Genomic DNA, 228185 nt, shown 5'->3' with positions numbered 1-228185 from the left:
AAATGGCCACCGACGTGGACGCCGCGCGTTTGCTGACCTACCGCGCCGCCGAGATGGTTGAGGCCGGTGTGCCGGCCGAGATGGAGGCCGCGATGGCCAAGTACTTTGCCTGCGAAGCAGCCGTGAAGGTCGCTCGCCAGGCGGTGCAGATTCACGGCGGCAATGGGTTGACCAAGGAGTTCCTGGTCGAGCGCTTGGCGCGGGAAGCCATCATTTTGCCGATCCCAGAAGGCACGACGCAGATTCAGCAACTGATCATCGGCCGCGCGTTGACAGGCGTCAACGCGTTCTGATCCGTCGGCGCCCGGGGCTGCGATCGAGACCCGCGGCCATCGACTGGGGTTGAGATACCAATAATAGAAACAGGAGACATCATGCGTATTCAAGACAAGGTCGTCGTCATCACGGGCGGCGCTTCCGGGCTCGGACTGGCCACGGCGCAGTTCATGGCCAAGGAGAAAGGGGCCCGCATCGCCATCTTCGACCTGAATGCCGAGGCCGGCGAGCAGGCCGTGACCGATATCGGGGCCGAGCGCGCGTTGTTCGTGCAGACGGACGTGAGTAACGAGGAGTCGGTGCAGGCGGCCGTCGACGCGGTCATGGCCCGTTTTGGCGCGATCCACGTGTGCATCAATGGCGCCGCGCTGCCGGTTGCATTCAAGGTGCTGGGCAAGGAAGGCAAGGCGGCACCGCTGGCAAAATTTGCGCAGAGCACGGCGGTCAATCTCAACGGTGTGTTCAACGTCATGTCGAAGTGCGCCGAGCAGATGGCCAGGAATGAGCCAGAGAATGGCGAAGAGCGCGGCGTGGTGATCAATGTCTCCTCCGGCGCCGCCTACGAGGGACAGGTCGGGCAATGCGCGTACTCGGCCACCAAGGCCGCCATCATCGGCATGAACATGCCGGCTGCGCGCGAGCTCGGCGCAGTGGGGGTGCGGGTCAATGCGATCGCCCCCGGCCTGTTTCTCACCAAGATGGTGTCCATGCTGGACGACAAGGTGATGGCCTCGCTGAAGGAGCAGATGGAGGCGCCCAAGCGCTTGGGGGATGTGCGTGAGTTCGCGCACTGCTGCGCGTTCATCGTCGAGAACGCATACGTCAACGCCGAGACGATCCGCCTCGACGCCGCTTCGCGCATGCGTGCTCGTTGAGGCCACGGACGGAGCCATTATGATGAAACTGAACTTCTCCCGCGTGATGCGTATGCTGGCGCTACGCCATGGCGACAAAGAGGCGCTCGTCAACATCGAACGCAACCGTCGCTACAGCTTCACCGAGTACCACCTGCTGACGAACCGGATCGCCAATGCACTGCGCACCACGCTGGGGGTGGGCAAGGGTGACAAGTTCATGATGATCCTGGAGAACGACAACCTCGGGTTGCTCCAGTTTCCGACGATCTTCAAGCAGGAAGGGACGGGAGCGTTTACCAACCTCCGAGACTCGCTGGAAGAGCACAGCTGGCAGGTGGCATACGTCAAGCCCAAAGTCGTGTTTATTGAAAATTCCCTGCTGGACACGTACCACGGCATGCTGCGCGGTCAAGGCTGCACGGTGGTCGTCATGGACCCGCTCGATGGCCCCGTGCCAGAGGGAGTGCTGCAGTTTTGGGATGTGATCAATGTGGCTTCCGACGAGGACAACGAGGTCGCACTCGATCAGCACGAGCACACTGCGATATTGCGTTTCACGGGCGGAACGACCGGGCGAGGCAAGTGCGCGATGTACTCCGTGGACAACTATATGGCCGCCCGGGATAGCGGCTACATCAATCCAGGTCTGGGGTTCGATGCGCAGACGCGCTTCCTGCATGTGGCGCCGCTCTCCCACGGCACGGTGTTGGGCTTCTACCCCACCTTCTTTATGGGTGGCACCAACATCACGATGAACGCGCTCGACCTGGAAGCATGGAGCCGCGTAGCCGAATCCGAACGCGTGACCCATTCCTTCCTGGTGCCCACGGCGCTGTACCGCCTGCTGGAGCTCCAGAAGGCCAGCCCACGGAATTTCTCGTCCTTGCGTACCGTGATCTATGGTGCTGCGCCGATGAGCCCGAGCCGCCTGGACGATCTGGTCAAGACCTTCGGTCCAATCTTCGTCCAGGGCTATGCTGCCACCGAAGCGGGCATGTTCGTGGCGATCCTCGATAAGTCGGATCACCGCACGGACAGCGAGCGCGCCATCAAACGCATGTCGTCGGCCGGCCGCTTGACGCCCGGCGTGGAAGTCTTCATCACCGATACGGACGGCAACAGCCTGCCGACAGGCCAGACGGGCGAGATCCGTATCCGTTGCCGCGCCGTGATCCAGGGCTACTTCGGCAATCCCGAAAGTACGGCGGCGGAATTCCAGGACGGTGCGTGGAAGTCGGGTGATCTCGGCTATATCGATGAGGATGGGTTTCTCTACATCGTCGATCGCCTCAAAGACATGATCATCAGCGGTGGCTTCAATGTCTACGCTGTCGAGGTCGAAGCCGCGCTGGCCTCCCATCCGGCCGTGCTGATGTCGGCTGTCGTCGGCGTGCCTCATGTCGATTGGGGTGAGGCCGTGCATGCCGAGGTCGTGCTGCGCCCGGGCATCAGCGTCACCGCGGATGAGCTGATCGAGCATGTCAAAAGCCATCTGGGCAGCTATAAGGCACCCAAGACGGTCAGCTTCGTGGAGAACCTTCCCCTTTCAGTGGTGGGGAAGGTACTCCGGCGGCATGTGCGTGACAAATACTGGCGTGCCGCGGAGCGTCAAGTTGGCTGACGCAAAGATCCCAGGAGCCAGCGTGGCTAACACGGGTGCAATGGCGCGCCCACAGGCGCACCGCCGTCTCATCGACTGCCAAGGTTGGCAGCGCGACGACGGGCTGTGGCAGATCGAGGTTTCGCTTCGTGACACCAAAGGCTCCGCCCTGCGCAGCGCCGCCGGGCGCCACGTCGCCGCGGGCGAGGCCATTCACCACATGGTCATCGCGCTGGTTGTCGACGGGGCGCTGAAGATCCAGTCCGCGACGGCCCAGAGCCTGGCTGCGCCGGCAGGGAGTTGTCGTGAGGTGGAGGCCAGCTATGCAGCGCTAGCCGGCCTGACCATCGGCCCGGGGCTGAACCGCGCCGTGCGTGAGCGATTCGGCGGCGTGAAGGGTTGCACCCATCTCACGGAGATGCTGCCGATCGCCGCGACCGTTGCGATCCAGACAATTTTGGGGGCGCGCATGACTGATGGTGGTGAGATGGACCCGAAACTGGCCGCCGAGATGGTCGACGAGTGCCATACCTGGCGTGGCGATGGACCGCTGGTGCGTTCGCTCATCGGTGGCCCGCGAACCGGATCGTGACCATGCATGCGGATGATCCCCGGAGCACGGTCGCGCGGGTTACCCAAGTCGACGCGGTGATGCGCGAACGTCGCTCGGTGCGCGCCTTCCTGCCTACCCCGGTGCCACGAGAACTGGTCGCCGAGATTCTGTCCGTAGCGGCCAGCGCCCCCAGTGGGACCAACACCCAACCCTGGCAGGTCATTGCCGTCGCGGGTGAGGCGAAGAAGGACCTGTGCGACCGTGTGCTGCAGGCCTTTCATCATGAGCAGGGAGAGCACCAGCCCGAATACGACATCTACCCGGCGGAGTTCGTCGATCCGTATCTGAGCAGGCGGCGCCGGTGCGGCCTGGATCTCTATGCCGCACTCGGGATCTCCAGGGGAGACACGGATGCCATGCACGCTCAACACGCGCGCAACTTTGCCTTCTTCGATGCGCCGGTCGGCTTGATTTTCATCCTGGACCGGCGCATGGCTCGGAGCAGTTGGGTGGACTACGGCATGTTCTTGCAGAACATCATGCTGGCCGCTCGGGCACGAGGCTTGGATACCTGCGCCCAGATGGCCTGGGCGCTCTATCCGGGGCTTCTGGCAGAAGTCCTGCAGATCCCGGACCGGCAGATGGTGCTGTGCGGCATGGCGCTGGGTCATGCCGACCCGGCGGCCGTGGAGAACCGCGTGCGCACCGAGCGTGAGCCGGTCGGCAACTTCACACGCTTCAGCGGCTTCTGAAAAGACTCGTTGAGCAGGCACAAGATTTTGGAGAAGGAATCCATGGGTGTATTGGACGGCGTTCGCATTGTCGAGATCGCAGGCATCGGGCCGGGTCCATTCTGTGGCATGTTGCTGGCTGACATGGGCGCGGAGGTCATCCTGGTCGAGCGCGCCGGTCAGCCGGATGCGCTGGATGCGGGTCAGAGCGCGATCGTGAACCGGGGCAAGCGTTCGGTGGCGCTGGATCTGAAGGACGAGAAGGCCCGGGACGCAGTACTGCGTCTGATCGATGGGGCGGATGCCCTTATCGAAGGCATGCGTCCCGGCGTCATGGAGCGACTGGGCCTGGGCCCCGAAGTCTGCTTGCAGCGCAATCCCCGCCTGGTCTACGGACGCATGACGGGGTGGGGGCAGGATGGTCCGCTGGCGCAGGCCGCGGGGCATGACATCAATTACATCGCGCTGTCGGGAGCGCTGTGGTTCGCGGGCAAGCCCGGTGATCCGCCGATGCCACCGCCCACGCTGATCGGTGACCTGGGCGGCGGTGCGCTTTATCTCGCTGTCGGGATTCTCGCCGGCATCCTGCATGCCCGAGGCACAGGCGGCGGGCAGGTGGTCGACGCCGCCATCGTCGATGGCAGTGCGCATCTGATGAACCTGCTCCTGTCCGTGCATGCGACTGGGCGCCAGCCCTTTGAACGCGGCACCGGACTACTCGACGGCCCGGCCTGGGTGGGAAGCTACGCCTGCGCTGACGGTCGTTTCATCAGCATCAGTCCCTTGGAGCCGCAGTTCAACGCTCTGCTGTTCAGCAAGCTGGGGTTGGGTGATGACCCCGAGTTCAAGCGCGCTTACGACCCGCGCTTCTATGGCCGCTTGCGTGAGCGCTTGACGGCGCTGTTCGCCTCACAGCCGCGTGCGCATTGGGTCAAGCTTCTCGAAGGAACGGATGCGTGCTTCGCGCCGGTGCTGACGCCGGCAGAGGCCATGGAGCACCCGCATATGGCGGCCCGGGGGGTGTACAGCCGGCACAACGGCGTGCTGCAGGCTGCGCCCGCGCCTCGCTTCTCCGCAAAGCCCGCGGGGGCGATTGCGGCCGTACCGCGACGCGGCGAGCACGGTGCCGAGATCCTGGGAGCGCTAGGCTTGAGCGAGGAAAGCATCGAGCAATTGCTGGCGGGTAGTTGACTCAATGGTGCCGCGCGCTCGGCGTCTCGATGCGCTGGTCGATATCCGGGATCGCGACACCATGCGGCTCGATGGTCCGTTCGAGAGTGCTTCGCCAGCGGGGCCAATGTGCCGGTGAAGACCGTCTATAACGCAGGAAACGTGCGCATCGGAATCTTCGGGCAGTGTTCGGGAACGCTCGTGGTTCGCCGGCTCTCCGTTCCGTTCGCAGCTACCATTGCAGTCCGTTCCTGTAAGGGGTGGTTGACCGTTAGAGGCTGGACCAGAGAGCTCGACGCCGGCGCATGGCTTGACGTGCCGCCGCTGACCCGATTCGACCTGAGTCTTGCGCCTGGAGCTATTGTCGAGCTCGCGCTGCAGACAGGCCTTGAGCGCGCGGCGCCGAAGGAGGCGACGCTGAACCCGGCGCTCTGGCCAGCCCGCCCCGGCCGGCCTGGAGCTTCGGCGCCGCAGTGCGATCAGGGAAAGGCGCTGACGCGGGAACTGGCACGTAGCGTCTTCCTGGCGCCGCACCATGAATGGCGGTGCTCCACCTTCGGCGCCCGGTTCGGGATGGGCGGCAAGGCGGTGTCGCGTGGGATCTTTGCGGAAGGAGAGAGCTTTCGCGAGACAGTGCGACTTTATCGATTGTCCCGGCTTCTCTTTGATCTGCCAGCATTGCCGAAAGTGGATGGCGACATTGCGCAGTCCTATGGATTCGGCTCCCGCAGCCTGCTTGAGGCAGCGTTCTACGGCATGTTCGATCTGCCCCTGGTTGTGGCGCACGCCCAGGTGCTCGCATCCACTGAAGCCCGGAAGCGCATGGCTGCCCCGAATGTCAACGGTTCAGTGGATGCCCCGTTCAATCCGGTCGCTTGTGAAGGGTACTCTTGGGCGGTGCCGCGTTGCTTCCTGGCGGGGTAAGGCGGCCGCAAGTGCGATGGATGCCCGGGAGACGTGCTTGACTATGCTCGATGAAGGCCGCCCATGAGGTTCAGCGGCTCACAGATGCAATCGAAAGCGGCACCGGTGAGCCACTGAAGGCGTCGAGACTAGAGCGAAGCCGCTCTACGCGAACTCATGTATGGCTGCGGCGCGAACGAAGCCAAAAAAACTGCAAGACCGATCCGAGCGCAAAAACGCCAAGCCACGCGGCGAGCGATGCGCGCACGATCGGGGATTCGGGGCCGTTCGCAAGGGGATGACCAACCGGCAGTCGCGTCAGCGTCTCGTTGATCCCGGGAATCAACAGCAGAAAGAAACTGAACGTGAATGCGAACTGGGATAGGTAAGGCCACGCACGCTCCAGGACTTTGATTCGCGGGACGAGTAGTCCGCCCAGTATTGCGAGCAGCGTCAGGATGCCGAGTGCGTGTCCGGCATTGAAGCCGCCGGTGCTCGATAAGCCAAACGATGTGAACACCGATACCACCATCGCTGCCAGGTAAATCCTGGCAGATCGAGTGGTGCTGTCGATCTTCTGGTATCGGGCAAAGCTGTAGAGGCCCACGGCCACCGTCGCCAAGCTGACAATGGTGTGGACCGCGCCCAAGGAGGAAATGGGATGGGGCATGGGACGATGACTCCTTCAGAAGGTGTAGCCCCGGATCGCCGTGCCGCTGGTCACACGGGAGAACGTCAGGGGCAGATCGATTCAATACTCACAAGGCAAGCGGACAGCCACCCAGCAGGAACGCATTGACGCTATGGAGCACGGCAGGGGAAATTCCCGCACGGGTGCCGTTGGCGCAGCGCAAAGATCGGCACCTCTTCCCTGAGTTGTTCGTCGGCGAGCGCGAGGGCGCTGTCCGTGGGAGCGTCGGCTTGCCCCGCACCCGCTCGACCGCGTATGGCCATGCGTTGATTCGTGCTGGCAAGCTGCTTAGCTGACCTTGCGCTGCATGTTTTCCCAGTACCTTTCCTTGACCGCGCGCCGCAACACCTTGCCGACCACCGAGGTCGGCAGTTTCCCGACGAACACGAGCGATTTCGGCGCCTTGTAGCTACCGAGTCTCTCCTTGACGTGCGCGATCAGCTCGGCGGCCTCGACCGTGGCGCCGGGACGCAGCACCACTTCCGCATGCACGGCCTCGCCCCACTCCGGATGCGGAATGCCGACCACAGCGGCCATCATGACGGCCGGATGGGAGGCCAGCGCTGCTTCGACTTCGATCGCGTAGACGTTGAAGCCGCCGCTGATGATCATGTCCTTCAAACGGTCGACGATGTACAGATAGCCGTCCTCGTCGATGTAGCCGAGGTCGCCCGACTTCCAAGCGCCGTCAGAGAACTCGGCGGCCGTCGTTTCAGGATTGTTGTAGTACCCCTTGATAACAGCTCGGCTACGGATGCGGATTTCGCCGCATTGGCCGGTTGGCAGCGGCTTGCCGTGCTCATCGGTGATATAAACCTCGACGCCCGGCGTCGCGCGGCCAGCCGAAGACAAGTGCTTGATGCCGCTGCCCGTTGTACGCGCAATTTCGTGCCCGGCCTTGTCGAGTGCCGACACGAAAATGGGGACTTCGGTGGCGGCGTAGATTTGCGCGAAGATGAGACCAAAGCACTCGATCAGTTCTTCGAGCTTGGCGGGACTCATCGGCGCGGCGGCGTAGATCAGGGTGTTCAGCGAAGAGAGATTGCGTGGGTTCGTGCGCTGCAACTCGAGCAGACGGTACAGCGCGGTCGGCACCAGGAACGAATGGGTCACGCACTGCTGCTCGGCCGTTTCCCGCCATTGCTCGAGATCGAGCTGATTGAGCGTGATGTTGGCGCCACCGGCATAGAAAGTCAGTATGAAAGCGACCACGGCGCCATGCGAGAGCGGCGCCACGTGCAACATGCGTGTGCGGTCGTTGAAGCCGAAATCCGGGTTGCGGAAGCCGCCATCGCAGCAAGCCATCAGATTGTCGATCGAGTACATCGCGCATTTGCCCTGGCCAGTCGTGCCGCCGGTGAAGCGCAGCATGCAGATGTGCTCGTCGTCGTCCAGTTCCACGTCGGCGTCGAGTTCGGACGCAGCGTCGACCAGATGCCAGAACGCGCGCACGCCGGGGCGCACAGCCTGTTCCGGCGTCAGGTCGTCCATGATGACGATCTCGCAACCGGCCGCGCGCAGCATGTCGTAGTAGCCGTCGAGCAGGCGCGTTTCAATGAACACGACCTTCGGCTTGACCAGTTCGATCTGACGCGCATGCTCTTCCGGCGCATCGCGCAGGTTGGTCATGACCACCGTGCCTTCCTGCTTGAGCACGGTCGGGAGCATCATCAGGCTCAGGTTGTCGTTTTCCAGGATGAGCAGGAACTTGTCACCCTTGCCGACCCCAAGCGCGTTGCGCAGCGCATCGGCGATGCGGTTGGTCAACAGGTGGTACTCGCGGTAGCTGTAGCTGCGGCCACGCTCCACATTGACGATTGCTTGCCGGTCGCGAAAGCGCAGTGACATCAGGCGCATGACGCGGCAAAAGTTCATTTTCATGGAATGGTCTCCTGTGTTCTTTTGCCCTCCCTCTTCGTCGGAGGGAGGGCACCCTGGCGCCGGCGGAACGCGTTTAGTGCGGCGTTCAGCGCGCGCGCAAACGTGATGCAGCGTCCAGGCGAATGGTGTGCGCGTTGAGGTAGGCGTTCTCGATGATGAAGGCGCAGCAATGCGCGAACTCGCGCATGTCACCGAGGCGCTTCGGGGCCTCGATCTGCGACTTCAGCGCAGCGACGATCTTTTCATCGAGCGTCTGGACCATCGGCGTGAGGAACAGGCCGGGCGCAATGGCGTTGACACGGATACCGACTTCGCCGAGTTCGCGCGCAGCCGGCATGTTCATGCCGAGCAGCGCTGCCTTGGAGGCGGCATAGGCGACTTGACCGATCTGTGCCTCGTAGGCGGCGCCCGACGAGATGTTGATGACCACGCCGCGCTCTTCGCCAGCCTCCGGTTCGTTCTTGACCATCTGCTCGGCGCATTTGGACATGACGTTGAACACGCCGTTGACATTGACCGCCGTCACCTGCGCGAACTTCGCCAGCGGCGTGGCCTTGCCTTCCTTGCCCAGCACCTTGCAAGGCGTGGGCAGCGCGGCGCAATTGATACAGACGTGAATCGCACCGAAGCGCTCAGTCACAGCAGCCACCGCGCTCTGCACCGCTTCCTCGTTGCTGACGTCGGTTTGCACGAACATCGCGTGCTCGGCCCCAACATCCTCGACCGCCTTGGCGCCGGCCTCGGCGTTCATATCGAAGATGGCGACGCGCGCGCCTTTCTCCTGCACCAGGTAGCGTGCCGTGGCGAGACCGAGGCCCGATGCGCCACCGGTAATGACGATGACTTTTCCTTCAATACGCATGATGTGTCCTGTGGATATGGCTTAGAACGCCGGCACGCCGGTCAGGGCGCGGCCGATAATGAGTTGCTGCATCTGGGTCGTGCCTTCCGGAATCGGCGTAACGATCGCCTCGCGCGCGAGCTTCTCGACGAGGAATTCGGTCGTGACGCCGTTGCCGCCGTGGATCTGCACGGCCTGGCGGGCGATCGTCACGGCAGCTTCGCAGGCGAAATACTTGGCCATCGCCGCTTCCATCTCGGCGGGCACGCCGGCGTCGATCATCGACGCAGCGCGGTAGGTCAGCAGGCGTGCGGCGTCCACCTGCGTTGCCATTTCGGCCAGCATCGCCGCGATCAACTGATGGCCCGCGATAACCTTGCCGTGCTGGCGGCGCTCCTTGGCATAACGAACCGCTTCTTCAAGTGCGCGGCGGGCGATGCCCAGTCCCTGGGCGGCGACGAATACGCGCGACCGTTCGAACAGCGAGAGCGTGTTGCGCAGCCCCTCGCCTTCGTTGCCGATCATGTTGGAGGCCGGCACGCGTACATCGGTCAGGAAGATCTGCGCGGTCGACTGGCTGTTGAAGCCGATCTTGTGGATGCCGCGGACTTCGTAGGGATGTTCCTTGCGGTCGAGCAGGAAATGGGTCAATCCCTTGCGCGGGTCGTCCCCGGTGCGGCAGGTGCAGATCAGGAAGTCCGAGTATTCGCCATTGCTGATCCAGGTCTTCTCGCCGTTGATGATGAAATGATCACCATCGCGGCGCGCGCGCGTCTTGATTTCCAACACGTTGGAGCCGACGTCGGGTTCGGAAATGCCGATCGAGACGAACGTGTCTCCGCTCAACAGGCCGGGCAGGTAGCGTTCACGCAGATGCTGCGGCGCGATTTTCTCGATCAGTACCGCGCCAAACGAGTTGATCAGCACCGGCACCGACAGGTCGGCCGAGGTCGTAGCCACCTCCTCGAACAGCATCAGCGACGTCAGCCAATCCAGGCCCATGCCGCCGTTGGCTTCGCTCGCGATGCCCGACACCAGCCCGAACTCGGTCAGCCGGCGCATGATCTCGGCCATCTTGTCGCGCGGCACGAACTTGTCGCGGTATTGCTTGTTGAAGACTGGATCGATCTCGGCGTCGAGGAAGCGCTTCAGTCCATCGACGGCAGCCTGCTGCTCTTCGGTGCGGAATACGTGTCCCATGTCGCCTCCTTATTGTCTAGCCAGGATGTTGACGCCGACCACAGCTTCTTCGATGCCATACAGGCCGCCGCCGTTCTCCTGGATGGCGATGCGTGCGCCTTGGACCTGGCGCTGTCCGGCTTCGCAGCGCAACTGCGTCACCAGTTCGTGAATCTGGCCGAGACCGGTAGCGCCGATCGGATGGCCCTTCGATTCCAGCCCGCCGGAGGGGTTGATCGGGATGCGTCCGCCGACCGTGAAGTCGCCGCGCTCGGCCGCGGGGCCGCCTTCACCGAACGGCACCAGCATCAGCGATTCGGCGTTGAGGATCTCGCCGATGGCGGAGGCATCGTGCACTTCGGCAACGTCAACGTCCTTCGGGGCGACGCCGGCCTGCTCGTAGGCCTTCTTCGCCGCCAGGTGGGCGACGATCTTGTGCGGCTCGTCGAGGCTGCGCGTGGTACCGGTATGAATGACGCTGGCCAGCACGCGCACCGCGCGGCCGGAGGCACCCCGCAGGCGCTCCAGGCCGGCGGCGGTGCACAGCAGGGCGGCGGCGGCGCCATCGCTGATCGGCGAGCACATGGCCGTCGTCAGCGGGTAGGCGATCGGCGGCGAAGCCAGCACCTGCTCGATCGTCATCGGCTGCTGGAATTGCGCCAGCGGGTTGTGCACCGAGTGCTGGTGGTTCTTGGCCGCCACGGCAGCGATCTGATGCTGCGTGGTGCCGTAGCGCTTCATATGGTTGCGGGCGATGGCCGCATAGACATCCATGAACACGCTGTAGGGACGCTCGGACATGGTGCCGGGCGGCGGCTCGACGCCTTCGCCCAATGCCAGCAGCGTCTTCTTGTTCTCCTCGACGGTCGAGACGTCCCAGCCGCCGTCGAACGCGGCAAACATCTTGGCCTTGTCGGCAATGTTCATCTTCTCGGCGCCAACGGCCAGCGCCACGTCGCAGGTTCCGGCCCGCAGGGCCTGCACAGCCAGGTTGAATGCCGAAGAGCCGGCGGCGCAGGCGTTTTCGACGGTAAATACCGGAATGCCTTCGATGCCGAGACGGCGCATGGCGATCGGCCCCGGAATGGCGGTCTGCCCCTGGAACTGGCCATTGGTCAGCGTCGCATAGAACGCCGAACCGACGTCGGCGGCCTCGGCGCCAGCATCTTTCAAAGCCAGGGCGACGGCCTCGCCGACCAGGTCGTAGACGCTGCGCTCGAGCAAGCGTCCGAACGGCGTCATGCCGACACCGGCAACATAGATATCGTTCATGTGATTCCCGAAAGAGGAATGAGAAAAGCGGGAGGAAGGGAGCGGACGGGCTTTATCGGCCCTGGAATTGCGGCGCGCGCTTCTCGGCGAATGCCTGCAAGCCTTCCTGCAGGTCGAAGCTGCGTAGATGGCGGCGCAACATGACTTGCTCATGCAGCAAGGCGTCGTTCCGCCCCTTGTCGGCGGAGGTGCGTGCGACTTCCTTCATGCGACGCAGCACGATCGGACTCTTTGCGGCAATCTGGCCGGCCAGCTTCATGGCCGCCTCGGCCAGTTCGCCGTCGGGATGCACTTCGGATACGAAGCCGTAAGCCTTCATCTCTGCCGCCGAGAGCGTCTTGCCGGTGAACAGCAGATACATGGCGACGTTCTGGGGGATCAGGCGCGGCAGGATCGCTGCGCCGCCGGCGCCGGGATAGACGCCGAAATTGGCGTGGGCGTCCCCGATGGTGGCGCTCTCCGCGGCAATGACGATGTCGGCGCACATCGCCAGTTCCAGGCCGCCGGCCATGGTGACGCCGTTGAGCGCGGCGATCACCGGTTTGGGGAAATGGCGCAGGCGCGCCAAGGTGGCGTCGGCACGGTCGAGGAAGTCGGCTTCGCCGGGCTCCGCTTTCTGGCTGGCCAGCACTTCCTTCAAGTCCGCGCCGGCGCAGAATGCGGCGCCGGTGCCGGTTACCACCAGCACGCGAATCGCATCGTCGGCGGCGATCTGTGTCAGGTGGCGGTCCAGATCGGCCAACAGCGCCATGTTCATCGCGTTCATCGCCTTCGGGCGATTCAGCGTCAGGCGCGCGACTGCGCCGGTGACTTCCAACAGCAAGGCTTCTTCACTCATGGTGTCTCCTGGATGGCCGAGATTGTTGTTGTGGCGGACGGCGCAATGCTGTCCGCTGTTGGAAGGCATCTTAGGAAGGACGAAACGCGTGCGCGGCTCTTTGGAGCGAAAAGTGCATTCCGCAAAGCGATCCGGGGCGCCTACCCGTGAAACGGGCAGCCGGGAGAGTAGTGCGGAAGGAGGATTGCTGTTCCGGCACGGCTCAAGGCAGCCGCCTCGAGCGCACCTTGACCGGATCCGGGGCGGTGTAGAATCATCAGCCCCCCATCCGTCAACATTGCCGCGCCATGAGATCCGACCGTCACTCCCCCCTCGCGGCAGCGCAGGAAGCGACGACTATCGGGGGGTACTGCACGGCAATCGCCAAGACCCTGGACGCAAGCGGAGTGGACAGCGAGCGCATCTTCCGTGCCGTCGGCGTGCAGCTTCACATGGTGAACGGCCCCATGGTCCGGCTGCCTGTCGCCACCCTGACCAGGCTATACCGCGCCTGCGTGGAGGCCACCAACAATCCGTATTTCGGCCTGTCGGTCGCCCGGCACATCCATATCTCGAATCTGCATGCGCTCGGCTACGCGCTCGCCGCCAGCAGCACGCTGATCGACTTCTGCCGCCGGCTGGAGCGGTACTTCCGGCTGGTGTCGCAAGCGGCGACCCTCCGCGTCATCGAGGACGGCGACAGGATCGTCGTGCGCGGCACCGATTTCAAGACGGAGGTCAGTGGCGAAACGGAAGACGCGTTCATCGGTTTCCTGGTGCTGACGATGCGCATGTTGTACAAGCCGGGCTTCAATCCGCTGTCCGTGGAACTCCATCGTCCGATGCCGCGCGAAGGTGACGAGCCGTATCGCGCCTTCATGCGCGCACCGCTCAGTTTCTCGAACCAGGCCACGGCGCTGGTGTTCGACAAGCATGAGTTGATGCAGCCGCTCGGCGGAGCCTGCCCGGAGTTGGCGCAAGTCAACGACAACATCGCGAATCAATATCTCGCACGGCTGGACAAGACCGACGTGGTGACCGGCGTCACGCAGAAGATCATCGAATTGCTGCCCTCCGGTGACTGCAGCAGGGAGAAGGTCGCCGAAGCGTTGTGCATGAGCCCGGCGACTTTGCAGGTGCGGCTGGCGAAGCGCGGCACCAATTTCCTGCAGTTGATGGACGACACACGCAGGGACCTGGCTCGCAACTACATGCAGCAGCAGGCACGCTCCGTCACCGAGATCACGTTCCAGCTCGGCTTTACCAGCACCAGCAATTTCGCTCGTGCCTTCAAGCGATGGACCGGAAAATCGCCAACGCAATTCCGAGAGCGGCGGTCGGAGTAGGTCTGTTGCAGCCGCAGAGATCATTCGACACCCCCACCGTTCCCACTGGTTCTGGCCCGATCCCACGCCGTTTCCCGAACAGGTAAGGGGCCCCAAAGTCGGGTCCTAGTCGTGGATTCAGCCGGTCGATGCTGGGCGAACCTCCGCTTTTTTGCCGAACACCTTCCTAGGCTCACCTTTCGAGGACCGGCGGCGGTCATCGGTGGAAGACGTCCCATCTGCGACATTCGCCTGCGCAGGATGCAAGGGTTGAATCTCGAACCTAACGGCGCATCCTGCGCATACTATGATCTGGCCAGCAGCGGAGATAAACGGGCTGTCCGGCCATGTCCGCGACTGGGGCGCCACCACGGCGGACATCGTCATGGATTCCCTGCCTGGCTCCCGGTCGCCAGCGCCTCACGCCGGCTCATACTCTGATCGGCAGAGTCGAGGCCGCTGAGCGGTCGGTCAGTTCATGCTTTATGGCGATAGTTGATACGTCCCTTCGTGAGGTCGTAAGGCGACATCTCCAAGGTGACGCGGTCGCCGGCAAGCACACGTATACGGTTCTTCTTCAATCGCCCCGACGCGTAGGCCCAGATTTCGACCCCGTTTTCGAGCGTGACGCGAAAGCGGTTGTCGGGAAGGACCTCCGACACCCTGCCACCAAATTCCACTAGTTCTTCTTTAGCCAAGGTTTCTTTCCTCTCTGTATCAGGTTTGCGTTGCGAGGCGTCAGGGACGCCCGTGCTTGTCGATCTACCACTGTTGTCTACCTATGCGCACCGCGGCGCGCTCCGTGGTGCGCCGCACTGCTTGCTCGGCATTGACTTCCGAGTCATGCGTCACATGTCGATGGACACGTTGACCGCGACCTGCTCGGCCCCATTCGTGTGTTCGGAGATGGTGTGGCTCGCGAAGCCGATTCCGGGCTCCCGCTGGATCGGGGTGCATCGAAACTGCGGATGGGGTGATGCGCTGGCTTGCCGCTTTGCCTGCTGCAATTGCGCGATCCGGACGCTATGCCCAACGCACCTTGCGCCGACGCGGACGGGCTTGCTTTCCGGTCTTGATTGAAAAAAACAGTCCCATGTCGCGCGTGGTGGCGCAAACGGATGCTCTGCTCAGGGATGGGACCATGCTTGCGCTTGCCGTCACGCCGCGTACATACGCGAAGGCTGCGGAGCGGCGCTGCCGCTGGTCAGATAGGTAAGAGGCTGCTGCGCCTGGAACGGATCGGGTGTACGCCCGGAAAGCCGCTGATGTTCTTTTCTCTATGATGTATGGCGGCCTGCATATTGCGCGCTGCGGAACATGTTGCGAGGCGACATGCATGGTACCACCTTTGATGCTTGCCTGACGAAAGCCGCATGTCAGCGTTCAGGCCAGGTGGAACGCGCGCAGGGTGGAGGCCACGCGGATCAACCATTGACGCACAACCTCTGCCATCCCTGCTCGGGGTCGCGCTTCTGAGCACGGTATGCCCATAGTGTTCCGCAGGCCTGGCACATGAACGTACTGACAGTGATTGCGGGGCCATCGGGTGGCTTGATGCGCCTGGTGTCGGTAATCCGGAGCGCAGGGTGTCCGGGCGCACCGAACTTGTGGGGTTCCATTGCCTGGCATGCAGGGCAGAAGGGCATGTTGAAGTCCTATCCTTGGTGTGGCGGTCCGGACTCCACGTTCCCTGCAGGCAAGGTCTACGGAGTTCAAGAAGTTTCCGGGGGGGGCAAGCCGAGGCCGTAGAGCGATCTCGTGCCAAGAGGATCCGCGGCGCCGTGGATTGGCTCGTTGACATATCCCTTGTACGCGCGTACAAGGAATCAAGCAAGATCTTCAAGCGGCAACTTTGAAGTACTGGGTGCGTAACACGCTTCAAGCCTTTCCTTGTTTCTTCCTTGATCTTCGTGCTCCGCCGGCACGCTTGCCTGGCGGGTCTTTAGGAGGGATCCAAACATGGAAACCGGCACTGTCAAGTGGTTCAATGATTCCAAGGGCTTCGGTTTTATTACGCCCGATGCTGGTGGCGATGACCTGTTCGCGCACTTCTCAGAAATACAAGGACAAGGCGACGGCTTCAAGTCGCTCCAGGAAGGCCAGAAGGTCCGCTATGTGGCCGGTGTAGGCCAGAAGGGGCCGGCGGCGACGAAGATCGAGCCGATCTGAGTGTTGCTACGCTGTTAGAGGAGCCCCGCAATCCGCGGGGCTTTTTTTGTAGGTCAGTTGGTTCGCACTGGTCTCAGCCTGTTGACTGCCACTGAAAACAGCCCATCCGGGCCCGGCCGTTTGCATCGAACGTTGCCCCGTACCGAGCACTGCCCACACAACAATGGACAGGCGTTCCGAGTGATCGACGTGAACATACCGAGCATCATTCAACGCTGCCACGTGACGACCTCCGCTCAGTGCGCATTCCCTTTCATGCTCTCGGCTTCCATCGCGGCATGCCATTCCTCGTACGCCTCAATTGGCTCCATGGCTTCGTCGACGAACGCGGCTGCGCGTTCCGCGGCGGCCAGCGTCTCGGAGGGGATTTCGCTCTGACCGTCGTCCTCGGTACCTGGTGGTAACAGCATGTCCTCAAGCATCGCGCGGAGCTCTGGTGTGTTCCATGGCTTGCCCAGCCTGGCCCTCCTGTTCAGATAGTGACGGATTTCCGAGTCTTGCTCGGCGGTGAGCGGAAGCCCTCGGAACGTGGGGTCCGTATTGTGATGAATCATGATGCGCCTCCCGAAGCGGTCTGCGCTTTCAATGTCTTTCCATGTAGAGATAGTGATCCCATGCGCCCAATGTGGTGCGCAGCGCGTAGTTGCGATGCCGCGTGTCTGCCCGCCTGGCTGACTCACGCCTTCTTCTTGGCGACACCCTCGTTGCCGACGCGGGACTGGACGTTGCTGAACGGGGTGGCCGGCACTGACGGCTTCTTGGGTTGCTTGGGCTTCTTGGGTTCGCGGTTGCCACGTAGTTGACTCTTGGCCATGACGGTGCTCCTGAAGATTGGCTTGCCGGGGTGGCAATCCCAGCATACGCGCTTAACCTCCGGCAAAGGGAAAAATCTTTCCTGCGGCGCGAGTGGCTAGCGCAATCGATCGAACTCCCGCTCCAGGGAGACGGGCGCATACTGGAACTGGCGCCGCGCATGCCTGCCAGCAAAGAACGCTCGGCGTCACTGGACAACAGGAGTCCACCATGGCACTGAATTTCCCGAATCCCAGCCGCAGCTACGACGCCTCGCGGCACTGCGTTTGCTTCTGGGGCTACGACGGCGCGCGCGAGGTTGCCTTCCAAGTCGCTGACACTATTCTCTCGGTCCTGAGTCATGGGGCCGCCGTCGAAGAGACAGCCTTTTTGGACACGTTCGATCGCTATCGCGACCCGATACTTATGCTGGCGAGAGATATCTACACGCCAGGGATGCGCAACACCTACACAATTTCGTAGGGGCGACTTGCCGGCCAAGCCGCGGAGGGTTGAACCGTAGTTTTCTACTTATGATCTCTAACCCTGCGGCTGCCTCGCGTTGCCCTTGTAAGATCGCGCCGTGGTCGCCAATCGATCGCGCATCGGTCGACAGCCCAAGAAGCCACAGCGTGTATAGGCGGCGCCTTTTCGCTTGTTCCAGGCGGTACCAGTACAGATGGTTGTCCGGTCTCACCAGTGTGGGAATCGTTCGCGTAAGTCGACAGGACTCGCATAGCGGATTCGAATCATCCGCCGGCACCATCCAGTTGCACACGGTTTCCTGGGCATAGTTTGGGCAGCGACGGAATGTCCGGCCAGCCCGCGCTGACTGGTCTTCCAGCCGGTTTCGTCGTCGCCCTCGAACGCGCAGATCTCCTGCAAGGAGGGCACGAAGCCCAGCACGGCACGGCATTGGTTGCAGGAGAAATTTTCGAAGAAGACAAGATTGCCGCAGCGAGTGCAGTGAACGGTCTTCATGCCGAGGTAACCATTGTGTATTGAGTGTCCCGCTGAGCTGGGCTGAACTGGGCAGGCAGATGCGCAGGCGCTACCGAGCATGCAGCCTTCAGAAGCAGCTAGCGAACACCGGCTACCACGTGGCAACCCCTTGCCATGAACTTCTCGGATCGCTAGGTGAGCCACTTCTGGTCACCAACGTATTCCCGCGGCTGTTCCGTGCGTTGGGACAGTAACGCTCGTGACGGTGGCAAAACCATCATAGCCCGCGACGACGCGATAAGCTCCCAGAGTCTGCCTGATCGGTATGGGACCACATCCACATCGGCATCAACCGCTGAGGCACCACATTGCGGCGGCATGAAGGCGTAGAACCGGACCCACCCCAGCGAGTCGGGCTCTACGGCAGGGGCCTTGGATCTCGCGGCATCGCGAATGGTCAGAGCCTTCTCCTGGCCTGCCTGCACGCAAGTACATGGTGCGTCGCTTGCGAAGCCACTTTGTAAGGGAGATAGGACGGGCGGCAATGGACCCCTATACTGGTAACTGGAGCGCTCCTGAAGTCTGAAGGCTTCAGGCTCGCCTACCATTCGTTTCCGGGCTGTCCCCCCCTCGACGACGTTTGAGGATTGGCGACTCCTAAAGTCACTCACGGGGATTCCTGGAAATCTCATGCCAAATGCCACTCGGCGACCTCTGCGCGCCCACCTCCTCCGTCGCCACGAAAGCCGGCCGTTTGACAGGATCGATGGAATCGATGCCCGGCTGTCGTCCTCCCTCTTCGCAAAGCCGATCGCCAGATTGACTGCGGCTCTTGTTTCTACCCTTCAGCGTATCGGACCTATCGATCCAGGCGAGCCGCAATCTGCTCGTGACAAAGATGCCCTAAGCATTCTCAACAATGCGAGACGGATGGGAAGGATTACCCGCTCGCAGTGGCAGGTTGGCTCCAACAGTGCCGGTACCTGATCATGGCTGCCGACATGCAGTCAGCCTTGCAGCCAACGAAGGAAATATCATGAGCAACCACTCAGTGAAGACCACGTACCGGAGCATGCCCGCCACACGTCTGATGCGTGACCGCCCGGTTGATGGGTTCTCGGAGGGAAGCAATCACAGGTTTGGATTCATTCGACTGGCAGCGACTCAATGGCATCGGGCAGCCACGCTGCTGATCGACTGGGACCGCGCAATCAATGAAGGCTGGCCCAGCCTGCGATCGCCATCATGCCCCAAAGCCAAGTGGGACTGGGGCTTGGAACGACATCATCCCACCACCTTCCGTCGGCTCGCCGGAAATAGGAAATGATGCTGTGTGAGGTAACACCATGCGTACATTGCTGTATTTCATCGTAAAAGACGTTGTCACGGCGCGGCTGGCACAAGCGAGACTAGGCGAGCTTGCCGATTCATCAGCACAAGTCGTGGGACCGTGGTTTTCCCAGCACGACAACCAGCCAGTGGAGGCGTTGCCGAGCATCGACGTCGGTCAGATCACGTATCGCGAAGAATTGGCGATCACTGGAATTCTGGTCGGAGCAATCGTCGCCGCGCTGGTGGTTCTCAGATACGGAGTCTCGGCTGGCCCCGGCGCCACTGCCCTTGCGTATGTTGGTGCTACGACGCTGGGCGCAATGATCGGCTGGTGGGGAGGCGGATTGATCGGCACCAGGATTGGCCGTCTCGAATTGGGGCGGCGGAAAGCGCAAATGGCACCGGGCCAGTTGCTGATGATTGCTGGCTGCAAGTCGAATTTTAAGGAATCCACGAAACAGTTAATTCACGAACTGGGCGGTGTAGTGATCGACGAGCACAACGACCTGATGCCCAACCTCAGGTGGGTATGATTGCCGTGCCTCCAACCATCTAGGAGGTCACTCCTCCGTTCTTGGGCTCCATCTTGCGATGGGTGCCAGAACGAAAAGGAGATGAGTATGCAATGCATCAAGGAGTACAGGGGTTTTGCGATACGCGTTGATCTGCTTGAGACCTCCGAGGGGATGTTTGATACGTGGTTCCAGATCAAGGGGCCGATTAAAGCCCATGAAGCAGTCTACGGCACGCCCTTCAAGGTGTTTGGCTCGCCGTTTTCACGCCGCTGGGCGCATTTGGTGGGCGAGCTCGCCGGGCGGGCGTTCATTGACCAGGTCCTAGGTGTCGACGAATTCTGAATGGAATTCGGCGGCTTCGCAAACGAGTTGGCGCACATCGGATGGGCACTGGTAGCGCGCGATTTCACGTTCAAGGCACACACAAGAAGTTGGCAGGACTGGGCGCCCTTCATCCACCTACGACTGCATCCGAGTTCGCCAGGGCGATGTCAGGTACGAAGTGCAACACCTCTCAGCCTGGCTTTTCGAGCGCTGATATCTGATGATTCGAGCAAGCCAATCGACTCATCAAGAACCTGGAATGAAAGATCGAGAGGCAATAGGTTTTTTCTTTATTCTTTCGCCGGTAAGAGTGCGGAAGGAGTAGAGTCGCATGCACGTCTCGAAGTTGGTGAATCCTTCCGAAACTCCTGGAGCCTCAGTCATGTACAGTGCAACTTCGCCATCCAGTTTTCTCTGCACATTGATCGCCGATAGAAAGGGCCTTGCCTATCACGTGTCCGTCAGCTACCGCGACAGCACGCATGCCGAAGGTATCCAGTTCACCAGCTTTGTCGGCGTGGGAAGGCGTTCTTTTACTGTTCGCGGCGCCGATGGCAATCTACAACTGGCAGTCGACCAAACCTCCGAAGTGCTGTGTCGAATCGCGATTGGCCAAGTCGTACGAGATCATCTCTATGACAAGGCCACCGAGGGAGAGCATCTGCTGGATCCGGAGGCCTTGCCCTGGGATGGGGAGTTAAGACCTGTGGGGGCCGGCAATAGCGCAAGGCAACCGAGGCGGCGCTGGCCCGGCTAGAGCGACTGATACGGTCGGGCAAGCATCGCGGAACGAGCGGTCCGACGCAGCTAGTCCACTGCGACATTCGAAAAGCACCCCGATCGACAGCACCTCCAGGCCGTAGCGTTGTTGCCAATGTTCGCCATTGCCGTGCTATGGCTGCGCTTGGCAAGACGCCAGGATCTGCCGGCCGAATCTACGAGAAGGCGACCGAACAGCAAGGGGGCAGCGGCAGGAAGGTGGAGAGCTTTGCCAACGCTCTCTCCAGGATCGCTAGGCCATCTGTTTCCGGTCGAACGATCGAGAAGGGGGTGACCGGAGAGGGTGGATTCGTCAGTCGCTTCAAGGAAGGCCAAAAATCTCTGTACGACAAGCTCGACACCTTCATTCCTGCTGACAAGGCGATTGACGTGTCTTCCACCCGCGGCGCCCTGGCCTCCACGAACCAGGACATCAAAGGCGCCGAGTCGCTTTCGAAGTGGTTCCAGAAGGCCAAAATCAAGGGCATCGAGGAAGCGCTGAAGAAGGCCTGTTGCAGGCCCGGCTGGTGGCGTCATGATCCAGCATTTGACGATTTCCGGCCCAGCCGACGTACACTGGCTTACCAGAGGACTTCGTCAACGACGCCGAAGCCGACAGGGTAGGGGCCCTCTCGTATCTCGAAGCGCTGACCGTTCTCGAGTGCGATTGGTGCGATGAGCGTGACCTCGAGCGGCACGTCTTTCTCGCCTGGCTTCACCATTTCCCTGCCAGGAGGAAACTGGATCGCGCCCGTCACTCGCACAATGTCCCTATAGAAGCAAAACGTCGGGCGACAGTTCTCGAAGAACGGCTCGCGACGCCCTCCTTCGTCCTTGCTCAACATAGATACGCTTGCCACGAATCGAGTGTGCGATCGGATTGTTGCCGGCTGCGCAAGAACCTGGCCGCGTTGCAGTTCTTCGCGCTTTACACTGCGCAGCATGATACCGACGTAATCGCCCGCCTTAGCCTGATCCTGCATTCTGCGGGACGATTCAATGCCCACGCAGGCCGTCCGCCACCACGACAGTGGCTCGAAACCCACGATATCGATTTCGTCACCAGCCTTGATCACGCCGCGTTCGACGCGACCCGTTACGATCATAGGGCGCCCCGCGACCGAGACTATGTCTTCCACCGGCATCAGGAACGGACCATCGACCGCAGGCGTCGACGTCGTCTTGACGTCATCGACGCGATACGAGATGTGGGTGAGAGTGTTTGAGCCCGTCAAATCGGTGCCAGACCGATCATTCCCAAGGTGGAACACGAGGTGGCCTGAGGTGTTTTGGCCCGCGATTGGGCCATCAATGAATCGCCCCCCCCATCCTGACAGTTACCCCATGCGCGAGACCCAGGGCGCTCCGGCGAAGCCGACACTCGGCACATTTTAACAGTGGTTCGACAACGCCATTTGGCGACCGTCTCGACATTGATTCCATAGAGCCTTGCCAACGCCCGATTGGAGCCAGTGGCTACTTGCAGTTCTGCGCGAATGAGCGGCCTTGTTCGGGCGCTGCCATGTAGGCGGATTGCCATAGTGCCTTCTCTTGTCCAAAGCTGAAGAATGCACCATGACTCTCTGGGACCATACAGGCGCCTCAATCACGAAGTCATGCTCCGAGGCGGATTTGCCAACCCGCGCCTGCGCAACCTGCTGGCACAGGGCAAGGAAGGTGGCGTAACACGCCTGCTGCCGGACGGTGTCTTGATGCCCGTCCACGAAGCGGCCGACGAGTATCGTCGGCGCGGTATTCCCACTGTCGTATTGGCCGGGCGCCGATATGGCGGAGGATCGGCGCGCGATTGGGCGGCCAAGGTAACCCGCTTGCTCGGCGTGTGCGCTGTCATCGCGCAAGGATTCGAGCGCATTCATCGCTCAAATCTCCTGGCATTCGGTGTTCTGCCCATCGAATGTGAGCACGATGTCGTCGCAGCCTGGCAAGACGGCGACACGATCGATATCGAAGGACTCCCCGACGCAATCAAGGCTGGGGGTGCGGTGGAGATTGTCCTTCGTAGCAGCGAAAGCCCGGCAGGTACACGCCGTTTCGCAGCACGGTGTCGCATTGACACGGAAGTGGAGGCCGAATGGCTGCGCGCCGGCGGGGTGCTGTCGCGAGTGTTGGCGAAGATATCGACGGCTGGCCCTGAGGGGGCGGCATGAGCGCGCCAAGGGAGGCCTGCGCGGCGATCGCCGTCACGCAAAAGGAGAGGCCGCTCGCCAGGCTGACGGATCTGCTTTGGGAAGTGCGGGCCATCGCGCGCGAGGCGGTGCGTGCGGCGACCGAGCGAAGCGCGGGCTCGGGGGGGCACTTCGAAGAATGCCTGGTGTCCGTGTTCGATACCTGGATGGCAACGCGTACCGGACGAGACCTGCTGCTGTGTTTTGTCGCCGGACTTGAGCATGGCCTGGTATTGGAGCGCCATATCCCCCGCTGCATGACATCGCTCTGCGAGACGGGCTCGATCGATGCCCGGACCTTGTTTTGGGTGGGAATGCGGCGGGTAGCGGCATCGCGCGGGCGTCGCGTGGCATGACCGGATACGAACGGCATGAGATACCGACGTCCATTCTCTTGGCACGCCTCTATCGGGTGGGAGCGGAAATCGGCGGGCCGAAACCTCAGCCTCAGCCTTGCTACGGGTGAGACTTGTCTTGTGGCAGCAGCGGTCTTCAGGACCTGCCGGCAAGCGCGGTACGCGAAATTCCGGTGGCCATGCGCATGAAGCCATCGAATGCTCGGTCGGACAGCAGGCTGCGCATGAAGATCATCGGCTTGGCACCGAAGCCCACCGCATAGCGCGTCTTCGGCCGTTGGGCGCTGACGGCTTTGGCAATGGTGTCGGCGATCAACCCGGGGGGCGACTGCCGCTTGCGGCTGGCGTCTCCGCTCATCGCCTCAGCCATCGCGCGCGCCTGTCCCGCGTAAGGTCCCTGGCCGGAAACCTCGCGGAGCTTGCCGGCCGCGATGTCGGCCCACTCGGTCTTGATGCCACCCGGCTCGATCACCACCACGTCGATGCCGAAGGGTTGCACTTCCATACGCAGGCAGTCGCTGATGGCCTCCAGCGCGAACTTTGTGCCGTGGTACCAGGCTCCCAGCGGCGTATGGATCTTGCCGCCCATCGAGGTGATGTTGACGATGGTGCCCGAGCGCTGCGCGCGCATGTGCGGCAGTGCCAATTGGGTCAGGCGCACCGCGCCGAACACATTGACGTCGAATTGTGCGCGCGCTTCGCTCAGCGGCACGTCCTCGACCGCGCCATAGGAACCATACCCGGCATTGTTGACCAGCACGTCGATGCGGCCCGCTTCCGCGATGATCCTGGTCATGCCCGTCTGCATCGAGGCCTCATCAGTCACGTCCATCATCAGCAAGTGGACGCCGGCATTGGCCAGGGACCGCATCCGGTCCACGCGGCGTGCAGCCGCATATACCGTGTAGCCCTGGGTTTTGAGCTTGAGCGCGGTGGCTTCACCGATACCGGCGGAAGCACCTGTCACGAGAGCAACTGGGGTCGTCATATCGAATTTCCTTGGGTCCTGGGCTGAGTGGATAGCGGCTTGGGTTCGAGCCGGCCTTCCGTGATCTCCACTGTATGCAGCGAGTGGGGCCACCTCTCTAGCGATCAGCGCCACACTTCAAGCAAAAGGCGCCACGCTTCAGCGGCAGGTTTCAGCGGGGTGCTTCGCGGACCCGGCAAGAGTGGAGTGTCCCGACTCAATTCAGGCGCATGGCGTGCCGAGCACTGTCGGGCGTCTGCCCCGTCCAGTCCTGGAATGCGCGATAGAAGGAATTGGGATCTTCGAAGCCGAGGAGAAAAGCGATCTCCCCACCGGACATCTTGGTATTGCCAAGGTAATGGCGGGCCAGGTTCTCCCGTGTCGAATTGACCAGGGCGCGAAAGCTCTGTCCCTCATCTTCCAGGCGGCGCTGTAGCGTGCGCTTGCTCATGCCCAGGCGCTCAGCGGTCTTCTCGATGGTGGCCGCGTTGCCGGGCAGCAGTTCCAACAAGACGGCATGCACGCGTTCTGCAATGGTCGCTGTCGCGTCCAGCTCGCTGAGCCGGCGGCGAAGGTCAGGCTCGAACACGCGCCACATGCCTTCGTTGATCGTGAGAAATGGTCGCAGAGCGTCTGCGGCCGTGAATGTGATACTTGGGCTCTCCCCATGCTGTACGCGCACGCCGAAGAAGTTCTCGTAACGCCGGGTGTAAGCACTGGGCGGAAGTCGCGAGATCGCCACTCGAAGCGCTTTGACGGGTTCGCGGGTGGCAAGTCGGGCGAGTCGCAGGAAAAACGCGATCTCGGCGACCTGCAATGAGTAGGGGACATCGGTCTGCACCGATTGCCAGCGAGGCGACACCGTCAGTTCGCCCGCCTGTCCGACATTCACATCCAGCTTCATCGGTGCCACGAGCTGCTTGTACTTCGCCAGGCGCTGTACAGCCTGCATGAGATTCGCACTGCAAAGGGCTGCAAACAATGGCGGGGCGAACGACTCGGCTGAAACGGTCTCGACGATGCGCAAAGGAAACATGGCATCACCGGCCTCGGCCTCCAAGGCGCGCCAGAAACGGAAATACTCGTCTGTGGTCAGGCCGTCCCCGCTGCGGGACAGCAGGTCGTCAGGAAGCCCTGCCTTGCGCAGGACAGGGCCCGCCGCAAGACCGAGGTCCTTCAGCAAGGGTTGCCATCCGATGTCCAGGAAATAGGCCCGATTGCGTGTCATGGGGATACTCACCAAATGCCGAGCCAGGGTTGGCTTCTGCGCCGGATCGGGACTCAGTATAGAGATCGCGGGTCAATTCCGGCATGCAAACGGCGCCATTGCTTGCTCGATCTGCGCCATTGGAGGTCCCTGGGATCTGCTTTCTCCTGTGCGAGGCAGGCAATGGACGACGTCCTGGCGTTCGTCCTGCTCCCACTCTCCGGCGGACTGCAAGCGGCCGGCAAGCAACCGTCGAACGCAGCGCCATCCGAGCCGGCCCACGCTCGCATGGCTGTGCCAGCGACGCCTCAGGCGGGCGACCCTGGCGGCGCGTGGCGTGCCAGGAAGCGGTCCAGTTGGCCGGCGAACGCCTTGCCATCCTGTGCGGTGTAGGGGGCCGGGCCGCCGGTATCGATGCCCGAGGCGCGCAGCTGGTCCATTACCTCACGCATGGTCAGGCGCTCCTGGATGTTCTCCCGGCTGAACCAGGTGCCTCTCGGGTCGAGCACGTGGGCGCCCTTGTCGAGAGCCGCGGCGGCGAGGGGGATATCCGCGGTGATCACGAGGTCACCGCTGCCGGCCAGTTCGACGATGCGGTCATCGGCGGCGTCGAAGCCCGCCGGCACCTGCAGTGCCTTGATGAAGCGGGAAGGCGGCGTGCGCAGATACTTGTTCGCTACCAGCGTGACACAGACTTCGACACGCTGTGCGGCCCGGTACAGCATTTCCTTGACGACAACCGGGCAGGCGTCTGCGTCAACCAGTACTTGCATCGCGGGATTTCCAATGGGGTGGGAACGCCCATCTTACCGCCTGCGCGCATCCCGATGGTGTGCCAAGGTCTCCTCGGCGCCGAGCGCAGGCCTCGAGACCCTCGTGATGCAATGAACTAGGGCAGCCACATCGCGACGATCGACAGCGCGAGCAGCAGCGCCAAGGTCCCATTGAGAAAACGCCATTGCGCTTCGCTGCGCAAGAGACGGGCGAAGGCCTGGCCTGCCCAGCACCAGATCGAGAGCGAAACCATGGCGGCCGCGGCGAAGGAAAGCCCGAGCAGCGCGCCGAGTTGCAGCGGGCTGTGCGTCAAGGTCGCGAACGAGGCCGCCGCGCCGAGCGTCATGGTCCAACCCTTGGGGTTGTGCCAGAGCATCCAGACGCCACTGGCGAAGCCGGCCGGTTTGCGCAGCGGCGAGTCGACATGCGGGGACGAGCTGCGTCCTATGCGCCAGGCCAGCCAGACGAGATAGATCGAGCCGATCAGCTTCAGGGCCATCTGCAGGGCCGGGCTGGCGAGCATGATGGCGCCCAGGCCGGCGGCGGCCGCCGCCGCCATCGAGCCGAGTCCGGCCGCGATGCCGGCCATGTAGGGCAAGGAGCGCCGATAGCCGAAATGGGCTCCCGATGCCGTCGCCAGCGTCGTCGCGCCGCCCGGCGTGGCGGTGGCAACCATGACGAAGACGAGCAATGGCAGGTAGTCTCGGATCGGCACGGGCTTGTCCCTTTCTGCTGTTCGGAATCCTCTTTTTACGCGCATACTAGGCATTACGACAGCGAAACTGTCTGATACCTTCCATTAGGCTTGCTAATGATTAAATGACACGCAATCTCGACATCGCGCTGCTTCGCGCCTTCGTTGCCGTGGCCGACCATGGCAGCATGACAGCGGCTGGCCGCATGCTGCACTTGACGCAAGGCGCCATCAGCCAGCAGATCGCGCGGCTCGAAGCGCAGGCCGGTCCGCTATTCGTGCGGGATCATCGTGCCTTGCGCCTCACCAGGGAGGGGGAGCGATGGCTCGGCCCGTCCCGGCACTTGCTGGCGGTCCATGACGCGCTGTGGGACGAGATGAAGGGAGGCACCATTGAAGGATCGGTGCGCCTGGGAGCGCCGCAGGATCTCGTTGCCTCCAGGCTCGGTCCGATCCTGAAGGGCTTTTCGCTGGATCATCCCCGCGTCGAACTGACCCTTGTCTGCGCCACGTCGACAGCGTTGCTGAAGTCCCTCAAGCGGGGGGAGGTCGACATCGCGCTGGTCGAGGAGATACCCGGGGCCGCGCGCGGCGAATGCCTGGCCGTGGACCGCCTGGTATGGGTGGGCGCTAGAGGGGGAACCGCCTTCCGCAGGAGCCGGCTGCCGGTTTCCCTGGTCGACGAAGCGTGCGTGTTCCGGCCGACGGTGCTCGATGCGCTGCGCAAGTGTGGACGGCCCTGGCGGACCGTGTTCGAGAGCGGCAGCATCGATGCGACCGCCGCCACGGTGCGGGCCGATCTCGCCGTGACGGCATCCCTTGCTTCCACCGTGCCGTCGGAGTTCGACATCCTGGCGCCGGAATGCGGGCTGCCGGAGCTGCCGGCTTTCGCGATCCATCTTCATGTCGCCGGTGTCCCGGCTTCTGCTGCCGCCCTGGCACTGGGTCGCCTGATCCGGAACGAGTTCGCTCGAGGTCCCGATGTGGCGAGGGTCTTGCAAGACGGCACGGAGAAGGTCAAAAGAGCGAAGCTGGTGCCACAGGCCTGAGTCGGCTGCGGCGGCCTGTCTGCCCATTTCGCCTGCGCACCTGCAGGTGTCCTGCGCCAGGACGGCAGCACTCCCGTTCCCACCCGCGGGGCTGGCGATGTCCATGGCGACACCTGCCGACTGCAGTACGTCCGGAAATGCGTCAACGCTGTCAGCCACAGCCCGGTCTTGTCCTGGCGACTCGGGAAGGCCTCGAAGATTGCGCGAACACGCGCCGGCCGCCAGCCGTCCAGGCCGGCGCACCGGATATGGCCTTACGCGGGCCACGGCTGGCGGCCCGTAGCGGCCATCCCGTGATGGCGGCGAGCGGCTGCTATCGATCGCCGATCGATCAACGGCTGCTACAGACTGCGCAGGAACTCGATCAAGGCGTCGTTGACATGGCCAGGGGCTTCCTGCTGCAGCCAGTGGCCCGCGCGCGGAATGATGCGGGAATCGCGCAGATCGGGGACGAGCTTCGGCATGGCGCCGATGATGTCGCGCATGCCTGGAATCGCCAGGCCGGGATCCCGCTCGCCGACAAGATACAGGGCCGGAACCTGGACGAGCAGGCCGTTGAAGGCCGCTTGCAGATCCCAGTTCCGATCCAGGTTACGGTAATAGCTCAGGCCACCGCGGAATCCAGACGCCTGGAATGCGCTCACCAAGGTATCGAAGTCAGCGCCGTCGAGCCAGCCGGGTAGCGAGGCAGGTTCGGGCAGGGTGTCGAGGAGCCCCGCCTCACGCGCAACCAGCCCGAAGGGATTGGGGGTCTGGTCGTCGCGCGGGCCGGCCTCGCCCGATGCCCAGAAGTAAATCCTTCGCAGGGTAGCGGCGACATCCCGCTCGAACTCGCGCTCGGCCTGCCCAGCCTGGGCGAAGTAATGCGTGTAGAACCAAGCCTGCTCGGTCAGCGGAAAAAGCCGGCTTGGCGCCAGCGGGGCCCGGGCCATCATGGGAACCCCGAGCGCCGCAACGGCGCGAAAGCGATCGGGGCGCAGTTGTGCGGCTTGCCAGGCGATGGTTGCCCCCCAATCGTTGCCGACCACCACCGCGTTGGATTGTCCGAGCGTGTCCAGGATTCCCACGAGGTCGCCGACGATGTCCAGGGTCGAGTACTGCTGTGGATTCATCGGACAGTCGCTGGCACCGTAGCCGCGCAGATCGGGGGCAACGGCGTGGAATCCGGCACTCGACAAGGCCGCCAGCTGATGCCGCCACGTGTACGACGTCTCGGGGAACCCGTGGAGCAGCAGTACCAGCGGTCCGGCGCCCTGGGAGGCAACGCGCAGGCGGACGCCGTTGGTTTCGATAAAGGACTGAGTGAATGCCGGCACGATCGCGCTCCGATGTTTGCTTAATCTCACGCGAAATCGTAACATCAAATGTCACGGATTTCCTACCCCAAGAAAATGCAACGAGATACGCGGCTGGCCCGGCTTCTGCACGTGCTCATTCATATGCACCTGCGCGGCGGTACGACCACCTCCGACACGATCGCGCAAATGCTGCACACCCAGCCGTCACTGGTTCGGCGCACCATGGCCGCGCTGCGTGAAGCCGGTTACGTCGAGTCGATTGCCGGCCCCAAGGGGGGCTGGGTGCTTTGCCGTGGGCTCGGCGAACTGACGGTGCGGGACATCTATGCCGCGATCGCGCATAAGAGTGCGTTCGCGCTCGGTGCGGCGAATGACAATCCGGCCTGCCCGGTGGAATCCGCTGTCAATCAGGTCCTCGAGGATGCGCTGGGTGCGGCGGAGGAGGCCCTGCTGCGGCGCCTCGCGCAGGTACGCCTTGCCGACCTGGCGCGGCGTGTGAAGGCCTCGACAGCTTGACCGGTGCCTGCGGATGCGACGACGAGTCTCGATTCCGTCGTGGTCGTTTGACGAGGTTCGTCCAGCAACCAAGAAACTCGACTGCAGGCGGCCGCACGGCGGGTCTCGCCCGGGTGTCCCCTGAGGAACGGTACAGACCCGCAGACGCTCCGCCCGGCTCGCATTCAGCGGCGCTCGGTAACCGGGCCTTCCGCGCCCACGCGCCCGACGGCCCCGATGGGGCCATCGACGGTGATCGGGCCATGCGCCTCCAGATCGCCGTGCACGACCAGCGGACCGTGCACGGTCAGCGGGCCGCGAATCGTGTTGTCGCCCCAGAACCTGCGTGCAGCGGGTTCGCCGCGAGAAATCCGTTCGATCCATGCCGCCGTGACCGGGCCGCGCGCATAGATGTCCCCGGCCACCGTCAGCGAGCCATCGACGGTCACCGGCCCGAGGACGAGGAGCGACCCGTTGATGCTGAGCGGCCCTGTGACGACGGGCTGGGCATCGGCCGACGCGACGAAGGCGGCCGCCGCGAGCATGACCGCGCCGGCCGCCATGCTCCGCGCCAGTCTGGATGCAACGCCTTGTTCGAGTCTCGCCATGGAGCGCTCCATGCCGTCTCCTTGCCGGAGCGGCCCGCGCGCTCGTCGGCCAGCCGCGCGAGGCGCGAAGCACGATGCGCGATGCGCGAGGGCCGGCTGCCGCACAGGCAGCCTACGTCCGTACTTTCCAGTCTAGCCGGAGAGGTGGCGAACACAAGCACCTGTGCCGCGGCAACGTCCTCGGGGGGGGGGATGGCCGGACGGCTGACCGCCGGCGGATCGATCGATCCACCACTATCCCCACTATTCCCACTATCAGTGCGGTGCATGAGGGCCTGTCGGCTGACGCATGACCTGATTTTCCGGCCCAGTACGGGGTTTGCCGGAACTTGCTACATTGCTGACTGCCGGCGAAGACAGCCCCCGCTGCCGCCCCGTTCACCACAAACCGACAGGCCAAGGAGACATCGAATGCCCACCGCACTTCAACTTCGTTCGCAGATCCAGCGCAGCGGCGAACTCCAGCTGTCGCTGGACAGCATCGACGTGCCGCAGCCCGGCCCGGATGAAGTGCTCATCCGCATGGAAGCCTCACCCCTCAACCCGTCGGATCTGGGCCTGCTGTTCGGTGCAGCCGACATGAGCACGGCCAAGGCCAGCGGCACGGCCGAGCGCCCCGTCGTCACCGCGCGCGTGCCGGAAGCCGCGATGCGCAGCATGGCGGGCCGCCTGGATGCCTCCATGCCGGTTGGCAATGAGGGCGCGGGCGTGGTCGTCGAGGCCGGCTCGTCCCCTGCGGCGCAAGCCTTGATCGGCAAGACCGTGGCCGCCATCGGCGGTGCGATGTACTCGCAGTACCGCTGCGTTCCCGTCGACCAGTGCCTGGTCCTGCCCGAAGGCGCCACGGCGGCGGATGGCGCGTCGTCATTCGTCAACCCGCTCACCGCGCTGGGCATGGTCGAGACCATGCGGCTCGAGGGGCATAGCGCCCTGGTGCACACCGCCGCGGCCTCCAACCTGGGCCAGATGCTCAACCGGATCTGTCTCAAGGATGGCATCCAGCTGGTGAACATCGTGCGCAAGCAGGAGCAGGCGGACCTGCTCAAGGCGCAAGGTGCGGTCTACGTCTGCAACGCCGCGTCGCCCACCTTCATGCAGGACCTTACGGAGGCACTCGTCGCCACGGGCGCGACCATCGCCTTCGATGCCACGGGCGGCGGCAAGCTCGGCGGCCAGATCCTCAGCTGCATGGAAGCGGCCTTGAACAGGACGGCCAGAGAGTACAGCCGCTATGGCTCGACCACCCACAAGCAGGTCTATCTCTACGGCGGCCTGGACACCAGCCCGACCGAGTTCAGCCGCAACTTCGGCATGGCCTGGGGCATGGGCGGCTGGCTGCTGTTTCCGTTCCTGCAGAAGATCGGGCGCGAGCGGGCCAACGCGCTGAAGCAACGCGTGGTGGCGGAGCTGAAGACCACCTTTGCCAGCCACTACTCGAAGGAGATCTCGCTGGCCGAGGTGCTGGACCTGGACGTCATCGCCGTCTACAACAAGCGCGCGACGGGGGAGAAGTTCCTGATCAACCCGAACAAGGGCCTGGCCGGATGAATGGCCCCGGGGCGCCTTGCGCGCCCACGGTGCCAGGAGCCGGCCGCTGCGTCACATCCCGTGGCGGGGCGACGATGCCACGCTGGTGCGCCCCCGGGCGATGGGCGTCTGCGATACGCTGCGATCGGGATTTTCCCTTGGGCCAAAGGGTCCAACGCATGATTGCGCTGCAAGCGAAAATGGCCATGCCGTCTGCGCTGCCGTCGTCGCGCGCTGCGGGCATGCAGCCGCCGCGGCGGGATCGCACGCCTTGCCCGCAGCGTCCGCACCTCACCGGAGGATACGCATGATACTCACCAGACATCTCTGCGCGCCGGTCGCCGGCGCGCTGCTCCTGCTGGGCGGCGCCACCGCCCACGCGGCCGGCATGCAGATATCTTCCACGTCGTTTGCCGACGCGGGCACCATCGCCTCCCGCTATGCCAATGACGGCGCCGACAGCGGCGGCGCTGCCTGTGGCGGCAAGGGGGTCTCGCCCCAGTTGTCCTGGGCCAACCTGCCAGCCGGCACCAGGTCCCTGGCCATCATGATGTGGGATCCCGATGGCGCGGGCGGGATGGGCGTCTCGCACTGGGTTGCCTACAACGTCGCACCGGAACGCGGGCAGTTGAAGGAGGGCGATGGCAAGGGCGGCGGACATGGCATCACGCTCGGCAAGAACGTCGGCGACGAAGCCGCGTATCGCGGCCCATGCCCGACCGTCGGCGACCTGCCGCACCATTACACGATCACCGTGATCGCGACCAGGCTGGAGCCCGATGCGTTGCCGCCCGGGTTGACCCGGGATGAGCTGTTCGCGGCCCTCAAGGGCCATACGCTCAGCGCCATGAGCATCGTGGGGCGGTACGGGCGCTAGTTGTGAAGCGTCAAGGCGTTATTGCCTGACGCTGGAAGTCGGGACATGGGCGCAAGGCCGCCGATGGAGATCGAGGCGGATCGAAGCTGGCAGGGTGCCGCTGCCGGGGCACGCGTGGCACCATTGCGCCGGCCGCGGCCGATTCGCCAGTGCCACCGGAGCCGCCGTGCAGGGGTCAAGACGATGCGCCAAGCCTGTCGAGCAGGAGCGCCGTATTGACCAAGGCGATGTGCGACAAGGCCTGCGGAAAGTTTCCAGCCATATGGCGCCTGCGCGGATCGAACTCTTCGGCCAGCAGGCCCACCCCGTTGCACAAGCGGAGCATGCGTTCGAACAGCTCGCGCGCCTGTTGCAGGCGCCCGGCCAGGGCATAGGCATCGGCCAGCCAGAAGCTGCAGGCCAGGAAGGCTCCCTCGTCTCCCGGCAGACCGTCCGGCGCCGCCTCACTGGTATAGCGGCGCACCAGGCCGTGCGCCATCAGGTCCCGTTCGACCGCCTCGATGGTGCCGAGCATGCGGGGGTCGTCGCCCTCGATGAAGCCCAGCATCGGCAGCAGCAGCAGGCTGGCGTCGGTGGCGTCGCCGCCGTAGCATTGGACGAAGCAGCGGCGCGCGGCATTGTATCCGTGGGCGAGAACGTCGGACCGGATCGCCGCCCGCAGCGCACGCCAGCGGGACACCGGGCCTGGCCAGTCGTGCATCTCCACGGTCTTGATGGCCCGGTCCAGTGCCACCCAGGCCATGGCCTTGGAGAAGGTGAAAGGATGACCGCCGCTGCGTACTTCCCAGATCCCCTGGTCCGGTAGCGTCCAGATCGATTCCAGATGGCCGATCAGCGCTCGCTGCAGTGCCCAGGAGGCCGGGTCGTGGCGCAGGCCGCCCAGCCGTGCGTGGTACAGGGCATCCATGACTTCGCCATACACGTCCAGCTGGAGCTGGGTCGCGGCAAGATTGCCCACCCGCACCGGGCGCGCGCCGCGGTAACCGGGAAGCCAGTCCAGTTCCCTCTCCCACAGATGGCGCTCGCCGCCGAGGCCATACATGATCTGAGCCTGGCCAGGGCTGCCGGCCACGGTACGGGTCAGCCAGTTGCGCCAGGCCTCGGCTTCCTCGTAGTAGCCGGCGGACATCAGCGCCAGCAAGGTGCGCGTGGCATCGCGCAACCAGCAGTAGCGGTAGTCCCAGTTACGCACGCCGCCGGGCACTTCCGGCAGGGAAGTGGTCGGTGCCGCGACCACGCCTCCGGTCGGACGGTACGTCAGCGCCTTGAGCGTGAGCAGCGAACGACGGACGGGTTCCTGCCAGATTCCGCCGACCGTACAGCGGTCGGACCAGCGCTGCCACCAGCGATCCGTCCGTTCAAGCTCGCGCAGCGCATCGAGCGCGACGGGCAAGGCCAGGTGCGAGGGCGAACAGGTGAAGAGGAACGGTACGTCCTGGCCGGCCTCGACGGAGAATTCGCCAATGGTGGCCAGCCCCCGGCCTTGCAGCGGTATCGGCGTGCGCAATATCACCATGTCCGGGCCGGCTACGGCTTGCAGGCCCGGTTCGTGCGCAAGCCGTGTGACCCAGGGAACGGTGGCGCCGTAGTCGAAGCGCAAGGTCAGGTCCATCCGCATGCGTACCGTGCCGCGCAGGCCGCGCACGATGCGGATCACATCGGAACGCGTACCGTGCGGCGTACCGTTCCGGCGCAGCGGCATGAAGTCGATCAAGGCGGCTTCGCCATCGCCTTGATCGAAGACCGTTTCCAGTACCAGGCTGCCGGGATGATAGTGCTGCCGCATGCTGGCGCCCGGTGCGGCCGGGGCCAGGCGCCAGCGGCCTTGCTCGCGGGTCCCCAGCAGCGCGGCCAGGCAGGCCGGCGCGTCGAAGCGCGGCAGGCATAGCCAGTCCAGGCTGCCTCTGCGGCTGACCAGTGCGGCCGTTTCGCAATTCCCGATCAGGGCATAGTCTTCGATGGCCGCTGGCATGGGCAATCCTCCGTCGAGCAGGGCGGTGCGGCCGCCAAGGCAAGATTCCACGCGCAACGCGCGATCCTGGATCTCATGCGCTGCATCTGCGCAGGCGTGCGGGGCGCAAGACCGCCCGGCTGAGTGGTACAACGCTGTTCCGCCAGGCCGGCGCCAGCGCTCCATGATTGGAATCCGGCTTCGCGATGATGGTTCCGGCGATACCGGGCGCCCGCTGTCCGGCGCGTGCGAAGGCGTCGTGGCCGGCCGGGACGGTCACGCTGCGGTGCGCGCAGTACGTGCAGTACGTGCAGTACGTAGGACCGACGCCATCGATGTTCATGATTGACGGAACAGCAGGGCCACCGGCAGCAGCATGAGTATCTCGCTCATCGGCAGCGTGCCGTCGGTCGCAACCAGGTGCTGCCCGGTGAGGGCATCCCTCCATCGGCTGCCGTGCGGCGCGCGCATATCGAGTGCGGTATGGGTCCAGCAGCCCGGCGGGATACGCGGCAGGGCGCGGTCGACCAGCCGTGCCGACAGGCGGGTGGCGATCGTGACGGCACGGCTGGCGCCGGACGTGCGCGCAAAGGCGAGCACCTGCGACGCCAGCGGTCCGTCGGCGGTCAGGGGCTGGTAACGGCCCTGCGAGAACAAGGGTTCGGACTCGCGCCTGGCTGCCAGGGCATGATGGATCAATTGCTGCTTGACGCGTCCATCCTGCCAGTGGTCGAGCCAGTGTGCCCAGCCTGCGGCATCGTGCAATTGCGCCGTCTGGCGATCGAAGTCCGGCATGCGCCGGTTGTCGGGATCGACCAGGCTGAGATCCCAGCCTTCGCACCCTTGATAGCGGTCGGGAACGCCTGGCGCCGTGAGCTGGATCAAGGCCTGCGCCAGGCTGTTGAGCGCGCCGGCCGGTGCCAGGCGCCGCGCGAATTGGCCGATGCGGACCAGCACGCCCGACCCGGGCCAGTCGAGCGCCAGGCCGCGGAGGAATGCCTCGCATGCGGCTTCATAGTTCAGGTCGGGCCGGGTCCAGTTACCGTGCAGTTTCGCTTCACGGATGGCCTTGCGTTGCCACTCGCCGATGCGCTGCAGGAAGATGCCGGGCTCGCCATGGTGCGCCAGCGCATCCGGCGGCATCGGCCACGCACCAATCAGGGACTGGTACAGCATCAGCCGGTCGGTCGGGTCCGGTTGCTGCGGCAGGGTCGCCAGCAGCGGTTCGCACGCGCGCTCCCACGCGGTCACGGCTTCCGTCCATTCCGGGCTCAGTTCGCTCAGCACCGCCAGGCGCATGCGGGCATCCTCGCCGCGCTTGTGGTCATGCGTGGCAGTGGCCAGCATCGCATGCGGAAAGGCGAGGTGCCGCGCGGCCATCTCGGCGTGGAAGTGCATGGGGGCCGTGGCGAGCGTCGCGGGCAGGCTGCCGACTTCATTGCGGGACAGCAGCCGGCCATAGCGGTAGAACGCCGTGTCTTCCCCGGCCTTGGCCGCCAGGGCAGGCATCAATTGTTGCAGTTGCCGGCGGATCTGCGCGACAGCGCTGCCGTTCGCCCTGGACGGATACGGTGCGCGCAGGCAGCCCAGGATGAAGTCCAGCGCAGTGGATTCCTCCGGCGCCAGCCCGGCGCGCGCGCGCCGCGCGGCCCGGCGCAGCATCGTGGCTTCGGCGCTGGCGGCCTCGTCATCGCGTCCTGCCAGGTGGCCGTCGAAATAGCAACGGTAGACCGGAATGGCGACCAGCAGCGCCGACAGTGCGGCGCCCAGCGCCGCCCCGCTCAGGTCGCGGGTGGCGGGATTGGATGCCGCCCAGGCATGCAGCCCGATGCGGGCGGACTCATACTCGGCGACCAGATGGCGCGTCAGGATCTGGCGGCGCGCCGTCGCCAGCACGCGCGCGTAGTCCTCCCGCTCCCCGGCGATGCGCCGCCACAAGCCATCCAGCGGCGCCGCGCCGGCCGGATCATGCAGTACCGCGGACACCTGGTCCATGAAGTCATAGCCGGTGGTGCCGTCGACCTGCCAGTCCTGCGGCAGGGCCTCGCCGGACGCCAGGATCTTCTCCACCACGAGCCACGGATGCCGCAGCGGCATGGAGGCGGGGCGGCGCTGCGCATGGACCGCCAGTTCCGCGCGCAGGCGCCGGCAGTACGCGGCCGGGTCGGCCAGGCCGTCGACATGATCGACGCGTACCCCATCGATATGGCCTTCCCGCAGCAAGCGGAAGACCAGCGCGTGCGTGGCGTCGAACGCCGGACGGTGCTCCTGGCGCAGGCCCACGAGATCGCTGATCTCGAAAAAGCGCCGCCAGTTCAGCGCCGTGGCGGCCGTGCGCCACCAGGCCAGGCGATAGTGCTGGCGTTCGAGCAGCGCATGCAGGCGCTCACGGCCGCCTTCGCGCGCGGCATCGAACCAGGCCGGATCCGCGGCCGATCGCGCGTCGAGGCTGCCCGGCGCCAGTGGCATCTCTTGTTCGAAATAACGCAGGAAGGCGGGGCCGTGCGGGCCCGCCGGCACCAGCTCGACGTCGCCTCGCGTCAGCGACTCCCAGTAGGTGTGGCGCAGGATGGGTACCAGCACCTTGCCGCGCAGGCCGGGATCGTGCGCCTTCCAATTGATGTCGAAGAAGCCGGCGAACTCGCTCTCGGGGCCGTTGGCCAGCACGTCGCGCCACCACGCATTGTGGGTCGCATCCGCCGCCATGTGATTGGGCACGATGTCCAGGATCAGGCCCAGCCCGGCCGCGCGCGCGCGGCGTGCCAGCGTGGCCAAGGCCGCATCCCCGCCGAGTTCGTCACGCACGCGGGTGTAGTCCGTGACGTCGTAGCCGTGCGTCGAGCCTGGCCGTGCGCCGAACACCGGCGACAGGTAGAGATGGCTCACGCCGAGGGCCGCATAGTAGCCGACCACCCCGCCGGCATCGTCGAGCGTGAAGCCCGGCTGCAGTTGCAGGCGGGCGGTGGCGCGCGGCGGCATCGGCACGCGGGGGAGCGGGGAGCCGGCCGGCAGGTCAGGTCGTGCGGGTGCTGTGTACATGATCATGCGCCGCCACCTGCGCGCAAAGCGTGGCAATGGCGCTGCAGGGCATCAAGATGCCGCGCTCGAGCGCCGCGGCCCGTCCGACGCCGCTTTCGTGCAGCAGGATGGCTTCGGCGGGCAGCGTGCCGCAAGGCACCGGTGCGCCGCCGAGGTTCAGCCAGAGCGTGAGGCAGGTGCCGTCGCCGAGCCGCCAGCGTGCGCAAAGGGCGGCCGTGCCGAGGATGTCGACCCCCGCGCTGCGGCATCCCGCCAGACGAGGCAGCAGCTGCCGGCGGCGGATCGCGAGCAGGGTGCGATAGTAGTGCGTCCACTCGCTTTCCGGCTCCAGGCAGGGGCGCGATGCCTCGAACGCGGCGGGGTCGTTCGGGTCCGGCACGGCGGCGAGGCGAGCGTCGTCGCCGTGCGGCGCGGTGGCGGCGAACTCGCGGCGGCGTCCCGCGCGGATGGCTGCGGCCAGTGGCGGCGGATGATCGGTGAAGTAAAGGAACGGTGTGCTCGCGCCTCCTTCCTCGCCCATGAAGACCAGCGGGATCTGCGGACAAAGCAGTTGCAGGGCCACCGCGGCGCGCAGCGCGTCGGCGCCCGCCAGCGTGGTCAGCCGCTCGCCCAGGGCGCGATTGCCGACCTGATCGTGGTTCTGCAGGAAGCAGACGAAGGCGGTGGGCGGGAGCTGCGCGCTGGGCCGGCCGCGCCGTACCGGCGCCACCGCCTGCCCCGCCGCGCCGCCGTGCAGCCGCGTTCGGTAGGGCGAAACCTCGCCTTGCCAGGCGAAGCCCTGGCTCAGCACGCGCGCCAGGTGCCGCAGCGGCGGGCTGCCGGCGGCTTGCCCATCGACGATCTCGCTGCGGTCCGTGCCAGCCGTGCCGGCGGCTGCCGTGTAATCGTGGTAGTGGCCCGCCGTTTCGCCGGTCAGCAGGACGTGCAGCGCATGGTGGGCGTCATCGTTCCATTGTGCATCGTAGCCGGCGTGCAGCAGGCCGGCATCGTTGTGGTCGTTCTCCAGGATCAGGTGGATGCGGCGGCGCGGTGTGCGCGCGCCTGGCAGGCTGGCGCGCAACGCGGCCGGCAGCTCGGCCAGCCAGCCTTCGTCCTCGATGGCATGCACGGCATCGAGACGCAGCCCATCGAAACGGAATTCATCCAGCCAATAGCGCGCGTTCTCGGTAAAGAACCGCCGTACCTCGGGCTGCCTGAAATCGATGGCGGCGCCCCACGGCGTGTGCCGGTCGGCGCGGAAGAAGGAGGCGGCGTAGCGCGGCAGGTAGTTGCCTTCCGGGCCGAAATGGTTGTAGACCACGTCCAGCAGTACCATCATGCCCAGGCAGTGCGCGCGGTCCACCAGCGCGCGCAATGCATCCGGCGTGCCGTAGCTGGATTCCGGCGCGAACAGGAGCACGCCGTCGTAGCCCCAGTTGCGCCGGCCCGGGAACTCGGCCAGCGGCATCAGTTCCACTGCGGTGAAGCCCATTGCCGCCAGGCGCTCCAGTTGCGCCGTCGCGCCCGCATAGCCGCCGCACAGGCCGACGTGCATTTCGTAGAGGATGGCTTCGTGCCAGGGGCGCCCGTGCCAGTCGGGACGTTGCCAGGGATAGGCGCGGACCGCCTCGGGCAGGCAGGCGACGCTCGCTCCGCGCACATCGTCGGGCTGCCAGCGCGAAGCCGGGTCGGGCACGGCGGTGCCGTCGTCCAGCCGGAACCGGTAACGCGTGCCGTCGCGGCAGGGCGCCAGCGCGCGGAACCAGCCGTCATCGCCCGGTGCCATGCGGATCCGCTCCGTGCCGGCCAGTTCCAGCGCGACTGCCCGGCCCTGGCGCTGCGCGTCGGGTGCCCACAGGCGGAACAGCACCTGGCCGTCGGGGAGCCAGGCCGGACCAAAGGCATAGTCATGCGGCGCGTGGGTTGCAGCCGGCGCGCCGCCGGCGCTGTGGCCATGCGCGGCGCTCGCGGCCGGCCCGCAAGGGGCGGTCGAGGTGGAATCGCTGCCGAAAGCGCCACCGCGGCGTTGGCATCCGGAATCCGTCATGGCTTCCCTCCCGCGTGTGCCGCGGCTTCCGCATGCCGCGGTGCCCCGCTGGCGCGATGCAGCAAGCGCACCGGCACGGCTTTCACCTTCCAGATCCGATCGCAGTATTCCCGGATGGCGCGGTCGGAGGAGAACCACCCCGAGCGCGCGCATGACAGCACCGACATGCGCTGCCAGCGTGCCGGATCGCTGAAGGCGGCGCTGGCCTGCCGCTGGCAATCCACGTAGGAAGCGAAGTCCGCCAGCAGGAAATAGGGATCGTGCCGCAGCTGTTCGTCGAACAGGAGGTCGAATCGTGTCGCGTCGCCGTGTGAGAAGAATCCCTGGCGGATCAGGTCCATGACGGCCCGCAGCTCCGCGTTGCCACGGTAGCACGCACTGGCGTCGTAGCCATCTTCGCGCAAAGCCTGTACCTGCGGGACGCTGAGCCCGAAGTCGAAGAAGTTGTCGGCGCCGATGGCATCGCGCAACTCGATATTGGCACCGTCCAAGGTGCCGATGGTGAGCGCGCCGTTCATGGCGAACTTCATGTTGCCGGTGCCGGAGGCCTCCTTGCCCGCCAGCGAGATCTGCTCCGACAGGTCGGCGGCCGGATAGATGCGTTGTCCGCAGGTGACGTTGAAATTCGGCAGGAACACGACCTTGAGCCGGTCGCGCACCTGGGGGTCGCGATTGACGACATCGGCCACGCTGGTGATGAAGCGGATCATCAGCTTGGCGTATTGGTAGCCAGGCGCCGCCTTGCCGCCGAAGAGGAAGGTGCGCGGCACGATGTCGGCGTCCGGATCGCACTTGATGCGGTGATAGAGCGCGATGATATGCAGCACGGCCAGGTGCTGGCGCTTGTATTCGTGGATGCGCTTGACCATCACATCGAACATCGATGCCGGATCCACCACCATGCCCGTGCTCTGGCGCACCAGTTGCGCAAGGTCGAGCTTGTTCTCCCGCCGCACCGCCTGCCACAGATGGCGGAAGCCGGCGTCGTCGGCAAGCGGCTCCAGCGCATGCAGGCGCTCCGCGTCCGAGATCCAGTCCTTGCCGATCGCCTCGCACACCAGTTTCGACAGGCGCGGGTTGGATAGCGCCAGCCAGCGCCGCGGCGTCACGCCGTTGGTGATGCTGGTGAATTTCTCCGGCCACATGTCGAAGAAGTCCTTCAGCACGTCTTCGCGCATCAGGCGCGAATGCAGCGCCGCCACGCCATTGATGGCATGGCTGCCCACGCAGGCCAGGTTGGTCATGCGCACGTGGCGCTCGCCGTGCTCGTCGATCAGCGACAGCCGCGTCAGGCGGGCGCTGTCGCCGTAGAAGCGGATGCGCACCTCGTCGAGGAAGCGGGCGTTGATCTCGAGCAGGATCTCCAGGTGCCGCGGCAGCACGCGGGAGAAGAGCGGCAGCGGCCACTGTTCCAATGCCTCGGGAAGCAGCGTGTGATTGGTGTAGGCAAAGGACTGGCAGGTGATCGCCCAGGCCTCGTCCCATGGCACGTCGTGCTCGTCCACCAGCAGGCGCATCAGCTCGGCGATGCCGATGGCCGGATGGGTGTCGTTGAGCTGGATGGCGAATTTCTCGTGGAACCTCCGCACCGGCATGCCGTCGGCCGCCAGCAGGCGCAGCATGTCCCGCAGCGAGCACGCCACGAAGAAGTACTGCTGCTCCAGGCGCAGTTCCTTGCCTTGCTGCGTTTCGTCATTGGGGTAAAGCACCTTGGTCAGGTTCTCCGAGGTCACCTTCTTGCTCACCGCGCCCAGGTAATCGCCGCGGTTGAAGGTGGGGAAGTCGAATGCCTCGGTGGCCTCGGCGCGCCACAGGCGCAACGTGTTCACCGTGTTGACGCGGTAGCCGAGGATCGGCGAGTCGAACGGCACGCCGGCCACCGTCTTGGCCGGGACCCAGCGCACACGGTAGCAGCCATGTTCATCGGTATAGTGCTCGGTATGGCCGCCCAGGCGGACCTCCACCGTCCATTCCGCGCGCTGGATCTCCCACGGGTTGCCGCGGCGCAGCCAGCTGTCGGTCTGCTCGACCTGCACGCCATCGACGATGGCCTGGTGGAAGATGCCGTACTCGTAGCGGATGCCGTAGCCCAGCGCAGGGATCTCCAGCGTGGCGAGAGAGTCCATGAAGCATGCCGCCAGCCGCCCCAGGCCGCCATTTCCCAGGCCCGGCTCGTCCTCCTGCCGGAGGATGTCGTCGAGATCCAGGCCGAGCGAATGCATGGCCGCCTGCACCTCGTCGTAGATGCCCAGGTTGACCAGGTTGTTGCCCAGGTGAGGCCCCACCAGGAACTCCGCCGACAGATAGGCGACGGTGCGCGAGGGCTGGCCGAGATAGGCTTCCGACGTGCTGATCCAGCGCTGGACCAGGCGGTCGCGCACGGTATGCGCAAGCGCTTGATAGAGATCGTTCGGTCCGGCGTGCCCGGGCAGCTTGCCTTGCGTATGGAAGACATGGTCCAGGAAGGCGCGCCGGATGATGGCGCAGGACATCGCCGTGCGGGTTTCGTCCGCATGTCCGTTGCGGATGGCTTCCGTCATGGGCTGGCTCCGGTTGGGCGGGTTCCTGGCAGGGGCGGCGGCGCGCCCCGCAGGCGGCCGCTGCGCAGGGCGGCGGCGCGCGCGCGGATCGCGGGCGCGTCGAACAGGTCGCGCACGTCGGCGTCCAGCCGGCGCTGCCAGTTGGGATGGCCGCTCGTGGTGCCAGGCAGATTGGGCTGTTCGCGCAGGCCCAGCAGGTCTTCCAGCGGGACCAGGCGCAGCGCCGCTGGCGTGCGCCCCAGCCACGCCAGCACCGCCTCGACCGGCGCCTGCGCGCGGGCGGGCTCGGCGCCGCCGGCCAGGCCTGCCGCGCACAGCGCCTGCCATAGCGCGGTGCGTTCGAGCGCGCGGATACCTTGTGCCGCGGGGAGCGACTCGCCCGGGGCGAGCAGGCCGAGCCGCGCACGCCATGCCAGATCGCGTCCCCACCACCAGCCAGCGATGGTGGGCAGGTCATGCGTCGAGGAAGTCGCGACGGCCTGCACCGGCCAGAGCGCGGGGGGCAGGAAGGCCGGGGGGGCGGTTGCTTCAGTGTCCGCGATGTCCGCTGTGGTCGCAGTGCCCGCAGTAGTCGCGGTAGTCGCGGTAGTCGCAGTAGTCGCGGTCGACTCCGCCGGGGCGGGGGGAGCGTCGGAGGGCACGCGCTCGAACCAGAGCACACCGATACCCAGCACGCCATGTGCCGACAGCATGGTGTCGAACTCGGCCGGCACCGTGCCCAGGTTCTCACCGACGATGATGGCGCGATGCCGCCACGATTCGAGCACCACCAGGCGCAGCAGGTCCTGCAGCGGAAAGCTGAAGTAGGCGCCTTCCCGGGCGGAGGCGCCGGCCGGCACGAGCCAGACGCGGGCCAGTCCCAGCACGTGGTCGATACGCAGGCCGCCGGCATGGGCCAGGTTGGCGCGCAGCGTGTCGATGAACGCGGCATAGCCGTGGCGGCGCAGCTGGCGCGGCGAGAACACCGCGCCGCCCCAGTCCTGGCCCTGCGGGTTATACCGGTCCGGCGGCGCACCGGCGTGAAAGCCGGTGAGGAACTCCTGCTGGTGCGACCAGGCGTGGCTGCCGCCTGGATCGGTGCCGACGGCCAGGTCGGCGATGATGCCGATGGCCATGCCGGCCTCGCGCGCGGCATGCTGGGCACGCGCCAGGCCGTCGCAGGCCAGCCATTGCAGGAAGCTGTGGTAGGCGATCTCTTCCGCGTGGGCCGAGGCGAAGGCGGTGACCGCCGGATCTGCCGGCGAGCGCAGCGGCACCGGCCAGCAACGCCAGTCGGCGGCCTCATGCGTGTGCATGCGGTTTGCGGCTTCGGCCATGCGCCGGGCCTGGATGGCCTCGTAGCAGGCATGGGCGTGCAGGGCGCTGCCGCCACGCGAGCGGAAGGCCGCGCAGGCGCGCAGCATGCCTGGTGCCAGCAGCTGTTCGCTGCGCTGCCACAGCCAGCGCAGCACGGCATAGCGCAGCGGCGATAGCGCGGCCCAGTCGATCCTGGCGCGGCGCTCGTGCCGTGCCAGCAACGGACCGATGCCGAGGGCGGCTGCCGCGCTGTCCACGGCACCTTGTCCGAACAACGCGCACGGATCCACGTAGAGCGGGTTGCGGAACAGGCGGCTGGACGGCGCGTAGGGGCTGAAGCGCTCCGGGAACGCGGAGAAGCCGGCATGCAGGGGCGTGATGGCAACCGCATCGGCATGCTTGCGCGCGGCGGCCTGGCAGCAAATGGCCAGCGCGGTGAGGTCGCCCAGGCCGGCCGGCGCGCCGCGGCGCAGGCTGTAGAGTTGCACCGCCACGCCCCACGCGCGGCGGGCCCGGCGTCCCGCCTCGCGCAAGGCGTCTTCGGGCAGGTAGCAGCGGCTGGGAGCGACGGCCAGTGTCGTTTCCGCGTCGCCGATGGACAGACGGTGATAGCCGCAGGTGCCGACCGGCGGCAGCTTCAGGGTGTACGCATCCTCGCGCGCTGCCGTGCCGGCGACATGGCGGCCGTCCTCCAGCTCCAGCCGGTAGCGCGGATCGGGGCCTGGCCGCCAGGGCAGGTGGACGACCGCCTCCTGGTCCGCGGTCAGCAGAGGCGGCAGTGGCTGGGTGGCGTCGTCGGCATCGAGCCACGCGCGCGAGGCCTCGCACTGGCTGTCCGTCGCACAGGCGAGCCCGAGCCCGGCCAGCACCCGGCGCAGGACATCGTCCGCTACCGTGCACGGCCGGTCCCAGGCGTCCAGCCAGAGCGGCTGCACGCCGGCCCGCATGGCCAGTGCCTGCAGAGGCGTGGCCGGCGGCGCCGGGCGGGCGGTGGCGACGTTCATGCGGTGGGCTCCGGTGCGGCGAGGGACATGGGTGGTGGTGGCGCGTCTGCCTGCACCGCCGGTGGCGCCTGTGCCTCCAGCAGCACCAGGGAATGGGCTGGCACCGCCTGCAGCGTGGTGTCCGGGAGCGGCCGGTCCGCCGCGCCGGCGTCCGGGCGGCTGCTGTCGAAGGCCAGTTGCCATGGCAGTGGCGGCTCCGGGAGATGGAAGACCGCATCGGTGTCGCCGGCGTTCAGCAGCAGCAGGGTCACTTGCACCGTCTCGCCGCCGGCCGGCTGCGCAGGCTGGCGCAGCGGCTCTGAACGGCCGGGCTGAAGCTGGGTGGCGGCACGCCGCAGCGCCAGCGTGCGGATCCCGGGATCCGCCCAGGACTCGGGGCTGGGGGGGCGGCCGTCGAGGTCGAACCAGGCGATGTCCGCCAGTCCCGGCGACGGCGCAAGCTGGCCGTGGGCGAATCGGTTGGCGGCGCGCGCCTGCAGGCGCCGGCGCAATGCCAGCAGGCGGCCCACGACGCCCAGCAAGGGCTGCGCCGCGGCACTCTGCGCCTGCTTCCAGTCCAGCCACGACAGCCCATTGTCCTGGCAATAGGCGTTGTTGTTCCCTTGCTGGCTGCGGCCCCACTCATCGCCGGCGGTGAGCATGGGCGTGCCCTGCGCCAGCAGCAGGGTGGCCATCAAGGCGCGCGCCACGCGGGCACGCCGTGCCAGCGTGGCCGGATCGTCGGTCGGTCCCTCCAGGCTGCCGTCGGTACTCCAGTTGGAACTGGCGTTGTTGTCGGTGCCGTCGCGGTTGTCTTCGCCGTTCGCTTCGTTGTGCTTGGCCTGGTAGCTGACCAGGTCGGCCAGCGTGAAACCGTCATGCGCGGTGATGTAGTTGATGCTCGCCCACGGACGCCGGTGGCGCCGGTCGAACAGGTCGGCCGAGCCCGACAGCCTCGCCGCCAGTTCGCCGCGCTGGCCCGCATCGCCGCGCCAGAAGCGGCGTACCGTGTCGCGGAACTTGTCGTTCCATTCGGCGAAGCCGGGGGGGTGGTTGCCGAGCTGGTAGCCGTCGGGGCCGAGATCCCAGGGTTCGGAGATCAGCTTGACATGGGCCAGGACCGGGTCCTGCAGCAGGGCGTCAAAGAAGGCCGAGCCGGCGTCGAAGCCATCGCGCTCGCGCCCCAGCACGCTGCCGAGGTCGAAGCGGAAGCCGTCCACGTGGTAGCACTCGACCCAGTATCGCAGGGAGTCCAGCACCATCTGCAGCACGCGCGGATGCGACAAGGCGAGGGTGTTGCCGCAGCCGGTGTGATTGACGTAGTGGCGCTCGTCGCCTGCTACCAGGCGGTAGTAGGACGCATTGTCCAGTCCGCGCCAGGAGACCGTGGGCCCCAGCTCGTTGCCTTCGCAGGTGTGGTTGTAGACCACGTCGAGGATGATTTCGATGCCGGCGGCATGCAGGCGCCGCACCGCCACCTTGATTTCCTGCAACTGGCCGCTGGCGAGGTAGGAGGGCTCCGGCGCGAAGTACGCCAGGGTGTTGTAGCCCCAGTAGTTGCGCAGTCCCCGCTCCAGCAGGAAGCGGTCCTGCAGGATGGCATGCACCGGCAGCAGCTCCACGGCGGTCACGCCCAGGCGCAGCAGGTGATCGAGCAAGCGCGGGTCGCACAGCGCGGCGAAGGTGCCGCGCAGGTTCGGCAGCACGTCGTCACGCAGCATCGAAAGCCCGCGCAGGTGTGCTTCGTAGATGACGGTTTCCTGCCAGGGTACGTCGGGCGGGCGGTCGTTGCCCCAATGGAAGCTCTCATCCACCACCACGGCCTTGGGCATGGTCGGCGCGCTGTCGCGGCGATCGGGTATCAGGTCGGCGCGGGCGCTCTGCAGCCGGTAGCCGAACAGGGCGTCGGACCAGCGCACCGGGCCGCTCAGCTGGCGCGCATACGGATCCAGCAGCAGCTTGTGGGGATTGAAGCGGTGGCCGCGCGCCGGTTGGTAGGGGCCGAAGGCGCGGAAGCCGTACAGCGAGCCGAGCGCGACATTGGGCAGGTAGCCATGCCAGATCTCGTCAGTGCATTCCGGCAGCGGCATGCGCGCCACTTCCTTGCGCCCGTTCGTCGAGAACAGGCAGACATCGATGCGCGAGGCATTGGCCGAGAACACCGCGAAATTGACGCCGAGTCCATCCCAGTGGGCGCCGAGCGGGTAGGGCTTGCCGGGCAGGAGACGGTCGGCGACAGGCAGGGGCATGATCACTCGCGTGCGCCGGCGTATTGCAGCACCAGCGTGGCCAGTGGCGGCAGCGTCAGGCTGAGGGATGCCGGCTGTCCGTGCGAGGGCTGCGCCTCGGTCATCACGGTGCCGCCATTGCCGACGTTGCTGCCGCCGTAGCATGCTGCGTCGGTGTTCAGCCGCTCCCGCCAGCAGCCGGCGAGCGGCGCGCCCACGCGGTAACCGTGGCGCGGCACCGGCGTCATATTGACCACCACCAGGACGACCTCGTCGCTGCCCGGGGCGGCGCGGCGCAGCCAGGCGAACACGCTGTTCTGGTGATCGTCGCCCACCACCCACTGGAATCCTTCCGGGCTGTGGTCGAGGGCGTGCAGGGCGGGGAGTTCGCGGTACAAGGCATTGAGATCGCGCACCAGGGCCTGCACGCCACGGTGCATGGGGTGCTCGAGCAGGGCCCAGTCGAGTTCGCCGTCGTGGTTCCATTCCCGCCACTGGGCCAGTTCTCCGCCCATGAACAGCAGCTTCTTGCCCGGATGCATCCACATGAACCCGTAGTAGGCGCGCAGGCCGGCGAAGCGCTGCCAAGCGTCGCCCGGGCACTTGCCGATCATGGCGCCCTTGCCGTACACGACTTCGTCGTGCGACAGCGGCAGCAGAAAGGCCTCGGACCAGGCATAGACCAGGCCGAAGGTCATGTCCTGGTGGTGCCAGGCGCGGTGTATCGGGTCATGGGACAGGTAGCGCAGGGTGTCGTGCATCCATCCCATGTTCCACTTGAAGTCGAAGCCCAGTCCTCCGCTCGCGGTGCTGGCGGTCACGCCCTGCCAGGCGGTGGATTCCTCGGCGATGGTGAGCGCGCCCGGGCAGCGCTCGTGGACCACGGTGTTGAGCTCGCGCAGGAAGCTCACCGCCTCCAGGTTCTCGCGGCCGCCGAAGCGATTGGGCACCCACTGCCCGGCTGCGCGGCTGTAGTCGCGGTACAGCATCGATGCCACCGCGTCGACACGCAGCCCGTCGGCGTGGAAGTGCTCCAGCCAGTGCAAGGCACCTGACAGCAGGAAGCCGCGCACCTCGTGCCGGCCCAGGTTGTAGATCAGCGTGTTCCAGTCCTGGTGCAGGCCCTCGCGTGGATCCTGGTGCTCGTACAGCGCGGTGCCGTCGAAGCGGCCCAGTCCGTGCGGGTCGGTCGGGAAGTGCGCCGGCACCCAGTCGAGGATCACGCCGATGCCGGCCTGGTGGCAACGGTCGATGAAGGCGGCGAAGGCTTGCGGCGGGCCGAGGCGGGCGGTGGGGGCATAGAGCGAGAGGGGCTGGTAGCCCCAGGAGCCGCCGAAGGGGTGCTCCATCACGGGCAGGAACTCGATATGCGTGAAGCCCAGCTCCGCCACGTAGGGGACCAGCCGCTGCGCGAGCGTCTGCCAGCCGGAAGCCGGGTCGTTGGCGGCTCCCAGCCAGGAAGCGGCGTGGACTTCGTAGACGGACATGGGGGTGGCGTAGCGGTCGGCCTCGGCGCGCCGCTGCATCCAGTCCTTGTCGTGCCAGGCGAAAGGCGGCGCGCCGAGGCCGGGCGCGGCGATCACCGAGGCCGTGGCCGGTGGCGCCTCGGTGGCGAGCGCCACCGGGTCCGCCTTGTCCGGCAAGGCGTGTCCGGCCGGATCGAGCAGGTCGAACTTGTAGCGGCAACCCGGCCGCGCGCCCATCTCGGCCGGCACGAAGAGTTCCCAGACGCCGCTCGGGTGGCGCAGGCGCATGGGGTGGCGTGCCGCCAGCCAGCCGTTGAAGTCGCCGATCACCGAAACGCGCTGGGCATTGGGCGCCCACACCGCGAAGCGTACGCCCTGCACGCCGTCCACCCGCCGCCATTGCGCGCCGAGGCAGCTGCCCAGTTCGAGATGGCGGCCTTCCGCGATCAGGTACAGGTCCATCTCGCCCAGCAGCAGGCCGAAGGCGTAGGGGTCGGCGCTGCATTGTTCGCTGCCGTCCCGCCAGCCGATGCGCAAACGGTAGCCCGGCGCGCGCGCGCCGAGGCGGGCGGCGAAGATCCCGCCCGCGTGCAGCACTTCCATCGGGGCCAGTTCCTTGCCCCCGGCGTCGACAAGTCCCACCGAGCCGGCGCCCGGCAGGCAGGCCCGGATCACCACGCCGTCCGCGCCGTCCGCGCCGACGGCGTGGGGGCCGAGCACCGAGAAGGGATCGCGATGGCGGGCGGACAGCAGGGCCTGCAGCTCCTGCGCCGGGAGCGCGCTGTCATGGCGCGTGCCGGTGCTGTCTTCGGTGTGGTTCATCGGGCCTCCGTGTCGTCCGCCAGCAGCTGGCCCACCAGCCTTGCCAGGCCGCTGGCGGGCAGGTCGATCCATGCCACGCGATTGGCCGCCTCGTACTCGACTTCGTAGGCGGCCCTTTCCAGCAGGAACAGGTCCAGCAGCGGCTGGAGCTGCCCGGCCTGCACCCATGGCGTAGCGCAGGCTTCGAGGTGCTCGCGATAGCCGCCGAGGACGGCCTCCGTGGCGGTGGCGCGGAAGCGCTCCAGCAGTTCTCCGCGGCGTTGCGCCAGCGCGGGGGGCAGTTCGGCATGGGTGCGCTCCTGCCGGTCGGTGCCGACGGTGGCTGCGGCATAGTCGAGCGAGCGCAGCAGGCCGGCGACATCCCGCAGCGGCGAGGTCTTGCGCCGGCGCCAGGCCAGCGGCTGGCCGGGCTCGCCCTCGAAGTCCACCAGGTAGGCGTCGTTCTGCGCGATCAGCACCTGGCCCAGGTGAAAATCCCCGTGGATACGGGTCTGCAGGCCGCCGGGCGCCGCGGCGGCGAGCCGCTCGACCAGCGCGGGCAAGGCCTGGCGTGCCTGCAGCAGCAACTGCACATCCTCGCCGAGCCGCTCCTGCGCGGGCTGCGAAGTATCGATGGGGCAGATCTCCAGCAGGTCCAGGGCGTGCGTGAGCCGGGCCAGGGCCTGCCGTGCCCACTGCTCGCTCTTGGCCGCGCCGGCGGGCTCGGGGGCAAAGGCGGGGTCCTCGCTGGAGCGTGCCAGCACCTCGTGCAGTTCGGCCAGCCTGCGGCCCAGGGTGGTGGCCATGGCGGCATAGCCGGACATGGCCTCGATGAATTCGTCCTCGCTTTCCTTCGCCGGCAAGGCATCGTCGATCGCGCGGGCCAGGTAGTCCAGGGTCCAGTCCCAGCCGTTGCCCTGGTTGGGGATGTAGCCTTGCAGCAGCATCAGCGTGTGTGGCTCGCCATCGGCGCCGATGCGCACCGCTTCGCCCAGCAGCGGGGCGCAATGCGGGTAGCCCTGGCTGGTCAGGTAGCGTGTCACTTCGACCTCGGGGTGGCACCCGCCGGACAGCCGGCGGACCAGCTTCAGCACCGCCGTGTTGCCGTAGGCGAGCGAGCTGTTGGATTGCTCGGCCGACATCCACTGGATCTCTTCCCGCTCGGGGTGCATGGCCGCCAATCCAGGCTCGGCCTTGAAGCGGATGGTTTCCTGCGGGCCGCGCAGTTCGCTGCCGGCACGCAGGGCCTGCACGATCTCGCGCGCGAACAGTTCCGAGGTGAAGCCGTCGGTGGCCAGCCCGACCCGGCTGCCCTGCCGCACGCGCGCCATCGACAGGCCGTGGGCGAGCGGCGGTATCCCGTCGGGGTTGTCGCGGTCCCACAGCAGGCCCACCGGGAGCTGGTAGCGCTCGGTGCGCCCGCCGGCCAGGACCACCTCCACTTCACCGAGCCAGGTCTCCTCGCCACCGTCGCCGCGCGCGAAAGGCAGCATATAGGCCAGCGATGCGCGGCGGATGGTCTCGCCCTTCGCGCCGAACCAGCGGCGGCGGCGAAGGTAGGGGGGCAGTACTTCCTCGTCGAGCAGGCGCCGGGACGCTTCGGTCAACTCCGGGCGCCCCCTGTTCTGCAGCACGAGCGTGACCTGGTCGGGCATCTGTTCGGGAGTCTCCATGTGCCAGGGCGGCGGCTGTGCCTCATCGCTCAGCACGAACCAGTAGAAGCCATAGGGAGGCAAGGTGAGCAGGTAAGTCAGCGTGCCGATGGCGGGGAAGGGCGTGGCGCCCATCATCTCCACGGGGACCCGGCCATTGAAGGCGGACAGGTCCAGCTCCACCGCCTGCGGGGCGCGCGAGAGATTGGCCACGCACAGGATGTGCACGTCGTCGTACTCACGCAGGTAGGCCAGGATCTTGCGGTTGCCCGGAAACAGGAAGCGCAGCGTGCCCCGGCCGAAGGCGCGGTGCTTGCGGCGCAGCGCCAGCATCCGCCGCATCCAGTTCAGCAGCGAATGCGGGTCGCGTTCCTGCGCTTCCACGTTGACCGCTTCATAGCCGTACAGCGGCCCCTGCAGCGGCGGCAGTACCAGCCGTTCCGGGTCGGCGCGCGAGAAGCCGCCGTTGCGGTCGGGCGACCACTGCATCGGCGTGCGCACGCCGTCCCGGTCGCCCAGGTGGATGTTGTCGCCCATGCCGATCTCGTCACCGTAGTAGATGACCGGGGTGCCCGGCATGGAGAACAGCAGGCTGTTCATCAGCTCGATGCGGCGACGGTCGCGTTCCATCAGCGGCGCCAGCCGCCGGCGGATGCCGAGATTGATGCGGGCGCGCCGCTCGGACGCGTAGACCTCCCACAGGTAGTCGCGCTCGCTGCTGGTGACCATCTCGAGCGTCAGCTCATCGTGGTTGCGCAGGAAGATGGCCCACTGGCAGTCGACCGGGACTTCCGGGGTCTGGCGCATGATGTCGGTGATCGGGAAGCGGTCTTCGCGCGCGATGGCCATGTACATGCGCGGCATCAGCGGGAAGTGGAAGGCCATGTGGCATTCCTCGCCCCTGCCGTCCGCGGCCGCGCCGTCGATGCCGAAGTACTGCTGCGCGTCTTCCGGCCACATATTGGCTTCGGCCAGCAGCATGCGGCCCGGATAGCGCGCGTCGAGGTGGGCGCGGATCTTGCGGATGATGGCGTGGGTCTCCGGCAGGTTCTCGTTGCTGGTGCCTTCGCGTTCCACCAGGTAGGGCACCGCGTCCAGCCGCAGCCCGTCCACGCCGATGTCGAGCCAGAAGCGCATGACGGACAGCACCTCGCTGAGCACGTGCGGATTGTCGAAGTTCAGGTCGGGCTGGTGCGCATAGAAGCGGTGCCAGAAGTAGGCGCCGGCCACCGGGTCCCAGCTCCAGTTGGACTTCTCGGTGTCGCAGAAGATGATGCGCGTGCCGGCGTAGGCCTGGTCGTCGTCGGACCACACATAGTAGTTGCGGGCCGCCGAGCCGGGTTTGGCCCTGCGCGAGCGCTGGAACCAGGGGTGCTGGTCGGAGGTGTGGTTGATGACCAGTTCGGTGATGACGCGGATGCCGTGCGCGTGCGCGGCATGGATGAAGCGCCGCGCTTCGGACAGCGTGCCGTACTCCGGATGCACATTGCGGTAGTCCGCGATGTCGTAGCCGTCGTCGAGGCGGGGCGAAGGGTAGAACGGCAGCAGCCAGACGGTGTCGACGCCGAGGTCGACCAGGTAGTCCAGCTTGGCCAGCAGGCCCGAGAAATCGCCCACGCCGTCGCCGTTGCCATCGAAGAAGGACTTGATGTGCAACTGGTAGATCACGGCGTCCTTGTACCAAAGCGGGTCGGCGTTCAGCAGGGCGCTATGTGCACGTTCGCTGAGGCGCTTCATCCATGTCTCCTTAGAGTCTCCTCAATGTCTCCTCAATGTCCCCCATGTCCCCCATGTCCCCTCGTGCCGGTCCGCATGCGCCCGGCCGAGCAGCCGTCAGGCACCGGCCCCGCCGCCCTCAGCCGGGGCGGCTGCGGCGCGGCGGGCGCCGCCGATGGGGGTGACCTGCCAGAGCGCGAACGGCACATGGGCCGGATCCAGCCGGATGTGCTGCTGCTTGCCGTTCAGCTTGAAGTGGTGGCCGCTCATCAGGTCCTGCACGGACACGCCTGCCTGGTCAGGCAGGCCCCATTCCCATAGTGGAATCTCGATGGAGGCCTCCTGCGCGTGGCGCGGATCGAGGTTGATGGCGACGAGCAGGACGTCATCCCCGAACAATGTTTCCTCGCCCGGCACGAAGCGCGCGAAATACAAGATGGCATCGTTGCCGGCATGGTAGAAGCGCAGCCCCAGATGGCTCTGCAGGGCGGGATGCTGCAGGCGGAGCAGGTTCAGGCGCGTGATCTCCGCGACGATGTTGCCGGGCTGCTGCCAGTTGCGCGGGCGCAGTTGATACTTCTCCGAGTCGAGATACTCCTCCCGCACCTTCCCGTCCACGACGAGGGGCTCGGACTCGCACAGCTCGAAGCCGCTGTACATGCCCCACAAGCCGGATAACAACGCGGCCAGCGCCGCGCGGATCAGGAACGCAGGGCGCCCGCCTTCATGCAGGAAGGGGGGGTTGATGTCTGGCGTATTGACGAAGAAGTGCGGGCGGAAGTATTCACGCAGCGGGCCTTGCGTCAGCTCGGTCAGGTACTCCATGAGCTCGGCCTTGGTGTTGCGCCAGGTGAAGTAGGTATAGGACTGGCTGAAGCCCACCTTGGCGAGCCGCGCCATCATCTTGGGCCGCGTAAAGGCCTCGGACAGGAAGATGGCGTCCGGATAGTGTGCGCGGACGTCCTCGATCATCCACTCCCAGAACGGCAGCGGCTTGGTGTGGGGGTTGTCGACGCGGAAGATGCGCACGCCCTGTTCCAGCCAGAACATGACCACGTCGCGCAAGGCCTGCCAGAGCGCCGTGGCCGCCGGAGCCGGGGCGTAGAAGTCCGGGTTGACGATGTCCTCGTACTTCTTCGGCGGGTTCTCCGCGTAGCGCAGTGAGCCATCGGGCCGACGCGCGAACCACTCCGGGTGCGCCTTCAGCCAGGGATGATCGAGCGAGCACTGGACGGCAAAGTCCAGCGCCAGCTCCAGCCCGGCCGCCGCGGCGGCATCGCGCAGGCGGTGAAAGTCCTCGAACGTACCGAGTTCCGGGTGCAGGGCATCGTGCCCGCCTTCTTCCGCCCCGATCGCGTAGGGGCTGCCAGGGTCACCCGGCTCGCAGCGCAGGCTGTTGTTGCGTCCCTTGCGGTGCGTCCTGCCGATCGGATGGATGGGTGGGAAGTAGAGCACGTCGAAGCCCATGGCGCGAATAGCGGGCAGGCGGGCGATCACATCGTCGAAGGTGCCGTGCCGCCGGGCACTGCCGCTCTGCGAGCGCGGGAAGAGCTCATACCAGCTGGCGAAGCGGGTGGCCAGCCGCTCGGCCTCGACCGGCATCGGCACCGGGTGGCGCGTGGCGAAAGGCCGCCCCGAAGGATGCTGCATGGCCGCGCGCATGGCCGCGGCGGTGCCTGCGGCGAGGAGGATCTCCAGCCGGCGGGCGTCGTCGCTGGCACTGGCGGCCAGCGCATCGACGATGCCGGCCAGCGCGCCATCGGGCGGCGGCGGCTCGCCGCCGGGCGGCAGCAGGGCGTCCGCCACCAGCCGCGCGCCTTCCTCGATTTCCAGCGTGATGTCGACGCCGGCGGCGAGCTTCTTCGCGATCTCGTCGAGCCAGCTCGCAAAGGTATCGTGCCAGGCCTCCACCGTGAACTCGTGCCGTCCGAGCGCCGCCAGGGGAAAGGCGCCGCGCCAGCGGTCATTGACCACATGCCGCATCGGTGCCTCGTGCCAGTCCTGCTCGCCGGGCGCGCGCCACAGCACGCACGCCGCCAGCTGGGCGTGTCCGTCCATCCAGATATCGGCGCTGACCTCGACGCGCTCGCCCACCACGCGGCGCACGGCAAAGCGCCCGGCGTCGCAGCAGGGAGCCACCTGCTCGATGACGATGCGCGGCGCCTCCAGTGCGGCCACCACGCTGCCCAGGCCGGACGCGCTGATGGCTTCGCCCTGGCGCGCCGCGCGGGTGACGGGCGGCCGTGCGGGCACGGGTACGGCGCGATACAGGCGGATGTCTCCTGCCGCCAGCGAGATGACTGCCAGCGCATCCAGCGCATCCATGGCGGCGCCATCGCGCGCGCCCGCAGGACTGCCCGGGGATGGCTCCAGGCGGGCGGCCGGATCGGGTGAGCTGCCAAGGATGCGATCGGCGCCCAGACTGCCCGGTTCGCGCGCGCTCGGGTTGATCACCACGGCGAGCACGTCCTGGCAGGGCAGCGCATCGCTGCCGCGGTCCGCATCCGCCAGGGGCAGGCGCAAGAGTGCCGTGAGCGGTGCATGGCTGCCCGTCAGCTGCCGTACCGACAAGGCCGGCTCGCTGCCGCGCGCCTCCAGCCAGGTGTTGGCTTGCAGCAGTTCATCGGTGATGTCGTAGCCGGCGGCACGGCACGGGCCGGATTCCGCGCTCAAAGATGGGGCGGCGTCGGCCAGATCGCCGCCTTGCCTGCCACCGGTCTCGAAGCCGGCGGGTACCAGGATGCCGTCGCACAGGGCCGCCGCGCTCCACAACGCACGACGCGCCGTCAGTGCATCCTGGACGGCGGCTGTCAGCGACGTCGCGGCAAGCACCCGTCCGAAGCGGCGCAGCCGCCCGATCTCCTCGCTCAGCCAGCTGCTGCGGAAGTCCCACCACGGCAGGGAGCAGAAGGCGCCATCGAATCTCCCTTGCGCGAGATCTTCAAGCTGCGCGGGCGAAAGGCCGGGCGTCCATACCAGAAGGCGCGGATGCCGGCCATCCGGCGCCGCGCCGGCCGCGGCGTGCAGCATAGCGGTCAGGCTTTTCCAGTGGCGGCCGGCCACCCGATGCGGCGCGCGCAAGCAAAACCCGGCCACGCCGGCGGCGAAGGCCGCGCCGAGCTGCGCGGCCCACCAGCCGCTCAACGCTTCGGCGACGCCTGCATCGTGCCAGCGCAGGCGGGCGCCGGGGAGATGGCTGTCGGTTTCATGCGGGGCGGAGGCCGTTGCAGCACGATCGATCCAGTCGGGATCGATACGCGTCTGCTGCACCGGACAGCGGTCCAGCGAAAGGTCCAGCAAGAGGGACAGGCGGGTGCGCTCGCAGGCGGCGCAGAGCGCGGCCGTGGCGCCCAGCGCATCGCGGTCATCCGCGAGCGGGGCCGGCCAGCCGCTGCACAGCACATGGCTGAAGCCGAGCGCGGCGATGCGCCGGAGCTCGTTGCTCAAGGCATCCGGCTCCGTGGCAGAGGTGAGGTCGAGTTTGCAGATCCGCACTGGATTCGTCCTTCGCGCCTTCCTTATCGGCCGGGGCGACCCGCAGCCGCGCCACATGCGGGGGCCGGAGGCTGTGCGAGCCATGCACATCCTGCGGGTCGGCCTGGTCGCGGTCCGCGATCCTCGCGATCCTGTGGCGGCGTGCCGGGTGATCTCCAATGGGATGGCGTGGAATCCAGGCAGGAGGATTTCGCTATGGTTCCTTGTTGAGTTGTAGCGGGTCGGCAGGCATCGCGCCGTCGGGGCGCGTCCTACTTTCGCGGATCCGCATGGGAGAAGAACGCCATGCGGCACCGGGCGGCTGCGGGTGGGCGCCTCGGCGGGGAGGGGGGCTATGCGCCTCGACGGATCGATGGATCGATCCCGCGGCGTGGTGACCGGCCGCGGGAGCGGCTTGCTGCGGTCCGTGTCGGGCATGCGGGGCTTCCGGCGCGGCGGCCGCCATCCCGGCTGCCACCGCGCCTTGGCCCGATAAAGGAGGGCTATTCGTCCCTGGGAGAGCGTACGCGTGCGATTGCCGCCATCAGTTCATCGAGTACGATCGGCTTGGTCAGGTAGGCGGAGTAGCCATTCTGCATGGCGCCTTGCATGCCGCCGCGCTGCACCACGGCGCTGAGCGCGATGACAGGCAGGTGGGCGTTCTCAGGCTTGGCGCGCAGGGCCGCAAGGAAAGCGAGGCGCTCCGGCCCACCCAGGTTCAAGCCGGACAGCACGACATCGATGGCCTGGTCTTCCACTATCCGGATGGCCTCTTCGCTGCTGTCCGTGCAGGTCACCTGTGCGCCTTCGGTGCTGAGCAGCGCCTGGAACGCATCGTTGGTCGACGTGTCCTCATCCACCATGAGGACGTGCACTGCCTTCAATGGCTTGGCCTCGAACCGTCCCTCGTCGGTCTCCCTGGCATTGTCGCGGCGCAATGGCAAGGCGACCGTAAAGCGGGCGCCGGATGCCATGCCGGTGGATTCGACCGTGATCGAGCCGCCGTGCAGGCCGACCAGTTCCTTGACCAGGTAGAGCCCGATCCCAAGCCTGTCGTCGCGGCCCAGCGACGGGCGGCCGCGTTCGACCATGTCGAACACGTGCGGCAACAGCCCCGCTTCGATGCCGCTGCCATCGTCTTCGATCTGCAGCGTCGCCGCTTCGCCATCGTCCGCCAGCGTAACGTTCACCCGCCCGGCACCCGGCGACTGCAGCGCGTTGGCGACCAGGTTCCATACCACTTGCTCCATGCGGGGCAGGTCGGCCTGGATGATCACCGGATTCTCCGGCAGGTGCGGCGAGAGCTTGATGCCCTTGCTGCGCGCTTCCTCGTCCAAGGCCAGGCAGATGCGCTCGACGATCTCGCGCCAGTCCACCGCCGCGTAGTGGATGGTCAACTCCCCCGTGCGCAGGCGCGACACATCCAGCAAGTCATCGATCAGCCGTGCCTGGCTGATGGCGCTGCGCCGGATCGTGTCGGCGGCACGGGACACTTGCAGGCTCCGGTGTGCCTCGGGGGAGCGTGCCAGCAATTCCGCGTTGGCATAGATCAGGTTGAGCGGGCTCTTGAGCTTGTGCGATACCGCCGCGAGGAACTCGTCGCGCTTGCGCTCGGCTTCGTCGACATTGACCTCGCGGGCGATCTTGGCGAAGCCGCGCAGGCCATCCTCGTTCAGACGCATCAGGACGCCGGTGCAATACACGCGCGAGCCGTCCTTCCGTACGTGCCATCGATCTTCCTCCACACGTCCTTCCTCGCGCGCCCTGCGCAGTTCTTCGCCCGCCACACCGTGCTCGCGCTCGTCGGGCGGGTAGAGCAGTTCGAACGGCTGCCCGACGATCTCGCTTTCCTCGAAGCCGAACATGCGCACTGCGCCGGTGTTCCAGGTCATCACCAGCCCGCTCTCGTCAATGGTGATGATGGCGTACTCCTTCGTGCTCTCCGCCACGATGCGCATGCGCCGCTCGCCCTCGTGCAGGCGTTCCTCGGCTTCGCGTCGCGCAGTGATATCGATGAAGGTCAGCACTGCACCGTCGATGCGGTCCTCCGTGGTCCGATATGGCATGAAGCGCGCGATATACCAGTGCCCATGCGTGCTTCGCACTTCGCGCTCGATCAGGCGCAGGGAGCCGAATGCCTCCGCCGTATCGGCGGCGAGTCCGTCGTATTCGAGCCGATGGGTGATGTCGAAGAGGGGGCGGCCGACGTCGGACGGGATGATGCTGAACACGTCGGCAGCGCGCGGGGTGAAGCGCTTGATGCGCATGGTCCGGTCGACGAAGATGGTGCCGATGTCGTTGGCCGTGATCAGGTTCTGCAGGTCGTCGTTGATCTTCGCGGTCTCGTCCACCTTGGATTTCAGTTCGGCATTGACGGTGACCAGCTCCTCATTGATCGACTGCAGTTCCTCCTTGCTGGTCTCGAGCTCTTCCGTGGCCGAGCGCAACTCTTCGTTGATCGCCTGCAGCTCCTCGTTCGATGCGGTCAACTCCTCCGTGGACGTTTCCGACTGTTCGATGGTCACCTGCAGCTGGTCGCGCGTGCGCTGCAATTCGCGCTCGAGCTGTGCCACCAGGGGATCCCGGCTGCCTTCGCCCTGGGCGCTGTTCTCCGCATCCATGGTGTCCTCGACCTCGTCGAAGAGCACCAGCAGGAAGTCATCGGATGCATCGGGGTCATGCACCGGGCGCACCGTCATCTTGACGAAATAGGGGCGATCGTCGCGCACCAGGCGGATGCGCCGCGATTCCACGCTGCTGTTGCCCTGCAGGGCCTGGAATATCGCCGTACGCATTTCAAGCCGCAGCGCCGGATGCACCACCGAGATGACATTGTGCGATGGTTCGCCGCCGGCATAGTGCAGGAAACGGCCCGCCCGGTCCGACAGGTGCACGATCTCCGAATCGCGGTTGATCAGCACGCTGGGCGGCGCAAACTGCTCGAGCAGGCGCTGATGCAGGTCGCCATACGAGGATTTGCGCTTGCCCGGGGTCTCGACGGTAGCGGCAATCGGCCGCGGACCGGGCATGTCGCTCGCGAGCGCCGGCGATACCCCGCCCACGCGGGCCGCGGTGCTGGCCCGGTAGATTCGATGCTTCTTGTCGACGACGCTGAAGTACTTGGAGGCGATATCGGCCGACTCCGAACTGCCGAGGAAGAGGTAGCCGCCGGGACGCAGCGAAAAGTGGAAAGTGCGCAGGACTTCCGCCTGCGCCTCCCTGTCGAGGTAGATCATCAGGTTGCGGCAGCACACCAGGTCCAGCCGGGAGAATGGCGGATCGCTCAGCACATTGTGCAGGGCGAACAGCACGCGCTCGCGCAGCTTCTTCTTGACGCGGAAGTGCGACTGGTCCTTGGTGAAGAACTGCCGGAGCCGCTCCGCTGAGACATCGCTGACGATGGTTTCCGGATAGACCCCGGCCCGTGCCGCGGTGATCGCCTTTTCGTCGATGTCGGTGGCAAACAACTGGAACGGCGGTACGACATGGCTCGAGCCGGAAGCCTCTTCCAGAAGCATGGCCAGCGAGTAGGCCTCTTCCCCGGTGGCAACCCCGGGCGCCCACACGCGCACGCGCTCCCCGTCTTCGTCCCGATTGGCGAACAGGGCCGGCATCACCTCGCGCTGCAAGGCTTCGAAAGCGTCTTTGTCGCGGAAGAAGTGCGTGACGCTGATCAGCATGTCATCCAGCAGCAGGCGCGTTTCCTCGGGATGCAGCTGCAGGAATTCGCGATAGGCGCCCAGGTCGCGGATGCCGTTGACCTGCAGGCGCCGCTCGAGCCGCCTGAGGACTGTGGCCCGCTTGTAACCCCGGAAATCGTGAGAGGTGCGCGTGCGCAGCATGAGCATGATTTCCTGCAGCGCTTTTTCTCCATCCTGCTGGTCGAGAGGGGTGTCGCTCGACTGGCTCTCCTGGTCGAGTTCGGTCGCCGACGGCAGCCGGATCAGGCGCGCGTTGTCGCGCAACTCGATCAGGCGCTGCGGCATTTCCGCCGCGGGCAGCACGATATCGACCTTGCCTGTCGCGATGGCACTATTGGGCATGCCGTCGAACTTTGCATCGTCCGGACTCTGCGCCAGGGTCACGCCTCCCATTTCCTTGACGTGCGCCAGGCCCACCGAGCCGTCGCTGCCGACGCCGGACAGGATGATGCCGATGGCGCGCTCGCGTTGCGATTCGGCGAGCGTGCGGAAGAACAGGTCGATCGCGACTTGCGGGCCGGCGTGCGCCGCGGCCTTGCGGACCTGCAGGTAGTCGTCGACCATCTGCAGGTCGGACGACGGCGCGATGACGTAGACGTGGTTCTTCTCGATCGCGGTCGTGGTGGTGACCTGCTGCACCGGCATCGCGGTGACGTTCTGGAGGATGCCGGCAAGATGGCTGGTCTGCTCCGGTGCGAGGTGCAGGACAATGACAAAGGCCATGCCATTGTCGGCAGGCATCTCTTCAAAGAAGCTGAGCAAGGCTTCGGTGCCTCCCGCCGAAGCGCCGAGGCCGATAATCGGAAACTTGAGCTTGCTGAACCGCCCTGATGCAATGGACGGAGCCATGGGGACGTTAGGAAGGAGAGTGTTGACGGTCATGCCCGCCCAGGCCTGTCGGCGAGCGGCGGGGATTCGGTTTCCAGGTTGTCGGGCGGCGCACCGCCAGCCGGCTTCAACGGGCTGAGCGGGCCGTTCTGTTCGGCATGGGCGGTCCGGATGCGCAGCACTGTCTGCCGGGATGTGCCGAAGAACCGGGCCACCTCGCTGACCGAAGCTCCATCCGACAGCGACTGCAGGATCCCATTGCGCTCCGCCGTCCCGAGCGAGGGCCGCCGCCCCAGCTGCTTGCCGTTGGCCTTGGCCTCGGCGGCGCTCGCGCGCATGCGCTCGCTGCGCGTCGCCTCGTCGATCGCGGCAATGGCGCGCAGCAGCGTGACGGCCATCGGGGGCGATCTGCGGGCCAGATCCGCGCGGCCCAGCTCCACGCAGTACAGCCCGACGCCGAGCTTGCGGAATCTCATGATGGTCGCGAGCACATCCTGGACGCTGCGCCCGAGGCAGGACAACTGCATGACCACGACCACGTCCCCGTTGGCGAGGCGCTGCATGAGAGCGCGCAGCTGGGGGCGTTCGAGCGCGCTTACCAAGGGCGGCACGCACTCCCAGAAGGCACGCCTCAGGTCGACGGTATAGCCTGCGCGGTCGGCTGCCGACAACTGGTGCTCGATGGCATCCATGTCCGGTGCGCTATTCGAATAGATGAACGTCGACCGCATGAGTGCCATCCGGAATCCGCTTCAGTGTCCGAAATTCTACACTTTAGGACAGCTCTGCAGTAGTCGAGCCGCGCCGGGTCGCTTGCCGAAGGACTTGCAGTGCGGATCTGGCGCCACTTCGGCGGGGCCGTTGCGGCTCTGAACGTCACCAGCGAAGCACCCCGGTGCGGCTGTCGCGCTCGCTATTCGTCTGTGTCTGGCGATTCGCGGCCGCTGACTCAAGCAAGCCAAGGGTGTCCGCAAGGTGCCGATTCAGAACAGGCGGTCGTGGTGTTTCTTTGCACGAAAGTTCATTAGGCTGGTTCTTCCCGTGGAGAGGGCGCGGATCACACGCTGAATCTCCCTCCGAATCCTTCCACAGAGCCCTTATGAACATCACGCAACGATTGACCGTGCAATCGAAGGGCGGCGCCCTGCACGTTGTCGCCATCTGGCAGGGCCTGGCGCGGTATGCCGACAAGATAGGTGGCGTTTCGGCTCATGTGGATGCCGTGCGCGGAGCGGAAAGCCTGGTCATCGACGTCGTCGACGTCTGCCAGGATCAGGTGCTCGGTGTCGCCGCGGAGCTGAATCGATCGACGTTGCCGATGATGGCGACCGTCGAGCCGGTCTGGCAAGGCGCGTCAGCGCCGGCGTCCAGGCAGCCGCACGAAGCCGGCACGAGAACGGGCTAGAAGGCGGCGCCAGACCGGCCTGGCCGGGAGCCGCGCGCGGCGCGTGCGAATGACCTGGCATCCCTGCAGTTTCCCGGATCACCCCACGCATCCCGGCACGAGAGCGGCAGGAGGCCCTGCCACATCCGTACGTCGGGAGCATACACAGGAGCGCATGATGCAAGCATTGAATCTGGAACCGCTGAAGGCCATGCAAGCCGCCAGCTTCGATATCGTCTTCGGCCTGACCACAAAGACCCTGGACGCCTGCCAGCAACTCACGGCGCTTGGCGTGCAGACGTTCCGGGAAAGCCTGTCGGAAAGCCAGAAGCATGTGCTCAGGGCCTCCGCCGTCAAGGACGCGCCGGAACTCTTCGCGCTGCAACTGAGCCTGGTCGAGCCCACAACGGAAAGAATGCGGAACTACGTGCAACGTGTGTGCGAGATCGCCGCCGGTACCCGTGCGGAGTACCAGAAGGTCGCGCAAGCCCAGTTCGATTCCAATCTGCGCAACATGCAGCAGGCCCTGGAGAAGGCCAGCCAAGGTGCGCCGAGCGGTACCGATGGCACTTGGAACGCCTGGCAATCCACCTTGGCCTCCACGGCTGCCTTCTATGACTCCATGCAGCAGGCCACCCAGCACGCCATCGAGCTGGCCGAGCACCAGGTGATCGACGCGGCCGCGACAGCCTCGAGCGCCGCGCGCAAGGCCAATGCAGAATCCGCGCGTTCTGAGGCAAAGCGCTGACACGGCTTGCGACAGGCGCGGTCGCCACGGGAGGCCGACAGGAAGGGCCTCCGTTGCCGTCGCGGCGGCGACGCCGGCCTTGCGGGCGCCGGTGCTCGACCTGGCGCCCGCCGCGCTGTCTGCGGGAGAAGCAGCGCAAGCGCAGCAACCATCGGAACAGATCAAGAGAGAACCGATCATGAGCAAGCAGATCGCCTTGGTAACAGGTGGCATGGGAGGCATCGGCGAAGCCATCAGCGTCAGGCTGCTGGATGCCGGTTACATCGTGGTGGTCACGCACTCGCCAGGCAATGATGGTGCGGGTGCCTGGCTGGCGAGAATGGCCGAGGACGGCCGGCACTTCATCGCGTACGGCGTGGACGTGGCCGATTACGCTTCTTGCGAAGCGTGCGTGGCAAGGATCCGGGCCGAAGTGGGGGGCGTGGATATCCTGATCAACAATGCCGGTATCACACGCGACAGCAGCTTCAAGAAGCTGAACAAGATCGATTGGGATGCCGTGCTGCGTACCGATCTCGACTCGCTCTTCAATATGACCAAGCAGGTATGCGACGGCATGGTCGAGCGTGGCTGGGGGCGCATCATCAATATCGCCTCCATCATCGGATCGAAGGGGGGCTTCGGCCAGGCCAACTATGCGGCCGCCAAGGCGGGCATGCACGGCTTCACCAAGGCGCTGGCACTCGAAGTGGCCAAGCGCGGGGTCACCGTCAACACGGTTTCCCCGGGCTATATCGCTACCAGGATGGTCACGGCGGTACCGGCGGAGATCCTGGAGACCAGGATCATCCCCCAGATCCCGGTCGGCCGGCTGGGGCAGCCGGAGGAGATCGCGGCACTGGTCCAGTACCTGTGCTCACGCGAAGCGGGCTTTGTCACCGGTGCCAACATCGCCATCAACGGCGGCCAGCACATGCAGTGACCAGCCGCGGGCACGTGCGGGCCTGAAGCAGGCTGTGCCGTGCCTGCGGCATACGCCGCGCGCCGGGTGCGGTCCGCGGGGATGCTGCATGGGCAAGCGGAACGAGGAGGGGATGTCGATGGATTCGGTGACGAGCTGGTTCAAGCCGAGGAGCCCGCAAAGGACCGCGGCCAGGGAGTTGCAGGAGGCGCGGCGGATGTTGCTGCAAGCCGAGCAGCACCTCTTGCATGCCCGCATGCAGGCCGACTACTACCGAGACCTGGTGGCTTTCCTGGACACCGTGCAGGAGAGCGGGGTGGAAAGCGTGAGCGACCGGCGCCGGGCCTGCGCCTCTGCGGGACTTCGGCCGCCAGCATGTGCCGCAGGATTGGAGACGGTACCGGTCGTGCCGATCACGCCGTTCGCTGCCTGATGGTCCGGTGCCGCGGTGCCGGGCGCCCCGCCATTCCTTGCCGGCCCTGACCGCAAGGAATGGGCGGATTCCGGACAGCCTTGCCGAGGGGAACAACCCGCATTTCTTCGGTGGATTGGCTAAAATCCGAGCGTAACGAGGGAGAAAGAACGGGGACTTGGCAGGGAATCGAGTTCCCCGGCCAACTCTGACCGGGGGCTCGTTATTTTTTCGCTCGGCCCGCATTTCCGCGGGTCGCTGATCCAGCCGGTCCGGTCCGGACGCGGACGCACCGAAAAGTGCGGAGAATCGGCTCATCTGTCAGCGAGACGGCAACCGGACCTGCCGTCTTTTCTCTTGTGCGGTCATACGCAACACTGTAGGAGATTGTCTGATACTGCTTCGATTCGTGCTCGCCTACAAAGATTACATACGCAGGCACCAAATCGAAGGCGATCATGACAACCGCGACTATTCGAGTAACGCTCGCTGAAGACGGACGATGGACCGTGCAATCCGACAGCTTCGAACGTGAGCGCTTCTACTTTCTGTCACGCGCGGAAGCGATAGCTGCCGGTGTGCAGAAGGCCTTGGAGCAAGCCGGTCTTCTGGTGATCTACGGCGTCGGCGATCAACGGACCGAGCTTGAACTGGCGAGGCGTGCCGTCATCGCCGGCTAGCGCTTCCCGTTCTCGCCGGTGGCACGCGTGCTTTGCCGATCGTCCTTCCCCGAACCCGACGCGGGCGGGTCCGCCTTGGAGCCCGCGGGGCGCCCGTGGCGGAATCCGCTCGCTTTCTGCAACTGCCAGGCGGGCAGCCGCGGTACATCGCACCGCGCCATCCTTTTCATCGTCCCCGGCGCCATCGTCCTGCGCGCGGGCGGAGAAAGCAATGCTCGCTGGCGATCGAGGTGCCAGGCCGCGCAACGCGGAGGCGAACATGCAGAGACATATCACGATTGGCGACTATGAGGTATCGATCGAGGCTGACCACGGCGACGATCCCCTTCGATCGGGCTATGTGGTCCGCTACTCCATCGCACGTACCGACGGCAACCCGGTCAGGGCGGATTTCCTTAAGGTGCATTCATACGATCTTATCGATGGCGTCGACTATTTCGGAAGCGCTGATGCAGCGCTGGGTTACGGCGAAAAGAAAGCCCGCGATGACATTGCGGCGTTGAGCGCGCGGCCATAGCGCCGGGGCATCGCGCACTCTTTTTCTTGCGCAGTATTGAAACGAGTCGAGTTTCAGGCTGTGCAACAGGGTGTAAAGCTCAATGGTTCCGGATGATGGTATCGCTATGGTGGAATATGAAGATTGAAGATGAAATCGGCAGATGAACTACGGGGGCAATTTGAATGCGAGGCATCAGGAGGACCGATGAGACAATTCCATGAGCATTTCATTGCAACGTATCCACTGCTGACCGGTGGCAATCGCCTGGTGGAAGTCTTCGGCACGGTCAAGTGGGAATTCGGTCCGTTCGAGACTTTCGATCGGTGCGATGAAGTGGCGGCTACCATCTTTCCGAGATTGCGGCTTTTCCGCCTGCCAATGCAATCCGGCGAATTGGATATCGACGCGCTGAGGATCCTCGTTAACGCTCTCGTCATGAGGGATGTGTCGAGAACCGCATAGCGGTCGAGATCCTCATCGCGTTCAAAGCGGAAAGGCCGCCAGCGAGCGGCTTTTCTTCTCAGTGCCGGAGTTGGTGACGAGGCTTGCGGCCGGCGGGTGAAGGCAAGTCACGCATGCGCGATGCGACAGGTCGCTGATGTCGTGCCTTCAGGTGCCCTCAGGTGCCCTCAAGTGCGTTCAGGTGCGTTCAGGTGCGTTCAGCAGAAGCTGACCCTCTGTGCCACCGTGCCGTCTTCATTGTGTATATAGAGCAGTGCACCTCTTAGCGTCGCCAGTGACGTAGCAATGGCCAATGCGCGGGCATAAGTGACTCCCACTCTCACCCGGCCTTCGCCTTCAATGGCAACCGCCCAACGTGTGCCGTCGTAAACGACGTGAAAATTGCTGTTTGAGATACTCATAGATTCGTTGAAACATCAGTCGGCCATGTTGTCTTGGCAATACTCCTTCCTCTGCAATTCGTGGAGTCGTTTTTCCATTCTAGGACTCATGGAGGATCCTTGCCATCGGATGCCGATGGCAAGGCAATAACGGCAGCGTGAGCGGGCGTGCAGGCAAGCGTAGCGGCTGCCCCGCTCGTCAGACGACATTGACCGCCGCTGTGCCGGCTTGCACCTCCACCGTCAATGTGCTGGCGGTGGCGGGCAGCGCCGGCGCGCTGCCCGCCACCAGTGGCTTGAGCTTGTGGAAGGTGCAGCTCAACCTGGTGGTGGTGAGGGTGACCACGGCGTAGCCCTGGGCATCGGTATCGACCAGCTTGAGCCAGGGGTTGAAGGCCTTCAAGGTGCTGTTGAAGGTGTTGACCATGGCGCCGTTCTGCATGGTGTAGACCAGGGCCCTGGCGGCGGAGAAGGCAGGGTCGCTGTCGACCACGCTCTTGAAGTAGCTGTGGAAGGAGTTGCTCGACAGCCCCGCGGTGACCAGGTCGACCATGACCGGTGCCGGCGTGGCGGCATCGTAGTCGTCCATCACCGGGCCGGCGAAGATGGCGTGGATGTCGCCGGTCAGCGCCACCACGTTGGCGATGCCCTGCGCCTTCAGGAAGGCCATCAGCGACTTGCGCTCGGCGTTGTAGCCATCCCACTGGTCGGCGTTGAGGAGGTACTGGTCGAGCAGCGCCGCGTTCGGCAACTGCGCGTCGATCTGTCCCCGCAGGGCCGCGTCGAAGGTGGCGCCGTCGATGCCGGCGCCGGCCAGCACGGCCTTGAGCGCGGCGTAGGCGGGATGCGGATAGCTGCCGTCCGCCTTGGCCGCCGCGAGGTCGGCGGCCAGCGCCGCTGTCATGGCCGGCTGCAGCGGCGCCAGCGCGGCGTTGGCGCCGGCCAGCGCAGCGGCCACCATGCCGGCCACGGCCTGCACGCCATCGAGCTGCATGCGCAGCAGCGACACCTCGTTACCCCACAGCTTCCAGGTGGTGGCGGCAGCGCGCATCTGCTCCTGCCACCAGCCGCGCTGCGCGTCGCCGAGCAGCGATACCGGCGTCAGCGCATTGCCGGCGGCGTTGATCTTCCTGGCCTCCAGCGTGGACAGCGTGGCCTTGGGCACGAAGTAGCGGCTGCCGATCTCGCTGCCGGCGGCCTGCTCCGGGATCACGTGGTCGGCGCGGTAGAGGCGCTCGTCGGTCATCACCAGCGTGGCCAGCTGGCCGAAGGTGAAGGCGCGATAGATCTGGATATTGCGGAAGGACGGGTTGGCGAGGTCGATGCTGACGTCTGCCGGCATGTACTCGAACCAGGCCTGGCTGGCGCCGCGCCGGCGCGCGGTGCGCGGGGTCTGGTCGTCGTCCGCGCTGTAGACCTGGTGGTCCTGCCAGCAGTCGTCGGAGAACTCGTGGTCGTCCCAGATCGCGATCACCGGGAAGCGCGCATGCAGTGCCTGCAGGCGTGCGTCGCTGCGGTAGGAGCGGTAGAGGTAGCGGTAGTCGCCGACCGTGGTCGCATAGCGCGCGCCGTCCGCGCGCGCGGTGCCGTCGGGCAGCTTGAGCTGGCCGTGGCGCGACTCAACCTTGCCGGTCTGGAAGGCGGCGCCCACCGTTTCGTAGATGTAGTCGCCCAGGTGGATGACGAAGTCCAGGTCCTGTGCCGCCAGTTCCTCCATGCCGGCCCAGTGGTTGACGCTCCAGTCCTGGCAGGTGATGAAGGCGAACTTGAGCTGCGCCAGCGGCGTGCCGGCGGCGGGCGCGGTGCGCGTGCGGCCGACCGGGCTGGCGACGTTGCCGGCGACGAAGCGGTAATAGTAGGTGGTGGCCGCGGCCAGCCCGGTGACCTTGTTGCGCACCGTGTAGTCCCAGTCGGGCAGGGCGCTCAGCTTCGTATTGACCAGCAGGGTGGCGAAGTCGGCGGTGGCTGACACCTGCAAGGTCACGGGCACGGCCTGCTTGCCGTCGGCGCCGCCGACGCGGGTCCACAGCACGATGCTGTCCGGCTTCGGATCGCCGGATGCCACGCCCTGCGCGAAGGCGAAAGGGGCGGTGCCGTCCGTCTTGGCATCGGGCGCGGCCGGGCTGCCCGGCGTGGCTGGCGTGTCATCGCTACCGCAGCCGGCAAGGCCGGTGGTGGCGACGGAGACCGTGAGGAAGCTTCCCCACTGGAGGAACCGGCGGCGATCCATGGTGTTTCCCTTCTGTCGTGATCGGGTGGCGCAGGCCGCCGCGTCATCCGGACGCGGCGATGCCGCATGGATTGTCTGTGCGCTTCATGACGCATAGATGTCTGCCTGTCCGGTCGCCGGGACATGGCTGAAAGCCGGTGCGGCATGCAGGATGGCGGTCTAGCTGAGGCGCAGCGTGCCGCCACGCGGCGCGGCGACCGCGATGCGCGCCGTGTAGAAGGTGCCGGCGGAGACGTTGCCGTGCGCGCGGCGCAGGGCGTCCGGTTGCGCCTGCAGTTCGGCGTCGCGCTTGCCGAGTTGCCCCTCCTGCGTGACGACGTCCTGCGCGCTGCGCGTCAGCGCCTCGGTGGCCTTGCCGAGGGCGGAGAAGTTCGCGGCCGAGGCGTGGCCTTCGCGGCCGACACCTTCGCTGACCGCCTTCAGGTAGCCGGCCGCCAACGCGTTCGCGCGGCGCTGGACGGCGAGCGTGGCGCGCTGCGCTTCCAGCGCGAGGCGCCATGGGGAAAACGTCCTTGCCATGGCGCCGACGACAGTGATGACGGGCACGGATGCGCGCCTCGGCTGCCGTACGGTCCCCATTCCGCGGCGAGGCAGCGCCGGTGTTCAATCGCGTGGCTTCCCGGCATGGTCAGGGCTGCCTGCCGGCGGCTGCGCGGGGGGGCTGCGAGGACGGCTCTGCCTGAGGCGGCATACCGGCTTCACCGCCTTGAGCCTGCCAGAATGGCGAATCGTAGGCCAGCGGGACGACCATCTCGCGGATCTGTTCCAACTGCTCCAGTAACGCTTTTTCTTTGACGTGCAGCTCATACCGAAAGTAGCCGTACAGAGCGAGCAGCGCCAGCGCATAGACGGCGATCGTTACCGGGAAGGGTATCAACCGCATCGGATAGAAGTTCCGCTCACGTGTTGGCGCTATGTTGACGGACAGCTCTTTCGGTACCGGCGGCTGGAAGGGTGCCAGCAAGTCGTATAGCTTGCGGCAGGCCATACGATGCTGCTGGTCTCCATCCGGCTGCGTCCGATAGTATCCCTTGAAGCCAAGGCACATGACCCGGAAGTACAGCCGGATCAGGTCGTGCTGCCCCTGCGGGTCTTCGGAGGCGCGCGCTATCAGTCGATAGACCTTCGTGCCGCCGTCGCGGTCGCCGTGGAACTGGCTGGAAAGCGACATGCGCGCCCAAAGCCCGTTCTCGGCCGTGCCGCCGCCCCATGCCGTGTGCATGACTGCCTCGTCCAGCGCGGCACATAGGGTATAGCTTGCCACGGTGATCTTGTCGCGCTCGATGTCGGCCTGCGCGCACAGCCTTTCGAAGTTCTGCACCCCCTGTTCCAGCAATGCCCGCAGTGTTTCCACCTGCCGCCGCCGCAGCGGACGCTTTCTCAGTGGTATCTCCGCCTGGGCTCGCAGCAGCTCGTGCGCGGCCTCGCATATCGGAGTGGATGCCTCCCGGATGGCCTTGAGGCGCGCGGCCAGGTAAGCCTCGTCATGCTGCGCGACGACGACCGGCTCGCCGTCCTTGCCGTCGAGGGCGGTGTCGATGTCTTGCGCATGCGGCTTGCCGCCCTTGGGCTTGGCCGCCGGCGCCGCCGGCTTGCGGCCGGCCTTGGGCAGCCATGCCGGCGCCTTTCTCGAGGCAGGCTTACGCGCCGACATACGCAGCCGCCTTGCCGATCAGCGAACATCCGCACGCGCTGCGATGACCGTGCAGGGCCACGGGCTTGCCGCTGACCAGCATCGACGCATCGCCTTCGACGATCGGGTTGACGCCGTGCGGACGTCCATCGGGATACTTCGCCGGGCAGTCCACCAGATCGCCCAGCCGGGCGATCGGCTTGCCGTCGAGCACATCGGAGAAGGAGCCGGTAATGACGATTCCGCTGCTCGAATTGGTATCACCGACGACGATAATGGATCTGGACATAGGACTCTCCTTGTAAACAATAGCGATCGACGCATCCTGGAAACGGATGGCTAGCGCCGCTCCCGGGCCGGACGCGGCACGAAGCCGGCGGCGGCAGGGTCAGTCCCCCATCGCCATCTCGGCCGGGGTGGGCCTGGGCGCGGTGGTGATGCTCTTGACCATGGCATCGGTGCCGAAGCCCAGGTGGCGAACGCAGTGATCCTTGCCGATGAAGAAGGCGCGTCCCCATCCGTAGCCGCCCGGGGCGTATTCATGAAAGGAGGGCACGCGGAACCAGGCGCGGCTGTCGTGGATGTAGTCATCGAACAGGACGACGGCGGCCGGCTCTTGCCGGGCGAACCGGTCCACTACCTCGGCCGTGGTCCAGGCCTGCAACGGATCGAGCATTTCGCGCGGGGGCAGCACCAGCACGTCGAACTTCTCCGCATCGAACTCCGACAGCGCGGCGGTCTGGACGTACGCATCGCGCTGCACCAGCTGCACGCGCTCGCTGTCCGCATTGCGCTCTCTCCGCACGGACAACCGGCGGCCCGAATTCTGGTACGTCGCATATGCGGCCAGGACAACACCGATCGGACTGACGAGATAGCTGCCCGCCGCGGGCGGACGGACGGTGAAGGGCGATTGCTCGACACCCAGCGCCGTTTGCCGGTCGGGGTGCAGGAAGCCGAGCAGCAAGCGGAATTCTTCCGCCGCCTCGCGCAGGTCGTGCTGGTCATTGGTCACGGTTTCATCGGCGCCTTCGCCCGGCCGCGTCGGGCCCTTCTTCTTCGCCGCCTGCTGGTACAACTGCTCGCGGCGGCGGCGCAGCGCGTCCGCGGCCTGCTGGCTCTGCTTGTCCAGCGCTTGCGCCTCCTTCATCTGCGCCGCACGGTCGGCGGCGCTGACGTATCCGCCTGCGGCGCCGGCCAGCCCGAGATTCGTGCGGGCCGCGGCCAGCTCCGCGATGCGGCCCCGGAGCCTGCGGACTTCCGCATCGGATTCCATCTGCTTCTGGACACGCAGCTCCAGCTGGCGCGGCGTCAGTTCGTCTTCCTGCGCGGCCTTGAAGAAGGGCTGGTTGCAGACGTAGTCGCCGGTGTGCCAGCGCGCGCGCAAGGCGCGCCAGGCCAGGTTCTGCCGCATGCCGAAGCGCAAGGCATCCTCGACGCGCTCGATCGGGATGGTGCGGTCCAGCCAACGGTTGAAGGCATCGATCACCGGCTTGGCGAGGGCGAAGTCGTCCTGCATGAACGGGCTTTGCTTGATCTCGTCACCGACGCGCAGGGGCACGCCTTGCTTCAGGGCCTCGATGTACATATGGTGCAGCGGGATCTGGCTGAGCTTGTCGCCCTCGCCGCCGCGCGCCTTGCCCTGGTCGCCGGGGGGATAGCCGCCGCCGATATCGGAATGCACGCCCGGATACGCGACCTCCAGCCGCTGGCCGGCGCCACCGGGATAGACGCTGCCCTCGCGGATGGTATCGAGGGGAAAGCTCATGCGCTGCTCATGGATGGAGAAGAAGTGCGCGCAGCGCTTCACCTCCTTGGGGATATCCATCAGGCCGCTGTTCGACCAGGCGAAGTGGCCGTCGAAGGTGCTGATATCGAGCGCCGCGCGCACCGAATCGGGCGGTCCCACCGATGCCACGGTATCGAACAGGCCCATGAAGTTGACCTGGTAGGGGATCTCGCCGGCGATCCTGCCGCCGGGAGCCCAGTCCCGCATCAGCTTGCCGACGAAGGAACGGGCGGTGGCGGCGCCGCGCGAGAAGCCGAACACATTGATCCAGACCTGCTTGACCATCTTGTTGCGCTGGCAGTCGCGCTTGCGGTCCCGCTGCATGCCGGCCAGCCGCCTGTGCTTCATGTCGAAAAGGGTGGCGAAGGGGCGGTAGCCGTCGGCACTGGCTCTGCACAGGCGGTTGGCTTCGTCGTTGTCAATCAGCGTTTCGTTCGGGCCGGCGACTGCTTCGTAAATCGAATTGAGGACACGGGTATAGCCCCACACGCAACGGCGCCCATAGCCTTTGGCGAAGGCCTTGCCGATCGAGGAGTACTCTGTCTCCCCGATCTCCGGGAATGGCGTGCCGACACCTGGCACGTAGTGTCGATCGATTTGGGCCTCTTCTCTTGCAGCATTGAACAGGCGAGCCACGTTCGTGTGCGCTTTGCTCAACGAATCGCGGAAGGGGTTGTTCTTGTCATCGTTATTGTTGGTGCCGTCGAAGAAGAGGCTGATGTGCAGGGTCTGTTCGCAGCCGGCATCGTGATCGGCCACCTTGCCTTTGTGGGTGTCGTAGATCTTCTTCCCCATCGGCAGCAGCCCGCCGACCGGCATCTGGGTTGGCCAACGCAAGACGTGATTCATCGTTCGTTCTCCTGTTGCCTCAGTAGCTTCTTCTCCCGGTTGGCGACTTCGACGGCGTAGGCCTCCTTCCTTTGCCGTTGCACTTCACGCCTGGCCTCCGCTTCGCGGTTGGCGGCCTCATCCAAAGTGCCGGCTACCACGTAAGGATCATCGTCGGCGGGACGTACGGTCAGGTCGTTGTGGCCGTTCGCATTGCCATCCTGAACCATGACCTTGATACGATCTTCCGGCAGGAACACCACAAAGAGCGCACCGGCCCTGGGCCCGTATTCCGCGATTTCCGCTTTCGCCTGGTACCAGGAGCCATAGGTGACGCCGTCCTGTTTCTTGTCTACCAGCCAACGGACGTTCACCTTCAACCCCGGGCGCCATTTCGCTGGGAACGATGCGCAACACATCTCCCCGTGCCCGCCGGATGGCATTTGGTCAGGAGTGGCGGGAAAGATATTGGGGCCGCCGCCGGTGATGCCGTTATCGCCCGTGATGCCGAACGAGTGGATGTAGTAGGGGGTGTAGTTCAGGCCTCGGACGCCTCCAGCCTGCATGGCATCGGGGTCGATGCTCTCCGCTGCATCCCTCGACTCTGTTCCGGTCCGGTCGTCGCAGCCTGCCAGCAGGCCAAGGCCTGCCAGCAGGACGGCTGCCATGAGCCGCGCGGGCAGGCCGTGGCGTTCCGCCTGGGAGGGGCGGTGCCGGGCCGCAGCACCGGCCGCATCGTGATCGGCCACCTTGCCTGGGTGGTCGTCATAGGTTCTCTTTCCCATCGGCGGCAGCCCGCCGACCGGCATCTGGGTCGGCCAATGCAGGACGTGATTCATCGTTCGTTCTCCTGTTGCCTCAGTAGCGTCTTCTCCCGGTTGGCGACTTCGACGGCGTAGGCCTCCTTCCTTTGCCGTTGCACTTCACGCCTGGCCTCCGCTTCGCGGTTGGCGGCCTCATCCAAGGTGCCGACCACCACGTAAGGATCGTCATCGCTCGGTCTGGTCCAGACATTGGTATAGCCCGCCTCTGGCGAACCCCAGACCATGACCTTGACGCGATCCCCCGGCAGGAAGATCGCCCACAAGCCGTAGGTGGCTCTTCCGTAGGGGGGGAGTTCGGTCTCGGCCTGGTACCAGGAGCCATAGGTCACGCCATCCAACTTCTTGTCTACCAGCCAACGGACGTTCACCTTCAACCCCGGGCGCCATTTCGCTGGGAACGAGGCGCAGCACATTTCTCCGCCCCCACCGGAGGGCATCATTTCGGGAGTGGCGGGAGAGATATTGGGGCCGCCGCCGGTGATGCCGTTATCGCCCGTGATGCCGAACGAGTGGATGTAGTAGGGGGTGTAGTTCAGACCGCTGACGCCCCCCCCGCGCATGGCATCGGGATCGATGCTCTCCACCGAGTCTCTCGACTCCGTTCCGGTCCGGTCGTCGCAGCCTGCCAGCAGGCCAAGGCCTGCCAGCAGGACGGCTGCCATGAGCCGCGCGGGCAGGCCGTGGCGTTCCGCCTGGGAGGGGCGGTGCCGGGTCGCAGCACCGGCCGCATCGTGATCGGCCACCTTGCCTGGGTGGTCGTCATAGGTTCTCTTTCCCATCGGCGGCAACCCGCCGACCGGCATCTGGGTTGGCCAACGCAGGACGTGATTCATCGTTCGTTCTCCTGTTGCCTCAGTAGCTTCTTCTCCCGGTTGGCGACTTCGACGGCGTAGGCCTCCTTCCTTTGCCGTTCCACTTCACGCCTGGCCTCCGCTTCGCGGTTGGCGGCCTCATCCAAGGCGCCGGCTACCACGTAAGGATCATCGTCGGCGGGACGCACGGTCAGATCGTTGTGGCCGTTCGCATTGCCATCCTGAACCATGACCTTGATACGATCTTCCGGCAGGAACACCACAAAGAGTGCACCGGCCCTGGGCCCGTATTCCGCGATTTCCGCTTGCGCCTGGTACCAGGAGCCATAGGTGACGCCGTCCTGTTTCTTGTCTACCAGCCAACGGACGTTCACCTTCAACCCCGGTCGCCATTTCGCTGGGAAGGAGGCGCAGCAGGACTCCTTCCCCCCCCCGGAAGGCGTGCGCTCCGGGGTGGCGGGAAAGATATTGGGGCCGCCGCCGGTGATGCCGTGATCGCCCGTGATGCCGAACGAGTCGATGTAGTAGGGGGTGTAGTTCAGGCCTCGGACGCCTCCAGCCTGCATGGCATCGGGGTCGATGCTCTCCACCGATTCCCTCGACTCCGTTCCGGTCCGGTCGTCGCAGCCGGCCAGCAGGCCAAGGCCTGCCAGCAGGACGGTTGCCAAAAGTCGGGAGGTCATGCCTTGCCCTCTGCCGCTTTCTGGCGAGCCTGAAGCTGTTCCCATACCGAGGGGTGAATCGCCTGCTCGCAGGCAGCCATCGATGTCCCGGTCTCTTGACGTTGGCGCAGTACGGCTGTGACGTGCTCGTGTTGGTCGAAGGCTTCGCCAAACTGGTAGCTGAGCTCGCAGAATCTCAGCCGGTCGGCGGGTTCGGTCAGCCCCCAGGCGGCGGCGCGCTGGTAGCGCGGCAGGAAGGCCATGAAGCGTTCCAGGTAGGGCTCGCTCGGCGCGACCGTGCCGTTCTCGACAAGCGTGGCCAGCAATTGGTCCGGCTCGCAATGTTCGGTCAGGCGGTCCAGTTGTTGCTGGCTGAGCGAGATGGCAAGCGCGGTGTCCTGGGTGCGCGTGCCTCCCATCGGCCCTTCGAGACGCTGCCACGCCTCGTGGTAGCCGCGGTATTTCCATTGTTCGATCGGTTGCATGAGGCGCTCGGCTATGTCGTCGCCCCATACTTCCATCGCCACCACCAGGTTGCGCGGATCGTAATAGCGGATCAGCGCCGTCATGCCCTCGCCGATGTCGGCGATAAGGAACTGATGCAGGTGCCGCGCGAGCGCGTCGATCTCCACACGGCTCCAGATGAGTGTGAGGCAGGGCGCCTGCATATCCATCGCGTCCACCTGCGCCAGCCATGGCGCCTTAGTGTCGTCCACCCGGGCCAGGAGCAGGCTGGCATCGCCTGCGTCGGCTTCGGGCAGGCCGGCGAATACGTTGCGGAATTCCACGTGGGCTTCGCGCAGCAGCGAGCCGATGCGGCCCGGGTGTGCCGCGCCGTCCGCCAGCACATAGATGGAAACGGGTTGTTCGTCTTCCTTCATGATCCTTGTGGGCCTCAACTAGTGTCTCAGTAGGTGTCTCGCCGTGCGTGCATGGTTCTGTGTGCCGATCAGCGCGGCACCACCGCGGCATTGCGCAGCGCGGCTTTCAGCAGGCATTCCAGGCACACTTGCTTAGGCTGGAGTTCCACCGGCAGGCTGCTGGGTCCGGTCAGGCTCTTGCTGGCGGCGTGAACGGTCCACGCGCCATTGGTGCCGTGCTCGATGCCACCTTCGGTCAGCTTGAGATAGCTGGTGCCGCCGTCCAGCAGCAGCTCCGTCTTCGCCTTGATCCGGATGCGTTCGGCAGTGGCGGTTATCTCGAGCTTCGCCAGCAGGTTGATGGAGTCCTTGAGTGCCTGGATGTCGATGTTGCCGGCGGCGGCGACGAAGCGCATGCCGGCCTCGTAGACGAACACGCGCCATGCCTTGCGGATGCCGGCGAAGAACCCGCCATGGGTGGTCACCGACATGTGTTCGCCGGTGGTCACCGCCAGGTGGGTGCCGCTTTGCAGGTGGGTGAGGCCGGGGGTGGACGTCACGATGCCGGCAGGGCTGGCGAGCGCCAGATGGGGCGCGGCAAGTTCCTTGAGCGGTCCGTCGCCCTTGAGCGCAGCGTGCTGGCGGCCGATGGCATCGGCCACGTCCTTCTGCTCGCCATCCTGCGCGTCCACCTTCCGCGCGGCGTCGGCCAGCTGCGCGGTCTGCTGTTCGGCCCGCTGCAGATCGTCCACCATCTCAGCCATGCTCAGGGCATGGCCGCCAGCGCGCTTGCAGGTGGAAATCAGCAGGCCGGATTCGGCGCGGACGGCACCCCAGGCATCGGTGCGCAGTTCGAAGCCCTCGCCGCGCTTCTCCTTGCGGCCTTCCCAGCCGGGAATCGCGACGATATGGCCGAGCGCCAATTCCGAATGCCGGTAGTCGGAGCCGATCTGTACCTGCGGTTCGCCCGCCGTGTCGTCGGCCAACATCTTGTTGTGGCGCGCGCCCGGCGTGCCGTCCGCAGCAGGCAGCTCCTCGCTGCGGAATCCGGAGATCGCCTGCTGGTCGGGCAGGTTCCACGGCGGCAGGTTCTGCCTGTTATTGACGCGGCAGGTGACGATCAGAGAGTCCGGATCGCCGTTCAGCGCTTCTACCAGGACTTCGCTTCCCACACGCGGCAGATGGGTCGAGCCGTAGCGATGCCCGCCCCAGGCGTCCGATACGCGCAGGTAGCAGGAGCTGTTCTCGTCATTGCTGCCGTACAGGTCATACGGCATCTGTACCTTGATCCGTCCGTACTCGTCTGTATGGATCGGGTGGCCCGCCGGACCTGTGACGCGCGCTTGTAGCGGTCCGTGCATGATCGGCTTCGGCTGTGTGCGGACCGGGCGGAATATCTCGTTGGCCGGCTGCACCTCGAACTCCACTTCGCATTGCCACCGCAGCGCGGTGCCGCTCGCTTCGCCAACGTCTTCGAGGCGCAGTCTGGTGGCGAAAATCAAGTAGTCACGATTGGCTTCCCGGCCGATGTAGTTCTTCAGGGTAAAGATGCGGCCGGGTGCGATGGCTCGCAGGTTGCCCTTAGCCTTGGCGCGGACGCCACGCTGGCGCAGCTCCTCCATGCGGATGCGGGCGATGAAGCGGCCCTCGTCCCAGGGATCGTTGCCGGTGGTGGGCTGGGCATGGTCGCCAGGATATTCGTAGATGGATTGCGTTGCGTGCGCGGTGTCGCGCGGATCGGCGCTGGAGACGGAAAGATCGCCGCGTGGCTTGACGAAGTCATAGTCGCCCGCACGCCATTCGCCTGAGACGAGCCGGTCGATGAGTTCGAATTCGTGGATATGTTCTTCGTCGATCCGGTCGGCGGCCGGCTGCCAGCGGATTGTGTGGTAAGCGGCGCTGGGGATGCGCTGGAATGCGCCGTTGCCGTCCGTCAGTACCAGGCGCTGGCGGCCATTGGCGTGATCGATGAACCAAGATATCCCCCATTCCTGGGTGAGCCGCTGGAAGAAGTCGAAATCGGTTTCCCCGTATTGCTGCTGGAACACCCGCTTCGGGTACCGGCCCGCGTCGAGGCGCTTTTCCACGGGAAAGATGTAGTTGCCGAGCAGTTCGTCAAGAATCTCGACGACCGTCTTGTGCTGGAAGATCTTGTAGTCGGAGCGCAGCGTTGCAAGCCACAGCCAGGGCCGCAGTGTCAGCTGGTATGCGATCTGCCGCCCAACCGGGTAGGGGCCGCGGACTTGCGTGACCAGTCCGGTGATCTCGCGCTTGCCTGCCCCGATGCCGCCTTGCAGGCCGACGCCAGCGCCGTCCAGGGCGATTTCGACGGTGACTGCAGTGCCTTGCAGGGCCTTCTTGTCCAGGTTTGCCGCGGGGCCGAATACCGGGCTGCGCTCGTCCGGGGTGCGCAACTCCAGCTCATACTCGAACAAGGCATTGAGATTGTCCGTGCCGCTCAGGCGGGAGAACACCAGCGTAGGCTGGCCGAGCAATTCCGGTAAGGCGGGGCCGGATACCTTGACGTTGGGTGGGGAATGTGCGGATCGGTTGCCCATGCGGTGATCTCCGTTATCGAAAAGACAGCATTCGACGGAAGATAATCACGCATCGAGCGAGCGCAGGATATTGGACGAATCCTATTCTTGTTGGTTTAAATTCGTCATAAAAATCGGAAGCTTGCCGCTAGCAGCGGCTGGCCGGCAGTCCTTCTCGAGCGGCAGGCAATACCGTCGGATCTGGGCGAAGGGCGGGTCCGCGCGGCAGCGCCGCGCAGAGCGTGAAGATGGCGCGTGGATGGTGCAAAAAGGGCGGGGGTACTACCACGATGGACGCCGGCCCGAGGCGCATCGCGGCGCGCATTGAATGGCCCGCGCTCCCGCGCCGAGAGGCACGGGAGCGTGCTCGCTCGGTCTTTACTTCAAGTCCGCAAACCGCTTGCCCTGCGCCACCAGGTCCTCCAGCAATCCGGCCGGCTTGAAGTCCGCGCCCAGCTCTGCCTCGAAGCGCTTCATCGTGGCCAGCACCTTGTCCAGGCCGATGGTGTCGGCGTAGCACATCGGGCCGCCGCGGTAGACCGGCCAGCCGTAGCCGTTGACCCACACCACGTCGATGTCGGAGGCGCGGATGGCCTTGCCTTCCTGCAGGATCCTGGCGCCTTCGTTGATCATCGGGTAGATGCAGCGCTCCAGGATTTCCTGGTCCGATACGGTGCGGCTGCTCTTGCCCTGCCGGGCGGCGAAGTCGCGGATGATCTGTTCCACCACCGGCGAGGGCTTGGCGTTGCGCTTTTCGTCGTAGTCGTAGTAGCCGGCGCCGGTCTTCTGGCCGCGGCGGTCCATCTCGCACAGGATCTCGCGCAGGGTGGAGCTGCTGGATTTCTCACGCGTCCAGCCCAGGTCCAGGCCGGCCAGGTCGCTCATGGCGAACGGGCCCATGGGGAAGCCGAACTGGTACAGCACGCGGTCCACGTCCCAGGGCAGGGCGCCTTCCAGCACCAGCTTCTGCGCCTCGCGCTGGCGCTGGGCCAGCATGCGGTTGCCGACGAAGCCGGGGCACACGCCTACCAGCGCGGCGATCTTGCCGATCTTGCGCGCCAGTTCCATCGAGGTGCGGATCACCGGCTTGGAGGTCTGGTCGCCGCGCACCACTTCCAGCAGCTTCATCACGTTGGCCGGCGAGAAGAAGTGCAGGCCGATCACCGACTCCGGGCGCGAGGTGGAGGCGGCGATCTCATTGACGTCGAGCGCGGAGGTGTTGGTGGCGAGGATGGCGCCCGGCTTGGCGATCTTGTCGAGCTTGCCGAACACTTCCTTCTTGACCGCCATGTCTTCGAACACAGCCTCGATCACCAGGTCGGCGTCGGCGAGCTGCGCCAGGTCCAGCGTGGGCGTGAGCAGGGCCATGCGCTGCTCGACGGCGGCGGCGCTCAGGCGGCCCTTCCTGGCGGTGTTGTCGTAGTTGGCGCGGATGGTGCGCACGCCGCGTTCGAGCGCGGGCTGCGCGGTCTCGACGATGGTGACCGGGATGCCCGCGTTGAGGAAGTTCATGGCGATGCCGCCGCCCATGGTGCCGGCGCCGATGATGCCGACGCGCTTGACCGGGATCAGCGGCGTGTCGGCCGGCACGTCGGGCAGGTTCCACACCTGGCGCGAGGCGAAGAAGTAATAGCGCTGGGCGGCCGACTGGGTGCCCTGCATCAGTTCCAGGAACAGCTTGCGCTCGGTGGCCAGGCCCTGGTCGAAGGGCAGGTTGACCGCTGCCTCGATGCAGCGGATGTTGTACTCGGGCGCGTCGAAGCCGCGGAAGCGGCGCGCGTTGGCGCGGCGGAACTCGGCGAACAGTTCGGGCTGGCCGCGCGCGGCTTCCACCTTCTCGTTGAGGTCGCGCACCTTGCGCAGCGGGCGGCCTTCGGCGATCACCTTGCGCGTGAAGGCGATGGCGTCGGCGCGCAGCGCGGCGTCGTCGGTGAGGGCGTCGACCAGGCCCATTTCGGCGGCGGCCGCTGCCGGCACGTGCTCACCCGAGGTGACCATCTCCAGCGCGCGCGCTGGACCGACGATGCGGGGCAGGCGCTGCGTGCCGCCCGCGCCCGGCAGCAGGCCGAGCTTGACCTCGGGCAGGCCGCACTTGGCCGAGCGCGTGGCCACGCGGTAGTGGCACACCAGCGCCACTTCCAGGCCGCCGCCCAGCGCGGTGCCGTGGATGGCGGCGACCACGGGCTTGGGCGCGTCTTCGATCAGCGCCTGCACTTCCTGCAGGGCCGGGCCGACCGGGGGCTTGCCGAACTCGGTGATGTCGGCGCCGGCGATGAAGGTCTTGCCGGCGCAGATCAGCACGATGCCCTGCACGGCGGGGTCGGCGCTGGCTTGCGCGACGCCGTCGCGGATGCCGGCGCGGACCGTGGCCGAGAGGGCGTTGACGGGCGGGGAATCGAGCGTGAGCACGGCGATGCCGTCTTCGATCTCGAGGGTGGTGACGGGGTTGATGGCGGTCATGCGTAGTCTCCTGGATGTCGTGGCCGGATGCCTTGGCGGACGGATGTGGCGGGGATCAGAAGATCTCGAACAGGCCGGCGGCACCCATGCCGCCGCCGACGCACATCGTCACCACGCCGAACCTGGCGCCGCGGCGCTTGCCTTCGAGCAGCACGTGGCCCGCCATGCGGGCGCCCGACATGCCATAGGGGTGGCCGATGGAGATCGCGCCGCCCGAGACGTTGAGGCGCTCGTCGGGAATGCCGAGCGTATCGCGGCAATGCAGTACCTGGCTGGCGAAGGCTTCGTTCAGCTCCCACAGGCCGATGTCGCCGATGCTCAGGCCGTGCTGCTTGAGCAGCTTGGGAATGGCGAACACCGGGCCGATGCCCATTTCGTCCGGATCGCAGCCGGCCACCGCCATGCCGCGGTAGGCGCCGAGCGGCTGCAGGCCGCGGCGCTCGGCCTCCTTGGCCTCCATCAGCACCATGGCCGAAGCGCCGTCGGAGAGCTGCGAGGCATTGCCGGCGGTGATGTAGGCACCCTCGGCCACGCTCTGGCCGTTCTTGAAGACCGGCTTCAGGCCCTGCAGGTCGGTCAGCGTGGTGGACGGGCGGTTGCCTTCGTCGCGCGACAGCGTGACCGGCTGCTCGCTGACGGCGCCGGTGGCCTTGTCGGTGACCAGCATGGTGGTGCGGATCGGCACGATCTCCGCGTCGAGGCGCCCTGCCTGCTGGGCGGCGGCGGTGCGCTGCTGCGACTGCAGCGCGTAGGCGTCCTGCGCCTCGCGGCTGACGCCGTAGCGTTGCGCCACGATCTCGGCGGTCTCCAGCATGGTCATGTAGATCTGGGGCAATTGTTCCACCAGCCGCGGATCCTGGCTGCGGTAGCGGTTGATCTTGTCGTTCTGCACCAGGGAGATCGATTCGAGGCCGCCGCCCACGGCCACCTGCATGCCGTCGACGATGATCTGCTTGGCGGCGGTGGCGATGGCCATCAGGCCGGAGGCGCACTGGCGGTCGAGCGACATGCCGGCGATGGTCTGCGGCAGGCCGGCGCGCAGCAGCGCCTGGCGCGCCACGTTGCCGCCGGTGGTGCCTTGCTGCACGGCACAGCCGAGGATCACATCCTCGATCAGGGCAGGGTCGATGCCGGCGCGCTGCACCGCATGGGCGATGGCGTGCGCGCCCAGCTCCTGCGCCTGCGTGTTGTTGAAGGCGCCGCGGTGCGCCTTGCCGATCGGGGTGCGCGCGGTCGAAACGATGACGGCTTCACGCATGGGTGGTCTCCTTGCTGAGGTCGGCCCTGCCGCGCCTGCGTGCAGGGATTCTGGGGGGAAGCTGAGGGAAGGTCAGGCCGCGCGCGGCAGGCCGCCGTCGCCGCCGGGCGGTTGCCCGCGCCGGCGCGGATCGCGTACCCGGCGCGCCAGCATGAAGGCCGCGCCCAGCACGGTGATGGCGAGCAGGAACACCGCCGGCAGCCCGGCGCGCTGCGCCAGCAGGCCGCCCAGCACAGGGCCGAGCGCCATCATCGAGTAGGTCGCGGTATCCGACACCGCGAGCAGCATCGGGCGGTCCTTGCGCCGGCCGAATTCCAGCGCGAAATTGTCCGAGGCGAGGAAGTAGCCGCCGAAGCCGGCGCCCAGCCCGCAGAACACCAGCAGGAAGGCCCAGCGCGCCTCGCACAGCAGCAGCGCGGCGGTGGCGGCGGCCCACAGGCCGATGCTGGCGAGGAACACCACGCGGTAGCCGCGCCGGTCGGCCAGCCAGCCCCAGGCCAGGTTGCTGGTGGTCTGGGCCATCAGGTAGGCCAGGCTGAGGTAGCCCAGGGTGGCGCCCGAAAGCGGGATATGGGTGCCGACGTAGATGGCGTAGAAGGGCACCGCCATCATGCTGAGGGCCACCAGCGCGCGCGCCAGGAAGAAGCGCACGTAGTCCGGGTCCTGGCGCAGCAGGGCGGGCAGCTCGCGCAGCCGCTTGCCGAAGCCGGAGGGAGCATGCACGTCATGCAGCGCGGGTTCGCGCATGCGCGTCAGCGCCGAAATGCCCAGGCTGGTCAGGATGAACGCGCACAGGAAGGTGGTGGCGTAGCCGTTGCCGAACACATTGCGGCCGACCAGCAGTTCGCCGCCGAGCCAGGCCACCGCGGCGGCGGTCAGGCCGCCGAGGAAGTTGCGGCGCGCGGTCAGCGCGCCACGCCGGGCCAGCGGGATGATCTTCGAGGTCAGGTAGTTGAAGGTGACGTTCTGCACGCCGTTGAACAGGCCGAACAGCAGCAGGAAGGCGGCCGCCGCCGCCAGCGCCGGGAAGCCCGACAGCAGGAAGGCAGACAGCGCCAGCCCGAGGATCTGCAGGCGTACCATCCAGCCGACCAGGTAGATCAGCGGCATCACGCGCTGCCGGTGCTCGATCTGCGTCGCGCCCCAGATCGAGGACAGCGCCATGCCGGCATACTGGGCCGACAGCACGCAGCCGACCACCAGCTTGGAGCCGGACAGCAGGTAGATGTAGGCCGGCACGAAGGTGGGGGCGGTGACCAGGCGGAAGCCGGTCATGCCCAGCATGCCGTGGACCAGGAAGGCGCGTGCGTTGCGCGGCAGGTGCTGCTGCACATGGGCCAGGAAGCCGTGCTCGGCCTGCTCCGCGTGGGCGGCGGTGCCGGGCAGGGCGCCGGCATCCAGCTTGGCGCTCATGCGCGCGCTCCCGCACCGCCCGCGCCGCCAGCGCTACCCGGCGCTGTCGGCGGCACGGCCTGCGCAGCGTGGGCGGCATAGGTGGCGAGCGCCTCGGTCAGCGGTGTCGGTGCCAGCCCGAGTTCGGCCATCACGGCCAGCAGCCATTCGGGATGCTCGCGGCAGCAGACCGCCAGCGGCGGTACCGGTGCGGCTTGCTGTGCGGATTGCTGGGCCGCATGTTGTGCCGCCAGCCGGGCGTAGTTGACGGCATAGCGCGGCGGGCGCATCTCGGTGGCGAGGTCGGCGATGGCGTAGGGGTCGGGGGCGCCGCGCCGCGCCGTGTCGACCACGGGGATGTGCGGGTTGCTGTCGACGGCCACGCCGCCGGCCAGGCCGGGACCGTCGAGTACCAGGACGCCGCGCACCAGGGCCGGCCGCGCGCCGGCCAGCATCAGGCCGACGTAGCCGCCGAGGCCGCGCCCGGCCAGGGTGGCGCTGCCCAGGTGGGCCAGTGCGATGTCGGCGTCGGCCATCAGGTGTTCGCAGCTGTAGCCGCCGCCGCGCGGCAGGTCGGACTTTCCGTGTCCGGTGAAGTCCAGTGCGTGGACGGCGCCGGGCCAGGCGGCGTACCCGGGCGGCAGCGCGCCGGGCGAGGCCTCGCCGAGGCCGTGCAGCAGCAGCAGGGCCGGACCGGGGCCGGGCTTGAGCGTATGCAGGGCGAGGTGCAGGCGGTGGTGGCGCAGCAGCAGGGGAGGCGTGGCGGCGCGTGGGGGCAGGGCGGTCATCGCTGGGCTGGACGTCACGGTTGCAGGAACGGCAGGATCCGCTCGGCGGTTTCGCGCGGCCGCTCGACGTGGATGAAGTGGCCGGTGTCGGGCAGCACGTGGACCTGCGCCGATGGCGGGAAATAGGGCGCGAGGTCGTCCGCGCCGGCGTCCCATCCCATCGGCTCCTTTTCCGTGCCGAAGATGGCGAGCATCGGCACCGGGAAGCCGGGCAGGCGCTCCAGCACCCAGCGCGCGCGCATCGGGCCGAAGCCCGACATGCCGATGGCGGGGTCCAGCTTCCAGCGCCAGCCGTCGGCATCCTGGCGCGCGCCGTGCGAGGCGATGTAGCGCAGCCAGTCGTGCGACAGGCGCGGATTCATGCGCGCGCGCCGCCGTGCCAGGTCGTCCAGCGTGCCGGGCTTGCGCTCGCGCTCGCCGCAGGTGCGGCGCGCATCCAGCCAGCGCACGATGAACTCGGCGTTCATGGTCTTCTTCTCGCGCGTGCTGCTGTCCGTCTGGGGGCGGCGGAAGGGCAGGCCGTCGATGGCGACGAAACGGCTGAAGCGGTGCGGCAGGGCCTGGATGGCATGCACCAGCAGCGAGCCGCCCTTGCTGTGGCCGATGGCGATGCAGGGCTCGGGCGTGATCGAATCGGCCACCGCCAGCATGTCGCGCTCGTCGGCCAGCCAGCTGTACAGGTCGGCATGCTCGGAATCGCCGTGGCCGCGGTGGTCGTAGGAGACCACGCGGTAGCCGGCATCGGCCAGCAGCGGCGCGAAGCCGTCGAAGGTGCGGGCGAAGTCGAGGGCGCCATGGACCAGCAGGATGGGCGTGGCGTCGGGCGCGCCCCATTCGTAGACGGCGAGGCCGATGCCACCGGCATCCACGCTGCGGCGGCGGTCCGGCGCCCGTGCGCCGGGATAGGTGGGGCGGTCGGCCGGGCGCGCCGGCGCGGTCGCGTGCTCCGCGCCGCCGGCGTTCCCGGCGCTGCAAGCCGTGCTGGTGGCTTCGGCCTTCACTGTCTATCCTCCTCTTGTCCGGCTTCCCTGTCTTCTCTGTCGTACTGCAGTGCAAAACCGCCGTGCGGGCGGCCCTGGGCTGCCATTTTAGGAAACCGGGTATGTTGTCGGGCGATGCTATCACATTGCACTGCATCGTGCGGGCCGGGCGGCGCGGCCGCTGTGCTCCTGCGGTGCTTGCAGGGCCGCTTGCCGGCTCGTCCTGCGCAGGCGGCGCGGCTCCGCGCCGGCGGCGCATGGCGCGGCCGGCGGCCGGCCATGCAGCCTGCCTCTGGCCTTCATGAATTCTCGTCATGCGCCTTGCCCTGCTTGGCATCGGCTGGGCGCCGCCGGCTGCCGCCAAGGGCTTTGCGGCCGTCAAGCCGGGCGCCGGCGCGGTATTGACGCTGCCGAGTGCCGGCTTGTATAACGCGACAGGCTGGTGCCCTCGATACCGAGTTTTCGAAAAAGAAGGATCCGGGGCCGGAGCGTGGCCGCCGGCTGCCGGCCAAGGCAGCGCAGGACAAGACAGGAGACAAGCGTGGAAGACCTCGATTCCTTCCGCCAGGCGACGCGCGCCTGGCTGGAAGCCAATTGCCCGCCCGAGATGCGGCAACCGATGCGCAGCGAAGAGGACATCTGCTGGGGCGGGCGCCGCTTCCGCTTCCAGTCCGAGGCCCAGCGCCAGTGGCTGGCGCGCATGGCCGAGCGCGGCTGGACCGTGCCGGAGTGGCCGCAGGCCTACGGCGGCGGCGGCCTGTCGCGCGCCCAGGCCAAGGTGCTGCGCCAGCAGATGGCCGAGCTGGGCTGCCGCGTGCCGCTGCAGAGCTTCGGCATCTCGATGCTGGGCCCGGCGCTGCTCAAGTACGGCACCGAGGCGCAGAAGCGCGAGCACCTGCCGCGCATCGCGCGCGGCGAGATCCGCTGGTGCCAGGGCTACTCGGAGCCCAATGCCGGTTCCGACCTGGCCGCGCTGCAGACGCGCGCCGAGGAGCGCGACGACCATTTCGTGGTCAACGGCCAGAAGGTCTGGACCTCGTACGCCGACAAGGCCGACTGGATCTTCTGCCTGGTGCGCACCGATGCCGCCGCGCAGAAGCACACCGGCATCAGCTTCCTGCTGTTCGACATGGAAACGCCCGGGGTCTCGACCCGCCCGATCGTGCTGATCTCGGGCAAGTCGCCGTTCTGCGAGACCTTCTTCGACGACGTCAAGGTGCCGCGCGCCAACCTGCTCGGCGAAGCCAATGGCGGCTGGGAGATCGCCAAGTACCTGCTGACCCACGAGCGCGAGATGATCAGCGCGATCGGCGGGCGTGGCGCGCGCAAGCCGCTCGGTCAGCTGGCCGCCGAGACGCTCGGCGTGGACGCGCGCGGCGCGCTCGATGCGCCGGTGCTGCGCGCCCAGCTCGCTGCCTTCGAGATCGACGAGGCGGCCTTCGCCTGCGCCGGCGAGCGGGCGGTGGACCTGGCCCGCCAGGGCGAGGGTATCGCCGCCTTCTCCTCGGTGCTCAAGTACTACGGCGCGGAGCTCAACAAGCGCCGCCACGAGCTGCTGATGGCCGTCGGCGGCAGCGACGCGCTGGAATGGGAAAGCGAGCGCAGCCAGGAGGGTGCCGCCGCGCGGGCCTGGCTGCGCAGCAAGGCCAACTCCATCGAGGGCGGTACCAGCGAGGTTCAGCTCAATATCGTCGCCAAGCGGCTGCTCGGCCTGCCCGGCGCCTGAAGCGCCGGCTCTCCGCATCGGAACGCACATCGGAACGCATATGGCAATCGTCTTGAATGAAACGCAGGAGATGCTGCGCGACAGCGCGCTGGCCTTCCTGAAGGAGCGCGCGCCGATCGCCGCGCTGCGCAAGCTGCGCGACGCGCGCGACGCCACGGGCTTCTCGCGCGAGCTGTGGGCGGGCTTCGCCGAGCTCGGCTTCGCCGGCGTGCTGGTCCCCGAGCAGTACGGCGGCAGCGGCCTCGGCGCGGTCGAGGCCGGCGTCATCATGGAAGCGATCGGGCGCACGCTGGCGCCATCGCCTTTCTTTTCCACCGCGCTGGTCGGCGCCGCCTTGCTGGCGCGCCTCGGCAGCGCGGCACAGAAAGAGCGGCTGCTGCCGGCGATCGCGCAGGGGCGGCACCTGACCGCGCTCGCCATCGACGAGCACGGCAGCCACCGGCCGGAGCGCCAGTCGCTGCGCGCCAGCGCCGGCGAAGGCGGCTATGTGCTCGACGGCTGCAAGGTCTTCGTGGTCGACGGGCATGTGGCCGACACCCTGATCGTGGTGGCGCGCACGGCCGGCGCGGATGACGACGCGCAGGGCATCACGCTGTTCCTGGTGCCGCGCGATGCCGCCGGCGTGGAGGTCGAGCGCACCGTGATGGCCGACGCCACCAATGCGGCGCGCATCCGCTTCGCCGGGGTGCGGGTGCCGGCGGAGGCCGTGCTGGGCGGCGTGGACCAGGGCGCGGCGCCGCTCGGCGAGGTGCTCGACCTGGCGCGCGCGGCGCTGGCCTCGGAACTGCTCGGTGTCGGCGACGAGGCCTTCGCGCGGACCTTGCAGTACCTGAAGGAGCGCCCCCAGTTCGGCAAGCTGATCGGCGAGTTCCAGGCGCTGCAGCACCGCGCCGCGCAGCTGTTCACCGACCTGGAGATCACGCGCGCGCTGGTGCTGCGTACCCAGCAGCGCCTGGACGAGGATGCCGAGCCGCCGCGCGCGCTGGTGGCCGCGGCCAAGGCGCGCGCCGGCACCACGGCCACACTGGCGGTGCAGGAGGGCGTGCAGATGCATGGCGGCATCGGCATGACCGACGCCTTCGAGATCGGCTTCTTCATGAAACGCGCACGCACGCTGCAGGTGCTGCTGGGCGACGCCAACTACCATGCCGATCGCTGGGCGGCGTTGCGCGGCTACTGAGCTCCTTCCGATCGGCAACCGATCGGCAACCGATCGGCTGCAGCGCGGCGCGTTGCCGCGCTGCATCGCGCCGGGGCCGCCGTGTCCCGGCATGCCTTTGCTGCCCGCATCCTTCGTCCTTGGCGCACCACCGCATCGGTGCGTGCGGTGCGCCCGCCATGCCGACGACGCGCAGCGCATGCATGCGCGGCGTTGCCGCGCTGCTTCCAAGGTAAACCACTAGGACATTCGGGGCGCCTCCTGATTGTCTTGAATTCGTGAGATTGGTATGCTGGCCCGGCAAGCTGTTCGAGGCAGCTGGCGCCGCTCGCGATGCGCCTGCATGCCGGCTCGATTCCAGAGAATTTCGCCTTGATTTCATGCTCCTGTGCGCAAGCAGGGAGAACATGGCCTGGCGTGGATGCACGGGACAGGAGGCGCAGCATGAGTCGGGGATTTTCCGTAATCGTGTTTTCGGTATCGAACGACCGGGCGCCGCGCCGGGCGTCGGCAGGGTGAGCGCGATGGGTGCCTACGCGCTGCGCCGCCTGCTGGCGCTGGTTCCGACGCTGCTGTTCGCCAGCGTCATCGTGTTCGCCATCGTGCGCATGGTGCCGGGCGATGTGGTCGACCTGATGCTGAGCCAGAACGACATCAGCGCCGACAGCAAGAGCCGCGACGACCTGGTCCGCGCGCTGGGCCTGGACCAGCCGATGTGGCGGCAGTACCTGCACTGGATCGGCAATATCGTGCTGCACGGGGACCTCGGCGACTCGCTGTGGCAAGGCGAGCCGGTAGCGCGCATGGTGCTGGCGCGCATGCCGGCCACCTTCTCGCTGGGACTGATGGCGCTGGTGGTCGCGCTCAGCGTGGCGCTGCCGATCGGCGTGCTGTCGGCGATCCGGCAGGACACCGCGGCCGACTATGCGGCGCGTTCCTTCTCGCTGCTGATGCTGGCCGTGCCCAGCTTCTGGATGGGCACCATGGTGATGGTGTTCCCGTCGGTGTGGTGGGGCTGGTCGCCCGAGGTCCGCTACGTGCCGTTCTCGGAGGATCCGCTGCGCCACGTGCTGAACATGCTGGTGCCGGCCGTCATCCTGGGCATGGCGCTGTCGGCCATCACCATGCGCATGACGCGCACCATGATGCTGGAGGTACTGCGCCAGGACTATATCCGCACCGCCTGGGCCAAGGGCCTGGACGAGCGCCTGGTGATCCTGCGCCACGCGCTGCGCAATGCCTTGATTCCCGTGGTGACGCTGGTCGGCCTGCAGGCGCCGCTGCTGATCGGAGGCGCGGTGGTGATCGAGCAGATCTTCGCGCTGCCGGGCATGGGCCTGCTGCTGCTGGAGGCGGTCAACCAGCGCGACTATCCCGTCATCACCGGCGTGTTCCTGGTGGTCGGCGCGGCCGTGATGCTCATCAACCTGCTCGTGGACCTGAGCTACGGGCTGTTCGATCCGAAAGTGAGGCACCGCTGATGGACCGTTCCGCCAATACCGCTCCGCAGGCCGCCACCCATGCAGCCAACCACGCCACCATGCCGGCGGCCGCGCGCCACGCGCCCGCCGCCTTCGACCGAGCCGTGGCGGCCTTCGCGCCGCTGCACCGGCTCTGCCGCGAGAAGCCGCTGGGCGCCGCCGGCGCGCTGATCTGCGCCGTGTTCCTGTTCTGCGGCGTCTTCGCCGACTGGCTGGCGCCCTACGGCGTCAACCAGATCAACATGATGCAGCGCCTGCAGCCACCCTCCTGGGCCCATCCCTTCGGCACCGACAACCTCGGCCGCGACATGCTGTCGCGCTGCCTGTACGGCGCGCGGCTGTCGGTGGTGATCGGCCTGTCGGCCGCCACGCTGGCCACCGCCGTGTCGGTGCTGCTGGGCATCCTGAGCGGCTACCTGGGCGGCCGCTTCGACCTGGTGGTGCAGCGCATGGTCGATGCGTGGATGAGTTTCCCGGACCTCGTGATCCTGATCGTGGTGGTCTCGGTGCTGGGGCCGGGGAGCTGGCAGATCATCCTGACCATGGGGCTGCTGCTGGGCATCGGCGGCTCGCGCATCATCCGCAGCGCGGTGGTGTCGGTGCGCGAGAACATGTACGTGCACGCGGCGCAGTCGATGGGCGCGTCGACCCCCCGCATCCTGTGGCGCCACGTGCTGCCCAACGTGATGCCGCCGGTCATCGTGCTGTTCACCACGCGCGTCGGTACCGCCATCCTGGCCGAGTCCGGGCTGTCCTTCCTCGGCCTGGGCGTGCCGCCGCCGGCACCGACCTGGGGCGGCATGCTGTCCGGCAACGGCCGCACCTTCATGTTCGAGGGGCCGTGGCTGGCGCTGGCGCCGGGCATCTGCCTGACCGTGGTCGTGTACGCCATCAATGTGTTCGGCGATGCCCTGCGCGACCTGATCGATCCGCGCATGCGCGGTTCGCGCTAGGACATCGGCATCCCGGGCTTTCCGAGCGGGTCGACCGGTCCGGGCCGCGGCATGCGCCGCGGCGCCGGGCGCCTTGAAGTCATGACAACGAAGGAGGGACGCGGCTTGAACTGGATCACATCAGCGAGGATCGCATCGGTGGCGCTGGCGGGGCTGGCGCTGGCAGGGGCGGCGGGCCCGGCCTGCGCGCAGGCCGAGGCGCCGAAGTACGGCGGCAGCGTGGAGGTGGGGTCGATGTACCCGACCGTGTCCGCGCTCTCCTGGGACCTGGCGGACTGGAACTGGAAGCAGAACTACGATACCGGCCAGGTCTACGAGCAGCTGTTCGTCGCCGACCTGTCCAAGGCCCGGCGCAACGGCGGCAAGTACCCCTTCGTGGCCGACGCCTGGCTGCCCGAGGACGCCATCCGCGGCGAACTGGCCGAGAGCTGGAAATGGCTGGATCCGCTCACGCTGGAAGTCAAGCTGCGCAAGGGCGTGCGCTTCCCGGCCAAGCCCGGGGTGATGCCGGAGCGTGAGCTGGTGGCCGAGGATGTGGTGTTCAGCTACGAGCGCCAGAACGGCAGCGCCAAGCGCATCCCCACCTACTTCGACCACGTGGCCAAGGTCGAGGCGCTCGACAAGCACACGGTGCTGTTCCGCTTCAAGGAGTTCAATGCCGAGTGGGACTACCGCTTCGGCTGGGGCTACTACTCCGGCATCATGCCCAAGGAGGTGGCGACCGCCGGCGCCGGCAACTGGAAGAACGTCAACGGCAGCGGCCCCTTCGTGCTGAGCAACTTTGTGCAGGGCAATGCCGGCACCTACACGAAGAACACGCTGTACTGGGACAGCGAGCGCATCGGCGGCAAGGACTACAAGCTGCCCTTTGTCGACAAGCTGGTGATCCGCACGGTGAAGGACGAGGCCACGCGCAACACCATGCTGCGCACCGGCAAGCTGGACGTCGCCGAGAACGTGCGCTGGACCGCGGTGGAGGAACTGAAGAAGAGCGCGCCGGCGCTGAAGTGGTCGCGCTGGCTGTCGACCAACGGCCAGTACCTGGCGATGCGCGTCGACGCCAAGCCCTTCAATGACCTGCGCGTGCGCCGCGCGCTCAATATGGCGGTCAACAAGCAGGAGATCGTCAAGCAGTTCTACGGCGGCAACGCGGAGCTGTTCGCCTACCCGCAGCACCCGGACTACGTCGGCTACTTCGAGCCGCTCAGCGCCATGCCGGAGCCTGTCAAGGAGCTGTTCACCTACAACCCCGACAAGGCGCGCAAGCTGCTGGCCGAGGCCGGCTACCCGAAGGGCTTCTCGTTCAAGGTGCAGGTCTGCGCCTGCGATCCGAACCACATGGAGCTGCTGCCGCTGATCGGCGCCTACCTGGAGCAGGTGGGCGTGCGCATCGAGATCCAGCCCATGGAGTACGGTGCCTTCCTGTCGGCGATGACCACGCGCACCAATGCCCCGGGCTACCTGATGAGCAACGGCCACACCAATCCGACCACCACGATCCGCAAGAGCTTCGTGGTCGGCCAGGTGTGGAACGCCTCGCAGTGGGGCAACCCGAAGTTCGAGCAGCGTGTCAACGATGCCTTCCGCCTGCGCGACGTCGGACGCCGCCAGGAAGCGCTGCGCGCGCTGACGCGCGAGGTGCTGGCGGACGCGCCGTACATCTGGCTGCCGACGCCATACCAGTACACCGCCTGGTGGCCCTGGGTGAAGAACTACGAGGGCGAGCTGCGCGCCGGCGCGGTGCGGCCCGGACCGATCTACGCACGGCTGTGGATCGACCAGGAGATGAAGAAGAAGATGGGGTTCTGAGCCGGGATGACCGCTCCGCAGGGGCGGAGCAAGCGAGGGCGGGCCGCCGCGGCGGCCCGCCTGCCGATGGCGATGATGATGGTGATGGTGATGGTGGCGAGAGGAGCTCCGCATGGCGCAGCCCATCCTGCAGGTGAACAATCTGACCACGCGCTTCCGCACCGACCGTGGCGTGGTGACGGCGGTGGACGGCGTGTCGTTCGCGGTCGAGCCCGGCGAGACGCTGGCCATCGTCGGCGAGTCGGGCTCGGGCAAGAGCGTCACCGCGCTTTCCGTGCTCGGGCTGATCCCGGCGCCGGCCGGCCGCATCGAGGGGGGCGAGATCCTGTTCGAGGGACAGGACCTGCTGCGCCTCAAGCCGGCACAGATGCGGGCCATCCGCGGCAACCGCATCGCCATGATCTTCCAGGAGCCGATGTCCTCGCTGAATCCGGCGCTGACGGTGGGCAAGCAGATCGCCGAGCCGATCCACCTGCACCAGGGGCTGCCGTGGAAGCAGGCGCTGGGCATCGCCGGGGAACTGCTGGGCAAGGTGCAGATCCCCGAGCCGGCCAGCCGCCTCGGCTCCTATCCGCACCAGTTCTCGGGCGGCATGCGCCAGCGCGCCATGATCGCCATGGCGCTGGCCTGCCAGCCGCGCTTGATCATCGCCGACGAGCCGACCACGGCGCTGGACGTGACCGTGCAGGCGCAGATCCTCGACCTGCTCAAGTCGCTGGCCGAGACCGCCGGCACGGCGCTGATCCTGATCACGCACGATCTCGGCGTGGTGGCGCGCTACGCCGACCGGGTGGGCGTGATGTACGGCGGGCGCATGGTCGAGACGGCGAGCGCGTCGGCGCTCTATGGCCGGCCCGCCCATCCGTACACGCGCGGGCTGATGGCCTCGGTGCCGCGGCTGGACGGCGATGCCGGCCAGCCGCTGGTACCGATCGACGGCCAGCCGCCGGACCTGACCGCGCTGCCGCCGGGTTGCGCGTTCCAGCCGCGCTGCCGCAGCGCGGTGGCAGACTGCGGGGCGGCGCGGCCGATGCTGCGCGCCGTCGGCGAGCAACATTTCAAGGCATGCATCCGCGATGACCTACGTTGACAGTGCTTCCTCCCAGCGGCAGGCGCCCGCTGCCATGGCTTCCGGTGGCGACGAGATCCTGCGCGTCGAAGACCTCAAGGTGCATTTTCCCGTCAGCCGCGGCGCGCTGTGGCGGCGCCAGGCCGGCTCGGTCAAGGCGGTCGATGGCGTGTCCTTCTCGCTGCGCCGCGGCGAGACGCTCGGGCTGGTCGGCGAGAGCGGCTGCGGCAAGTCGACCACCGGGCTGGCCCTGATCAAGATGCTGGCCGCCACTTCCGGGCGCATCGTCTTCGACGGCACCGACTTCGCCAGCTTCGGCAAGGCCGACGAGCGCCGCTTCCGGCGCAGCGTGCAGATGGTCTACCAGGACCCCTTCGGCTCGCTGAACCCGCGCATGCGGGTGCGCGACATCGTCGGCGAGCCGCTCGAGGTGCACGGGCTGGCGCGCGACAAGGCGGCCTACCGTGCGCGCGTGGCGGAATTGCTGGAGATGGTGGGGCTGCTGCCCTATATGGCGGACCGTTATCCGCACGAGTTCTCCGGTGGCCAGCGGCAGCGCGTCGGCATCGCGCGGGCGCTGGCGGCGGGGCCCAGCCTGATCGTCTGCGACGAACCCGTGTCGGCGCTGGACGTGTCGATCCAGGCCCAGGTGGTGAACATCTTCATGGCGCTGCAGCGCCGCCTCGGCCTGACCTATGTCTTCATCGCGCACGACCTGGCGGTGGTGCGCCATATCAGCGACCGCATCGCCGTGATGTACCTCGGCCGCATCGTCGAGATCGCCGGCCGCGACGAGCTGTACGACGATCCGCAGCACCCCTACACGCGGGCGCTGCTGTCGGCGGTGCCGGTGGCCAGCGTCGAGGCCGAGCGCCAGCGCACGCGCATCGTGTTGCAGGGCGAGGTGCCGAGTCCGCTCAACCCGCCCACGGGCTGCCGCTTCCATCCGCGCTGTCCGGCGGCCATGGCGCGCTGCCGCAGCGAGGACCCGGCCCTGCTGCCGCGCGGTGGCAGCGGACGCATGGTGGCCTGCCACTTGCAGGAGACGGTGTCCGCCTAGGCGGCAGGTGCCGCTGCGCTGCGGTGCTTGGGGGCGCTCAGTCGTGCGCGAACAGGCCGAGCAGCAAGGGACGGATGAACAGCTCGGGCGCGTTGTCGGCCGAGGCATCCTCGACCCAGCGCCGCAGTTCCACCGCGGCATTGATCATGCCGTTGACCAGCGAGGCGCCGACGGACTGGTCGAGCGGGCGGATCGAGCCGTCCTGCATGCCCTGCACCAGGAAGCGCGCGAAGCGCGCCGACAGCCGCGCCATGGTCTGCATGCGGGACTGGCGCATGTCCTCCGGCAGCGCGCCGTAGATGGACAGGCGCAGCAGCGGCCCCCGGCTGGAGAACTGGTAGTCCACCAGCGCGCGCGAGACCGCGCACAGCTTGTCCCAGCCGCTGCCCGGGCCGGCCTCCACGCGCGACTGCGTGGTGCGGATCACCGTGAACATGCGCTCGAAGCAGGCGGAGATCAGGTCGTCCTTGTTCTCGTGGTGGTGGTAGAAGGCGCCCTTGGTCAGGTTCAGCCGCGCCGAGATGCGGTCGGCCGAGGCGCCGCGGTAGCCCTGTTCATTGAGCAGCTCGGTGGCGGCGCGCAGGAAGGCTTCCTGGGTCCCGTCCGGCATGTCGAGCGCGGGCAGCGCCAGCGCGCCGGGCGCATGCCAGCGCGTGCCGGGGGCGGCGAAGCCGTTGAGCAGCAGGTCGACCATGGTGTCGGCCGCCCTGGGGTAGTCCTGCGGCTCATAGCGGTCCGCCCAGGCCGCGGCGCCGGTGGTCAGCGACAGCAGCAAGTGGGCGGCGGCGCCGAGGGCGGCACGCTCCGCGGCACCGCGCGGGGCCGCCTCGCCGTCGCGCAGCAGGCGGCGGATGCCGCGGAACATGTCGTTGTAGGCATCGAACGCGGTCGCCGCATGGCTGTCGGGCAGCGCGCGGATCTCGCGGAAACTCATCATCTCGGGGCGCTCGCCGCTGGCCGTGCGGGCCAGGCGCTCGAAGTAGCGGGCGACGAAGGCGCGCACCCGCTCGGGTGGCGTGGCTTCGCGCGCGGCGAGCCCGGCCATCTCCACCATCTCGCCGATCGCGCGCAGCAGGCAGGCGACGACCAGGTCTTCCTTCTTGCGGTAGTAGTAGGTGATGCTGTTGGTGCTGAGCCCCACTTCCTGTGCCACGTCGGACAGCGTGGTGCCGCGCACGCCCTTGTGGTTGAAGAGCCGGGATGCGGCGGCCAGCACCGCTTCCTGCTTCTCGACGTAGCGGCGCGTCGGCCGGATTTCCGTCTGGTCCTTGAGCATGCGTTGGGCGCGGATGAAGATAGGTGGTATCGGGCGGGGCGCGGGCAGGATGGCGCTGGGCGCGATTATAGCGGGGTGCTTCGGCCCATGCGCCATGCTGGCTGCCTGGCGCGGCGCCGCAGGTCCGGTGCCCTGGGTCGGCGCGTCGCTTGGCGCATCAGCGGAGTCCGTCGACGAATTCGTCATTGCGCCGACTAGAATAGCGGCGCCGCCGCGCCCTCGCGTGCCGGCGCTATCTTTCCCGACATTCATCGCAGACAGGAATCCCATGAAAGCCATCCTCCCCGCCCTGACCCTGGCATTGCTCGGACTGGCCTCCGCCGCGGCGCATGCCGAAGGGGAGTGCGACAAGTACCGCACCAGCTACGACAAGACCTATTGCTTCGCCAAGCTGTTCGTGGAGTCCGACAAGGAGCTGAACGCGGTCTACGGCGAACTGCGCGGCGTCATCAAGGAGGGGCCGAAGCAGAAGCTGAAGGACACGCAGCTCGATTGGATCAAGTACCGCGATGCCTCCTGCGAGTCGTCCGGCTCGATCAACGTGGATTGCAACTACCGCGTCAACCGCGCGCGCACCGAGTACCTGCGCGACCGCCTGCGCGAATGCAAGGCCGGTACCTGCCGCGACGACATGATCGCCGGCAAGTCGTGGAACTGAGCGGACATGGCCGGCGGCGCATGCTGCGCTGCCTGGCGGGCCTGGGCAGCCTTGGGGCCCTGGGCGGACTGGTGGCGGCCCACGCCGGCGAGGCCGGCGAGGCCGGCGCCATGCCGCCGCTGCGCATCGTCATCGATCCCGGCCACACGCCCGCGCAGGGCGGCGCGCTGGGCATCCGCGGACTGCGCGAGGTGCGCTACAACGATGCGCTCGCCGCCAGGCTCTGCGCGGCGCTGGAGGCCGCCGGCTTCCGTGCGCGGCTGACGCGCGCGCCGGACCAGGAAATCGGCCTGGACGAGCGCGCCGCCCTGGCCAACGCCTGGCATGCCGACCTGTTCCTCGCCATCCATCACGATTCCGCCCAGCCGCAGTACCTGGAGAGGATCCAGGCCGGCACGCTGGAAGCCTATCGTACGCGCCAGCCGATCGCCGGCTATTCGCTCTTCATCTCCGGGCGCAATGCGCGTTTCGCGCGCAGTTACGCCCTTGCCGAGCGCCTGGGCGACGCCTTGGGCCGGCTCGGCCGCCCTCCGGCCCTGCATCATGCCGAGCCGATCCCGGGCGAGAACCGCGAACTGCTGGACCGCGCGCGCGGCATCTATCGCTTCGACGACCTGGTGGTGTTGCGCAAGACGGAGATGCCGGCGGTATTGCTGGAGGCCGGCGTGATCGTCGATGCCGGCGACGAAGCCTATGTCAGCGACGAGGCCAACCAGCGGCGCATGGTGGCCGCCATCGTGGCGGCGGTGCGGGCGTATGCCGCGGATGCTGTCGCGCTGCCAGCGGCCGGACCTGCGCGCCCGGCCCGGGCTTGCGCATCATCGGCGTCCGCCGCCTCAGCGGTCTCGGCGGCGTCCGCCGCCGTGCCGGCTTCCCGACCCTAGTCCGGGGCACGGCATAGCGGCGGACTCGCTGCCGCCAGGCAGCGCGCAGCGTGCGGCGTTCAGTCCTCCGGCCCGGCGGCCGGCAGCTCGCCGCTGGCGAGGCGCGCGGCATGGTCGCGCACGTCGGCCGGCCAGCCGGCGATCTGCGCGGCGAAGCGCGCCGCGTCGTGGGCGAACAGGGCGCGCGCGGCTTCTTCGAAGCCGGGCAGGTCGCCGGCGAGTGCCGACATGAAGTGGTAGGCGCGCTCCTGCGCGAGCCGCAGGCGGTCGCGCTCGCCGTGGGCGCGGCGCGCTTCGTCGACCAGCTTGCGCAGCGCGACCGAGGCGCCGCCGGGCTGCGACGCCAGCCATTCCCAGTGCCGCGGCAACAGCGTCACCTCGCGGGCCACCACGCCCAGCTTGGGGCGGCCGCGGCCCTTGGGCCGGGACGAGGCGCTGTCGTCGCCGGCGTCGGCTGGCGCTTCGGCATCCGTTGCCGGCGCGAAGCGCGCGCGCACCTCGGCCTCGCTGCCGCGGATGTCGATGTCGATCGTGCGGCCGGTGCCGTCATCGAAGATCAGGACGGGGTCGCCTTCAGGGGCTTGCCTGACTGCCAGGGCGACGCTGGCCAGCGAGCCCGAGGCGAGCAGGCGGTGGCCGGCGAAGGCGGTGTAGGAGGGGGGGTATGCCACGGTGGTGTCGGTGCGATTCGGGGTGCTGGATAATACCCGGGTAAAAATTGATTTTCAAGGTTGCCGGGGGGGAGTCCTGGTGCCGGCGGGGTGTGCTGGCTCCGGCGCGGGCTGGATCGGCGGGCGTTGTACTGGCGCAGGCGCGCACCTCACCCCTGGCCGTCCGCGAATGCCCCCGCCGCCTCCAGCAGCCACTCCCGCAGCCGCAGCATGGCGTCGCTCATCGGCCGCGAATCCGGCGAAACCAGGTAGTAGGCGCTGGTCGAGCGCAGCGAATGGGCGACCGGGATCACCAGCAGGTCGCGCGCCAGGTATTCTTCGACCAGGAAGCGCGGCACCAGTCCCACCCCCAGTCCCGCGCGCGCCGCGCTGATCACCATGCTGTGATGCTCGAAGCGCGCCCCGCGCATGGCGTTGACCTCGTCGAGGCCGGCCGATTCGAGCCAGTGCTGCCAGTCGAAGCGGCGCGTGGCCAGGTGCAGGCGCGGGGCCTGGGCCACGTCCAGCGCGGTGATGCGCCGCTTGCCGCCGAAGAAGCCGGGGTGGCAGACCGCGACCGATTCCTCGCCGAACATGCGCTCGGCGCGCGCGCCGGGGTAGGCGGCCTCGCCGAAGTGGATGGCGGCGTCGTAGGGCGTGCCGTCGAACAGGAATACATCGGATTGCGCGCTGATATTGACCACCACCTGCGGATGGCGCGCGTAGAACGCCGGCAGCCGCGGGATCAGCCACTCGACCGCCAGCGTGGGCACGCAGGCCAGTTCCACGCTGCCGCCGGCACCCTCGTGCGCCATGATGTCGAGCGTGTCGCGCTGGAGCTGGCGCAGCAGCTCGCGTACCTGGCGGCTGTACAGCGCGCCGGCCGCGGTCAGCGTGATGCGCTGGTTGGCGCGGTGGAACAGCTGCACGCCGAGCAGGCTTTCGAGTGCGGCGATCTGCCGCGAGACGGCGCTTTCGGTGATGAACAGGTCGGCCGCGGCGCGGCGCAGGTTCAGGTGCAGCGCGGCGGCCTCGAAGGCGCGCAGGCTGCTCAGGCTGGGGAGGCGTTGCCGCATCGGGGGAGGATGTCACCGGTGGGCGACTTGATGACTAAAGATCATCATCCTATACCGAAATCTCGCTTGAAACCCTGGACTTGATGAGAAATCATTCGGTCTCACGCGGCTGCCCCGCCGCAAGAAACAGATTTCTCGTCACATCCACGATACTCAGACACAAAGACAGGGAGACAAGATGAAGGGTTTCACCAGCGTCCTCGCCAGCACCGGCCTGGCGGTCGGCATGGCCGTATCCGGCCTGGCCATCGCCGCCGACTTTCCCGGCAAGCCGGTCCGCATCATCGTGCCGTACCCGCCGGGCGGCACCACCGACATGGTGGCGCGCCTGGTAGGCGACCAGCTCACCGCGCTGTGGAAGCAGCCGGTGCTGGTCGACAACCGCCCCGGCGCGGGCGGCATCGTCGGCACCGGCGCCGCGGCCAAGTCGCCGGCGGACGGCTACACGCTGCTGATGGGCTCGGTCGGCGAGTTCGGCATCAATCCGACGCTGTACAAGAAGCTGCCGTACGATGCGGCGGCCGACTTCGCGCCGGTCTCCCTGGTGGCGCGCGTGCCCAACGTGGTGGTGCTGTCGCCGGCCTTCGCCGAGCGCGCCCGCGTGCAGACGCTGGCCGAGTTCATCGCCTACGCCAAGTCGCATCCGAAGCAGGTCAACATGGCCTCGGCCGGCAACGGCACCTCGACCCACCTGGCCGGTGAGCTGTTCCAGCGCATGACCGGCACGGAGATGAGCCACGTGGCCTACAAGGGCAGCAGCCCGGCCATCTCCGACCTGATGGGCGGCAGCGTCGACGTGATGTTCGACAACCTGCCGGCCTCGCTGCCTTTCATCCGCTCGGGCAAGCTCAAGGCCCTGGCGGTGACCACGCCGGCACGCTCGTCCGCGCTGCCCAATGTGCCGACGGTAGCCGCCGGCGGCCCGGTGCCCGGTTTCGACGCCAGCCCCTGGTTCGGCCTGCTGGCACCGCGCGGCACGCCGTCGGCGGTGGCGCAGAAGATCAGCCAGGACCTGGCGAAGGTGCTCGGGGAGCCGGGCGTGCAGGCCAAGATGCGCGAACTGGGGGCAGAGCCTGCGCCGACCACGCCGGAGGCGTTTGCCGAGGTGTTGAAGCAGGATCGGGTGAAGTGGGGGGAGATTGTGAAGATGTCGGGGGCGTCCGTCGATTGACGATGGTTGGATGGTGGATTCGAGTGTCGGAGTGTTCGGGGTTCCAGCGGTATTTCGGACGATGTCGGCAGGTCGTGGCAGCGGTTTGTTTTGGCGCCGGAGACGCGATGCTCTGATGCTTGGATTCGGGGGGTGTTGGTCTGCGAGGCAACAGCCTGTTTCGGCTCTCGTGTCTTGGTGCTTGTCTTCGGGCGGTGTTGGTGTGCGAGGCAACGGCCTGTTTCGACTCCCCTGCGGGGAGCCGACTCACTTTCTTTGTCTCGCCAAAGAAAGTAAGCAAAGAAAGGCGACCCGGGTGCGGCGACCCCCCCTCGCGAATTAGCCCCGGCCGCCGCGCCCGTCCGAACTCGCGGCCTGCGGCCGCTCAGACAGCGGACGGGCTTCATCGGCGGCCGGGGCTAATTCGCGAGGCGCCGCACACGGGAGGGAAAGGCCAACCGTTGGTCTGCGAGCGGGCTCACTTTTGCATAACGGCCAGGTTTGCTAAGCCTTTGTGTTCGGCCAGCTGCTGGCCGAACACCCCCACCCGAAGCGAAGCGAGGCGTGGCGTCTGTTCCCTGCCGTGTGCGGCGCCTCGCGGGCTGAGGCAAAGAGCGGAAAAGAGGGCCCCCTGTCTGAGGATCGCCTTAAGGCGATCCGAGTTGGGGCCCGGCCGCTCTTTGCCTCAGCACGCGAGGGGTCTTTGAGCCGCACCCGGCGCGCCTTCTTTGCCTACTTTCTTGGGCAAGACCAAGAAAGTAGGTCGGCTCCCCCGCAGGGGGAGTCGAAACAGGTCGTTGCCTCGCGACCCGGCACCGCTCGAACCCACGCGACAAGCGCCAAGTTACGATGGTTGGCCGGCTCCCCGCAGGGGAGTCGAAACAGGCCGTTGCCTCGCAGACCAACACCGCCCGAAGACAAGCACCAAACACCAAGCACCAAACACCAAGCACCAAACACCAAGCACCAAACACCAAGCACCAAACACCAAGCACCAAACACCAAACACCAAGCACCAAGCACCAAACACCAATTCACCTCGATCCCCCAATACCGCCTGCCAGCCACCGCCCCCCGGCAAGCACCCCCAGATCTTTCCCAGCAACACCCAATAAATCGCCATGAACACCAACATCCTCTCCCTAGTCTCCCTCAACCTCGGCCCCGCCACCGCCGAACGCCTGGCCGCGCTGGTCGCCACCCCCGCCGGCCTGCCGGCAGGCGAACCCGGCCGCCCGGCCCGCGCCGAGATCGCCCACGCGCTGAACCTGGTGCTGTTCTCCGGCATCCTGGAGCGCGTGCCGACCGGCAAGGCCTACACCGAGGACGTCGCCGCGGCCGGCGGCAAGGTGGTGTTCGACCATGGCGCGATCCGCACCGTGCGCTGGGCCGACAACGGCGCGCTGCCCGGCGGCGAGGCAGCCTTCACGCGCATCCTGCGTCCGCTCGGCTACCGCCTGAACGGCACCTATCCGCTCGACCGCATCGGCATGACCGGCCGTTCGTACGCGCATGAGGATGCGCCCGAGGAGATCGCACAGTTCTTCGTCAGCGAGTTCCATCCGGAGCGCTTCAGCGAGGGCTTCCAGCAGGCGGTGAGCCGCGTCGTCGGTGCTTCGGCCGATCCGCTGACGCCGCGCGCGCAGTCGCTGTTGTGGGAGCTGGAGCGCGACGGCGCGCTGCCGCAGGCGGAGGCGGCCGAGCTGATCGGCGTGCTGGCGCGCTGCTTCGAGCGCCAGCATGGCGCCCCGCGCCTGGAGGACTACGAGCGCCTGTTGCAGGAGTCGGCCGAGATGGCGTGGATCGCCACCGAAGGCAATGCCTTCAACCATGCCACCGACCGCGTCGAGGACGTGTTCGCGCTGTCGGAGCAGCAGAAGGCGATCGGCCGCCCGATGAAGGAGAAGGTCGAGGTGTCGCGCAGCGGCCGTGTCAAGCAGACCGCCTTCCGCGCCGATCCGGTGCAGCGTGCCTTCGTCGGCGCCGATGGCGCCGAGGTGCGGCGCGAGGTGCCGGGCTCGTTCTACGAGTTCATCACGCGCGACACCTTCGTCGACGAGGCGCAGGCGGTGACCCGTACCGACCTCGGCTTCGATGCCGGCAATGCGCAAGGCATCTTCAAGATGACCGCCGCGGCCTGCTGAGCGCGCCTTCCCGATTGCCCCCGATCGCCCCCGAAACTGCGAGAAAGCGCCATGAACACTGCCTATCCCTTCGTCCCCGCGCTGCGTGAACCGGAGGGTTCGCCGATCCGCGAGCTGTTCAAGTACCTGTCGGATCCGCAGATGATCTCCTTCGCCGGCGGCTACCCGTCGGCGGCGTTGTTCGATGCGCCGGGCATCGGCGCGGCGTCGGCGCAGGTGCTGGCGCAGCGGCCGGCCGAGTGCCTGCAGTACGGTGCCACCGAAGGCGCGCCGGCGTTGCGGCGCGCGCTGACGGCCTTGATGGCCGAGCGTGGCGCCACGGTGGCGCCGGAGGAGTTGCTGGTGACGACCGGCTCGCAGCAGGGCTTCGACTTCCTGGTCAAGGCCCTGGTCGAGCCGGGCAGCCTGGTGCTGGTGGAGGAGCCGACCTACTCGGCGACGCTGCAGGCGCTGCGGCTGGCCGGCGCCGCGCTGCGCGGCATCCCGGCCGACCACGAGGGCATCGACGTGGAGGCGCTGGAGGCGGTGCTGGAGGCCGCCGCGGCAGCCGGCGAGCGGCCGCGCCTGCTGTATGTGGTGCCGACCTTCGCCAACCCGACCGGCGCCACGCTGTCGCTGCCGCGCCGCCTGCGCCTGCTGGAGCTGGTGGCGCGCCACCAGGTGGTGCTGGTCGAGGACGATCCCTACGGCGCGCTGAGTTTCGACGGCGCGCCGCCGCCGTCGCTGCTGTCGCTGTGCGCGCAGGTGCCGGCCGCGCGGCCGTGGGTGGTGCACCTGGCCAGCCTGTCGAAGACGCTGGCGCCCGGGCTGCGGCTGGGCTGGCTGGCGGGGCCGGCGGAGATCGTGCGGCGCGCCGTGATCGCCAAGCAGGTGTCGGACCTGTGCACGCCGCCCTGGCTGCAGCTGACGGCGGCGCAGTACCTGGACGACGGCCGCCTGCCGGCGCAGGTGGCGCGCGAGGTGGCGGCCTACCGCGACAAGCGCGACCGCCTGGCGGACGCGCTGCGCCAGGCCTTCGGCGCGCGCATCCGCTTCGCGCTGCCGGCCGGCGGCATGTTCCTGTGGGCGGCGGTCGACGGCATCGAGGACGCGGCGGCGCTGCTGCCGCACGCCATCGCCGAGAAGGTGCTGTTCGTGCCCGGCGCGGGCTTCTATGCCGAGCGGCGCCCGCGCGCGGCCTTCCGCTTGTCGTTCGCCGGTGCCGACCCGGCGCAGATCGGCGAGGGCGTGGCGCGGCTGGCGCGCGCGGTGGCGCAGGCTGCGCCACCCCATATGCGCTGAACGGATAAGGGCGAGCGATTTCATTCGTTGTCGGAGCATCGCCCCGTCTTTAGAGTGCAAGGCTTGAACGGTCGTGCGCGTGGGACATGTCCCGGCGCGCACGCCTCCCCCCGTTTCCGAGCCTGCCATGACGACTGCATTCCAGACCGCGCCGCGCGCCGCCCGGCCTGAGCCGGCCCCCGCCGCGACTGCCACCGCCACCGCCACCGCCACCACCGGGGCTGCCGTCCCCGTCGAGATCCGTCCCTTCGACGCGCCGCTGGGCGCCGAGGTGATCGGCCTGGACCTGTCCGCGCCGCTCGGCGACGCGGAGTTCGCGCGCATCCACCGTGCCCACCTCGACCATCATGTGGTGGTGTTCCGTGACCAGCGCATCACGCCCGCGCAGCAGGTGGCCTTCAGCCGCCGCTTCGGTCCGCTGCAGATCCACGTGCTGCACCAGTTCCAGTTGCCGGGACACGAGGAGATCCTGGTCGTCTCGAACGTGATCGAGAACGGCCGGCCGATCGGCCTGGGCGACGCCGGACACTTCTGGCACTCCGACCTCTCGTACAAGGAAAAGCCCAGCCTGGGTTCGCTGCTGCACGCGCAGGAGCTGCCCGCCGAAGGCGGCGACACCCTGTTCGCCAACATGCACCTGGCCTGGGACACGCTGCCCGCCCACCTGCGCCAGGCGGTGGAAGGCCGCAAGGCCGAGCACACCTACCTGGCCAAGTACGCCGAGCTGCAGCGGCGCAGCCCGTGGCGCCCCAATCTGAGCCCCGAACAGATCGCGCAGGTGCGCCCGGTGCTGCAGCCGGTGGTGCGCACCCATCCGGAGACCGGCCGCAAGGCGCTCTTCGTCAGCGAGCACTTCACCACCCGCATCGAGGGCCTGCCCGAGGACGAGAGCCGCGACCTGCTGGAGCAGCTGTTCGCGCACAGCACCCGGCCCGAGCATATCTACCGCCACCGCTGGCAGCCGCACGACCTGCTGTTCTGGGACAACCGTTCGCTGCTGCACCTCGCCGCCGGCTGTCCGGACGCGCAGCGCCGGGTGATGTACCGCACCACCATCGAAGGCGACCTGCCGGCCTGACGCCTGCCTGTCCGCCGCACGGGATGCGCCCGGGGTCCGGGTGCCCCGGCCCCATGTACTGCTGCCTGCGCGTCGCCGCACGCTGCCTGTCGCGCCACCTGCCACGCCGCCTGCCGCGCGGCGCGGCCCGGTGCCGCCCCGACTGATTCCGCCCAGAGACTTCCGGAGCCGCCATGCCTGCCTTTTCCTTCCGTTTCCTGTCCCGCCGCCGCGCCGTCGCCATGACCCTGGCCGCGGCGCTGGCCTTGCCCGGTGCCGCCATGGCCGAGGGCCGCCTGCGCATCGCCGAGCAGTTCGGCGTGGTCTACCTGCTGCTCAACGTGGCGCGCGACCAGCAATTGATCGAAAAGCACGGCAAGCAGCAGGGCGTCGACATCAAGGTCGAGTGGACCCAGCTGTCGGGTGGCGCCGCCGTCAACGACGCGCTGCTGTCGGGCGCCATCGACATCGCCGGCGCGGGCGTGGGGCCGCTGCTGACACTGTGGGACCGCACCCACGGCAGGCAGAACGTCAAGGGCGTGGCTTCGCTGGGCAACTTCCCCTATTACCTGGTCAGCAACAATGCCAAGGTCAAGAGCATCGCCGACTTCACCGACAAGGACCGCATCGCCCTGCCGGCGGTGACCGTGTCGGTGCAGTCGCGCGTGCTGCAGCTGGCCGCAGCCAAGCAGTGGGGCGACAAGGAATACAACCGCCTCGACAAGTGGACCGTGGCGGTGCCGCACCCGGACGCCGCCGCCGCCATCATTGCCGGCGGTACCGAGATCACCGGGCACTTCGGCAACCCGCCGTTCCAGGAGCAGGAGCTGGCCGGCAATCCGAACGCGCGCATCGTGCTGAATTCCTATGATGTGCTCGGCGGCCCTAGCTCGGCCACCGTGCTCTACGCCACCGAGAAGTTCCGCCAGGACAACCCCAAGACCTACCGGGCCTTCGTCGACGCGCTGGCCGAGGCGGCGAAGTTCGCCACCGCCAATCCGGAGGGCGCGGCCGACATCTACCTGCGCGCCAGCAAGTCGAAGACCGACCGCGCGCTGCTGGTCAAGCTGCTGAAGAACCCGCAGGTGCAGTTCAAGGTGGCGCCGCAGAACACCTTCGTGCTGGCCGACTTCATGCATCGCGTGGGGGCCATCCGCAACCGGCCGCAGTCGTGGCAGGACTACTTCTTCGCGGATCCCGCCACCGCGCAGGGGAGCTGAGATGAGCGCGCCGCAATCGTTGCGCGTGGTCGCGCCGGCGCCGCTGCTGCAGGTCGACGGCGTCTCGCTGGAGTACCGCACGCGGCAGCGCGTGGTGCGCGCCACCCACCAGGTCAGCTTCGACGTGCACGCGGCCGATCGCTTCGTGCTGCTGGGCCCTTCGGGCTGCGGCAAGTCGACGCTGCTGAAGGCGGTGGCCGGCTTCGTCGCGCCCAGCGAGGGCGAGATCCGCCTCGAAGGCCGGCGCGTGGCCGCGCCGGGCCCCGACCGCGTGGTGGTGTTCCAGGAGTTCGACCAGTTGCCGCCGTGGAAGACCGTGCGGCAGAACATCATGTTCCCGCTGCGCCAGGCACGTGGCATGTCGCGCGCGCAAGCCTCGGAATGCGCGCTGCACTATCTCGACAAGGTCGGCCTGGCTGGCTTCGCCGATGCCTATCCGCACACCCTGTCGGGCGGCATGAAGCAGCGCGTGGCGATCGCGCGGGCGCTGGCGATGCGGCCCAAGGTGCTGCTGATGGACGAACCCTTCGCCGCCCTCGACGCACTGACCCGGCGCCGCATGCAGGAGGAGTTGCTGGCGCTGTGGGAGGATGCCGCCTTCACGCTGCTGTTCGTCACGCATTCCATCGAGGAGGCGCTGGTGGTGGGTAACCGCATCCTGCTGCTGTCGCCGCATCCGGGGCGCGTGCGCGCCGAGCTCAACAGCCACCAGTTCGACCTGGCCAGCCAGGGCGGCGCCGAGTTCCAGGCGACCGCGCAGCGCATCCACCGGCTGCTGTTCGAAACCGGGACGGCGGGCGGGGCCGAGGGCACCACCGCCAGCGCCAGGACCGCGCAGGCGCGCTGAGCGCCGCGCGCGGCATCGCGGCGGGTCGCGCACCGCCGCGCAGGGCCGGGATGGTACCGGCCGCAACAGGATCTCATCATGTCTTTCCCATCCCCCGGCGCGGTGTCCGCCGCGCCCCCGGTCCGCCCCGAGTACGAGCGGACCCTCGCACCTTTCACCGCGGCGCCGCTGGCACGCCCGCTCGCCTGGCACCGCCGCCTGTGGCAACAGGGCTGGCTGCGCAAGACGCTGATCCTGGTGGTGCTGGCCTGCCTGTGGGAAGTGCTGGCGCGCGTGCAGGACAACGAGCTGCTGTTGCCGACCTTCAGCGCCACCGCGCGCGCCTTCCTCGACGGCATGGCCAGCGGTGAGCTGCCGGCCAAGGCCGCGGTATCGCTGGCGGTGCTGCTGCAGGGCTACCTGGCCGGCATCCTGCTGGCCTTCGCGCTGACCACGCTGGCGGTGTCCACCGAGATCGGGCGCGACCTGCTGGAAACGCTGACGGCGATGTTCAACCCGCTGCCGGCCATCGCGCTGCTGCCGCTGGCGCTGCTGTGGTTCGGGCTGGGCTCCAGGAGCCTGGTCTTCGTGCTGATCCACTCGGTGCTGTGGCCGCTGTCGCTCAATACCTACGCCGGCTTCCGCGGCGTGCCGGAGACCCTGCGCATGGCGGGCCGCAACTATGGCCTGCGCGGCTTGCGCTACGTGCTGCACATCCTGGTGCCGGCGGCGCTGCCCGCCATCCTGTCGGGGCTGAAGATCGGCTGGGCCTTCGCCTGGCGCACGCTGATCGCCGCCGAACTGGTGTTCGGCGCCTCGTCGGGGCAGGGCGGGCTGGGCTGGTTCATCTTCCAGAACCGCAACGAGCTTTACACGGACCGCGTGTTCGCCGGTCTTGCGCTGGTGATCCTGATCGGCCTGCTGGTCGAGAACCTGGTGTTCCGCACGCTGGAGCGCCTGACGGTCGGGCGCTGGGGCATGCAGCACTGAGGACCCGCCGGCGGGACGGCGCGCCGGTCCCGCGGGCAGAGCCGGGCGGGCCTGCACCCGCCGTGCGGCAGCTTGCGGGACGCCGCCGGGCAGGCTAAGGTAGCGCGGCGCCGGTCCCGGCCGCTGGCCGCGCGGCGCCGTTGCCAGCCAACCACCCGCCAACTTCCTCTCCTCCTGCCGCCATGTCCAGCATCCACCACGCCGCCGCCCAGGGCTTCGCCAGCCAGGCCGATACCTATGCACGGGGCCGTCCCGACTATCCCGCCGCGCTCGACGGCTGGCTGCGCACGCAGCTCGGCCTCGGGCCGGGCAAGACCGTCGCCGACGTCGGCGCGGGCACCGGCAAGTTCAGCCGCCTGCTGGCGCGTACCGGCGCCCATGTGATCGCCGTCGAGCCGGTGGCTGCCATGCGCGCCCAGCTGGTGGCGGCGGTACCGTCGGCCGAGGCGCGCGAGGGCACCGCCGAGGCGCTGCCGCTGGCCGACGCCAGCGTCGACGCGGTGGTATGCGCCCAGGCCTTCCACTGGTTCGCCAACCCGGCCGCGGTGGCCGAGTTCCGCCGCGTGCTGCGCCCCGGCGGCAAGCTGGGCCTGGTGTGGAACGTGCGCGACGAAGCGGTCGACTGGGTGGCGCGCCTGACCGCCATCATGACCCCGCACGAGGGGGACGCGCCGCGCTTCTACAAGGGCGACTGGAAGCGCGTCTTCCCGGCCGAGGGCTTCGGGCCGCTGGAACTGTCCAGCCTGCCCTACGAGCACGTCGGGCCGCCGCAGCAGGTCATCGTCGACCGCGTGATGTCGGTGAGCTTCATCGCCTCGCTGCCGCCGGCCGGGCAGGACGCGGTGCGCGCGCAGCTCGAGGCGGTGATCGCCACCTCGCCCGAACTGGCCGGGCGCGAGACCGTCGCCTTCCCCTACCGGACCGAGGCCTACTGCTGCACGCGGCTGGACTGAGGCCGGCGTGGCGGACAGCGTTCCCGTCCGCCCGTTCCTGTGCGGGGGTTCCCAAGATTCAGCCGGATCAGCGGATGGCCGGGGATACGATCCGGGCGTGGTCGTGTGTCGTCCGCTTCTCTTCCTGGGCTGGAATTGCGGACAATTCGTCATGCGGATTGCGTGGGGGCCGAGCAACGGAGGGCCTGCAACGGTGGATCATCTCGCCTCTTGCAAAATGCATGCGGCCGGCATGCCGCCACAGGGAGGAATGAAGTCCCGGTGAGAGGCAGCCGCTTCGTTGTGAAGATGTTCGATGGCGGGAACGATGAAACTGACGCGCAGGAAGGTCGTGCTTGGCGCGGCCGCCCTCGTAGTGGCCACCGGGGCGGTGGTGCAATGGGTCTGGCATCCATTCGGCGGGCGGCCCTGGAGGGGGCAGGCCCATCAGGTGGCGTTGGATTTCGCTGCGCCGGACGCGCTGATCGACAGCGAAAGCCTGTCCCGCCTGCCGCGCGACATGTTGCGCGTGCCCTTGCTGCGCGACGTGCTGAGCGAGGACTTCGTCAACTACTACGAAGACAACGAGGGGCGGCTGTCGGTAGCCGGGGCGCTGCGGCGCATTGCCTTCGAACATGATCTCGACTGGACCGAGGCGCTGCTCCAGCGCGTGTTCGACGAACCCGCGCGGGTGATGCTGTGGCGCGGGCCGGATGGCACGCTGCGCTACTGGGCGCTGGCCATGCAGCGCAACGGCCTGGCCAAGGTGCTGCAGGCGCTGGCGACGGTGGCGCCGGGCGACAGCCAGCTCAGCCGCGTCGGCGAGGTGGGCGGCGCGCCGCTGTATGCGCTGCGCCTGAATGCCGCGCGCAGCCTGCTGGTGGCGGGCAAGGGCGAGCGCCTGGTAGTGCTGTCCGAGGCCGGCATGCTGCTGGACGCGGAAAGCCAGCCGATCGGCGCCCGCGCGGGCGCCGTGGCAGCCTGGCTGGGCGACGATGCCGGGGCGCGCGAGACGCCCGCGCGCACCTTCGCGCTGGAGCCAGCCGGGGCGCGCTTCTCCGGGCACCGGCTGGTGGTCGGCACGAACTACCTGTCCTTCGGCTACCAGACCTTCTTTCCGGCCATCGAGGCCCTGCGCTTCGATTTCCCGGGCGGCGCGGACAACAAGCCGGGCGGCAGGGCCGACTGGCATAGCGCGGCGCTGGTCGATGGCGCCAGGCTGCCGGAGCGCTGGAACACGGCGGCGCTGTGGCAGGCGCTGCCGGCCGACCCCGCTGCCTGTGCGACCTTGCCGGTCGATTGGCCGGCGGCAGGCAAGATGCTGCAGGCCATCGGCGGTGAGGCGGGGCTGGCTGCGCAGCGCGGCGAGGAGAACCAGGAAAAAGGGCTGGCTACGCGGATAGGCGAGGCATTCTCGGGGCCGGCGGCGGTCTGCTGGTACGGCAAGTCGGGCCTTGCGGCGCCGCTGTTCGCGGCACGCCTGAAGTCGCCGCAGGCGGCCGCCGCGCTGCGCCCGTTGCTGGGTGCGCTGTTCGCGCAAGTCATCGGTGCCCACGAACCCAAGGCCGACGGCGGCGACGGCACCTACCGGCGGCTGCCGGTGCAGCATCGCGAAGAGGCCGGCGCCAGCGTGTGGACCCGCCCGGTCAGCTCACCCTACGGCACACAACGCACCAAGGGATCCCCCTTTGCCACCCAGCTCGCGGCCGGCGCCTACTTTCCCGTGACGCTCGCACTGGCCGGCGATACCGTGCTGTTCTCGCCCGATGCAACCCTGGTCGAGGATGCGCTGGCGGTGGCGGCCAAGCGCTTCCCGGCGGCCGCCGACAGCATGCCGCGCGAACTGCTGGCACGTACCGTGCTGGGATTCACGCCATCGACGCTGGCGTCGCTGGCGCGCCGCGAGGCGACCGACGCGCTGCCCGCCGAGCAGGAGGCCGTGTTCCTGAACGCGGCGCGCGCGCACCTGTTTCCCAAGCTCAAGATGCTTTCAGCCTATCCGGCCGTATCGCTGGTGCTGCCGGACGGCCTGCCCGCGCAGCGCGGCTGGGTGCCGGTGGCGTGGCGGCAGGCCGGCCCGTCGCCGGCCGGGGCCGCCGCGCCGGTCGGGCCGCCGGGTCAGGAAGGCGAGCAGTGATCGGCCGGCGCCGCATCGTGCTGGCGGCACTGGCCGCGGGCCTCCCGCTGGCCGGCACCGCACCGGCCCTGGCCTTGTCGGCGCCGGTGGCGGATGCCGCCAGCGTGGACGACCTGGACCCGGCGCAGTCGGCCGCCTTCCGTGCCTGGTTCGTGCGCATCGTCGGTGAGCAATTGCGCCAGGGCCCGACGCCGCGCTGGTACCAGCGCGATTGCGCGGGCCTGGTGCGCTTCGCCGTAGGTGAGGCGCTCAAGGTGCACGATGCGCGCTGGCTGCGCGCCAACGGCATGCAGGATGGTGCCGCGGCGCGTCGCCTGCCGCCGGAACTGAGCCTGAGCCCGGCGCAGCGCGCGCTCGGCCAGCGCTGGACGCGCGCCGACGGCAGTACCGGCGCCTATGCCTCGGCGCTCGCGCTGGTGCAGGGCAACAGCCGCTTCGTGGCGCGTAGCGTCAACCAGGCGCAGCCGGGCGACCTGCTCTTCTTCGACCAGGGCGACGAGCAGCACCTGATGATCTGGATGGGCCGGTACGTGGCCTATCACACCGGCACGGTGACGCCGTCGGACAATGGCCTGCGCGCCGTCACCCTTGCACGCCTGATGGAGTGGAGCGATTCGCGCTGGCAGCCCCAGGATGCCAATCCCAACTTCATCGGCGTATTCCGATTCGCCTTCTTGTCGAGGTAAGCGACGATGCCAGTCGTGAAGCTCCGCACGCGTGCACCGCTAGAGCGCACCGATTCCGCCCGCACGGGTGCCTTTGCCACGGCTGCCCGTGCCTGGGCCCGATTCGCCTGCCTGCTGCTGATGCTGTCGGTGGCGGCGGGCGGCCCGTCAGCCTTTGCCGCCGGCGGCGCCACGCTGGAGACCGTGCCGTCGAGCAACTACACGGCGCTGCGCGGTCAGTCCTTCTTCCTGTTGTCCGATGCCAGCTTCGGCAGCGACCAGGTGGCGCAGGTGCGCCTGGAGGCGCCGGGCCGCGAGTACAAGGCTGAGCTGCAGCAATACGGTGGCGCGGACATCCTGGTCTACCGCGTGGAGAATCCGCTCGCCTTCCTGAAGGCGCAGAAGAACCTGCACCGCCTCGACGTCAAGGCCGATTACCGCGGCGAGGGCATGGCCAACACGCTGTCCTACCTGTGGGACAACTGGTACAAGAAGGCGCGGCGCGCCTGGCAGCGCGTGCTGTCCTTCGCCACGCGCAGCCAGGCGGTGGAAGACGCGCCGCAGTTCAGCATGGGCGACCAGATCGCCCAGCCGACCCGCTTCGAGAGCAACCCGCAGTTCGCGCCGCTCAAGGGATACCCGCTGGTGTCGCGCTTCCGTTATCCGATCTGGGATGCCAAGGAGATCGAGCCGCCCAAGGGTGCCAGGCTGGAGGGCAGCAGCAGCGAGTTCCTGCCGCGCGATGCCGGCAATGTGATGGTGCCGCTGGGCAGGCTCAAGCCCGGACTGTACATCGTCGAGGGCATCATCGGCAGCTACCGCGCGCATACCCTGCTGTTCATTTCCGACACCGTGGCCGTCATCAAGAGCACGGCCGGCGGCATGCTGGTGTGGGCCGCCGATCGCCGCAGCGGACGCCCGGTGGCCGGTGCCAGCGTGGCCTGGTCCGATGGCCTGGGCGTACTGCAGAGCGCCGGCACGGGGGCCGACGGCATCGCCGAGCTCAAGCACGCCAGTCCCGAACGCAGCTACCTGCTGGGCCAGGACGCCGATGGCGGCGTTTTCATCTCGGAGAGTTTTTACTACGACAGCGAGATCTACAACACCAAGCTGTACGCCTTCACCGACCGGCCGCTGTATCGCCCGGGCGACGAGGTGCGTGTCAAGTTCATGGGGCGCGATTTCCGCAGCGCGAACGAGTCGGCGCCGGCCGCGGCCGGCGACATCAAGCTGGCGGTGCTAGATCCCAACGGCGCCCCGATCGCCACGCTCGGCGCCCGCCTGACCGGCGACGGCGGTGCCGATGTGCGCTTCGCCCTGCCCGACAATGCGCTGGCCGGCGGCTATACGCTGCGCTTCGACTACGGCGGCAATACCTATGGCGGCGCCTTCCGCGTGGCCGAGTACATCAAGCCGCATTTCGACATCAACCTGGCACTGGACAAGGCTGACTACGCCACCGGCGAGACGGTCAGGGGCAAGATCCAGCTGCGCTATCCCGATGGCAAGCCCGTCAAGGCGGCGCGCTTGTCTGTCACGCTGCGCGCGCAGCAGGTGACCATGGTCGAGGGCGAACTGCGCTATGCCGGCATGTTCCCGCTCAAGCTGGAACAGCAGGAACTGGTCACCGACGGCAGCGGCAACGCCGCGCTGACCCTGCCGCCGGCCAAGGACCCGAGCCGCTATGTCTTGACGGTGTTCGCCAACGACGGCGCGGCCTATCGCGTCAAGGTCACGCGCGAACTGCTGATCGCACGCGGCGCCACGCCTTACAAGCTCACTGCGCCGGCCAACTTCACCAATGCCGGACAGAGCGTGACCTTCGAACTGGCGGCCCTGGCAGCCTCGACCGGGGCGGCGCAGGGACCGGCCCAGGCGCCGGCCCAGGTGCCGGCCAAATGGGAACTGCTGCGGCTGGAGTCGCGCAGCCGCACCGAGGGCAAGCTGGGGGCCGCTGCCAATGGCGTGCTGTCCTTCCCCGTGCGCTTCGAACAGCCGGGCTCCTACACGCTCTCCGTCAAGGATGCCGCGGGCAACCTGCTGGCCGCGGCCAGCCACTGGGTGGCCGGCGACGGCCTGCAGACCGTGCCCGGGAATATCGAGATCGTGTTCGACCGCGACCGCTACAACGTCGGCGATACCGCCGAGGCGCTGGTGACCTTCCCGTTGCCGGTGGAGGATGCGCTGCTGACGCTGGAGCGCGACCGCGTCGAGCGCCGCGGCCTGCTGTCCAAGGGCGGCGACTGGCTCTCGCTGCAGAAGGTCACGGACCGGCAGTGGCGCGCCCGCATCCAGGTGGGCAGGGAATTCAGCCCGAACATGACCTTCTCGGTGCTGTACGTGAAGGACGGCGACTACGTGTTCCAGAATGCGGGCATCGCGGTGGCTCAGCCCGCCATCGCGCTGACCGTCAAGAGCGACAAGGCGGTCTACGCCCCGGGCGAGACCGTCACGCTGGACCTCGGCAGCGCCTTCGACGGCAAGCCGGTGCCGGCCAACCTGACCGTCAGCGTGGTCGATGAGATGGTCTATGTGCTGCAGCCCGAGATCGCGCCCAGCATCGTGGACTTTTTCTACCATCCGCGCCGCAACAATGTGCGCACCACCTCGAGCCTCAATTTCATCGGCTACGATCTGGCCGCGTCAGGCCTGTCCGGGGCCGGAGGTCCCGAGCGCGGCCGCTACAACGAACGCGGCGTCAAGGTGCTGGAACGCCCGCGCCGCGATGAACAGGACACCGCGGCCTGGGTGGCCGATCTGCGCACCGATGCCAGCGGCCGCGCGCGGGTGACCTTCACCATGCCGGACTCGCTGACGCGCTGGCGCATCACCGTGCGCGCGATGGCGGGCGATGGCATGGTCGGCCAGCGCACGGCGAGCATCCGCTCGGACAAGGATCTCTACCTCAAGTGGACCGGCCCGCGGCACTACCGCGGCGAGGATGCGCCCCGCATCGACATGGTCGTGTTCAACCAGGGCGCCCGGGACGCCGTCGCCGATCTCGTGGTGACGGGCGCGGGCCTCAACCTCAGCCAGGGTGTCACGCTCAAGCGCGGTGCCAATTACCTGCGCCTGCCGGTGGCCGGCGGCGCCCTGCGGGGCGGCGTGATCAGCGCCGAGCTGAAGCAGCAGGGCCGTACGGTGGACCGCCTGCAGACCACGCTGCGGGTCGAGCCGAGCGGCTGGCTGTCGCCGCGCGAACTGGTGCTGCCGCTGACGGGTGCGGAGGCGGCACTGAACCTGCCGGCCGACGCCCAGGACGTGCGGCTGCGCCTGGTCGACAGTGCCGCCAGCCAGTTCGCCCGTGTCGCCGACGACCTGCTGGACTACCCCTACGGCTGTGCCGAGCAGACCGCGAGCCGGCTGATCCCGCTGGCCCTGGCCCGGCGCAGCCTGGCCGCCGCCGGTGCCGACACCGGCAACACGACGCAGGGGCTCGACGCGCTGCTGCGCACGCAGCGCCAGCGCCTGGCTTTGCTGGCCGGTGTCAACGGGCAGTTCGGCTGGTGGGGCGACCAGGTGGGCGACAGCGCGCTGCTGACCGCCTATGCCTACTATGCCGATTGGCTGGCCAGCCGCGCCGTCGGCATCAGCCTGCCTCCCGAGCACTGGAAGCGTACCTTGGACGCCTATCGGCAGGCGCACAATGAGCCGCTGCTGCATCGCATGCTGGCGCTGTGGTTCATTCACGAGATGGAACTGCCGGTGGCGACCCAGCTCGGTGGCGTGGCCGCCGAGCTAAGCCGTCCCGCCGGCGGGGCCGCTGCCGCAGTCGCGGCAGCGGGCGAGAGCCTGGTGTTCGCCGCCCCCGATTCGCCGCAGGGCCGGCGCGTGGCGACGGTGCTGGCCGCCCAGCTCTACCGGCAGATCGGCCAGCCCTTGCCCGAAGGCCTGTCCAGCGCGGCCGACGCCGCGCGCGAGGCGTTGGCGGCCGACCCGGCGCCGCTGGTGCAGAGCCTGCTGCGGATGGACGGCAAGGGTGCCGCCGCGGCGGATGTGCAGGCACTGCTGGCGCGCGCCAGTGCTGCGAGCCCCACCATCGACCGTGCCGTGGCCCTGATCTGGCTCGACAAGGCGCTGGGTGGCGGGCTGAGCCGCGGCCTGGCCGCGCAGGCCCAGGCGGTGCCGCGGCCGCCGCAAGGCGGCTGGCGGGCCGGGCGCGGCGCGCTGGGCCTGCCGGAGTGGCGCTGGACCGGCGCCCAACTTCCGGCGACCCTGTCCCTGGGCGTGCCGCAGCGTGCCGAGGCGGCCTCGCGGTCCTCCGACATCAATGCAGTGGTCTCTTATCGCAGCCGTATGGCCGAGGCGGCGAGCCTGCCCATCGGCATCGAGCGCAGGCTCTACCGCCTGGTGCCGGTGGCGGGTACCAAGGACGACAAGGAAGCGGGCGGGAGCGCACCCGGCACGGCCGGCCTGGATTTCGTGGCCAGGCCGGTCAAGGCCGGTGACAAGCTCGACAGCAATACGCTCTACGTCGACGAGATCGTGCTGACGCCGCGCCAGGGTGCGTACCGCTATGGCCTGCTCGAGGTGCCGCTGCCGCCGGGTGGCGAGGTGGAAGGCACCACCTGGGGCCTGCGTATCGACGGGCTTCCCGATCCGGAAAACAAGGCGAGCGGACTGCAGGCCTTCCAGCGCGCGACCACCTATGAGATGGGCATGCTCTCCTACCACCAGCCCGTGATTGCGCTTGAGCATCCGGCGGTGCTGCGGCAACTGGTGCGCTTCTCGTTGCCCGGCCGATTCCGCTTGCCGCCGGCGCGTTTCTTCCGCATGTACCAGCCCGAGGCCAAGGCGCTCCAGGGCGACGGCAAGACCGCGGCCTACCCGCTGACGGTGGAGTGAGGCGGCGATGGGTGTGCCTGCCACCCTCGGCGCGATGCGGCGCGCAGGCGGCGTCCTGCTGGTGCTGGCGTCAGTCATGGTGTCGGCGCTGGCACCCGGCGGCGCCGGCACGGCGGCGGCAGCGGCCGCCGCGCAACCTGGCGGGGCTGACCCGGTGCGCTTCGCCCGGTTGGCCGACGGCGAGGCCAGGCTCTACCGGCTCGGTCCCGGCGCGCCGGTGGCGACGCCCTTGCCGCCGGGCCTGCGCGCGCCGCTGGGCAGTGTGTGGAAGCTCTTCGTCTACAGCTATCTGGTGGGCACCGATGCCGCCAGCCAGGACTACACCTGCCGCGGAGGAGATCCGGAAGAGGCGTACTGCTGCGCGGCAGGCCGGCGGATCGACCGGGAGCGCGCCCTGGTGCAGTCGTGCGGACGCTATTTCGAGCCGCGCCGGCTCGGCCTGTCGGGCGCCGACTGGCGCCGCTTCTGGCAGGCGGCGGGCGCGCCCGCCTGGCTGCAGGACATGCAGGCCGTGCGCGCGGAGCGCACCGTGCCGGTGGCGGAATTGCTGGCTGCGCTGCAGGCCGTGCCGCCCGCGGCGCAGCAGGCCGCCTCCGCCACGCTGGTTTCCGTGCTGACGGTGGGCCGCGGCGAAGGCACGCTGGCCAGCTATGGCAGCCTGCTGCGCGCCAAGACCTGGACCATGCCCGACCCGGCGCGCCCAGGCGCTTTCATCGGCGGCGCCGCCGGCTGGCTGGCCGATGGCAGCCCGGCCTGGCTGGGCGGGCAGGGGGGCAGCGCGGACGTGCTGCGCCGCGCCGCACCGCTGCTGCGCCCCATGCTCGCCACCGTGCCGGTGCCGGACGATGGCGCCTGCGTGCTGGTCGACATGTTCGAGCGCTATCCGCTGCGGGAGGTAACGACGGCCGTGCCGGCAGGAGGGGCGGTGCCGGCGGGGCGGCTCGATGGCAGCTTCGTGGCAGTCTTTGCCAATGGCAACAGCGTGCGGCTGCAGAGCCGCGGCGAACTGAGCCTGCTGCGGCCGCCCGGCGCACCGGCCCGGATCGTGGGCCGCTTCGGCCTGAACGACTACGTGGCGCGCGTGGTGGAGCGCGAGGGCGACACCGCCGAGCCGGAGGCGGCGCGCGCGCTGGCCGTGGCCGCGCGCAGCTACCTCGTGCAGCAGGCCACCCGCGCGCAGGGCTGTTTCCGCATCGCGGACAGCAGCCGCACGCAACGCGTGCTGCCGCATGCTCCTGCCGCCGCGGCGCGGCACGCCGCCGACCAGACCGACGGGCTGGTGCTGAGCGGCGTGGCCGTGCGCTATCACCACGATGCCGGCGGCAAGGGCCGCATGGCCTGGACCGAAGCGAAGCGCGCGGCAGGCCAGGGCCTGGCCTTCGACGCCATCCTGGCGCGCTGGTGGCCGCAGGCCACGCTGACCTCCTTCCAGAGCCCGGTGGCTGGCGATTGCCTGGAGATCGCCGGAGCGAGGCAGTGGCTGGCCGGCCGCGCGAAGCAATGGCAGGGGCGGCTGGCCGCCGAATCCGGCTACGAGACGCCGCCGCTGCCCGCCGTGTGCGCGGTGCGCGAGGGCCGGCCTTACGCCGACGCGCGCCGCAACCGGCTCTACATCCACCGGCTGGCCAGCGAGGATGACCATATCGCGCTGGCCCACGAGTACCTGCATCTCGCCTTTGCGCATCATCCGCGCGGGCAGGATGAGTCCTTTATCGAAGCCCAGGCGCGTAAGCTCGTGCGCACGCCATTCCCATGATGAGTCAGGAATCCATCGTCGCGGTGCCGCGCCGGCGCCGCTATCGCAACGCGCTGGCGCTGGCCTGCACCATGGCGCCGCTGGCTGCCATGGCCGGCCCGGTCGCGGAGCTCGACGGCCCGGCGGGCGGATGGCGCCACAGCGGGCTGAGCAGCGAGCTCGAGCAGTACACGGCCGCCTACCCCAAGCCGCCGGTGGAGCGCGGCGCGCAGAAGTACCGCACGCTGATCGAAGGCCGCCTGCGCCAGGCCGGAAAGGCCGGGCGCAAGCCGGCCACGCTGGTGGTCAACGGCAATGCCATGCCCTTGTACGCCGACGAACAGGGGCGCTTCGCGCGGCCGTGGGCCTTCGGGCGCGGCTCCAACAGCGTCGAGATCGTGTCGGCGGACGGCGGGACGCGCCAGCGCCTGCAGTTCTACGAGGCCGATGCCACCAAGGTGCAGGCCAAGCTGCGTGCCGTGTTGACCTGGGACGATCCCAAGGCCGAGGTCGACCTGCATGTGATCTCGCCCGATGGCGGCCACGCCTTCTTTGCCAGTCCGCTGCTGCCCGAGGGCGGCGGTCTCGACGTGGACAGCGTGGACGGCGCAGGGCCGGAGATCTTCTCCAGCGCCGCGCCGCGCGCGGGGGTATGGCTGTTCTACGTCAATTACTGGGGCAACTTCGACGCCAGCGGCTACAACTTCGACGGCGGCGCGCACGAGCGCGACCTGATCACCGCCAGGCTGACCTTGATCTACAACGAGAACACGCTCAATGAAAAGCGGGAGACGCTGGTGATGCCGCTGCGCAAGCTGGGCGAACTGGCCCTGATGAAATCGGTGCGCCTCTGATGGCGGGCCTGGAGCGGGAGCTGGAATGGAAACACAGAGAAACCACAGGCAAGCCTCGAACGGCGACGGGCGCGCGCGCCTGCCTGGCAGCAGCGCCGCCGCGCTGACGGCGCTGCTGCCCGCCTTGCTGCTGGCCGCGCTGCCCGCGGCCAGCAGCAAGGCGCGGGCCGCGGATGCCGTGACGTTCGACGCGCCGCTGAACGGCTGGCGCCATGCCGGGCGCGACGCGGCAGACTATACGCAGGAGGTGCACTATCCCGCGGTAGCCGTGTCGACGCGCCCGGGGCAGCCCGGCAGCGCGCTGATCGCCGGGCGCATCCGCGGCGCGCCCAAGGCGGCGAACGGCGCGCCGGCACCGGCCGGGCAGGCGGATGGCGTCACCGGCGGGGTCGCCACCCTGGTGGTCAACGGTGTGGCGATGCCGCAGCGGGTGGAGGAGGACGGGCGCTTCTCCCGTCCCTACGCCTTCTCGGCCGGCAGCAACGGCGTGGAGCTGCGCACGCCGCAGGGGAGCGCCAAGCGCGTGCAGTTCTACGAGGCTTATCCGGGCAGGGCACGCCCGCGCCTGCGCGTGGTGCTGTCGTGGGACAGCGACGGTACCGACCTCGACCTGCACGTGGTGGCGCCCGACGGGCAGCACACTTTCTACGCCAATCGCGTGGTGGCGGACGGCGGCGCGCTCGACGTGGATGTCACCACCGGCTACGGGCCGGAGATCTATTCCAATCCGACCCCGCCGGCAGGCACCTACCTGGTCTACGTGAACTACTACGGCAGCGGTGCCCGCCGCGAAGCCATCACGGTGGCCCAGGTCGCCGTGATCACCGACGAGAACACGCTCGACGAAAGGCAGCAGGTATTCCGCGTGCCGATGCGCAAGCCTGGCGAGTTGACCCTGGTGAAATCCTTCGTGATGCGCTGACGGCGGGCCTGCCGCCGCCGACAAGAGGATGCAGTGCTCGACGAGCATCGGTCACGGCGTGGATTCGGATGATTCTTCAGGGAGCTTCTTGCCGAAGGGGAGAGGATTCTGATTTGGCGTGGCGTGTGTCACGCCCTTCGTCCTTGCCGCTAGACTGGGCCGCTCCATGACCCACGGGCTTGGATGCGACGCGCCATACGGCGTGGTGGGACGCCACAGCCCATGGGGGGGCGAGGTGCCGCGTCCCGAGCCGACTCTTCACAGGATCTTCATGACGTCGAATGGGATACCGGATGTCGCACTGGTCGACAACACCGAGCAGCGTACGCCGTTGGCGCTGGTGCTGGACTGCTCCGGCAGCATGGCCGGGCGGCCGATGCAGGAACTCAATGCGGGGTTGGCATTGCTGGAGAAGGAACTGAAAGCTGACGTCATCGCCAGCAAGCGGGTCCGCATCCTGGTGATCCGCCTCGGTGGCAACGACGATGCCGAGGTGGCTGGCGAGTGGTGCGACGCGATGGACTTCCGCGCACCGGACCTGGTCGCCAGCGGGACGACGCCGACGGGCCAGGCGGTCGCCCTGGCGCTCGATGAAATCGAACGGGAGAAGCAGCGCTTCCGGCAGGCAGGCGTGGCGTATACGCGCCCATGGCTCTTCCTGATGTCCGACGGCGTGCCGACCGACGCGTGGGACGCCAGTGCCAGCCAGGCATGTCACGCCGAGCGGACCAACAAGGTCGCGATGTTTCCCATCGCGGTGGGCGAGAGCGCCAGCGTCGATGTGCTGGGAAGATTCAGCAGCAAGGGGACTCCGGGCGTGAAGCAGCTCAAGGGTTTGCAGTTCCGTGAGCTTTTCCTGTGGCTCAGCGCCAGCATGCAGGCCGTGTCCCAGTCGACGCCGGGTACGCAGGCTCAGCTACCTTCGACGGACAGTTGGTCGACCGTGGCGGTTTGAGCATGGGCTGGCGAGTATTCTCCGCTTCGGCGACCGGTAAGACGCACCTGGACCAAGGGCTGCCTTGCCAGGACGCGTCCGCGCATGCGGTGGTCGGGGAGATCCTGGTTGCCGCGGTATGCGATGGCGCCGGTTCCGCGCGCTACAGCCAGGCGGGCGCCGAGTTTTTTGCCCGATCCACCGTGCATGCGCTGGCTACACGGCTGAGGCAAGGCGAAGAGCTTCCCGAACTGGAGCCGGCCTTGTTCGAGCAGGCCATCGCGGCCGTGATCGGCCGGGTGCGCGAGGCGCTGCAGGAGATCGCCATCGCGGCGGGAGCGGGCCTCGATGACTATGCGACGACAGTGGTCGGCGTGGTGGCGGATCCGCGCGGCGGCGGCTTCTTCCATATCGGCGATGGCGTGGGCGTGGCCTGCTCGCGGCTGGCTGCGGCGGGGCCGGATATTTCGTTGCCGCTGAATGGCGAGTACGCCAACGAGACATTCTTCGTCACGGGGCCGGATTGGCGTCGTCGACTCAGGACCACGGCGATCCGCCAGGATCCGTCCAGCGTGCTGCTGATGTCCGATGGCAGCATGCCCTTTGCGATGTGCAAGGGAAATTCCGGCCTTTACGGTCCCTTCATCGAGCCGGTGGAGCGCTTCCTGCGCCAGGCGCCGAGCGGCCATGCGGGATGCCAGGCGCTCGCGGCCACGCTGGCGGATCCCCGTACGCATGCCATCACCGGTGACGACAAGACGCTGCTGATCGCACACCGCGAATGAGGCGATCCGGTGGCGCACGCAAAGTGTGGCTGGGCCCGGGGCAAAGCCTTACGCTCGCCCGGCTGGTCAAGAGCGGAGGTGCCGGCAGCGTATATCTGCTGAGCGATGCCCGGCAGCAGGTCGCCAAGCTCTACCACGCGCACCTGGACCGGGGCCTCTGCCAGCGCAAGATCGATGCCATGCTGCGCCTGAGCCCCGAACTTCCGGACCAGGTCGAGCAGGGCAAGCGCTATGTGCAGATCGCCTGGCCGCAGGCGCCGCTCCGGGATGCGCGCGGCAATTTCATCGGCTTCGTCATGCCGGTGCTGGACATACAGCGCACGGCCGAGCTCGAGGAGATCCTGCTCGAGCGGCAGGCGCGAGCCGCCGGGCTGCCGACGGGGCTGGGCGCCAAGATCACGCTGGCGGCGAATCTGAGCGCCGTGATCGCCGCCTTGCACCGTCAGCGACACTATGTCGTCGATCTGAAGCCAGTCAATCTGCGCTTCTACCGCGACTCGCTCTACATCGCCATGCTGGATTGCGACGGTTTCAGCATCCAGGGCGAAGCCGAGCGCTTCCCCGCCCAGCAGTTCACGGTCGACTACCTAGCCCCGGAATTGCAGGGGCGCGCCCCGGTCGCAGCGGGCGAGGAGATCCAGGACCGCTTCGCGCTCGCCGTGGTGGTCTTCCAATTGCTGAATTTCGGTATCCATCCTTTCAGCGGCAAGCCGGTCGATGGCAAGGTGCCGACCGAGCTGGCCGGGCGTATCCGCGAGGGCTGCTATGCGTACGGCGTGCAACCGAATCCGCGTATCGCGCCCAATCCGACCAGCGGGCACACCATGATGCCGGCCGAGTTGCGGCGCATGTTCGACCGGGCCTTTGCCGGTCCCGGGGAGGCACGGCCCACTGCGGTGGAGTGGGCACAAGCGCTGCGCGGCTACGCACTGCGCGACGCGGGTGGGCTGCAGGCCTGTGCCGCCGATGCCTCCCATCAGCATTTTGCGGGCTTTCCCTGCGCTGCCTGCGCGCGCGCGGCCTTGATCGCCAAAGCAGCAGCAACGACTGGGAAGGGGAATGCACGCAAGGGGGCTCGCAAACAGGCGTCAGCAGCGCCGGGCGGCAGCGCGCCGTCGCCCAGGCTGCCGCCTCCGGTATCCCTGCCGTTGCCCGCAGCCCAGCACAATGTCACGCACATCTTCTTCGCAGCGGTCGCGGTCATCGCATCGATCGTCCTGGTGATGCTGGCGTGGCCCCATGACGACAGCGAGCGTAGCGACGGCCCGTCGCAGGTGGTGGGAGCGAATGCGCGCGAGCCGGAGGTACTGTGGCGCCGCGATGTGTCCGAGGCCGAGTTCACTTCTGGTATTGCACTCGCTACCGCGAGGGCGGACGTGCGCGCTGTGGCCGCTGCGGCAAGCAGTGGCCGCTATGAAGACGTGAAGCTGATCCTGCGGCGCCTGCATGAAGGCGAGGCGCTGTCGGGAGGCGAGAACAGCGCTGCCTACGTCGCGGGGTATGCCGCCGATCTCGCCGATTTCGTGGATTCGCGCGACCTCGGCAAGGTGCAAGGGCGGACCGCCGGCACTGCCGCGGCATCGATCGATCCGGAGATCGACCGGTATCGTGACCGCCTGGTGAGAGCGCCGCGCGCGCACTACGCCGCGCTGGCGCTCGGGAAGTACCACCTCGCGCACGGAGAGCCGCAGGCGGCAAGCGCGTTCTTCACACAGGCCATCTGGGCACGCCCGCTGGACCACCGGGCGTGGTACGGCATGGCCGCGGCGGCCTGGAACACGGAAGGAGAGGCGGCGGCGCTCGTCTATTACGCCGTCGCATCGCGATTCGAGGCCGCTTCGAGGCCCACGCGCGAGGCAACCTCGGTCCTGCCGATCGCCCCGGCCGCCAGCGAGGCGCTGCTTCCGCACGGGCGCTGGCAAACGCTTGGCGTGGCGGCGGAAAGCCTGGTGCGGGCGATCGATACGGCCCAGGAGTTCCAGGCCAGGGCCGCCAGCGTCGAGATTGCGTCGATGGAGCGTCTCTCTCCCTGGATACGCCTCGTCGCAGAGCGTCCGGAGCATGGGAAATCGGTTGAGCTGCGCATGACGCTGGACCGCTTGGGCGAGCCCAGCCGCGTGGCCGTCATACGCACCAGCGGCTCGCACAGGTTCGACCGGAACGTCGCGACGGCAGCGTCGCGCTGGAACTACCTCCCCGCGCTGAAGGACGGCCGGCTGTCCGCCGGCTCGCTCGACTTGCTTCTTGCCATCGACCCATGAGGCCGCCGAGGTGCCCGGTATGGGGCCTGCCTCGCGGTTTCGCCGGAAAGTTCAGGCCTGGCCCTGCGCTTCCCGCAGTGCCGCCCTCGGGCCGCTGACATAAGGGTTGTCCGCCACGAAGAAGCGCAGCGGCAGATCGGCTGCGCGCGACAGGCCGATGCGGCGTGCCACGCCGACGGTGCCGCAATCGCCGGCCGCAGTGGCACGGTCTGCCAGCCAGAGCCCCGCGCCCGTGCACAGGTCGGCGCGGTCCAGCCCGGGCCCGATCGCCATGGCTGCGCCCAGGCGCCCGGGACCGCGTGCCAGGTCGAGCGGGCGCGCGGCCGGCCGGCGCTGGCGCATGGCCTCCAGCCCCGCCAGCGGTTCCAGCGCGCGCACCAGGATGCCGGCGCCGATGCCCTCGGCCTCGGCCGAGATATTGAGGGTCCAGGACAGGCCGTACAGCAGCCGCACATGGGCGTGGCCCGGGGCCAGGAACATGGCGCCATTGGCGCGTGTGCGCCCGCGGTAGGCGTAGCTGGCCGGGTCGCCCACCGGATAGGCCTCGGTCTCGACGATGCGCCCGGCCAGGCGGCCTTCCGGCAGGTCGTGGACCAGCACCTTGTCCAGCAGGTAGCGCGCCAGGCCGACCGCGTCGGCCGGCAGCTCGTCGCGCCGCAGCGGGCGCAGGGCGGGCAACGGGCTGGCGGGCGGGGCGCTGGCAGGCATGGTTCAGTCTGCCGCCGGGTCCCGGCGCATGGACAGGGCCACGCTGAGCCCCAGCGCCAGCAGCGCGGACACGGCGGCGAACAGGTAGACCGCCCCATAGCCCTGGTGCTTGGCCAGCCAGCCGGCCACCGGGCCGGTCAGCCCGAGCGCCAGGTCGAGGAAAAGCGCATAGGCCCCAAGTGCCGAGCCGCGGTTGGACTGCGGCACCAGGCGCACCGCTTCCATGCCCAGCGCGGGGAACACCAGCGCGAAGCCGAAGCCGGTCACGGCGGCGCCGGCCAGGGCCATGGCCGGCGTGGCCGCCAGCGCGATCAGGGCGAGCCCGCAGGCTTCGACGGCAAAGGAGGCCAGCGCCACGGGATAGCCGCCGAAGCGGCCGATGGCGTCGGCCAGCAGCAGCCGCGCCAGCACGAAGCAGGCGCCGAGCAGGGTCAGGGCCAGCGCGGCGTGGTCCCAGCCGTGGCTGGCGAACAGCAGGGTGACGAAGGCGGTGATGGTGCCGAAGCCGACCGAGCCCAGCGCCAGGCACAGGCCGAAGGGCGTCATGGCGCGGAACACGCGGCGGAAGGGCAGGCGCTCGCCGGCCACGGTGGGCACGGCGGCCTTGCGGCGCGCCAGCAGCAGGGCCACGCCGGCCAGCAAGGTGGTCACCGCGCCGATGGCCGGCAGGCCCCATGCGTGGCCCAGCATCACGCCCAGCGGCGCGCCCAGGGCCAGGGCGCCGTAGGTGGTGATGCCGTTCCAGGAGATGACCCGGCCGGTGTGGCGCGCGCCGACGCTGCCGATGCCCCAGGCGATGGTGCCGGTGGTGACCAGGCTCTCGCCGGCGCCGAGCACGAGCCGGCCGGCGAACAGCCAGGCCAGGCCGAGCGCGGGCGTGTGCGCGAACAGGCCGGCCACCAGGGTCAGGGCACCGCTGCCGGCGCACAGCGCCAGGCCCGTCACCACTGAGCGCTTCGGGCCCTGGACATCGCACAGGTGGCCGGCATAGGCCCGGCTCAGCAGCGTGGCCAGGTACTGGATGCTGACGGCCAGGCCGGCCAGCACGGTGCCGTAGCCGAGCGAGTCGTGGACGAAGCCGGGTACGACGGCGATGGGCAGGCCGACGGCCAGGTAGGCCACGAAGTTGAAGAAGACGATGGCGAGGATGCGCAGGCTGAGGCTGCCGCTCCCGGGCTCGCCCTGGGGCGAGGCTTCGAGAGTCGTGGCGGTGGGTGGCATAAGGGACGACAGGGGCGGGAGCGACGGAACGGTGGCAGGCGGGTGCGCGGTGCGGCACCTGGAGGATCCTGCCGGGCCCGGCCGACGGCGGCCGGGCCATCCGGGATGATACCGGTTGCCGGTGAATCCTGCGCGCAGTATAAGTAGCGCCTTGTTTTTGGGGAATATTCATGAAAATTTGCCAATGGACGGGGTTTCCATGAATTTCCGTCGCGATCCGGGAGGGGCCGGCCCCGGCCATGAGGCCTTCCGCAAGCGCGTGCGCCTGCGCCACCTGCACTGTTTCGTCGCGGTGGCCCAGTTGCAGCACCTGGGCCTGGCCGGCGAGAAGCTGGGACTGACCCAGCCCGCCGTGTCCAAGACGCTGAGCGAGCTGGAGGAACTGGTCGGCGCGCGCCTGCTGGTGCGCAAGCGCGCGGGCACCGACCTGACCGCGGCCGGCATGCGCTTCCTGCGCCACGCGCTGCGTGTGCTCGATGACCTCGACGAGGCCGCGCGCAGCGTCAGCGATGGTCCGGCGGCGGCCGAGCGCATCCGGCTGGGCGCCCTGCCCAGCGTGGTGCCGGACCTGCTGTTCGATGTGCTGACGGCCTTCCGCCAGGCCCATCCGGACATCGCCGTGGCGGTGCAGACGGGCATGAACCGCCCGCTGATCGAGTGGCTGAAGGCGGACCGCCTCGACGTGGTGCTGGGCCGCATGGACGATCCGGCCGCCATGGAGGGATTGTGGTTCGAGATGCTCGGCACCGAGCCGCTGGTGCTGGCGGTGCGTGCCGGCCATCCGCTGGCCGCCGCCCGCCACCCGCTGCTGGCCGAGGCGCTGGCCTGCCCGCTGGTGCTGCCGGCGGCCGGTTCGGTGCCGCGTCACAGCGCCGAAAGCCTGCTGGCGCGCCACGGCCTGCCGCTGCCGGCGGGCTGTCTGGAGACTTCCGATGCCTTGCTGGGACAGATGACCGCGCTGGCGACCGACGCGGTCTGGCTGGCGCCCTTGTCGGCGGCGCGGCGCGCCATCGCGCAGGGCGTGCTGGTGCGGCTGCCGCTGGACAGCCAGGGCACCGAGGAGCCGATCGGCGTGCTGCGCCGCAGTGGCGGCGAGCTCGGGCCGGCCACCGAGGGTTTCCTGCGGGCCTTGCGCGAGGCGGCCGCGCGGCGTCCGCAGGAACAGGCGCTGCGGTAGAATGCGCAGCTTCGCCGCCGCGCCCGGTGCACGCGCGGCGCCACCCTCGAGCCTCCCCGCGCATGCCACGTAAAGCCGCCCAACTCTCCGAAGCCGACAAGCACGCCGCGCCTGGCGGGGCGGCCGCGGTCGACCGCGCGCTCTTCGTGCTGTCCGCGTTCCGGCTGGGCGATACCACATTGGGGCTGGCCGAACTGGCCCAGCGCAGCGGCCTGTACAAGAGCACGCTGCTGCGGCTGCTGGCCTCGCTCGAGCACGCGCGCCTGGTCGTGCGCCACGGGGACGGCCGCTATGGCCTCGGTCCGGAGGTGGCGCGGCTGCATGCCGTCTACGCGGCCTCGTTCTCGCTGGAGGCGGTGGTGATGCCGGTGCTGCGCCAACTGGTGCAGGATACGCGCGAGAGCGCCGCCTTCCATGTCGATCAGGGCGAGCACCGTCTCTGCCTGTATCGTGTCGATTCACCGCAGCCGGTGCGTGACCATATCCGCGCCGGCGACCTGTTGCCGCGCAACCGTGGCGCCGGCGGGCGCGTGCTGCGCGCCTTCTCCGGCGCGCGCGGCGAGTTGTACCAGAAGATCCGTGACGAAGGCGTGGTCGAGCTGGTCGGCGACCGCAGCCCGGACATCGCCGGCGTGTCGTCGCCGGTGTTCGGGCCCGGCGGCGAGCTCAAGGGCGCGCTGACGCTGACCTGCCCGACACCGCGTTTCGATGCATCGTTCCGTGCCAGCGTGCTGCGCGCCGCGCGAGTGCTGAGCGCGGAGCTGGGCGGGGTATTTCCCTACCCGGATTGACGGTCCGCCGCCCTGGGGCGAGCGGTGTGGCCGACCGGACCCTTAGTGGGGTGTGCCCCCCTGTGCAAGGCGGATATGATCCAGCCTGGCCGCCGCCCCCCGGGGACAGGGGGCGGCAGCACGCGCGGGATACTAAAGAGGGCATCCGTGTACCTGGTCCAGCAAACTCTGGTAGTCGTCATGATGGTGGTGTTCTCCAGCATGCTGGTCATGGCGGCCGGGCTGGCGGTGGCGCTGCGCGCGAGCGAGGCCGGCCGGATCTGGGCTGCCGGCTATGCGCTGGTGGCCGGTGCCGGCATGGCGCTGGCCTCCACCATCGGCACCGGCTCCTACACCTTGATCGCCCTGGCGGGCTGGGCCTTCCTGCTGGGCCGGCTGGCGATCTTCCTCGGCGTCCGGGTCTATTACGGGCTGCCGGAGCGGCGCACGCTGCTGCGCGTGGCCGCGCTGCTGGCCCTGGCCGTGCTGCTGTACGCCTCACAGCAGCACAACGCGGTCGCGCTGCTGCAGTTGTCCGGCTTCGGCATGCTGGGCACGGTGTCGCTGCTGACCCTGTTGTCGCTGCTGAATTCGGGCGTGTCGCAACGCAGTATCGGCGCGCCGCTGGCGGTGCTGGGCTGCCTGCTGCAACTGCTGACCCAGGCCGCCGGCATGGTGCACGCCCTGGGTGTCGATGCCTCCGGCCAGTCGCTGTTCTTCGTCGCCGACAGCTCGCGCGCGCTGTGGGTGGCGCTGCCGCTGGTGGGCTCGCTGCTTGGCTGCTTCGGCTGCACGCTGCTGGCCACCGAGCAGATCATCGCGCGCAATGAGAGCGGCGCCCGCCTGGACGCGCTGACCGGCCTGCTGAACCGCGGCGCGCTCGACCAGGCCGCCGACGCCTTGATCGCGCGCTGGCAGCGCGGCGGCGAGCCGCTGACCTGCCTGGCCATCGACGTCGATTATTTCAAGCAGGTCAACGACAGCCACGGACACCACGTGGGCGATGCCGTGCTGCGCCAGATCGCGCAGGCCATCGACCATTCGCGGCGGGCTTCCGACGTGGCCGGCCGCTACGGCGGCGAGGAGTTCTGCATCCTCTGTCCCTACACCGACGAGGGACAGGCCTGCGCCCTGGCCAACCGCATCCTGCGCAAGGTCAGGGCCATCGACCTGCCGGGGCGGCGCGGCAGCGCCACGGTCAGTATCGGCGTGGCCCAGATCGACGGCGCCGACGGCAGCCGCGAGGCCCTGTGGCAAGGCCTGTTCGCTGCGGCGGACCGGGCGCTCTATGTCGCCAAGCAGCGCGGGCGCGACCGCCTCGTACTGGCGTCGAGCCTGGGCATGCCGGTGCGCGATGAGGATGGGGACGAGGACGCCGACGAGGATGGCGCGCTGCAGCCGGCCTGAGGGGCAGGGCGGCAGGGCAATCGATGGGAGAGCGGCCGGCGCTCCTGCACCGGCCGCGATGCGCAGGCTTCAGTCCTGCGGCGGTCGGTCCTGCGGCGGTCGGTCCTGCGGCGGTACATCGCGCGGCGGATGGCCGTCGTAGGTCCAGATGAACTGGCGCGGGATCGGGCCCTTGTTGCGGCCGCCCTGCTGGGTCTGTTCCCAGGCATGGGCGAGGATGCCGACCGAGCGCGACAGGCAGAACAGCCCGCGCGCCAGCGGCGCCGGAAAGCCCAGCTCCGCGTAGATCACCGCGGTGGCACCGTCGATGTTCATCGGGATCGGCTTGCTGCGGCCCGCGCCCAGTTCGGCCTCGATCGCGCGCGCGATGCCGGCATAGCGGCCCGCCACCACGCCGTCGGCGGCGGCGCGGTCGACCAGTTCGAGCAGGCGCGGGGCGCGCGGATCGAGCGGGTGGAAGCGGTGTCCGAAGCCGGACACGAACTTGCCATGCGCCTCGCGCCAGTCCTGCAGCGCCCCCTGCACGGCTTCCTGTTGCGGCAGGCCGGTGTCGATGCGGCGCGCGATCTCCTGGTACAGCTCCACAGCCTGCTCGCCGGCGCCGCCGTGCACGTCGCCCAGCACGTTCACCGCCGAGGCCATCGCGTTGTTGAGGCCGACGCCGCAGGTGGCCGCCATGCGCGCGATGGCGATGCTGGGCGCCTGCGGGCCGTGGTCGACCGCCGACATCAGGGCCGCGTCGAGCAGCTCGCCCTGGCCGCGCCCGGGCAGCTCGCCGCGCAGCATCAGCCAGATCATCTGGGCGAAGGAGACCTGCCCGATCAGCTGCTCGATGGGATAGCCGCGGTAGCGGATCTCGCCGGGCCGCATGTCGATGATGCCGGTGTGCCACCAGTCCTGCGACAGGCGCCGGCCGGCGTCGATGCCGCCGTCGATGCCGCCGTCGTCGTCGGCGGCTTTCATGCCTTGATTCATCATGGCTTCCTTCATATGGCTCGTTCCTCTTTCAGGGATTCGATCTCGGCGTCGTCGTAGCCGAGCTGGGCAAGGATGTCGCGGGTGTGCTGGCCGAGTTCGGGCGGCGGCGTGTCGACCGCCGGCGCCGCGCCGTTGACCTTGAAGCCGGTGCGCACCAGGCGGATATCGCGCTCCACGCCCGGTGCCGCCGGGAAGGTGCCGACCATGCCGCGCGTGGCCACCTGCGGGTGCGCGAGCGCTTCCGGCACGCTCAGTACCGGACCGGCCGGCACGCCGGCCTCGTTGAGGCGCTGCCACCAGTCGTCGGCGCTGCCCTTGGCCAGTTCCGCCTCCAGTTCGCGCGTCAGCTCGGCGCGGTGCTGCAGCCGGGCCTGGCGCTCGGCGAAGCGGGGATCCGCCGCCAGCTCGGGGCGGCCCACCACGCGGCAGACCGCTTCGAACTGCTCCTGCTTGTTGGCGGCGATATTGAGCAGGCCGTCGCCGGTGCGGAAGGTGCCGGAGGGGCTGGCCGTCATATTCTCGTTGCCCATCGGCACCGGCGCCTTGCCGGCGATCAGGTGGTTGGAGACCACCCAGCCCATGGTGCAGAGCGTGGACTCGAGCATGGAGACATCGAGGAAGTAGCCGGTCTCGCGCTCCCGGTCGGCCAGGGAGGCGGCGATGGCGAAGGCCGCGGTCATGCCGCCGATGGTGTCCGAGACCGGATAGCCGACCCGGTAGGGCGCGGTGTCCGGGTCTCCGGTGATGTGCATCACGCCGGCCATGCCCTGGATGATCTGGTCGTAGGCCGGCAGTCCGCTCAGCGGGCCGTCCTGGCCGAAGCCGGAGATCGCGCAGTAGATCAGGCGCGGGTTGACTTCCTTGAGCGCGGCATAGCCCAGTCCCAGGCGGTCCATCACGCCGGGGCGGAAGTTCTCCACCACCACGTCGGCGCTGGCGACCAGCTTGCGGAAGACTTCCTTGCCGCGCGCGTGCTTGAAGTTGACCGTGATCGAGCGCTTGCCGGGATTCTGTGCCAGGAAAGACACCCCCATCAGGCGGCGGTTCAGTTCCGGATCGGCGCCGAGCTGGCGCGCCAGGTCGCCGGTGCCGGGCGTCTCGACCTTGATCACCTCGGCGCCCATGTGCGCCAGCTGGTGGCAGCAGAACGGCCCGGCCAGCACATTGGTCAGGTCGAGCACGCGGATATGGCGTAGCGGTTTATGCATCTGTCTGGTATCGAAAGGGATTGCGTGGCGGGCGGGTGGCGCGCCTTACTCTACATGCGCGCCCGATTCGCGCACGATGGCGCCCCAGCGCGCGTGCTCCGCCTTGATGAAGGCGGCCAGCTCGGCCGGCGTGCCGCCGCGCGGTTCGCTGCCTTCGGCGCGCATCTTGCTGATGGTGTCGGGCGAGGCCAGTGCCTTGTTGGTCTGTTCATTGACGCGGCGGATCACCTCGGCGGGCGTGCCGGCCGGCGCCACCACCGCCTTCCAGTCCTCGGCCTGGAAGCCGGCGTAGCCGGATTCGATCACGGTCGGCACCGCCGGCAGCAGCGCGGAACGCTTGGCCGAGGTCACGGCCAGGGCGCGCAGCTTGCCGGCCTTGATCATCGGCAGCGCGATCGGCGGCGTGGCGAAGTAGAAGTCGGTCTGGCCGCCGAGCAGGTCGGTCAGCGCGGGCGAGGCGCCCTTGTACGGCACGTGCAGCACCTTGATGCCGGCGCGGCGGGCGAACATCTCGCCGGTCAGGTGGCCCACGGTGCCGGTGCCGGCAGAGGCCATCGACAGCGTGCGCCCCTTGGCCGCGCCGACCAGGTCGGCCACGGTCTTGAACGGCGCGTCGGCGCGCACCACCAGCACCACGGGCTGGGCCGACACCAGGGCCACCGGCGCGAAATCCTTCAGCACGTCGTAGGGCATGCGCGGATAGAGGCTGGGGTTGATCGCCAGGTTGGCGGTCTGCCCCATGCCGAGGGTGTAGCCGTCGGGCTTGGCCTTGGCGACCGCGTCCAGGCCGATGTTGCCGCCGGCGCCGGCGCGGTTCTCCACCACCACGTTCCAGTGCGCATCGGTGCCGATCTTGTTGAAGACCAGGCGCGCCATCACATCGGTGCCGCCGGCCGGCGGGAACGGTACCACCAGCCGCACCGGCTGGGCCGGGTAGTCGCCGGCGGCGAGCGCGGGCAGGGCGGGGGCGGCCAGGCAGGCCGCGCCGAACAGGCACAAGAGCCGGCGCAGGGGGGAGTAGGGGTGCTTCATCATGTCTCCAGGTGCATGGGGCGGGGCAGGCGCGGTGCGCGGCCGGCCAGGTCGCCTTCTATCCAGTATTCTGTATAATAGAACGGTGATCTTTTCAAAAGAACGATGCGAGAATAGGGAGCGGAACCGCCGCTGTCAAGTTCCGGGTGCGCGGCGCCGCTTGCCACTACAATGTCCGGCCGGCAGCGCGCGCCCGCCGCCGGTGCCCGGGCGGCCGGGTGTATTCCGGCGCGGATTGATGGAGCGGGGTTTGACGTTGCAGAGCGGGGGTTGGCAGGACAGGCAGGCACAGGCGTGCGGTGTGGATTTCGGCACGTCGAATTCGACGGTGGGCTGGTACCGGCCCGGCGAAGCCGCCTTGCTGCCGCTGGAGGAGGGCAAGCCGTCGCTGCCGTCCATCGTCTTCTTCCATGCGGAGGACCCGCTGGTCAGCTACGGCCGCGCGGCGCTGGACGATTACCTGGCAGGCTACGAGGGGCGCATGATGCGCTCGCTGAAGAGCCTGCTGGGCACCTCGATGATGGATGACTGCACCGAGGTCATGGGACAGGCCATGCCGTTCCGCGGCTTGCTGGCGCAGTTCATCGGCGAACTCAAGCGCCGCGCCGAGGCGGCCGCCGGCCGCGAGTTCACGCAGGCCGTGCTGGGCCGGCCGGTGCGCTTCATCGACGAGGACGATGAAGCCGACCGGGTGGCGCAGCAGACGCTCGAAGACATCGCGCGCGCGGCTGGTTTCCGCGACATCGCCTTCCAGTTCGAGCCGATCGCCGCCGCCTTCGACTACGAAGCGCGTATCGGCGGCGAGGAACTGGTGCTGGTGGCCGACATCGGCGGCGGTACGTCCGACTTCTCGCTGCTGCGCCTGTCTCCCCGGCGCGCCGGGCTGGCCGACCGGCGCGACGACATCCTTGCCAGTGCGGGCGTGCATATCGGCGGCACCGACTTCGACCGCAGCCTCAGCCTGGCCAGCGCGATGCCGCTGCTGGGGCTGGGCAGCTCGCTGCGCAACGGCAAGGCCATGCCTTCGGGACTGTACTTCGACCTGGCGAGCTGGCACACCATCAACCAGGTCTACACGCGCAAGGCCTGGGCGCATGTCATGGACAACTACCGCGACGCCGGCGACAAGGCGCCGCTGGACCGCCTGCTCACGCTGATCCGGCAACGCGCCGGCCACTGGCTGGCCCTGCAGGTGGAGTCGGCCAAGATCATATTGTCGGCCGAAACGGCAGCGCGCCTGGACCTGGGCCGGATTGCCCCGGGGGAAAGCCTGGAGGTGGGGCGCGCCGATTTTGACGAGGCCATTGTCCGCCTGGTCGGCAAGGTGGAGCGCACCGTGGCGGATTTGCTGCAGAGTGCCGGGGTGGATGCCGGCGAGGTTGACACGATTTTGTTTGCCGGCGGCTCCAGTTCGGTCCCGCTGCTGCGGCAGCGCCTGGCGGCCCAGCTGCCGCAGGCGCGCTGCGTCGAAGGTGACGTATTCGGGGGGATCGGCGCGGGCCTGGCGCTTGACGCGGCACGCAAGTTCGGCTGAAAGCACGGGTCGATCGCCGAAGATATGCCCCGTTCGCGGGGGAAGTAGATGGCGCTAATCTCTGTTGTTGGAAATATTGAATGACTTTTTGCGCCAAGACATATTTTCTCAGGCCTTTCCCGATTGACAGCCGAGCGAATTCGTTGAAAATGGGCACTCGCATGTGCACCATCTGGTGACTTTATTGTCGGGCGTATCGTTGGTTCGCTGACATACTGGCGCAGTGTGTGGTTGTTAGGCTCCGGCCGCCACCATTCTCTGGGCATCATGCTTGGTGAGCAAAACGAGCTTATTTGAAATCTGAGGTAACAAACAAAATGGAAACCGGTACCGTTAAGTGGTTCAACGACGCTAAGGGCTTTGGCTTCATCACCCCGGACGCAGGCGGCAACGACCTGTTCGCGCACTTCTCCGCGATCGAAGGCAATGGCTTCAAGTCGCTGAAGGAAGGCCAGAAGGTCCGCTACGTCAAGGCCATGGGTCAGAAGGGCGAGCAGGCCACCAAGATCCAGGCGATCTGAGCCGCTTGAACGCCGGCTGATACTGCCGACAAGGACAAGCCCCGCCCCGTGCGGGGCTTGTTTTTTTGTGGCGCCGGATGCGCCCCGGGGCCGCCCCGTGTGCCGTTGCCGCCGCCCTTCCAAGGGGAGAGGTACCCATGGCCGCTGCCAGGTCTACCGCGTCCCGCCGGTTGCCGGGCGCGCTGCGGCGCGCAGGCATCGGCGCCCTGCTGACCGTTGCCTGCGCCGCGGCGCCGTCCGCGTGGGCGGACGACACCGCCTTGCTCAACCGCGGCAACGATCCCTTCCTGCAGGTCAGCGCGGCCGTGCCCGCCTGCCCGGAACCGGCCGGGCCGCGCGTCAGCGAGGCCGAGTGGATGCGCGAGTCGCACCATCGCATCGAGCATGGCAACCACTGCTGGCTGGAGGGGCGCTGCCGCCTGCCCAATGCCTACCAATATGACAAGGATGTCGCCGACAGCCTGCAGCGCCGCCTGCACACGCTGGACCTGCAGCTGCCGGCCTGGCGCCGCAGCTCCCTGTGGATCACGGTGAGCGCCCGCTGGATCCTGGTGCAGGGCTGCACCGCGCCGGAATTCCCCGCGGCGGCCTTCTTCGCCGCGCTGCGCGAGGTCGCCGACGCCGAGCGCGTGATCGACCAGACCACTGCCACGCCGGCGCGCGGTGTGCCGTACCCCTTGTTTCATCCGGCCGCGGCTGCGCCGAAGTGACGCGCGCGCGGGCCGCGCCGCCGCGTGCTGTGCGTTCCAGCCACCCGGCCTGCCCGTGAGCGCCGGGCCGGCCGTGGCGATGTTGCTATAATCCGGCCCACCCCCAATTCCGCCATCCGCTGCTTGCACGACCGGCATGCCAAGCGGCTGTTCCACGATGACGCGCCAGCCCTGCCTGCGGCCCCCGCGGCCTGCTCCAGGCCAGGGCACTCGCTGTTGGCCTCGCCGGCTCATCACGAACGGCCTGCTTGCCGCCGCCTTGCCTGCCGGATGGCTCAGAGCGTGCCGAGGAGTGACGTGTCTGGTACCGAAATCGCAGCGCCGAGCATGCCGTCCGAGGCGAATGTCGTCTCGTCGAGCAGTTCTTTCCATGCGGCCATGCGGATCCTGCCCGCGCCACAGCGCGAGGCCATGTTCCATATCTACGCCTTCTGCCGCGCGGTGGACGACATCGCCGACGGCGACGCGCCGCATGCGGCGCGGCTGGCCGGCCTGGATGCCTGGCGCCGCGACATCGCCGCCTGCTATGCCGGCGCGCCGCCCGCGGCCCTGGCCGAACTGGCCAGGCAGATCGCCCGCTACGACCTGGAGCAGGCCGATTTCCTGGCCGTGATCGACGGCATGACGATGGACGTGGTGGCCGATATCCGCGCGCCGGACGCCGCCACGCTGGACCTGTACTGCGACCGCGTCGCCAGCGCCGTGGGGCGGCTGGCGGTGCGCGTGTTCGGCATGGGCCGCGAGGACGGCGTGGCGCTGGCCTACCACCTGGGCCGGGCCCTGCAGTTGACCAATATCCTGCGCGACATCGACGAGGACGCCGAGCTGGGCCGCCTCTACCTGCCGGCCGAGGCGCTGGCGCAGGCGGGCATCCCGGCGGGCGAGCCGCGCGAGGTGATCGCCCATCCCGCCATCGGGCAGGTCTGCGCCGGGCTGGCGCGCGAGGCGCAGGCGCACTATGACCGGTCGCACGCCATCATGGCGCGCTGCCCGGCGCGGCAGGTGCGCTCGCCGCGCATCATGGCCGCCGTCTACCACGAGATCCTGGTGCGCATGCTGGCGCGTGGCTGGAATGCGCCGCGTGCGCGCGCCAAGGTGCCGCGCGTGCGCCTGCTGTGGCTGGTGCTGCGCCACGCGCTGGGCTGAGCGGGCAGGCCGCGCGCGGCCATGCCGGAGATGTCCGGGTGCGGGCATCGACCGGCAGCCGCCCGCGCCACGGAAGCCGTTCGGCATCTGTTCGAAGCCAGTCGTCCGCGTCGTTCGAAGACCGCAGTTCGACGGCCGTAGTTTGAATACCGCAGTTTGAAAGTCAGAGTAAGAAGAGGGTTCTGCCGACCATGACCCAGCTAGCAGTTTCCAAGAGTTCCCCCGCCCCGGACGCCGGCGCCGCGCAGGATGCGGCCCGCGACGATGCGCTCGAGCGGGCGATCGCCGGCGCCACCGACGCGCTGCTCGCGCTCCAGAAAGCCGATGGCCACTGGGTGTTCGAACTCGAGGCAGATGCCACCATCCCGTCCGAGTACGTCCTGCTGGTGCACTACCTCGGCGAGAACGCCGACGCCCGGCTGGAGGCCCGCATCGGCCGCTACCTGCGCCGCATCCAGAATGCCGACGGCGGCTGGCCGCTGTTCCATGACGGCGCGTCCGACGTCAGCGCCAGCGTCAAGGCTTATTTTGCGCTGAAGATGATCGGCGAGTCGCCGGACGCCGAGCCCATGCAGCGCGCGCGCGCTGCCATCCATCGCATGGGCGGCGCGGAGGCCAGCAACGTCTTCACGCGCACGCTGCTGGCGCTGTACGGCGTGATGCCGTGGCGCGCGGTGCCGATGATGCCGGTCGAGATCATGCTGCTGCCGGAGTGGTTTCCTTTCCACCTGTCCAAGGTGTCGTACTGGGCCCGCACCGTGATCGTGCCGCTGCTGGTGCTGAACAGCCTGCGCCCGCAGGCACGCAACCCGCGCAAGATCGGCATCGACGAGCTGTTCCTGCGGCCGTGCCAGGCCACGCGGCTGCTGCCCAAGGCGCCGCACCAGAGCCGTTTCTGGTTCACCGCGTTCAGCATGCTGGATGGCGTGCTGCGCGTGGCCGAGCCGCTCTTCCCCGGCGCGCTGCGCCGGCGCGCCATCGAGCGCGCGCGCGCCTTCGTGGTCGAGCGCCTGAACGGCAAGGACGGGCTCGGCGCGATCTTCCCCGCGATGGCTAACTCGGTGATGATGTTCGACGTGCTGGGCGTGCCGGCGGACCACCCCGACCGCGCGATCGCGCGCGAATCGATCGAACACCTGCTGGTGGTCCACGAAGCCGGGGACGAGGCCCACGACGAAGCCTACTGCCAGCCCTGCCTGTCGCCGGTGTGGGACACCGCGCTGGCCAGCCACGCGCTGCTGGAAGCCGGCGGCGAGCGCGCCACCGCGGCGGCCGAGCGCGGCCTGCAATGGCTGCGCCCGCTGCAGGTGCTCGAGGTGAAGGGCGACTGGACCGTGCGCCGCCCAGACGTGCGTCCCGGCGGCTGGGCCTTCCAGTACGCCAATGACTACTATCCCGACGTCGACGACACCGCGGTGGTGGCGATGGCCATGGACCGCGCGGCGCGCGTCGACGCGCCGGTGCCGCTCGGGCAGCGCGAGCGCTTTGCCGACAGCATCGCGCGCGCCACCGAATGGATCGTGGGCATGCAGAGCAGTGACGGCGGCTGGGGCGCTTTCGAGCCCGAGAACACCCACCTGTACCTGAACAACATCCCCTTCTCCGACCACGGGGCGCTGCTCGACCCGCCCACCGCCGACGTGTCGGCGCGCTGCCTGTCGATGCTGGCCCAGCTCGGCGAGATGCCCGAGCGCTGCAGCGCGGCGGCGCGTGCGCTGCGCTACCTGCTGGCCGAACAGTTGCCGGACGGCAGCTGGTATGGCCGCTGGGGCATGAACTATATCTACGGCACCTGGAGTGCCCTGTGCGCCCTCAATGCCGCGGGCCTGAAGCCGGACGCGCCGGAGATGCAACGCGCGGCAGATTGGCTGGTCGGCATCCAGAACGACGATGGCGGCTGGGGCGAGGACGGCGCCAGCTACAAGCTGGAATACCACGGCTACGAGCGCGCGCCGAGCACGGCGTCGCAGACCGCGTGGGCGCTGATGGCGCTGATGGCGGCCGGCGCCGTGGCGCATCCGGCCGTCGCGCGCGGCATTGCTTACCTGCAGGCCACGCAGCAGGAGGACGGCTTCTGGGCCGAGGCGCACTTCACCGCCACCGGCTTCCCGCGCGTGTTCTACCTGCGCTACCACGGCTACGCGCGCTTCTTCCCGCTGTGGGCGCTGGCGCGCTACCGCAACCTGCGGCGCGCCGGCAGCCGCCACGTGGCATGGGGCATGTAAGTCCCGGCGGGCGCGACGCGTCCGTGCTGGTCGTGTGCGGCATGGACTTCGAGGCGCGGCTGGCGGCCGCGCCCGGTGTCGCCACGCTCTACGGCTTCCGCGCCGGCGCCCTGCAGGCGGCATTGGAGCAGGGTGACTGGCCCCGCTGCGCGGGCGTGATCAGCTTCGGTGTGGCCGGCGGCCTGGAGCCGGGACTGGCGCCCGGCGCCGTGGTGCTGGCCGACGGCGTGTATGACGGCACCAGCCTGCACCCCGCCGACGCCGACTGGCTCGGCGCGCTGCGCCGGGCCTTGCCGCAGGCGCGCGTCGGCAGCCTGGCCGGCGCCGATGCCGCGGTCACCGACCTGGCCGGCAAGCGCGCGCTGCACCAGCGCACCGGTGCGCTCGGCGTCGACATGGAATCCCATCTTGCGGCGCGTTTCGCCCAGGCCCGCGGCCTGCGCTTCGCCGCCTGCCGGGTGGTGATCGATCCGGCCGACCGTGCCGTGCCGCCGGCCGCGCTGGCGGGCATGGCGGCCGACGGCAGCACCGACGTGCCGGCCGTGCTGCGCAGCCTGCTGCGCGCGCCCGGGCAGATCGGCGGCCTGCTGCGGCTGGCGCGCGACGCGTCCGCGGCGCGGGCGACGCTGAAGTCCGTGCGGGGAAGGGTCGGCGCGGGGTTTGCCCTGCCGGCAGGCTGAGCGGAGGGCGCCCGGCCTTCCGTGCCGGGCCGCATCCTGCAGGCCCTGCCGCTCCCGGCGGCGGGCCTGCCGGGAGCGCGAGGGCAGGGATCAGGCGCTCAGGCGGGCAGGAACCCTTCCACCGTCAGGTACCGTTCGCCGGTATCGTAGTTGAAGCCCAGCACCGTGGCGCCGGCCGGCAGCTCGGGCAGCTTGTGCGCGATCGCCGCCAGCGTGGCACCGGAAGAGATCCCCACCAGCAGGCCTTCCTCGCGCGCGGCGCGGCGTGCCATCTCGCGTGCCGGCTCGGCATCGACCTGGATGATGCCGTCGAGCAGCCCGCTGTCGAGGATGCGCGGCACGAAGCCGGCGCCGATGCCCTGGATCGGGTGCGGCGCGGGCGCGCCGCCGGACAGCACCGGCGAGGCGGTCGGCTCGACGGCATAGACCTTGAGCTTGGGCCAGGCATCCTTCAGCACACGCGCGCAGCCCGTGATATGGCCACCGGTACCGACGCCGGTGATCAGCACGTCGACGCCTTCGGGGAAGTCGGCCAGGATCTCGCGCGCGGTGGTGCGCTCATGCACGGCCACGTTGGCCGGATTCTCGAACTGCTGCGGCATCCAGGCGCCCGGGGTGGACGCGACCAGTTCCTCGGCGCGGGCGATAGCGCCCTTCATGCCTTTCTCGCGCGGAGTCAGTTCGAAGGTGGCGCCGTAGGCCAGCATCAGGCGGCGGCGCTCGATCGACATGCTGTCCGGCATCACCAGCACCAGCTTGTAGCCCTTGACCGCGGCCACCATGGCCAGGCCGATGCCGGTATTGCCCGAGGTGGGCTCGATGATGGTGCCGCCCGGCTTGAGGCGGCCGTCCTGCTCGGCGGCCTCGATCATGGCCAGGGCGATGCGGTCCTTGATCGAGCCGCCCGGGTTGCTGCGCTCCGACTTGATCCAGACGCGATGCTGGTCGCCGAACAGGCGCTGGATGCGGATGTGCGGCGTGCCGCCAATGGTGTGCAGGATATTGTCGACCTTCATCTGGTTTCTCCGTTGACTGGTGCCTGGTGCCTGGCGGCGCGTCCGAATGCCGGCGTGCCGGTTCGCCGGCGTGATTCTAGCGGCTTTGGCGGGCCATCGGTCCGGCGTGGCGGCAGGTTCCGCGCTGCGGCTGCGCGCCTGCCGGGCGTGTCGATGGGCGTGGATCGCTGTGCTCGGGACACAGTTGTTGACAGTAGCCATTGACTTCAAACGCTAACATTCGGCGTCATCACGGGGAAAATTCTCAAGCCAAAGGTCTTCTTTGGCTCATTTGCTGAAGCGGGGCACTGAGCGCGTTGGTCGGAATCGTCTTCCGCAGCGCCCTGGGATTCTCCTTCGAAGTCCGCTCCGCGCCAGCGGCGCCCGCTGCCGGTGTCCGACACGGCATCGACACCAAGGAACGCAAGATCGACCTGTTCCAGAGCCAGTGGATCCGTGGCAGCCGCTATGCGTTCCAGCGCGATGGGCCGCAGGCCAGCGATTTGCGCGAATTTCCGCGAGCCGTGCGTGCACGTCTCCGACACCTTGGGCCGTGCCTGCTAAGAGGCCGGCGCAGCGCTCCAGCACCATCCCCGACGGCATCGAACTGCCACGCTCGCCGCGCAGCCCGATGTACGGGGGGCACGGAGATGGCCGGCTTCGGTTTCGAACTGCGCGGCATCATGGCGCTCACCGTCCGCCTGGGCCGGTACGGGGTCGTCAAGGTGCAGGCGATCGCCGCGCGGCTGCTGTTCGCGGCGGGCCGCTGGGTGCTGGCGCTGCCGGGGGCTCAATCTCGACTTCTGCCTGGAGCAGCGCCACGAGGTGCCGCTGAACGCGCTGTTCCTGATGCTGAACCCCTGTCTGGCGCGGTTGACGCTGGAGCCGGGGCCCGACCTGGTACGGCCATGGCTTCGCCGCGGCCCTGCCGAGGGTGGTGGCGCGGCGCTGCAGCTGCTCGATCGCAGGCCGGGCAGGCTGGAATACGAGACCTTCATCCGGCAATGAAGGCCACCGGCAAGCGGGAGCAGTCCCCCGCCCGGCAGGGTCGACGGAAGGGGGGGCTGTTATGTACCATGCGCAGGAAAGGCGCCCTGGCGCGTTTCCGGAGCCGTGCCAGGTGGGCGCGGCGGAGGCAGAAGAGGGAAGTATGAGAATTGCCTCGGTCGAGGATGACAAAGACCAATCCGAGCTGATCCGGCAGATCCTGGTGGACGCCGGCCACGAATGCACCAGCTTCGGCGACGGCAGGAGCCTGTTGCGGGCCCTGCGCGACCAGGTCTTCGACCTGCTGCTGGTCGACTGGCAACTGCCCGACATCGCCGGTCCGGAGATCGTGTCCTGGGTGCGGCAGAACTCCGGGCGCCTGCCGCCGATCCTGTTCGTCACCAGCCGCTCCCAGGAAGAGGACATCGTCGCCGGCCTGACCGTGGGCGCCGATGACTACATGATCAAGCCGATCCGGCGCGCGGAACTGAACGCGCGCGTGCAGGCGCTGCTGCGCCGTGCCTATCCCGAGGCCGCCCAGCAGGAACAGATCGTCCGCCAGGGCAACTACTGCCTGGACGCCGGCGCGCGCACCGTGCTGGTGGGCGGTGAGCCCGTCGAAGTGTCGCCGCGCGAGTTCGAGCTGGCGCTTTTCCTGTTCCGCAACATCGGCCGCCTGCTGTCGCGGGAGGTGGTGGAGCAGGCGGTGTGGGGCCGCAGCATCGGCGCGGGCTCGCGCACGCTCGACACCCATATGTCGCGGCTGCGCATCAAGCTGTCCCTGCGCCCGGAGAACGGGGTCAGGCTGACATCCGTCTATTCCCATGGTTACCGTTTCGAGAGCGTGAATGCAGCGGATGAGCAGGCGGAGTGAAGGGGGGCGTGCCGGCGCCCGGCTGGCGCTGGCGGCTTGCGGGGTGGCGGCTCTCTGTGCCGTAGCGGTCACGCGGGTGTGGGCCGGTCCGGCCGGAACCGAAGGCGAGGACTTCATCTACCTCGTGGAGCGGGGCGATACCCTGATCGGCCTGGCGGACCGCTACATGACACGGCTCGACGGCTGGCGCATGCTGCAGCAGCTGAACCGGGTCGGAGACCCGTACCGGCTGCAGCCGGGCACGCGCCTGCGCATTCCCCTGAAATACATTGCCGAGCAGGCCGGCAGCGCCCGCGCGGTGGCGGTGCACGGCGACGTGCGCGCCGACGGCGCGCCGCTGCGTGCCGGAACGCAACTGGCCGAGGCGGCCCGCATCGAGACCGGCGTCGACGGCCTGGTGACGATCGAGCTGTCCGACCGCTCGCGCCTGACCCTGCCGCCGTCCAGCGCGGTCCAGGTGCGCCGCCTGCGCGCCTTCGCCAAGACCGGGCTGACCGACTCCATGCTCGAGGTCGGGCGCGGCGGCGCCGAGGCCCAGGTGGCGCCGGGCGGCACCGGCGTGGGCCGCTTCGAGATGCGCACGCCGATGATGGTGACCGGCGTGCGCGGCACGCGTTACCGTGTGGCGGCCGACGACGCGGGCAACCGCAGCGAGGTGCTGCAGGGCATCGTCGGCGTGGCCGGCATCACGGGCGCCGGCAAGGTTGGCAAGGCCGGTGCGGCGGCCCGGGTGGGCGCCGGCTATGGTGTGTCGGCGTCCGGCGGCGGCAAGCTGGCCGCGCCGGTGCCCCTGCCGCCGCCGCCGCAGCTGGGCGCGTTGCCGCAGCCGGTGCTGGGCGCCACGGCGCCGCTGCAGTGGCAGCCGGTCGCGGGGGCCAGCGGCTACCGCGTGGTGGTGTCGCGCGATGCCGAACAGACCGAGTGGCTGTCCACGCAGCGAGTCGCAGGCCAGCAGGCCACGCTGGCCGACCTGCCCGAGGGGGTGCTCTACGTGGGCGTCAGCGCCATCGGCGCGCAGCGCCTGACCGGGCCGGCCTCGGTGCAGCGTTTTGTCGTCCGCTTGACTCCGCCGGCGCCGTTCATGCTGCGTCCCGGCAAGGATTCCTCGCAGTACGGGCAGCAGGTCGGCTTCGCCTGGGCCCACGTGGACGGTGGCGTGCGGGCCTACGAATACGAAGTGGCCGGCGACAGCGATTTCCGCGATGCGGCGGTGCAGCCGCTGCGCAGCGAGCAGACCGAGGCCGGCCGCGAACTGGCGCTCGGCAGATGGTGGTGGCGGGTGCGCTCGCTCGACGCCGCGGGCCAGCCCGGCCCGTGGTCGGAGTCGGTGCCGTTCACGGTGGAGCCGCCGCCACCCCAGCCCAGCCTGGCCGACGATGGCGGCGACACGCTGCGCATCCGCTGGCCTGCCGCCGGCGCGGCAGCCGCAGCGGGCTATCGCGTGCAGCTGGCGGACGAGGCACGTTTTACCCATCCGCTGGTCGACGCGCATACCGAGACCAACGAGGTGGCGCTGCCGCGCCCGGGCTCGGGCTTCTACTACGTGCGCGTGGCGCGAGAGGGGAAGGGCGGCGGTAAAGCAGCCGTCAGCGAGGCAGCCTTCTCGGCGCCGCAGCGGATCGAAGTCGTGCAGTACCTGCGCGATGGCACCGGCCAGCCGGTTGCCAGCGCCGGCGGCATGATCCGCCGTGGACAATAGCCGGCCCGGCACATCTCCTGGCGGGCTGCGCGGCGCGCTGGCCGCCTACCTGGCGCCGTACCGGCGCCGCACGCTGCTCGACTGGTGGCTGCTGAGCGCCGCGGTGGCCGTGCTGGCGATCGCCGCCGCGCACTGGCAGTGGACCCAGCGGGCGGACCTGGCGGTCTACGACATCGGCATCGCGGCACAGGCCCATGCGCCGCAGCCGGACATCATGATCGTCGCCATCGACGATGCCAGCATCACCTCGATCGGCCGCTGGCCGTGGCGGCGCGCGGTGCTGGCCGACCTGATCGATCACATCGCCGCCGGCAAGCCGCGCGTGATCGGCCTGGACATCATCCTCTCGGAGCCTGACCTGCGCTCGCCGGGCGACGACATGGCGCTGGCGCGCAGCATGGCGCGTGCCGGCAACGTGGTGCTGCCGGCCCTGGCGGAGGCCGTCGGCGGCAGCTGGACCATCCGCTATCCGCTGCCCTGGCTGGGCGCCGCCGGCATCGGCCATATCGACATGGCGGTCGATGTGGACGGCGTGGCGCGCCAGGTATTCCTGCAGGAGGGGCTGCCCGGCGCCTTGCTGACGCATTTCTCGGCGGTGATCGCCGGATTCGGCCGCAGCGCGCGCCCGGTGGCGGACTACCGTCACGAGAACGCTCCCGATCCCTTCCGCGCCGACGGCGACTGGCAGCGGCGCTACCTGGTGCGCATCCCCTTCGCCGGCCCGCCCGGCACCTTTCCGCGCGTATCCGTGCGCGACGTGCTGTCGGGCGCGGTGCCGCCCGAAGTGTTCCGCGGCAAGGCGGTGCTGGTGGGCGCGGCGGCCACCGGGCTCGGCGACGTGTTCCCGACCCCGGTGTCGCGCGACGGCCGCGGCATGAGCGGCGTCGAGATCCTGACCAACACCATCCAGGCCCTGGAGCAGGGCAGCACGATCGTGGCGGTGGCGGCACCCTGGTTCTGGCTCGGCACCTTGCTGCCGATCCTGCTGGCGGCGCTCGCCGCGCTGATGCTGGCGCCGCGCGCGGCACTGCTGATCAGCGTGCTGCTGGCCGGCGCGGCCTTCGCCGCCAGCCTGCTGCTGATGGGCCTGGCGCACCTCTGGTTCGCCCCGGCCTCCGCCATCGTCGGCTGCCTGCTGTTCTACCCGCTGTGGAGCTGGCGGCGCCAGGAGGCGGTGCTGCGCTTCCTGGCCCAGGAAGCCGCCCGGCTGGAGGCCGAGCCCGGCCTGCTTGGGGCGTCGCCGCCGCGTGGGCCGGCCGGCCGTTCGCTCGACCACCGCATGGAAGCGGTCTACCGCATGAGCTCGCGCCTGCGCGACCTGCGCCAGTTCCTCTCGGACGCGCTGGAGAGCCTGCCCGAGGCCACCGTGATCTGCACGCCGGAGGGCCGCGTGCTGCTGGCCAACCGGCGCTGCGCCATGCTCTGTGCGGCCGCGGGTGGGCGTAGCGCAGGCGAAGGGGAGACGGGCGTGCCGGCCGACGTGCACGAGTTGCTGACCCGGCTGTTTCCCGTGGCCGGCCCCGGACTGGCCTATTGGGAGGGCCTGCATGCAGCGCTGTCGACCGGCGAGGGCAGCCAGGGCGAGGTGGAGGAAGGCGGCGTGGAACTGAGCAGCGGCGACGAGCGTCCCTTCCTGCTGCGCGGCGCCGCGCTGCGCAGCAGCAATGGGGGGCTGGCCGGGGTGATCGTCAGCCTTATCGACATTTCCGAGGTGCGCCGCGCCGAACGGCAGCGCGAGCAGACGCTGCGCTTCCTCTCGCACGACATGCGCTCGCCGCAGGCCTCCATCCTGGCGCTGCTCGAACTGCAGGCCGATGCCGCCAAGGCGCTGCCGCAGCCCGCACTGCTGGCCCGCATCGGCGGCCTGGCGCGGCGCACGCTGGACCTGGCCGACGACTTCATCCGGCTGGCACGCGCCGAGACGCAGCCACTGCGCCTGCTGGAATCGGACCTGGCCGGCCTGGTACTCGACGCCACCGATGCGCTGTGGGCGCAGGCCAGCGCGCGCCGCATCGAGCTGGCGCTGGATATCTGCGAGGAGGCTTGCGTGATGATGGCGGAACCGGCGCTGCTGGCGCGCGCCGTGGCCAACCTGGTCGGCAATGCCATCAAGTTCAGCCCGGACGGCGGCACGGTCGCTGTGAGCCTGGCCCGGGAGGCGGGCACCTATGCGATCCGCGTTTCCGACCAGGGGCCCGGCATCGCGGTAGAGGACCAGGCCAGGCTGTTCCGGCCCTTCAGCCGGCTGCACGAGGGTGAGCACGGCACGCCGGGCGGCGTGGGGCTGGGCCTGGTGTTCGTGCGCACCGTGGTGCAGCGGCACGGCGGCACCATGGCGGTGGAGAGCGAGCGGGGCGCCGGCGCCACCTTCATCATGCGCCTGCCGGCGCCGCCGGAGTCCGGCCAGCGGCCAGCGTCCGGCGGCTAGCGGGTTAGCGGGTTAGCGGGTTAGCGGGTTAGCGGCGCGCCGCCTGCGTGGCGGCACCCTCGGCGCCCGCGGAGCCGGGCGCGGCGAGGCCGGTCACGCGGCTTTCCATCTGCTTGATCTTGCGGGCCTCGCCCGCTTCCTTGCCCTGCTGCAGCGTGACGCAAAGCACTGCCGTCAGCGCCACGGCGACCATGCCGAGGGCGAGATACCCGATCACCTTCGTGCGGTTCATGGCGAAGCCGCTCCTTTCTTGCATTCCACGGAATAAGCACCGCAGTCTAAGGCCGCGCCCGGCAGGCTACTGCAAACAATTGCAATGCCTTGTGCGGCACGCATGACGGGCCGCACGTGCCTGGCGGTCGACACAATTGTTGGCAGTGCCGCACAGCGACCCTCAGTAATATCGCCGCACTGCCGGACCGGCCTCGATCCGCGCGGTTTTCGTGCCCGCCCGGTCCCCCCGCACAGCAGTAGCCGGGCGGGCACGACTTTTTTCCCGGCGCCGCGCCTGGCCGCCATGCCGGTCCACCGTCGCGCGTTACGCGCCTATCCCTTCAGCCGCGCTTGTGCGCGCTGCCTTCCCGCAGCAGTTCGATCATCCGTTGCGCCAGCGGCGACAGGTACGCGCCGACCCGCGAGATCGCGCCGATGCGGCGCCCCAGGTCCAGTTCTCCCTGCCGCAGCGGCAGCGCTCTCAGCCCACCATGCGCGGCACCGTCACGCGTGCCGGCGATGGTGAGCAGGTGTGTGCCGGCGACCAGCTGGAACAGCGAGGTACTGCCGAAATCGATTTCGATGCGCAGCTTCGGCTCGCCCAGGCCGCGCTGGCGGAAGGCGGCGTCGACCTGCTGGCGCAGCACGATGTGGGGCTCCGGCAGCAGCCATTCCTGCTCCGCCAGGTCCGCCAGCCGCAGCGGACCGCGGCCATGCAGCGGGTGCGCCGGGTCGGCCAGCACGGCCAGGCTGTCGTCGAACAGCAGTGTGGCGGCGAAGGCATCGGCATGCTGGCGGGGCAGGGGGGCCACGACGAGATCGAGTTCACCGGCCTGCAGCGAGTCGGTCAGCTCGCGTGCCAGCCGCCGGTGCAGGCGCAGCCGGCCGGCGGGGCGCTCGCGCAGCAGCTGGCGGCAGGCATCCAGCACCAGCGCCTCCGGGATGGAGGGGGAGTAGCCCAGCCGCAGCATGCCGAGCTGGCCGGTGCGGATGCCCTGCATTTCCTGCAGCGCATCGTCGTACTCGAGCTGGATGCGGCGCGCGCGTTCGAGAAAGCGCGCTCCCGCCTGGGTCGGACGCATGCCATTGGCACTGCGCTCGAACAGCGGCAGGCCTGCCTGCGCTTCCACGCGCTGCAAGGCCTTGGTCAGCGCCGGCTGGCTCAGCCCGAGCGCCTCCGCCGCGCGGCCGATGCTGCCGTGCAGGGGGATCGCCAGCAGGTATTCCAGGTCGCGGGTCTCCATCTTTGCATTCCTTATGGTTATGGCTTGATAGCTGATGCGCCATTGTAGGAATGGGGGGCATCTTACAGACTGGGGGCCGGATACATCAAGGAGACAACGATGGCTTTTGCCCTCTTCCTGCAGCGGGCCGCGCGCTACTGGGGCGACCGGCCCGCGGTCATGCATCGCGAGCGCGTGCTCAGCTTCCGCCAGCTCGACGAGCGTTCCACCCGGCTGGCCAACGCCCTGCTGGGCCTCGGCCTGCGCCCCGGCGACCGCGTCGCGGTGCAGTCGCGCAACTGCGCGGAACTGGTCGAGATCGAATGCGCGCTGTACAAGTCCGGCCTGGTCAAGGCGGCGCTGAATCCGCGCTTCACCGCCGCCGAGGCCAGCGACGTGGTGGAGAACTGCACGCCGCGCGCCTTCATCGGCGGCGACGGCTATACCGGCTACGCGCGCACCACGCCGGGCTTCGCCGCGGTCGAGGCCTTCGTGGCGCTGGGCGGGCCGGCGGCCGGCTACCTCGGCTACGAGGACCTGCTGGCGCGTGGCGGCACCAGCCGGCCGCCGCATCGTGCGGCGGCGGCCGATGCCGCCGTGCTGCATTTTTCCTCGGGCTCCACCGGCCGCATCAAGGCCGCCGTGCAGAGCTACGGCAATCGCATGGCGTCGCTGCGCAAGATGCTGCTGGGCATGGACCGGCAGGCGCGGCCGGGCGACCGCCTGGCCCTGATCGGCCCGGTCACCCATGCCTCCGGCATGCTGATGCAGCCCTTCCTGTACTGCGGCGCCACGCTGGTCCTGTTCGATCGCTTCGAGCCGGCCCACTTCCTGGCCGAGGTGGCGCGCCTGCGCATCACCCATGTGTTCATGGTGCCGGCGATGATCCACATGCTGCTGGCGGATCCCGCTCTGGAGCAGGCCGACCTGAGCAGCCTGAAGACGCTGAGCTATGGCGCCGCGCCGATGGCGCCGGCGCGCATCCGCGAGGCCTGGGAGCGCATCGGGCCGATCCTGTCGCAGGGCTACGGCGCCAGCGAGTCGACCTCGGGCGTGACGCGGCTGTCCACCGCCGATCATGCCGAGGCGATCGCCGGCCGGCCCGGGCGGCTGGCCTCCTGCGGGCGCCCGCACGGCGAGACCGAGGTGCGCGTGGTGGACGAGCAGGGGCGCGAAGTGGCGGGCGACGCCATCGGCGAGATCGTGATCCGTGGCGAGGATGTGTTCCAGGGCTACTGGGGCGAGCCGGAGCTGACGCGCGAGGTGCTGGTCGACGGCTGGCTGCGCACCGGCGACCTGGCGCGGGTGGACGAGGAGGGCTTCATCTACCTGGTCGACCGCAAGAAGGACATGATCATCTCGGGCGGCTTCAACGTCTACCCGACCGAGGTGGAGGCCGTGCTCTACCAGCACCCCGACGTGATGGAAGCCTGCGTCATCAGCGTGCCCGACGCGACCTGGGGCGAGAGCGTCAAGGCCGTGGTGGCGCTGCGCCCGGGGCGCGCGCTCGAGGCCGCCGCGCTGATCGCGCACTGCCGCGAGCGCATCGCCGACTACAAGACGCCGCGCTCGGTCGAGTTCGTCGGCGAACTGCCCAAGAACCCGAGCGGCAAGGTGGCGCGCAAGGTCGTGCGCGAGCCGTACTGGCAGGGCGTGGCCCGCCGCGTGAACTGAGGAGGAAGCAAGCCATGTTCGATCATCTGACCGATCCCGCCCTGGTCGACCTGCGCGCGCGCATGCGGCGCTACGTCGAGGAGGAACTGGTGCCGCTCGAGCGCGAGCTGGGCCTGGACGCCGAGGCGCCCTGGCCGCGCGAGGTGCTGCAGGGGGTATGGCGCCGCTCCAGCGAGCTGGGCTTCTACCAGGCCTGCCTGCCGGTGGCGCTGGGCGGGCAGGGCCTGAGCATCGCCGCCCAGTGTGCGCTCAAGGCCGACCTGGCCGCCAGCGGTGCCGTGCTGGCGCCGAACGTGCTGGGCGACCTGGGCGGCCCGCCGCGCGTCGGCAATATGCTCAAGTACGCCACGCCGGACCAGCTCGAACGCTACTTCAAGCCGGTGATCCGAGGCGAGAAATCCGTCTGTTTTGCCTTGACCGAATTGCACTCGGGCTCGGACGCGCAGAGCATCACCACCAGCGCCGTGGCCGACGGCGACATGCTGCGCATCGATGGCGGCAAGCACTACATCAGCGGTGCGCCCTTCGCCGACTTCGCCATCGTCATGTGCGTCACCGACGCCGGCGCCTCGCCACCGGCGATCTCCGCGGTGCTGGTCGACCTTGACCTGCCCGGGGTCAAGGTCAGCCAGGACTATGTGCCGATGTCCGGCCAGCACATCGACGCCGACATCACCTTTACCGACGTGCGCGTGCCGCGCGCCAACATCCTGGGCGGCGAGGGCAACGGCTTCAAGCTGGGCATGTCGCGCATCAACGTGAACCGGCTGCTGCATTGCCCGAGCATGCTGGGACTGGCCATGCGCGCCTACCGCTCGTCGCTGCAGTACGCCGGCCAGCGCCGCCAGTTCGGCGGCCCGATCGCGCGCTTCCAGGCCATCCAGCACATGCTGGCTGACATGGCGGCCGCGCTGTGGGCCTGCGAGAGCATGATCGCGCAGACCGCCGCGCTGGCCGATGCCGGCGCCGACCTGCGCATGAAGGCCGCGGCCTGCAAGCTGTTCGTCTCCGAACGCTGCTTCGAGGTGGCCGACAAGGCGGTGCAGATCCACGGCAACGTGGGCGTCACGCGCGGCCACCCGGTCGAGCAGGCCTTCCGCAAGCTGCGCATGTTCCGCGTCTTCACCGGCACCAGCGAGATCCAGCGCAACACCATCGCGCGCGCCATCCTGCAGCCGGCGCAGGGAGAACCGTCATGAACCGCAGGCAATGGCTGACGCTGGCCGGGGCGGCGGCGCTGGGCGGCCTGGCCGGCCCGGCGCGCGCGGACGCCGGCTACCCGAAGCGCCCGCTCCGCCTGCTGGTGCCCTTCCTGGCCGGCAGCGCGCCTGACAGCACGGCGCGCGTGCTGGCCGAGGGCCTGCGCCAGCGCCTGGGGCAGCCGGTGGTGGTGGAGAACGCGGCCGGCGCGGGCGGCGTGATCGGCGCCGGCATGCTCAAGCGCGCCGCGCCCGACGGCTACACGCTGGGCGTGCTGGCCAACACGCACGTGATCAATGTGCACACCTTCCGCCGCCCGCCCTACGATCCTGCGCGCGATTTCACGCCGATCGCCGCGCTGGCGGGCGGGCCCACCGTGCTGGCGGTGCCGGCGTCGGCGCCGTACCGCAGCGTGGCCGACCTGGTGGCCGCGTTGCGGCGCAAGCCGGGCGGATTCAGCTTCGGTTCCGGCGGCAAGGGCAGCATCGCCCATCTTGCCGTCGAGATGCTGCTGCACCAGAGCGGGACCCGGGCCCTGCACGTGCCTTATAAGGGCGCCACCGAACTGGTCGCCGCGATGCTGAGCGGGCAGACCGACTTCGGCATGCCGGTGCTCGGCACCGCCGCGCAGTACCTGCACAACGGGCAGCTGCGCGCCCTGGCGGTGTCGTCGCCGGCCCGCTCGCCGTACTTCCCCGAGGTGCCGACGCTGGCCGAGGCGCTGCCGCCGGGTTTCGTCATCGACAACTGGAGCGGGCTGTTCGCGCCCGCCGGGCTGCCGGCGCCGCTGCTGCAGCGCCTGTTCGCCGCGGTCGGCCAGGTGCAGGCCAGCGGGGCGTTCGACACACAGTTGCGCGCCACGGCGGGCGAACTGCGCCGCAGCCCTTCGCCGGCCGAATTCGCCGCGCTGGTGGCCGGCGACGCCCGCCGCTACGGCGCGTTGATGAACGAGATCGGCATGGAGTCGACCTGATCGGAGCTGGTGCGATGGAGAAAGCGGAGTGGTCCTGCCTGAAGGACGTGAAGATCATCGACCTGAGCCAGCTGCTGCCGGGTCCCCATGCGACCACCTTGCTGATGCAGCTCGGTGCCGAGGTGGTCAAGGTGGAGCAGCCTGGTACGGGGGACACCTCGCGCCAGCTCGGCGCGGCGGTGTTCGCGCAGTTCAACCGCGGCAAGCGCGCGCTCGCGCTCGACCTGAAGAGCGCGCAGGGCAAGGCGGATTTCCTCGCGCTGGTACGCGGGGCGGATGCCGTGGTCGAGGGCTTCCGCCCGGGCGTGCTGCGGCGGCTGGGACTGGACTATGCGGCGCTGTCCGCGGTCAACCCAGCCATCGTGCTGTGCTCGATCTCGGGGTTCGGGCAGGACGGGCCCTATGCCGACCATGCCGGCCACGATCTCAACTACCTGGCGCTGGCGGGCTACTGGTCGGTGCCGGCGCAGGTGGAGGACAAGGTCTCGCGCCCGCGCACCCGCATGTCGGACTATGCGGCCTCGGGCTATGCCGCGCTGGCGCTGGCCGTGGCGGTGATGAGCGCGCGCCGGCATGGGCGCGGCCAGCATCTCGACGTCTCGATCCATGACGCCATCCTGTCCTGGACGGCGCACGGCGCCTGGGCCGCGCGCGCGCACGCGGACAAGCCGCTGGACGCGCCCAGCGTGCTGCCGGACAACGACCTGTTCGCCACCCGCGACGGCCGCTGGCTGGCGCTGGGCATCCTGGAGAACAAGTTCTGGCTGGCGTTGGGCGAGGCCCTGGGCGCGGCGCATCCCGTGCTGCACGATCCGCGTTTCGCCACGCGCGCGGGCAGGATGCGCTACAAGGAAGAGGTCCACGCCATGCTCAAGGGCATCTTCCTGGGCGGCACACTGGCGGAATGGGAGGCGGCCTTTGCCGGGCGGGACCTGCCGTTCTCGCCCGTGCTCGAGGCACAAGCGCTGTTCGACGACCCCCATGTGCAGGCGCGCGGCATGATCCGCTCGCTGCCGGAGGAGAAGGCGATCGCGCTGCGCTTTCCCGTCAAGTTCTCGCTCGGCCTGCCCGACAGCGGCACGGAGGTGCCCCCGCTGGGCGGAACCTGACGCTGGGTGGCGGCTGGGTGGCGGCTGGGTGGCGGCGGGCACGGCGGGAGCGGGTGCGCCGACACGGCGCAATCTGGGTATGATGGAAACGATGGCGTCGCTCAGGCAGGCGCCGCCGAATATGCCGGATCACGCCGGATCACGCCGTCAAGAGCCACCCCCTCATGCAACGCACGGTCGCGCCCGCACGCCCAGGAGCTCATATGCCACGGTCGCACAAGCTGCCGTCACCGCGTTCCCTGCTGCTGGCGGCCTGGCTCGCCGCGCCCGCTCTATGTGGCGCCGTGACGCTTGCCATGCCGCTGCGCGATCCCGCCACCCATGCCACCACCACTTGCCAGCTCGAGCCGCCGGTGTTCCCGCCGGCCCTGCGCGCGGCCCACGCCAGCGGAGGGGTGCAGGTCGAGCTGGTGCTGGGCCTGGACGGCAGCATCGAGTTCGCCCAGGTACGGCAGGGCTCCGGCCAGGCGGCCTTCGACGACGCCGCGCTGGCCGCGGCGGGCCGGGCCAGGTGCCAGCCCTTCCGCGATGCGGCCAGCGGTGCCCCGGTGCGCGGCAGCGCGCTGGCGCGCTTCGAGTTCCACCTTGCCGACGGCGGCGGCGCCTCGCGGCCGCAGGCCGAACCCTTGACCCTGAACAGCGAGCAGCGCGCCGCATCGCCGCCGCAGGTGTTTCCCGCCAATTACGACGAGGCGCTCAGCGTGCTGGTGCGCGCTTATGACGTGGACGCGGTGGTGACGGCGGGCATGGACAAGGCCTTCGCCAGGCTGCCCGAGCGGATCGGGCCGGTGCCGAAGGCACGCTTTGTCGAATGCACGCGCGGGCACTTGTCGGGGCCGGTGCTGGAGCAGGTGGTGCGGCCCGGCTTCGCCATGGTGCTGTCCGATCCGGACCTGATGCTCAAGCTGGCGCGCCTGCTGAACTCGCCGCTGGGCCGCAAGGTCAAGGAGGCGACGCTGGCCGGCAAGGCGCTGGAGGCTGCCGGCATCACCGGTGCGGATGCGCTGGAGGCCAACCGCATGCTGGAAAGCCCCGACCTGAGGGCCTTTCTCGACGGGGGCGGCCTCAAGCGCATCAACGACGCGGTCGCGCCCTATCTCTTCGTGGCCAGCCGGCAGGCGCGTGACGCCTGCCTGAAGGAACTGGTGCCGCCCGGCACCTACCCGCTGCAGAACGAGCGCCCCGCCTGAGCGCGGCGGGCCGTGGCAGGCCGCGTCCGGTGCCTGCGCGGCGGCGCCGCGCTCAGCCCACGGCGACCGCCTCGGGCCGGTGTAGCTGCGTGGCGGCCTCGCGCACGAAGCGCACGCTGGTGTCCACCGCCGTGATCGGCAGCATGTGCCCGCCCGGCACCAGCACCAGCCGGGCGCCCGGCACCTTGGCGGCGAGCGCCTCGCCGTTGTGCGCCGGATCGAGGATGCGGTCTTCGCGTCCGTACAGGATGCTGAGCGGCAGGCGCAGACCGGCGTAGGCCGGCACCTGCGGCGGCAGGCTGTGGCCGGCCGCCACCAGGTCCTCCGAGGCGGCGATGAAGTGGCTGGGCCGCAGCGCCAGCAGGCCGCCCCCGCGCGTGGCGAAGTCTTCCGGTACCGGGTCGGGACCGAACACGATCGACATGACCTGCTCGCGGCGGGCGATCGACATCGGCACCGCCAGTGTCCAGGCGATCAGCCGGCGCAGCCAGGGGCGCTCGGTGGCGAGCGCCTTGAATACCGCCGGCACGCTTTCGGGCGGATGCGTGAGCGGGGCCAGCAGGGCCAGTCCGCCGACGCGCCCCGGGTGGCCGAGCGCCAGGGCCAGCGCGATCGCGCCGCCCAGCGAGTGGCCGACCACCAGCGGGCGTTCCAGGCCGAGCCGGTCGATCAGCGCGGCCAGCGCGGCGGCCTGGGTCGGCAGGTCGGCGCCGGTGCCGGGCTGGCGCGTCGAATAGCCGGAGCCCGGGCGGTCCACCGCAATCACGCGGAAGTCGCGCGCCAAGGGCTCGATCATGCCGTAGGCAAAGTTGCCGAGCTGGCCGGACAGGCCGTGCACCAGCAGGATGGCCGGACCCTGGCCGCGCTCGACCACGTGCAGGCGCGCGCCCGGCACGTCGACGAAGCGGCCGGTGGGCGGCATGCCCTGTTCGATGCGCCGCGCGATGCGGCCGGTGAACCAGGCCAGGCTGGCGCCCAGCACGAGCAGCAGCGCGAGCACGGCGAGGAGGACGGTGGTGAGGACGCTCATGATTGCAGGCTCCGGCCGATCAGGTTCCAGTAACGGACCGGCGCAAGCCGCTCCAGCAGGGAAAGCACCACCGCGTCGCTGCCGACCAGCACGCGTGAGCGGCGTTTCTCGATGCCACGCAGGATGATATCCGCGGCCTTGGCCGGCGGCATGCGCAGCAGCTTTTCCGTGCGCTTCAGGCGTTGTTCGACCTGTTCGCGCGGGATGTCGCCGGCCACGCGGGCATTGCGCGCGATCGAGGTGGCGATGCCGCCCGGATGCACCACGGTCACGCCGATGCGGCTGTCGGCCAGCTCGTGCCGCAGTGCGTTGGAGAAGCCGCGCACGGCGAACTTGCTGGCCGAGTAGGCAGCCTGCCCCGGCGGCGAGATCAGGCCGAACAGGCTCGACAGGTTGACGATGCGGGCATCGTCGCTGCGGCGCAGCAGGGGCAGGAAGGCACGCGTCATGCGCACCACGCCCTGGAAGTTGATCGACATCAGCCAGTCGAAGTCGGACTCGCTGACCTCTTCGAAGCTGCCGCCCAGCGCCACGCCGGCGTTGTTGACCAGCAGGTCGACGCGGCCGTGCTCGGCCATCACCGCCACCGGCAGCGCGGCCACGGCCTCGCGGTCGGCCACGTCGAGCACGTGCAGGCTCACGCGTACCTGGCGCAGCTCCGGCAGCGCGGCAGTCTGCTCCAGGCCGGCGCGATCGCGGTCGGCCAGGGCCAGGTGGCAGCCGCGCAGCGCCAGCGCCTGCGCCAGCGCGCGACCGATGCCGCTGCCCGCGCCGGTCAGCACCGCCACCCGACCCTTGAGCTGCATCTGCGCGCCGAGCGGCGCGTCGAACTGCATCACGCCGTCGTCGATGCGGCCGTAGCGGATGGTCAGCATGTCCATGAAGTAGTTCTGGTACACGCGCCAGGGCTTGCGGTCGCCCTGCCTGGGCAGCACGCTGGCGGCGCGCTGCACGTAGCCCGAGGTGAAGTCGAGGAAGGGCTCGGCCTGCACCTGGCCGTCGCGGCGCGCCACCGCGATGCGGCGGCCGTGGCGGTCCATGTAGCGCAGCAGGCGGCACACGTACTCGGCGGTCAGGTCGGCCTTCAGTGTCCACGAGGCATTGGTGTAGCCGAAGGCCAGCACCATGTTCGGCACGTCGCTCAACATCATGCCCTTGTAGGCGATCGATTCGGCCGGCACGCGCCGCTGGCCGTCGACGGTGATGGCGATGTCGCCCAGCATATTGAGCTTGAGGCCGGTGGCGACCACCACCACGTCGGCCGCCAGTTCCTTGCCCGAGTCGAGCTGGATGCCGTGCTCGGTGAAGCGCGCGATGGTGTCGGTGACGACCGAGGCGCGGCCGTCGCGCAGTTCGCGGAACAGGTCGCCGTCGGGCACCAGGCACACGCGCTGGTCCCAGGGTTTGTAGCGCGGCGTGAAGTGCGTGCCGACGTCGACGCCGGGGCCGAGCTGTTCGGCGGCCATGCCGACCATGCGCAGCTTGACCTGCTCGGGGCGGCGGCGCGCCAGCTGGAAGAAGAACATCCCCAGCAGCACGTTCTTCCAGCGCGTGATGCCGTAGGCCAGGCCCTCCGGCAGCAGGCGGCGCAGCTTGTGCGCGATGGCGTCCTGGCCCGGCCGCGCCACGATATAGGTGGGGGAGCGCTGCAGCATGGTGACGTGGGCGGCGCTCTGCGCCATCGCCGGCACCAGCGTGACGGCGGTGGCGCCGCTGCCGATCACCACCACGCGCTTGCCGGCATAGTCGATCGACGGGTCCCAGAACTGCGGATGCACCATGCGGCCGCGGAAGTTCTCCTCGCCGGCGAAGGCCGGCCGATGGCCTTCGGCGTAGCTGTAGTAGCCGGCGCAGACATAGAGCAGGCGCGCCCGCCACTGCACCCGGCTGCCGTCGGCGGCGCGTTCGGCCTCGACCGTCCAGCAGGCCGCGCCGCTGTCCCAGTCCGCGCGGATCACCTTGTGACCGAAGCGGATGTGCCGGGTGATGCCCGCTTCGTCGGCGGTCTCGCGGATGTAGGAGAGGATCGAAGGGCCGTCGGCGATGGCCTTGGCGCCTTTCCAGGGCTTGAAGCGATAGCCCAGCGTGTACATGTCGGAATCCGAGCGGATGCCCGGATAGCGGAACAGGTCCCAGGTGCCCCCCATCGACGCGCGCGCCTCGAGGATGGCATAGCGCTTGCCGGGGCAGCGCTGCTGCAGTTGGCGGGCGGCGCCGATGCCGGACAGGCCGGCGCCGACGATGAGGACGTCGAGCGGTGAGTCTTGGGGGGCGGTGGCAGTCATGGAGAGGTCCGGATGAAATGCGCTTCTGACACTTTAGGTTGTCAGATTCCTTATGACAACCCAATCTGACAATAGGGAATGTCATAATGGCGGCATGACCTCCGAGCTTTCCCCCGCCCGCCGCTACCGCGGCGCCGATGCCGATGAGCGGCGCGCCCAGCGCCGCTGCCAGCTGGTTGCCGCCGCCATCCAGGTGTATGGCGAGCGCGGCTACCAGCATTCCACCGTCAAGGCGGTCTGCGAGGCCGCCGGCCTGACCGAGCGCTATTTCTATGAATCCTTCGCCAACAGCGAGGCCTTGCTGGCAGCGTCCTTCGAGACGGTGACCCAGGTGCTGCTGCAGCAGCTGGTCGCGGCCGGCGAGGCGGCCGGCCGCAGCGGCCGGCGCCGCGCGCTGGCGATGCTGCAGGCCTATTTCGGCGCGCTGCAGCGCGATCCGCGCTCGGCGCGGGTGTTCCTGGTGGAGATCCAGGGCGTCAGCAAGCAGGTGGACGAGGCGCTGGACGCCTCCTTGCGCGGGCTGGGCAGCCTGCTCGCGCAAGCCCTGCTGCCGGCCGGCGAGGAGCCGGATGCGCTGCTGCTGGCCGGCGCCACCGGCGGCATCATGCATGTCGCGCTGCGCTGGATCCGCAACGGCTATGCGCCCGCGGTCGAGCAGGTGGCCGCCACCGCGCTGCAGCTGGCCCTGGTGATCACGCGCAAGCCAGTGGTGCTGGCGCAACAGGCGGCGCCGGCCGGTGGCACGGCGCCTTGTCTTCAGGCGGGCGTTTGAAGCGCGCGGCAGCGCCGCGTGCGTGCGGGATGGGAATCGGGGATGGGCGTCAGGGCTTGGCCGGTTCCGGCTGAGCGGGTGCGGCGGGCGCGGCGCCGGCGGGCTTGGGTGCCGCCTGGCCTTCGCCTTCGCTTTCGCTGTCCTCGTAGTTGGGCAGGTTCTTGTCGGCGCGGCTGCCTTCGATCAGGTAGCGCCGGCGCTGCAGGTAGGCATCGCGCGTGAAGGCGTACTTGTCGAGCGCCGCCAGCGACAGCAGGTCGGTGGCGCCCAGCAGGTTGGCGCGGGTGTCGACCACGTTGACGGCGAACAGGCTGTAGCGCCAGACCGGATCGATGTAGGTGGTCGGGTCGAGCAGGAAGTTGGCGCCCAGGCCGACACCGTCGCGCACGGAGCTGGGGCCGAAGAAGGGCAGCACCAGATAGGGGCCGGACGGCAGGCCCCACACGCCCATGGTCAGGCCGAAGTCCTGCGAATGGCGGTTCAGGCCGGCCGGTGTGGCCACGTCGAACAGGCCGCCGATGCCGAACACCGTGTTGATGGTCACCCGCATGAAGCTCTCAGTGGCATCCACGGCCTTGCCCTGCAGCAGGTTGTTGACCACGTTGCCGACGTCGCCGATGTTGGCGAAGAAGTTGGTCACGGCGCTGCGCACCGGTTGCGGCGTCACCGCCTTGTAGCCCTTGGCGACAGGCTGGGCCACATAGGTGTCGACCTTGTCGTTGACCTGGTAGACGGCGCGGTTGAGCGGCTCGAGCGGATCGTCGGGCGAGGCCTGCGGACCGCTCGCGCAGCCGGCGCAGAGCAGGGCGGTGGCGGCCAGCACGGGCAGCGGATGGGGGCGGAGAAGCGGAAAGGTACGGCGCATGGCTCTGGTCTTGGGTTCGTGCCGGCTCAGCGCGCCGGCGAGGAGGTCTTGGCCTTGTTCCTGCGTTTGCGGCGGCGCTTGCCGGGCTGGCCGCTGCCGGCCACCGGGTCCGCCGGGGCCGTGCCGGGGCGGGCCCCGGCGCGCTGGCGCGGGCGGCCCATCAGCATCGGCTGGAAGAACACCGCGCCCGCCAGCGTGCAGGCCAGCGCCAGCGCCAGCAGCTTGCCCATGCTGGACGTGCCGGGGTGGCTCGACAGCCACAGGCTGCCGAAGGCGGTGGCGGTGGTGGCGGCGCTGAACAGCACAGCGTGCGTCAGGCTGGATTGCAGCAGGTGGGTCTTGCCCGCCCGCCAGGCGATCACATAGTAGATCTTGAAAGCCACGCCGATGCCGAGCAGCAGCGGCAGCGCGATCACGTTGGCGAAGTTCAGCGCGATGCCGAGCGCCACGCACATCTCCAGCGTTACCACGGCCGACACCAGCAGCGGCACCAGGGTGCGCAGCACGTCGCCGACGCGGCGCAGGGCGATCCACAGCAGCACGGTGATCGACAGCACGGCCCAGATGCCGGCGTGGGCGAAGGCCGTCATGATGGTGTCGGCCGAGCCGCGGATCACGATCGGACCGCCGGTGGCCGCCGGCTCGACCCGCTGCACGGCTTCGATGAAGCGGCCGAGCGCCTGCTCGCGCGCGCTGTCCTGGCCGGCGCCGCCGGCAGGCGGCAGTTTCGGGCTGATGCCGACCAGGGCGCGGCCGTCGGGCGCCAGCCAGTCGCGCACCAGCGCCGGTGGCAGGCTTTGCTGGCTGACCGGCTGCGGCGACAGCGCCAGGTCCAGGCGCGCCAGTGCCAGGCGCAGCGGCAGGCTGAGCGCCTGTTCCGCGCGGTCGCGCGTGGCGGCATCGGCGGCGGCGAGCTGCCTGAGTGCCTTGCCGAGGCGTGCAGCCTCGGCCGCGCCCGGGCCCGGATGGTCCTCGGCGGCGAGCCCGAGCTGGCGCGCGGCCTGCTTCAGCGAGGCCACGCGCAGTGCGTCGGTGGCCGGCGGCGAAGAGGCCTGCCGCAGTACCGGCTGCAGATTGGCCGCGGCGGCCGCGATGGCTTCGAGCTTGGGCCCCTGGTCGGCCGGGATGAAGGTCTGCAGCGTGATCACGCGCGCCACCTCGGGCAGCGCCGACAGCTTGCCGGCGACCTGCCGGGCGGCGTCCAGCGAGGGCGCCAGCACGCTGACGTCGTCGGTGCCGGCCTGCGGCGCATCCTTCAGCGCCAGCAGCGTGGCCATCGATTCGGAGTGCGGGTCTTTCAGGTGGAGCGGGTCGAAGTCGAAGCGCAGGTGCAGCAGCAGCGGCGAGGCCAGCAGGATGGCGGCGCTGGTGGCGAGCAGCACCGGTTTGCGGTGGCGTTCGAAGAAGGCGTCGGCGGGCGCCAGCCAGCGCACCCCCGGTGCGACGCGGCCGCCCTCGGGCCGCATCAGCGAGATCAGCGCCGGCAGCAGTGTGAAGGTGCCGAGGAAGGCCACGATCATGCCGACGCCGGCGATCTTGCCCAGTTCCGCCACGCCGCGGTAGTCGGTGGGCAGGAAGCAGAAGAAGGCGGCGGCGGTGGCGGCGGCGGCCAGCGCCAGCGGCATGGCCGAGACGCGCGCGGCGCGCTCCAGCGCCGTGCCCACGTCGACGCTGTCGTCCACATGGCGCTCGGCGCGGTAGCGCACGCCGAACTGGATGCCGAAGTCCACGCCCAGGCCGACGAAGAGCACGGCGAAGGCCACCGAGATCATATTGAGCGCGCCCACCATGGCCAGGCCCAGCGCGGCGGTCATCAGCAAGCCGGCGAACAGGCTGATCAGCACGGCGATGATCAGCCGCTTGGAGCGCAGTGCCATCCAAAGGATCAGGATTACCGCCAGCACGGTCAGGGCGCCGTTCAGCGCGGCCCCCTCGCTGACCGAGGCGAACTCGTCGTCGGCCAGCGGCTGCGGCCCGGTCAGCCGCACCTCGGCACCGAAGCGTTCGGCCAGGCGCAGCTTGGCCGCCGCGGCACGGATCGCCGCCGAGGCCGCGGCGCCGGCTTCCAGGTCGCTGTAGTCGAGCACCGGACTGACCGTGACGAAGCTGCGCGCGAGGCCGTCGGGGCCCGGCCGCATGTCGGCGTCGAGCAGGCCCATCCACGACAGGGCGGCCGGCTTGTGCGCCAGCACGCCCTCGACCGCGCCGGCGCCCTGGCCGAGCAGGGTGGCCATGTCGGACAGCTTGACCTGGCCGAGCTGCAGCGGCAGCGCCAGCGTGGTCGAGAGCGTATCGGAGAGGCCGCGCAGCGAAGGATCGCGCGCGAGCGCATTGAGGAGGGGCCGGGCCTCGCCCAGCTGCGCGGTGGTTTCCTTGACCGCGCCGGTATCGAGGAACAGCAGGCCGTTGCGGCCGAAGAACTCGCCGCCGCCGGGCTGGCTGACCGCATGGAAGCGTGCCGGCTGCTGGCGCAGCGCGGCGGCCAGTTCGTTGGCGGCGGCATCGGCCAGTTCGAGCGCGGGTGCCTGGACCACCGCGAGGATCATCTGCTCGCGCTGCGGGAAGGCCTTGCCGATGGCGGCATCGCGCTGGGCCCACGGCTGCCTGGATTCCAGCAGGCGGCCGATGTCGGTATTGATGGCGAAGTGCCGTGCCACGTAGACGCCGCTGAGCAAGCTCAGCAGCCCGGCCAGGACGATCACGCTCCAGGCGCGTGACGTAGAGAATTTGACGATCCGGGTGAGCAGCGACGTGAGCATGTGAGGGGTGGCGTGCAGTACGGCAGCCGGGAGTATACCCGCGTGGGGGTGGGGGAGTGCCGCTGGCGCAGTCGCAATGTGATTGCTGTGCCTCGCGGCGGGCCGGCAAGCCGCTCGGCTATACTTCTTCGTTACTGACCGGCTCAAGATCAGGTTTCCTGGCGGCGGGGCCGGCCCTGCCCGCCACCGTCACGCGGGCCTCCCGCGCCCGTCCCGGGGCTCAAGCCCAAGCCTCAAGTTCCTCGTTCCTCGTTTCCAGCCTCCACCTCCAGCATGAATACCCATCGCATCGTTTCCCTGATCCCGCTGGCCGCCGTCGCCGTGGTATCCACCGTGCAGGCGCAGGCCATCGACCGCGCCACGGCCAGCCCGGACAAACTGGTGCGGGCCGCCGTCGAAGGCGTGATCACCACGATCCAGTCGAACCCCGAGACGCGCAGCGGTGACCTGGCCAAGATCACCGCGGTGGTCCAGCGCCAGTTCCTGCCGTTCACCGATTTCCAGCGTACCACCCGGCTGGCCGTCGGCGCAGCCTGGAAGGACGCCACGCCGGAGCAGCGCACGCAGCTCCACCAGCAGTTCGAAGCGCTGCTGGTGCGCAGCTATGCCGTCTCGCTGTCGCAGTTGCGCGACCAGAACGTCAAGTTCCGCTACCAGCCGGCGCAGGCCGCGCAGGGACCGAACGACGTGGTGGTGCAGACGCGCGTGATGAACAACGGCGACGAGATGCAGATCGACTATCGCCTGCAGCGCACGCCCAGCGGCTGGCGCATCTACGACATCAATATGATGGGGGCCTGGCTGATCGAGGTCTACCGCAAGCAGTTCGCCGACATCGTCGCGCGCAGCGGTGTCGACGGCCTGGTCAAGTACCTGATCAACCACAACGCCAAGCAGGCCGCCGACGCCTGATCGGCGGCCGACCGCCTGCGTGGCCGGCCGCCGCGAGGCGGGCCGGCCACGGCGGTTCAGGGCAGCGGCGCCTCGCGCGCGTCGGCCGGCGCCGCCTTGGGCGCGCCACGGCGCCAGCGGTGCAGTTCCAGCCATTGCCAGGACAGCAGTGCCGGCACGCCGAAGAGGATTTCCCGCGCCCGCTTGACCAGGGCCAGCGACATCGAGGTCTGCGGGTCCACGCCCAGCATGTGGCCCAGCAGCAGCACCACAGCCTCCTGCACGCCGAGGCCGGCCGGCACGAAGAAGGCGACATGGCGCACGGCCTGGGTCAGGGCCTCGATGGCCAGCGCCTGCCACAAGGGTACCGGGTGGCCCAGCAGATGCAGCGCGAACCACACTTCCAGCGTACCCGCCAGCATGCCGGCGAACTGCCAGGCCAGGGCCTGCAGCAGCACGCCGCGGCGCTGGTTCAGCCGCCGGATCTGGGCGTCGAGGCGCGCGCCGTCGATCATCACGGCGATGCGGTGGTCCTCGCCGAAGATGCGCTTGGCCGCGCCTTCCAGCTTCTCGAAGATGGCGCTGTGGCGCAGCGAGAGCGCGAACAGCACCGGCACCGGCAGCGACAGCAGCAGGCCGGCCAGGATCACGGTGGCATGGCCGCCGGTGTCCATGGCCAGCAGCAGCATCAACACGCCCAGCACCGAGAACAGGTATTGGGCCAGCAGCGTCACCATCACTTCGACCACCACGCTTGCCGCGACGGCCGTGGTGTCGTGCACGCGCAGGCGTGCCAGGCGGATGCCGACCAGTTCGCCGCCGATGCTGGCGGTGGGCAGCAGGCGGCCGACCGCCTCGCGCACGGCCGCGATCCACCACAGGAAACCCAGGCCGGCACGGCGGCCGGGATCGGCCGGCGCCAGCAGCACGCGCCAGCCCTGCGCATCGAGCAGCAGCGGCACGGCGTGGAAGGGCACCAGCAGCAACAGCAGCCAGCCGCCCTGCGCCAGGATGTGCGCGACGTCGCCGACACCCTGGTGTGCCACCAGGGCGGTCAGGCCGAGCAGGCCGAACAGGCCGGTGAGATAGGCAATCCGTTTCATCTTTGCTTCAGGCGGGCGCCAGGCCGCCGAACACGTCGGCAAAGCCGCCGCGCCGTGGCGCCACTTCATCCATCGCGGCACGCACGCGCGGCGACAACAGGGCCGCGAGTTCGTCGGCGTGGCGGTAGCCAGCCATCGATTGCGTGACGCGCGCACCGGACTCCACGCCCGGGTGCAGGTAGATCTCGCCCACGCCCGGCGGCAGCCGGCGCAGGGCATCGAGCAGCACCGTCTCGTCCATGCCGCCGCTGTTGGCGATGCCCACCACGTAGTCGTTGTGGGCGACACCGGCGGCGCGCAGGCGCCGGCGCAGCAGCGCCAGCCAGGGGCGCAGCAGCAGCGGTGCGCCGTTTTCCAGCGGCAGCCGCATGGCGCGCAGGCCGTAGGCGCGGCCGATGCGCAGGATCAGCGACAGCACCGTCGGGTGCAGGTGGAAATGCTTGTGCGTGTTGACATGGTCGAGCGGCAGCCCGGTGGCCGCATAGGCCTCGAACTGCGCGCGGATCTCGGCCTCCAGCTGCCGCCGCACGTGCGGCAGGAAGAAGAAACGGCAGCCGTCGCGCGCCATGGCCGAGCCGAAGCGGCCCTCGGCGTCGACCAGGTCGGGGATCGCGCTGCGCGGCAGCACCGCAGGACCGTCGGCCAGCACCACGTGCAGGCCGACGCGCAGTGCCGGCAGGCGGCGCGCCCGCGCCACCGCGTCGGCCGCCGCCGGCGCGCCCACCATCAGGCTGGCCGCGTTGAGCACGCCGTCGCGGTGCGCCAGTTCGACCGCCTCGTTGACCCCGGTGGTGAGGCCGAAGTCGTCGGCGGTGACGATCAGTGCGCGGGCGGGGTGGGCAGGCTGTTCCAGGATCAGGCCTCGTGCGAGCGCAGGAAGCGGAAGAACTCCACGCCTTCGCGCAGGCGGCGCTTCATCATGTCCCAGCTGCCCAGCATCTCGCGCACGATCTCCCAGATCTTGCTGGGGCGGAAGTAGAAGCGCTTATAGAAGGTCTCCACGCCGTGGTAGATCTCTTCCTTGCTGAGGTGCGGATAGCTGATCGCCGCGAGCTGCACGCCCTTGTCGTTGACCAGGTTGATCACCTTGTTCTCCTCCAGCCAGCCGTTCTCCACGGCCTGGTCGTACAGGCGCGTGCCGGGGTAGGGCGCGGCCAGCGACACCTGGATGGTGTGCGGGTTGATCTCCTTGGCGTACTCGATGGTCTTCTCGATGGTCTCGCGCGTCTCGCCGGGCAGGCCCAGGATGAAGGTGCCGTGGATCTGGATGCCCAGCTTGCGGCAGTCCTCGGTGAAGCGGCGCGCGATGTCGGTGCGCAGGCCCTTCTTGATGTTGTGCAGGATCTGGTCGTCGCCCGACTCGTAGCCCACCAGCAGCAGGCGCAGGCCGTTTTCCTTCATGATCTTCAGCGTGCTGTACGGCACGTTGGCCTTGGCGTTGCAGGACCAGGTCACGCCCAGCTTGCCCAGGCCGCGTGCGATCTCTTCCACGCGGGGCTTGAAGTCGGTGAAGGTGTCGTCGTCGAACATGATCTCCTTGACCTCGGGCATGTTCTCCTTGATCCACTTCACCTCGGCGATCACGTTCTCCGCCGAGCGGGTGCGGTAGCGGTGGCCACCGACGGTCTGCGGCCACAGGCAGAAGGTGCACTTCGAGCGGCAGCCGCGGCCCGTGTAGATCGACACATAGGGGTGCTTCAGGTAGCCGATGAAGTAGTTGTCGATCTTCAGGTCGCGCTTGTAGATCGGGGCGACGAAGGGCAGCTCGTCCATGTTCTCGATCATCGGGCGCGGGCCGTTGTGCTCGTGCGAGCCGTCGGCCAGCTTGTAGCTGAGGCCGAGCACGTCCTTGAGCGGCTTGCCCTGCGCGACTTCCATGCAGGTGTAGTCGAATTCCTCGCGGCAGACGAAGTCGATGGCGTCGCTGGCGCCCAGCGTGCCGCCCGGGTCCACCGCCGGCTTGGCGCCGACCATGCCGATCATCACGCCGGGCTTGCGCTTCTTCAGTTCCTCGGCGAACTTGGCGTCGGTCGGGAAGGAGGGCGTCGAGGTGTGGATGATGACGAGGTCGTAGTCGACGGCGATGTCCAGCGTCTGCTGCACGGTCAGCTCGTCGGCGGGCGCATCGAGCACGCGGCTGCCCGGGATCAGGGCCGCCGGCTGCGCCAGCCAGGTCGGGTACCAGAAGGACTTGATTTCGCGCTTGGCTTGGTAGCGCGAGCCGGCGCCGCCATCGAATCCGTCGAAGGAGGGGGCTTGCAGGAACAGTGTTTTCTTTGCGGCGGTCATAGCGGCTTGCGGGAAACGATGCCGTTTGCGGCTGGGTTGAGTTTGTCGGGTTCCGGGCGGGCGGCCTGCGCACGTGGCGCGGCCGCCGCCGTGGCGGGCCGGTCTTGGGTCGACATCACCTGGTCGCGCCAGCGCACGCGCTTGCCGGGCAGGGCGGCAGCCCATTCGGCCAGCAGCAGCATGTCGCGCAGCGGTGCCAGCAGCGCGTCGCCGGCGCTGCCGGCGAGCACGCTGCGCGCGGCCGCGCCGGCGGCGGCGATGGCCAGCACCGCCGGCAGCGGCGCCAGGGCGAGGCCCAGCGCCAGCATCGGCCAGGTGAAGGTAATGAAGGTGAAACTGAAGCCGGCCGGGTTCAGCGAGCGGATCGTGCGCAGCCAGCGCAGCTCGTGGCTCCACAGCTCGGCCAGGCGCGTCTCGGTCACGTCGGTGCCGACCACGACCTCGGACAGCACCGTGCGCAGGCCGAGCTGGCGCGCGAGTTCGCCCAGCCAGAAGTCGTCGGCCAGGCGGTCGGACAGCGCTTCGAAGCCGCCGATGGCGGCCAGCGTGCCGCGGCGCAGCGCGATGGTGGCGCCGAAGGCGAAGCGGCGCGAGCCGCCGGCATGGGCGATGCGCACCGACGGCGCGAACCAGCCATCGATGAAGCCGGCGCCCAGGCGCGACCACAGGCCGCCGACCGGGCGCCCGCGGTACAGGCAGGTGACCACGCCGACCTGCGGGTCGGCCAGCGGCGCCGCCACGCGCACCAGGTAGTCGGGCGGCACGGCGATGTCGCTGTCGGCCAGCACCAGGTCATCGTGGCGCGCGGCGGCGAACAGGTTGATCAGGTTGCTGACCTTGAGGTTGCTGCCGTGCACGCGCGGATCCACCACCAGGGCGATGTCGCAGGCGGGGAAGTCGGCGCGCAGCCGCTCGACCACGGCGATGGCCGGGTCGGCGGCGTCGCGCACGCCGAACACGATCTGGTAGCACGGATGCGTCTGGCGGCACAGGCCGGCCAGGTTCTCGTACAGGCGCGGCTCGGCGCCGCACAGCGGCTTGAGCACGCTGACCGGACGCGGCGCGGCCGGCGCCGGCCAGGCCGCGGGCGCGCGCCGGCCGGCCCAGGCGGCGGCCAGGGCATAGCCCGCCGCCACCGAGGCGAGCGCGCTGCCAAGCAGGGTCGGCCAGGCTGCCGCCATCGTCCTCAGGCGGCTTCCGCGGCCTGGTTGGCGGCTGCCTTGCCGCCCTTGGACGGCTTGGCGCGGCCGATCTCGGCCAGCTTGATCTCGACGTGGCGCGAGAACACGTACTCGGCGGGACGCTGCTTGTCGAGGGGGATGTCCGGCGCCATCGGGCCGTCGGTGCGCACGCCGCGCAGGCTCACGCCGAGCGCCTTGAGCGGGTGGGCGAAGGTGTCCGCCACCGCGGTCGCCTCGTAGCCGCTGTGCACCATGCAGTCGGCGCACTTCTCATAGTTGCCGGTGCCGTAGGCGTCCCAGTCGGTGGTCTCCATCAGTTCCTTGAAGGTCTTGACGTAGCCTTCGCCGACCAGGTAGCACGGGCGCTGCCAGCCGAACACCGTGCGTGCCGGGTTGCCCCAGGGCGTGCAGTGGTAGGTCTGGTTGCCGGCCAGGAAGTCGAGGAACATGGTCGACTGGCTGAACGACCACTTCTTGCCGCGGCCGCGGCTGAGGATGTCGCGGAACAGCTGCTTGGTCTTGCCGCGGTTCAGGAAGTGCTGCTGGTCCGGGGCGCGCTCATAGGCGTAGCCTGGCGAGACGGTGATGCCGTCCACGCCCATGGCCTTGACCGTGTCGAAGAAGGCCGCCACGCGCTCCGGCTGGGCGTCGTTGAACAGCGTGCAGTTGATGTTGACGCGGAAGCCGCGCTGCTTGGCCGCGCGGATGGCTTCGACGGCCTTGTCGTAGACGCCTTCCTGGCTGACCGAGTGATCGTGCGCCTCGCGGTCGCCGTCCAGGTGGACCGACCAGACGAAGTACGGGCTGGGCTCGTACTGGTCCATCTTCTTTTCCATCAGCAGCGCGTTCGTGCACAGGTAGACGAAGCGGCGCCGCGCGATGATGCCGCGCACGATCTCCGGCATGTCCTTGTGCAGCAGCGGCTCGCCGCCGGCGATGGAGACCACCGGCGCGCCGCACTCGTCGACCGCCTCCAGGCACTCCTGCACCGACAGGCGCTGGTTCAGGATGGGATCCGGATAGTCGATCTTGCCGCAGCCGTTGCAGGCCAGGTTGCAGCGGAACAGGGGCTCGAGCATCAGCGCCAGCGGGTAGCGCTTCTGTCCGGACAGGTGCTTGCGCACGATATAGGTGCCCACGCGGGCAACCTGCAGGAAAGGAATGGCCAAGGCGGTGTTCCTAGTTCTCAAGTGCAGTCGGCCACGCTGAGCGGGGCCGGCTGCGGTTCGGTTTGTCGGGCGGCCGCGGTGTCAGGGCGGGCGTCGGCGAGTTCGGCGGGCAGGCGGAACTCGGCGTGTTCCTCGATACCCTCCATGGTCGACACGTCGACCGGTCCCAGCCGGCGCAGCGCGGCGATCACGTCCTCCACCATCTCCTCGGGCGCGGAAGCGCCGGCACTGATGCCGACCACTGCCGCGTCTCGCACCCAGGCCGGATCCAGCTCGCTGCCTTCGGCAAGCAGGTAGCTCGGCACGCCACTCTCGGCACCGATCTCGCGCAGGCGATTGGAATTCGAGCTGTTGGTCGCGCCGACCACCAGGATCACGTCGACGTGCTTGGACAGCTCACGCACCGCACTCTGGCGGTTTTGCGTCGCATAGCAGATGTCGCGGGTGTCCGGGCCGACGATGTCGGTGAAGCGGCGCTCCAGCGCCGCGATGATACCCCGTGTATCGTCCACGCTCAGCGTCGTCTGCGTGACGTAGGCGAGCGGAGCGTCACGCGGCAGGTCCAGCGTTTCCGCCTCCGCCGCGTTCTGCACCAGGATGACCTTGCCCGGGATCTGGCCCATCGTGCCTTCCACCTCGGGGTGGCCGGCATGCCCGATCAGGATCACGGCACGGCCGCTGGCCGCGTACTGGCGGCCCTGCGTATGCACCTTGATGACCAGCGGACAGGTGGCGTCGATGGCGTGCAGTTCGCGCGTGCGCGCTTCCGCCTCGACTTGCCTGGACACCCCGTGGGCACTGAAAATGGTCACGGCGCCAGAAGGCACCGTGTCCAGTTCCTCGACGAATTTCGCGCCCTTGCGCTTCAACCCCTCGACAACCTGCTTATTGTGCACGATTTCGTGCCGCACGAACACCGGGGCGCCGTGCTTGACGAGGGCGCGGTCGACAATTTCGATGGCGCGCACCACGCCGGCACAAAAGCCCCGGGGCTGGGCAAGAATCACTTGCATACAAAAAACCCCCGACCCAAGGATGGGTGTGAAAGACAAATTAATATTGCTGTTCCGGAATCACATTTCCGTAACACGGTGGTTACTATATACCGCTGCCGGTTTCTTTGTCCGGCCGCCCTGCAGGGCAGGCCGTTGACCGGTTTGCCCGCGACACTACCGCAACAGGACTCATGACGGTAAAAAATGTAGTTTTCGTTACAGGTGCATCTGGTTTCCTCGGCTCCGCCGTGGCGCGTCAGGCACTCTCCCGCGGCTTCGAGGTGCGCGCGCTGGTACGCGCCTCGAGCCCGCGCCGCAATCTGGAAGGCCTGCCGCTGCAGGTGGTCGAAGGTGATATGCGCGATGCCCAGGCCATGGCGCGTGCGCTGGACGGGGTGCGCTACCTGTTCCACGTGGCGGCGGACTACCGGCTCTGGGCACCGGATCCCGAGGAGATCGTGCGCACCAACCTGGCAGGCACCGAGACCGTGATGCGGGCCGCCCGCGCCGCCGGGGTCGAGCGCATCATCTACACCAGCAGCGTCGCCACGCTGCGCGTGGCGGGTGCCACCGCGCCGGTGGACGAGACCGCCGGCATGCGGCCGGACGAGGCCATCGGCGCGTACAAGCGCAGCAAGGTGCTGGCCGAGCGCGCGGTCGAGCGCATGGTGGCCGAAGAGGGCCTGCCGGCCGTGATCGTCAACCCCTCCACGCCGATCGGGCCGCGCGACGTGCGCCCCACGCCCACCGGCCGCATCATCGTCGAGGCGGCCACCGGCAAGATCCCGGCCTTCGTCGATACCGGCCTGAACCTGGCCCATGTGGATGACGTGGCCGAGGGCCATATGCTGGCGCTGGAGCGGGGCCGCATCGGCGAGCGCTATATCTTGGGTGGTCAAGACGTCACATTGCAACAGATGCTGCGCGATATCGCCGGCTTGAGCGGCCGGCGCGCACCGACGGTGCAACTGCCGCGCTGGCCGCTGTACCCGCTGGCGCACGTGGCCGAGGCGGTGGCCCGCGTGACCGGCAAGGAGCCCTTCATCACCCTGGACGGGCTCGCCATGTCGCGATACCGCATGTTTTTCCGCTCGGACAAGGCCGCGCGCGAGCTGGGCTACCGCGCCCGGCCGTACCAGGAGGCCCTGCGCGACGCGCTGGACTGGTTCCGGCAGGCTGGCTATCTGGGGTAAGGCAGGCACGGCAGGGCGGGTGTGGCGGGGCTTCCGGGATCCGGGACGGTTCAGGAACGGACGGGAGCCTGCGCGCGGCCCTTCCACTGCCCGCCGCGGCGCAGCCAGTAGCGGCGCGCCGAGTCGATGGTGGCGCCCAGGTAGAACAGGGCGGTGGCGGGCAGCAGCGGTGCCAGCCAGGCCGGCTGGCGGTACTCGCGCAGCATCGGCAGGTAGGCCAGGCTCATCATCGCCCAGGCCAGCCAGGCCGGCCACAGCAGCGCGCCGGCGGCCAGGCCACCGAGCGCGAGCAGCGGCGGCGCCAGGTAGGTCAGCACCATGCCCAGGCAGGCGCCGGCCAGCATCCACGGCGAATAGTGCAACTGGGTATAGGCACTGCGGGCGATCATGTCCCACAGGCTGCGCCAGTCGTCATAGGGCCGCAGCGAGATGCTGTCGTCGGCCAGGTCCAGGCAGATCGGGCCGCCGCGCTTGATCTGCGCCGCCAGGCTGCAATCGTCGATCAGTTCGTGCCGGATGGCGGCAAAGCCGCCGATGCGCGCCAGCGCGCTGCGCCGGGCCAGCATGCAGCCGCCGGCCGCGCCCGCCACCTTGCTGCGCGGATTGCGGATGCTGGCGAAGGGGTAGAGCTTGGCGAAGAAGAAGATGAAGGCGGGCACGATGAAGCGTTCCCACCAGGAAGCGCAGCGCAGCCGCACCATCAGCGAGACGAGGTCGCGCTGCTCATGCTCGGCGCGCGCCACCAGTTCGGCCAGCACGCCCGGCCCATGGTGGATGTCGGCGTCCGTGAGCCAGATATAGCGGGCCTCGGGCGCGATCGCGTCGGCCGCCGCCAGTCCTTCGGACTGCGCCCACACCTTGCCGCTCCAGCCGGCGGGAAGGTCGCGCGCCGACACCACGGTGAGTGCGTCCGCGCGGCCGATATCGGCCGCGGCCTGGCGTGCGATGGCGGCAGTGCCGTCGTCGCTGTGGTCGTCGACCACCACCAGGCGCAGCCTGCCCGCGTAGCGCTGGCCGAGCATGCCGGCGACGGCGCGGCCGATCACGTCGGCTTCATTGCGCGCCGGCACGATGCCGATCACTTCCGGCCACAGGACGGGCCTGGGGGAGGGCGCCGGCTTGCGCACGCGCCAGAAACCGGCGCGTGCGCCCAGCAATACGCACCAGATTGCCAGCGACACCAGCGCCAGCGCAAAAGCAATCTTCAGGAACATGGAATCAACGTAGGAAACGGCGGGCAAAACGGGCCAGGCGGGGCACGGTATCGGGGCGCAGCAGGCGCGTATCATAGCCCGCCATGCGCTTCTCGTTCTCGGCCAGGCAGAGATCGATCATGGCGGCGGCCGACATGGCCTCGCCCAGCGCCGCGCTGCCGCTCATGGTGAAGCTGGCATCCCGCGCCACGCCGTCGGCGTCGATGCCGCGCGCGATGCCGATACGTTCCCAGACCAGGAAGGCCCACACCCGTGCCACCTTGAGCGCGAACAGCGGGCGGCGCCACCACGGCAGGTTGCGGCGATACCAGGCGGCCCAGTTGACGAAGAAAAGGATATGGCGCCCCTCTTCCTGGATCACCGGCTCGAAGGTCTCGACCAGTTCCGCCGGGAAGAAGCCGGAGCGCCTGGCGGCGGCGAACAGGCCGAAGGCGAAGAAGCTGTCGATGCACTCGCTGTAGCCGGTCACCAGCCAGCCCCATTCCGGATCGGCGGGCGGCGGGTAGTCGGGTTCCGGCGCGAGCGGAATGCCATAGGCCTCGACCAGCTTGGACAGCACCTCCTTGTGGCGCGCCTCCTCGCCGCCGTTCATCTCCAGCGCGCTGCGCAGCAGCGGGTGGGCCACGGTCCGGGCGAAGGTCTTGACACGGATCGAGGCGCGCCCCTCGGTCTGCACGGCGATGTCCCAGATCGGCAGGGAAGTCACGCGCTGCAGTGCCTCGGGCGTGAGCGCCGGCCATTCGATCACGGCCGGCCTGTAGGGGTTGTGGGTCTGCAGCAGCATGTTGCAGAACATGAGCAGGTGCTGCTCGGAGCCGATGCGCAGCGGACCCGGCTCCGGATCCATCCAGTTGCGCATGGCGTGGTCGGCCTGTTCGATGGCCTTGCGGGCGATGGTAGTCGCCACGGCCGCGGCCCTGTCCTCGGCGCCCGCCCGCGGTTCACGCGGTGGCGCGTCTAGAGCGTCGGACATCCTGTTCCTCGGGCAAAGAGAGAATTGCACGGGGGCGATTGTAACCGGGACCGCCGCGGCTTGCCTCGCGCGGCGGGCGGAAATGGGCAGTCAGCGCCGCGCGAGGCGCCGGCGTGCGCGTCGTACAGGCGCCTGAGCGGGCGTGGCGGCCGTCAGCCGGCCGGCGGCGCGTGCAGCCACTCGGCCACCGGGCACGGCGGCCCCAGCAGGTCTCCCTGGCCCTGGTCGCAGCCTTCCCATTTGAAGAACTCCAGGTCGGCCGCGCTGGCGATGCCGTCCGCCAGGGACTGCACGCCGAGCGTGTGCGCCAGCGCGATGACGGCGCGCGCAATCGCGCTGCGCTCCGGATCGGCCGCCACCCCGTCCACATGGGAGCGCGCGATCTGCATGCGGTCCGGCTGCAGGCGGCGCAGATGGGCCAGCGAGATGGGGCCGCTGCCGACGTCGCCCAGCGTGATGGTCACGCCTTGGTCGCGCAGCCGGGAGCAGGCCAGGCGCGCGGTTTCCGCGTCGCCGCCCGGCATATCCCAGGCCCCGCTCCCGTCCGGCAGGTGGCCGGACAGCAGCAGGTCCAGCGCGCCGGCTGGCAGGCCGGCCTCGTCCAGGGCCTGACGGACCTGCTCCGGCAGTGCCTGCAGGATGGCGCCGGCGCCGGCCGCGGGCAGCAGGACGGGCACGCTGATGCGTGGCGGCGGCTCGGCCGCCGCGGCTGCCGCTTCCCCCGCGGCGCGGGGCCGCAGTGGCGCCGCGCGCCATGCGCCGGCCAGCGCGCAGGCGTCGCGCAGCAGCGCGGCGTGCATCGGCTCCAGCAACGCCGTGCCGCGCAGGCGGGTGGCGAGGGCGGCGTGGGGCAGCCAGCCGTCCGCCTGCGGCCACTCGGGCAGCAGTGCCACGGCGGCGACGGTACCGCGCGCGAGGTCGACCTGGCACTGGGCCTGCAGCCGGTAGCGCCGTTCGCGCAGGGCCCGTGCGACGTCTTCCTCGGTGCGCGGATCGTGCGTGGGCGCCGCTGCGGGCGGTGGCAGGTGCGCTTGCTGCAGCGCGCGCACGTACTGGTAGCTGCGCAGCCCGGCGATCACCACCGAGGCCAGCTTGCGCGCCGTCAGCTCGGTCTTGACGAAGTACCCGTTGATTTCATAATCCAGCACCACCTCGGCTTCGGGCGCCATGCCGGGGTGGCCGGTGCGCAGCACGATCTGCACGTCGGCGTTGCGCAGTTCGCGGCGGATGCGGTGCACCACCTCCAGGCCGGCCTGGTCGGTCTCCATCACGACGTCCAGCAGCACCAGCGCCGTATCGGGATGCGCCGACAGGTGGGCCAGGCACTGCTCGCCGCTGTAGGCGCTGTGGAAGACCACCGGCCGGCCGCCGAAGCTGAGGTCGCGCAGGACCAGGCGGGTGACGTCGTGCACGGCGGGTTCGTCGTCGACCAGCAGCACCTGCCAGGGCGGCAGGGTCGACAGCGGCTCGGGCATCGGGGAGCTTGGACTCATGTGGGATTCCCGGCGGGAACGATTGGAATGGTGGCCCTGGCCGAGGGCGTGACGCGCGGCATGCGCACGGTGAATTCGACGCCGCCGCCGGCCCGCTCGGCCACCGCGATGGTGCCGCCCAGCCGCTGCGTGACCAGGTTGTAGACCAGGTGCAGGCCCAGGCCGCTGCCGCCCTGGCCGCGGCGCGAGGTGTAGAAGGGTTCGAAGATCTTCTCGTGCAGCGCGCGCGGGATGCCGCAGCCGTCGTCGGCATGGCTCAGCGCGATGCCGTCGTCCTCGTCGCGGCGGGCCGCGATGCGGATGGTGCCGGCGCGGCCGTCGCCGAAGCCATGCTGCAGCGAGTTCATCACGAGATTGGTGAGGATCTGCGCGATCGGGCCGGGGTAGCTGTCCATGACGATGCCGGCGGGGCAGTCGACCAGCAGCCGCACGCGGGTGTCGCGCAGGCCGGGCCGCAGGCTGGTCGCGGTCTCGCGCAGGTAATCGCCGAGATCGAAGCGGCGCCGCTTCTCGCTGGCCTGGTCGACGGCCACCTGCTTGAAGCTCTGCACCAGCTGGGCGGCGCGGTTGGCGTTGGACAGCAGCAGCCTGGCCGATTGCGCCGCGTCTTCCAGGTAGCGCTCGAGCTCGCCCGGCTGCAGCTCGCCGCGCGCCTGCCGCGCCAGCACCGCATCGGTACGGTCCTGCAGGTAGGAGGCGGCGCTGACGGCGATGCCGACCGGCGTGTTGATTTCATGCGCGACGCCGGCGACCAGGCCGCCGAGCGAGGCCATCTTCTCCGACTCGACGAGGTGCTTGCGCGCCGATTCGAGATGGCGCAGCGACTCCAGCAGTTCCGCCCGCGCCAGCTCGCGGCTTTCGTGCGACAGCACGATCCACCAGGCGCCGAAGGCCAGCAAGGGCAAGGTCGCCGCGTAGACGCGCAGCAGCAGTTCGGCGAATGGTGTCGCGGACGAGGCGGCGGCGCCGTCCATCAGGCGCCAGGCCAGCAGGAACAGCGCGCCCATGGCCGCGGCCGCCGTCAGGAAGAGCGCCAGGAAGCGTGCCAGGCGCCCGGTGAAGCGCGGCGCCAGCATGCCCGCCGGGCCCGCGCGGTGCGCGCGGGCCGGGGCGTCGGCGGGCCGCTTGCAGGCATCGTGGCAGTGGTTGTCCAGGCCGCAGCACAGCGAACAGATCGGGCCGCCGTAGAACGGGCAGTGCGCCATGTCGGGCGCTTCGTAGTCGCGCTCGCAGACGCAGCAGCGGATCGGCTCGTCGGCGCGGTGCGCGCGGAAGCGGCTGTTGTCGCGCGCGATGTAGTAGCGGCCGCCGGTGGCATAGGCGATGGCGACGGCGCAGCAGAAGGATGCCGCCAGCGCCAGGAAGGCGGCGTAGGCGCGGGCGGTGGCGCCGAACAGTCCCGCGTAGGCGCCGAGGCCGGCCAGCGAGGCGGCCAGCATGGCCCCGCAGCCGACCGGGTTGAAGGCGTGCAGGTAGGCCCGGCGGAATTCCACGTGGCGTGGGCTGATGCCGAGCGGCTTGAGCACGACCAGGTCGGCCACCAGCGCCCCCAGCCATGCGGTCACGACGATTGCGTAGACGCTGAGCACCGCCTCCAGCGTGGCGAAGATGCCGAGCAGCGTCAGCAGCAGGGCGATCACGACATTGAACACCAGCCAGACCACGCGCCCGGGATGGTAGTGCGCCAGCCGCACGAAGACGTTGGACCAGGCCAGCGAACCGGCGTAAGCATTGGTCACGTTGATCTTGATCTGCGAGACGAGCACGAACAGCAGCGCCACCCCCAGCACCACCTCGGGGCGGTCGAACACCTGGCCGTAGGCCCACAGGTACATATGGATGGGCTCCATCGCCTGCCGGCTGTGGATGCCGGCGTTCAGCGCCAGTACCGCCAGCAGGCTGCCGGCCATGACCTTGAGTCCGCCGATCAGGATCCAGCCCGGACCGGCCAGCAGCAGGGCGCTCCACCAGGCGCGCCGGTTGGCGCGGCTGCGGTCGGGCAGGAAGCGCAGGTAGTCGACCTGCTCGCCGATCTGACCCATCAGCGAGAACAGCACGCCGGTGGCGGCGCCGAAGGCCAGCAGGTCGAAGCGCGCCGTGCCGCCGGACAGGCCGGTGAAGGCCGCCCACTGCGAGAACACGTGCGGGTCGTGGCCGAGGATGTAGGCGAAGGGCAGGACCAGCAGGACGGCCCACAGCGGCTGGGTCCACATCTGCAGCCTGTTGATCAGGGTCACGCCGAAGAAGACCAGCGGCACGATGGCCAGTGAGCAGATCAGGTAGCCGAGCGTAAGGTCCAGGCCGGTGGCGAGCGCCAGGGCCTGGGCCAGGATGGCCGATTCCAGCGCGAAGAAGATGAAGGTGAAGGAGGCGTAGATCAGCGAGGTGACGGTCGAACCGGCATAGCCGAAGCCGGCGCCGCGCGTGAGCAGGTCGATGTCGACGTTCGCCGTGCTGGCGTGGTAGGCCACCGGCAGGCCGACCAGGAAGATCAGCAGGCAGGCCAGCAGGATGGCGGGAAAGGCGTTCTGGAAGCCGAAGCTCAGGGTCACGCTGGCGCCGATCGCCTCCAGCGCCAGGAAAGAAGCGCCGCCCAGCGCGGTGTTGGCGAGCGTGAACGGTGTCCAGCGCCGGTACGAGCGGGCCGCATAGCGCAGTGCGTAATCCTCGAGCGTCTCGTTCGCGACCCAGGATTGGTACTCTCGTCGAATGCGCATGGCGTGGGCGTCGGCGCGGCGGGCGCGCTCGGGAATGCTGCGGGGCGAGGGGCCATGGCGCGCGGCGGCGCAGGCAGGCGCCCCGATTATTGTCGGATTCGCCGCGCCGCGCAATGCGGTGCGCCGAGGGTATGCGCGCCTTGACTTTTGCCGGGCGCGCGCAAACACTTCCCGGCAAAGATCCGGCCCGCGTCCGTGCGGCGCCGACCCACGCCCCCCGCGCTGCGCCGGGATACCAGGAGGAGCCGCGCTTGGCAGCGCACGACGCCGATCCGCCCGAGACGGGCGAACTGCTCTACCGCATCCACGCCGCGCGCGACGATGCCGCCTGGCACGGCGTCATGACGCAATTGTGCGAGCGCCTCGGTGCGGCGGCAGCGCTGCTGGCGCGGCGCCACCTGGCCAGCGGCCGAAGCGAACTCCTGCACGGCGCGCCCGTCGACGACGGCTTTGCACGCAGCTTCGCCGACTACGCCCCGCGCAACCCCTGGTTTCTCTTCGCCGACGCCTGCCAGCCCCTGCAGGTCAGCACCGGCGAAGACGTGCTGGGCAGCCGCGAGTTGTGCCGCACCGACTACTACCAGGCGGTACTGCAGCCCTACGGCTACCTGCATCGCCTGTTCGGCGTGGTGGCGCGCGACGGCGAGCATCTCTGCTACCTGGAGCTTTACCGGGAAGAAGGCCAGCGCCGCTTCGGCGCGCGCGAGAAGGCCGAGTTCCGGGGAGTGCTGGCGCATGTGGCGCTGGCGCTCGACAACCGCTGGCAGCGCCGCCGCGCCGACGACGTGGGCGCGGCGCTGATGCGCATCGTCGACAGCCATGCCGCGGCGACTTTCCTGGTCGAGCCCGACGGGCGCATCGTCTATGCCAACCGCAACGCCCATGGCCTGTGCGGGCAGGGCAGCGGGCTGTACCGCGATGGCGAGCACCTGGCGGCGGTGATGCCGGCCGACCAGCGCGCCTTGCGCGAGATGCTGGCGGCGATGGCGCGGCTGCCCGCGGAGGGCGGAACGGCCGGCGGCCGCCAGGCGGGATCCGCGCCGACCCAGGTGCTGTCCGTGTCGGCGCCCGGCGGGACGCTGCCCACCACGCTGAACCTGCAGCCGGCCGGCGCCTGGCTGCATGGCGGGCCTGGCCGGCCGCGCGCCCTGCTGGTGGTCAGCGCGCGCCGCCAGGGCGCCGAGCACGCGCACCAGGATTGCCAGTTCGCGCGCCACTTCAAGCTGAGCGAGGCACAGGCGCGCGTCAGCGCCCTGGTCTTCGCCGGCCATTCGATCGCCTCGCTCGCGCAGGCCCTGCACGTGTCGGAGAACACGGTGCGCAGCCACCTCAAGCAGATCTTCCAGAAGACCGATACGCACGGGCAGATGGAACTGGTGCGGCTGCACGCGCAGCACTGCCCGCACGCCTGAGCGCGCCGCCCGGGCGGGCGCCCGCCTGGCCGATGCGTGCCGCGCCGTCCGCCGTACTTCCGCTCGACCCTCAGACCGGCTCTCAGGCCTGCGTTGCGACGCATTGCCTCCCAGCGCGCCATGACGCTTGCCGGTGCGCGCGCCATGGGTCCGGTCCGGCATCCGCTCCATCCGTCCCGCCCGCCTCACCCACCTGGGGGAGGCGGCCTCGTCCGGCAGGGTGAGGCGCGAATCGTCGCCGCGAGGGATTCGCCGCGGCGGCCGCCTGCCTATAGTGGATCCGTTCGCCACAGGCGTGCCGCTGCCTTCGCGCCCGCCCCCAAACCCGGCGTGCCGCCGGGCCGGACCGAACGCTGAGGCGAACCGCGCGCACGGCGGCAACCACGACAACGACCACAACGACAACGATAACGAAGGCAACCCGGAGGAGACGACATGCTAGGCCTGACCTTGCTGTACGTAGGCGCGGTGCTGTTCCTCAATGGCTTATGGCTGCTCGGCAGGATCGGCGACCGTGAGATCTGGGTGGTCAATATCTTCTCCGGCGGCGTGACCATGCTGGTGTCGCTGCAGCTCATCTTCGGCAGCGACGCCGGCACCGCCTCGATCAAGGCGGGCGCGCTGACGCTGCTGTTCACCTTCACCTACCTGTGGGTGGCGCTGAACCGGTTCAACGGCGCCGACGGCCGGGGACTGGGCTGGTTCAGCCTGTTCGTCTCCATCACGGTGGTGCCGGTGGCGATCGATTCCCTGCAGCAGGCGGCCAGCATCTGGGACATCTGGTTCGCCTGGTGCTGGGTGGGCTGGGGCGTGCTGTGGTTCCTCTACTTCGTGCTGCTGGCGCTGCAGCGCCCGATCCTCAGGCTGACCGGCGTCGCCACCGTGCTGGCGGGCATCGTCACCGGCTGGCTGCCCGGCTACCTGCTGCTCAGTGGCGCGCTGAAGTAGCGCTGCCGGCGGCGTTCCCCGCTTTCTTTCCCGACCGGCGCTCCGGCCCGGTCCGCCCTGAACCGGCACCCTGAACCGGAACTTTCAACCGGCACCCGACCGGACCCACTCCAAGGAGACAGGCATATGGCAGACACCCTCATCCGGGTCGACCTCAAGCAGTCGGCTTACGAGAACGAGAATGTCCACAACCGCTGGCACCCGGATATCCCGATGGCCTGCTGGGTCAACCCGGGCGACGATTTCGTCCTGGAAACCTATGACTGGACCGGCGGCTTCATCCAGAACAACGAGTCGGCCGACGACGTGCGCGACATCGACCTGTCCATCGTCCATTTCCTTTCGGGGCCGGTAGGCGTGCGCGGCGTCAAGCCCGGCGACCTGCTGGTGGTCGACCTGCTCGACATCGGCGCCAAGCCGGACAGCCAGTGGGGCTTCAACGGCTTCTTCTCCAAGCAGAACGGCGGCGGCTTCCTCACCGACCACTTCCCGCAGGCGCAGAAGTCGATCTGGGATTTCCACGGCATGTTCACCTCCTCGCGCCACGTGCCGGGCGTGCGCTTTGCCGGGCTGATCCATCCCGGCCTGATCGGCTGCCTGCCCGACCCCGCGCTGCTGCACGCCTGGAACGAACGCGAGCAGGCCCTGATCGATACCGATCCGCAGCGCGTGCCGCCGCTCGCCAATCCGCCCTTCGCCGCCACCGCCCACATGGGCCGGCTGCGCGGCGACGCGCGCCAGCAGGCGGCCGCGGCCGGCGCGCGCACGGTTCCGCCGCGCGAGCATGGCGGCAACTGCGATATCAAGGATCTCTCGCGCGGCTCGCGCATCTACTTCCCGGTCTATGTCGACGGCGCCGGTCTCTCGGTGGGCGACCTGCACTTCAGCCAGGGCGATGGCGAGATCACCTTCTGCGGCGCCATCGAGATGGCAGGCTGGGTCCATATGCGGGTGGACGTCATCCGCGACGGCATGGCCAAGTACGGCATCAGGAATCCGATCTTCAAGCCGAGCCCGATCACGCCGGCCTACAACGACTACCTGATCTTCGAAGGCATCTCGGTGGACGAGGGCGGGCGCCAGCACTACCTCGACGTCAACGTGGCCTACCGCCAGGCTTGCCTCAATGCGATCGAGTACATGACCAAGTTCGGCTACTCGCGTGCGCAGGCCTACGCCATCCTCGGTACCGCGCCGGTGCAGGGCCATATCAGCGGTGTGGTCGACATCCCCAATTCGTGCGCGACCTTGTGGCTGCCCACGCAGATCTTCGACTTCGACATCCGGCCCGACGCGAACGGTCCGGTGCGCCATATCCACGGCGGCGCGGACGTGCTGATCTCGCCTGACCGCCGTTGAGCGCGGCAGCTGGCGTCCCGCTGGCAAGCGGGTGGCGGGACGCCAGCCGCCGACGCGCCGCGCGCGGGCAGCGCGGGCGACAGGACAAGCGAAACAGTGCGAGGGAAACGGAGCGAAGGAGAAGGGAGATGCCGATCTACGAGTACGAGTGCGCCGGCTGCGGAGCGTTTTCCGCCATGCGGCGCGTGGCCGATCGCGACGCGCCGCAGGCCTGCCCGGACTGCGGGGCCGAGGCGAAGCGCATGGTAAGCCTGACCATGCTGGCCCTGATGCCACCTGCCCAGCGGCGCGCGCATGCCGGCAACGAGCGCAGCGCGCACGCGCCGGCGCTGTCGCAGGGCCATCGCCACGGCCCGGGATGCGGTTGCGGCACGGCCGCGGCCAAGCCCGCAACGGACGCGGCGAAATCCTATCCGGGCAAGCGTCCCTGGATGATCAGCCATTAGGTCGCTGGTCCCGGCATCTGCTGGGGCCGCTCACGGACGAACCGCGCAGGCTCTGCCGTCGTGCCCACGCGGAAGATGGCGCTCACCTGGGTCGCGGCGCGGGGCGGGACCACCGGCCGTTGAGCACCGCATAGGCCGTCAGGCCGATCAGCAGGCCCCAGAACGCGCCGCCGACGCCAAGCATCTTGATATTGGCAGCGGCTGCCAGGAAGGTGATCAGCGAGGCTTCACGGGTCCTGGCATCGGCCATGGCGCCAGCGAGGCTGCCGCCAATCGCACCCAGCAGCGCCAGGCCCGCCAGGGTGGTGATGAAGGTAGGCGGGAAGGCCATGAAGACGGCGGCCAGGGTCACGCCGAACACGCCGACGAGGATGTAGAAGACGCCCGCGGCGAAGCCGGCGATCCAACGCTTGGACGGGTCTTCGTGTGCCTCCGGGCCGGTGCAGATCGCCGCCGTGATCGCGGCAAGGTTGAACGCATGCGAACCGAACGGCGCCATCAGCAGCGAGCCGAGCCCAGTGATGGTCACGATGGGGTTGGCACTGGTCTTGAAGCCATCGTTGCGCAGCACCAGCATGCCGGGCATATATTGGCCGGTCAGCGTGATGAGAAACAGCGGCAAGGCCACGCTCAACAGCGCATTGAGCGAGAACGCCGGCATGGTGAACACGGGTGCGGCGAACTTCAGCGTCAGCCCGGACAGGCCGATGCGATCCTGGATGAGGAGGAAAGCCAGCCCCAGCACCAGAATGCCGACCACGGCATAGCGCGCGGTGAATCGCTTGAGCACGGTGTAGGCCACGATCAGCATCCCCGCCAAGAGCGGATCGACGCTCATGCCGCCAAAGGCGCCGATGCCGAATTGCAGCAGGATGCCAGCCAGCAGGCCGGCGGCCACACCCGGCGGGATCAGGCGGATGACCCGCTCGAAGCAGCCTGTCAGCCCGAGCAGCACGAAGGCCGCGGCGGAGATCAGATACGCACCGACAGCTTCCGCGTAGGGCGTGGTCGCCAGCGCCGTGACGAGGAACGCGGCCGCCGGCGTTGACCAGGCCGTGATGACAGGCTCGCGGGCGACCCAACTGAGGATGAGGCCGGTCACTCCCACGCCGAGCGAGACCGACCACACCCACGAGGCCGTCAGCTCCGGGCCCAGGCCGGCCGCTTTGGCGGCCTGGAACACCAGAATGAAGGTGCCGCCGTAGTTCACGATGACCGAGACCAGGCCGGCCACGACAGGATGGGCGAGATCGCCCAGACGGATGGGAGACGGTGAGGTGGCGCGCAACATGGCCTTTTCTGACTCCTGCAAGATCGGTTCTTGAACGTTGTCGGGAAGCTACTTTTTTAACCTCGAAATGGCATGTTGTACCCAGCCAATTTCTCGACTGTCAGCCGACCAATCGCCGGGCATGCCCACGCCCGGCCCCGACCCCGACTTCCTCCAAAGCCAGCATGGCCTGCTGGTGTCTTCCGGATCCTGTCGAGTGGTCGTTCTCGCCTTGGCCTTAAGATGGCGGGCATGTCCACGCCGTTCTTCCGGTGAGATACCCAGCCATTGTTCAAGCACGCCCAACTCGAATCCGTCAAAGCCTGGATGGGTGATCCGGCTCATGGCGCCTTGTCGCTGCATGCACGCATCCAGCGTGCCATCCGGCAGCTGATCCTCGACGGCGCGCTGGACATCGGCAAGCCTCTGCCCGCCTCGCGGGCGCTCGCGCAATCGCTGGGCGTTTCCAGGGACACGGTGGAAGCTGCATTCAGCCAGTTGCAGGCGGAAGGGTTCATCGACCGGCGGGTAGGCAGCGGCAGCTTCGCCTCGCAGCGGGCGCAGTTGTCGCCGAGGCATGGCGCGGCTCAGCGCCATATACGGCAGCGCGAGTCGCCGCGCCTCAGCCAGCGCGGTGCGGCCATGTTCCAAAGTGGGGGTGTGCGCGAAACGCTGGCGCCGCATCCCTTCGCCCCGGGTGTGCCGGAAACGCGCAGTTTTCCTTTGCAGACCTGGGAGCGGCTGCAGCGGCAAGTGTTGAAGGAGCAGGGAACGCTTGCCCTGACGCATGGCGACCCGCAGGGCATGGAACCGTTGCGGCGAGCCATCGCGGATTACGTCAATCTGGAGCGCGGCGCCAGCGCCACGCCCGCGCGCGTCCTGGTGTTGACCAGTTCGCAGCAGGCCCTGGCACTGTGCGCGGCCGTGCTGCTCGATGCCGGTGACCGGATCTTCATCGAAGACCCCGTATATCACGGCGCGCGCAGGGCGTTCGACACCGCTGGCCTGGAATGCGTACCGGTTCCGCTGGATGCGCAGGGGATGCGGGTGGAGTCGCTGCAGAATGCCGCGCAGCCTGCCAAGGCAGTGTTCCTGACGCCTTCCCACCAGTTCCCGACCGGGGCGACCCTGGCGCTCGACCGGCGTCTCGCCATCATCGACTGGGCACGGCGGAACCAGGCCTGGATCATCGAGGACGACTACGACAGCGAATTCCACTATGCAGGAAGGCCCACGGCATGCGTGCAGGGTCTCGACGCGCACGACCGGACGATCTACATCGGCACCTTCACCAAGTCTATGTTCCCAGGCCTGCGCATCGGCTACATGGTCCTGCCGCCGCAGCTCGTGGCACCGATGACGGTTGCCCGCACGCTGCAGGACGGGCATAGCGCCGCCATCCCGCAACTGACGCTGGCGCGCTTCATGGAGGGCGGGCACTTCGGTGCGCATGTGCGCACCATGCGTGGCGTCTATGCCGAGCGGCGCGATGTGCTGGAGCGGCTCGTGCGCAGGCACTTGTCCGATTTCGTTGAACCGAGGGTGCCCAGCGGTGGCATGCAGATGCCATGCGTCTTGCTGCGCGACATCCCGGAGCGCAAAGCCATCGATGCCGCGCGCCGGGCCGGCATCGACCTGCTGGGACTGACGGCCCTGCATGCGTCCAGCCGGTCCGAGTCCGGCTTTCTCATGGGGTTTGCTGCCTATGCCCCGAAAGAACTGGAAGTGGCGGTCAGGAAGCTCGCCGATGTGCTTCGCGCGCTGGATCGGTGAAGGCCTCCCGTGACCTGATTCCTGGATTCGCCGGATCACCCGGTCTTTCGAACACCGGGCGCAAACGGCCGGTGCGGCGCGATCCCCTTGTGCTAGAGTGATTTCCCGGCGGACGGCCGCCCGCGCCTGGCGGGCGGGCTCGCAGCGGCGCTGCGGGCGGCGTGCCGCCGGCTATCGCAGGCCGCCATGATCATCCGTCCCCGCCCCAACTGGCTGCGCATGCTGTTCCTGCTGCGCGGCTCGGTGCTGCCGGCCATTGCGCCGCAACTTGCCCTGACCACCGGCTTCGCCGTGCTGGTGACGCTGCTGCACGGCAGGCTGTTCTCCTTGAAGATCCCGCTGACCTTCGTGCCGTTCTCGCTGATCGGCCTGACGCTGGCGATCTTCCTCGGCTTCCGCAACAACACGAGCTACGCGCGCTACTGGGAGGCGCGCGGGCTGTGGGGCAGCCTGCTGAATGCGTCGCGCACGCTGGCGCGGCAGGCCTGCACGCTGTCCGATGGGGTGGATGGCGCCGATGGTGCCGATGGTGAGGAAGCGGCGGCACGCGCGCGCCCCTTCGTCTACCGGCTGGCGGCCTTCGCGCACGCGCTGCGGCACCAGTTGCGCGGCTCGGCGCCGGGCCAGGACATGGCGCGCCTGCTGTCGCCGGAAGATTGCGCGCGCGTGGCGCAGGCGCGCTTCCAGCCTGCCGTGCTGCTGCTGATGGCGGGGGAATGGCTGCGCGACATGCGGCGCCGGGGTCGGCTCGATCCAGTGCTGGCGGCGGCGATGGAGCGTCCGCTGGAACGTCTCACCGAGGTGCTGGGCGGCTGCGAGCGTATCGCCGGCACGCCGATTCCCTTCACCTACGCGGTGATCCTGCACCGCACGACCTATCTCTACTGCCTGCTGCTGCCGTTCGGCCTGCTCGATTCGATCGGGCCGACCACGCCGCTGATCGTCGCCTTCATCGCCTACACCTTCTTCGCGCTCGAGGCGCTGGCGGCGCAGCTGGAGGAGCCGTTCGGCACCGCGCCCAACGACCTCGCGCTGGAGGCGATCTCGCTGACCATCGAAGCGACCCTGCGCGAGACGCTGGGCGAGCGCGACCTGCCGGCGCCGCCGGTGGCGGTGGATTTCGTGCTGCGCTGAAGCCGGGCCCGCGCCGGCCCCTTTGGCGGACCGGCGCGGGCCGCAGGTCAGCCGCGCGGCGCAGCGGCCGGCTGGCGGCCGTCGCCGTCCAGGCGGCGGTACAGCACGACCAGCAGCAGCAGCCAGGCCGGCCCGACGTACAGCGCCACGCGCGTATCGGGGAAATAGGCCATCAGCGCCACCACGCCGGCCAGGAAGGCGAGCGCGATCCACGAGCCGTAGGGCCAGAAGGGCATGCGGAAGGCGAGCGCCTTGCGCTGTGCCGGCGACAGGCTGCGGCGGAACTGCATCTGCGCCACCAGGATCACGGCCCAGGTCCAGACTGCGCCGAAGGTCGAGATCGAGGTGACCCAGACGAAGACCTTTTCCGGCACCAGGTAGTTGAGGGCCACGCCGCCGAGCAGCGCCGCCATCGAGACCAGCACCGCGCGGCGCGGCACGCCGTTGCGGTCGACCTTGGCGAAAGCGCGCGGGGCCTGGCCTTGCACGGCGAGGCTGTAGAGCATGCGCGCGGTGCTGAAGATGCCGCCGTTGCAGGAGGACAGCGCGGCCGTCAGCACCACGAAGTTGATGATGCCGGCGGCGGTGCGGATGCCCAGGCGCTCGAAGGTCATCACGAAGGGGCTGCCCTGGGTGCCGATGCCGTCCCAGGGGTAGAGCGACAGGATCACGAACAGCGCGCCGACGTAGAAGATCAGGATGCGCCAGAACACCGAGTTGATGGCCTGCGGGATGGACTTGGCGGGATTGCTGGCCTCGCCCGCGGTCAGCCCGACCATCTCGACGCCGAGGTAGGCGAACATCACCATCTGCAGCGACATCAGCACGCCGCCGGCGCCGTTGGGCAGGAAGCCGCCATGCGCCCACAGGTTGCCGATGCCGACCGGCACGCCGCCGTTGCCCAGGCCGAACACGATCATGGCACCGCCGGCCGCCAGCAGCGCCACGATGGTGACCACCTTGATCATGGCGAACCAGAACTCGAACTCGCCGTAGGCCTTGACCGCCAGCAGGTTGACCGAGCCCATCGCGGCGAGCGCGGCAAGCGCCCAGATCCAGCGCGGCACGTCGGGGAACCAGATGCCCATGTAGATGCCCACCGCCGTGATCTCGGCGATGCAGGTCACCAGCCACACGAACCAGTAGTTCCAGCCGGTCAGGTAGCCGGCCAGCGGGCCGAGGTAGTCCTGCGCGTAGCGGCAGAAGGAGCCGGCCACGGGATGGTGCACGGCCATCTCGCCGAGCGCGCGCATGATCAGGAAGATCATCGCGCCGCCCAGGGCATAGGCCAGCATGATGGCCGGACCCGCCATGCGGATGGCGGCCCCCGATCCCAGGAAGAGCCCGACGCCGATCGCCGAGCCCAGCGCCATCAGGCGGATGTGGCGCTCGCCCAGGCCGCGCTGCAGTTGCTCCGTTTGGTGTTCACCCATGTCTTCGTTGTCTCCGATGGTATCGACGGACGGCTCCGGCCCTTGTGGGGCGGAGCCGCAGGGGGCAGTGGAGTGCGCGGCGCGCGGAAGCCAGGTCGTGGCGCCGCGTGGACGGCATTCTCTTGCCGAAAAAAGTCGGATGATGGCAGAAGATTCACCAATCTGCCAAATCCACGAAAGGAGGATGGCGGTTTTCCGCGCTGCTTGGCACAAGATGCGAGGCGCATTCTCCGCCGGCTCGCCGCGCGGACGGATGTGATGCAGGGGTTGCCTGGCGGCGCGCTGGTCAACCGGGACCGGGGTCGGCGCGTCAGTGCGGTGTCCAGACCTTGCGGGAGCGATCCGAGCCATGCGCCTCATGAGCCAAGTCCGATGCCGTAGCGGCGGCGCTTGCGCCACCGGGCTGGCGGCGGCCGCCAGGTGGCTTGCGCGGCGCGCGGCCCTGTTGCCGGCCGCGGCGGCCGTGGCCTTGCTCGGAGCCTGCGCTGCAGGCCAGTCCGGCGCGGGCTCCCAGGGCGGCGCGGCCGCGCTCAGCGCCGCCGACCTGCGCTGGCTCGACCGCGTCACCTTCGGCGCCGACCAGGCCAGTATCGCCCGCCTGCAGCGGCTCGGGCGCGAGCGCTTCCTGGACGAACAACTGCGCCTGCCGGCAGCCGACCCACCCGCGCTCGCCGGCCCCATCGCGGCGCTGAGCGTGTCGCAGATGGACGGCACCGAGCGCTACCGCGCGGTGGTGGCCGAGCAGCAGCGCATCAAGGGACTCGCGGACGAGGACGCCAAGCGTCAGGCGAGCGATGCGATCACCCGGTTGGGCAACGACCTGGTGCTGGACACCGCGCGGCGCCACCTGCTGCGCGCGCTCGGCTCGCCGGCGCAATTGCGCGAGCAGATGACCTGGTTCTGGATGAACCATTTCAGCGTCTACTCGGGCAAGGGCACGGTGCGCTGGACCCTGGGCGACTACGAGGACAAGGTGGTGCGCCCGCGCGCGCTGGGCCGCTTCCGCGACCTGCTGCTGGCCACGGTGACCGCACCGGCCATGCTCGAATACCTCGATAACGCGCAGAGCGCGGCCGGCCATCTCAACGAGAACTACGCGCGTGAACTGATGGAGCTGCACACGCTCGGCGTATCGGGCGGGCCCAGCGGCTCGCGCTATACGCAGCAGGACGTGCAGGAGCTGGCGCGCGTGCTGACCGGGGTGGGGCTGGAGGTGAGCGGGCAGCCCCCCAGGTTGCCGCCGCAGCGCCAGGCGGATTACCGCGCGCAAGGGCTGTTCGCCTTCAATCCGGCACGGCACGACTACGGCGCGAAGACGCTGCTCGGCCACCCGATCGCGCCCGGCGGCTTCCGCGAGGTCGAGCAGGCGGTGGACATCCTGGCCGCCGAGCCTGCCACCGCGCGCTACCTGTCGGCCAAGCTGGCCGCCTGCTTCCTGGCCGACGAGCCGCCGCCGGCGCTGGTCGCGCGCATGGCCGATACCTTCATGCATAGCCGCGGCGATATCGGCGCCGTGCTGAGGACGCTGTTCCTGTCGCCCGAGATGGACCGGGCGGCCGCCGGCGCGGGGCGCAAGTTCAAGGACCCGATGGTGTTCGTGGTGTCCTCGCTGCGCCTGGCCTACGACGGACGGCCGGTGGCCAACGTACGGCCGGCGGTGGGTTGGCTGCAGCAGCTCGGCGAGCCGCTCTACGGGCGCGTGACACCGGACGGCTACCCGCTGGCGGAGAGTGCCTGGGCCAGCTCGGGGCAACTGGTCAAGCGTTTCGAGATCGCGCGCGCGATCGGCAGCGGCCCGGCCGGCCTGTTCCAGGGTGACGATGGCAAGCCGCTGCCGGCCGCCGGTTTTCCGATGCCGGGCAATCGCCTCTATTTCGAGGCCATCGAGCACACGCTCGGTGCCGGCACGCGCACGGCGCTGGCGCAGGCGACCAGCCAGGCCGAGTGGAACACGCTGCTGCTGGCCTCGCCCGAATGGATGCAGCGATGAAGGGGCCCCGGCGCGCATGCGCTCCACGGAGTCGATCATGAACCGTAGAGACTGGTTGAAGGGGGCCGCATCCGGCCTCGGCGCCGCCGGCGCGGCGCTGGCGTGGCCCGGCATCGTGTCGCGCGCCTATGCGTTGCCGGCGCAGGCGGACGCGCGCTTCCTGCTGGTGTTCCTGCGCGGCGGCTATGACGCCTGCAGCGTGCTGGTGCCTGCCGGCAGCGACTTCTATCGCGCGGTGCGGCCCACCATCGCCATCCGCGCCCCGCTCGCCGCCGGTGCGCCGCCGGATCCGGCGGCGGCGCTGGCGCTGGCGGCCGGCTTCGAGGCCGATGCCGGCGCCCGTGGCATCGGCAGCTGGGCGCTGCACCCCGCGCTGCGCGACAGCATGCTGCCGCTGTGGCAGCGGCAGCAGCTCGCCTTCCTGCCGTTCGCCGGTACCGCCGACCTGTCGCGCAGCCATTTCGAGACGCAGGACGGCATCGAGGCAGGGCTGCCGTCGGCGCTGGCCGCCGCCGGCGCTGCGCGCGGCAGCGGCTTCCTGAACCGGCTGGCGCTGGCGATGGGCGGGCGCGCTGCGCCGGTCGCCTTCACCGACGGCATGCCGACCGTGCTGTCGGGCACGCGCGACGTGCCCAATGTCTCGCTCAAGGGCACCGGACGCGCGCCCTTCGACGCACGCCAGACACGCCTGCTGGCGCAGATGTACCGGGGTACGCGCTTCGAGCCGCTGATCGACGAGGGCTTCGAGCTGCGCCAGGCCGTGGCGCAGGAAGCCGAGGCCATGCAGCGCCGCGCCGCCATGCCGGCGGCAGCCATGGGCGACGGCACCAGCGGCGCCAGCGGCACCACTGGCACCACCGGCGCCGGCGGCACGCTGGCCGCGCGCCTGGAGGAGATGCAGGCAGCCAACCGGCGCGCGCTCAGCGCCAAGGGCTTCGAACTGGAAGCGCGCCGCATGGCCGGCCTGATGCGGGACAAGTTCAACCTCGCCTTCATCGACGTGGGCGGCTGGGATACCCATGTGAACCAGGGCGCGGCGCAGGGACAGCTGGCCAACCTGCTGGACAATCTCGGGCGCGGCCTGGCCGGTTTCGCCGAGGAGATGGGGCCGGCCTGGAGCAAGACCACGGTGGTGGTGATCTCGGAGTTCGGCCGCACCTTCCGCGAGAACGGCACGCGCGGCACCGACCACGGGCACGGCACCGTCTACTGGGTGGCGGGCGGCACCGTGCGCGGCGGGCGCATCGCCGGTGACCAGGTGGCGGTGGAGGAGCGCACGCTCAACCAGAACCGCGACTGGCCTGTCCTCAACGAGTACCGGGCCGTGCTGGGCGGCTTGTTCCAGCGCCTGTATGGACTCGACGAGTCCCGCCTGGCCCAGGTGTTCCCGGGCGCGCGGCCGCGCGACATCGGCCTGGTCTGAGCGGCAGGGCCGGCCCGCCTGCGCCGTCAGGGGCGGCGGGCGGGCGCCGCCGTATCGCGTGCCTGCCAGCCGGCGGCCAGCCACGGCAGGGCCTGCGCCACGCCCCAGGCGATCTCGAAGACGAGGAAGATCCACAGCAGCCGCGGTCCGCCGCAGGCGAGCGCATAGGCCTGCCATGCCGCGAACAGCGCGCGCGCGGCGGCATCGTAGCCGCCGTGCGCGGGCAGTGGCCGGCGCAGCCGCAGCAGGGCCCAGACCACCACCACGGAACCGAGCAGGTTGGCGAACAGCGTCTGCATCAGGTCCAGCGGCGGCAGCGCGCCCAGGCCGCTGGCGGCACCGGCGGCCGAGAGGGCGGCATGCAGCCAGGCCAGGCTCCAGGGTGTGGCAAAGCCGGCGGTGACCAGCAGGTCGTACCAGGCACTGGCACGCACGAGGCGCAGGTAGCGTTTGCCTGCAAGCGAGGTGGGGAGGGGGTGGTTCATGGTCAGCTCCTTGTCGGTCGTCTCGACGGGAAGGGAAGGCCGGGCGGCCGTCGCCGGCCGCCGCGCCGGCACGGGGTGAGACGTGCCGCAAGGCTGGGGCATGGAGTAAGCTCCAGGGTCAAGCGCCGCCGGCGGGGTGGCGCCAGGACGAGTGGAGGCGCTGGATGCGCATTGGAGAGCTGGCCGAGCGGGCAGGACTGTCGCGCGACGCGGTGCGGTTTTATGAAAAGGTGGGCTTGCTGCAGGGACGGCGGCTGGCCAATGGCTATCGGGACTTCCCGCCGGAGACGGTGGAGTGGCTGCGCTATGTGCGCGTCGCGCAGGCGCTGGGTTTTTCGCTGGCCGAAATCGCCGCGCACGGCGCCACGCTGCGGGCGGCGGAGGATCCCGCCGAGACCTTGTCGGCGCTGCTGCGCGCCAAGCTGGCGGTGATCGACGCACGCCTGGCCGAGCTGGGCGCGCTGCGCGGCGAGCTGGCGGCGCGCATCGGCCAGCCTTGCCCTTTTGCACCGGCGGTCCTGACCGGCCCCGACCTTCTCTGACCTTTCCCGACCCATCGCCGGGCCATGCCCGCCCGTCCAACATGTATTCCCTCGACGACCTCAAGCTCTTCGTGCGCACGGCCGAACTGGAGAACCTTTCCGCGGCGGCACGCGAACTCGACCGTACCGCCGCCACCGCCAGCGCCGCGCTGATCCGGCTGGAGCAGCGTCTCAATGCGCGGCTGTTTGCCCGCACCACCCGCCGCATGCGCCTGACCGAGGAGGGCCGGCTGTTCCTGGACGCCGCGCGCAGGGCATTGGCCGCACTGGAAGAAGGCGAGGGCGCCCTGGCCGAGCAACGCGAAGAGCTGGCCGGGCCGCTGCGCCTGTCGGCGCCGTCGGACCTGGGGCGCAGCTGGCTGCGCGGCTGGCTCGACGATTTCCTCGAAACCCACCCGCAGCTTTCGCTGGAATTGTCCATCGGCGATACCCTGGCCGACCTCTTCCGCAGCAATGTGGACCTGGCCGTGCGCGTCGGCTGGCTCGAAGACTCCAGCCTGGTGCGGCGCCAGCTCACCACCACGCGGCGCGTGGCGGTGGCCGCCCCCTCATACCTCGCGCGCGCCGGCAGGCCGGCGTCGCCCGAGCAGCTCGCCCGCCACCAACTGCTGTGCCTGGCGCCCGGAGGACAGGCGCGCATGCGCTGGCGCTTCCAGTCGGGCAGCCAGCAGGTGGAGGTCGAAGCGAGCGGGCGCCGCACCAGCGACGACGGCGCGGTGGTGCGCGACTGGGCGCTGGGCGGGCACGGCATCGCCTTCAAGAGCTGGTTCGACGTCGCCGCCGACATCCGCGACGGCCGGCTCGAACTGCTGCTGCGCGACTGGTACGGGCAGGCCCTGCCGCTGCAGCTCGTGTTCCTGCGCAACCGTTTTCCGGCCTATCGCCAGCGCCGGCTGATCGAGTTCCTGGAGGCGCGCTTCGCCGCCTTCGACGCCGCCTATCCCTTCCCGGCCTGAATGCCGCCGGCGCGCCCCGCAGGGCGCGCTGCCTGTCTGGCGACAGAGACAAAGCGACATATTTCTTTCATAGAACACCGTCACAATGCGCTCACTGTCGCGGTGACCCGGTGCAGCAGCGCAGCACGGCAGCATGGGGCGGGGATGTGCCAGCCACGTCTTCACCGCGATCAGCCCGTCGATTCCTGCCGATGTCGCGGCGCGTTCCGTCATCAGCTGCTTCCGTGGTGCCCGGTTCCTCGCGGTTCCGGATGCGCCGGGAGGGCGCTCGCGCCATGCCGGCCGATCGGCCCGGTGCGGTGCGGGCGGGGATCGTCATCCGACAAAAAAAGACCGAGTGAATACAGTGAAGAAAGCTCTCCTTGCATTGGCCGCCGCCGCGGTCTCCGGCGGGGCCTACGCCCAGGCCGCGTCCAACGTGACGCTCTACGGCATCGTCGATGCCGGCATCGAAGTGGCCAGCCACGCCCCGGCTGCCAACAACGGCAGCGAGACCGTCTATCGCATGAACTCGGGCAACCTGTCCGGGTCGCGCTGGGGCCTGCGCGGCACCGAAGACCTGGGTAACAACCTCAAGGGCATCTTCGTGCTGGAAAGCGGCTTCGACCTCGACACCGGCATGTCCGGCCAGGGCAACCGCCTGTTCGGCCGCCAGGCCTACGTCGGCGTGCAGGGCGACTTCGGCGCCGTCACGCTGGGCCGCCAGCAGAACGCGCTGTACGACCTGTTCGGCGCCTACGATCCGATGGGCGTGGGCCCGCGCTACTCGCTGAACAGCGTCGACTCGCTGTTCAACGGCCGTGCCGACAACGCTGTCAAGTACACCGGCAAGTTCGGCGGCCTGACCGCCACCGCCTTCTACAGCTTCGGCCGCGACAACAACGGCGAGACCCCGGGCGCCTTCAAGGCCGCCAAGAACTTCGGCGGCGGCGTGTCGTACGGCAACGGCCCGTTCTCGGCCGGCGTGGCCTATGACCAGTTCCAGGGCGCCAGCGCGGCGCTGCAGGACCGCGCGGCCCGCCGCGTGGCCGTGGGCGCGTCCTACGCCTTCGGCGATGCCAAGGTCTTCGCCGGCTACCGCTGGCTGCGCGACGAAGGCACCGCCAGCGCCACCGCCGCGGTGACCCGCAACAACGTCTACTGGCTCGGCGCGCAGTACCGCGTGATGCCGGCGCTGATGCTGACCGGCGCGGCCTACTACACCGACACCAAGAACAGCGGCGCCGATCCGTGGCTGTTCGCGCTGGTGGCCGACTACTCGCTGTCCAAGCGCACCGACGCCTACGCGATGCTGGGCTACACCAAGAACAAGAACGGCTCGGCGCTGGGCCTGAGCGGCAACGGCACCGTGGTCGCCGGCCAGAACCAGGCCGGCGCCACCATCGGCCTGCGCCACCGCTTCTGAGCGGAGCGCCCGCAAGGAACGGGGCGCGGCGGCGGCTGGTGTAGACTGGGGCGGCTTTCCTACGTCCCGGTCCGTACCGCATGCCGCCTGCCGCTTCCCGTCCCGCCTTGCTGATCAGTTCCTGCCTGCTGGGCCGGCCCGTGCGCTACGACGGGCAGGGCAAGGCGCAGCCGGATGCCGTGCTGGCGCGGCTGCGCGAGGTCTTCGAACTGGTGCCGGCCTGTCCCGAGCTGCTGGGCGACCTGCCGGTGCCGCGACCGCCGGCGGAAATCGTCGGCGGCAGCGGGCCGCAGGTGCTGGCCGGCGTCGCCGTGGTGCGCGAGCGCAGCGGCGGCGACGTCAGCGCAGCCTTTGTATCCGGTGCGCAGCAGGCCCTGGCGCTCGCGCGCGAGCGCGGCTGCCGCCATGCCCTGTTGAAGGCATTCAGTCCCTCCTGCGGCAACCGCGCACATTACGACGGCAGCTTCACCGGTGCGCACCGTGCGGGGCAGGGCGTGGCCGCCGCGTTGCTGGCCGAGGCCGGGCTCATGGTGTGGAACGAGGACGAGGTCGATGCCTTGCTGCGCGCCGTTGCCGATGCCGTTGCGGAAGACGCCGGCGCCGATTCAACGCTTGCCGCTTCCGGTCTTCCTCGCTAAGATGTGTTCCGCCTGCCGCACCAACGGCAGGACGCGTCGCTCGGACGGTTCCGGGCGCTTACGTTGAAAGGAACTCCATGTCTGCCGCTTCGGGCAAGCGCCGCTTTGCGCGCATCGATCGCCTTCCCCCCTACGTTTTCAATATCACCGCCGAGTTGAAGATGGCCGCCCGCCGCCGTGGCGAGGACATCATCGACATGAGCATGGGCAACCCCGACGGTGCCACGCCGCCGCATATCGTGGCCAAGCTCACCGAGGCCGCCCAGCGCGCCGACACCCACGGCTATTCGGCCTCCAAGGGCATCCCGCGCCTGCGCCGCGCCATCTCGCACTGGTACCGCGAACGCTACGAGGTCGATATCGACCCCGACAGCGAAGCCATCGTCACCATCGGTTCCAAGGAAGGCCTGGCCCACCTGATGCTGGCCACGCTCGACCGCGGCGATACCGTGCTGGTGCCCGATCCCAGCTACCCGATCCACATCTACGGGGCGGTGATCGCCGGCGCGGATATCCGCTCGGTGCCGCTGACGCCCGGGGTGGACTTCTTCGCCGAGCTGGAAAGCGCGATCCGCGGCAGCTATCCCAAGCCCAAGATGATCGTGCTGGGCTTCCCCTCCAACCCGACCGCGCAATGCGTCGAGCTGGACTTCTTCGAGCGCGTCATCGCGCTGGCGCGCAAGCACGATATCTTCGTGGTGCACGACCTGGCCTATGCCGACATCGTCTTCGACGGCTGGAAGGCGCCGTCGATCATGCAGGTGCCGGGGGCGAAGGACATCGCGGTGGAGTTCTTCACGCTGTCCAAGAGCTACAACATGGCGGGCTGGCGCATCGGCTTCATGGTCGGCAATCCGGACCTGGTGGCGGCGCTCACGCGCATCAAGAGCTATCACGACTACGGCACCTTCACGCCGCTGCAGGTGGCCGCGATCGCCGCGCTCGAAGGCGACCAGCAATGCGTGAAGGAGATCGCGGCGCAATACCAGTCGCGCCGCGACGTGCTGGCGCGCGGGCTGATCGAGTCCGGCTGGCCGGTGGAGATCCCCAAGGCGTCGATGTACATCTGGGCGCGCATCCCGGAGCCCTACCGTGCGCTGGGTTCGCTCGAGTTCTCCAAGCAGCTGCTGGCCAAGGCCAAGGTGTGCGTGTCGCCCGGCATCGGCTTCGGCGACTACGGCGACGAGTACGTGCGCTTCGCGCTGATCGAGAACGAGTCGCGTATCCGCCAGGCGGTGCGCGGCATCAAGGCCATGTTCCGCGCCGACGGGCTGGTCAAGGTACCGGTGGACGAGCACCATCCGCAGCCGGGCAAGGCCAAGGGCTGAGCCTCGTCCAGCGCATATCGGGCGCCATGTGCGGCTGGCGCCGTCCGGCGCGGCCGGCTGCCGCCCCGGGGTGTCTCGATGGGCACCCGGAGCGGGGCCGGCCGGGCGTGGCGCAGTCGTCGCTGCCTATACTGGATTCATTGTCGTTCAATCGGCCCGGCCGCTTGCCGCCGGGCCATGGGAGAACCACGATGCAACGGTATGCCATCCTGATCGCGGCGCTGCTGCCGCTGGCCCTGGCGGGCTGCGTGTCCTTCAGCAGCAGCGACCCCAATCCCCCAGCAAAGACAACCGTCGTGGTGCCGCCGCAAGGTGCCACGGTGTGCACGCCGTCACCGTGCTAGTGCCGGCGCCTGCTGCCGCGCCAGCCCGCGCGCCTGCCGCATCAGCGTGCCGGAGAGCAGGATGTTGCCGTCGACCGGGAGCGCCGCCGCGCGCAGCCCCTCGGCCGTCCAGGTATTGCAGGTGAAGAAGGCATCGTAGGTGCCGGTGGCGGCGAAGAACACACTGCCCGGATACGGGCCATCGCCAAGGCGCATGGCTTGTCCATCAGCGGTGTCCTGCACGGAGGCGCGCAGATAGGCCTGCAGGCCATCCAGACCCTTCTCGCCGACTTCGAGATTGACTACCTCCCTCGCGCCGAAGGCGGCTTCCGGCGGCGCGTTCAGCACCGTCATCAGCAGCGCGGCCCGGCTCGGCAGCAGCGCTGAAAGCGTGGCCAGCACGCCATGCTCGCGCGCCATGACGAATTGCCGCTCGCCGAAACCGAAGCAGAGAAAGCGCGCGCCGTCGAATCCACTGGCCAGTGCCCGCACGCGCTCGCCCGCATCGGGGTACGCCAGGCAGATGTCGGTGTGCCAGCCGCGCGCGACCACGGCGATGCGGGTCACCGGCGGACCGCCCGGCACGGGGGGCGGGGCCGACGCGCAGCCGGCGAGCAGCAGCATTGCCAGCGCCAGCAGGCGCGGACGCGGTGTGGGGCAGGGCGGACCGTTCCGGCGCAACTGGGCTCCTGTCGATAGGTTCCTGTCGATGGACCATGCATCGCATGGCCCTGCGGGAAGTGTAGGCGGCGCACCGCTGCCTGCCGCAAGCCCGGAACGCGGGCGCATCAGGACAGGGCGCCCGCCTGCTCCAGCACGAACGCTGCCCGCCGGGCGACGCTGCCCGGCGGCACCTCGACCAGTTGGTAGCCATAGGCCGCGTAAGTGGCCCGCATCGCTTCGCAGGTACGCACGGCCTCTTCGTAGCTCTGCCGGCGTTCGGCGTCCTGCGTGAAGATCTCGCGCCAGGGCGGCAGCAGGAAGACCTGAGGGCGATAGCGGAAGATGCGCGCGGCGCGCTCGACGTGCGCGGGCACAGGCAGCCCGCTCAGGCGCAGGTAGCCGGCCACGTCCGGCATGCCGCGGTCGAAGAAGACCAGGCCGGGCTGGCGGCCGGCGAGATGATAGGAGCGCATCTCCCAGGCCAGCATGGCTTCGGCGAAGGCCGTCGCATCGCACCAGGGCAGCGCGTTGCCGCCGATGGCGACCTGGTCCCGGATGATGCCGCGCCCCGCTTCTTCGCTGCAGGCATAGCCGGCGCCGGCGAGGGCTTCCAGCAGGGTCGTCTTGCCGGCGCCGGGGCCGCCGGTCAGTACGATGAAGCGGGATGATGCGGAGGTGTCGGTAACGGATGTGGTGGGCATGGCAAAGGGCTGGGCAGGAGGGTGGCGGGGGCAGCGTCACGCTGTCGCGACGCCTGCCGGGCTGGGAATCGGGGACGCGCAGGAGGGGAGCGCAGGAGAGCAGCGCAGGAGAGGAGCGCGCGCGGGAGGGCGAAGCGGGGCGGCGGCTGCGCAGTAGTGCGAGGGAGCGGCGAGGCGGGCGGCGATCGTTGCGGCGCGCAAGGCGCGCGCCGCGCCGGCGCCGCTTCAGGTCCGGCGCACGTGGCCGAGCGTGGCGATCACGAAGCCGGTAAGGAAGACTCCGGAGCACAGCAACAGCCAGTCGCCGCTCATCAGGTTGACCAGGTAGCCGGTGGGCGAGGAGCCGTCGGGGATCAGGTGGATGCGATAGCCTTCCAGCATCAACCGGAACAGGTGGGGGTTGCCGGGCACTTCGCTGAAGGGGATGGCGATCAGCAGGCCGACCACTGCGAGGGCGATCGCGATACCCATGATTCTATAGCCGAGCGTTCTCATGCGCTGGATGTCCTAGTTGTGCCGCCTGGCGCCGGCGGCCCGGGTGCTGCGGTGAGCAGGGCGCGATGCCGCGTGAAGCCAGTCGTTGGTGAGCCAAAGCATCATTTTGGCCGATAGTGATGTATCCGCCTCTGACTTTGGTCAAGTCATGGCAGCTTGCCGGCGGCGCGGCCGGGCGCTTGCGCGTAGTCGACCGCTGCATCGGACGGGCGCGGCGTGTCGCCGGTGTGCTCCAGCCAGCCGCCGCCCAGCGCCTGGTACAGGTCGACCAGGTTGGTCAGGCGCTGCAGCCGGGCCGTGATCAGCTGCTGCTGGGCCGAGTAGAAATCGGTCTGCGCCGTCAGCACGCTCAGGTAGCTGTCGACCCCGCTGCGGTAGCGCATTTCGGACAACTCCAGGCGCCGGCGCTGGGTGCTGGTGAAGAGCGCTAGCGAGCGGATCTGGTTGTCATAGGTGCCGCGCGCGGCGAGCCCGTCGGCGACTTCGCGGAAGGCGGTCTGGATCGCCTTCTCGTAGTTGGCGATGTCGATGCGTTTCTGCACGTGCGCCAGGTCGAGGTTGGCGACGTTCTGCCCGCCCTCGAAGATGGGCAGGGTGATCTGCGGCGTGAACGACCATGCGGCGGAGCCCGGCTTGAACAGGCCGCCGAAGGTGGGCGACAGCGTGCCGCCGCTGCCGGTCAGCGTCACGCGCGGGAAGAAGGCCGCGCGCGCGGCGCCGATATTGGCGTTGGCACCGCGCAGCACCTGCTCGGCGGCGGCGATGTCGGGGCGGCGCGCGAGCAGGTCAGATGGAAGCCCGGGCGGAATGTCGGCCAGCAGGTCCTGGCTGTCCAGCGCCAGGCCGGCAGGCAGATCGGCCGGCAGCGGCTCGCCCACCAGCAGCACCAGCGCATTCTCGGCCTGGGCGCGCAGCCGCTGCTGCGACTCGAGGTTGGCGCGCGCCTGCTCGACCACGCCCTCGGCCTGGCGCAGGGCCAGCTCGGAGCCGGTGCCGGTGTCGAACTGCAGCTTGGTGATGCGGAATGACTCCTGTGCCGTCGCCAGGGTGTTGCGCGTGACGGTGAGCGCATCGTCGTAGGCCAGCATGGTCAGGTACTGGTCGGCCACCGCCGACACCAGTGCGATCTCCGCCGCCTTGCGGTTCTCGGCCTGGGCGAAATACTGCGCCAGCGCCTGATCCTTGAGGCTGCGGACGCGGCCGAAAAAGTCGATCTCCCAGGAGACGTCGAGGCCGACCGAATATTCCGTGGTGATCGGCTTGCCGCTCAGGGTCAGGTCCTTGGGCGTGCGCGTCCGGGTCATCGAGCCGGCCGCGCTGAGCGCGGGGAACAGCGCGGCGCGCGCGATCTGGTACTGCGCGCGGGAGGCTTCGATATTGAGCACCGCCACGCGCAGGTTACGGTTGTTGCGCAGCGCCAGTTCGACCAGCTGCTGCAGGCGTGCGTCGGCGAAGAAATCGCGCCAGCCGATCTCGGGCGCGGCCAGGCCCGCGGCGCTGCGGCTCTTGTCGGCGGCGCCGGCCGCCTCCGGCTGGTGGTCGTAGACGCCGCCGCGCGGGAAATCCGCGTCGACCGGCGCGGCGGGACGCTCGTAGCGGGGCGCGAGCGTGCAGCCGGCGGCGAGCACGGCGGTGCAGGCGGCGATCAGGCTTTGTCTGCGCATCTCAAGGTCCTTCCGTGGGCACGGCCGTGCCGCCGGCGCCGGGTCCGCCCGCGCCGGGCGGCGTGGCCCGTGCCGGCTCGACCTTCTGCTTGCTGAAGCGGCTGATCACGACGAAGAACATCGGGATCATGAAGATGGCGAGGAAGGTGGCGGTCACCATGCCGCCGATCACGCCGGTGCCGATCGCGTGCTGGCTGCCCGAGCCCGCGCCGTTGCTGACCGCCAGCGGCGTGACGCCGAGGATGAAGGCCAGCGAGGTCATCAGGATCGGGCGCAGCCGCAGGCGCGCCGCTTCCACCGCTGCCTCGACCGCGGACAGGCCCTGGTCGCGCAGATCGCGTGCGAATTCCACGATCAGGATGGCGTTCTTGGCCGACAGGCCGACCGTGGTCAGCAGGCCGACCTGGAAGAACACGTCGTTCTCCAGTCCGCGCAGCGTGGTCGCCAGCAGCGCGCCGACCACGCCGAGCGGCACCACCATGATCACCGAGAAGGGGATCGACCAGCTCTCGTAGAGCGCGGCCAGGCACAGGAACACGAACAGGATCGAGATGCCGTACAGGATCGGCGCCTGCGAGCCCGACTGCCGCTCCTGGTAGGACAGGCCGGTCCATTCGTAGCCGATGCCATCGGGCAGCTTGGCGGCGATGGCTTCGACCGCGGTCATGGCCTGTCCGGTGGACTTGCCCGGTGCCGCCGCGCCCTGGATTTCCACCGCGGGAATGCCGTTGTAGCGCTCCAGCTTGGGCGAACCGTAGATCCACTGGCCGCTGCTGAAGGCGCTGAACGGCACCATGGTGCCGGCGGCGTTGCGCACGTACCAGTAGCTCAGGTCGTCCGGGTTCATGCGGAAGCGCGCGTCGCCCTGGGCGTAGACCTTTTTGATGCGGTTGTCCAGGTCGAGGAAGTTATTGACGTAGGACGATGCCCAGGCGATGGAGAAGGTCTGGTCGATGCTGCTGGTGGTGAGGCCCAGCGCGTTGGCCTTCTCGCGGTCGATGTTGATCTTGAACTGCGGCGTGTCGTTGAGGCCGTTGGGCCGCACCTGCGCCAGCGAGGGGTCCTTGGCCGCCATGCCCAGCAGCATGTTGCGCGCCTCCATCAACTTCTCGTGGCCGAGGCCGGCGCGGTCCTGCAGCTCGAAGTCGAAGCCGGAAGCGGTGCCCAGCTCGGGGATCGAGGGCGGGTTGACCGGGAACACATTGGCGTCCTTGTAGGGCGCGAAGTGGGCGAACATGCGGCCGACCAGGGCCGGCACCTTGAGGTTCGCCGTCTTGCGCTGGCTCCAGTCGCGCATGCGCACGAAGGCCAGGCCCGAGTTCTGGCCGCGGCCCGCGAAGCTGAAGCCGTTCACCGTCAGCACCGCCTCCACCGAATCGCGCTCGTCTTCCAGCAGGTAGCGGCGCACATCGTCCAGCACCTTCTGCGTGCGCTCCTGGGTGGAGCCGACCGGGGCCTGCACCAGCACGAACATGGAGCCCTGGTCCTCCTCCGGCAGGAAGGATTTCGGCAGCTTGAGGAAGAGCACCGCCACCACCGCGATCACCATCAGGTAGATGATCAGCCAGCGCCCGGAGCGGCGGATCACGTGCTTCACGCCGCCGTGGTAACGCTGCTGGCTGGCGGTGAAGGTGCGGTTGAACCAGCCGAAGAAGCCTTTCTTCTCCTCGTGGTGGCCCTGCGGGATGGGCTTGAGCATGGAAGCGCACAGGGCCGGGGTCAGGATCAGCGCGACCATCACGGACAGGATCATGGCCGAGACGATGGTCAGCGAGAACTGCCGGTAGATGGCGCCGACCGAGCCGCCGGAGAAGGCGACCGGCACGAACACGGCCGACAGCACCAGCGCCACGCCCACCAGCGCGCCGGTGATCTGCTCCATGGCCTTGCGGGTGGCGTCGCGCGGCGACAGTCCCTCCTCGGCCATCACGCGCTCGACGTTCTCCACCACCACGATGGCGTCGTCCACCAGCAGGCCGATGGCCAGCACCAGCCCGAACATCGACAAGGTATTGATGGAGAAGCCCACCACCGCCATCACGGCGAAGGTACCCAGCAGCACCACCGGCACGGCGATGGTGGGGATCAGGGTGGCGCGCAGGTTCTGCAGGAACAGGTACATCACCAGGAACACCAGCACGATGCCTTCCAGCAGCGTCTTGACCACTTCCTCGATCGACAGCTTGACGAAGGGCGTGGTGTCGTACGGGAATTCCACCACCAGGCCGCTGGGGAAGTACCTGGACAAGGCGGCGATCTTCTCGCGCACGGCCTTGGCGGTGTTCAGCGCATTGGCGCCGGTGGCGAGCTGGATGCCGAAGGCGGCGGTCGGCTGGCCGTTGTACTGCGTGTCGAAGTTGTAGGTCTCGCCACCGAGTTCGATGCGGGCCACGTCGCGCAGGCGCACCTGCGAGCCGTCGGTGTTGACCTTGAGCAGGATGTCGCCGAATTGCGCGGGGGTCTGCAGCAGCGTGGCCTCGGTGATGGTGGCCTGCAGCATCTGGCCGGGCACGGACGGCGTGCCGCCCAGGCTGCCGCCGGCGATCTGCACGTTCTGCGCCTGCACGGCCGCGGTGATGTCCAGCGGCGTCAGGCTGTAGTTGTTCAGCTTGGTCGGGTCCAGCCAGATGCGCATGGCGTACTGCGAGCCGAACAGCGTGACCGTGCCGACGCCGTCGATGCGGCTGATCGGGTCGAGCACGTTGGAGGCCACGTAGTTCGACAGGTCGTAGCGGTTCATGCTGCCGTCCTTGGAGACGAAGGCGAGCACCAGCAGGAAGCTGCTGCTCGACTTGGTCACCTTGGTGCCGAGCTGCTGCACCACCTGCGGCAGCAGCGGCGTGGCGAGCTGCAGCTTGTTCTGCACCTGCACCTGCGCGATGTCCGGGTTGGTGCCGGCGGCGAAGGTGAGCGTGATGGTGGCGGTGCCGGAGTCATCGCTGGTCGAGGACAGGTAGAGCAGGTGGTCGAGGCCGCTCATCTGCTGCTCGATCACCTGCGTCACCGTGTTCTCGACGGTCTTGGCCGAGGCGCCGGGATAGTTGGCGCTGATCTGCACCGCGGGCGGCGCGATGGTCGGGTACTGCGCGATCGGCAGCGTGATGATGGAGGCCACGCCGGCCAGCATCAGGATGATGGCGATGACCCAGGCGAAGATCGGATGGTCGATGAAGAACTTTGCCATGGCGCCGGCTCCCGTCTATCGCGCCGCCGAGGCGGAAGCCGGGGCCGCGGGGGCGGAAGCCGGGGCCGCCGGGGCCGGGGCCGAGGCGCCCGCCGTGGCGGGCGCGGAAACTGGCGGGGCCGCCTGCGCCCCCGAGGCCGGCCCGGCCGGCAGCCTGGGCGCCACCGGCTTGACGGTCATGCCCGGCTTGACCTTCTCCACGCCGTTGACGACCACGCGCTCGCCCGGGCTCAGGCCGCTGTCGATCACCCAGTAGCTGCCATAGGTGCCGGCCGTGACCAGCTTGCGCTGCGCGACCTTGTTGTCCTTGTCGAGCACCAGCGCCACCGGCTGCCCCTTCTGGTCGTGGGTGACGCCGATCTGCGGCACGATGATGGCGCGGTCGTTGGTGCCCTGGTCGATGCGGGCGCGCACGAACATGCCGGGCAGCAGCACGCCGTCCTTATTGGGGAAGATGGCCCGCACGGTGACCGAGCCGGTGGTCTGGTCGACGCTGACGTCGGTGAACTGCAGCTTGCCGGACGCGCCGTAGCTGCGCCCGTCCTCCAGCACCAGCGCGACCTTGGCGGCATTGGCGCCGTTCACCTGCAGGCGCCCCTCCTGGATCTGGCGGCGCAGCTTGAGGCCGTCCACGCTGGACTGGGTCAGGTTGACGTAGATCGGGTCGAGCTGCTGGACCGTGGCCAGCAGCGTGGCCTGGCTGGCCTGCACGTAGGCGCCGGGGGTCACCTGCGACAGGCCGATGCGGCCGGTGATCGGCGAGGTCACGTCGGTGTAGCCCAGGTTGATCTGCGCGGTCTGCACGGCGGCCTTGCCGGCCGCCACGTCGGCCTGGGCCTGTCCCAGCGCTGCCACGGCATTGTCGTAGTCCTGCTTGCTGACGGCGTTGCCGGCGACCAGCACCTTGTAGCGCTGCACCAGGGCCTGCTGGGTGGCCACGTTGGCTTCGGCCTTCGCCAGCGCGGCCTTGGCGCTGTTCAGTGCGGCGATGTAGGGCTGCGGGTCGATCTTGTACAGCAACTGCCCGGCCTTGACGTCATCGCCTTCGGTGAAGACCCGGCGCAGCACGATGCCATCCACGCGGGCGCGCACCTGGGCCACCAGGAAGGCACTGGTGCGGCCGGGCAGTTCGCTGACGACGGGAACCGGTGTCGTCTGCACCGTATAGACGCCGGCCTCCGGCATCGGCGCCTGCGGGGCGGCCTGCTTCTTCCCGCATGCCGACAGTGCGGCGGCCGCCGCCGCACAGACCAGGAGAGAGGAAACCCGTTCGACGCGCATAGAGGAACCTCGGTTTCAATACGGTTGGGCTGGACCGGCTGGCGGGATGGCGGACCCGCACCACGCTGCGGCATGGCCGGCGCGGCCATGCGCACCGCTGGGGAGATGCTGCGCTGTTGGCGCGTCAGGCGCATGACAGGCATGGCCGCGCGGGCGCATGGAGTACTGCAGGAGGCCGGCGCGCCGCATGCGGCGGTGCCGGCCGGAGGAAGAACGGGTCGCGGTTCCGGTCCGGGAGGGTGGCATGTCGTCACCGGTGCAGGCGGTGCATCTGGCTAGGCAGGCAGTTCCTTGTCGGTGGTCGGCGGCTATTCCTGCCGGTGCGGCAGAGCCGCGGCGTTGAGGGCGCGGTGGGCGGGCAGGCGGTGGGGTGGGAGACGCGTCATGCTCGATCAGTGAAAGGCGCCCTGCGCAGAGGGCGCGGTTGCCGGCCGCCGCACGCGGATCGCGCCCGGGGCCGCCTTGCCGCCGAAGCCGATGCGGCTCCTGCCACGGCGTCTTCGACCCGGCCGCCGGATCACGGCGGCATCCGTTACATCACTTTAGGTCACGCCGGAGACAATGCAAGGAACGGGTCACGGTTCCATGAGCGCCGCCGCCAGGCGTCCGGGCATGTCCCGCCGGCATGCGTGGCTGCTGCTCAGGGAGGTCGACCACGCCATGTCGGCACCCGCGGTGGCCTCGGAGCACGGCGGCCAGCACGGCGGCGGCAGCGTGCCGACGCCGGAAGGGGGGAAGCAGGGATCGTGCTCTATCGCGCGATCCCGGCGGCGCGCGGCCGAGGCCGGTGCCGCCGAGGCCGAGCGCCTGCCGTCCTTGCCGGTGCCCGCCGGTGCATGGCGGGTTCGCGGGACCGGCGCGGGTGTCAGGCCAGGCGCCGCGAGCGGATGCGGTAGCCGAAGGCGTCCGGATCGACGCTGTCGAGCGTGCCGGCCACCGTGTGCCCGTTCGGATACATCAGGAAGGGTACCGGCGGCGCGCCGCTGCCCGGCAATGCCACGTCGTGCCCATGGTTGTAGGCCACCCAGTTCATCTCCCAGGCGCCGAACAGCAGGGCGCGCGCCGCGCGCACCTTGGCGTGGTCCATCGGCAGGCCACCCGGCGCTTCTTCCAGCGCGACCTTGCGCACGTCGGCGGGATCGACCGGCACCCAGCCGTAGCCGGCCGTGTAGAACTCGGCGCGGCAATGCTGGGCCTTCGAAATATCGCCGTCCTTGCCCAGGGCCTTGAAGCCGTGCTGCGACAGGTCGACGCGCACGCCGTAGGCGTCGCGCGCCGGGATGCCGACGGCGCGCGACAGGGCCACGAACAGTGCGTTGATGTCCGCGCACTTGCCGTTCATGATGCCCCCGGTGCGCAGCATGGCCGCCACGTCGCCGGTGCCGCAGCCGCGCACGCTGGCATCGCGGCAGGTATGGTCGACCACCCATTGGTAGAGCGCGCGGGCCTTGGCCACGTCGTCGCCGGCGCCGGCTGTGACCTGCAGCGCGGTGTCGCGCACGATGCCGTCGAGGGGCAGCAGCCGGGTCGGCCGCAGGTATTCGCGCAGGACGGCGGCCGACTCGCGCGGCACGGCGGGCGAGGGCGCCTGGCCCAGGTCCACCGCGCGGTCGCGCAGCGCCACCACCTGGGTGAGCGTGGCGCGCAGCGGCCCGTCGGTGGCCTCCGGCCAGCCCACCACGACCATGCGCACATCGTATCCCGGCGCCAGTGCGACACGCGCCTGTCCCGCCGGGGCCTCCCAGCGCGTTGCCAGCGTGCGCTGGTAGTCGCCGAGCTTGCCGCCCGTTGCAGGCAGCCAGACGCTGGCCGGCGCGGCCTGCGCGGGCAGCGCGACCTCGGTGACGATCTCGTAGGTGCGCCATCCAAGGCCGGCCGGTGCCGCATCCGGCGCCGGCGCGGCGGCCATGGCCGGAAGCCCCAGTCCAAGGCCGCTGAGGCCTGCCAGTGCCGGGGTGCCCGCCCCCAGCCGCAAGAATGCACGACGGTCCATGAGCCTTCCTCCACTCGTCAGGTTCCCGCGCATACGCCAGGGCGGCCATGCGCCGTCATTGCATAGTAGGCGGCGCCGGCCAGGTAGGGAGGATTCCGTGGGAGGGGGGCGGCGCGGGAACGGGCGGCCGTTGCGTGCCGCCGGGCAGGCCGCAGGCAGCAGGTTGCTGCCTGCTAGGAGGCAGCCGCGCCGCCGGTGTACTCGACGAAGCCGCTGTGGCGGCAGAAGCTGACCAGCCGCATGCCGGCCTGCTGCGCGATATCGATGGCCAGCGAGGTGGGCGCGGAAATCGTCGCCACCATCGGGATGCCCATGCGCGCGGCCTTGCGCACCAGCTCGTAGCTGGCGCGGCTGGACAGGAAGACGAAGCCCCGGCTCATGTCGACACCGGCGTGCGCGAGGTGTCCGACCAGCTTGTCCAGGGCGTTGTGCCGGCCGACGTCCTCGAAGGCGTGCAGGATGCCGCCATCGAGCGTGCACCAGGCGGCGGCATGCACGCCTCCGGTGGCCGCCATCAGGGTCTGGTGCGCCGGCAGCTCGCGCCAGGCACGCGCCAGCACCGCGTCGAGCGGCAGCGCCGGCAGCGGCCGCGGCACCGGCGCCGGCAGCAGATCCAGCATCTGCAGGCTTTCGATGCCGCACAATCCGCAGCCGGTGCGTCCGGCCAGTGTGCGGCGCCGGTCTTTCAAGGCCAGGAAGGCCTGCTGGGCGATGGTGAGCTGCACCTCGGCGCTGTCCGCGTGCAGCAGCACTTCGATGTCATGGATGTCGCCGACCCGCGCGACCAGGCCCTCGGTGAGCGCGAAGCCGGTGCCGAAAGCCTCCAGATCGCGCGGCGTGGCCATCATGACCGCGTGGGAGATGCCGTTGAAGACCAGGGCGACCGGAAATTCCTCGCTGACGTCATCGGCGCCCGCGGTAAAGGCGTCGCCCTGGTGCCGGACGATGGCGCGGCGCTGGCTGCCGGTGCGTTCGGATTGGGGCTCAAGGCGCATCGGGGCTTCCTTTCTGGTATCGCCGTCGGCTCGCTGGCGGAAAGCAGTGGGCGTCGAACCTGCCTGGGAACGGCTGGCGTCCCCGACCGGGTTTGAAGCCCAGGCTGCCCGAACATTATCACAGTGCGATGGCCCGACATCAACGAAGACACGGGGGGATCGGAGAGGGGCAACGCAGGATCGGCAAACGGTGACAGGCCACCCGTATCGGCGCGCGCAGTTCTCGCTGGGCACACTTTCCTTTGATTGCCGGCATTGTCCGCCCGCCTTCGTCAATGTGTCGCGCATTGTCGAAACCCGGGATTCCACCCTTCCCATCGCTTTGGCACATGCGCACGGATTCCATGCGGGCCTCCCCGGAAAGTAGGGGGCATATCGGAACCTTTCAGGCTGCGCTGTAGTAGTCTTCGCCAGACCATGTCTGAGATTGCGGGCCTTGGGATAGAAATAGCCGGAGCTATGCGCATGTCCATTCAGTGGTACCACAACTACATCGTCGAAGGCTTTGCAAAACCCTCCGGAGCCGGCAGGTTCGCGGCCCTCGGACGGGTACGGCTCGGCGACCATGTCATTGCCGAGTCCGAAGCGTTCGGCAGCTTCGCGCAGTGCAGCGATGCTCAGTCGGGCGGCCTGTCCTGGGCCCAGAGACATGTCGATGCCTTGATTTCCTCAGCGTGAGCCTGCTCCCGGCGAGCCTGGATTCACGCCGCGTGTCGAGACGCCGTCGATGAACGATAGGCGGTAATGGATACGCAGCAACTTCTGCAAATGCAAGGCAGGAGAGCAACAGGAGGTAAGGCTCCATGGCTGGACGGAATCCGTCAACTATCCTGAATGAATGGAATTGAAAGAGGAAAGAGGAAAGAGGAAAGAGGAAAGAGGAAAGAGGAAAGGGAATTGAAAGACCGGGGGGCGCTCCGAGGTTGGAGTAGCAGGAGAGGTAGATGAGGCAGTCATTTGATCGATTCATTGCAACATAACCACTGACGTCCGGCGGGAATCGCCTGGTGCAAGTCTGCGGTGCCGCCTTGTGGGATTTCGGTCGATTTGAGTCACTCGGCCGGTGCACGGAAATGGCGACCACGATCTTTCCCAGGTTGCGCCTTTTCCGCCTGCCGATCCAGTCGCACGAATTGGACGTCGACGCGCTTCGCATCCTGGTCAGCACCCACATCGTGCATGACGTGTCGATAGCAGCGTAGCCGTCAGAACCGAGGATTTCTTGCCGCCGTCCTGGCGGCTCGCCCGCCGCGAGCGGGCGTTTTTCATTATTGGAGGCGGAGTGGACCGCTCATGTCCGGCGCGGCGGCCGTGGTGCGCGATTTCCCGTGCACCGGGCACTCCCTGTCGGCCGCTGCTCGATGAACCGGGGCAGGCGGCTGGGCTGTGTGCCGCCGCGCTGCAGGCCAGCTTCGGCCCGGGTGCTGGCCGGTGACCGATGGAAAAAGCGGGGCAAAGGCGCGGGAGCACCTTTGCCCACCGGGAGTGGCAGCATGAAAACGCTGCTGCGTGACATTTTCGGTGTTTGTATCAAACTTGTTACCCTGCACAAGTCTGGTGCATACGAAGGTGGGGTAAAGCGGCAGCGATGCCGCCCGTCGGCTTAGCTCCGGGGCAGGCCGGCAGGGCGCGCGTAGCGCTGCCTCGGTCAGCGCCGGCGGAACGCTGCGGGAATGGTCGCTACGCGTGGTCGGCATCGGCGTTCGCCGTGTCGGGCGTGACCGGTTCGGCGCGATAGGCGATCCAGTAGTGGTAGTAGCTCTTGTGATGGCGGGCCAGCTTCCGCTCGAAGAAGATCCGGACGGTGCCGGCCTCGCCGGCGTCGATCACCACCTCGGCATGCGCGAGTCCGTCAGCAGCGGCGGGGCCGAGCGTCTGTCTTGCCACGTGGACGAAGTCGCTCGGGACGCGCGCCAGGATGCCGTTTGCGGGGTGGGTAGCGGGGACGTACGTGTCGCAGGGATCGTCGTTGGCGATGCGGAGTTTCGGGTTGCCCATGATGCGCCACTTGCTGTGTACTGTATGAATATACAGTATAGCGCGGTGGCCGCTGCTCTGGTCCAGCGCTGGCCGTCGGCTGCAATGCCACGCGCAGATGACGTCACCCACCGATCGGCAGGCTGCTGCCAGCCGATCCGGTCATGGCATTGCCGTTCCGGACTGCTGTATGCGACATGCGCCGACATGCGCCGACATGCGGCCGACCACCCGGTCGCCCTGCTTGCCGACCGGGTCGGCGTGCTTGTGTCGCTCCGGAACAGATTTCAACGAAAGCGCACTTACCCACGCATCAGGTGTAGCTCTCCCAGTTGTCAGCGAGCCATTCGGACACATCCATTCTCGAGCGGACGTCACTCGGCAAATGCAGGTGGATCAGGCGTTCGGCCTTGAGCGCATGGGCCCGGGTCAATGGCTTGCCATCGGCATCGTTCCAGCTCCGGCAGAAGTGGACCAGAAAGGCCAGCACCTCGTACCCCTCCTTGCGATTCAAAAGCACGTCATCCGGTTTCCCGGTCAGCTTGGGGTTGTCGCCATTCACAGGCGTCCAACTGTATTCGTATTGCAGGTCGCTCCGAGTGATGACAGGCATGGCGCGGCTTCCTTATCCCAAGAGTGCGAAGAAGTCGATGCCGCTCGCCGAAGGCAGGGCGGCGGTCACCAGCCCATGGTGAACGAGCCCTGGCCTGGCATCCAATCCCTCTAAAGAGCGGGGTGGGAAAAGCGGTGCCTTCCCTTGCTTGTCATGACTGGGCACTGCGGCTGCGCTGCTTGGGCGGCACGGAGAAGAACGCCAAGGTGAACCGGTGATCGGATGGCGAGTCTGGTCGTGAGGGCGTCTTCCGGCGACGGCGTGGCGCCTCGGTGGGATCTCAGTGGGACGGATGCCGAACAACCGCTGTGAGTTGGCGGCACAGGGGCACTCCGGCGATGCCATGAAGCTGCAAGGGCGCAGGCGCGCGGCATGCAACGAGGAGCGCGAACGAGGAGCGCCAACGATGAGCACTCGAGCGGGCACTCGAGCGGGCACTCGAGCGGGCATGGCAGAAAACCACAGGCCACCCCCGTTCCTCGCTCCCTTCGGTCTCCACCAGAGCGCCGGAAATCTTGTGGCGGAAAGCAGTAGGAGTCGAACCTACCTGGGAACGGCTGACGCCCCCAACCGGGTTTGAAGCCCAGAATGCCTGTACATCGATACAGTGGTATGGCCTGTATGCCACGGAAACGTGGGCCTTCCAGGGGTGCCAGATGCTGTATATGCAGACAGTATTTGATGGTGCTACGGCAGAAAATCCCACACCCCTATTTGCTCTTTCCGATCTTGCTGACGGCATCTGCCAGGCGGTCCGTAAGAAGGTGTGCATATCGCTTTGTGGAAGCGGGAGTCTTGTGCCCCAGCACGCCTCCGACGGTGTAAAGGTCCACGCCGCCGTTGATCATCTCCGACGCCGCGCTATGCCGTAGATCATGGAATCGTAGATCAGGATACCCCGCCTTTGTGCGGGCCTTGACCCATTCGTCCTTGACCTTCTGGGGCTTGATCGTGAACCGCACGCTCCTTGCGATGACCGCTATCCGACGATGGATCGGAACGATGCGCGGCCGGCCGTTTTTCGTCCGCACAAGAGAGTACCCGTCCCTGGTTACCGCGGCGCGCAAAATCTCGCTCAGGCGCATGCCGGAATAGAAGGCCACCCTTATCGCGGCGCGTACCTCACGATGTGAGCATGCTCTTGCGATCTCAAGCATCGTGCGCCGGTCTTCGTAGATGTGCCGCTCGTTATCGAAGTTGGGTATTACCATGCGACCGGTCTCGTCGTGCTCGATCAAGCCCTTTTTGTACGCATACTTGATCGCGGCGCGGACATAGCCCAGGACATTGCTTATCGATTTGTCCGCGAGCGGCTTTTTCCTGGTGCCATTGTGATCGACGTTCGAGCGCAAGTAGCTCGTGAAGCGGATCGACCAATCATAGAGGTCCATGGCGTCCTGCCCCTCGTACTCTGGGGCATACTTCTCCATGATTTGAGAGCGCGAACTCAAGTCCTTCCAGCTGGCGCCCTTGTCGGTGAAATGGAGCTGCACACATTCGCCGATCGTGACGGTGCGCTTCTTGACGCCGGTTTCTAGGGCGTAGACTTCGGCATCCCACTGGCGGCCAAGCTTGTCCGCTTCTGCCGCAGAAACTCCCGCAGGGATAATCTTTGTCTTTCTGATTCGCTTGCCTTCGATGGTGCGCTCGAACGTCCACCTGTAGCGCCTGCGTCCATTTTTGGTGATGGTTTCGATTGGCATGATGCGAGGTACTTGTAGAGAGAATCGAGGTCGTAGACGTAGGTTTTATGCCCGAGGCGAAAGCGCTGAATGATGGAGCAGCCTCGGTCGATTCGGCTGATGTTCTGGTATGGAATGCCCAGGATCGCCGCTGCTTCCTTGGCGCTCACACGTGTTCCATTCTGAAGGTTCATTTGACTCCCCAGCTTCTGCGGGTCAATTCGATGATGCGTGCTGCTGCTTCGGTCATTGCTGAAAGGGCTGCGGCCGCGTCTTGGCCGCGATGTAGAGCGGGTGCTTCGGGCTGCCGTCCTGGTTCAGCCCGAGGTGATTGAGCAGCTTCCCGCGGCCGCACATCCGGACGATGCGCAGGACCTCCGCCGCGCGCGCCGGCGCCGCCTTGTGGGCGCCCCAGGCGCAGATGACCATCGCGCACCGGTCGATCGCGTCCATGATGGCGCCGTCGTTCTGGTCCGCGCGTTCGCCCAGCGGCGCCGGGTGTGTCAGCAACCCATCCGGGTCGGTCGAGCGCAGCGGGAAGAGGTTGACCACCTCCAGGCGGCCGTACTTGCCGGCGATCGCGCGCTGCAGGCAGCGGGTGATGGTCGGGTCGTCGACCTGGTGGTCGGCCGTCGACGGGTTGAGCATGATGAAGCCGAGCGCCGGCCGGCTGCTGTCCCACTCGCGCCAGAGGCGGTAGCGGTATTGCTCGCAGTCCGAGAGGATGGCGCCGGCCTCGCCGACGAGAGTCTGGGTGATCAGGCGCTTCATGCTAGGATCCTTCGAACCATTAGGAGACAGCGATGACTGCGACTATTGCCCCCGGCACCCAGCCCGTGACCGATGGCGTCACGATGACGGTAGCGTTCAGCGTCGCGGATGCCGGTGCTGTGCAGCATTTCGGTATCTCGTACGAGGCGCTCCGGGACCATTTCGGCGCGGCCAGCAATGAGCCCCGCGACATCTCGGCGGCATTCGAGCGAGGGAAGGCCGCGATCGTCGGCAAGGCGGCCAATATGATGCGAGCCGGCCAGCGCAGTACGAGCCGTATCCTGCTGAAGACCGAGAACTTCTAGGTTCAGCATTTCGCATCCTCCCTGAACTCCACCACCCATACCCAGGGATTCGCTTCCCAGGCGTCGGGGCCATTGAGGCTGTTCCAGAGCCAGCGGTACTGCTCGCGCGGAGTCGCGCTGTAGGGATAGTCGGGGATAGACCCGTGGCCGCCGGCGCAGCCCTCGGCCCGGCAGTCAGCCTCGCTGATGTCCTGCAGCCGCTCAACTCGCACGCCGGTGACCTCGAGCAGGATGCGCGAGGCCCAGCGGGGCATGTGGATTGATGGCCTCCAGCCTTGACGCAGGTTGTCCTCGGCGTCCATGAATTCCGGGGGAGGGCCGCCGTCGGCTGCGTACTCGCAATACTTCGGCGAGTGCGGGTCTTCCGGGCGATCCTCCCAGTCTCCATCCCACATCGGGCCTTGCCAAGTCTCGCGCACCCACAGGCGGTCGCCGGGCTGGCCGTACGGGCAGCCGAAGCGGGGCAGAATCTCCCCAATCAAGTAGTCCCGAGGCCCGCTGAATGACCGACCGCCGTACAGCACCACGCAGTCGTCGCCGCCGCGCAATTCCGGCTGCGGCTTCACCACGCGCCGCGTCTGCGTCTTCCGGCCGTCGAGGACGGCGCGTACCATGGCGCCAGAAAAGAGAATAGGGAGTTCACGCATGGCAGGCATCCTGAGTTGGATCGAAGCGCATCCTGCACTGGCTGGATGGGTTCAGGCGGTGGCATCGGTCGCGGCTATCTGGTGGGCCGGGCATACCAGCGTCAGGTTGCAGCGCTCCGACAGGCAGCACGCGCGCAAGACTCTTGGCGAAGCGGTGCAGAAGATTGCTGAGGCTGCGCGCGACACTGCCGGGCATGTCATCAAAGAGATCCCTGATCGTCAGGCCGTATACGACATCGCCCAGGGCAACAAGCATTTTGACCAGCAGGTTCTCGTGCAGATTGACCGCAGCGTGTCGGGCATCCCTCTGCACGAGCTCAACACCGCGAACCTCGTGACTTTTGTCATCATGCTGGGGTCGCTGACCCGGCAACTGGAGGAGCAGGTGGCGGCGGCGCTGGAGTTCCATCGCGAAATGGACGCGGCGCAGTTTGAAGCCTTCTTCAAGGCGCTCAAGCAGATGCGAACTGCCATCGAAGACATTCGAGGCAAGATCGAAACCGAGGTGAAAAATATTCACTAACATCAAGCAGCCTCCGCCTGTTGCGCAACGGAGAGCGCAATGGCCACCGGGCGCACCCAAACCGGCGTGGCCGACAACATGAATGTCTCGCCAGTCTCGGCCAGCAGCAGCGTGGTGCCCATGACTTCGGCGATCGCCTGGGCGGCATCCGGCGGCACCGCGTTGCCGATGCGCTCGCGCCAGGCCTGGTCGCTCTCGCCGTCCAGCTTGAAGGCCTTGGGGCCAAGCATGGCGGCGCGGTTGTGCGCGTCGAAGGTATCGATTTCCCGCTGTACCTTCGGATCCGGCGACCACATCTCCTCGGGGTCGATGAGGCTTTGCAGAGCCGCCAGCTCCAGCGTGGTGAAGGGGCGGTGCCAGGTTCCATCCAGGGCGCGGATGACGGCTACCAGCTTGTCGTTGGCCAGGGGCAACCGCGGGTCAGCGACCGACCATCGCCCGTTGTCATGACCGGCAGCTGCCGAAACAGCGCCGCTGTGCTGATCCCAGCCGACCACGCCGTAGTGACCGCCGGTCAGGTAGGCGTCGCCGCGCTCGCGGCGCATGCCCGGGCGCGGGTCGGCCACAGCAAATGCACCCTGGCCGGTGTCGCTGCGCGCGATGACCGTGCCGGCCGGCTCGCCGTAGCCGGTGACGCGGTACTTGCCAGCGCCTTCGAAGCCGGTCGAAGCGCGCGGATCCTGGACGCACTGCCCGGTGCCGTGTGCACTGGTAACGGCGCCAGCAGCCTGCTGCCACGGCACGATCCGGAATTCGTTGTTGTGCTTCGGTGTGCCGTCATGGCGTGGATCCGCGACGCTGAACGTCCCCTGTCCGGGATTGGTCCCGGCCGTGATGGCGCCAGATGCTTCACCCCAGCGGAGAACCCCGTACTGCTGGTATTGGGCCGCGCCGGCCACGTGACGCGGATCTGCCACCGAGAACGCGCCATTCGTCGGCAGTGATTCGCCTGCGACGGTGCCTGCCGGTTCGTGCCAGTCCACGACGCCCAGATGGCCGCCGCGGCGTTCGGGCAGGATCAGGTAATCGCTCAGGTAGCCGTCCTGAACCGCCAGCTTGTTCAGGCTGCGCCAGTCGCTGCCGGCCTCGACAAAGGCCAAGCGCACCCACGTCTTCCACTGCAACGCTGGCACGCGGTGCATCGGGCCGCCGGCAGTCGCTCCGGGCAGCGGCATGCGGCCGAGCACTGTACCGACGCCTTGCAGGCGTCGCACAGGCGGCTCGTACAGGAAGGCCGGTACCTTCGCGGTGTGCCGCGCGACCAGGAGGAACCGTTTGCGGCTCTGCGCCAGCCCGCCAATCACACCACAGTCGTGCGTGGTCTCGTTCACCGCGTAGCCGTAGTGCCGCAGGATCTGGCCGATCTGGTCAAGCAGGTGCCGGCCGCGCGTAGCCAACCGTGGCACGTTCTCGAAGACGATCAGCTCGGGCGGGTCATCCTTCCATGCCTCGCACATCAGCCATACGCAGCGCAGCGTCAGTTCGTTCAGCGCCTGGTACTTTGGCGTGCGACTCAGTGCCTCGGACAGGAGGCCTGACGCGCCTTTGCACGGCGACGAGATGAACACGCAATGCGGCCGCTCATTACCGGCGGCGCGCCGGATGTCGACCGGCGTCGCTTCGCGCCAACCGGCCGGGGGCTCCTTGTCCCAGAAGGCGGTGTACTGCTGTCGCGTGAACAGGTCCATGACCGTGCATGGCACGCCCACGAGCATCTCGAAGTCCCGAGCCGCAGCCGGATCCACATCGATGCCCCCGATGCAGCGCCAGGTCGCGATCATGTTGCCAACGCGCGAGGCAGCCTTCTTGAAGCCCTTGGCACCGCCGCCAAGGCCGCAGCAAAAGCCGAACGTTCTATACTCGCGCCGGATCATGCCCCACCTCCTTGAAGCACTGCTGTGCTAGCCTTCGCCCCTCTATAAAAAGAAGGGGCAGCAATGTTGATCAGCCGGATCTGGGTCGGGCTAGCACTCGCGAGCGTGGCAGTAGGGTGCGCAGCGCAGCAGCGCGATCCGCGCCCAATCGGGCAGATTCGTTGTACGCCGCCGAAGCCGGTGTACCCGTCGGGCGCCAGGGCTGACCGGGTGCAAGGGCGCGCGGTGGTACGGATGATGATCGGCACCTCAGGGGAGGTGGACTCGGTCATCATCGAAGAATCATCCGGCGATGCAAGGCTCGACGGCGCAGCAGCAGCAGCGGTCGCAAAAATGCGCTGCACTGCGGCCGATTCCGAGACGCAGCGAACTCTGCTGCCCGCTACGGCAAGCCAAGCGATCGCATTTGAGCTGTCGGATTTGCCGGAGAAGAAGTAACGGCGAAAGATCATGCTGCATCTCCCTCGCGCACCCAGCCCTTGCCGGTGTGGCGGATCTTTCCGGCCTTGCGCAGGGCCTGCAGGCGGCGGTCCAGAATGCGCCAGCCATGAATGTCGCGCCACTTCGGGAGGCCGCGCGCCTTGTTGTCTTCGTCCGCGATGCGCTCGCATTCCTTCTTGACGTTCCGCTGGTAGATCGAGTTGAAGTCGATCGGGCTGCCAACGATGGCGGCGATGATCAGGGCGTCGAGCTTTTCGTACTTGGTCTTGGTGGTGGTCATGCTGCGTCTCGCATCCGTTTCAGAAGATCGGCCTCGGGCCCGAAGTTCACCCAGCGGCTGAGCGCCTGGAAGGGGCTCTTCGCCGCGGCCCGGTTGATCGCTGCCGCCAGCCGTTCCAGCTCGAGCACGCGCGCCGCGGTGAGGACCGCCGACTCGCGGCCGATGGCGAGCAGCTGCTGTGCTTCGTCACGCTGGCGCTCGGCGGTGGCCACGCGCTGGTGCAGGTCGTTGATCAGGGTCTGGTCCATGGTCAGCCTCGCGCCAGCATGCAGAGGTCCGAGAAGCGTCGCAGGCTGGCTTCCCAGCCGCGCAGCTCGCCGGTGCCCACGATGCGCGTCGGCCGCTCGCGCAGCTCTTCCGGCGCCGGGATGAAGAACATCCGCGTCTTGCCGTCGACCATGCGGCGGACCTGGCCAGCCTCGAACAGCTCGGTCAACATCTCGCGCGCCTGGTCGGTCGGCCGATTGAACAGGTGGCCGATCTGGGTGGGCGTGTAGCGCTTGCCGGCGTTCTCGCGCAGGTGCGCCAGCACGTTGGTGCGGGTGAAGTGGCGGGGGAGCTGCATCAGTGGCCCCCGCGCGTGGCCAGGATCTGCTCATCCAGCCACTGCTGGACCTCTTCCTCGACCCAGCCGCTGGCGCGGCCCATCTTGATGGGCCCGGGGAAGGTGTGCGCCTTGATGCGGTCGTAGATGGCTGTCTTGCCCAGTCCGACCATCTGGCGGACTTCGGGCATACGGAGGATGCGGCGTTGTGGTTGGGTGCTCATGCGAAATGCCTCCCGTGGAGCTCGTCCAGCTTCTCGACCTGGTCGCCGCTGAGCTTCGTCACCTCGCCAGCGTGCATGCGCGTCGCCAGCGAGCGCACGAAGCTCTGTTCCGAGGTGTTCAGGTCGTCGGTGCCGAGCAGCCCTTCCAGGCGCTGGATCATGGTGGTGGTGGTGACCATCACGCCGCCTCCCGCACGGTGCCGACCTGGTGGTCCTGGACCCAGAAGGGGGTGATCCCCTCGGGCAGCCCCGTCGGCATGCTCTTGAGGCTCATGAACACCAGCGCCGTGTCGATCTCGCCGGCATCGGCCAGGTCGGCCAGCCACCAGAACAGCCGGTCGCGCTCGGCGCCGATCAGCACGTCCGCGCGGTCGAGCACCAGCAGGCGCAGACCGGTGAGCTTGCCGATGGCGTAGGCGATCATGGCGTCCGCGCGCCACTGCTCGGATTCGGACAGCAGGGCATAGGGCCGGCCGTCGCCGGCGGTGATGGTCATGTCGCGCTCGATGCCGACGCGGAACCACTCGGACAGGTTCGCCGCGGCCGCCAACTGCTCGTTGATGGGGCCCAGGGCCTCGGCCAGCAGGTCGGCCGGGATGCCGCTGGGGCCCAGGGCCTCGGCCAGGGCGTCCCAGGCAACCACGTCGGCGTGGTGCTGGCCGGCCTTGCGGGTCAGTTCGGCGGCCTCGCCGGCGGCGCGCTGCGCCGCGCGCGCGGCGGTCAGTTCTTCGCCGACGCCCTTGATGGCGTCCTGCAGGGTCTTCAGCTCGCCCTCGATCTTCCCGCGTAGCTCGGGGTCATCGCCGGCGTCCGCCGCGGCGTCCTTGCGCAGCAGCTCGGCCTGGTTCGCGGCCGCCGCGGCGGCGTCGCGCTCAGCGGTGCGGCTCTTTAGGGCGTTCTCCAGCACGGTCAGGCTGCGCTCGTACTCGGGCAGCCGGCCGGCGGCGTCCGGGTCGGCCTGGGCGGGCGCGCGCTGCGCCAGCTGGCCGGCCAGGTATTGCAGCAGGGCGCCGCACTCCGGGCAGGTGCACGACACGCCGGCCTGCTTGCCGCCGGCGGCGGCGCGCAGCGCTTCCACCTTGGGCAGGAAGGCATCGCGCTCAGCCAGGGCGCGCGCGACGGATTCTTCGGCCTTCGGCAACTGGTCGGCCTTGGCCACCAGCCCGGCGATCTTCTCGGCGCGCTGCCGGCGCTGCTGCTCGGCAGCGTCCATCTGGCCCAGCTGGCGCTGCAGATCGCCGGCGTCGCCGGTAGCCTCCGCGATCTCTGCTTCGAGCTCGGCGATCGCAGCGGCGGCATCCTGGGGCGCCGGGCCGCCGGCGGGGACCGGCGCGGTCCAGTCGGCCGCCTTCACGGCGCCGTAGTTCTCGTTCGTCAGCGCGCGCCAGGCGCCCTTGGCGGCTGTGGCCTTGGTCTGCGCTTCCTTGGCGGCCGCGTCGAAGCCGGCGCGCACCAGCGGCAGGACCGCCTCGATCTTCTTGGCGTCGCAGCCGCGGGCGGCCAGGCGCTCGCGCACCAGGTCGGTCCCCAGCTTCAGGCCCATCAGGTCGAAGAGGAACGCGCGGCGCGCCTTCTCGTCCAGGCTGGCGAAGCGCTGGGCGTCCAGCACGTAGGCCAGGCGCGGATCGTCGGGGAGCCCGTTCTTGGCCTTGCCGGAGGGCAGGGGCACGCTGTTGGCCTGGGGGCCGACCGAGACGACGATCGAGCCCGTCTCGGCGCCGTCGTGGAGCAGCTGGCCGTAGTCCTTCTTCAGGCCAACGCGCACGCTTTCGCCGGCCAGCGCCAGGCGGACGGCTTCCTGGATGCTGGACTTGCCGGCGCCGTTCTGGCCGCAGATCAGCGAGACCGGCGTGGCCGGGATGATGTCGGCGGCCTGGATGCCCAGGAAGTTGCGGATGTGGATGGCGGTGATCTGCATGATCGGCTCACCCTTCCTGTTCCTCGGTGCTCTTGAGCACCTTGCGCTTGCCTTCGTCATCCATGGCGCTGACGACGCCGTTGGCTTCCAGCTGCTCGATCAGGCGTGCCGCGCGGTTGTAGCCGACCTTGAAGCGGCGCTGCACCATGGTGATGGAGACCTCCTGCGACTCGACCACCAGGGCTTCGACCTCGGCGTAGAGCGGGTCTTCGGTGCCGCCGGACTGCTCGTCGTGCCAGGCCTTCCAGCCCTTGACCCAGGCGATGCACAGCGGGCCGGCCATCGTCGGGCAGTCGCTCTCAGCCTTGCCTTCCCGCGCGGCTTCGTAGCCCTGCTTCTGGGCGGCATCCAACTCTTCCTGCAGCGGCTGATGCTCGATGCCAATAGGCCGCCATTCGGCGTCGACTACGTTGTCATCTGCGCCTGCGGCGGCGTCCGGCATGCCGTCGCCGTCCTGGTCGGTGTATTCCTTGCCCAGGTCCAGGCCGCGCTGGTCGGACTCGCCGCGTACTTCATCCATGCCGCCGGTGTACTGCGAGCCGTCGCCGCTCAGCACGAGCAGGACGGCCTGCCCCTGGGCCTCGGCCAGCTCATGCAGCGCGCTGACCGACTTGCCGAACTTGATCAGCACCTGGGCGCCATCCTTGATGGTGATCTTGTCCAGGTCGCCCTGGACCACCGTGCGGCCGTTGGCGGCGATCAGGTGCGCGGCCATCTTCACCGAGGCGTCGACGCGGCTGCGCAGGCGGTCGAGGATGTCGTCCTGCTTCTTCTGCGACAGCTTCGCCCACGTGTCCGGCAGCATCTTCAGTTCGAGCACCAGGGCGCTCAGCAGATCCTTGCCGAGCGTGGTGGCGGTCATGTTCAGGGTCTCGCGCATTTCGGGGGAGTGGCTCATTTCGGTGTCCTGTCTCGGGTGCGGTGTGCAGGCCCGACTAGGGCCTGTGCTGGCTCGTTGTGTTTGGGGCGGCTAGATGTGGCAGTCGACGACGGTGATCGTGGTGTCGTCCGGCAGGCCGTCCAGCAGCTCGTTGACCTTGCGGTTCCAGTCGCTCTCGCTCGCGTGGTCGTTGGAGAAGCCGAACCAGCCCATGTCGCCCCTGGCGATCCACTCGCCGTCCTTGAGCACGGCGTACAGCACGGTGGCGCCGTCACGGGCCTGCTGGATGTATTGGTCGCGCGGCGTCAGGTACTCGTCGACGCCATCCCACGGATTGCCGAGTGCCTTGGCGACGGCCTTCATCACCTCCTGCGCGTTGTAAGCGTCGCGCGCGGCCGCGATGTCGCCGGCGTGCAGGACGTCGCGCACATGGTCCCAGGTGAGCCACGTCTCGCCGTTGCTCGCGGCGGCAGCTGTAGCCCACCGATCAGCCGCCTTCTGCCCAGCTGCGTCGCGCATGCCGTCGAAGTCGATGTCGCCTTTGCGCACCACGTCCGCGCGGCCCGGGCCGTCGTCAGCGCACGAACCAAGCGCGCCGCGCTTGCCCAGCAGGCCCGCGCGCCCGGCCTTCAATTTCAGGAAGCCCGACCAGCGACCGCCGATCGTCCACCAGTCCCATTTCTTGTTGGGGTTGGTGCGGTCGACGGCCTTGATGAGCTTCCCGTCCTTGACGACGGCGTAGCCGTACATGTGGGAGGCCTGATCGCCTTGGGTTTCAGCTTGGCTTTCGTCTTCGATCGTGCGCTCGCCGAGGCCGTAGTAGTCCAGGGCACCCTCGAGCGTTTCGCCTTCGTCGATGGCGCTCTGTACGTTGGCTGTGATGTCGACGTTCTGCACGAACTGGTCGTTCGTGCCGGTGCATTCGAACTCGTGGAAGGGCTGCAACTGCTGTTCGACGTTCTCGCCGATCACCATCACTGCGAAGTGGCTCATCTTTCTGTCCTGTCTCGGTTGTCTCGCGGGCCGCGCCTCAGCATTCGGCGGCGCGGCGCTGGTCTTCCTCCCGCGCTACAGCCGTCCGCGCGGGCAGTCGCTTTCGCTGGGTGTTTAGTCGGCGTTCACCGGGGTGCGCGAGCGCCGCGTCGTCTGGGCTGCAGCGGCCGGCTCGGCGTCCGCCGGCGGGGCCAGCTCGCGCATGCGGCGCGCGGCCACTTGGTTGAGCGCGGCCTTTTCCTTCTCGTCGGCCACGTCGCGGATCAGGCTGCGGGCGTAGTCGAGATCCTCGACGGACTTCGCGCCCAGCAGCTCGCGGTTCACTTCCTGGAAGGTACGGGCGCCGGCGGCGTCGGTGGTCGTGCCCGGGTCGCCTTCGTCGGGCGGCAGCAGGTCGTCTTGCTGGCCGGACTCGGCGGCGCTGGCCGGTTCTTGCTCTTCGGCGGCAGTGGTGGTGGCCGGTGCGTCGTCTTGGGCCTCGACCACCTCCGCGCGCTGTGCCGGCTGGGCGGCGGCCTGGCGCGCCGCGCCGCGCAGCTCGTTGACCGAGGCGGCGGGCACCGTGTACGAGCCGTCCGGGTTCAGGTCGATGATTTCCTGGGCTTCCTCGACCGACTGGAGGCCCATCAGCAACTCGGGGGCGTAGAGCTTGCCGAAGAAGCTGGCCGTGCGGTAGCGCAGCATGACCTCGTCCATGGTCTGCCACTTGCTGCCAGTCTTCGTGTACCAGCCTTCCTTGACGGCCATCTCGATGGTCACCGGCGGCGATTCCAGGCGCTCTTGCGTTTCCCGCTCGATCGCCCAGGCGACGCACACCTTGTCGATGATGTCGACCTTCTTGGTGACCATGCTGCGGTTGCCGTTCTCCCACACCGTCTCGGTGCGCTCGACGGTCTTCTTGCCCAGCGCCTTGATGTCGAAGCGCAGCGGCGAGAAGCGGCCGCAACCATTTACCGCAGCGATGATCCACTGCGACGACCAGGACGGGCGGCCCTCGACGATGTAGAGGTTCTGCATCACCATCAGCGGGTCGGCGCCCATGCGTTGCGCCATGTTGAGCGCGACGACGGCATTGGCCAGGGCGTTCGGGTTCTCGCGCGATTCCTTCACGTTGCCGTACTTGTCCAGCTTCTCAATCACTTTCCGGTAGGCGGCGGGCACGAGGGTGGACGAGGCGAGCAGGTTGGCGGCGCGCTGCATCAGCTCGAAGGACTGCGAGGTGGCGAAGCCCATGGTGATCACGGGAGCGGGCTCGCGCACGGCAGGCGCGCGCATTTGTTCGAGGGTGGCGGTTGCGGCGGACATAGCGGTGGTCTCGGTCTGGAAGCGGGTGATCAGGACTTGTAGGGGCAGGTGGCGTGGCGCGGGCAGTACTTCGCCGAGCACAGGAAGGACTTGCCATTGCCGTAGAAGGCGCCGGACTGGATCAGGCGCGAGGCATGCTGCAGCAGGCCCGGCTGGTCCTCGGTGCCCAGCAGCGCGGTGCGCGGCGATTCGATCTCGCCGGTGCCCACGCGCTGGCCGGCGGCCGTCTTGCCGGTGTTCATGCCGACGATCTGCGCCGGTGCGCTGATGGGGATGCCCATCGCGTGCTCGGCCAGCAGCTCATAGACGCCCAACTGCGGCCCGTGGCCGGCGGTGACCGCCACGCCATCGGTGCCGACGGCGCGGCCGCCCGTCTTGAGGTCGCTGATGCCGGCGCCGGCCTCGGTGGTGCGCACGCGGTCGGTGGTGCCGGTCAGCGCGAGGCCCAGCTCGGGGATCTCCAGGCGCTCGCATTTCACCTCGACGCCGATGTAGTGCTGGCGCGGCGCGATCTCGACGCAGTAGCGGGTGTGCAGGGCCAGTGCAATGCGCTCGGCGGTGGCCGGGTCGCTGTCCTCCCAGTCGACCTCGGCATCCTTGTCGTGGATCGAATCCACCACGGCGGCGGCCGCGTCGTCCGCGGTGATGGGCGCGCCGTCCAGCACGGCCTGATCGAAGGCGGCCGTGCCGGCGTGCACCGCGGTGCCCAGGTGCGATGCGCCGCTCGACGGCATGCGCATGCCCAGGATGTGCTTGGCTTCAAAGCGCGCCGGGCAGTCGAATAACTCTGCCAGCGAGCTGGCGCGGATGGTGACGATGTCCATGGTGGTTCCCTCAGTGGATGCGAATCAGCTCAGGCTCACCGCTGGCAAGCCAGCGGCCGGTAACGTGGAAGCCGGCGGCGCGCTGCAGCTGCACCCAGGCCTCCCAGGTGATGTCGGGATTCATACGGTCCTCACGTGCTTGGCGGGACGGACCGGCGCGGCCGGCGCGTTCGTGGCGAAGAAGTAGGCGAGGGCGACCACCACGATCACCGCGACGGTGACCATGTTCAGCCGGCGGTTATTGCGCGCGATCTTCGCGGGGTCGTGGCGAGGGGTCACAGGTCACTCCCGAAGTCGGAATCCGGGACGATGACGACCGTGCCGCGGATCTGGTGCGTGGTGCCCGGGCGGCAGATCTCCCAGTACAACTGCGTGGCCTTCTCGTTGACGGGCAGGCCCTTCGGGTGGCCGAAGTCGTCGACGATCATCACGTGCGCGCGGTCGCGCAAGCGCACCACGTCCAGCGCGTCAGCGCCGATGCGCAGGCGGATCTGCTCGATCGTGCGCGGGCCGTCCAGCGTCACTTCGGTGCCGTCGGCGTGGATGACCTTGCGGATAGCGGCGTTCATGCTCGCTCTCCGGTGGCTTTGGCGATGGCCGAGAAGGCGTCGTAGCCCTCATGCCAATCCTTGCCTTCAGCCTGAAGATTGCGAGGCTGACCGTTCTTAGATGCGTAGTAGCCGCGCGAAAACTCTGGGTCGTAACGGAGGCGGGAATTTGCGCTATCGGCCAGTGCCTCAAGCAACTCCGGCGCGGCGGCCATCAGCTTGGCTTTCGCGCTGGCGCCTTCGGTGTTCGCGGGCACTTCCGCGACCAGAAAACCGGCGCCGCTGTCTGCCGTGCGCTTCTCGCGGATCAGGTTGCTGCAGGCCTCCCAGGGGCCGAACTTGGCATTAGCCATGGCTCAAGCCCTCCCTTCCGTCAGGAACTCGATCGCCAGCCGCTCGAATTCGGCAACCGACATGGCCGTGAAGAAGTCGACCAGCTCGGGGCCCTGGCTGCCGTCGGCGTTGACCATGCGGATGCTGGCCGCGATGAAGGCGGGGGCCTGGCCGGGCCCGGGGGTGGTGAACTCGCCGATGACCGACCACCACTCGCCGGCGGTCAGGACCACGGCCGATTGCTCGTCGGCGCGCGGAAGGCGCGGCGCGGTGGCCGGTGCGAGGAAAGCCGGCGCAGGCTGGCCGGCGGCGCGCTGGCGCGCCTCATAGGCGTGCTGGTACGCGGCGGCGGTGGGAACGGCATTGGGCATCTCTGTCTCCAGCGAGCCGCTGCGGATGTGAGCGGCGTGGAACAGAGTTTAGATCGCTAATCTAAGAAAGTAAAGAAAGCTAAACCAATTTTTGTTTAGACCCCTCTACCGTTGGGTGTAGCTTTGGGGGGGCAGCGCGGAGAGCATCTTGTGGGCGCAGCTGGCCTAGACTGCTTTGATGCGAGGGAAAAGGGGGACGAGCATGGACCCAGACGACGTGATCCGCAGGTTCGAAGAGCTTGCGCTCGACGACGACCAGGATCTGGACGTGGATGACGCGATCGCTTTGCTGGCGGCGCTGCTGGCCGATGACGCGATCGAGGGGAAGGAGAGGGCGGCGCTAGAGCAGGTAGGGGCTACGCTCTACCGCGTGGGGCTGAATGAGCGGGTGATTGCGGCAGCGAAGCGGCGGCGGTAGGCAACAAAAACCCGCCGGGTGGCGGGCTCGATTAGTCTGCACTATGGCGCATCCTGAGGTGAATCTTCATCGCCGAACTCAAGCACAGTCTGCTTGGGCTTGAGTGGAAGATCAGCAGTGGCGATTGCCTCGATTCCTAGCCTTGCCGCTTCGCCGGCCATATCTTCGTCGTCCGTGTATATCGTCTTCACGTTGTGCTGGCGCGCAATAGCAAGAATCTGTCGATCAACCTTTACGCCCTGCCAGGGCGCTTTGGAGGAGCCTTTTTTCTTGCCCGAGGCGATTGCACCGCGGAAGATAAGCGACGCTTCGAAGGCGGCAACTTCATCGAACGGGAGAATTCGGATAGATCCACGCTTCTTGAGCGCGTTGACGACGTCGCTAGTAGCCACGTCCGCACCGCAGAGGAATTCTGCCCAGGCGGGCGATGGTACGCCTATGACCGTTCGAGCGTTGACAATATCTTGGATGAGCCCAGCGATCTTCTCGTACGCGGGGTCGTTTTCAGAAAGACTAGATACGGAAATTAGAATGTTAGCATCGAAGATAATCACTTAGTCCCCTCGCATTTTTTCCATTCTTCTATCGGGTCCTTCTTCGATGCCCAGCCATTGCCTTTGATCGCTCTAAGCTCGGCGAGCACTACATCGAGCGGCACATCATCGATTTCTTCGTACGATTGAATGTAGAGCATATCGAGCTCCCATTCTCCGTTCGCATAACGTATCCATTTCCCTTGGCCATGGAATCTCAGGGGGATTCTAGGTAGTGACGCGAGAGTTCTTTCGCATTTGCCTTTCCGCGGATCTCGGCTCGGAAGGTACGTCCTCTTGATCCTGAAGCAGCACAGGAATGGTCTCGTCACGCCCACCAATCTTAATGACGGTCCCATCGATCGTCGTCGGTTGCTGAATGGTATGCGTCTCAGCTACTGGGAGTTTCCTGCCCGGGAATTCAAGGATCTTCCCGCCGGCATTCGGGCGCGAGAGCGTGCCAACGGCGTTGTCTTGTCGAAGCAGCCGGTCGATGGCCTTGAAGGCCTTCTGAGCATCAGGGTCCGGATCGCCAGTCTTCACGCTCTGAAGGCGCTGGTAGACCTTGGGGAAGGCGGGTTCCTCGATAGCCACCTGAACGATTGCGCTGCCCTTCTTGAGCTTTTCGAAGTGCACGCGCTCCTCACTTCCATAGAGCTGCGCAAGCTGCGCGAGGTACTCCGCGAGGCGCGACATCGGGAGTGTCTCTGGGGTAAAGCTATCAATTCGGAAGCTGAGTCTTTCTCGCGTGTCCATGCGCCCTCTCCCGGGCCGGTCTGCACCGACCGATGTGCGGTCTCATGCATCTTGTGTTGTCCTATTCTGACATTTTGGCAGGTATTGGCCGTCGTGGTTGACGTTCGTCACGTTGGCCACGCAATTTCAGTTCTGCCGCTAGGCATCGCTCCATCAACAGGTCGCGCCAGATGCTCGTGCTGCCTGCAGCGATGGCGATAGGCCCCGGCAACCTCAATTCTTGGCAGGCTTGTACGGCTTGAGCTCACCATTCATGGCGTCGGCCATCACTGCGGAAATGACGGCGGTCCCGGGATTGGCGCATAGTCTCTGTCTTCACGACCTGGCCGCGCAGCTTGACCTGGCCTTGATGAACTCGCAAGGAGCCTTGCACGAGAAGACGTTGGTTACCGCGCCGGTCTGTGATTGAAACGCTATGCGTTCCATCCTTCTCCCCGAGATAGCGAACCATCAGGAGGGAGTTTTGCGGTTCTCCCAGGAGCGCCGTATCCTCGCTGACAGCAGCTCGTAGCCGTATTCGCCGTCCTCTTCCATCGAGTAATTGTGGGTTGGTCTGGCCGGTGGCGGGGGAGGCGGGGCGCTTCGGCGACTACCGGCTGCTGCACTGCGGTCGTCTTGGGGGCTTGGCTCTGCTCATTGCTTTTCCCGCAGCCGCCAGCGCGGCGGCCGCGGCAAGAGCTACGGCGATAGAGGCCAGCTTCTCATCGGCATGTTATTGATCTCCCCTGTGTCATTTAGCCCATAAGCCTATAGATCGACCTCGGGCCATCACTACCCTTCCGATCGGTGGTTCAATCCGGCACCCAGGCCGATGCCTTGACGATGGCCTCGATGAAGTCGAGCTTCTCGATGTCGCCGTTCGGAATCTTCACGATTCGTGCTTCTGGTTGACCGACAGGAAGCTGGTGTAGCCGTCCCCGCGCGAAGCCCAGGATCTTGATCATCACGCGGCCGTCCTTGGACTTGACCAAGACCTCATCGCCGTTCGTGACCGCGTGGTTGGGGGCAGCCACGACGAATTCACCGTCCTTGATCCGCGGCTCCATCGAGTCGCCCACGCAGCGTAGCCGTAGGCATCCGGGTCCGAGCTGAAGAATTGCAGGTACCCGTCGCCGTGGCCGACCGGGTACTCCATGTCGCAGAAGTGCCCGTTGTCGCCGAGTTGTGCCATCGCCACTACCGGAATTTTCCTGATGGAGCTTGCTGGGATCGGAATGGGTTCCGTCATCGTTGTGCTGGATGGCGGCCTTCTTGGGCCCCTTGTCCATGACGATCCAGACGCGTTGTATCCGTAGGCCTCTGGATGCCGACGGCGTACTCCAGCTTGATGGACTTGATCTGCCCGCTCAGCCATTGGCTGACCGCGCCCTTCGTGACGCCGGCCGCCTTCGCCAGCGCAACTGCTTCGGCGCCGGTTTCGTCCAGGATCGTCTGTATTCGCTCGCTCAAGGTCATTTTAGAAATCTAAACGAATGTTGGTTTAGAGGCTTGATGCGCGTGGTTTAGGGTTCTATACTTCGTGGCATGAACGCACGCGAACTCATCCAGGCCCTAGTGGGCCGCAGGCTGTCACCGCCGAGACCGGTCTCAGTAAGGGCCGGATTTCGCAGTGGCAGACGAGCAACCACATTCCCGCCCGTGGTGATGTTCCTGCGCGCCCGGTTTCCGAGGGCCGTCGATTGGGCGCGGCTCGAGCTGGCAGAACGCGACCGCCAAAGGTCGCGCGAAAGCCGGGCAAGCCCCGCGCCACCGCCCACGAAGCCCACAGCGAGGCCGCTGATGAAGAAGGGCGCTGTCACCGCGACCATCTGGTGGGCCAAGGTCCGAGCTCGCCAGCTGGCGAGTCGCAATCGGCGAGAAGGGACCGGATTGCCTGACCGAATCCGAGCGTTTCGGCGTCGCTTCCCGCTCGTCTCGAGGCTCATCGCCGGCCAGCTCGGTGCGTTCGTCGTGATCCTCACTTCTGGGCGGCGGTGTGGGTGATCGACTGGCTTCCGTGGCCGAAGGGGTGAGGCATGAACAGCAATATATCCCCCAATTGGACGCTGGGCGCCGGCCGAAGGAAGTTCGTCGCGGCGCGCCGCCCAGCACCAGTGAGCAGGGCTGACGGAAGCCGGCTGTATGAGCCTCGCGGGTGCTCAGCCGGGATTCTGATCAGCGCGAAGCCGATCAAGGTCAAGGTCGAGGCCAGTGCAATCGCGGCGTTCTGGGAGGCAGCTGATCGGCGGAAAGCCGGCGTCGAGCCGGGCCGAATCCCAAGCTCGCCCGCTGGGCGGGCCGCAATCAGCGAAGAAGGAGGCCGAATTGCTTGATCCGATTCAGGGGCTCCGGCGCGCGGATAAGTCGGTCTCAGCGGACATAAATCTTCGCATCGCATGCCGGGCAGATCCAATAGGGAACTGCGACGTATGCGCTTGTGGGCTGGTATCGCAAGACGACCTTCGACTTTTGAGGCCCATCGAAACACGCTGGCAGACATAGTGCACGGGCTCCGTGACCGATGGTTCTCCGGCCTCGCCCGGTACTGGCTGAGCGTCCGCCCGGTAGACGAAGGAGCCTTGAGTGATCTCGAAAAGCGCATAGCGACGGCGATCGAGCAAGGTTTTCTCCAGTTCTCGCAGCTTCTGGCAGGCCTCGAAGTGATCCTGTTGGAGGGCGAGAAGCTGGGCGTTGTGCGAGAAGAGAGCATCTTGGGCCTTGAGCAGCTGTTCGTTCATCTGACTGATGACCGCCGCGAGCTGGTTGGCGTCCCGGATCCCAATGGCGGCCCGGCCGACGTCCTTCGCGATGGTGATTGCTGTCGCGGCACCGCTGAGAAGTGAGAAGTCCATGCATCCCCCTGTTGTGGGCAGTTGAGAAGGTGAGAGAGCTCAATTCTTCCACGGCTGAGGGGATGCGCCACATAACCGCCGCGTGGGGTTTCCCCACTGGCATTTGATAACGGGCCCGCAAGGGTCCGACCGGGGAATGAACCATGCCGCGCACGCAGCAGGTATCGCTTTGTGACCACCCGGCGCTCGCGCGCGCCGGCAGCCGGTGGCATCCAT

General features: G+C 68.4%; 203 protein-coding genes and 1 pseudogene (1 of these 204 running past the window's edge). 96 read left to right on the top strand and 108 right to left on the bottom strand.

Features of this window, described 5'->3' with window-relative positions:
- From BKK79_RS21150 to BKK79_RS21120, 7 genes are all read left to right on the top strand, one after another.
- On the top strand, nt 1-293 hold the final stretch of the coding sequence (locus BKK79_RS21150; protein WP_071038694.1) for an acyl-CoA dehydrogenase family protein. Its footprint begins 868 nt before the window's first position; only the last 293 of its 1161 coding nucleotides appear in the window; the start codon falls outside the window, past its left edge; it ends in the stop codon at nt 291-293.
- Between the two features lie 81 nt (nt 294-374).
- Nucleotides 375-1151: an SDR family NAD(P)-dependent oxidoreductase gene (locus BKK79_RS21145; protein ID WP_071038693.1), complete on the top strand. Its 777-nt coding sequence runs from the start codon at nt 375-377 to the stop codon at nt 1149-1151.
- A gap of 19 nt (nt 1152-1170) precedes the next feature.
- Nucleotides 1171-2754 carry a class I adenylate-forming enzyme family protein gene (locus tag BKK79_RS21140; RefSeq protein ID WP_232346420.1) on the top strand — a complete coding sequence of 528 codons (1584 nt, stop codon included), beginning with the start codon at nt 1171-1173 and terminating at the stop codon, nt 2752-2754.
- A gap of 22 nt (nt 2755-2776) precedes the next feature.
- A complete protein-coding gene (locus BKK79_RS21135; protein ID WP_198173382.1) occupies nt 2777-3325 on the top strand; it encodes a DUF2889 domain-containing protein in 549 nt (182 codons plus the stop codon).
- A 2-nt stretch (nt 3326-3327) separates the two neighbouring features.
- Nucleotides 3328-4038, top strand: a complete 711-nt coding sequence (locus tag BKK79_RS21130) for a nitroreductase (RefSeq protein WP_071038691.1) — start codon at nt 3328-3330, stop codon at nt 4036-4038.
- Nucleotides 4039-4080: 42 nt separating this feature from the next.
- Nucleotides 4081-5208, top strand: coding sequence for a CaiB/BaiF CoA transferase family protein (locus tag BKK79_RS21125; protein WP_071038690.1), 1128 nt, complete (start codon nt 4081-4083; stop codon nt 5206-5208).
- Nucleotides 5209-5322: 114 nt separating this feature from the next.
- Nucleotides 5323-6111, top strand: coding sequence for a hypothetical protein (locus BKK79_RS21120; protein WP_157128496.1), 789 nt, complete (start codon nt 5323-5325; stop codon nt 6109-6111).
- Nucleotides 6112-6265: 154 nt separating this feature from the next.
- Here the strand turns inward: BKK79_RS21120 and BKK79_RS21115 are convergent, their stop codons facing one another.
- The 6 genes from BKK79_RS21115 to BKK79_RS21090 all read right to left on the bottom strand — a co-directional run bounded on the left by BKK79_RS21115 (nt 6266) and on the right by BKK79_RS21090 (nt 12792).
- Nucleotides 6266-6760 (bottom strand): hypothetical protein, encoded by a 495-nt coding sequence (locus BKK79_RS21115; RefSeq protein WP_071038688.1) that lies wholly within the window; start codon nt 6758-6760, stop codon nt 6266-6268.
- A 309-nt stretch (nt 6761-7069) separates the two neighbouring features.
- The gene (locus BKK79_RS21110; RefSeq protein WP_071038687.1) at nt 7070-8662 is read right to left on the bottom strand and encodes a class I adenylate-forming enzyme family protein; all 1593 of its coding nucleotides are present in this window, start codon (nt 8660-8662) and stop codon (nt 7070-7072) included.
- A gap of 85 nt (nt 8663-8747) precedes the next feature.
- The gene (locus BKK79_RS21105) at nt 8748-9524 is read right to left on the bottom strand and encodes an SDR family NAD(P)-dependent oxidoreductase (protein ID WP_071038686.1); all 777 of its coding nucleotides are present in this window, start codon (nt 9522-9524) and stop codon (nt 8748-8750) included.
- A 21-nt stretch (nt 9525-9545) separates the two neighbouring features.
- Nucleotides 9546-10703 (bottom strand): acyl-CoA dehydrogenase family protein, encoded by a 1158-nt coding sequence (locus tag BKK79_RS21100; protein ID WP_071038685.1) that lies wholly within the window; start codon nt 10701-10703, stop codon nt 9546-9548.
- Nucleotides 10704-10712: 9 nt separating this feature from the next.
- Complete coding sequence (locus BKK79_RS21095; protein ID WP_071038684.1) at nt 10713-11954, bottom strand: thiolase family protein; 1242 nt, start codon at nt 11952-11954, stop codon at nt 10713-10715.
- 52 nt (nt 11955-12006) lie between these two features.
- A complete protein-coding gene (locus tag BKK79_RS21090) occupies nt 12007-12792 on the bottom strand; it encodes an enoyl-CoA hydratase/isomerase family protein (protein ID WP_071038683.1) in 786 nt (261 codons plus the stop codon).
- 287 nt (nt 12793-13079) lie between these two features.
- On the opposite strand from BKK79_RS21090, the gene BKK79_RS21085 reads away from it, so the two are divergent.
- The gene (locus tag BKK79_RS21085) at nt 13080-14117 is read left to right on the top strand and encodes an AraC family transcriptional regulator (protein WP_071038682.1); all 1038 of its coding nucleotides are present in this window, start codon (nt 13080-13082) and stop codon (nt 14115-14117) included.
- A 455-nt stretch (nt 14118-14572) separates the two neighbouring features.
- Here the strand turns inward: BKK79_RS21085 and infA are convergent, their stop codons facing one another.
- Together infA and BKK79_RS41595 are read right to left on the bottom strand one after the other, a co-directional pair.
- Nucleotides 14573-14794 carry a translation initiation factor IF-1 gene (gene infA, locus BKK79_RS21080; protein ID WP_071038681.1) on the bottom strand — a complete coding sequence of 74 codons (222 nt, stop codon included), beginning with the start codon at nt 14792-14794 and terminating at the stop codon, nt 14573-14575.
- A 726-nt stretch (nt 14795-15520) separates the two neighbouring features.
- Nucleotides 15521-15742: a hypothetical protein gene (locus BKK79_RS41595; protein WP_084084999.1), complete on the bottom strand. Its 222-nt coding sequence runs from the start codon at nt 15740-15742 to the stop codon at nt 15521-15523.
- Nucleotides 15743-16055: 313 nt separating this feature from the next.
- On the opposite strand from BKK79_RS41595, the gene BKK79_RS21075 reads away from it, so the two are divergent.
- The gene (locus BKK79_RS21075) at nt 16056-16265 is read left to right on the top strand and encodes a cold-shock protein (RefSeq protein ID WP_071038680.1); all 210 of its coding nucleotides are present in this window, start codon (nt 16056-16058) and stop codon (nt 16263-16265) included.
- A 236-nt stretch (nt 16266-16501) separates the two neighbouring features.
- Here BKK79_RS21075 and BKK79_RS21070 read toward each other — a convergent pair whose 3' ends face one another.
- Complete coding sequence (locus BKK79_RS21070; protein ID WP_071038679.1) at nt 16502-16819, bottom strand: hypothetical protein; 318 nt, start codon at nt 16817-16819, stop codon at nt 16502-16504.
- A gap of 122 nt (nt 16820-16941) precedes the next feature.
- The gene (locus BKK79_RS41165) at nt 16942-17079 is read right to left on the bottom strand and encodes a hypothetical protein (protein WP_198173381.1); all 138 of its coding nucleotides are present in this window, start codon (nt 17077-17079) and stop codon (nt 16942-16944) included.
- 209 nt (nt 17080-17288) lie between these two features.
- Between BKK79_RS41165 and BKK79_RS21065 the strand changes: the two genes are divergently transcribed.
- On the top strand, nt 17289-17540 hold the full coding sequence (locus tag BKK79_RS21065; protein WP_071038678.1) for a DUF1488 domain-containing protein: 252 nt from the start codon (nt 17289-17291) through the stop codon (nt 17538-17540).
- Here BKK79_RS21065 and BKK79_RS42325 read toward each other — a convergent pair.
- The gene (locus BKK79_RS42325) at nt 17482-17835 is read right to left on the bottom strand and encodes a zinc-ribbon domain-containing protein (protein WP_442873274.1); all 354 of its coding nucleotides are present in this window, start codon (nt 17833-17835) and stop codon (nt 17482-17484) included. The two genes, BKK79_RS21065 and BKK79_RS42325, sit on opposite strands and share 59 nt — an antisense overlap.
- Nucleotides 17751-18038 (bottom strand): zinc-ribbon domain-containing protein, encoded by a 288-nt coding sequence (locus tag BKK79_RS42320; RefSeq protein ID WP_442873273.1) that lies wholly within the window; start codon nt 18036-18038, stop codon nt 17751-17753. The genes BKK79_RS42325 and BKK79_RS42320 overlap by 85 nt, the downstream gene beginning before the upstream one ends.
- 997 nt (nt 18039-19035) lie before the next feature.
- Between BKK79_RS42320 and BKK79_RS40485 the strand changes: the two genes are divergently transcribed.
- From BKK79_RS40485 to BKK79_RS40480, 5 genes are all read left to right on the top strand, one after another.
- Entirely contained in the window at nt 19036-19326 is a 291-nt protein-coding gene (locus tag BKK79_RS40485) for a hypothetical protein (protein WP_157128495.1), read from the top strand.
- Nucleotides 19327-19345: 19 nt separating this feature from the next.
- Nucleotides 19346-19864 (top strand): hypothetical protein, encoded by a 519-nt coding sequence (locus BKK79_RS21060; RefSeq protein WP_071038677.1) that lies wholly within the window; start codon nt 19346-19348, stop codon nt 19862-19864.
- A gap of 87 nt (nt 19865-19951) precedes the next feature.
- A complete protein-coding gene (locus BKK79_RS21055; protein WP_071038676.1) occupies nt 19952-20188 on the top strand; it encodes a hypothetical protein in 237 nt (78 codons plus the stop codon).
- A gap of 364 nt (nt 20189-20552) precedes the next feature.
- Entirely contained in the window at nt 20553-20927 is a 375-nt protein-coding gene (locus BKK79_RS39180; protein ID WP_084084997.1) for a hypothetical protein, read from the top strand.
- A 137-nt stretch (nt 20928-21064) separates the two neighbouring features.
- A complete protein-coding gene (locus BKK79_RS40480) occupies nt 21065-21553 on the top strand; it encodes a hypothetical protein (protein ID WP_157128494.1) in 489 nt (162 codons plus the stop codon).
- Here the strand turns inward: BKK79_RS40480 and BKK79_RS21050 are convergent.
- Entirely contained in the window at nt 21511-22200 is a 690-nt protein-coding gene (locus BKK79_RS21050; RefSeq protein ID WP_157128493.1) for an EF-Tu/IF-2/RF-3 family GTPase, read from the bottom strand. The two genes, BKK79_RS40480 and BKK79_RS21050, sit on opposite strands and share 43 nt — an antisense overlap.
- A gap of 122 nt (nt 22201-22322) precedes the next feature.
- A pseudogene (locus tag BKK79_RS41590) lies at nt 22323-22469 on the bottom strand (integrase core domain-containing protein); the annotation flags it as partial.
- A 76-nt stretch (nt 22470-22545) separates the two neighbouring features.
- On the opposite strand from BKK79_RS41590, the gene BKK79_RS39170 reads away from it, so the two are divergent.
- Together BKK79_RS39170 and BKK79_RS21045 are read left to right on the top strand one after the other, a co-directional pair.
- Nucleotides 22546-23097: a hypothetical protein gene (locus tag BKK79_RS39170; RefSeq protein ID WP_232346419.1), complete on the top strand. Its 552-nt coding sequence runs from the start codon at nt 22546-22548 to the stop codon at nt 23095-23097.
- Entirely contained in the window at nt 23094-23471 is a 378-nt protein-coding gene (locus BKK79_RS21045) for a hypothetical protein (RefSeq protein ID WP_071038674.1), read from the top strand. The genes BKK79_RS39170 and BKK79_RS21045 overlap by 4 nt, the downstream gene beginning before the upstream one ends.
- A 136-nt stretch (nt 23472-23607) precedes the next feature.
- Here the strand turns inward: BKK79_RS21045 and BKK79_RS21040 are convergent, their stop codons facing one another.
- The 4 genes from BKK79_RS21040 to BKK79_RS21025 all read right to left on the bottom strand — a co-directional run bounded on the left by BKK79_RS21040 (nt 23608) and on the right by BKK79_RS21025 (nt 27134).
- The gene (locus tag BKK79_RS21040; RefSeq protein WP_071038673.1) at nt 23608-24459 is read right to left on the bottom strand and encodes an oxidoreductase; all 852 of its coding nucleotides are present in this window, start codon (nt 24457-24459) and stop codon (nt 23608-23610) included.
- Nucleotides 24460-24655: 196 nt separating this feature from the next.
- Nucleotides 24656-25666, bottom strand: a complete 1011-nt coding sequence (locus tag BKK79_RS21035) for an AraC family transcriptional regulator (protein ID WP_071038672.1) — start codon at nt 25664-25666, stop codon at nt 24656-24658.
- 287 nt (nt 25667-25953) lie between these two features.
- Nucleotides 25954-26418: a YaiI/YqxD family protein gene (locus tag BKK79_RS21030; protein WP_071038671.1), complete on the bottom strand. Its 465-nt coding sequence runs from the start codon at nt 26416-26418 to the stop codon at nt 25954-25956.
- A 116-nt stretch (nt 26419-26534) separates the two neighbouring features.
- Nucleotides 26535-27134: a LysE family translocator gene (locus BKK79_RS21025; protein WP_232346418.1), complete on the bottom strand. Its 600-nt coding sequence runs from the start codon at nt 27132-27134 to the stop codon at nt 26535-26537.
- Nucleotides 27135-27238: 104 nt separating this feature from the next.
- Between BKK79_RS21025 and BKK79_RS21020 the strand changes: the two genes are divergently transcribed.
- A complete protein-coding gene (locus BKK79_RS21020; RefSeq protein ID WP_071038670.1) occupies nt 27239-28162 on the top strand; it encodes a LysR family transcriptional regulator in 924 nt (307 codons plus the stop codon).
- A 341-nt stretch (nt 28163-28503) separates the two neighbouring features.
- On the opposite strand, the gene BKK79_RS21015 is transcribed toward BKK79_RS21020, so the two are convergent.
- A complete protein-coding gene (locus BKK79_RS21015; RefSeq protein ID WP_232346417.1) occupies nt 28504-29478 on the bottom strand; it encodes an alpha/beta fold hydrolase in 975 nt (324 codons plus the stop codon).
- 48 nt (nt 29479-29526) lie between these two features.
- On the opposite strand from BKK79_RS21015, the gene BKK79_RS21010 reads away from it, so the two are divergent.
- A complete protein-coding gene (locus tag BKK79_RS21010) occupies nt 29527-29976 on the top strand; it encodes an Rrf2 family transcriptional regulator (RefSeq protein WP_335582934.1) in 450 nt (149 codons plus the stop codon).
- Between the two features lie 164 nt (nt 29977-30140).
- Here BKK79_RS21010 and BKK79_RS21005 read toward each other — a convergent pair whose 3' ends face one another.
- Nucleotides 30141-30575 (bottom strand): hypothetical protein, encoded by a 435-nt coding sequence (locus BKK79_RS21005; protein WP_071038668.1) that lies wholly within the window; start codon nt 30573-30575, stop codon nt 30141-30143.
- A gap of 399 nt (nt 30576-30974) precedes the next feature.
- Here BKK79_RS21005 and BKK79_RS21000 point away from each other — a divergent pair, with 399 nt between their 5' ends.
- Both BKK79_RS21000 and BKK79_RS20995 read left to right on the top strand, forming a co-directional pair.
- Nucleotides 30975-32111, top strand: coding sequence for a zinc-binding dehydrogenase (locus BKK79_RS21000; RefSeq protein ID WP_071038667.1), 1137 nt, complete (start codon nt 30975-30977; stop codon nt 32109-32111).
- Nucleotides 32112-32397: 286 nt separating this feature from the next.
- Entirely contained in the window at nt 32398-32967 is a 570-nt protein-coding gene (locus BKK79_RS20995) for a YbhB/YbcL family Raf kinase inhibitor-like protein (RefSeq protein WP_071038666.1), read from the top strand.
- A 175-nt stretch (nt 32968-33142) separates the two neighbouring features.
- Here BKK79_RS20995 and BKK79_RS20990 read toward each other — a convergent pair whose 3' ends face one another.
- The 11 genes from BKK79_RS20990 to BKK79_RS20940 form a co-directional block, all read right to left on the bottom strand.
- Nucleotides 33143-34939: a glycoside hydrolase family 15 protein gene (locus BKK79_RS20990; protein ID WP_071018923.1), complete on the bottom strand. Its 1797-nt coding sequence runs from the start codon at nt 34937-34939 to the stop codon at nt 33143-33145.
- A gap of 318 nt (nt 34940-35257) precedes the next feature.
- Nucleotides 35258-37957: a malto-oligosyltrehalose synthase gene (treY, locus tag BKK79_RS20985; protein ID WP_442873272.1), complete on the bottom strand. Its 2700-nt coding sequence runs from the start codon at nt 37955-37957 to the stop codon at nt 35258-35260.
- On the bottom strand, nt 37932-39983 hold the full coding sequence (gene treZ / locus BKK79_RS20980; RefSeq protein WP_084084987.1) for a malto-oligosyltrehalose trehalohydrolase: 2052 nt from the start codon (nt 39981-39983) through the stop codon (nt 37932-37934). Before treZ ends, treY begins: the two co-directional genes overlap by 26 nt.
- The gene (locus tag BKK79_RS20975; protein WP_071038664.1) at nt 39980-42523 is read right to left on the bottom strand and encodes a glycogen/starch/alpha-glucan phosphorylase; all 2544 of its coding nucleotides are present in this window, start codon (nt 42521-42523) and stop codon (nt 39980-39982) included. The genes treZ and BKK79_RS20975 overlap by 4 nt, the downstream gene beginning before the upstream one ends.
- Nucleotides 42520-44823, bottom strand: coding sequence for a 4-alpha-glucanotransferase (gene malQ, locus BKK79_RS20970; RefSeq protein ID WP_071038663.1), 2304 nt, complete (start codon nt 44821-44823; stop codon nt 42520-42522). Before malQ ends, BKK79_RS20975 begins: the two co-directional genes overlap by 4 nt.
- The gene (gene glgX, locus BKK79_RS20965; protein WP_071038662.1) at nt 44820-47051 is read right to left on the bottom strand and encodes a glycogen debranching protein GlgX; all 2232 of its coding nucleotides are present in this window, start codon (nt 47049-47051) and stop codon (nt 44820-44822) included. Before glgX ends, malQ begins: the two co-directional genes overlap by 4 nt.
- A gap of 2 nt (nt 47052-47053) precedes the next feature.
- Nucleotides 47054-49318 carry a 1,4-alpha-glucan branching protein GlgB gene (gene glgB, locus BKK79_RS20960; protein ID WP_071038661.1) on the bottom strand — a complete coding sequence of 755 codons (2265 nt, stop codon included), beginning with the start codon at nt 49316-49318 and terminating at the stop codon, nt 47054-47056.
- Nucleotides 49315-52686, bottom strand: coding sequence for a maltose alpha-D-glucosyltransferase (gene treS / locus BKK79_RS20955; protein WP_071038660.1), 3372 nt, complete (start codon nt 52684-52686; stop codon nt 49315-49317). Before treS ends, glgB begins: the two co-directional genes overlap by 4 nt.
- A 96-nt stretch (nt 52687-52782) precedes the next feature.
- Nucleotides 52783-56244 (bottom strand): alpha-1,4-glucan--maltose-1-phosphate maltosyltransferase, encoded by a 3462-nt coding sequence (locus BKK79_RS20950; protein ID WP_442873271.1) that lies wholly within the window; start codon nt 56242-56244, stop codon nt 52783-52785.
- Between the two features lie 398 nt (nt 56245-56642).
- Nucleotides 56643-60689, bottom strand: a complete 4047-nt coding sequence (locus BKK79_RS20945; RefSeq protein ID WP_071038658.1) for a CheR family methyltransferase — start codon at nt 60687-60689, stop codon at nt 56643-56645.
- A gap of 29 nt (nt 60690-60718) precedes the next feature.
- Nucleotides 60719-61399: a recombinase family protein gene (locus BKK79_RS20940; RefSeq protein WP_084085604.1), complete on the bottom strand. Its 681-nt coding sequence runs from the start codon at nt 61397-61399 to the stop codon at nt 60719-60721.
- A 368-nt stretch (nt 61400-61767) separates the two neighbouring features.
- Between BKK79_RS20940 and BKK79_RS20935 the strand changes: the two genes are divergently transcribed.
- From BKK79_RS20935 to BKK79_RS20905, 7 genes are all read left to right on the top strand, one after another.
- Complete coding sequence (locus BKK79_RS20935) at nt 61768-62073, top strand: hypothetical protein (protein ID WP_071038656.1); 306 nt, start codon at nt 61768-61770, stop codon at nt 62071-62073.
- Between the two features lie 154 nt (nt 62074-62227).
- Entirely contained in the window at nt 62228-62800 is a 573-nt protein-coding gene (locus tag BKK79_RS20930) for a phasin family protein (protein WP_157903370.1), read from the top strand.
- A gap of 178 nt (nt 62801-62978) precedes the next feature.
- Nucleotides 62979-63722, top strand: coding sequence for an acetoacetyl-CoA reductase (gene phbB / locus BKK79_RS20925; RefSeq protein ID WP_071022357.1), 744 nt, complete (start codon nt 62979-62981; stop codon nt 63720-63722).
- 88 nt (nt 63723-63810) lie between these two features.
- Nucleotides 63811-64134 (top strand): hypothetical protein, encoded by a 324-nt coding sequence (locus BKK79_RS20920; protein ID WP_232346416.1) that lies wholly within the window; start codon nt 63811-63813, stop codon nt 64132-64134.
- A gap of 437 nt (nt 64135-64571) precedes the next feature.
- Nucleotides 64572-64793: a DUF2188 domain-containing protein gene (locus BKK79_RS20915; RefSeq protein WP_071018944.1), complete on the top strand. Its 222-nt coding sequence runs from the start codon at nt 64572-64574 to the stop codon at nt 64791-64793.
- A gap of 211 nt (nt 64794-65004) precedes the next feature.
- On the top strand, nt 65005-65310 hold the full coding sequence (locus BKK79_RS20910; protein WP_231908088.1) for a hypothetical protein: 306 nt from the start codon (nt 65005-65007) through the stop codon (nt 65308-65310).
- Between the two features lie 186 nt (nt 65311-65496).
- Entirely contained in the window at nt 65497-65754 is a 258-nt protein-coding gene (locus tag BKK79_RS20905) for a hypothetical protein (protein ID WP_071018946.1), read from the top strand.
- Between the two features lie 197 nt (nt 65755-65951).
- Here BKK79_RS20905 and BKK79_RS42315 read toward each other — a convergent pair whose 3' ends face one another.
- The 16 genes from BKK79_RS42315 to BKK79_RS20830 all read right to left on the bottom strand — a co-directional run bounded on the left by BKK79_RS42315 (nt 65952) and on the right by BKK79_RS20830 (nt 85208).
- Nucleotides 65952-66155, bottom strand: coding sequence for a DUF2188 domain-containing protein (locus tag BKK79_RS42315; protein WP_083384452.1), 204 nt, complete (start codon nt 66153-66155; stop codon nt 65952-65954).
- A 178-nt stretch (nt 66156-66333) separates the two neighbouring features.
- The gene (locus tag BKK79_RS20900; RefSeq protein ID WP_071038654.1) at nt 66334-68364 is read right to left on the bottom strand and encodes an alkaline phosphatase D family protein; all 2031 of its coding nucleotides are present in this window, start codon (nt 68362-68364) and stop codon (nt 66334-66336) included.
- Nucleotides 68365-68523: 159 nt separating this feature from the next.
- On the bottom strand, nt 68524-68910 hold the full coding sequence (locus tag BKK79_RS20895; protein ID WP_157128491.1) for a hypothetical protein: 387 nt from the start codon (nt 68908-68910) through the stop codon (nt 68524-68526).
- An 82-nt stretch (nt 68911-68992) separates the two neighbouring features.
- Nucleotides 68993-70018, bottom strand: a complete 1026-nt coding sequence (icmH, locus tag BKK79_RS20890) for a type IVB secretion system protein IcmH/DotU (protein WP_071038652.1) — start codon at nt 70016-70018, stop codon at nt 68993-68995.
- Nucleotides 70005-70286: a PAAR domain-containing protein gene (locus BKK79_RS20885; RefSeq protein ID WP_071038651.1), complete on the bottom strand. Its 282-nt coding sequence runs from the start codon at nt 70284-70286 to the stop codon at nt 70005-70007. The genes icmH and BKK79_RS20885 overlap by 14 nt, the downstream gene beginning before the upstream one ends.
- 99 nt (nt 70287-70385) lie before the next feature.
- Nucleotides 70386-72635 carry a phospholipase effector Tle1 domain-containing protein gene (locus tag BKK79_RS20880; RefSeq protein WP_071038650.1) on the bottom strand — a complete coding sequence of 750 codons (2250 nt, stop codon included), beginning with the start codon at nt 72633-72635 and terminating at the stop codon, nt 70386-70388.
- On the bottom strand, nt 72632-73453 hold the full coding sequence (locus tag BKK79_RS20875; RefSeq protein ID WP_335582933.1) for a DUF3304 domain-containing protein: 822 nt from the start codon (nt 73451-73453) through the stop codon (nt 72632-72634). Before BKK79_RS20875 ends, BKK79_RS20880 begins: the two co-directional genes overlap by 4 nt.
- Nucleotides 73450-74271 (bottom strand): DUF3304 domain-containing protein, encoded by an 822-nt coding sequence (locus tag BKK79_RS20870; RefSeq protein WP_335582932.1) that lies wholly within the window; start codon nt 74269-74271, stop codon nt 73450-73452. Before BKK79_RS20870 ends, BKK79_RS20875 begins: the two co-directional genes overlap by 4 nt.
- Nucleotides 74268-74933, bottom strand: a complete 666-nt coding sequence (locus BKK79_RS20865) for a DUF3304 domain-containing protein (RefSeq protein WP_071038649.1) — start codon at nt 74931-74933, stop codon at nt 74268-74270. The genes BKK79_RS20870 and BKK79_RS20865 overlap by 4 nt, the downstream gene beginning before the upstream one ends.
- A complete protein-coding gene (locus BKK79_RS20860) occupies nt 74930-75793 on the bottom strand; it encodes a DUF4123 domain-containing protein (RefSeq protein WP_071038648.1) in 864 nt (287 codons plus the stop codon). Before BKK79_RS20860 ends, BKK79_RS20865 begins: the two co-directional genes overlap by 4 nt.
- Nucleotides 75794-75861: 68 nt before the next feature.
- On the bottom strand, nt 75862-78330 hold the full coding sequence (locus BKK79_RS20855; protein ID WP_071038647.1) for a type VI secretion system Vgr family protein: 2469 nt from the start codon (nt 78328-78330) through the stop codon (nt 75862-75864).
- Nucleotides 78331-78687: 357 nt separating this feature from the next.
- Nucleotides 78688-80769, bottom strand: a complete 2082-nt coding sequence (locus BKK79_RS20850) for a 3-hydroxyacyl-CoA dehydrogenase NAD-binding domain-containing protein (RefSeq protein ID WP_071038646.1) — start codon at nt 80767-80769, stop codon at nt 78688-78690.
- Nucleotides 80770-80824: 55 nt separating this feature from the next.
- Entirely contained in the window at nt 80825-82027 is a 1203-nt protein-coding gene (locus tag BKK79_RS20845) for an acetyl-CoA C-acyltransferase (protein WP_071038645.1), read from the bottom strand.
- 72 nt (nt 82028-82099) lie between these two features.
- Nucleotides 82100-83440: an MFS transporter gene (locus BKK79_RS20840; protein ID WP_071038644.1), complete on the bottom strand. Its 1341-nt coding sequence runs from the start codon at nt 83438-83440 to the stop codon at nt 82100-82102.
- Entirely contained in the window at nt 83437-84207 is a 771-nt protein-coding gene (locus BKK79_RS20835) for an alpha/beta fold hydrolase (RefSeq protein ID WP_071038643.1), read from the bottom strand. Before BKK79_RS20835 ends, BKK79_RS20840 begins: the two co-directional genes overlap by 4 nt.
- A gap of 14 nt (nt 84208-84221) precedes the next feature.
- Nucleotides 84222-85208: an alpha/beta fold hydrolase gene (locus BKK79_RS20830; protein WP_083384453.1), complete on the bottom strand. Its 987-nt coding sequence runs from the start codon at nt 85206-85208 to the stop codon at nt 84222-84224.
- 520 nt (nt 85209-85728) lie between these two features.
- Here BKK79_RS20830 and BKK79_RS20825 point away from each other — a divergent pair.
- From BKK79_RS20825 to BKK79_RS20795, 7 genes are all read left to right on the top strand, one after another.
- A complete protein-coding gene (locus BKK79_RS20825; protein WP_071018957.1) occupies nt 85729-86913 on the top strand; it encodes an acyl-CoA dehydrogenase family protein in 1185 nt (394 codons plus the stop codon).
- A gap of 40 nt (nt 86914-86953) precedes the next feature.
- On the top strand, nt 86954-88093 hold the full coding sequence (locus BKK79_RS20820; RefSeq protein ID WP_071018959.1) for an acyl-CoA dehydrogenase family protein: 1140 nt from the start codon (nt 86954-86956) through the stop codon (nt 88091-88093).
- Nucleotides 88094-88596: 503 nt separating this feature from the next.
- Entirely contained in the window at nt 88597-89553 is a 957-nt protein-coding gene (locus BKK79_RS20815; RefSeq protein WP_071038642.1) for an ABC transporter permease, read from the top strand.
- Nucleotides 89553-90506 (top strand): ABC transporter permease, encoded by a 954-nt coding sequence (locus BKK79_RS20810; protein ID WP_231908091.1) that lies wholly within the window; start codon nt 89553-89555, stop codon nt 90504-90506. The genes BKK79_RS20815 and BKK79_RS20810 overlap by 1 nt, the downstream gene beginning before the upstream one ends.
- A gap of 105 nt (nt 90507-90611) precedes the next feature.
- Nucleotides 90612-92315 carry an ABC transporter substrate-binding protein gene (locus BKK79_RS20805; protein ID WP_232346415.1) on the top strand — a complete coding sequence of 568 codons (1704 nt, stop codon included), beginning with the start codon at nt 90612-90614 and terminating at the stop codon, nt 92313-92315.
- Nucleotides 92316-92427: 112 nt separating this feature from the next.
- Nucleotides 92428-93405 carry an ABC transporter ATP-binding protein gene (locus BKK79_RS20800; protein ID WP_071018961.1) on the top strand — a complete coding sequence of 326 codons (978 nt, stop codon included), beginning with the start codon at nt 92428-92430 and terminating at the stop codon, nt 93403-93405.
- Nucleotides 93392-94444, top strand: coding sequence for an ABC transporter ATP-binding protein (locus BKK79_RS20795; RefSeq protein WP_442873269.1), 1053 nt, complete (start codon nt 93392-93394; stop codon nt 94442-94444). The genes BKK79_RS20800 and BKK79_RS20795 overlap by 14 nt, the downstream gene beginning before the upstream one ends.
- 37 nt (nt 94445-94481) lie before the next feature.
- On the opposite strand, the gene BKK79_RS20790 is transcribed toward BKK79_RS20795, so the two are convergent.
- Nucleotides 94482-95720: a TetR/AcrR family transcriptional regulator gene (locus BKK79_RS20790; protein WP_071038640.1), complete on the bottom strand. Its 1239-nt coding sequence runs from the start codon at nt 95718-95720 to the stop codon at nt 94482-94484.
- A 268-nt stretch (nt 95721-95988) separates the two neighbouring features.
- Here BKK79_RS20790 and BKK79_RS20785 point away from each other — a divergent pair, with 268 nt between their 5' ends.
- Together BKK79_RS20785 and BKK79_RS20780 are read left to right on the top strand one after the other, a co-directional pair.
- Complete coding sequence (locus tag BKK79_RS20785; RefSeq protein ID WP_071018967.1) at nt 95989-96378, top strand: lysozyme inhibitor LprI family protein; 390 nt, start codon at nt 95989-95991, stop codon at nt 96376-96378.
- A 20-nt stretch (nt 96379-96398) separates the two neighbouring features.
- Nucleotides 96399-97262: an N-acetylmuramoyl-L-alanine amidase family protein gene (locus BKK79_RS20780; protein WP_071038639.1), complete on the top strand. Its 864-nt coding sequence runs from the start codon at nt 96399-96401 to the stop codon at nt 97260-97262.
- A gap of 59 nt (nt 97263-97321) precedes the next feature.
- On the opposite strand, the gene BKK79_RS20775 is transcribed toward BKK79_RS20780, so the two are convergent.
- Both BKK79_RS20775 and BKK79_RS20770 read right to left on the bottom strand, forming a co-directional pair.
- Complete coding sequence (locus tag BKK79_RS20775; RefSeq protein ID WP_071038638.1) at nt 97322-97933, bottom strand: DUF2239 family protein; 612 nt, start codon at nt 97931-97933, stop codon at nt 97322-97324.
- A gap of 149 nt (nt 97934-98082) precedes the next feature.
- A complete protein-coding gene (locus BKK79_RS20770; protein ID WP_071018972.1) occupies nt 98083-98988 on the bottom strand; it encodes a LysR substrate-binding domain-containing protein in 906 nt (301 codons plus the stop codon).
- A 178-nt stretch (nt 98989-99166) separates the two neighbouring features.
- Here BKK79_RS20770 and BKK79_RS20765 point away from each other — a divergent pair, with 178 nt between their 5' ends.
- The 17 genes from BKK79_RS20765 to BKK79_RS20685 all read left to right on the top strand — a co-directional run bounded on the left by BKK79_RS20765 (nt 99167) and on the right by BKK79_RS20685 (nt 123726).
- On the top strand, nt 99167-100159 hold the full coding sequence (locus tag BKK79_RS20765; protein ID WP_071018974.1) for a Bug family tripartite tricarboxylate transporter substrate binding protein: 993 nt from the start codon (nt 99167-99169) through the stop codon (nt 100157-100159).
- A gap of 1100 nt (nt 100160-101259) precedes the next feature.
- On the top strand, nt 101260-102282 hold the full coding sequence (locus BKK79_RS20760; protein ID WP_071038637.1) for a DUF1338 domain-containing protein: 1023 nt from the start codon (nt 101260-101262) through the stop codon (nt 102280-102282).
- Between the two features lie 51 nt (nt 102283-102333).
- Complete coding sequence (locus BKK79_RS20755; RefSeq protein WP_071018977.1) at nt 102334-103563, top strand: aminotransferase-like domain-containing protein; 1230 nt, start codon at nt 102334-102336, stop codon at nt 103561-103563.
- Between the two features lie 127 nt (nt 103564-103690).
- Nucleotides 103691-104641 (top strand): TauD/TfdA dioxygenase family protein, encoded by a 951-nt coding sequence (locus BKK79_RS20750; protein ID WP_071038636.1) that lies wholly within the window; start codon nt 103691-103693, stop codon nt 104639-104641.
- A 173-nt stretch (nt 104642-104814) separates the two neighbouring features.
- On the top strand, nt 104815-105840 hold the full coding sequence (locus BKK79_RS20745; RefSeq protein WP_071018981.1) for an ABC transporter substrate-binding protein: 1026 nt from the start codon (nt 104815-104817) through the stop codon (nt 105838-105840).
- Between the two features lies 1 nt (nt 105841).
- Complete coding sequence (locus BKK79_RS20740; RefSeq protein WP_071038635.1) at nt 105842-106687, top strand: ABC transporter ATP-binding protein; 846 nt, start codon at nt 105842-105844, stop codon at nt 106685-106687.
- 78 nt (nt 106688-106765) lie between these two features.
- The gene (locus BKK79_RS20735; RefSeq protein ID WP_071018984.1) at nt 106766-107656 is read left to right on the top strand and encodes an ABC transporter permease; all 891 of its coding nucleotides are present in this window, start codon (nt 106766-106768) and stop codon (nt 107654-107656) included.
- A gap of 182 nt (nt 107657-107838) precedes the next feature.
- Nucleotides 107839-108609 (top strand): class I SAM-dependent methyltransferase, encoded by a 771-nt coding sequence (locus BKK79_RS20730; protein WP_071018986.1) that lies wholly within the window; start codon nt 107839-107841, stop codon nt 108607-108609.
- Between the two features lie 307 nt (nt 108610-108916).
- Complete coding sequence (locus tag BKK79_RS20725; RefSeq protein WP_071038634.1) at nt 108917-110725, top strand: DUF2138 domain-containing protein; 1809 nt, start codon at nt 108917-108919, stop codon at nt 110723-110725.
- On the top strand, nt 110722-111411 hold the full coding sequence (locus tag BKK79_RS20720; protein ID WP_071038633.1) for a DUF1175 domain-containing protein: 690 nt from the start codon (nt 110722-110724) through the stop codon (nt 111409-111411). Before BKK79_RS20725 ends, BKK79_RS20720 begins: the two co-directional genes overlap by 4 nt.
- A 120-nt stretch (nt 111412-111531) precedes the next feature.
- Nucleotides 111532-116235 carry an alpha-2-macroglobulin family protein gene (locus BKK79_RS20715; RefSeq protein ID WP_071040266.1) on the top strand — a complete coding sequence of 1568 codons (4704 nt, stop codon included), beginning with the start codon at nt 111532-111534 and terminating at the stop codon, nt 116233-116235.
- A gap of 34 nt (nt 116236-116269) precedes the next feature.
- Nucleotides 116270-117991: a DUF2300 domain-containing protein gene (locus BKK79_RS20710; RefSeq protein WP_071040265.1), complete on the top strand. Its 1722-nt coding sequence runs from the start codon at nt 116270-116272 to the stop codon at nt 117989-117991.
- Nucleotides 117992-118062: 71 nt separating this feature from the next.
- A complete protein-coding gene (locus BKK79_RS20705) occupies nt 118063-118824 on the top strand; it encodes a YfaP family protein (RefSeq protein ID WP_071040264.1) in 762 nt (253 codons plus the stop codon).
- Between the two features lie 25 nt (nt 118825-118849).
- Entirely contained in the window at nt 118850-119746 is an 897-nt protein-coding gene (locus BKK79_RS20700) for a YfaP family protein (protein WP_084084981.1), read from the top strand.
- 271 nt (nt 119747-120017) lie between these two features.
- The gene (locus tag BKK79_RS20695) at nt 120018-120701 is read left to right on the top strand and encodes a vWA domain-containing protein (RefSeq protein WP_071038632.1); all 684 of its coding nucleotides are present in this window, start codon (nt 120018-120020) and stop codon (nt 120699-120701) included.
- 2 nt (nt 120702-120703) lie between these two features.
- The gene (locus tag BKK79_RS20690; protein WP_071018994.1) at nt 120704-121465 is read left to right on the top strand and encodes a PP2C family serine/threonine-protein phosphatase; all 762 of its coding nucleotides are present in this window, start codon (nt 120704-120706) and stop codon (nt 121463-121465) included.
- Nucleotides 121462-123726 carry a TonB family protein gene (locus BKK79_RS20685; protein WP_084084979.1) on the top strand — a complete coding sequence of 755 codons (2265 nt, stop codon included), beginning with the start codon at nt 121462-121464 and terminating at the stop codon, nt 123724-123726. The genes BKK79_RS20690 and BKK79_RS20685 overlap by 4 nt, the downstream gene beginning before the upstream one ends.
- A gap of 51 nt (nt 123727-123777) precedes the next feature.
- On the opposite strand, the gene BKK79_RS20680 is transcribed toward BKK79_RS20685, so the two are convergent.
- A complete protein-coding gene (locus tag BKK79_RS20680) occupies nt 123778-124434 on the bottom strand; it encodes a DNA-3-methyladenine glycosylase (protein WP_071038630.1) in 657 nt (218 codons plus the stop codon).
- Nucleotides 124435-124437: 3 nt separating this feature from the next.
- Complete coding sequence (locus BKK79_RS20675; protein WP_071018999.1) at nt 124438-125655, bottom strand: MFS transporter; 1218 nt, start codon at nt 125653-125655, stop codon at nt 124438-124440.
- Nucleotides 125656-125854: 199 nt separating this feature from the next.
- Between BKK79_RS20675 and BKK79_RS20670 the strand changes: the two genes are divergently transcribed.
- The 3 genes from BKK79_RS20670 to BKK79_RS20660 all read left to right on the top strand — a co-directional run bounded on the left by BKK79_RS20670 (nt 125855) and on the right by BKK79_RS20660 (nt 129009).
- Nucleotides 125855-126832, top strand: coding sequence for a LysR substrate-binding domain-containing protein (locus BKK79_RS20670; protein ID WP_071038629.1), 978 nt, complete (start codon nt 125855-125857; stop codon nt 126830-126832).
- A 62-nt stretch (nt 126833-126894) separates the two neighbouring features.
- The gene (locus tag BKK79_RS20665) at nt 126895-127623 is read left to right on the top strand and encodes an IclR family transcriptional regulator (protein ID WP_071019001.1); all 729 of its coding nucleotides are present in this window, start codon (nt 126895-126897) and stop codon (nt 127621-127623) included.
- A 147-nt stretch (nt 127624-127770) separates the two neighbouring features.
- Complete coding sequence (locus tag BKK79_RS20660; RefSeq protein ID WP_157903368.1) at nt 127771-129009, top strand: GGDEF domain-containing protein; 1239 nt, start codon at nt 127771-127773, stop codon at nt 129007-129009.
- A 69-nt stretch (nt 129010-129078) separates the two neighbouring features.
- Here the strand turns inward: BKK79_RS20660 and BKK79_RS20655 are convergent, their stop codons facing one another.
- The 3 genes from BKK79_RS20655 to BKK79_RS20645 are packed head-to-tail and all read right to left on the bottom strand — an operon-like array spanning nt 129079 to nt 132227.
- A complete protein-coding gene (locus BKK79_RS20655) occupies nt 129079-129972 on the bottom strand; it encodes a citryl-CoA lyase (protein ID WP_071040262.1) in 894 nt (297 codons plus the stop codon).
- A gap of 23 nt (nt 129973-129995) precedes the next feature.
- The gene (locus BKK79_RS20650; RefSeq protein WP_071019003.1) at nt 129996-131195 is read right to left on the bottom strand and encodes a CaiB/BaiF CoA transferase family protein; all 1200 of its coding nucleotides are present in this window, start codon (nt 131193-131195) and stop codon (nt 129996-129998) included.
- 45 nt (nt 131196-131240) lie between these two features.
- Nucleotides 131241-132227 (bottom strand): Bug family tripartite tricarboxylate transporter substrate binding protein, encoded by a 987-nt coding sequence (locus BKK79_RS20645; protein ID WP_156811552.1) that lies wholly within the window; start codon nt 132225-132227, stop codon nt 131241-131243.
- A 256-nt stretch (nt 132228-132483) separates the two neighbouring features.
- Between BKK79_RS20645 and BKK79_RS20640 the strand changes: the two genes are divergently transcribed.
- The 6 genes from BKK79_RS20640 (at nt 132484) to BKK79_RS20615 (ending at nt 139043) form a co-directional block, all read left to right on the top strand.
- Nucleotides 132484-133761, top strand: a complete 1278-nt coding sequence (locus BKK79_RS20640; protein ID WP_232346486.1) for an Hsp70 family protein — start codon at nt 132484-132486, stop codon at nt 133759-133761.
- Nucleotides 133762-134078: 317 nt separating this feature from the next.
- Nucleotides 134079-134282, top strand: a complete 204-nt coding sequence (locus tag BKK79_RS20635) for a cold-shock protein (protein ID WP_008650922.1) — start codon at nt 134079-134081, stop codon at nt 134280-134282.
- Between the two features lie 137 nt (nt 134283-134419).
- Nucleotides 134420-134992, top strand: a complete 573-nt coding sequence (locus BKK79_RS20630; protein ID WP_232346414.1) for a BON domain-containing protein — start codon at nt 134420-134422, stop codon at nt 134990-134992.
- A 378-nt stretch (nt 134993-135370) separates the two neighbouring features.
- Nucleotides 135371-136138 carry a presqualene diphosphate synthase HpnD gene (gene hpnD / locus BKK79_RS20625; RefSeq protein WP_231908095.1) on the top strand — a complete coding sequence of 256 codons (768 nt, stop codon included), beginning with the start codon at nt 135371-135373 and terminating at the stop codon, nt 136136-136138.
- Between the two features lie 191 nt (nt 136139-136329).
- On the top strand, nt 136330-138363 hold the full coding sequence (gene shc, locus BKK79_RS20620) for a squalene--hopene cyclase (protein ID WP_071038627.1): 2034 nt from the start codon (nt 136330-136332) through the stop codon (nt 138361-138363).
- The gene (locus tag BKK79_RS20615; protein ID WP_084084977.1) at nt 138351-139043 is read left to right on the top strand and encodes a phosphorylase; all 693 of its coding nucleotides are present in this window, start codon (nt 138351-138353) and stop codon (nt 139041-139043) included. The genes shc and BKK79_RS20615 overlap by 13 nt, the downstream gene beginning before the upstream one ends.
- A gap of 98 nt (nt 139044-139141) precedes the next feature.
- Here BKK79_RS20615 and cysK read toward each other — a convergent pair whose 3' ends face one another.
- Nucleotides 139142-140059: a cysteine synthase A gene (gene cysK / locus BKK79_RS20610; protein ID WP_071019010.1), complete on the bottom strand. Its 918-nt coding sequence runs from the start codon at nt 140057-140059 to the stop codon at nt 139142-139144.
- An 804-nt stretch (nt 140060-140863) separates the two neighbouring features.
- Here cysK and BKK79_RS41160 point away from each other — a divergent pair.
- The 4 genes from BKK79_RS41160 (at nt 140864) to BKK79_RS20590 (ending at nt 146026) form a co-directional block, all read left to right on the top strand.
- Complete coding sequence (locus BKK79_RS41160; RefSeq protein WP_071038626.1) at nt 140864-141046, top strand: hypothetical protein; 183 nt, start codon at nt 140864-140866, stop codon at nt 141044-141046.
- 142 nt (nt 141047-141188) lie between these two features.
- On the top strand, nt 141189-141899 hold the full coding sequence (locus tag BKK79_RS20600; protein WP_071019013.1) for a response regulator transcription factor: 711 nt from the start codon (nt 141189-141191) through the stop codon (nt 141897-141899).
- Nucleotides 141874-143598, top strand: coding sequence for a FecR domain-containing protein (locus BKK79_RS20595; protein WP_157128489.1), 1725 nt, complete (start codon nt 141874-141876; stop codon nt 143596-143598). The genes BKK79_RS20600 and BKK79_RS20595 overlap by 26 nt, the downstream gene beginning before the upstream one ends.
- Nucleotides 143588-146026 carry a CHASE2 domain-containing protein gene (locus tag BKK79_RS20590; RefSeq protein ID WP_232346413.1) on the top strand — a complete coding sequence of 813 codons (2439 nt, stop codon included), beginning with the start codon at nt 143588-143590 and terminating at the stop codon, nt 146024-146026. The genes BKK79_RS20595 and BKK79_RS20590 overlap by 11 nt, the downstream gene beginning before the upstream one ends.
- A 28-nt stretch (nt 146027-146054) precedes the next feature.
- Here BKK79_RS20590 and BKK79_RS20585 read toward each other — a convergent pair whose 3' ends face one another.
- Entirely contained in the window at nt 146055-146258 is a 204-nt protein-coding gene (locus tag BKK79_RS20585; RefSeq protein WP_084084975.1) for a hypothetical protein, read from the bottom strand.
- Nucleotides 146259-146580: 322 nt separating this feature from the next.
- A complete protein-coding gene (locus tag BKK79_RS20580; protein ID WP_071019018.1) occupies nt 146581-147483 on the bottom strand; it encodes a LysR family transcriptional regulator in 903 nt (300 codons plus the stop codon).
- Nucleotides 147484-147582: 99 nt separating this feature from the next.
- On the opposite strand from BKK79_RS20580, the gene BKK79_RS20575 reads away from it, so the two are divergent.
- The 5 genes from BKK79_RS20575 (at nt 147583) to BKK79_RS20555 (ending at nt 153608) form a co-directional block, all read left to right on the top strand.
- The gene (locus tag BKK79_RS20575) at nt 147583-149136 is read left to right on the top strand and encodes an AMP-binding protein (protein WP_071019020.1); all 1554 of its coding nucleotides are present in this window, start codon (nt 147583-147585) and stop codon (nt 149134-149136) included.
- 14 nt (nt 149137-149150) lie between these two features.
- Nucleotides 149151-150335, top strand: coding sequence for an acyl-CoA dehydrogenase family protein (locus BKK79_RS20570; RefSeq protein ID WP_071038625.1), 1185 nt, complete (start codon nt 149151-149153; stop codon nt 150333-150335).
- Entirely contained in the window at nt 150332-151309 is a 978-nt protein-coding gene (locus BKK79_RS20565; RefSeq protein ID WP_071038624.1) for a tripartite tricarboxylate transporter substrate-binding protein, read from the top strand. The genes BKK79_RS20570 and BKK79_RS20565 overlap by 4 nt, the downstream gene beginning before the upstream one ends.
- Before the next feature lie 14 nt (nt 151310-151323).
- On the top strand, nt 151324-152418 hold the full coding sequence (locus BKK79_RS20560) for a CaiB/BaiF CoA transferase family protein (RefSeq protein ID WP_071038623.1): 1095 nt from the start codon (nt 151324-151326) through the stop codon (nt 152416-152418).
- A 203-nt stretch (nt 152419-152621) separates the two neighbouring features.
- Entirely contained in the window at nt 152622-153608 is a 987-nt protein-coding gene (locus BKK79_RS20555) for a TonB family protein (protein ID WP_071038622.1), read from the top strand.
- A gap of 52 nt (nt 153609-153660) precedes the next feature.
- Here the strand turns inward: BKK79_RS20555 and BKK79_RS20550 are convergent, their stop codons facing one another.
- Both BKK79_RS20550 and BKK79_RS41585 read right to left on the bottom strand, forming a co-directional pair.
- Nucleotides 153661-154638 carry an alpha/beta fold hydrolase gene (locus BKK79_RS20550; RefSeq protein WP_071038621.1) on the bottom strand — a complete coding sequence of 326 codons (978 nt, stop codon included), beginning with the start codon at nt 154636-154638 and terminating at the stop codon, nt 153661-153663.
- Nucleotides 154635-156923 carry an NAD(P)/FAD-dependent oxidoreductase gene (locus BKK79_RS41585; protein WP_083384459.1) on the bottom strand — a complete coding sequence of 763 codons (2289 nt, stop codon included), beginning with the start codon at nt 156921-156923 and terminating at the stop codon, nt 154635-154637. Before BKK79_RS41585 ends, BKK79_RS20550 begins: the two co-directional genes overlap by 4 nt.
- Nucleotides 156924-157017: 94 nt before the next feature.
- Between BKK79_RS41585 and BKK79_RS20540 the strand changes: the two genes are divergently transcribed.
- Nucleotides 157018-157695, top strand: a complete 678-nt coding sequence (locus BKK79_RS20540) for a TetR/AcrR family transcriptional regulator (protein WP_071019032.1) — start codon at nt 157018-157020, stop codon at nt 157693-157695.
- 49 nt (nt 157696-157744) lie between these two features.
- Here the strand turns inward: BKK79_RS20540 and BKK79_RS20535 are convergent, their stop codons facing one another.
- Both BKK79_RS20535 and BKK79_RS20530 read right to left on the bottom strand, forming a co-directional pair.
- Nucleotides 157745-158560, bottom strand: a complete 816-nt coding sequence (locus BKK79_RS20535) for an MlaA family lipoprotein (protein ID WP_071019034.1) — start codon at nt 158558-158560, stop codon at nt 157745-157747.
- 26 nt (nt 158561-158586) lie between these two features.
- Entirely contained in the window at nt 158587-161319 is a 2733-nt protein-coding gene (locus tag BKK79_RS20530) for an MMPL family transporter (RefSeq protein ID WP_084084971.1), read from the bottom strand.
- A gap of 273 nt (nt 161320-161592) precedes the next feature.
- On the opposite strand from BKK79_RS20530, the gene BKK79_RS20525 reads away from it, so the two are divergent.
- A complete protein-coding gene (locus tag BKK79_RS20525) occupies nt 161593-162231 on the top strand; it encodes an MlaC/ttg2D family ABC transporter substrate-binding protein (protein WP_071019036.1) in 639 nt (212 codons plus the stop codon).
- Between the two features lie 56 nt (nt 162232-162287).
- Here BKK79_RS20525 and BKK79_RS20520 read toward each other — a convergent pair whose 3' ends face one another.
- Genes BKK79_RS20520 through ispH form a run of 6 tightly spaced genes read right to left on the bottom strand, consistent with a single transcriptional unit; the run spans nt 162288 to nt 168965 of the window.
- Nucleotides 162288-163313 (bottom strand): lysylphosphatidylglycerol synthase domain-containing protein, encoded by a 1026-nt coding sequence (locus BKK79_RS20520; RefSeq protein ID WP_071038620.1) that lies wholly within the window; start codon nt 163311-163313, stop codon nt 162288-162290.
- Nucleotides 163314-163320: 7 nt separating this feature from the next.
- Nucleotides 163321-164136 carry a hopanoid biosynthesis-associated protein HpnK gene (gene hpnK, locus BKK79_RS20515; protein WP_231908243.1) on the bottom strand — a complete coding sequence of 272 codons (816 nt, stop codon included), beginning with the start codon at nt 164134-164136 and terminating at the stop codon, nt 163321-163323.
- Nucleotides 164137-164168: 32 nt separating this feature from the next.
- Nucleotides 164169-165602, bottom strand: coding sequence for a hopanoid biosynthesis associated radical SAM protein HpnJ (gene hpnJ, locus BKK79_RS20510; RefSeq protein ID WP_071019041.1), 1434 nt, complete (start codon nt 165600-165602; stop codon nt 164169-164171).
- On the bottom strand, nt 165599-166783 hold the full coding sequence (gene hpnI, locus BKK79_RS20505; RefSeq protein ID WP_071019042.1) for a bacteriohopanetetrol glucosamine biosynthesis glycosyltransferase HpnI: 1185 nt from the start codon (nt 166781-166783) through the stop codon (nt 165599-165601). Before hpnI ends, hpnJ begins: the two co-directional genes overlap by 4 nt.
- Nucleotides 166784-166788: 5 nt before the next feature.
- Nucleotides 166789-167952 (bottom strand): adenosyl-hopene transferase HpnH, encoded by a 1164-nt coding sequence (gene hpnH / locus BKK79_RS20500; RefSeq protein WP_071019044.1) that lies wholly within the window; start codon nt 167950-167952, stop codon nt 166789-166791.
- 17 nt (nt 167953-167969) lie between these two features.
- On the bottom strand, nt 167970-168965 hold the full coding sequence (gene ispH, locus BKK79_RS20495) for a 4-hydroxy-3-methylbut-2-enyl diphosphate reductase (RefSeq protein WP_071019046.1): 996 nt from the start codon (nt 168963-168965) through the stop codon (nt 167970-167972).
- Nucleotides 168966-169138: 173 nt separating this feature from the next.
- Here ispH and hpnA point away from each other — a divergent pair, with 173 nt between their 5' ends.
- Entirely contained in the window at nt 169139-170140 is a 1002-nt protein-coding gene (hpnA, locus tag BKK79_RS20490; protein WP_071038619.1) for a hopanoid-associated sugar epimerase, read from the top strand.
- A 50-nt stretch (nt 170141-170190) separates the two neighbouring features.
- On the opposite strand, the gene BKK79_RS20485 is transcribed toward hpnA, so the two are convergent.
- The 4 genes from BKK79_RS20485 to BKK79_RS20470 form a co-directional block, all read right to left on the bottom strand.
- Nucleotides 170191-171354, bottom strand: coding sequence for a glycosyltransferase (locus BKK79_RS20485; RefSeq protein ID WP_071019051.1), 1164 nt, complete (start codon nt 171352-171354; stop codon nt 170191-170193).
- A gap of 4 nt (nt 171355-171358) precedes the next feature.
- Entirely contained in the window at nt 171359-172327 is a 969-nt protein-coding gene (locus BKK79_RS20480; RefSeq protein ID WP_084084960.1) for an aminomethyltransferase, read from the bottom strand.
- Nucleotides 172328-172479: 152 nt separating this feature from the next.
- Entirely contained in the window at nt 172480-173820 is a 1341-nt protein-coding gene (locus BKK79_RS20475; protein WP_071038618.1) for an EAL domain-containing response regulator, read from the bottom strand.
- On the bottom strand, nt 173817-176537 hold the full coding sequence (locus BKK79_RS20470; RefSeq protein ID WP_071038617.1) for an ATP-binding protein: 2721 nt from the start codon (nt 176535-176537) through the stop codon (nt 173817-173819). Before BKK79_RS20470 ends, BKK79_RS20475 begins: the two co-directional genes overlap by 4 nt.
- Before the next feature lie 251 nt (nt 176538-176788).
- Here BKK79_RS20470 and BKK79_RS20465 point away from each other — a divergent pair, with 251 nt between their 5' ends.
- The 4 genes from BKK79_RS20465 to BKK79_RS20450 all read left to right on the top strand — a co-directional run bounded on the left by BKK79_RS20465 (nt 176789) and on the right by BKK79_RS20450 (nt 180702).
- Nucleotides 176789-177949: a helix-turn-helix transcriptional regulator gene (locus BKK79_RS20465; protein WP_071038616.1), complete on the top strand. Its 1161-nt coding sequence runs from the start codon at nt 176789-176791 to the stop codon at nt 177947-177949.
- A gap of 435 nt (nt 177950-178384) precedes the next feature.
- The gene (locus BKK79_RS20460; protein ID WP_071019058.1) at nt 178385-178897 is read left to right on the top strand and encodes an AmiS/UreI family transporter; all 513 of its coding nucleotides are present in this window, start codon (nt 178385-178387) and stop codon (nt 178895-178897) included.
- 126 nt (nt 178898-179023) lie between these two features.
- On the top strand, nt 179024-180256 hold the full coding sequence (fmdA, locus tag BKK79_RS20455; RefSeq protein WP_071019059.1) for a formamidase: 1233 nt from the start codon (nt 179024-179026) through the stop codon (nt 180254-180256).
- Between the two features lie 128 nt (nt 180257-180384).
- Nucleotides 180385-180702 (top strand): zinc ribbon domain-containing protein, encoded by a 318-nt coding sequence (locus tag BKK79_RS20450; RefSeq protein ID WP_071019061.1) that lies wholly within the window; start codon nt 180385-180387, stop codon nt 180700-180702.
- A gap of 82 nt (nt 180703-180784) precedes the next feature.
- On the opposite strand, the gene BKK79_RS20445 is transcribed toward BKK79_RS20450, so the two are convergent.
- Complete coding sequence (locus BKK79_RS20445; RefSeq protein ID WP_071038615.1) at nt 180785-181993, bottom strand: benzoate/H(+) symporter BenE family transporter; 1209 nt, start codon at nt 181991-181993, stop codon at nt 180785-180787.
- Nucleotides 181994-182260: 267 nt separating this feature from the next.
- Here BKK79_RS20445 and pdxR point away from each other — a divergent pair, with 267 nt between their 5' ends.
- Nucleotides 182261-183745: a MocR-like pyridoxine biosynthesis transcription factor PdxR gene (gene pdxR / locus BKK79_RS20440; protein WP_071038614.1), complete on the top strand. Its 1485-nt coding sequence runs from the start codon at nt 182261-182263 to the stop codon at nt 183743-183745.
- A gap of 186 nt (nt 183746-183931) precedes the next feature.
- A complete protein-coding gene (locus tag BKK79_RS20435; protein ID WP_071019066.1) occupies nt 183932-184879 on the top strand; it encodes a bestrophin family protein in 948 nt (315 codons plus the stop codon).
- Between the two features lie 47 nt (nt 184880-184926).
- On the opposite strand, the gene BKK79_RS20430 is transcribed toward BKK79_RS20435, so the two are convergent.
- A complete protein-coding gene (locus BKK79_RS20430) occupies nt 184927-186312 on the bottom strand; it encodes an amino acid permease (RefSeq protein WP_071019068.1) in 1386 nt (461 codons plus the stop codon).
- A gap of 358 nt (nt 186313-186670) precedes the next feature.
- Between BKK79_RS20430 and BKK79_RS20425 the strand changes: the two genes are divergently transcribed.
- Entirely contained in the window at nt 186671-188302 is a 1632-nt protein-coding gene (locus tag BKK79_RS20425; RefSeq protein WP_071019070.1) for a DUF1800 domain-containing protein, read from the top strand.
- A gap of 37 nt (nt 188303-188339) precedes the next feature.
- Complete coding sequence (locus tag BKK79_RS20420; protein ID WP_071040256.1) at nt 188340-189725, top strand: DUF1501 domain-containing protein; 1386 nt, start codon at nt 188340-188342, stop codon at nt 189723-189725.
- Between the two features lie 26 nt (nt 189726-189751).
- Here the strand turns inward: BKK79_RS20420 and BKK79_RS20415 are convergent, their stop codons facing one another.
- Nucleotides 189752-190210 carry a hypothetical protein gene (locus BKK79_RS20415; RefSeq protein ID WP_071038613.1) on the bottom strand — a complete coding sequence of 153 codons (459 nt, stop codon included), beginning with the start codon at nt 190208-190210 and terminating at the stop codon, nt 189752-189754.
- Between the two features lie 164 nt (nt 190211-190374).
- Between BKK79_RS20415 and BKK79_RS20410 the strand changes: the two genes are divergently transcribed.
- From BKK79_RS20410 to BKK79_RS40470, 6 genes are all read left to right on the top strand, one after another.
- Nucleotides 190375-190752 carry a MerR family transcriptional regulator gene (locus BKK79_RS20410; protein ID WP_071019074.1) on the top strand — a complete coding sequence of 126 codons (378 nt, stop codon included), beginning with the start codon at nt 190375-190377 and terminating at the stop codon, nt 190750-190752.
- A 41-nt stretch (nt 190753-190793) separates the two neighbouring features.
- Nucleotides 190794-191708, top strand: a complete 915-nt coding sequence (locus BKK79_RS20405; RefSeq protein WP_071019075.1) for a LysR family transcriptional regulator — start codon at nt 190794-190796, stop codon at nt 191706-191708.
- Nucleotides 191709-192054: 346 nt separating this feature from the next.
- On the top strand, nt 192055-193113 hold the full coding sequence (locus BKK79_RS20400; RefSeq protein ID WP_071038612.1) for a porin: 1059 nt from the start codon (nt 192055-192057) through the stop codon (nt 193111-193113).
- A gap of 80 nt (nt 193114-193193) precedes the next feature.
- Entirely contained in the window at nt 193194-193751 is a 558-nt protein-coding gene (locus BKK79_RS20395) for a DUF523 domain-containing protein (protein ID WP_071038611.1), read from the top strand.
- 77 nt (nt 193752-193828) lie between these two features.
- Nucleotides 193829-195079: an alanine transaminase gene (alaC, locus tag BKK79_RS20390; RefSeq protein ID WP_071038610.1), complete on the top strand. Its 1251-nt coding sequence runs from the start codon at nt 193829-193831 to the stop codon at nt 195077-195079.
- Nucleotides 195080-195270: 191 nt separating this feature from the next.
- The gene (locus tag BKK79_RS40470) at nt 195271-195423 is read left to right on the top strand and encodes a hypothetical protein (RefSeq protein WP_156811454.1); all 153 of its coding nucleotides are present in this window, start codon (nt 195271-195273) and stop codon (nt 195421-195423) included.
- On the opposite strand, the gene BKK79_RS20385 is transcribed toward BKK79_RS40470, so the two are convergent.
- The 8 genes from BKK79_RS20385 to fdhD form a co-directional block, all read right to left on the bottom strand.
- Nucleotides 195412-196083 (bottom strand): DUF2459 domain-containing protein, encoded by a 672-nt coding sequence (locus tag BKK79_RS20385; RefSeq protein ID WP_071038609.1) that lies wholly within the window; start codon nt 196081-196083, stop codon nt 195412-195414. The two genes, BKK79_RS40470 and BKK79_RS20385, sit on opposite strands and share 12 nt — an antisense overlap.
- Nucleotides 196084-196190: 107 nt before the next feature.
- A complete protein-coding gene (locus tag BKK79_RS20380) occupies nt 196191-196766 on the bottom strand; it encodes an AAA family ATPase (RefSeq protein ID WP_071038608.1) in 576 nt (191 codons plus the stop codon).
- A 225-nt stretch (nt 196767-196991) separates the two neighbouring features.
- A complete protein-coding gene (locus tag BKK79_RS20375) occupies nt 196992-197261 on the bottom strand; it encodes a hypothetical protein (RefSeq protein ID WP_157128488.1) in 270 nt (89 codons plus the stop codon).
- A gap of 146 nt (nt 197262-197407) precedes the next feature.
- Nucleotides 197408-198925, bottom strand: coding sequence for an efflux transporter outer membrane subunit (locus tag BKK79_RS20370; protein ID WP_071038607.1), 1518 nt, complete (start codon nt 198923-198925; stop codon nt 197408-197410).
- Between the two features lies 1 nt (nt 198926).
- Nucleotides 198927-202109, bottom strand: coding sequence for an efflux RND transporter permease subunit (locus BKK79_RS20365; protein ID WP_071038606.1), 3183 nt, complete (start codon nt 202107-202109; stop codon nt 198927-198929).
- Between the two features lie 15 nt (nt 202110-202124).
- Complete coding sequence (locus tag BKK79_RS20360) at nt 202125-203390, bottom strand: efflux RND transporter periplasmic adaptor subunit (RefSeq protein ID WP_071038605.1); 1266 nt, start codon at nt 203388-203390, stop codon at nt 202125-202127.
- An 865-nt stretch (nt 203391-204255) separates the two neighbouring features.
- Entirely contained in the window at nt 204256-205383 is a 1128-nt protein-coding gene (locus BKK79_RS20355) for a transglutaminase-like domain-containing protein (RefSeq protein ID WP_071038604.1), read from the bottom strand.
- Between the two features lie 173 nt (nt 205384-205556).
- Nucleotides 205557-206378: a formate dehydrogenase accessory sulfurtransferase FdhD gene (gene fdhD, locus BKK79_RS20350; protein WP_071019095.1), complete on the bottom strand. Its 822-nt coding sequence runs from the start codon at nt 206376-206378 to the stop codon at nt 205557-205559.
- 465 nt (nt 206379-206843) lie between these two features.
- On the opposite strand from fdhD, the gene BKK79_RS20345 reads away from it, so the two are divergent.
- Nucleotides 206844-207056, top strand: a complete 213-nt coding sequence (locus BKK79_RS20345; RefSeq protein ID WP_156811455.1) for a hypothetical protein — start codon at nt 206844-206846, stop codon at nt 207054-207056.
- A 395-nt stretch (nt 207057-207451) separates the two neighbouring features.
- Nucleotides 207452-207580: a hypothetical protein gene (locus tag BKK79_RS41970; protein ID WP_257787597.1), complete on the top strand. Its 129-nt coding sequence runs from the start codon at nt 207452-207454 to the stop codon at nt 207578-207580.
- 478 nt (nt 207581-208058) lie between these two features.
- Here BKK79_RS41970 and BKK79_RS20340 read toward each other — a convergent pair whose 3' ends face one another.
- The 4 genes from BKK79_RS20340 to BKK79_RS20325 form a co-directional block, all read right to left on the bottom strand.
- A complete protein-coding gene (locus tag BKK79_RS20340; RefSeq protein WP_071019098.1) occupies nt 208059-208376 on the bottom strand; it encodes a hypothetical protein in 318 nt (105 codons plus the stop codon).
- A gap of 292 nt (nt 208377-208668) precedes the next feature.
- Entirely contained in the window at nt 208669-208968 is a 300-nt protein-coding gene (locus tag BKK79_RS20335) for a hypothetical protein (RefSeq protein ID WP_071019100.1), read from the bottom strand.
- A gap of 710 nt (nt 208969-209678) precedes the next feature.
- On the bottom strand, nt 209679-210671 hold the full coding sequence (locus BKK79_RS20330; protein WP_071038603.1) for a tyrosine-type recombinase/integrase: 993 nt from the start codon (nt 210669-210671) through the stop codon (nt 209679-209681).
- Nucleotides 210672-210896: 225 nt separating this feature from the next.
- Nucleotides 210897-211421, bottom strand: coding sequence for a DUF1643 domain-containing protein (locus BKK79_RS20325; RefSeq protein WP_071038602.1), 525 nt, complete (start codon nt 211419-211421; stop codon nt 210897-210899).
- A gap of 32 nt (nt 211422-211453) precedes the next feature.
- Between BKK79_RS20325 and BKK79_RS20320 the strand changes: the two genes are divergently transcribed.
- Nucleotides 211454-211726: a DUF1488 family protein gene (locus BKK79_RS20320; RefSeq protein ID WP_071038601.1), complete on the top strand. Its 273-nt coding sequence runs from the start codon at nt 211454-211456 to the stop codon at nt 211724-211726.
- Nucleotides 211727-211728: 2 nt separating this feature from the next.
- Here the strand turns inward: BKK79_RS20320 and BKK79_RS20315 are convergent, their stop codons facing one another.
- Nucleotides 211729-212373 (bottom strand): hypothetical protein, encoded by a 645-nt coding sequence (locus tag BKK79_RS20315; RefSeq protein WP_071038600.1) that lies wholly within the window; start codon nt 212371-212373, stop codon nt 211729-211731.
- Between BKK79_RS20315 and BKK79_RS20310 the strand changes: the two genes are divergently transcribed.
- Nucleotides 212372-212896, top strand: a complete 525-nt coding sequence (locus BKK79_RS20310; RefSeq protein WP_071038599.1) for a hypothetical protein — start codon at nt 212372-212374, stop codon at nt 212894-212896. The genes BKK79_RS20315 and BKK79_RS20310 overlap by 2 nt on opposite strands.
- A gap of 2 nt (nt 212897-212898) precedes the next feature.
- Here the strand turns inward: BKK79_RS20310 and BKK79_RS20305 are convergent, their stop codons facing one another.
- Nucleotides 212899-214770: a DNA cytosine methyltransferase gene (locus BKK79_RS20305; RefSeq protein WP_071038598.1), complete on the bottom strand. Its 1872-nt coding sequence runs from the start codon at nt 214768-214770 to the stop codon at nt 212899-212901.
- Nucleotides 214771-214833: 63 nt separating this feature from the next.
- Here BKK79_RS20305 and BKK79_RS20300 point away from each other — a divergent pair, with 63 nt between their 5' ends.
- Nucleotides 214834-215208 (top strand): TonB family protein, encoded by a 375-nt coding sequence (locus tag BKK79_RS20300; RefSeq protein WP_071038597.1) that lies wholly within the window; start codon nt 214834-214836, stop codon nt 215206-215208.
- Nucleotides 215209-215218: 10 nt separating this feature from the next.
- Here the strand turns inward: BKK79_RS20300 and BKK79_RS20295 are convergent, their stop codons facing one another.
- The 14 genes from BKK79_RS20295 to BKK79_RS20235 all read right to left on the bottom strand — a co-directional run bounded on the left by BKK79_RS20295 (nt 215219) and on the right by BKK79_RS20235 (nt 223431).
- Complete coding sequence (locus tag BKK79_RS20295) at nt 215219-215491, bottom strand: hypothetical protein (protein WP_071038596.1); 273 nt, start codon at nt 215489-215491, stop codon at nt 215219-215221.
- Nucleotides 215488-215739, bottom strand: coding sequence for a hypothetical protein (locus BKK79_RS20290; protein WP_071038595.1), 252 nt, complete (start codon nt 215737-215739; stop codon nt 215488-215490). The genes BKK79_RS20295 and BKK79_RS20290 overlap by 4 nt, the downstream gene beginning before the upstream one ends.
- 2 nt (nt 215740-215741) lie before the next feature.
- Nucleotides 215742-216056 (bottom strand): hypothetical protein, encoded by a 315-nt coding sequence (locus BKK79_RS20285; protein ID WP_071038594.1) that lies wholly within the window; start codon nt 216054-216056, stop codon nt 215742-215744.
- The gene (locus tag BKK79_RS20280; RefSeq protein WP_071038593.1) at nt 216056-216259 is read right to left on the bottom strand and encodes a helix-turn-helix transcriptional regulator; all 204 of its coding nucleotides are present in this window, start codon (nt 216257-216259) and stop codon (nt 216056-216058) included. The genes BKK79_RS20285 and BKK79_RS20280 overlap by 1 nt, the downstream gene beginning before the upstream one ends.
- Nucleotides 216256-216438: a hypothetical protein gene (locus BKK79_RS20275; RefSeq protein WP_071038592.1), complete on the bottom strand. Its 183-nt coding sequence runs from the start codon at nt 216436-216438 to the stop codon at nt 216256-216258. Before BKK79_RS20275 ends, BKK79_RS20280 begins: the two co-directional genes overlap by 4 nt.
- Nucleotides 216438-218177: an AAA family ATPase gene (locus BKK79_RS20270; RefSeq protein WP_071038591.1), complete on the bottom strand. Its 1740-nt coding sequence runs from the start codon at nt 218175-218177 to the stop codon at nt 216438-216440. Before BKK79_RS20270 ends, BKK79_RS20275 begins: the two co-directional genes overlap by 1 nt.
- Before the next feature lie 7 nt (nt 218178-218184).
- Nucleotides 218185-219075, bottom strand: a complete 891-nt coding sequence (locus tag BKK79_RS42060) for a DNA translocase FtsK (RefSeq protein ID WP_157128487.1) — start codon at nt 219073-219075, stop codon at nt 218185-218187.
- Between the two features lie 72 nt (nt 219076-219147).
- On the bottom strand, nt 219148-220050 hold the full coding sequence (locus tag BKK79_RS20260; protein WP_071038589.1) for a hypothetical protein: 903 nt from the start codon (nt 220048-220050) through the stop codon (nt 219148-219150).
- 114 nt (nt 220051-220164) lie between these two features.
- Complete coding sequence (locus BKK79_RS20255) at nt 220165-221355, bottom strand: hypothetical protein (protein WP_071040255.1); 1191 nt, start codon at nt 221353-221355, stop codon at nt 220165-220167.
- 29 nt (nt 221356-221384) lie between these two features.
- A complete protein-coding gene (locus BKK79_RS20250) occupies nt 221385-222179 on the bottom strand; it encodes a RecB family exonuclease (RefSeq protein WP_071038588.1) in 795 nt (264 codons plus the stop codon).
- Nucleotides 222180-222299: 120 nt separating this feature from the next.
- Nucleotides 222300-222458, bottom strand: coding sequence for a hypothetical protein (locus BKK79_RS40465; protein WP_157128486.1), 159 nt, complete (start codon nt 222456-222458; stop codon nt 222300-222302).
- Complete coding sequence (locus BKK79_RS20245) at nt 222455-222748, bottom strand: hypothetical protein (protein ID WP_071038587.1); 294 nt, start codon at nt 222746-222748, stop codon at nt 222455-222457. Before BKK79_RS20245 ends, BKK79_RS40465 begins: the two co-directional genes overlap by 4 nt.
- On the bottom strand, nt 222745-223080 hold the full coding sequence (locus BKK79_RS20240) for a hypothetical protein (protein WP_071038586.1): 336 nt from the start codon (nt 223078-223080) through the stop codon (nt 222745-222747). The genes BKK79_RS20245 and BKK79_RS20240 overlap by 4 nt, the downstream gene beginning before the upstream one ends.
- Before the next feature lie 3 nt (nt 223081-223083).
- Entirely contained in the window at nt 223084-223431 is a 348-nt protein-coding gene (locus tag BKK79_RS20235; protein ID WP_071038585.1) for a hypothetical protein, read from the bottom strand.
- Between the two features lie 202 nt (nt 223432-223633).
- Here BKK79_RS20235 and BKK79_RS20230 point away from each other — a divergent pair, with 202 nt between their 5' ends.
- Complete coding sequence (locus tag BKK79_RS20230; protein WP_071038584.1) at nt 223634-223849, top strand: hypothetical protein; 216 nt, start codon at nt 223634-223636, stop codon at nt 223847-223849.
- A 41-nt stretch (nt 223850-223890) separates the two neighbouring features.
- Here BKK79_RS20230 and BKK79_RS20225 read toward each other — a convergent pair whose 3' ends face one another.
- The 5 genes from BKK79_RS20225 to BKK79_RS39155 form a co-directional block, all read right to left on the bottom strand.
- Nucleotides 223891-224403 carry a type II toxin-antitoxin system VapC family toxin gene (locus BKK79_RS20225; protein WP_084084957.1) on the bottom strand — a complete coding sequence of 171 codons (513 nt, stop codon included), beginning with the start codon at nt 224401-224403 and terminating at the stop codon, nt 223891-223893.
- Nucleotides 224400-224543 (bottom strand): hypothetical protein, encoded by a 144-nt coding sequence (locus tag BKK79_RS41575; RefSeq protein ID WP_232346412.1) that lies wholly within the window; start codon nt 224541-224543, stop codon nt 224400-224402. The genes BKK79_RS20225 and BKK79_RS41575 overlap by 4 nt, the downstream gene beginning before the upstream one ends.
- 67 nt (nt 224544-224610) lie before the next feature.
- On the bottom strand, nt 224611-225138 hold the full coding sequence (locus BKK79_RS20220; protein ID WP_232346411.1) for a hypothetical protein: 528 nt from the start codon (nt 225136-225138) through the stop codon (nt 224611-224613).
- Nucleotides 225139-225929: 791 nt separating this feature from the next.
- The gene (locus tag BKK79_RS20215) at nt 225930-226196 is read right to left on the bottom strand and encodes a helix-turn-helix transcriptional regulator (protein WP_198173380.1); all 267 of its coding nucleotides are present in this window, start codon (nt 226194-226196) and stop codon (nt 225930-225932) included.
- Nucleotides 226197-226362: 166 nt separating this feature from the next.
- Nucleotides 226363-226593, bottom strand: a complete 231-nt coding sequence (locus BKK79_RS39155) for a hypothetical protein (RefSeq protein WP_198173379.1) — start codon at nt 226591-226593, stop codon at nt 226363-226365.
- A 1103-nt stretch (nt 226594-227696) separates the two neighbouring features.
- On the opposite strand from BKK79_RS39155, the gene BKK79_RS20210 reads away from it, so the two are divergent.
- The gene (locus BKK79_RS20210) at nt 227697-227960 is read left to right on the top strand and encodes a hypothetical protein (protein WP_157128485.1); all 264 of its coding nucleotides are present in this window, start codon (nt 227697-227699) and stop codon (nt 227958-227960) included.
- Nucleotides 227961-228185: the final 225 nt, after the last annotated feature.

The sequence above is a fragment of the Cupriavidus sp. USMAA2-4 genome (genome assembly GCF_001854305.1).
In the GTDB taxonomy this organism is placed as follows: Bacteria; Pseudomonadota; Gammaproteobacteria; order Burkholderiales; family Burkholderiaceae; genus Cupriavidus; species Cupriavidus malaysiensis.
Note: the sequence above shows the minus strand (reverse complement) of the source record. Positions and strands in the feature narration are given on the sequence as shown.

Coding starts and splice junctions, on each gene's coding strand:
- BKK79_RS21145 (WP_071038693.1), top strand. CDS start 375: ATGCGTATTCAAGACAAGGTCGTCGTCATCACGGGCGGCGCTTCCGGG.
- BKK79_RS21140 (WP_232346420.1), top strand. CDS start 1,171: ATGATGAAACTGAACTTCTCCCGCGTGATGCGTATGCTGGCGCTACGC.
- BKK79_RS21130 (WP_071038691.1), top strand. CDS start 3,328: ATGCATGCGGATGATCCCCGGAGCACGGTCGCGCGGGTTACCCAAGTC.
- BKK79_RS21125 (WP_071038690.1), top strand. CDS start 4,081: ATGGGTGTATTGGACGGCGTTCGCATTGTCGAGATCGCAGGCATCGGG.
- BKK79_RS21115 (WP_071038688.1), bottom strand. CDS start 6,760: ATGCCCCATCCCATTTCCTCCTTGGGCGCGGTCCACACCATTGTCAGC.
- BKK79_RS21110 (WP_071038687.1), bottom strand. CDS start 8,662: ATGAAAATGAACTTTTGCCGCGTCATGCGCCTGATGTCACTGCGCTTT.
- BKK79_RS21105 (WP_071038686.1), bottom strand. CDS start 9,524: ATGCGTATTGAAGGAAAAGTCATCGTCATTACCGGTGGCGCATCGGGC.
- BKK79_RS21100 (WP_071038685.1), bottom strand. CDS start 10,703: ATGGGACACGTATTCCGCACCGAAGAGCAGCAGGCTGCCGTCGATGGA.
- BKK79_RS21095 (WP_071038684.1), bottom strand. CDS start 11,954: ATGAACGATATCTATGTTGCCGGTGTCGGCATGACGCCGTTCGGACGC.
- BKK79_RS21090 (WP_071038683.1), bottom strand. CDS start 12,792: ATGAGTGAAGAAGCCTTGCTGTTGGAAGTCACCGGCGCAGTCGCGCGC.
- BKK79_RS21085 (WP_071038682.1), top strand. CDS start 13,080: ATGAGATCCGACCGTCACTCCCCCCTCGCGGCAGCGCAGGAAGCGACG.
- BKK79_RS41595 (WP_084084999.1), bottom strand. CDS start 15,742: ATGCCCTTCTGCCCTGCATGCCAGGCAATGGAACCCCACAAGTTCGGT.
- BKK79_RS21075 (WP_071038680.1), top strand. CDS start 16,056: ATGGAAACCGGCACTGTCAAGTGGTTCAATGATTCCAAGGGCTTCGGT.
- BKK79_RS21070 (WP_071038679.1), bottom strand. CDS start 16,819: ATGATTCATCACAATACGGACCCCACGTTCCGAGGGCTTCCGCTCACC.
- BKK79_RS41165 (WP_198173381.1), bottom strand. CDS start 17,079: ATGGCCAAGAGTCAACTACGTGGCAACCGCGAACCCAAGAAGCCCAAG.
- BKK79_RS21065 (WP_071038678.1), top strand. CDS start 17,289: ATGGCACTGAATTTCCCGAATCCCAGCCGCAGCTACGACGCCTCGCGG.
- BKK79_RS42320 (WP_442873273.1), bottom strand. CDS start 18,038: ATGAAGACCGTTCACTGCACTCGCTGCGGCAATCTTGTCTTCTTCGAA.
- BKK79_RS40485 (WP_157128495.1), top strand. CDS start 19,036: ATGAGCAACCACTCAGTGAAGACCACGTACCGGAGCATGCCCGCCACA.
- BKK79_RS21060 (WP_071038677.1), top strand. CDS start 19,346: ATGCGTACATTGCTGTATTTCATCGTAAAAGACGTTGTCACGGCGCGG.
- BKK79_RS21055 (WP_071038676.1), top strand. CDS start 19,952: ATGCAATGCATCAAGGAGTACAGGGGTTTTGCGATACGCGTTGATCTG.
- BKK79_RS39180 (WP_084084997.1), top strand. CDS start 20,553: ATGTACAGTGCAACTTCGCCATCCAGTTTTCTCTGCACATTGATCGCC.
- BKK79_RS40480 (WP_157128494.1), top strand. CDS start 21,065: ATGGCTGCGCTTGGCAAGACGCCAGGATCTGCCGGCCGAATCTACGAG.
- BKK79_RS39170 (WP_232346419.1), top strand. CDS start 22,546: ATGCTCCGAGGCGGATTTGCCAACCCGCGCCTGCGCAACCTGCTGGCA.
- BKK79_RS21045 (WP_071038674.1), top strand. CDS start 23,094: ATGAGCGCGCCAAGGGAGGCCTGCGCGGCGATCGCCGTCACGCAAAAG.
- BKK79_RS21040 (WP_071038673.1), bottom strand. CDS start 24,459: ATGACGACCCCAGTTGCTCTCGTGACAGGTGCTTCCGCCGGTATCGGT.
- BKK79_RS21035 (WP_071038672.1), bottom strand. CDS start 25,666: ATGACACGCAATCGGGCCTATTTCCTGGACATCGGATGGCAACCCTTG.
- BKK79_RS21030 (WP_071038671.1), bottom strand. CDS start 26,418: ATGCAAGTACTGGTTGACGCAGACGCCTGCCCGGTTGTCGTCAAGGAA.
- BKK79_RS21020 (WP_071038670.1), top strand. CDS start 27,239: ATGACACGCAATCTCGACATCGCGCTGCTTCGCGCCTTCGTTGCCGTG.
- BKK79_RS21010 (WP_335582934.1), top strand. CDS start 29,527: ATGTCACGGATTTCCTACCCCAAGAAAATGCAACGAGATACGCGGCTG.
- BKK79_RS21005 (WP_071038668.1), bottom strand. CDS start 30,575: ATGGAGCGCTCCATGGCGAGACTCGAACAAGGCGTTGCATCCAGACTG.
- BKK79_RS21000 (WP_071038667.1), top strand. CDS start 30,975: ATGCCCACCGCACTTCAACTTCGTTCGCAGATCCAGCGCAGCGGCGAA.
- BKK79_RS20995 (WP_071038666.1), top strand. CDS start 32,398: ATGATACTCACCAGACATCTCTGCGCGCCGGTCGCCGGCGCGCTGCTC.
- BKK79_RS20990 (WP_071018923.1), bottom strand. CDS start 34,939: ATGCCAGCGGCCATCGAAGACTATGCCCTGATCGGGAATTGCGAAACG.
- treY (WP_442873272.1), bottom strand. CDS start 37,957: ATGTACACAGCACCCGCACGACCTGACCTGCCGGCCGGCTCCCCGCTC.
- treZ (WP_084084987.1), bottom strand. CDS start 39,983: ATGACGGATTCCGGATGCCAACGCCGCGGTGGCGCTTTCGGCAGCGAT.
- BKK79_RS20975 (WP_071038664.1), bottom strand. CDS start 42,523: ATGACGGAAGCCATCCGCAACGGACATGCGGACGAAACCCGCACGGCG.
- malQ (WP_071038663.1), bottom strand. CDS start 44,823: ATGAACGTCGCCACCGCCCGCCCGGCGCCGCCGGCCACGCCTCTGCAG.
- glgX (WP_071038662.1), bottom strand. CDS start 47,051: ATGCCCCTGCCTGTCGCCGACCGTCTCCTGCCCGGCAAGCCCTACCCG.
- glgB (WP_071038661.1), bottom strand. CDS start 49,318: ATGAACCACACCGAAGACAGCACCGGCACGCGCCATGACAGCGCGCTC.
- treS (WP_071038660.1), bottom strand. CDS start 52,686: ATGAAGCGCCTCAGCGAACGTGCACATAGCGCCCTGCTGAACGCCGAC.
- BKK79_RS20950 (WP_442873271.1), bottom strand. CDS start 56,244: ATGGCTCGCACAGCCTCCGGCCCCCGCATGTGGCGCGGCTGCGGGTCG.
- BKK79_RS20945 (WP_071038658.1), bottom strand. CDS start 60,689: ATGGCTCCGTCCATTGCATCAGGGCGGTTCAGCAAGCTCAAGTTTCCG.
- BKK79_RS20940 (WP_084085604.1), bottom strand. CDS start 61,399: ATGCGGTCGACGTTCATCTATTCGAATAGCGCACCGGACATGGATGCC.
- BKK79_RS20935 (WP_071038656.1), top strand. CDS start 61,768: ATGAACATCACGCAACGATTGACCGTGCAATCGAAGGGCGGCGCCCTG.
- BKK79_RS20930 (WP_157903370.1), top strand. CDS start 62,228: ATGATGCAAGCATTGAATCTGGAACCGCTGAAGGCCATGCAAGCCGCC.
- phbB (WP_071022357.1), top strand. CDS start 62,979: ATGAGCAAGCAGATCGCCTTGGTAACAGGTGGCATGGGAGGCATCGGC.
- BKK79_RS20920 (WP_232346416.1), top strand. CDS start 63,811: ATGGGCAAGCGGAACGAGGAGGGGATGTCGATGGATTCGGTGACGAGC.
- BKK79_RS20915 (WP_071018944.1), top strand. CDS start 64,572: ATGACAACCGCGACTATTCGAGTAACGCTCGCTGAAGACGGACGATGG.
- BKK79_RS20910 (WP_231908088.1), top strand. CDS start 65,005: ATGCTCGCTGGCGATCGAGGTGCCAGGCCGCGCAACGCGGAGGCGAAC.
- BKK79_RS20905 (WP_071018946.1), top strand. CDS start 65,497: ATGAGACAATTCCATGAGCATTTCATTGCAACGTATCCACTGCTGACC.
- BKK79_RS42315 (WP_083384452.1), bottom strand. CDS start 66,155: ATGAGTATCTCAAACAGCAATTTTCACGTCGTTTACGACGGCACACGT.
- BKK79_RS20900 (WP_071038654.1), bottom strand. CDS start 68,364: ATGGATCGCCGCCGGTTCCTCCAGTGGGGAAGCTTCCTCACGGTCTCC.
- icmH (WP_071038652.1), bottom strand. CDS start 70,018: ATGTCGGCGCGTAAGCCTGCCTCGAGAAAGGCGCCGGCATGGCTGCCC.
- BKK79_RS20885 (WP_071038651.1), bottom strand. CDS start 70,286: ATGTCCAGATCCATTATCGTCGTCGGTGATACCAATTCGAGCAGCGGA.
- BKK79_RS20880 (WP_071038650.1), bottom strand. CDS start 72,635: ATGAATCACGTCTTGCGTTGGCCAACCCAGATGCCGGTCGGCGGGCTG.
- BKK79_RS20875 (WP_335582933.1), bottom strand. CDS start 73,453: ATGAATCACGTCCTGCATTGGCCGACCCAGATGCCGGTCGGCGGGCTG.
- BKK79_RS20870 (WP_335582932.1), bottom strand. CDS start 74,271: ATGAATCACGTCCTGCGTTGGCCAACCCAGATGCCGGTCGGCGGGTTG.
- BKK79_RS20865 (WP_071038649.1), bottom strand. CDS start 74,933: ATGACCTCCCGACTTTTGGCAACCGTCCTGCTGGCAGGCCTTGGCCTG.
- BKK79_RS20860 (WP_071038648.1), bottom strand. CDS start 75,793: ATGAAGGAAGACGAACAACCCGTTTCCATCTATGTGCTGGCGGACGGC.
- BKK79_RS20855 (WP_071038647.1), bottom strand. CDS start 78,330: ATGGGCAACCGATCCGCACATTCCCCACCCAACGTCAAGGTATCCGGC.
- BKK79_RS20850 (WP_071038646.1), bottom strand. CDS start 80,769: ATGACCGCCATCAACCCCGTCACCACCCTCGAGATCGAAGACGGCATC.
- BKK79_RS20845 (WP_071038645.1), bottom strand. CDS start 82,027: ATGCGTGAAGCCGTCATCGTTTCGACCGCGCGCACCCCGATCGGCAAG.
- BKK79_RS20840 (WP_071038644.1), bottom strand. CDS start 83,440: ATGAGCGCCAAGCTGGATGCCGGCGCCCTGCCCGGCACCGCCGCCCAC.
- BKK79_RS20835 (WP_071038643.1), bottom strand. CDS start 84,207: ATGACCGCCCTGCCCCCACGCGCCGCCACGCCTCCCCTGCTGCTGCGC.
- BKK79_RS20820 (WP_071018959.1), top strand. CDS start 86,954: ATGGCAATCGTCTTGAATGAAACGCAGGAGATGCTGCGCGACAGCGCG.
- BKK79_RS20815 (WP_071038642.1), top strand. CDS start 88,597: ATGGGTGCCTACGCGCTGCGCCGCCTGCTGGCGCTGGTTCCGACGCTG.
- BKK79_RS20810 (WP_231908091.1), top strand. CDS start 89,553: ATGGACCGTTCCGCCAATACCGCTCCGCAGGCCGCCACCCATGCAGCC.
- BKK79_RS20800 (WP_071018961.1), top strand. CDS start 92,428: ATGGCGCAGCCCATCCTGCAGGTGAACAATCTGACCACGCGCTTCCGC.
- BKK79_RS20795 (WP_442873269.1), top strand. CDS start 93,392: ATGACCTACGTTGACAGTGCTTCCTCCCAGCGGCAGGCGCCCGCTGCC.
- BKK79_RS20790 (WP_071038640.1), bottom strand. CDS start 95,720: ATGCTCAAGGACCAGACGGAAATCCGGCCGACGCGCCGCTACGTCGAG.
- BKK79_RS20785 (WP_071018967.1), top strand. CDS start 95,989: ATGAAAGCCATCCTCCCCGCCCTGACCCTGGCATTGCTCGGACTGGCC.
- BKK79_RS20780 (WP_071038639.1), top strand. CDS start 96,399: ATGCTGCGCTGCCTGGCGGGCCTGGGCAGCCTTGGGGCCCTGGGCGGA.
- BKK79_RS20770 (WP_071018972.1), bottom strand. CDS start 98,988: ATGCGGCAACGCCTCCCCAGCCTGAGCAGCCTGCGCGCCTTCGAGGCC.
- BKK79_RS20765 (WP_071018974.1), top strand. CDS start 99,167: ATGAAGGGTTTCACCAGCGTCCTCGCCAGCACCGGCCTGGCGGTCGGC.
- BKK79_RS20760 (WP_071038637.1), top strand. CDS start 101,260: ATGAACACCAACATCCTCTCCCTAGTCTCCCTCAACCTCGGCCCCGCC.
- BKK79_RS20755 (WP_071018977.1), top strand. CDS start 102,334: ATGAACACTGCCTATCCCTTCGTCCCCGCGCTGCGTGAACCGGAGGGT.
- BKK79_RS20750 (WP_071038636.1), top strand. CDS start 103,691: ATGACGACTGCATTCCAGACCGCGCCGCGCGCCGCCCGGCCTGAGCCG.
- BKK79_RS20745 (WP_071018981.1), top strand. CDS start 104,815: ATGCCTGCCTTTTCCTTCCGTTTCCTGTCCCGCCGCCGCGCCGTCGCC.
- BKK79_RS20740 (WP_071038635.1), top strand. CDS start 105,842: ATGAGCGCGCCGCAATCGTTGCGCGTGGTCGCGCCGGCGCCGCTGCTG.
- BKK79_RS20735 (WP_071018984.1), top strand. CDS start 106,766: ATGTCTTTCCCATCCCCCGGCGCGGTGTCCGCCGCGCCCCCGGTCCGC.
- BKK79_RS20730 (WP_071018986.1), top strand. CDS start 107,839: ATGTCCAGCATCCACCACGCCGCCGCCCAGGGCTTCGCCAGCCAGGCC.
- BKK79_RS20725 (WP_071038634.1), top strand. CDS start 108,917: ATGAAACTGACGCGCAGGAAGGTCGTGCTTGGCGCGGCCGCCCTCGTA.
- BKK79_RS20715 (WP_071040266.1), top strand. CDS start 111,532: ATGCTGTCGGTGGCGGCGGGCGGCCCGTCAGCCTTTGCCGCCGGCGGC.
- BKK79_RS20710 (WP_071040265.1), top strand. CDS start 116,270: ATGCGGCGCGCAGGCGGCGTCCTGCTGGTGCTGGCGTCAGTCATGGTG.
- BKK79_RS20705 (WP_071040264.1), top strand. CDS start 118,063: ATGGCGCCGCTGGCTGCCATGGCCGGCCCGGTCGCGGAGCTCGACGGC.
- BKK79_RS20700 (WP_084084981.1), top strand. CDS start 118,850: ATGGAAACACAGAGAAACCACAGGCAAGCCTCGAACGGCGACGGGCGC.
- BKK79_RS20695 (WP_071038632.1), top strand. CDS start 120,018: ATGACGTCGAATGGGATACCGGATGTCGCACTGGTCGACAACACCGAG.
- BKK79_RS20690 (WP_071018994.1), top strand. CDS start 120,704: ATGGGCTGGCGAGTATTCTCCGCTTCGGCGACCGGTAAGACGCACCTG.
- BKK79_RS20685 (WP_084084979.1), top strand. CDS start 121,462: ATGAGGCGATCCGGTGGCGCACGCAAAGTGTGGCTGGGCCCGGGGCAA.
- BKK79_RS20680 (WP_071038630.1), bottom strand. CDS start 124,434: ATGCCTGCCAGCGCCCCGCCCGCCAGCCCGTTGCCCGCCCTGCGCCCG.
- BKK79_RS20675 (WP_071018999.1), bottom strand. CDS start 125,655: ATGCCACCCACCGCCACGACTCTCGAAGCCTCGCCCCAGGGCGAGCCC.
- BKK79_RS20670 (WP_071038629.1), top strand. CDS start 125,855: ATGAATTTCCGTCGCGATCCGGGAGGGGCCGGCCCCGGCCATGAGGCC.
- BKK79_RS20665 (WP_071019001.1), top strand. CDS start 126,895: ATGCCACGTAAAGCCGCCCAACTCTCCGAAGCCGACAAGCACGCCGCG.
- BKK79_RS20655 (WP_071040262.1), bottom strand. CDS start 129,972: ATGAAAGCCGCCGACGACGACGGCGGCATCGACGGCGGCATCGACGCC.
- BKK79_RS20650 (WP_071019003.1), bottom strand. CDS start 131,195: ATGCATAAACCGCTACGCCATATCCGCGTGCTCGACCTGACCAATGTG.
- BKK79_RS20645 (WP_156811552.1), bottom strand. CDS start 132,227: ATGAAGCACCCCTACTCCCCCCTGCGCCGGCTCTTGTGCCTGTTCGGC.
- BKK79_RS20635 (WP_008650922.1), top strand. CDS start 134,079: ATGGAAACCGGTACCGTTAAGTGGTTCAACGACGCTAAGGGCTTTGGC.
- BKK79_RS20630 (WP_232346414.1), top strand. CDS start 134,420: ATGGCCGCTGCCAGGTCTACCGCGTCCCGCCGGTTGCCGGGCGCGCTG.
- hpnD (WP_231908095.1), top strand. CDS start 135,371: ATGCGGATCCTGCCCGCGCCACAGCGCGAGGCCATGTTCCATATCTAC.
- shc (WP_071038627.1), top strand. CDS start 136,330: ATGACCCAGCTAGCAGTTTCCAAGAGTTCCCCCGCCCCGGACGCCGGC.
- BKK79_RS20615 (WP_084084977.1), top strand. CDS start 138,351: ATGGGGCATGTAAGTCCCGGCGGGCGCGACGCGTCCGTGCTGGTCGTG.
- cysK (WP_071019010.1), bottom strand. CDS start 140,059: ATGAAGGTCGACAATATCCTGCACACCATTGGCGGCACGCCGCACATC.
- BKK79_RS20600 (WP_071019013.1), top strand. CDS start 141,189: ATGAGAATTGCCTCGGTCGAGGATGACAAAGACCAATCCGAGCTGATC.
- BKK79_RS20595 (WP_157128489.1), top strand. CDS start 141,874: ATGCAGCGGATGAGCAGGCGGAGTGAAGGGGGGCGTGCCGGCGCCCGG.
- BKK79_RS20585 (WP_084084975.1), bottom strand. CDS start 146,258: ATGAACCGCACGAAGGTGATCGGGTATCTCGCCCTCGGCATGGTCGCC.
- BKK79_RS20580 (WP_071019018.1), bottom strand. CDS start 147,483: ATGGAGACCCGCGACCTGGAATACCTGCTGGCGATCCCCCTGCACGGC.
- BKK79_RS20575 (WP_071019020.1), top strand. CDS start 147,583: ATGGCTTTTGCCCTCTTCCTGCAGCGGGCCGCGCGCTACTGGGGCGAC.
- BKK79_RS20570 (WP_071038625.1), top strand. CDS start 149,151: ATGTTCGATCATCTGACCGATCCCGCCCTGGTCGACCTGCGCGCGCGC.
- BKK79_RS20565 (WP_071038624.1), top strand. CDS start 150,332: ATGAACCGCAGGCAATGGCTGACGCTGGCCGGGGCGGCGGCGCTGGGC.
- BKK79_RS20560 (WP_071038623.1), top strand. CDS start 151,324: ATGGAGAAAGCGGAGTGGTCCTGCCTGAAGGACGTGAAGATCATCGAC.
- BKK79_RS20555 (WP_071038622.1), top strand. CDS start 152,622: ATGCCACGGTCGCACAAGCTGCCGTCACCGCGTTCCCTGCTGCTGGCG.
- BKK79_RS20550 (WP_071038621.1), bottom strand. CDS start 154,638: ATGAGCGTCCTCACCACCGTCCTCCTCGCCGTGCTCGCGCTGCTGCTC.
- BKK79_RS41585 (WP_083384459.1), bottom strand. CDS start 156,923: ATGACTGCCACCGCCCCCCAAGACTCACCGCTCGACGTCCTCATCGTC.
- BKK79_RS20540 (WP_071019032.1), top strand. CDS start 157,018: ATGACCTCCGAGCTTTCCCCCGCCCGCCGCTACCGCGGCGCCGATGCC.
- BKK79_RS20535 (WP_071019034.1), bottom strand. CDS start 158,560: ATGCGCCGTACCTTTCCGCTTCTCCGCCCCCATCCGCTGCCCGTGCTG.
- BKK79_RS20530 (WP_084084971.1), bottom strand. CDS start 161,319: ATGCTCACGTCGCTGCTCACCCGGATCGTCAAATTCTCTACGTCACGC.
- BKK79_RS20525 (WP_071019036.1), top strand. CDS start 161,593: ATGAATACCCATCGCATCGTTTCCCTGATCCCGCTGGCCGCCGTCGCC.
- BKK79_RS20520 (WP_071038620.1), bottom strand. CDS start 163,313: ATGAAACGGATTGCCTATCTCACCGGCCTGTTCGGCCTGCTCGGCCTG.
- hpnJ (WP_071019041.1), bottom strand. CDS start 165,602: ATGACCGCCGCAAAGAAAACACTGTTCCTGCAAGCCCCCTCCTTCGAC.
- hpnI (WP_071019042.1), bottom strand. CDS start 166,783: ATGGCGGCAGCCTGGCCGACCCTGCTTGGCAGCGCGCTCGCCTCGGTG.
- ispH (WP_071019046.1), bottom strand. CDS start 168,965: ATGCAAGTGATTCTTGCCCAGCCCCGGGGCTTTTGTGCCGGCGTGGTG.
- hpnA (WP_071038619.1), top strand. CDS start 169,139: ATGACGGTAAAAAATGTAGTTTTCGTTACAGGTGCATCTGGTTTCCTC.
- BKK79_RS20485 (WP_071019051.1), bottom strand. CDS start 171,354: ATGTTCCTGAAGATTGCTTTTGCGCTGGCGCTGGTGTCGCTGGCAATC.
- BKK79_RS20480 (WP_084084960.1), bottom strand. CDS start 172,327: ATGTCCGACGCTCTAGACGCGCCACCGCGTGAACCGCGGGCGGGCGCC.
- BKK79_RS20475 (WP_071038618.1), bottom strand. CDS start 173,820: ATGAGTCCAAGCTCCCCGATGCCCGAGCCGCTGTCGACCCTGCCGCCC.
- BKK79_RS20470 (WP_071038617.1), bottom strand. CDS start 176,537: ATGCGCATTCGACGAGAGTACCAATCCTGGGTCGCGAACGAGACGCTC.
- BKK79_RS20460 (WP_071019058.1), top strand. CDS start 178,385: ATGCTAGGCCTGACCTTGCTGTACGTAGGCGCGGTGCTGTTCCTCAAT.
- fmdA (WP_071019059.1), top strand. CDS start 179,024: ATGGCAGACACCCTCATCCGGGTCGACCTCAAGCAGTCGGCTTACGAG.
- BKK79_RS20450 (WP_071019061.1), top strand. CDS start 180,385: ATGCCGATCTACGAGTACGAGTGCGCCGGCTGCGGAGCGTTTTCCGCC.
- BKK79_RS20445 (WP_071038615.1), bottom strand. CDS start 181,993: ATGTTGCGCGCCACCTCACCGTCTCCCATCCGTCTGGGCGATCTCGCC.
- BKK79_RS20435 (WP_071019066.1), top strand. CDS start 183,932: ATGATCATCCGTCCCCGCCCCAACTGGCTGCGCATGCTGTTCCTGCTG.
- BKK79_RS20430 (WP_071019068.1), bottom strand. CDS start 186,312: ATGGGTGAACACCAAACGGAGCAACTGCAGCGCGGCCTGGGCGAGCGC.
- BKK79_RS20425 (WP_071019070.1), top strand. CDS start 186,671: ATGAGCCAAGTCCGATGCCGTAGCGGCGGCGCTTGCGCCACCGGGCTG.
- BKK79_RS20420 (WP_071040256.1), top strand. CDS start 188,340: ATGAACCGTAGAGACTGGTTGAAGGGGGCCGCATCCGGCCTCGGCGCC.
- BKK79_RS20415 (WP_071038613.1), bottom strand. CDS start 190,210: ATGAACCACCCCCTCCCCACCTCGCTTGCAGGCAAACGCTACCTGCGC.
- BKK79_RS20410 (WP_071019074.1), top strand. CDS start 190,375: ATGCGCATTGGAGAGCTGGCCGAGCGGGCAGGACTGTCGCGCGACGCG.
- BKK79_RS20405 (WP_071019075.1), top strand. CDS start 190,794: ATGTATTCCCTCGACGACCTCAAGCTCTTCGTGCGCACGGCCGAACTG.
- BKK79_RS20395 (WP_071038611.1), top strand. CDS start 193,194: ATGCCGCCTGCCGCTTCCCGTCCCGCCTTGCTGATCAGTTCCTGCCTG.
- alaC (WP_071038610.1), top strand. CDS start 193,829: ATGTCTGCCGCTTCGGGCAAGCGCCGCTTTGCGCGCATCGATCGCCTT.
- BKK79_RS40470 (WP_156811454.1), top strand. CDS start 195,271: ATGCAACGGTATGCCATCCTGATCGCGGCGCTGCTGCCGCTGGCCCTG.
- BKK79_RS20380 (WP_071038608.1), bottom strand. CDS start 196,766: ATGCCCACCACATCCGTTACCGACACCTCCGCATCATCCCGCTTCATC.
- BKK79_RS20375 (WP_157128488.1), bottom strand. CDS start 197,261: ATGAGAACGCTCGGCTATAGAATCATGGGTATCGCGATCGCCCTCGCA.
- BKK79_RS20370 (WP_071038607.1), bottom strand. CDS start 198,925: ATGCGCAGACAAAGCCTGATCGCCGCCTGCACCGCCGTGCTCGCCGCC.
- BKK79_RS20365 (WP_071038606.1), bottom strand. CDS start 202,109: ATGGCAAAGTTCTTCATCGACCATCCGATCTTCGCCTGGGTCATCGCC.
- BKK79_RS20360 (WP_071038605.1), bottom strand. CDS start 203,390: ATGCGCGTCGAACGGGTTTCCTCTCTCCTGGTCTGTGCGGCGGCGGCC.
- BKK79_RS20355 (WP_071038604.1), bottom strand. CDS start 205,383: ATGGACCGTCGTGCATTCTTGCGGCTGGGGGCGGGCACCCCGGCACTG.
- fdhD (WP_071019095.1), bottom strand. CDS start 206,378: ATGCGCCTTGAGCCCCAATCCGAACGCACCGGCAGCCAGCGCCGCGCC.
- BKK79_RS20345 (WP_156811455.1), top strand. CDS start 206,844: ATGTCCATTCAGTGGTACCACAACTACATCGTCGAAGGCTTTGCAAAA.
- BKK79_RS41970 (WP_257787597.1), top strand. CDS start 207,452: ATGGCGACCACGATCTTTCCCAGGTTGCGCCTTTTCCGCCTGCCGATC.
- BKK79_RS20340 (WP_071019098.1), bottom strand. CDS start 208,376: ATGGGCAACCCGAAACTCCGCATCGCCAACGACGATCCCTGCGACACG.
- BKK79_RS20335 (WP_071019100.1), bottom strand. CDS start 208,968: ATGCCTGTCATCACTCGGAGCGACCTGCAATACGAATACAGTTGGACG.
- BKK79_RS20330 (WP_071038603.1), bottom strand. CDS start 210,671: ATGCCAATCGAAACCATCACCAAAAATGGACGCAGGCGCTACAGGTGG.
- BKK79_RS20325 (WP_071038602.1), bottom strand. CDS start 211,421: ATGAAGCGCCTGATCACCCAGACTCTCGTCGGCGAGGCCGGCGCCATC.
- BKK79_RS20320 (WP_071038601.1), top strand. CDS start 211,454: ATGACTGCGACTATTGCCCCCGGCACCCAGCCCGTGACCGATGGCGTC.
- BKK79_RS20310 (WP_071038599.1), top strand. CDS start 212,372: ATGGCAGGCATCCTGAGTTGGATCGAAGCGCATCCTGCACTGGCTGGA.
- BKK79_RS20315 (WP_071038600.1), bottom strand. CDS start 212,373: ATGCGTGAACTCCCTATTCTCTTTTCTGGCGCCATGGTACGCGCCGTC.
- BKK79_RS20305 (WP_071038598.1), bottom strand. CDS start 214,770: ATGATCCGGCGCGAGTATAGAACGTTCGGCTTTTGCTGCGGCCTTGGC.
- BKK79_RS20300 (WP_071038597.1), top strand. CDS start 214,834: ATGTTGATCAGCCGGATCTGGGTCGGGCTAGCACTCGCGAGCGTGGCA.
- BKK79_RS20295 (WP_071038596.1), bottom strand. CDS start 215,491: ATGACCACCACCAAGACCAAGTACGAAAAGCTCGACGCCCTGATCATC.
- BKK79_RS20290 (WP_071038595.1), bottom strand. CDS start 215,739: ATGGACCAGACCCTGATCAACGACCTGCACCAGCGCGTGGCCACCGCC.
- BKK79_RS20285 (WP_071038594.1), bottom strand. CDS start 216,056: ATGCAGCTCCCCCGCCACTTCACCCGCACCAACGTGCTGGCGCACCTG.
- BKK79_RS20280 (WP_071038593.1), bottom strand. CDS start 216,259: ATGAGCACCCAACCACAACGCCGCATCCTCCGTATGCCCGAAGTCCGC.
- BKK79_RS20275 (WP_071038592.1), bottom strand. CDS start 216,438: ATGGTCACCACCACCACCATGATCCAGCGCCTGGAAGGGCTGCTCGGC.
- BKK79_RS20270 (WP_071038591.1), bottom strand. CDS start 218,177: ATGCAGATCACCGCCATCCACATCCGCAACTTCCTGGGCATCCAGGCC.
- BKK79_RS42060 (WP_157128487.1), bottom strand. CDS start 219,075: ATGAGCCACTCCCCCGAAATGCGCGAGACCCTGAACATGACCGCCACC.
- BKK79_RS20260 (WP_071038589.1), bottom strand. CDS start 220,050: ATGAGCCACTTCGCAGTGATGGTGATCGGCGAGAACGTCGAACAGCAG.
- BKK79_RS20255 (WP_071040255.1), bottom strand. CDS start 221,355: ATGTCCGCCGCAACCGCCACCCTCGAACAAATGCGCGCGCCTGCCGTG.
- BKK79_RS20250 (WP_071038588.1), bottom strand. CDS start 222,179: ATGGACATCGTCACCATCCGCGCCAGCTCGCTGGCAGAGTTATTCGAC.
- BKK79_RS20245 (WP_071038587.1), bottom strand. CDS start 222,748: ATGAACGCCGCTATCCGCAAGGTCATCCACGCCGACGGCACCGAAGTG.
- BKK79_RS20240 (WP_071038586.1), bottom strand. CDS start 223,080: ATGGCTAATGCCAAGTTCGGCCCCTGGGAGGCCTGCAGCAACCTGATC.
- BKK79_RS20235 (WP_071038585.1), bottom strand. CDS start 223,431: ATGCCCAATGCCGTTCCCACCGCCGCCGCGTACCAGCACGCCTATGAG.
- BKK79_RS20230 (WP_071038584.1), top strand. CDS start 223,634: ATGGACCCAGACGACGTGATCCGCAGGTTCGAAGAGCTTGCGCTCGAC.
- BKK79_RS41575 (WP_232346412.1), bottom strand. CDS start 224,543: ATGCTCTACATTCAATCGTACGAAGAAATCGATGATGTGCCGCTCGAT.
- BKK79_RS20220 (WP_232346411.1), bottom strand. CDS start 225,138: ATGGACACGCGAGAAAGACTCAGCTTCCGAATTGATAGCTTTACCCCA.
- BKK79_RS39155 (WP_198173379.1), bottom strand. CDS start 226,593: ATGACCTTGAGCGAGCGAATACAGACGATCCTGGACGAAACCGGCGCC.